The organism is Achromobacter sp. F4_2707 (assembly GCF_047501535.1).
Classification (GTDB): domain Bacteria; phylum Pseudomonadota; class Gammaproteobacteria; order Burkholderiales; family Burkholderiaceae_B; genus Yanghanlia.
On the sequence record NZ_JAZDRJ010000001.1, the window covers coordinates 1 to 227,550 of the forward strand.

Annotated in this window: 217 protein-coding genes, 4 tRNA genes and 1 pseudogene (1 of these 222 only partly in view); 93 read left to right on the top strand and 129 right to left on the bottom strand. The window is 57.4% G+C overall.

The features are described from left to right. From VRY85_RS00005 to VRY85_RS00045, 9 genes are all read right to left on the bottom strand, one after another. Positions 1-126: GTP-binding protein (locus VRY85_RS00005; RefSeq protein WP_414596903.1), on the bottom strand; the 126-nt coding region annotated here is incomplete at its 3' end. 46 nt (positions 127-172) lie between these two features. Continuing rightward, a tRNA-Thr gene (locus VRY85_RS00010) sits at positions 173-247 on the bottom strand. A 36-nt stretch (positions 248-283) separates the two neighbouring features. Continuing rightward, positions 284-357: transfer RNA gene (locus VRY85_RS00015), tRNA-Gly, on the bottom strand. A 64-nt stretch (positions 358-421) separates the two neighbouring features. Further along, positions 422-508, bottom strand: a tRNA-Tyr gene (locus VRY85_RS00020). A gap of 164 nt (positions 509-672) precedes the next feature. Then, a complete protein-coding gene (locus VRY85_RS00025) occupies positions 673-1,599 on the bottom strand; it encodes a ParB/RepB/Spo0J family partition protein (protein WP_414596544.1) in 927 nt (308 codons plus the stop codon). 19 nt (positions 1,600-1,618) lie between these two features. Next, positions 1,619-2,452 (bottom strand): ParA family protein, encoded by an 834-nt coding sequence (locus VRY85_RS00030; protein WP_414596545.1) that lies wholly within the window; start codon positions 2,450-2,452, stop codon positions 1,619-1,621. Next, positions 2,449-3,120 (bottom strand): 16S rRNA (guanine(527)-N(7))-methyltransferase RsmG, encoded by a 672-nt coding sequence (gene rsmG / locus VRY85_RS00035; RefSeq protein ID WP_414596546.1) that lies wholly within the window; start codon positions 3,118-3,120, stop codon positions 2,449-2,451. The genes VRY85_RS00030 and rsmG overlap by 4 nt, the downstream gene beginning before the upstream one ends. 4 nt (positions 3,121-3,124) lie before the next feature. After that, on the bottom strand, positions 3,125-5,044 hold the full coding sequence (gene mnmG / locus VRY85_RS00040) for a tRNA uridine-5-carboxymethylaminomethyl(34) synthesis enzyme MnmG (protein ID WP_414596904.1): 1,920 nt from the start codon (positions 5,042-5,044) through the stop codon (positions 3,125-3,127). A 3,156-nt stretch (positions 5,045-8,200) separates the two neighbouring features. After that, positions 8,201-8,407, bottom strand: a complete 207-nt coding sequence (locus VRY85_RS00045) for a cold-shock protein (RefSeq protein ID WP_414596547.1) — start codon at positions 8,405-8,407, stop codon at positions 8,201-8,203. Between the two features lie 409 nt (positions 8,408-8,816). On the opposite strand from VRY85_RS00045, the gene VRY85_RS00050 reads away from it, so the two are divergent. Together VRY85_RS00050 and VRY85_RS00055 are read left to right on the top strand one after the other, a co-directional pair. Continuing rightward, on the top strand, positions 8,817-9,986 hold the full coding sequence (locus VRY85_RS00050; RefSeq protein ID WP_414596548.1) for a methionine aminotransferase: 1,170 nt from the start codon (positions 8,817-8,819) through the stop codon (positions 9,984-9,986). A 363-nt stretch (positions 9,987-10,349) separates the two neighbouring features. Further along, positions 10,350-10,967: a Fic/DOC family protein gene (locus VRY85_RS00055; protein WP_414596549.1), complete on the top strand. Its 618-nt coding sequence runs from the start codon at positions 10,350-10,352 to the stop codon at positions 10,965-10,967. A 16-nt stretch (positions 10,968-10,983) separates the two neighbouring features. Here VRY85_RS00055 and VRY85_RS00060 read toward each other — a convergent pair whose 3' ends face one another. Continuing rightward, positions 10,984-11,172: a hypothetical protein gene (locus VRY85_RS00060; RefSeq protein ID WP_414596550.1), complete on the bottom strand. Its 189-nt coding sequence runs from the start codon at positions 11,170-11,172 to the stop codon at positions 10,984-10,986. 117 nt (positions 11,173-11,289) lie between these two features. Between VRY85_RS00060 and VRY85_RS00065 the strand changes: the two genes are divergently transcribed. The 3 genes from VRY85_RS00065 (at position 11,290) to VRY85_RS00075 (ending at position 14,102) form a co-directional block, all read left to right on the top strand. Beyond that, entirely contained in the window at positions 11,290-12,324 is a 1,035-nt protein-coding gene (locus VRY85_RS00065) for an asparaginase (RefSeq protein WP_414596551.1), read from the top strand. A 36-nt stretch (positions 12,325-12,360) separates the two neighbouring features. After that, positions 12,361-13,452 (top strand): tartrate dehydrogenase, encoded by a 1,092-nt coding sequence (locus VRY85_RS00070; RefSeq protein ID WP_414596552.1) that lies wholly within the window; start codon positions 12,361-12,363, stop codon positions 13,450-13,452. Between the two features lie 458 nt (positions 13,453-13,910). Further along, positions 13,911-14,102, top strand: coding sequence for a hypothetical protein (locus VRY85_RS00075; RefSeq protein ID WP_414596553.1), 192 nt, complete (start codon positions 13,911-13,913; stop codon positions 14,100-14,102). 146 nt (positions 14,103-14,248) lie between these two features. Here VRY85_RS00075 and VRY85_RS00080 read toward each other — a convergent pair whose 3' ends face one another. The 6 genes from VRY85_RS00080 to ectA all read right to left on the bottom strand — a co-directional run bounded on the left by VRY85_RS00080 (position 14,249) and on the right by ectA (position 19,928). After that, the gene (locus VRY85_RS00080) at positions 14,249-14,863 is read right to left on the bottom strand and encodes a mechanosensitive ion channel domain-containing protein (RefSeq protein ID WP_414596554.1); all 615 of its coding nucleotides are present in this window, start codon (positions 14,861-14,863) and stop codon (positions 14,249-14,251) included. Between the two features lie 169 nt (positions 14,864-15,032). Continuing rightward, complete coding sequence (locus VRY85_RS00085; protein ID WP_414596555.1) at positions 15,033-16,478, bottom strand: aspartate kinase; 1,446 nt, start codon at positions 16,476-16,478, stop codon at positions 15,033-15,035. A gap of 13 nt (positions 16,479-16,491) precedes the next feature. Beyond that, positions 16,492-17,445: an ectoine hydroxylase gene (gene thpD / locus VRY85_RS00090; protein ID WP_414596556.1), complete on the bottom strand. Its 954-nt coding sequence runs from the start codon at positions 17,443-17,445 to the stop codon at positions 16,492-16,494. Between the two features lie 13 nt (positions 17,446-17,458). Then, positions 17,459-17,857, bottom strand: a complete 399-nt coding sequence (locus tag VRY85_RS00095; RefSeq protein WP_414596557.1) for an ectoine synthase — start codon at positions 17,855-17,857, stop codon at positions 17,459-17,461. Positions 17,858-17,905: 48 nt separating this feature from the next. After that, positions 17,906-19,177, bottom strand: coding sequence for a diaminobutyrate--2-oxoglutarate transaminase (ectB, locus tag VRY85_RS00100; RefSeq protein WP_414596558.1), 1,272 nt, complete (start codon positions 19,175-19,177; stop codon positions 17,906-17,908). 160 nt (positions 19,178-19,337) lie between these two features. Next, entirely contained in the window at positions 19,338-19,928 is a 591-nt protein-coding gene (ectA, locus tag VRY85_RS00105; RefSeq protein ID WP_414596559.1) for a diaminobutyrate acetyltransferase, read from the bottom strand. 253 nt (positions 19,929-20,181) lie between these two features. On the opposite strand from ectA, the gene VRY85_RS00110 reads away from it, so the two are divergent. The 11 genes from VRY85_RS00110 to VRY85_RS00160 all read left to right on the top strand — a co-directional run bounded on the left by VRY85_RS00110 (position 20,182) and on the right by VRY85_RS00160 (position 34,713). Beyond that, complete coding sequence (locus tag VRY85_RS00110) at positions 20,182-21,414, top strand: MFS transporter (RefSeq protein ID WP_414596905.1); 1,233 nt, start codon at positions 20,182-20,184, stop codon at positions 21,412-21,414. Between the two features lie 49 nt (positions 21,415-21,463). Next, on the top strand, positions 21,464-22,855 hold the full coding sequence (locus VRY85_RS00115; protein WP_414596560.1) for a NarK family nitrate/nitrite MFS transporter: 1,392 nt from the start codon (positions 21,464-21,466) through the stop codon (positions 22,853-22,855). A 54-nt stretch (positions 22,856-22,909) separates the two neighbouring features. Beyond that, entirely contained in the window at positions 22,910-26,623 is a 3,714-nt protein-coding gene (locus VRY85_RS00120) for a nitrate reductase subunit alpha (RefSeq protein ID WP_414596561.1), read from the top strand. Between the two features lie 13 nt (positions 26,624-26,636). Beyond that, positions 26,637-28,226 carry a nitrate reductase subunit beta gene (narH, locus tag VRY85_RS00125; RefSeq protein ID WP_414596562.1) on the top strand — a complete coding sequence of 530 codons (1,590 nt, stop codon included), beginning with the start codon at positions 26,637-26,639 and terminating at the stop codon, positions 28,224-28,226. Beyond that, positions 28,223-28,861 (top strand): nitrate reductase molybdenum cofactor assembly chaperone, encoded by a 639-nt coding sequence (gene narJ, locus VRY85_RS00130; RefSeq protein WP_414596563.1) that lies wholly within the window; start codon positions 28,223-28,225, stop codon positions 28,859-28,861. Before narH ends, narJ begins: the two co-directional genes overlap by 4 nt. Before the next feature lie 17 nt (positions 28,862-28,878). Continuing rightward, the gene (gene narI, locus VRY85_RS00135) at positions 28,879-29,562 is read left to right on the top strand and encodes a respiratory nitrate reductase subunit gamma (RefSeq protein WP_414596564.1); all 684 of its coding nucleotides are present in this window, start codon (positions 28,879-28,881) and stop codon (positions 29,560-29,562) included. A gap of 33 nt (positions 29,563-29,595) precedes the next feature. Further along, positions 29,596-30,363, top strand: a complete 768-nt coding sequence (locus tag VRY85_RS00140; protein WP_414596565.1) for a peptidylprolyl isomerase — start codon at positions 29,596-29,598, stop codon at positions 30,361-30,363. Beyond that, entirely contained in the window at positions 30,360-31,352 is a 993-nt protein-coding gene (moaA, locus tag VRY85_RS00145) for a GTP 3',8-cyclase MoaA (protein ID WP_414596566.1), read from the top strand. The genes VRY85_RS00140 and moaA overlap by 4 nt, the downstream gene beginning before the upstream one ends. Positions 31,353-31,356: 4 nt before the next feature. After that, positions 31,357-32,019, top strand: coding sequence for a carbonic anhydrase (locus VRY85_RS00150; protein WP_414596567.1), 663 nt, complete (start codon positions 31,357-31,359; stop codon positions 32,017-32,019). Positions 32,020-32,122: 103 nt separating this feature from the next. Then, positions 32,123-34,057, top strand: a complete 1,935-nt coding sequence (locus tag VRY85_RS00155) for a type IV pili methyl-accepting chemotaxis transducer N-terminal domain-containing protein (protein ID WP_414596568.1) — start codon at positions 32,123-32,125, stop codon at positions 34,055-34,057. Further along, complete coding sequence (locus VRY85_RS00160) at positions 34,054-34,713, top strand: response regulator (protein WP_414596569.1); 660 nt, start codon at positions 34,054-34,056, stop codon at positions 34,711-34,713. The genes VRY85_RS00155 and VRY85_RS00160 overlap by 4 nt, the downstream gene beginning before the upstream one ends. Here VRY85_RS00160 and VRY85_RS00165 read toward each other — a convergent pair. From VRY85_RS00165 to VRY85_RS00180, 4 genes are all read right to left on the bottom strand, one after another. Next, positions 34,707-36,824: a TonB-dependent receptor family protein gene (locus VRY85_RS00165; RefSeq protein ID WP_414596570.1), complete on the bottom strand. Its 2,118-nt coding sequence runs from the start codon at positions 36,822-36,824 to the stop codon at positions 34,707-34,709. The two genes, VRY85_RS00160 and VRY85_RS00165, sit on opposite strands and share 7 nt — an antisense overlap. A 131-nt stretch (positions 36,825-36,955) precedes the next feature. Beyond that, positions 36,956-37,645: an ABC transporter ATP-binding protein gene (locus VRY85_RS00170; RefSeq protein WP_414596571.1), complete on the bottom strand. Its 690-nt coding sequence runs from the start codon at positions 37,643-37,645 to the stop codon at positions 36,956-36,958. Then, positions 37,638-38,531: an ABC transporter permease gene (locus tag VRY85_RS00175; RefSeq protein WP_414596572.1), complete on the bottom strand. Its 894-nt coding sequence runs from the start codon at positions 38,529-38,531 to the stop codon at positions 37,638-37,640. The genes VRY85_RS00170 and VRY85_RS00175 overlap by 8 nt, the downstream gene beginning before the upstream one ends. A 2-nt stretch (positions 38,532-38,533) precedes the next feature. Further along, entirely contained in the window at positions 38,534-39,535 is a 1,002-nt protein-coding gene (locus VRY85_RS00180; RefSeq protein WP_414596573.1) for an ABC transporter substrate-binding protein, read from the bottom strand. 133 nt (positions 39,536-39,668) lie between these two features. Here VRY85_RS00180 and VRY85_RS00185 point away from each other — a divergent pair, with 133 nt between their 5' ends. Next, the gene (locus tag VRY85_RS00185; protein ID WP_414596574.1) at positions 39,669-40,448 is read left to right on the top strand and encodes a Crp/Fnr family transcriptional regulator; all 780 of its coding nucleotides are present in this window, start codon (positions 39,669-39,671) and stop codon (positions 40,446-40,448) included. Between the two features lie 112 nt (positions 40,449-40,560). After that, positions 40,561-41,247 (top strand): DUF1971 domain-containing protein, encoded by a 687-nt coding sequence (locus VRY85_RS00190; protein WP_414596575.1) that lies wholly within the window; start codon positions 40,561-40,563, stop codon positions 41,245-41,247. Between the two features lie 87 nt (positions 41,248-41,334). On the opposite strand, the gene VRY85_RS00195 is transcribed toward VRY85_RS00190, so the two are convergent. The 3 genes from VRY85_RS00195 to VRY85_RS00205 form a co-directional block, all read right to left on the bottom strand. Then, complete coding sequence (locus VRY85_RS00195; RefSeq protein ID WP_414596576.1) at positions 41,335-42,807, bottom strand: aldehyde dehydrogenase family protein; 1,473 nt, start codon at positions 42,805-42,807, stop codon at positions 41,335-41,337. Positions 42,808-42,829: 22 nt separating this feature from the next. Then, the gene (locus VRY85_RS00200; RefSeq protein ID WP_414596577.1) at positions 42,830-43,918 is read right to left on the bottom strand and encodes an NAD(P)-dependent alcohol dehydrogenase; all 1,089 of its coding nucleotides are present in this window, start codon (positions 43,916-43,918) and stop codon (positions 42,830-42,832) included. Positions 43,919-44,044: 126 nt separating this feature from the next. After that, positions 44,045-44,941 (bottom strand): alpha/beta hydrolase, encoded by an 897-nt coding sequence (locus VRY85_RS00205; RefSeq protein ID WP_414596578.1) that lies wholly within the window; start codon positions 44,939-44,941, stop codon positions 44,045-44,047. Between the two features lie 174 nt (positions 44,942-45,115). Between VRY85_RS00205 and VRY85_RS00210 the strand changes: the two genes are divergently transcribed. The 7 genes from VRY85_RS00210 (at position 45,116) to VRY85_RS00240 (ending at position 53,859) form a co-directional block, all read left to right on the top strand. Next, entirely contained in the window at positions 45,116-46,171 is a 1,056-nt protein-coding gene (locus VRY85_RS00210) for a helix-turn-helix transcriptional regulator (RefSeq protein WP_414596579.1), read from the top strand. A 136-nt stretch (positions 46,172-46,307) separates the two neighbouring features. Then, positions 46,308-48,395: a TonB-dependent receptor domain-containing protein gene (locus tag VRY85_RS00215; protein ID WP_414596580.1), complete on the top strand. Its 2,088-nt coding sequence runs from the start codon at positions 46,308-46,310 to the stop codon at positions 48,393-48,395. Beyond that, complete coding sequence (locus tag VRY85_RS00220) at positions 48,395-49,519, top strand: ABC transporter substrate-binding protein (protein WP_414596581.1); 1,125 nt, start codon at positions 48,395-48,397, stop codon at positions 49,517-49,519. The genes VRY85_RS00215 and VRY85_RS00220 overlap by 1 nt, the downstream gene beginning before the upstream one ends. A 4-nt stretch (positions 49,520-49,523) precedes the next feature. After that, complete coding sequence (locus VRY85_RS00225; protein WP_414596582.1) at positions 49,524-50,612, top strand: FecCD family ABC transporter permease; 1,089 nt, start codon at positions 49,524-49,526, stop codon at positions 50,610-50,612. Next, a complete protein-coding gene (locus VRY85_RS00230) occupies positions 50,609-51,412 on the top strand; it encodes an ABC transporter ATP-binding protein (protein WP_414596583.1) in 804 nt (267 codons plus the stop codon). Before VRY85_RS00225 ends, VRY85_RS00230 begins: the two co-directional genes overlap by 4 nt. A gap of 15 nt (positions 51,413-51,427) precedes the next feature. Continuing rightward, positions 51,428-52,555: a DUF2218 domain-containing protein gene (locus tag VRY85_RS00235; protein ID WP_414596584.1), complete on the top strand. Its 1,128-nt coding sequence runs from the start codon at positions 51,428-51,430 to the stop codon at positions 52,553-52,555. After that, on the top strand, positions 52,552-53,859 hold the full coding sequence (locus VRY85_RS00240) for an MFS transporter (RefSeq protein WP_414596585.1): 1,308 nt from the start codon (positions 52,552-52,554) through the stop codon (positions 53,857-53,859). Before VRY85_RS00235 ends, VRY85_RS00240 begins: the two co-directional genes overlap by 4 nt. Before the next feature lie 74 nt (positions 53,860-53,933). On the opposite strand, the gene mnmE is transcribed toward VRY85_RS00240, so the two are convergent. Further along, entirely contained in the window at positions 53,934-55,307 is a 1,374-nt protein-coding gene (gene mnmE, locus VRY85_RS00245; protein ID WP_414596906.1) for a tRNA uridine-5-carboxymethylaminomethyl(34) synthesis GTPase MnmE, read from the bottom strand. A 145-nt stretch (positions 55,308-55,452) separates the two neighbouring features. Here mnmE and VRY85_RS00250 point away from each other — a divergent pair, with 145 nt between their 5' ends. Together VRY85_RS00250 and VRY85_RS00255 are read left to right on the top strand one after the other, a co-directional pair. Then, positions 55,453-55,749, top strand: a complete 297-nt coding sequence (locus VRY85_RS00250; RefSeq protein WP_414596586.1) for a YciI family protein — start codon at positions 55,453-55,455, stop codon at positions 55,747-55,749. 15 nt (positions 55,750-55,764) lie between these two features. After that, positions 55,765-56,106: a DMT family transporter gene (locus tag VRY85_RS00255; protein ID WP_414596587.1), complete on the top strand. Its 342-nt coding sequence runs from the start codon at positions 55,765-55,767 to the stop codon at positions 56,104-56,106. Between the two features lie 139 nt (positions 56,107-56,245). Here the strand turns inward: VRY85_RS00255 and VRY85_RS00260 are convergent, their stop codons facing one another. The 6 genes from VRY85_RS00260 to VRY85_RS00285 form a co-directional block, all read right to left on the bottom strand. Next, positions 56,246-57,694, bottom strand: a complete 1,449-nt coding sequence (locus tag VRY85_RS00260) for a catalase (protein WP_414596588.1) — start codon at positions 57,692-57,694, stop codon at positions 56,246-56,248. 194 nt (positions 57,695-57,888) lie between these two features. After that, entirely contained in the window at positions 57,889-58,623 is a 735-nt protein-coding gene (locus VRY85_RS00265) for an ABC transporter ATP-binding protein (RefSeq protein ID WP_414596589.1), read from the bottom strand. Beyond that, on the bottom strand, positions 58,620-60,383 hold the full coding sequence (locus tag VRY85_RS00270; protein ID WP_414596590.1) for an ABC transporter permease subunit: 1,764 nt from the start codon (positions 60,381-60,383) through the stop codon (positions 58,620-58,622). The genes VRY85_RS00265 and VRY85_RS00270 overlap by 4 nt, the downstream gene beginning before the upstream one ends. 8 nt (positions 60,384-60,391) lie before the next feature. After that, on the bottom strand, positions 60,392-61,312 hold the full coding sequence (locus VRY85_RS00275) for a branched-chain amino acid ABC transporter permease (protein WP_414596591.1): 921 nt from the start codon (positions 61,310-61,312) through the stop codon (positions 60,392-60,394). A 55-nt stretch (positions 61,313-61,367) separates the two neighbouring features. After that, complete coding sequence (locus VRY85_RS00280) at positions 61,368-62,564, bottom strand: ABC transporter substrate-binding protein (RefSeq protein WP_414596592.1); 1,197 nt, start codon at positions 62,562-62,564, stop codon at positions 61,368-61,370. 143 nt (positions 62,565-62,707) lie between these two features. Next, positions 62,708-63,523: an IclR family transcriptional regulator gene (locus VRY85_RS00285; protein WP_414596593.1), complete on the bottom strand. Its 816-nt coding sequence runs from the start codon at positions 63,521-63,523 to the stop codon at positions 62,708-62,710. A 126-nt stretch (positions 63,524-63,649) separates the two neighbouring features. Between VRY85_RS00285 and VRY85_RS00290 the strand changes: the two genes are divergently transcribed. Both VRY85_RS00290 and VRY85_RS00295 read left to right on the top strand, forming a co-directional pair. Continuing rightward, complete coding sequence (locus tag VRY85_RS00290) at positions 63,650-64,624, top strand: Bug family tripartite tricarboxylate transporter substrate binding protein (RefSeq protein ID WP_414596594.1); 975 nt, start codon at positions 63,650-63,652, stop codon at positions 64,622-64,624. A gap of 84 nt (positions 64,625-64,708) precedes the next feature. Next, on the top strand, positions 64,709-65,485 hold the full coding sequence (locus tag VRY85_RS00295; protein WP_414596595.1) for an enoyl-CoA hydratase/isomerase family protein: 777 nt from the start codon (positions 64,709-64,711) through the stop codon (positions 65,483-65,485). Positions 65,486-65,604: 119 nt separating this feature from the next. Here the strand turns inward: VRY85_RS00295 and yidC are convergent, their stop codons facing one another. The 4 genes from yidC to rpmH form a co-directional block, all read right to left on the bottom strand. Further along, complete coding sequence (yidC, locus tag VRY85_RS00300; RefSeq protein WP_414596596.1) at positions 65,605-67,284, bottom strand: membrane protein insertase YidC; 1,680 nt, start codon at positions 67,282-67,284, stop codon at positions 65,605-65,607. 81 nt (positions 67,285-67,365) lie between these two features. After that, on the bottom strand, positions 67,366-67,608 hold the full coding sequence (gene yidD, locus VRY85_RS00305; RefSeq protein ID WP_414596597.1) for a membrane protein insertion efficiency factor YidD: 243 nt from the start codon (positions 67,606-67,608) through the stop codon (positions 67,366-67,368). Beyond that, complete coding sequence (gene rnpA / locus VRY85_RS00310; protein ID WP_414596598.1) at positions 67,608-67,973, bottom strand: ribonuclease P protein component; 366 nt, start codon at positions 67,971-67,973, stop codon at positions 67,608-67,610. The genes yidD and rnpA overlap by 1 nt, the downstream gene beginning before the upstream one ends. 41 nt (positions 67,974-68,014) lie before the next feature. Then, positions 68,015-68,149 (bottom strand): 50S ribosomal protein L34, encoded by a 135-nt coding sequence (rpmH, locus tag VRY85_RS00315; protein WP_023951589.1) that lies wholly within the window; start codon positions 68,147-68,149, stop codon positions 68,015-68,017. 172 nt (positions 68,150-68,321) lie between these two features. Between rpmH and dnaA the strand changes: the two genes are divergently transcribed. From dnaA to VRY85_RS00360, 9 genes and pseudogenes are all read left to right on the top strand, one after another. After that, the gene (gene dnaA, locus VRY85_RS00320) at positions 68,322-69,755 is read left to right on the top strand and encodes a chromosomal replication initiator protein DnaA (RefSeq protein ID WP_414596599.1); all 1,434 of its coding nucleotides are present in this window, start codon (positions 68,322-68,324) and stop codon (positions 69,753-69,755) included. A gap of 2 nt (positions 69,756-69,757) precedes the next feature. Beyond that, a complete protein-coding gene (gene dnaN / locus VRY85_RS00325) occupies positions 69,758-70,867 on the top strand; it encodes a DNA polymerase III subunit beta (RefSeq protein WP_414596600.1) in 1,110 nt (369 codons plus the stop codon). Positions 70,868-70,926: 59 nt separating this feature from the next. Beyond that, complete coding sequence (gyrB, locus tag VRY85_RS00330; protein WP_414596601.1) at positions 70,927-73,377, top strand: DNA topoisomerase (ATP-hydrolyzing) subunit B; 2,451 nt, start codon at positions 70,927-70,929, stop codon at positions 73,375-73,377. Between the two features lie 117 nt (positions 73,378-73,494). Continuing rightward, positions 73,495-73,608 (top strand): annotated as a pseudogene (locus tag VRY85_RS00335) (type I restriction-modification system subunit M N-terminal domain-containing protein); the annotation flags it as partial. Between the two features lie 303 nt (positions 73,609-73,911). Next, positions 73,912-74,850 carry a dihydrodipicolinate synthase family protein gene (locus VRY85_RS00340; protein ID WP_414596602.1) on the top strand — a complete coding sequence of 313 codons (939 nt, stop codon included), beginning with the start codon at positions 73,912-73,914 and terminating at the stop codon, positions 74,848-74,850. A 2-nt stretch (positions 74,851-74,852) separates the two neighbouring features. Then, positions 74,853-75,059, top strand: a complete 207-nt coding sequence (locus VRY85_RS00345; RefSeq protein WP_414596603.1) for a type II toxin-antitoxin system Phd/YefM family antitoxin — start codon at positions 74,853-74,855, stop codon at positions 75,057-75,059. Further along, the gene (locus tag VRY85_RS00350) at positions 75,056-75,319 is read left to right on the top strand and encodes a Txe/YoeB family addiction module toxin (RefSeq protein WP_414596604.1); all 264 of its coding nucleotides are present in this window, start codon (positions 75,056-75,058) and stop codon (positions 75,317-75,319) included. The genes VRY85_RS00345 and VRY85_RS00350 overlap by 4 nt, the downstream gene beginning before the upstream one ends. Before the next feature lie 196 nt (positions 75,320-75,515). Continuing rightward, a complete protein-coding gene (locus VRY85_RS00355) occupies positions 75,516-75,782 on the top strand; it encodes an AbrB/MazE/SpoVT family DNA-binding domain-containing protein (RefSeq protein WP_414596605.1) in 267 nt (88 codons plus the stop codon). Beyond that, complete coding sequence (locus VRY85_RS00360; RefSeq protein WP_414596606.1) at positions 75,779-76,174, top strand: type II toxin-antitoxin system VapC family toxin; 396 nt, start codon at positions 75,779-75,781, stop codon at positions 76,172-76,174. The genes VRY85_RS00355 and VRY85_RS00360 overlap by 4 nt, the downstream gene beginning before the upstream one ends. 25 nt (positions 76,175-76,199) lie before the next feature. Here the strand turns inward: VRY85_RS00360 and VRY85_RS00365 are convergent, their stop codons facing one another. The 6 genes from VRY85_RS00365 to VRY85_RS00390 all read right to left on the bottom strand — a co-directional run bounded on the left by VRY85_RS00365 (position 76,200) and on the right by VRY85_RS00390 (position 80,356). Beyond that, entirely contained in the window at positions 76,200-76,322 is a 123-nt protein-coding gene (locus VRY85_RS00365) for a hypothetical protein (RefSeq protein ID WP_414596607.1), read from the bottom strand. Positions 76,323-76,424: 102 nt separating this feature from the next. Further along, positions 76,425-77,072, bottom strand: coding sequence for a GntR family transcriptional regulator (locus VRY85_RS00370; protein ID WP_414596608.1), 648 nt, complete (start codon positions 77,070-77,072; stop codon positions 76,425-76,427). A 169-nt stretch (positions 77,073-77,241) separates the two neighbouring features. Next, positions 77,242-78,198, bottom strand: a complete 957-nt coding sequence (locus VRY85_RS00375; RefSeq protein WP_414596609.1) for a Bug family tripartite tricarboxylate transporter substrate binding protein — start codon at positions 78,196-78,198, stop codon at positions 77,242-77,244. A gap of 29 nt (positions 78,199-78,227) precedes the next feature. Next, positions 78,228-79,088 (bottom strand): fumarylacetoacetate hydrolase family protein, encoded by an 861-nt coding sequence (locus VRY85_RS00380; RefSeq protein ID WP_414596610.1) that lies wholly within the window; start codon positions 79,086-79,088, stop codon positions 78,228-78,230. A gap of 1 nt (position 79,089) precedes the next feature. Then, positions 79,090-79,491, bottom strand: coding sequence for a RidA family protein (locus VRY85_RS00385; protein ID WP_414596611.1), 402 nt, complete (start codon positions 79,489-79,491; stop codon positions 79,090-79,092). 241 nt (positions 79,492-79,732) lie between these two features. Next, positions 79,733-80,356 carry a flavin reductase family protein gene (locus VRY85_RS00390; protein WP_414596612.1) on the bottom strand — a complete coding sequence of 208 codons (624 nt, stop codon included), beginning with the start codon at positions 80,354-80,356 and terminating at the stop codon, positions 79,733-79,735. A gap of 187 nt (positions 80,357-80,543) precedes the next feature. Between VRY85_RS00390 and VRY85_RS00395 the strand changes: the two genes are divergently transcribed. From VRY85_RS00395 to VRY85_RS00435, 9 genes are all read left to right on the top strand, one after another. Beyond that, positions 80,544-81,830, top strand: a complete 1,287-nt coding sequence (locus VRY85_RS00395) for a carboxylesterase/lipase family protein (RefSeq protein WP_414596613.1) — start codon at positions 80,544-80,546, stop codon at positions 81,828-81,830. 23 nt (positions 81,831-81,853) lie between these two features. Beyond that, a complete protein-coding gene (locus VRY85_RS00400) occupies positions 81,854-82,822 on the top strand; it encodes a Bug family tripartite tricarboxylate transporter substrate binding protein (RefSeq protein ID WP_414596614.1) in 969 nt (322 codons plus the stop codon). Between the two features lie 126 nt (positions 82,823-82,948). After that, complete coding sequence (locus tag VRY85_RS00405) at positions 82,949-83,803, top strand: DeoR/GlpR family DNA-binding transcription regulator (protein WP_414596615.1); 855 nt, start codon at positions 82,949-82,951, stop codon at positions 83,801-83,803. Beyond that, a complete protein-coding gene (locus VRY85_RS00410) occupies positions 83,803-84,828 on the top strand; it encodes an extracellular solute-binding protein (protein WP_414596616.1) in 1,026 nt (341 codons plus the stop codon). Before VRY85_RS00405 ends, VRY85_RS00410 begins: the two co-directional genes overlap by 1 nt. A 64-nt stretch (positions 84,829-84,892) precedes the next feature. Next, on the top strand, positions 84,893-85,693 hold the full coding sequence (locus tag VRY85_RS00415; protein WP_414596617.1) for an ABC transporter permease: 801 nt from the start codon (positions 84,893-84,895) through the stop codon (positions 85,691-85,693). A gap of 9 nt (positions 85,694-85,702) precedes the next feature. After that, positions 85,703-86,539, top strand: coding sequence for an ABC transporter permease (locus tag VRY85_RS00420; protein ID WP_414596618.1), 837 nt, complete (start codon positions 85,703-85,705; stop codon positions 86,537-86,539). Continuing rightward, complete coding sequence (locus tag VRY85_RS00425; protein WP_414596619.1) at positions 86,536-87,585, top strand: ABC transporter ATP-binding protein; 1,050 nt, start codon at positions 86,536-86,538, stop codon at positions 87,583-87,585. Before VRY85_RS00420 ends, VRY85_RS00425 begins: the two co-directional genes overlap by 4 nt. A gap of 16 nt (positions 87,586-87,601) precedes the next feature. Next, positions 87,602-88,423: a phosphodiesterase gene (locus tag VRY85_RS00430; protein WP_414596620.1), complete on the top strand. Its 822-nt coding sequence runs from the start codon at positions 87,602-87,604 to the stop codon at positions 88,421-88,423. A 6-nt stretch (positions 88,424-88,429) separates the two neighbouring features. Further along, positions 88,430-89,164 (top strand): HAD family hydrolase, encoded by a 735-nt coding sequence (locus tag VRY85_RS00435; protein ID WP_414596621.1) that lies wholly within the window; start codon positions 88,430-88,432, stop codon positions 89,162-89,164. 28 nt (positions 89,165-89,192) lie between these two features. Here VRY85_RS00435 and VRY85_RS00440 read toward each other — a convergent pair whose 3' ends face one another. Genes VRY85_RS00440 through VRY85_RS00450 form a run of 3 tightly spaced genes read right to left on the bottom strand, consistent with a single transcriptional unit; the run spans position 89,193 to position 91,695 of the window. Beyond that, the gene (locus tag VRY85_RS00440) at positions 89,193-90,647 is read right to left on the bottom strand and encodes a sensor histidine kinase (protein WP_414596622.1); all 1,455 of its coding nucleotides are present in this window, start codon (positions 90,645-90,647) and stop codon (positions 89,193-89,195) included. Beyond that, positions 90,647-91,309 carry a response regulator transcription factor gene (locus tag VRY85_RS00445; RefSeq protein WP_414596623.1) on the bottom strand — a complete coding sequence of 221 codons (663 nt, stop codon included), beginning with the start codon at positions 91,307-91,309 and terminating at the stop codon, positions 90,647-90,649. The genes VRY85_RS00440 and VRY85_RS00445 overlap by 1 nt, the downstream gene beginning before the upstream one ends. Further along, positions 91,309-91,695, bottom strand: coding sequence for a PepSY domain-containing protein (locus VRY85_RS00450; RefSeq protein WP_414596624.1), 387 nt, complete (start codon positions 91,693-91,695; stop codon positions 91,309-91,311). Before VRY85_RS00450 ends, VRY85_RS00445 begins: the two co-directional genes overlap by 1 nt. A gap of 197 nt (positions 91,696-91,892) precedes the next feature. On the opposite strand from VRY85_RS00450, the gene VRY85_RS00455 reads away from it, so the two are divergent. Together VRY85_RS00455 and VRY85_RS00460 are read left to right on the top strand one after the other, a co-directional pair. Further along, positions 91,893-92,243 (top strand): PepSY domain-containing protein, encoded by a 351-nt coding sequence (locus tag VRY85_RS00455; protein WP_414596625.1) that lies wholly within the window; start codon positions 91,893-91,895, stop codon positions 92,241-92,243. A 118-nt stretch (positions 92,244-92,361) separates the two neighbouring features. Continuing rightward, complete coding sequence (locus tag VRY85_RS00460; protein WP_414596626.1) at positions 92,362-93,687, top strand: ferric reductase-like transmembrane domain-containing protein; 1,326 nt, start codon at positions 92,362-92,364, stop codon at positions 93,685-93,687. Between the two features lie 34 nt (positions 93,688-93,721). Here VRY85_RS00460 and queG read toward each other — a convergent pair whose 3' ends face one another. Further along, positions 93,722-94,786: a tRNA epoxyqueuosine(34) reductase QueG gene (gene queG / locus VRY85_RS00465; protein ID WP_414596907.1), complete on the bottom strand. Its 1,065-nt coding sequence runs from the start codon at positions 94,784-94,786 to the stop codon at positions 93,722-93,724. Between the two features lie 47 nt (positions 94,787-94,833). Beyond that, a complete protein-coding gene (locus tag VRY85_RS00470; RefSeq protein ID WP_414596627.1) occupies positions 94,834-95,580 on the bottom strand; it encodes an ABC transporter substrate-binding protein in 747 nt (248 codons plus the stop codon). A 239-nt stretch (positions 95,581-95,819) separates the two neighbouring features. Here VRY85_RS00470 and VRY85_RS00475 point away from each other — a divergent pair, with 239 nt between their 5' ends. Beyond that, a complete protein-coding gene (locus VRY85_RS00475; RefSeq protein ID WP_414596628.1) occupies positions 95,820-96,932 on the top strand; it encodes an NADH:flavin oxidoreductase/NADH oxidase in 1,113 nt (370 codons plus the stop codon). 34 nt (positions 96,933-96,966) lie between these two features. On the opposite strand, the gene VRY85_RS00480 is transcribed toward VRY85_RS00475, so the two are convergent. Genes VRY85_RS00480 through VRY85_RS00505 form a run of 6 tightly spaced genes read right to left on the bottom strand, consistent with a single transcriptional unit; the run spans position 96,967 to position 101,370 of the window. After that, positions 96,967-97,104, bottom strand: a complete 138-nt coding sequence (locus VRY85_RS00480; RefSeq protein WP_414596629.1) for a hypothetical protein — start codon at positions 97,102-97,104, stop codon at positions 96,967-96,969. Positions 97,105-97,110: 6 nt separating this feature from the next. Then, the gene (locus tag VRY85_RS00485) at positions 97,111-97,338 is read right to left on the bottom strand and encodes a hypothetical protein (RefSeq protein ID WP_414596630.1); all 228 of its coding nucleotides are present in this window, start codon (positions 97,336-97,338) and stop codon (positions 97,111-97,113) included. Beyond that, positions 97,335-98,573, bottom strand: coding sequence for a CaiB/BaiF CoA transferase family protein (locus VRY85_RS00490; protein ID WP_414596631.1), 1,239 nt, complete (start codon positions 98,571-98,573; stop codon positions 97,335-97,337). The genes VRY85_RS00485 and VRY85_RS00490 overlap by 4 nt, the downstream gene beginning before the upstream one ends. Continuing rightward, positions 98,561-99,124 carry a YcbK family protein gene (locus tag VRY85_RS00495; protein WP_414596632.1) on the bottom strand — a complete coding sequence of 188 codons (564 nt, stop codon included), beginning with the start codon at positions 99,122-99,124 and terminating at the stop codon, positions 98,561-98,563. The genes VRY85_RS00490 and VRY85_RS00495 overlap by 13 nt, the downstream gene beginning before the upstream one ends. A 3-nt stretch (positions 99,125-99,127) precedes the next feature. After that, positions 99,128-100,735, bottom strand: coding sequence for a L,D-transpeptidase family protein (locus VRY85_RS00500; protein ID WP_414596633.1), 1,608 nt, complete (start codon positions 100,733-100,735; stop codon positions 99,128-99,130). Continuing rightward, complete coding sequence (locus VRY85_RS00505; RefSeq protein WP_414596634.1) at positions 100,732-101,370, bottom strand: GNAT family N-acetyltransferase; 639 nt, start codon at positions 101,368-101,370, stop codon at positions 100,732-100,734. The genes VRY85_RS00500 and VRY85_RS00505 overlap by 4 nt, the downstream gene beginning before the upstream one ends. A gap of 190 nt (positions 101,371-101,560) precedes the next feature. Here VRY85_RS00505 and VRY85_RS00510 point away from each other — a divergent pair, with 190 nt between their 5' ends. After that, on the top strand, positions 101,561-102,550 hold the full coding sequence (locus tag VRY85_RS00510; protein WP_414596635.1) for a Bug family tripartite tricarboxylate transporter substrate binding protein: 990 nt from the start codon (positions 101,561-101,563) through the stop codon (positions 102,548-102,550). Then, the gene (locus VRY85_RS00515) at positions 102,547-103,419 is read left to right on the top strand and encodes a sulfurtransferase (protein ID WP_414596636.1); all 873 of its coding nucleotides are present in this window, start codon (positions 102,547-102,549) and stop codon (positions 103,417-103,419) included. The genes VRY85_RS00510 and VRY85_RS00515 overlap by 4 nt, the downstream gene beginning before the upstream one ends. A 43-nt stretch (positions 103,420-103,462) precedes the next feature. Here the strand turns inward: VRY85_RS00515 and dbpA are convergent, their stop codons facing one another. After that, positions 103,463-104,839 carry an ATP-dependent RNA helicase DbpA gene (gene dbpA / locus VRY85_RS00520; protein ID WP_414596637.1) on the bottom strand — a complete coding sequence of 459 codons (1,377 nt, stop codon included), beginning with the start codon at positions 104,837-104,839 and terminating at the stop codon, positions 103,463-103,465. Between the two features lie 168 nt (positions 104,840-105,007). Here dbpA and VRY85_RS00525 point away from each other — a divergent pair, with 168 nt between their 5' ends. After that, entirely contained in the window at positions 105,008-105,502 is a 495-nt protein-coding gene (locus VRY85_RS00525; protein ID WP_414596638.1) for an HIT family protein, read from the top strand. Continuing rightward, a complete protein-coding gene (locus tag VRY85_RS00530) occupies positions 105,486-106,661 on the top strand; it encodes a Y-family DNA polymerase (protein WP_414596639.1) in 1,176 nt (391 codons plus the stop codon). Before VRY85_RS00525 ends, VRY85_RS00530 begins: the two co-directional genes overlap by 17 nt. Positions 106,662-106,685: 24 nt before the next feature. On the opposite strand, the gene VRY85_RS00535 is transcribed toward VRY85_RS00530, so the two are convergent. Next, on the bottom strand, positions 106,686-107,555 hold the full coding sequence (locus VRY85_RS00535; RefSeq protein ID WP_414596640.1) for an MOSC domain-containing protein: 870 nt from the start codon (positions 107,553-107,555) through the stop codon (positions 106,686-106,688). A 117-nt stretch (positions 107,556-107,672) separates the two neighbouring features. Between VRY85_RS00535 and VRY85_RS00540 the strand changes: the two genes are divergently transcribed. Further along, positions 107,673-108,863 carry an acetylornithine transaminase gene (locus VRY85_RS00540; RefSeq protein ID WP_414596641.1) on the top strand — a complete coding sequence of 397 codons (1,191 nt, stop codon included), beginning with the start codon at positions 107,673-107,675 and terminating at the stop codon, positions 108,861-108,863. 111 nt (positions 108,864-108,974) lie between these two features. On the opposite strand, the gene VRY85_RS00545 is transcribed toward VRY85_RS00540, so the two are convergent. Both VRY85_RS00545 and VRY85_RS00550 read right to left on the bottom strand, forming a co-directional pair. Continuing rightward, complete coding sequence (locus VRY85_RS00545) at positions 108,975-111,143, bottom strand: malate synthase G (RefSeq protein WP_414596642.1); 2,169 nt, start codon at positions 111,141-111,143, stop codon at positions 108,975-108,977. A gap of 175 nt (positions 111,144-111,318) precedes the next feature. Next, a complete protein-coding gene (locus VRY85_RS00550; RefSeq protein WP_414596643.1) occupies positions 111,319-112,248 on the bottom strand; it encodes an AEC family transporter in 930 nt (309 codons plus the stop codon). Positions 112,249-112,386: 138 nt separating this feature from the next. Here VRY85_RS00550 and VRY85_RS00555 point away from each other — a divergent pair, with 138 nt between their 5' ends. Both VRY85_RS00555 and VRY85_RS00560 read left to right on the top strand, forming a co-directional pair. After that, positions 112,387-113,886, top strand: coding sequence for an AMP nucleosidase (locus VRY85_RS00555; protein WP_414596644.1), 1,500 nt, complete (start codon positions 112,387-112,389; stop codon positions 113,884-113,886). Positions 113,887-113,897: 11 nt separating this feature from the next. After that, complete coding sequence (locus tag VRY85_RS00560) at positions 113,898-114,431, top strand: nucleoside 2-deoxyribosyltransferase (RefSeq protein WP_414596645.1); 534 nt, start codon at positions 113,898-113,900, stop codon at positions 114,429-114,431. Positions 114,432-114,467: 36 nt separating this feature from the next. On the opposite strand, the gene VRY85_RS00565 is transcribed toward VRY85_RS00560, so the two are convergent. The 4 genes from VRY85_RS00565 to VRY85_RS00580 all read right to left on the bottom strand — a co-directional run bounded on the left by VRY85_RS00565 (position 114,468) and on the right by VRY85_RS00580 (position 117,918). Then, positions 114,468-115,499, bottom strand: a complete 1,032-nt coding sequence (locus VRY85_RS00565; RefSeq protein ID WP_414596646.1) for a DctP family TRAP transporter solute-binding subunit — start codon at positions 115,497-115,499, stop codon at positions 114,468-114,470. Positions 115,500-115,537: 38 nt separating this feature from the next. Next, on the bottom strand, positions 115,538-116,836 hold the full coding sequence (locus tag VRY85_RS00570; RefSeq protein WP_414596647.1) for a TRAP transporter large permease: 1,299 nt from the start codon (positions 116,834-116,836) through the stop codon (positions 115,538-115,540). Continuing rightward, positions 116,833-117,348 carry a TRAP transporter small permease gene (locus VRY85_RS00575; RefSeq protein WP_414596648.1) on the bottom strand — a complete coding sequence of 172 codons (516 nt, stop codon included), beginning with the start codon at positions 117,346-117,348 and terminating at the stop codon, positions 116,833-116,835. The genes VRY85_RS00570 and VRY85_RS00575 overlap by 4 nt, the downstream gene beginning before the upstream one ends. A gap of 66 nt (positions 117,349-117,414) precedes the next feature. Next, entirely contained in the window at positions 117,415-117,918 is a 504-nt protein-coding gene (locus VRY85_RS00580) for an SET domain-containing protein (protein ID WP_414596649.1), read from the bottom strand. A 181-nt stretch (positions 117,919-118,099) separates the two neighbouring features. Between VRY85_RS00580 and ilvB the strand changes: the two genes are divergently transcribed. The 4 genes from ilvB (at position 118,100) to VRY85_RS00600 (ending at position 122,936) form a co-directional block, all read left to right on the top strand. Then, positions 118,100-119,803, top strand: coding sequence for a biosynthetic-type acetolactate synthase large subunit (gene ilvB, locus VRY85_RS00585; RefSeq protein ID WP_414596908.1), 1,704 nt, complete (start codon positions 118,100-118,102; stop codon positions 119,801-119,803). A 199-nt stretch (positions 119,804-120,002) separates the two neighbouring features. Continuing rightward, a complete protein-coding gene (locus tag VRY85_RS00590; protein WP_414596650.1) occupies positions 120,003-120,980 on the top strand; it encodes a TRAP transporter substrate-binding protein in 978 nt (325 codons plus the stop codon). A gap of 134 nt (positions 120,981-121,114) precedes the next feature. After that, complete coding sequence (locus tag VRY85_RS00595; protein ID WP_414596651.1) at positions 121,115-121,609, top strand: TRAP transporter small permease; 495 nt, start codon at positions 121,115-121,117, stop codon at positions 121,607-121,609. 52 nt (positions 121,610-121,661) lie between these two features. Continuing rightward, the gene (locus tag VRY85_RS00600; protein ID WP_414596652.1) at positions 121,662-122,936 is read left to right on the top strand and encodes a TRAP transporter large permease; all 1,275 of its coding nucleotides are present in this window, start codon (positions 121,662-121,664) and stop codon (positions 122,934-122,936) included. A 95-nt stretch (positions 122,937-123,031) separates the two neighbouring features. Here the strand turns inward: VRY85_RS00600 and VRY85_RS00605 are convergent, their stop codons facing one another. From VRY85_RS00605 to VRY85_RS00615, 3 genes are all read right to left on the bottom strand, one after another. Then, on the bottom strand, positions 123,032-125,671 hold the full coding sequence (locus VRY85_RS00605; RefSeq protein WP_414596653.1) for a DNA topoisomerase III: 2,640 nt from the start codon (positions 125,669-125,671) through the stop codon (positions 123,032-123,034). Between the two features lie 83 nt (positions 125,672-125,754). Further along, positions 125,755-126,612, bottom strand: coding sequence for a tRNA glutamyl-Q(34) synthetase GluQRS (gene gluQRS / locus VRY85_RS00610; protein ID WP_414596654.1), 858 nt, complete (start codon positions 126,610-126,612; stop codon positions 125,755-125,757). Between the two features lie 49 nt (positions 126,613-126,661). Beyond that, on the bottom strand, positions 126,662-127,120 hold the full coding sequence (locus VRY85_RS00615) for a DUF494 family protein (RefSeq protein ID WP_414596909.1): 459 nt from the start codon (positions 127,118-127,120) through the stop codon (positions 126,662-126,664). Positions 127,121-127,249: 129 nt separating this feature from the next. Between VRY85_RS00615 and VRY85_RS00620 the strand changes: the two genes are divergently transcribed. Then, the gene (locus VRY85_RS00620; RefSeq protein WP_414596655.1) at positions 127,250-128,389 is read left to right on the top strand and encodes a DSD1 family PLP-dependent enzyme; all 1,140 of its coding nucleotides are present in this window, start codon (positions 127,250-127,252) and stop codon (positions 128,387-128,389) included. Positions 128,390-128,718: 329 nt separating this feature from the next. Here VRY85_RS00620 and VRY85_RS00625 read toward each other — a convergent pair whose 3' ends face one another. The 12 genes from VRY85_RS00625 to VRY85_RS00680 all read right to left on the bottom strand — a co-directional run bounded on the left by VRY85_RS00625 (position 128,719) and on the right by VRY85_RS00680 (position 144,023). Beyond that, entirely contained in the window at positions 128,719-130,743 is a 2,025-nt protein-coding gene (locus VRY85_RS00625; RefSeq protein WP_414596656.1) for an acetyl/propionyl/methylcrotonyl-CoA carboxylase subunit alpha, read from the bottom strand. Between the two features lie 9 nt (positions 130,744-130,752). Then, positions 130,753-132,360 (bottom strand): carboxyl transferase domain-containing protein, encoded by a 1,608-nt coding sequence (locus VRY85_RS00630; RefSeq protein ID WP_414596657.1) that lies wholly within the window; start codon positions 132,358-132,360, stop codon positions 130,753-130,755. Positions 132,361-132,417: 57 nt separating this feature from the next. After that, complete coding sequence (locus tag VRY85_RS00635) at positions 132,418-133,599, bottom strand: acetyl-CoA C-acyltransferase (protein ID WP_414596658.1); 1,182 nt, start codon at positions 133,597-133,599, stop codon at positions 132,418-132,420. Next, positions 133,592-135,466 (bottom strand): bifunctional isocitrate dehydrogenase kinase/phosphatase, encoded by a 1,875-nt coding sequence (gene aceK / locus VRY85_RS00640; protein ID WP_414596659.1) that lies wholly within the window; start codon positions 135,464-135,466, stop codon positions 133,592-133,594. Before aceK ends, VRY85_RS00635 begins: the two co-directional genes overlap by 8 nt. A gap of 18 nt (positions 135,467-135,484) precedes the next feature. Further along, positions 135,485-136,663 carry an isovaleryl-CoA dehydrogenase gene (locus VRY85_RS00645; protein ID WP_414596660.1) on the bottom strand — a complete coding sequence of 393 codons (1,179 nt, stop codon included), beginning with the start codon at positions 136,661-136,663 and terminating at the stop codon, positions 135,485-135,487. 176 nt (positions 136,664-136,839) lie between these two features. Then, positions 136,840-137,247: a PaaI family thioesterase gene (locus VRY85_RS00650; protein WP_414596661.1), complete on the bottom strand. Its 408-nt coding sequence runs from the start codon at positions 137,245-137,247 to the stop codon at positions 136,840-136,842. A 3-nt stretch (positions 137,248-137,250) separates the two neighbouring features. Beyond that, on the bottom strand, positions 137,251-138,135 hold the full coding sequence (locus VRY85_RS00655; RefSeq protein ID WP_414596662.1) for an IclR family transcriptional regulator: 885 nt from the start codon (positions 138,133-138,135) through the stop codon (positions 137,251-137,253). Positions 138,136-138,216: 81 nt separating this feature from the next. Then, positions 138,217-139,185, bottom strand: a complete 969-nt coding sequence (locus VRY85_RS00660; RefSeq protein WP_414596663.1) for a Bug family tripartite tricarboxylate transporter substrate binding protein — start codon at positions 139,183-139,185, stop codon at positions 138,217-138,219. A 59-nt stretch (positions 139,186-139,244) separates the two neighbouring features. Next, entirely contained in the window at positions 139,245-140,441 is a 1,197-nt protein-coding gene (locus VRY85_RS00665) for a CaiB/BaiF CoA transferase family protein (RefSeq protein ID WP_414596664.1), read from the bottom strand. Between the two features lie 87 nt (positions 140,442-140,528). Next, positions 140,529-141,671 carry a MaoC family dehydratase N-terminal domain-containing protein gene (locus tag VRY85_RS00670; RefSeq protein WP_414596665.1) on the bottom strand — a complete coding sequence of 381 codons (1,143 nt, stop codon included), beginning with the start codon at positions 141,669-141,671 and terminating at the stop codon, positions 140,529-140,531. Between the two features lie 24 nt (positions 141,672-141,695). Beyond that, positions 141,696-143,264, bottom strand: coding sequence for an acyl-CoA synthetase (locus VRY85_RS00675; RefSeq protein WP_414596666.1), 1,569 nt, complete (start codon positions 143,262-143,264; stop codon positions 141,696-141,698). 375 nt (positions 143,265-143,639) lie between these two features. Further along, positions 143,640-144,023, bottom strand: a complete 384-nt coding sequence (locus VRY85_RS00680) for a MerR family transcriptional regulator (RefSeq protein ID WP_414596667.1) — start codon at positions 144,021-144,023, stop codon at positions 143,640-143,642. A 213-nt stretch (positions 144,024-144,236) separates the two neighbouring features. Between VRY85_RS00680 and VRY85_RS00685 the strand changes: the two genes are divergently transcribed. Beyond that, a complete protein-coding gene (locus VRY85_RS00685; protein WP_414596668.1) occupies positions 144,237-145,307 on the top strand; it encodes an MBL fold metallo-hydrolase in 1,071 nt (356 codons plus the stop codon). A gap of 52 nt (positions 145,308-145,359) precedes the next feature. Here VRY85_RS00685 and VRY85_RS00690 read toward each other — a convergent pair whose 3' ends face one another. Then, positions 145,360-145,986 carry a LysE family translocator gene (locus VRY85_RS00690; protein ID WP_414596669.1) on the bottom strand — a complete coding sequence of 209 codons (627 nt, stop codon included), beginning with the start codon at positions 145,984-145,986 and terminating at the stop codon, positions 145,360-145,362. Between the two features lie 174 nt (positions 145,987-146,160). Here VRY85_RS00690 and VRY85_RS00695 point away from each other — a divergent pair, with 174 nt between their 5' ends. After that, on the top strand, positions 146,161-147,357 hold the full coding sequence (locus tag VRY85_RS00695; protein WP_414596670.1) for a trans-sulfuration enzyme family protein: 1,197 nt from the start codon (positions 146,161-146,163) through the stop codon (positions 147,355-147,357). 55 nt (positions 147,358-147,412) lie between these two features. Here VRY85_RS00695 and VRY85_RS00700 read toward each other — a convergent pair whose 3' ends face one another. The 4 genes from VRY85_RS00700 to VRY85_RS00715 all read right to left on the bottom strand — a co-directional run bounded on the left by VRY85_RS00700 (position 147,413) and on the right by VRY85_RS00715 (position 154,338). Beyond that, positions 147,413-148,048 carry a thiol:disulfide interchange protein DsbA/DsbL gene (locus VRY85_RS00700; protein WP_414596671.1) on the bottom strand — a complete coding sequence of 212 codons (636 nt, stop codon included), beginning with the start codon at positions 148,046-148,048 and terminating at the stop codon, positions 147,413-147,415. A 72-nt stretch (positions 148,049-148,120) separates the two neighbouring features. Then, complete coding sequence (locus VRY85_RS00705; protein WP_414596672.1) at positions 148,121-148,792, bottom strand: SPOR domain-containing protein; 672 nt, start codon at positions 148,790-148,792, stop codon at positions 148,121-148,123. A 7-nt stretch (positions 148,793-148,799) separates the two neighbouring features. Further along, positions 148,800-150,485, bottom strand: coding sequence for an arginine--tRNA ligase (argS, locus tag VRY85_RS00710; protein WP_414596673.1), 1,686 nt, complete (start codon positions 150,483-150,485; stop codon positions 148,800-148,802). A gap of 91 nt (positions 150,486-150,576) precedes the next feature. Further along, positions 150,577-154,338, bottom strand: a complete 3,762-nt coding sequence (locus VRY85_RS00715) for a phospholipase effector Tle1 domain-containing protein (protein ID WP_414596674.1) — start codon at positions 154,336-154,338, stop codon at positions 150,577-150,579. A gap of 113 nt (positions 154,339-154,451) precedes the next feature. On the opposite strand from VRY85_RS00715, the gene VRY85_RS00720 reads away from it, so the two are divergent. Beyond that, positions 154,452-154,802: a DUF1840 domain-containing protein gene (locus VRY85_RS00720; RefSeq protein WP_414596675.1), complete on the top strand. Its 351-nt coding sequence runs from the start codon at positions 154,452-154,454 to the stop codon at positions 154,800-154,802. 161 nt (positions 154,803-154,963) lie between these two features. After that, positions 154,964-155,284 (top strand): hypothetical protein, encoded by a 321-nt coding sequence (locus VRY85_RS00725; protein WP_414596676.1) that lies wholly within the window; start codon positions 154,964-154,966, stop codon positions 155,282-155,284. Positions 155,285-155,335: 51 nt separating this feature from the next. Here the strand turns inward: VRY85_RS00725 and dmpG are convergent, their stop codons facing one another. The 5 genes from dmpG to VRY85_RS00750 all read right to left on the bottom strand — a co-directional run bounded on the left by dmpG (position 155,336) and on the right by VRY85_RS00750 (position 160,256). Next, positions 155,336-156,355, bottom strand: coding sequence for a 4-hydroxy-2-oxovalerate aldolase (gene dmpG / locus VRY85_RS00730; RefSeq protein WP_414596677.1), 1,020 nt, complete (start codon positions 156,353-156,355; stop codon positions 155,336-155,338). Positions 156,356-156,371: 16 nt separating this feature from the next. Further along, positions 156,372-157,268, bottom strand: coding sequence for an acetaldehyde dehydrogenase (acetylating) (locus tag VRY85_RS00735; RefSeq protein ID WP_414596678.1), 897 nt, complete (start codon positions 157,266-157,268; stop codon positions 156,372-156,374). 49 nt (positions 157,269-157,317) lie between these two features. Continuing rightward, the gene (locus VRY85_RS00740) at positions 157,318-158,601 is read right to left on the bottom strand and encodes a TRAP transporter large permease (protein WP_414596679.1); all 1,284 of its coding nucleotides are present in this window, start codon (positions 158,599-158,601) and stop codon (positions 157,318-157,320) included. After that, entirely contained in the window at positions 158,601-159,080 is a 480-nt protein-coding gene (locus tag VRY85_RS00745) for a TRAP transporter small permease (protein WP_414596680.1), read from the bottom strand. Before VRY85_RS00745 ends, VRY85_RS00740 begins: the two co-directional genes overlap by 1 nt. A 171-nt stretch (positions 159,081-159,251) precedes the next feature. After that, positions 159,252-160,256, bottom strand: a complete 1,005-nt coding sequence (locus VRY85_RS00750) for a TRAP transporter substrate-binding protein (protein WP_414596681.1) — start codon at positions 160,254-160,256, stop codon at positions 159,252-159,254. A gap of 241 nt (positions 160,257-160,497) precedes the next feature. Here VRY85_RS00750 and VRY85_RS00755 point away from each other — a divergent pair, with 241 nt between their 5' ends. Beyond that, on the top strand, positions 160,498-161,928 hold the full coding sequence (locus tag VRY85_RS00755; RefSeq protein WP_414596682.1) for an FAD-binding oxidoreductase: 1,431 nt from the start codon (positions 160,498-160,500) through the stop codon (positions 161,926-161,928). Positions 161,929-162,111: 183 nt separating this feature from the next. Here the strand turns inward: VRY85_RS00755 and VRY85_RS00760 are convergent, their stop codons facing one another. From VRY85_RS00760 to VRY85_RS00770, 3 genes are all read right to left on the bottom strand, one after another. Then, positions 162,112-162,912 (bottom strand): IclR family transcriptional regulator, encoded by an 801-nt coding sequence (locus VRY85_RS00760; RefSeq protein WP_414596683.1) that lies wholly within the window; start codon positions 162,910-162,912, stop codon positions 162,112-162,114. A 157-nt stretch (positions 162,913-163,069) separates the two neighbouring features. Then, the gene (gene leuA / locus VRY85_RS00765; protein WP_414596684.1) at positions 163,070-164,773 is read right to left on the bottom strand and encodes a 2-isopropylmalate synthase; all 1,704 of its coding nucleotides are present in this window, start codon (positions 164,771-164,773) and stop codon (positions 163,070-163,072) included. 314 nt (positions 164,774-165,087) lie between these two features. Then, complete coding sequence (locus tag VRY85_RS00770) at positions 165,088-165,693, bottom strand: hypothetical protein (protein ID WP_414596685.1); 606 nt, start codon at positions 165,691-165,693, stop codon at positions 165,088-165,090. Between the two features lie 17 nt (positions 165,694-165,710). Here VRY85_RS00770 and rpoN point away from each other — a divergent pair, with 17 nt between their 5' ends. The 3 genes from rpoN to bfr all read left to right on the top strand — a co-directional run bounded on the left by rpoN (position 165,711) and on the right by bfr (position 168,106). Next, the gene (gene rpoN, locus VRY85_RS00775) at positions 165,711-167,120 is read left to right on the top strand and encodes an RNA polymerase factor sigma-54 (RefSeq protein ID WP_414596686.1); all 1,410 of its coding nucleotides are present in this window, start codon (positions 165,711-165,713) and stop codon (positions 167,118-167,120) included. A 71-nt stretch (positions 167,121-167,191) separates the two neighbouring features. Continuing rightward, positions 167,192-167,458, top strand: a complete 267-nt coding sequence (locus VRY85_RS00780) for a (2Fe-2S)-binding protein (RefSeq protein WP_414596687.1) — start codon at positions 167,192-167,194, stop codon at positions 167,456-167,458. A gap of 171 nt (positions 167,459-167,629) precedes the next feature. Continuing rightward, on the top strand, positions 167,630-168,106 hold the full coding sequence (bfr, locus tag VRY85_RS00785; protein ID WP_414596688.1) for a bacterioferritin: 477 nt from the start codon (positions 167,630-167,632) through the stop codon (positions 168,104-168,106). Between the two features lie 208 nt (positions 168,107-168,314). On the opposite strand, the gene VRY85_RS00790 is transcribed toward bfr, so the two are convergent. The 4 genes from VRY85_RS00790 to VRY85_RS00805 form a co-directional block, all read right to left on the bottom strand. After that, the gene (locus VRY85_RS00790) at positions 168,315-168,980 is read right to left on the bottom strand and encodes a hypothetical protein (RefSeq protein WP_414596689.1); all 666 of its coding nucleotides are present in this window, start codon (positions 168,978-168,980) and stop codon (positions 168,315-168,317) included. 71 nt (positions 168,981-169,051) lie between these two features. Continuing rightward, positions 169,052-170,653 carry a peptide chain release factor 3 gene (locus VRY85_RS00795; RefSeq protein ID WP_414596690.1) on the bottom strand — a complete coding sequence of 534 codons (1,602 nt, stop codon included), beginning with the start codon at positions 170,651-170,653 and terminating at the stop codon, positions 169,052-169,054. A gap of 54 nt (positions 170,654-170,707) precedes the next feature. After that, entirely contained in the window at positions 170,708-171,337 is a 630-nt protein-coding gene (locus tag VRY85_RS00800) for a LysE family transporter (protein WP_414596691.1), read from the bottom strand. A gap of 21 nt (positions 171,338-171,358) precedes the next feature. Then, positions 171,359-172,789, bottom strand: coding sequence for a DEAD/DEAH box helicase (locus tag VRY85_RS00805; protein ID WP_414596910.1), 1,431 nt, complete (start codon positions 172,787-172,789; stop codon positions 171,359-171,361). A 198-nt stretch (positions 172,790-172,987) separates the two neighbouring features. Here VRY85_RS00805 and VRY85_RS00810 point away from each other — a divergent pair, with 198 nt between their 5' ends. From VRY85_RS00810 to VRY85_RS00820, 3 genes are read left to right on the top strand one after another with little or no spacing between them, the layout of a single operon-like run. After that, a complete protein-coding gene (locus tag VRY85_RS00810; protein WP_414596692.1) occupies positions 172,988-173,596 on the top strand; it encodes a LemA family protein in 609 nt (202 codons plus the stop codon). 11 nt (positions 173,597-173,607) lie between these two features. Continuing rightward, positions 173,608-174,516 (top strand): TPM domain-containing protein, encoded by a 909-nt coding sequence (locus VRY85_RS00815; protein WP_414596693.1) that lies wholly within the window; start codon positions 173,608-173,610, stop codon positions 174,514-174,516. An 11-nt stretch (positions 174,517-174,527) separates the two neighbouring features. Further along, positions 174,528-175,022: a TPM domain-containing protein gene (locus VRY85_RS00820; protein WP_414596694.1), complete on the top strand. Its 495-nt coding sequence runs from the start codon at positions 174,528-174,530 to the stop codon at positions 175,020-175,022. A gap of 57 nt (positions 175,023-175,079) precedes the next feature. Here the strand turns inward: VRY85_RS00820 and VRY85_RS00825 are convergent, their stop codons facing one another. Then, complete coding sequence (locus VRY85_RS00825; protein ID WP_414596695.1) at positions 175,080-175,838, bottom strand: IclR family transcriptional regulator; 759 nt, start codon at positions 175,836-175,838, stop codon at positions 175,080-175,082. A 105-nt stretch (positions 175,839-175,943) separates the two neighbouring features. Between VRY85_RS00825 and VRY85_RS00830 the strand changes: the two genes are divergently transcribed. The 7 genes from VRY85_RS00830 to VRY85_RS00860 all read left to right on the top strand — a co-directional run bounded on the left by VRY85_RS00830 (position 175,944) and on the right by VRY85_RS00860 (position 181,948). Then, positions 175,944-177,170: a CaiB/BaiF CoA transferase family protein gene (locus VRY85_RS00830; RefSeq protein WP_414596696.1), complete on the top strand. Its 1,227-nt coding sequence runs from the start codon at positions 175,944-175,946 to the stop codon at positions 177,168-177,170. A 12-nt stretch (positions 177,171-177,182) separates the two neighbouring features. Continuing rightward, positions 177,183-178,037, top strand: a complete 855-nt coding sequence (locus tag VRY85_RS00835) for an HpcH/HpaI aldolase/citrate lyase family protein (RefSeq protein ID WP_414596697.1) — start codon at positions 177,183-177,185, stop codon at positions 178,035-178,037. A gap of 2 nt (positions 178,038-178,039) precedes the next feature. Beyond that, a complete protein-coding gene (locus VRY85_RS00840) occupies positions 178,040-179,308 on the top strand; it encodes an acetyl-CoA hydrolase/transferase family protein (RefSeq protein WP_414596698.1) in 1,269 nt (422 codons plus the stop codon). Continuing rightward, positions 179,305-180,078: an enoyl-CoA hydratase/isomerase family protein gene (locus VRY85_RS00845; protein ID WP_414596699.1), complete on the top strand. Its 774-nt coding sequence runs from the start codon at positions 179,305-179,307 to the stop codon at positions 180,076-180,078. Before VRY85_RS00840 ends, VRY85_RS00845 begins: the two co-directional genes overlap by 4 nt. Positions 180,079-180,134: 56 nt before the next feature. Next, a complete protein-coding gene (locus VRY85_RS00850; protein ID WP_414596700.1) occupies positions 180,135-181,307 on the top strand; it encodes an acyl-CoA dehydrogenase family protein in 1,173 nt (390 codons plus the stop codon). 210 nt (positions 181,308-181,517) lie between these two features. Next, positions 181,518-181,688 carry a tripartite tricarboxylate transporter substrate-binding protein gene (locus VRY85_RS00855; RefSeq protein ID WP_414596701.1) on the top strand — a complete coding sequence of 57 codons (171 nt, stop codon included), beginning with the start codon at positions 181,518-181,520 and terminating at the stop codon, positions 181,686-181,688. Beyond that, the gene (locus tag VRY85_RS00860) at positions 181,685-181,948 is read left to right on the top strand and encodes a Bug family tripartite tricarboxylate transporter substrate binding protein (protein WP_414596702.1); all 264 of its coding nucleotides are present in this window, start codon (positions 181,685-181,687) and stop codon (positions 181,946-181,948) included. The genes VRY85_RS00855 and VRY85_RS00860 overlap by 4 nt, the downstream gene beginning before the upstream one ends. 88 nt (positions 181,949-182,036) lie before the next feature. Here the strand turns inward: VRY85_RS00860 and VRY85_RS00865 are convergent, their stop codons facing one another. The 6 genes from VRY85_RS00865 to VRY85_RS00890 all read right to left on the bottom strand — a co-directional run bounded on the left by VRY85_RS00865 (position 182,037) and on the right by VRY85_RS00890 (position 187,504). Continuing rightward, positions 182,037-182,819, bottom strand: coding sequence for an enoyl-CoA hydratase-related protein (locus VRY85_RS00865; RefSeq protein WP_414596703.1), 783 nt, complete (start codon positions 182,817-182,819; stop codon positions 182,037-182,039). 22 nt (positions 182,820-182,841) lie between these two features. Continuing rightward, entirely contained in the window at positions 182,842-183,615 is a 774-nt protein-coding gene (locus tag VRY85_RS00870) for an SDR family NAD(P)-dependent oxidoreductase (RefSeq protein WP_414596704.1), read from the bottom strand. Then, the gene (locus VRY85_RS00875) at positions 183,612-184,847 is read right to left on the bottom strand and encodes a CaiB/BaiF CoA transferase family protein (protein ID WP_414596705.1); all 1,236 of its coding nucleotides are present in this window, start codon (positions 184,845-184,847) and stop codon (positions 183,612-183,614) included. The genes VRY85_RS00870 and VRY85_RS00875 overlap by 4 nt, the downstream gene beginning before the upstream one ends. Then, the gene (locus tag VRY85_RS00880) at positions 184,847-185,254 is read right to left on the bottom strand and encodes a Zn-ribbon domain-containing OB-fold protein (RefSeq protein WP_414596706.1); all 408 of its coding nucleotides are present in this window, start codon (positions 185,252-185,254) and stop codon (positions 184,847-184,849) included. Before VRY85_RS00880 ends, VRY85_RS00875 begins: the two co-directional genes overlap by 1 nt. After that, complete coding sequence (locus VRY85_RS00885) at positions 185,251-186,438, bottom strand: thiolase domain-containing protein (RefSeq protein WP_414596707.1); 1,188 nt, start codon at positions 186,436-186,438, stop codon at positions 185,251-185,253. The genes VRY85_RS00880 and VRY85_RS00885 overlap by 4 nt, the downstream gene beginning before the upstream one ends. Positions 186,439-186,520: 82 nt before the next feature. Continuing rightward, on the bottom strand, positions 186,521-187,504 hold the full coding sequence (locus VRY85_RS00890) for a Bug family tripartite tricarboxylate transporter substrate binding protein (RefSeq protein ID WP_414596708.1): 984 nt from the start codon (positions 187,502-187,504) through the stop codon (positions 186,521-186,523). 243 nt (positions 187,505-187,747) lie between these two features. Between VRY85_RS00890 and VRY85_RS00895 the strand changes: the two genes are divergently transcribed. After that, positions 187,748-190,045 carry an acyl-CoA dehydrogenase gene (locus VRY85_RS00895; RefSeq protein WP_414596709.1) on the top strand — a complete coding sequence of 766 codons (2,298 nt, stop codon included), beginning with the start codon at positions 187,748-187,750 and terminating at the stop codon, positions 190,043-190,045. A 76-nt stretch (positions 190,046-190,121) separates the two neighbouring features. After that, on the top strand, positions 190,122-190,931 hold the full coding sequence (locus VRY85_RS00900; RefSeq protein WP_414596710.1) for an IclR family transcriptional regulator: 810 nt from the start codon (positions 190,122-190,124) through the stop codon (positions 190,929-190,931). 2 nt (positions 190,932-190,933) lie between these two features. Here the strand turns inward: VRY85_RS00900 and VRY85_RS00905 are convergent, their stop codons facing one another. The 3 genes from VRY85_RS00905 to VRY85_RS00915 all read right to left on the bottom strand — a co-directional run bounded on the left by VRY85_RS00905 (position 190,934) and on the right by VRY85_RS00915 (position 194,125). Then, positions 190,934-192,361, bottom strand: coding sequence for a DUF3482 domain-containing protein (locus tag VRY85_RS00905; protein WP_414596711.1), 1,428 nt, complete (start codon positions 192,359-192,361; stop codon positions 190,934-190,936). Next, a complete protein-coding gene (locus VRY85_RS00910; RefSeq protein ID WP_414596712.1) occupies positions 192,351-193,790 on the bottom strand; it encodes a DUF2868 domain-containing protein in 1,440 nt (479 codons plus the stop codon). Before VRY85_RS00910 ends, VRY85_RS00905 begins: the two co-directional genes overlap by 11 nt. 86 nt (positions 193,791-193,876) lie before the next feature. Then, positions 193,877-194,125: a GlsB/YeaQ/YmgE family stress response membrane protein gene (locus VRY85_RS00915; protein ID WP_414596713.1), complete on the bottom strand. Its 249-nt coding sequence runs from the start codon at positions 194,123-194,125 to the stop codon at positions 193,877-193,879. Between the two features lie 126 nt (positions 194,126-194,251). Between VRY85_RS00915 and thpR the strand changes: the two genes are divergently transcribed. After that, complete coding sequence (thpR, locus tag VRY85_RS00920) at positions 194,252-194,791, top strand: RNA 2',3'-cyclic phosphodiesterase (RefSeq protein ID WP_414596714.1); 540 nt, start codon at positions 194,252-194,254, stop codon at positions 194,789-194,791. Positions 194,792-194,819: 28 nt separating this feature from the next. Here the strand turns inward: thpR and VRY85_RS00925 are convergent, their stop codons facing one another. The 6 genes from VRY85_RS00925 to VRY85_RS00950 form a co-directional block, all read right to left on the bottom strand. Continuing rightward, a complete protein-coding gene (locus tag VRY85_RS00925; RefSeq protein WP_414596715.1) occupies positions 194,820-196,817 on the bottom strand; it encodes a methyl-accepting chemotaxis protein in 1,998 nt (665 codons plus the stop codon). Between the two features lie 135 nt (positions 196,818-196,952). Then, positions 196,953-197,957, bottom strand: coding sequence for an aldo/keto reductase (locus VRY85_RS00930; RefSeq protein WP_414596716.1), 1,005 nt, complete (start codon positions 197,955-197,957; stop codon positions 196,953-196,955). A 98-nt stretch (positions 197,958-198,055) separates the two neighbouring features. Then, positions 198,056-198,970, bottom strand: a complete 915-nt coding sequence (locus tag VRY85_RS00935; RefSeq protein ID WP_414596717.1) for a LysR family transcriptional regulator — start codon at positions 198,968-198,970, stop codon at positions 198,056-198,058. A 93-nt stretch (positions 198,971-199,063) separates the two neighbouring features. Next, entirely contained in the window at positions 199,064-199,849 is a 786-nt protein-coding gene (locus VRY85_RS00940) for an enoyl-CoA hydratase (protein WP_414596718.1), read from the bottom strand. Positions 199,850-199,862: 13 nt separating this feature from the next. Next, positions 199,863-200,849, bottom strand: a complete 987-nt coding sequence (locus VRY85_RS00945) for a Bug family tripartite tricarboxylate transporter substrate binding protein (protein WP_414596719.1) — start codon at positions 200,847-200,849, stop codon at positions 199,863-199,865. A gap of 48 nt (positions 200,850-200,897) precedes the next feature. Further along, positions 200,898-202,085, bottom strand: a complete 1,188-nt coding sequence (locus tag VRY85_RS00950; protein WP_414596720.1) for a CaiB/BaiF CoA transferase family protein — start codon at positions 202,083-202,085, stop codon at positions 200,898-200,900. A 266-nt stretch (positions 202,086-202,351) separates the two neighbouring features. Here VRY85_RS00950 and VRY85_RS00955 point away from each other — a divergent pair, with 266 nt between their 5' ends. From VRY85_RS00955 to VRY85_RS00965, 3 genes are read left to right on the top strand one after another with little or no spacing between them, the layout of a single operon-like run. After that, positions 202,352-202,744, top strand: a complete 393-nt coding sequence (locus VRY85_RS00955) for a Zn-ribbon domain-containing OB-fold protein (protein WP_414596721.1) — start codon at positions 202,352-202,354, stop codon at positions 202,742-202,744. After that, positions 202,741-203,901 (top strand): thiolase, encoded by a 1,161-nt coding sequence (locus VRY85_RS00960; protein WP_414596722.1) that lies wholly within the window; start codon positions 202,741-202,743, stop codon positions 203,899-203,901. Before VRY85_RS00955 ends, VRY85_RS00960 begins: the two co-directional genes overlap by 4 nt. 9 nt (positions 203,902-203,910) lie before the next feature. Next, the gene (locus VRY85_RS00965; protein WP_414596723.1) at positions 203,911-206,007 is read left to right on the top strand and encodes a 3-hydroxyacyl-CoA dehydrogenase NAD-binding domain-containing protein; all 2,097 of its coding nucleotides are present in this window, start codon (positions 203,911-203,913) and stop codon (positions 206,005-206,007) included. 141 nt (positions 206,008-206,148) lie between these two features. Here the strand turns inward: VRY85_RS00965 and VRY85_RS00970 are convergent, their stop codons facing one another. Then, a complete protein-coding gene (locus VRY85_RS00970; RefSeq protein ID WP_414596724.1) occupies positions 206,149-207,123 on the bottom strand; it encodes a Bug family tripartite tricarboxylate transporter substrate binding protein in 975 nt (324 codons plus the stop codon). Positions 207,124-207,527: 404 nt separating this feature from the next. Here VRY85_RS00970 and VRY85_RS00975 point away from each other — a divergent pair, with 404 nt between their 5' ends. Further along, positions 207,528-208,484 carry a cation diffusion facilitator family transporter gene (locus VRY85_RS00975; protein ID WP_414596725.1) on the top strand — a complete coding sequence of 319 codons (957 nt, stop codon included), beginning with the start codon at positions 207,528-207,530 and terminating at the stop codon, positions 208,482-208,484. 80 nt (positions 208,485-208,564) lie between these two features. Here the strand turns inward: VRY85_RS00975 and VRY85_RS00980 are convergent, their stop codons facing one another. The 3 genes from VRY85_RS00980 to VRY85_RS00990 form a co-directional block, all read right to left on the bottom strand. Next, a complete protein-coding gene (locus tag VRY85_RS00980) occupies positions 208,565-209,443 on the bottom strand; it encodes a LysR family transcriptional regulator (protein ID WP_414596726.1) in 879 nt (292 codons plus the stop codon). After that, positions 209,440-209,916: a D-aminoacyl-tRNA deacylase gene (gene dtd / locus VRY85_RS00985; protein WP_414596727.1), complete on the bottom strand. Its 477-nt coding sequence runs from the start codon at positions 209,914-209,916 to the stop codon at positions 209,440-209,442. The genes VRY85_RS00980 and dtd overlap by 4 nt, the downstream gene beginning before the upstream one ends. A 193-nt stretch (positions 209,917-210,109) precedes the next feature. After that, positions 210,110-210,571, bottom strand: coding sequence for a DUF421 domain-containing protein (locus VRY85_RS00990; RefSeq protein ID WP_414596728.1), 462 nt, complete (start codon positions 210,569-210,571; stop codon positions 210,110-210,112). Positions 210,572-210,786: 215 nt separating this feature from the next. Between VRY85_RS00990 and VRY85_RS00995 the strand changes: the two genes are divergently transcribed. The 4 genes from VRY85_RS00995 (at position 210,787) to VRY85_RS01010 (ending at position 213,846) form a co-directional block, all read left to right on the top strand. Further along, positions 210,787-212,238, top strand: coding sequence for an SLC13 family permease (locus VRY85_RS00995; protein WP_414596729.1), 1,452 nt, complete (start codon positions 210,787-210,789; stop codon positions 212,236-212,238). A 156-nt stretch (positions 212,239-212,394) separates the two neighbouring features. Then, a complete protein-coding gene (locus tag VRY85_RS01000; protein WP_414596730.1) occupies positions 212,395-212,730 on the top strand; it encodes a GMC oxidoreductase in 336 nt (111 codons plus the stop codon). Beyond that, positions 212,718-213,032 (top strand): IclR family transcriptional regulator C-terminal domain-containing protein, encoded by a 315-nt coding sequence (locus VRY85_RS01005; RefSeq protein ID WP_414596731.1) that lies wholly within the window; start codon positions 212,718-212,720, stop codon positions 213,030-213,032. The genes VRY85_RS01000 and VRY85_RS01005 overlap by 13 nt, the downstream gene beginning before the upstream one ends. Before the next feature lie 58 nt (positions 213,033-213,090). Continuing rightward, entirely contained in the window at positions 213,091-213,846 is a 756-nt protein-coding gene (locus VRY85_RS01010) for an SDR family NAD(P)-dependent oxidoreductase (RefSeq protein ID WP_414596732.1), read from the top strand. 58 nt (positions 213,847-213,904) lie between these two features. On the opposite strand, the gene VRY85_RS01015 is transcribed toward VRY85_RS01010, so the two are convergent. The 6 genes from VRY85_RS01015 to petA form a co-directional block, all read right to left on the bottom strand. Beyond that, positions 213,905-213,980: transfer RNA gene (locus VRY85_RS01015), tRNA-Thr, on the bottom strand. Positions 213,981-214,018: 38 nt separating this feature from the next. Next, a complete protein-coding gene (locus VRY85_RS01020) occupies positions 214,019-214,447 on the bottom strand; it encodes a ClpXP protease specificity-enhancing factor (RefSeq protein ID WP_414596733.1) in 429 nt (142 codons plus the stop codon). An 8-nt stretch (positions 214,448-214,455) separates the two neighbouring features. Next, entirely contained in the window at positions 214,456-215,064 is a 609-nt protein-coding gene (locus VRY85_RS01025; RefSeq protein ID WP_414596734.1) for a glutathione S-transferase N-terminal domain-containing protein, read from the bottom strand. A 182-nt stretch (positions 215,065-215,246) separates the two neighbouring features. Further along, positions 215,247-216,095 (bottom strand): cytochrome c1, encoded by an 849-nt coding sequence (locus VRY85_RS01030; protein ID WP_414596735.1) that lies wholly within the window; start codon positions 216,093-216,095, stop codon positions 215,247-215,249. 26 nt (positions 216,096-216,121) lie between these two features. Then, positions 216,122-217,510, bottom strand: a complete 1,389-nt coding sequence (locus VRY85_RS01035) for a cytochrome b (RefSeq protein ID WP_414596736.1) — start codon at positions 217,508-217,510, stop codon at positions 216,122-216,124. A gap of 77 nt (positions 217,511-217,587) precedes the next feature. Beyond that, on the bottom strand, positions 217,588-218,232 hold the full coding sequence (gene petA / locus VRY85_RS01040; protein ID WP_414596737.1) for a ubiquinol-cytochrome c reductase iron-sulfur subunit: 645 nt from the start codon (positions 218,230-218,232) through the stop codon (positions 217,588-217,590). Positions 218,233-218,360: 128 nt separating this feature from the next. Between petA and mscL the strand changes: the two genes are divergently transcribed. Further along, the gene (gene mscL, locus VRY85_RS01045) at positions 218,361-218,825 is read left to right on the top strand and encodes a large conductance mechanosensitive channel protein MscL (protein ID WP_414596738.1); all 465 of its coding nucleotides are present in this window, start codon (positions 218,361-218,363) and stop codon (positions 218,823-218,825) included. A 130-nt stretch (positions 218,826-218,955) separates the two neighbouring features. On the opposite strand, the gene VRY85_RS01050 is transcribed toward mscL, so the two are convergent. Continuing rightward, the gene (locus tag VRY85_RS01050; protein ID WP_414596739.1) at positions 218,956-219,729 is read right to left on the bottom strand and encodes a Nif3-like dinuclear metal center hexameric protein; all 774 of its coding nucleotides are present in this window, start codon (positions 219,727-219,729) and stop codon (positions 218,956-218,958) included. Positions 219,730-219,749: 20 nt separating this feature from the next. On the opposite strand from VRY85_RS01050, the gene VRY85_RS01055 reads away from it, so the two are divergent. After that, a complete protein-coding gene (locus VRY85_RS01055) occupies positions 219,750-220,907 on the top strand; it encodes a S1C family serine protease (protein ID WP_414596740.1) in 1,158 nt (385 codons plus the stop codon). 17 nt (positions 220,908-220,924) lie between these two features. Here the strand turns inward: VRY85_RS01055 and tatC are convergent, their stop codons facing one another. From tatC to hisD, 11 genes are all read right to left on the bottom strand, one after another. Then, positions 220,925-221,719: a twin-arginine translocase subunit TatC gene (gene tatC / locus VRY85_RS01060; RefSeq protein ID WP_414596741.1), complete on the bottom strand. Its 795-nt coding sequence runs from the start codon at positions 221,717-221,719 to the stop codon at positions 220,925-220,927. After that, positions 221,716-222,198, bottom strand: coding sequence for a Sec-independent protein translocase protein TatB (tatB, locus tag VRY85_RS01065; protein ID WP_414596742.1), 483 nt, complete (start codon positions 222,196-222,198; stop codon positions 221,716-221,718). The genes tatC and tatB overlap by 4 nt, the downstream gene beginning before the upstream one ends. A 2-nt stretch (positions 222,199-222,200) precedes the next feature. Then, on the bottom strand, positions 222,201-222,431 hold the full coding sequence (gene tatA / locus VRY85_RS01070) for a Sec-independent protein translocase subunit TatA (protein ID WP_414596743.1): 231 nt from the start codon (positions 222,429-222,431) through the stop codon (positions 222,201-222,203). Positions 222,432-222,442: 11 nt separating this feature from the next. Further along, positions 222,443-222,811: a histidine triad nucleotide-binding protein gene (locus tag VRY85_RS01075; RefSeq protein WP_414596744.1), complete on the bottom strand. Its 369-nt coding sequence runs from the start codon at positions 222,809-222,811 to the stop codon at positions 222,443-222,445. A gap of 23 nt (positions 222,812-222,834) precedes the next feature. Next, positions 222,835-223,176, bottom strand: coding sequence for a phosphoribosyl-ATP diphosphatase (locus VRY85_RS01080; protein WP_414596745.1), 342 nt, complete (start codon positions 223,174-223,176; stop codon positions 222,835-222,837). Beyond that, complete coding sequence (gene hisI / locus VRY85_RS01085) at positions 223,173-223,574, bottom strand: phosphoribosyl-AMP cyclohydrolase (RefSeq protein ID WP_414596746.1); 402 nt, start codon at positions 223,572-223,574, stop codon at positions 223,173-223,175. Before hisI ends, VRY85_RS01080 begins: the two co-directional genes overlap by 4 nt. Further along, positions 223,571-224,377, bottom strand: a complete 807-nt coding sequence (hisF, locus tag VRY85_RS01090; protein ID WP_414596747.1) for an imidazole glycerol phosphate synthase subunit HisF — start codon at positions 224,375-224,377, stop codon at positions 223,571-223,573. Before hisF ends, hisI begins: the two co-directional genes overlap by 4 nt. Further along, positions 224,374-225,117 carry a 1-(5-phosphoribosyl)-5-[(5-phosphoribosylamino)methylideneamino]imidazole-4-carboxamide isomerase gene (gene hisA, locus VRY85_RS01095; RefSeq protein WP_414596748.1) on the bottom strand — a complete coding sequence of 248 codons (744 nt, stop codon included), beginning with the start codon at positions 225,115-225,117 and terminating at the stop codon, positions 224,374-224,376. The genes hisF and hisA overlap by 4 nt, the downstream gene beginning before the upstream one ends. Before the next feature lie 95 nt (positions 225,118-225,212). Then, entirely contained in the window at positions 225,213-225,896 is a 684-nt protein-coding gene (gene hisH / locus VRY85_RS01100; RefSeq protein ID WP_414596749.1) for an imidazole glycerol phosphate synthase subunit HisH, read from the bottom strand. A 32-nt stretch (positions 225,897-225,928) separates the two neighbouring features. After that, positions 225,929-226,516, bottom strand: coding sequence for an imidazoleglycerol-phosphate dehydratase HisB (hisB, locus tag VRY85_RS01105; protein WP_414596750.1), 588 nt, complete (start codon positions 226,514-226,516; stop codon positions 225,929-225,931). Position 226,517: 1 nt separating this feature from the next. Further along, on the bottom strand, positions 226,518-227,550 hold the 3' portion of the coding sequence (gene hisD / locus VRY85_RS01110; protein ID WP_414596751.1) for a histidinol dehydrogenase. The gene runs 284 nt beyond the window's last position; only the last 1,033 of its 1,317 coding nucleotides appear in the window; its start codon lies beyond the right edge, outside the window — the gene reads right to left on this strand; it ends in the stop codon at positions 226,518-226,520.

Genomic DNA, 227,550 nt, shown 5'->3' on the forward strand with positions numbered 1-227,550 from the left:
AGAACCGTATTCCTTGTTCAGCACGGTCGTGATCGCTGCGGTCAGCGTCGTTTTGCCGTGGTCAACGTGCCCGATGGTACCCACGTTAACGTGCGGTTTGGTCCGTTCAAACTTACCTTTTGCCATGGCTGACTCCCGAATAGGAAAGAGCGTTTATTCAATAAAATTCGATTGGTGCCCATGGCGCGGATCGAACGCGCGACCTCTCCCTTACCAAGGGAGTGCTCTACCACTGAGCCACATGGGCGTTTGAGTTGCATTACTACAGAAGCTAGGCGCCATCTGGAGCGGGTGAAGGGAATCGAACCCTCATCTTCAGCTTGGAAGGCTGTTGCTCTACCATTGAGCTACACCCGCGAGGAACGATTCACCTACTGAACACCCATGAAAAGCCCATGAGCGAGCAACTGCTGAAAAACTGTGGTGGTGGGAGTTGGATTCGAACCAACGTAGGCGCAAGGCCAACAGATTTACAGTCTGCCCCCTTTAACCACTCGGGAATCCCACCAACAGCGAATTTCGTATTATGCGTGATCTAATTTTGATTGTCAAGCGCTTAACAGAAATTCTTTTGGATGATGCTGCCAGACGACAACAGCGCGGAAGGCTTTGAGTAGACCTGATAAGGACTGGCTCAGCGCCTGCCGACACGCATCATAACTGAAAATGGCATCAGTTGTCTGCGACCACTTCTGCCAAGCCTTGTTGTTCCAACAGGGCATTGAGATGATCCCAACCGTGGAAGTCAATAATGAGCTGGCCACGCTTACCGCTGCCCATCTTCAAAGACACTTTGGTCCCGAGATGATCTGACAACACCGTTTCCATTCGCTTGGCGTCGCCACTATGTGCAGATTCCTTCTTCTTGGCTGGCGCACCGGCGCCCTCTTCGCGTTCGCGAATACTACGGCCGACCAGTTTTTCGGTGTCTCGCACTGACATCGCTTTGGCGATGACTTCGTTAGCCAGCATGATTTGATTCGCCGCATCAACGGCCAACAGCGCCCGGGCGTGGCCCATATCAATGTCGCCGGCCAAAAGCATGGTTTGAACAGGTTCCGCCAGGTTCAACAGGCGCAGCAAATTGCTTGTCGCTGAACGGGAGCGGCCTATAGCCTGAGCAGCCTGTTCGTGCGTCAGGCCGAACTCATCGAGTAAACGTTTGACACCTTGCGCTTCTTCCAATGGATTGAGGTCTTCACGCTGGATGTTTTCGATAAGGGCCATCACAGCCGCGTTTTCGTCGGCGACCTCACGCACCAGAACAGGTACTTCCTCCAAGCCGGCCAGGCAGGCCGCACGGAAACGGCGCTCACCCGCGATAATTTCGTACTTGCTGTTGGGCTTGTTACCTACCGGACGCACCAGAATGGGCTGCATAACCCCTTGTGCTCGGATTGAGTCGGCAAGCTCATTCAAAGCCCCCTCATCCATGCGCGTGCGCGGCTGATACTTGCCAGCCTGGAGTTGCTTGACCTTCAAGGAAGTGGGCTGGCTTTCTTCTTCCTTGGCACGCCCGAGGGAGCCAATAATCTGCGCATCGGCCCCCAGCAAGGCATCCAACCCTCTTCCCAGCCCTTTAGTTTTTCTCGTTGCCATAATGTGAATCTCCTGTGTATCAAGTGCGAGCGCGAGCGGCTTGCTTAAGCCCTTCGCGCTTCATGCGCCGGATGAGTTCGTTGCCAAATTCCAGGTAGGCCTTAGCGCCTCGGGAGCTTTTGTCGTACACCACGCCCGGCATGCCATGGCTAGGCGCCTCGGCCAGCCGCACGTTACGGGGAATAATTGTTTTGAAAACGCGGTCGCCAAAGTGGGTTTCGACTTGCACCGACACCTGCTGTTGCAGAGTCACCCGGGTATCGAACATCACCCGTAATAGGCCAATCAGTTGCAGATCGGGGTTGATGTTGGCGTGAACGCGTTTAATAGTATTGACCAGATCAGACAGCCCTTCTAGCGCGAAATACTCGCACTGCATCGGAATAATCACGCCCGAAGCTGATGCCAAACCATTGAGAGTCAGCAAAGACAGCGTGGGCGGGCAGTCAATAAGAATGAAGTCGTATTCGTGCCGCACGGCTTCAATCGCTTGCTTGAGCCGCGCTTCTCGCCCTTCCATCTGAACGAGGTCGATTTCTGCTCCAGAAAGCTCTCTATTGGAAGGCAATACGTCATAGTTGCCAGATTCAGAACGTACCCGCGCATCCTGGATGGAAACCTCGCCAAGCAAGACTTCGTAAAGGTTGGCCTGCAAATTGTTCTTATCCACACCACTGCCCATTGTGGCGTTTCCCTGAGGGTCAAGGTCAATAAGCAGGACGTCTTTCTTCAGTGCAGCCAGAGCCGCAGCTAGATTGATAGCTGTCGTTGTTTTGCCTACCCCGCCCTTCTGGTTGGCTACGCAAAAAACGTAAGCGCCCGTATTGGCCTTCTTGTCATTCTTGATTGTCATGCGATTCCTTGCTCCGTAAGCCATACCAGACAGCGCTGCGCATCCAAGTCCGGGACCTGCAAAGGCTCGATGTGAGCCACACGCCATGATGTCTTGCTCGACAACTCTTCAATTTCTTCGGTGGGTTCGCGCCCTTTCATAGCCAGCATCCGGCCTTGTGCCGACACATGCCTACCGGCAAGCGTAACGAAATCAACAAGAGAGGAAAACGCACGCGAGACCACCAGATCTGCCTCAAATGGGGGGAGCTTTTCCACCCTTGCGTGATGGGCCTGTAAGTTGGACAAACGCAAAACGCCTGCTACATAACGTATAAACGTGGCTTTTTTCTCAACCGTATCGACGCAATGTACGGTGGCATCCGGGCACATGATGGCCAGTACAACCCCGGGTAGCCCTGCGCCCGAACCAACATCAACCATCACCTTATTAACTGTGTTTTTATACAGCTCTTTATTGATGGAGGGAATAATGGACAGGCTGTCGAATACATGTTGTACCAACATCTGCTCCGGGTCGCGTACTGCAGTCAAGTTGTAACTGCGATTCCAGCGCTGCAATTGTTCCAAGTAGGTAAGCAGCGCCTGCTCCTGGCCGGCATTGAGTTCCAGACCCAAATCTGTCGCCGCCGCTCTTAATCGGGACGCAAAATGGTTTGTAGCTGTCATTCCCCTACCCTGTTGCCCTGGCGCTTGCTTGCAAACGTTTAAGCTGAACAAGAATCAAAGATACCGCTGCGGGCGTAATGCCTGATACACGACCGGCTTGTCCAATGGTGGCGGGGCGAGCTTCTTTAAGGCGGTGGCGTGCTTCCATGGAAAGGCTTGGCACTTTGTCGTAATCGAAATCCTCAGGAATCAACATGTTTTCCTGAGTGCGCTGACGCTCAACATCCTGAGCCTGCTTCTGGATATACCCCGCATACTTGACCTGGATTTCCACTTGCTCGGAAACTTTGGGATCTTCAACTCCGGGGCCAAAAAGCCGCTTGCCGTCGATGCCCTCAGCTTGCATCAAAGATGCATAATCAACTTTAGGCCTCTTAAGCAGATCGTAGGCGTTCGCTTCCTTTTCCAAAGCCTGACCCAACAACGATTCAGCCGTATGGGATGAAATCACCTTTGGGTTGATCCAACTGCTACGCAGGCGCTGAATCTCAGCTTCCACCGCTTCTTTTTTCCGGCTGAAAGCATCCCAGCGGATATCGTCTACCAAGCCAAGTTGGCGCCCTATTTCCGTGAGCCGCATGTCTGCGTTGTCTTCACGCAAGCTAAGACGGTATTCCGCCCTAGAAGTGAACATGCGGTAGGGTTCTGTAACGCCCCGGGTGATGAGATCATCCACCAATACGCCCAAATAGGCCTCGCTGCGCTGTGGATACCAGGCTTCCTGTTCTTTGACTTTTCTCGCGGCGTTCAACCCGGCCAACAAGCCTTGCGCCGCTGCCTCTTCATAACCTGTAGTGCCGTTGATCTGCCCAGCAAAATACAGATTAGCGATAGCACGCGTTTCAAGTGTGGGATGCAGAGCTCGCGGGTCGAAGTAGTCGTACTCTATGGCATAACCTGGCCGCATAATGACGGCATTTTCCAGGCCGCGCATAGATCGCAGCATTGCCAGTTGAATATCAAAAGGCAAGCTGGTAGAGACACCATTTGGGTAGATTTCCTTGCTGGTCCAGCCTTCTGGTTCAAGAAATATCTGGTGGCTGGCCTTATCGGCAAAGCGGTGAATTTTGTCTTCAATGGATGGACAGTAGCGGGGCCCTATGCCTTCTATAGTGCCTGCATCGCTATACATGGGGGAACGGTCCAAACCAGAACGTGCAATATCGTGCGTGCGCTCATTGGTGTGGGTAATCCAGCATGGCAGTTGTTCCGGGTGTTGACCGGAATTCCCCATAAAAGAAAAAACGGGGATAGGGTCAACATCGCCAGGCTGTGTTTCAAGCACCGAAAAATCAATACTGCGAGCATCAATACGCGGCGGAGTACCTGTCTTCAAGCGACCCTGAGCGAGGTTCAATTCCTTGAGTTTCTGACCAAGAGTAATCGCTGGAGGGTCGCCGGCCCGACCGGCTGAATAGTTTTCCAAGCCAACGTGAATACGTCCGTTCAGGAACGTGCCCGCAGTTAGTACGACGGTTTTCCCATGAAACTCCAGACCTATCTGTGTCTTGGCGCCGACCACCGTTTCGCCTTTCAAAAGCAGGTCTTCGACAGACTGTTGAAAGATTGTGAGGTTGGGTTGGTTTTGCAGGACGCAGCGAACCGCCTGCCGATATAAAGATCGATCTACCTGTGCACGTGTTGCACGAACGGCGGGGCCTTTTGACCGGTTCAAAATTCGAAACTGAATTCCCGCCTGATCCGTGGCCTGAGCCATGATGCCGCCAAGCGCATCAATTTCTTTTACCAGGTGCCCCTTCCCTATGCCACCGATGGATGGATTGCATGATAGTTGGCCAAGGGTGTCGATATTGTGAGTCAGCAAAAGTGTTTTCACGCCCATACGTGCTGCAGCTAACGCCGCCTCAGTACCAGCGTGGCCACCACCTACCACGATCACATCGAATTCGTCTGGGTAAATCATTCTTTCAAAGAAAAAGGCAGAGTTAGTACGTAACATGACTATTACGCTCTGCTGGGAGATGGAGCCGCACCAGGCAAAAACTCAGCTACGGGTGGCTCAGAAAATCGTAGAAAACACCCTTAAATAACTGGGCTGGCGCCCATTATACTTTGCTGCGCCTTCAAAATCATGCTGCAGGCTGGACTGAAACGTAACACCATCAGCACATACCAACAGCACAGGTTCTAGCATTCCGCCTCACCCTTCACTTCAAACAGTTCATAAGCTGTTCGCAACCTCCACCCTCTACCCATGCTTTGCGTAGCAGCGACAGATACACCCACTCTTTTCGCCGCCCAGGTGTCTGCGTGATTTTTTATACAGTGTTTCTACGTTGCCATCCATTACTCAAAACATCGACAAGCAACGATGTTCCACGTGAAACACTGTACCTATCACACATATTGTTGTGTGGATAACATTGGGGATAGGTACGAAAACGGTTAACTTCTCCTCCCAGTCTTTAGGCACCATTTTTTACCGGACAGACATAGTTTCGCACTCCAGAGCGGGTACTCAGGAAGTTGAAACACAAATTATTTCACCGCCCTATTCCCTCGGGTTGGCACCGGAGCAGGTCAGAACACCCGTTCAACCCACGCCCATGACTGCCGCCAAAGTTCGCTCCTAACGCAACACCTGTACCTCTCTCTATACCTCACCCTCAGCGGCTAGGGACTCGTTTCGCATCACACCACCACCCAGACGCGAGCGGTACACGCGCGCACCAATTAATGAATAGTTTGCTTAGCTTCCCAGTAAGCTTGGCGCCTCAGTTACCTGAGTTGAGGATGATCCTCCTAAGACATCTCATAAAACTTGTTTCACGTGAAACACCACTAGTTTTCAAAGATGTTTTCTGTGGATAACTTTGTGGAAAAGCTTATTTCTTTACCTGTCTGATTCCTGGTGGGCGGCACGAAACTCAGAAAAAGAACTGACAATTAAAGCCGGGATGCAGATCTTATGAGCAGGCATAAATCCATGAGTAAGAAATACAACTCGTCTCCTGGGGAGAGAGTATATTAAATCGTGCAGACAGGAGATTGAACACCTTTTATCAATGCCCCCTCCCCTCCAAGAGAGATATAGCCAGGAAATACGCCACAACTCTGAGTATTCAGTGTCCACTTGAGGAAACCTCCGTCCGCCCCATCGAAGGCCGACACGAAGACCCAATGGTTCTCAGACCGCAAGTCAGTAATAGAGAGACTCGATAACTTCTGCACACGTAACTGTCCCATTCTCAGACTCATGTTTCACGTGAAACAACTCATCCATCAGTAATGTAGATCTGTGGATAACTTTTGGGATATATACGCTAGAGATCGCTCTAGCATCGGCCAATTAACTCACGGATTTGTAGCACGCTGGGGGCGAAATTCTTAGTTCTGGAACGGGTAAGAAGTCGACGAAACCTCTTCCCCCTAACCGGCCAACTAAGTGTATTCGCTTCCTATTCTTTAGATCGGCACGAGACAACCAGGAGCGTGATAAGTAGGATGTTTCACGTTAAACACAGTACATTCCGTTGCGGTTTCATTCTGTGGGTAACTATGTGAATAGATGCGCCGGACGCTGCTATTTTCCGGTGTACTTAGCGGACTGACTTATGTGGCGATGTGAAGGTTAATACCGCACTAAATTTCATGTTGGTTAGTCCGACTTACTGCTTTTAAGCCTTGTTTCACGTGAAACATTAAACCTTGAGCGTCGGCATTCTGTAGAAAACGTTATGCAAAGATCCTCTATGCGTTCTTCGCTCCCCCTGCGTACGGTGCTCTAGAAAAACCGAACCATGTCAAATAGACGAAGGTTTGAATCCGCCCCATTCAAAGATTAAACAATCCAGTTCCACCACCTTACCAACCCCACCGCCTAGCAGCCCTCACCCGACAAAAAAATCCTTCACCACCCAGCCTTTGCATAAGGGTGTGAGAATAAAAGTTGAAGAAGACTAGTCTGAAGGGCCGCAGGTGAATGGCCGAATGGGGAGACAAGGACGCAACTGTTTGAGCACGGCGCTTTCGGACAGCCGGGGGCTGTCCGATCGTGCGAGTTTTGCGTCCGCCCCATTTGGGCATTCAACAAGGGTAGTCCGGCACCCTGCCGGACCCCGAAAGCTAGGCGACATTCAACTTTTATTCTCACACCCGACTTAAGAACCCAAACCAAAAGTCAGCTGCACCAACAAACCTAAACCACTCCGCGTAAACCACCGCTCCACTGATTCCCTTATCTGCACTACTGACGATACGTTAACCACTAGAGGAAAGTCTCACTATCCAAGCCCCACCCCTCACAAACTAACCCAATCAAGTCGTTTAAATAAGCCCAGACGCAACTGTTTGAGCACGGCACCTTGGAATAACCGGTGGCAGTCCGATGGACCGAGTTCTGCGTTCGCCCCATTCCGGCATTCAACAAGGGTAATCCGCCACCTTGCCGGCCCCCGAAAGCTGGGCAACCTTCAACTTTCGTTCTCACACCCAACTTAAGAACTCGGCACGCGAACATAAAAAACCCGCCCGTACCACCAAAAACCAGAAATCCAAAAAAGTTCCACGTGAAACACAAGGCTGTGGATAAATCTGTGTAAAACCAGTGGACGGAAAGTGCACAACCCTAAAACTGCACGCTTACATCCAAATCAAACCCTTCCACACCATCTCGAGAGAAACCTGCTTTAGATGCAACACACCCCGTATGCTCTACTACAGCAACCGAAATCACACCAAAAAGGGAAATTTCCAGCTCTACCTCTTTCCAACACTTCCTCTAAACACAAGCTTGTAACCTTGCAAACATAACCAAAGTACAAAACCCGGAAGAAACGCGTTCCCATAGCCAGCAATTATGGCGCTTGAGAAAATACTGTCGAGAACGAAAACTTGAAGAACAAGCAAGCAGAGTAAATATCTCTGTACATCAACCCGCGAAGTCAATTACCAAACCCACGCAGAGATTCTTGACCTTAGATGGAGTAGAGGGAGGGCCGCAATTGACATCCACCAGCCAAGTAGTGCCTTTCCAAACCACAAACCTCCTACAAAACCAGACACCCATAAAAAAACGCCCGTTACCGGGCGTTTCTTGCTTGGTTTTGGAAACCGAAGCTTACAGGGGGCGAATCTCAGCTGCTTGTGGGCCTTTAGGACCATCTTTTACTTCGAATTCGACCTCTTGGCCTTCATTCAAGCTGCGATAGCCACGACCCTGAATTGCAGAGAAGTGAGCAAAAACGTCACTGCCGCCAACATCGGGAGTAATAAAACCGAAGCCTTTTTCAGCATTGAACCACTTAACTTTGCCCGTTTGAACCATGATTTGGAGCGTCCTAAAAATAAAACAAAAATTGCATTGCACCAAGAACGCAAAACACGGGACGGCATACCAGGCTTTCAGAACAGTACTGAAAATGATGTATCGCTACGAGACTTGCGGTACGTGGATTACAACTGCACTCGAAAGCATACTCATACCTTATAAACTAGGCAATTAATAGTTAACCCTGATGTGGTTTTTTTCTCCTTAAAATGCTTCCTTAACAAATACAACAGAGCATAAGATTTTTCATATATTTGTTAAGTAAACCTACAGTCAGTAAAACAAGTCGCAGGCATAAGCTTTCTTTACCGCTTTTAAACGATTACCTTGAAGGTTTGAGCTCTTCTCCTTTGTATAAGCTTCACGTACAAGCCTTACGACACTGTCTATTTCCGAGATATAAAACATGGAATTACCCACAAGAATGCCCGGCGTTGGCACAACCATTTTCACAGTAATGAGCCAGCTTGCCACTGAACACAAAGCGATAAACCTTGGGCAGGGTTTCCCAGACTTCAACCCAGACCCTTTATTGCTGGATGAAGTGAATAAAGCCATGCAAGAAGGGCACAACCAGTATCCCCCTATGCCTGGCATTCCCTTATTGCGTGAAGGTATACGGGAAAAGGTCAAAGCCCTTTACGGCCATGACTACAACAGTGATACCGAAATCACCGTCATGGCGGGCGCCAGCGAAGCCCTCATGATGACAATTATGGCTTTGGTTCACCCAGGAGACGAAGTCGTTGTCATCGAGCCGTTCTACGACCTCTACAACCCCGTCATAGCCCTGGCTGGTGCAACACCCGTGATTGTCCCCATGCAGGCGCCTGACGCCTCCCACGACACCTACAGGGTGGATTGGCAGCGAGTCAGGGATGCGATTACTTCCCGCACACGGGCGCTCATACTGAATTTTCCTCATAACCCCACAGGTATCAACCTGACGGAAGCCGATCTTGATGCGCTAGAGCGTATTGTGGAAGAAACCGGAATATTCCTGATTTCAGATGAGGTCTACGAACATATCGTTTTTGATGGAAAGCAACATCAAAGTTTGTGCCGTAGAAAGTCGCTGGCTGAAAAAAGTGTCGTGATTTCTTCGTTTGGTAAAACGTATCACGTTACGGGTTGGAAGATTGGCTATTGCTGCGCACCAGCAGCCATTACTGCCGAGATTCGAAAACTGCACCAGTTCAATGTTTTCACAGTGGTGTCTCCCATGCAATGGGCTTTGGCTCGTTATATGGCCAACCCTCAGCACCACCTTGACCTGGCCGGTTTTTACCAAGCTAAACAAGATCGTTTATTCAATGGTTTGCTTAATACCCGATTCAAACCGGTTAAAAGCGCCGGAACCTTCTTCCTGCTGGCAGACTACAGCGAAATCAGTGATATGCCGGAATCAGAATTCGCCAAATGGTTAACCATCGAACACGGGGTAGGGGTGATCCCGTTGTCGGCGTTTTACCGCGACCCTGCTGCGCCTGAAGCCAACCATGGCTTGGTTCGTTTTTGCTTCGCCAAGAAGGACGCCACCCTTGACCAGGCCATCGAACGCTTGAGCAAGCTGTAAACCGTTTTTTTTCCTGTGTTCCGCCATCGAAAGAAACGACACGATAACACACTGATTCAGAGATCAGAAACGTGTTGATGGTGAGTAAGGGGTAGCCGCAGAACTGTGGCTATCCCGTTTTTTATCCTTAACTTCTTTATATAAAGACTGGTAATAATAAGGCCTGTGGATAACTGGCACAACTGCCTGAATTCCTGCTACAACAAGAACTTACAGCATCCTGGATGGTGGAATAAGAGAGGGCGTTGCTCGTGGATGGATTGGGGACACTTTTTTCATAGCGCAAGAAATCAACGCTTGTACCCCGTTCATCAACAGCTTTTGCACATGTCTCTCTCCTAGAGCTTATCCACAGGAGGAATCATGGGGCGTTACGACATTTTTGGGGCGCAAGGGGTGTTCCAGGCCGGTTCGGATGACCGCGTGCTGGCGAACAAGTTGGGCATTACGCGCCTGGAAGACATCAACGAAGCAGAGATGGTGCTCTTGCAGAAGCTCTACATTCAGGTGCTGCAAGAGCGTATGCCGCATGGCCGGATCCGCACCCAAAACCTAGGAAGCTGGCACAAGCTGTGGTTGGGAAACCTCTACGACTGGGCTGGGCAATATCGTGCAGTAAATATGAGCAAAGACGGCTTCCCATTTGCTCCTGCGGCCCAGTTACCTCGGTTGATGCAGGTTTTCGATTCAGATTATTTAGGCCGATACACGCCGTGTTCTGGAATGCGTTGTCCACAGTTGGTGGAAGCGATTGCAATTATCCACGTGGAATTCATACTGATGCATCCATTTCGCGAGGGAAATGGCAGAGTTTCCAGGTTGTTGGCCGATGTCATGGCCGCACAGGCGGGGCACGACTTACTTGACTACAGCTCGTGGGAACAAAACAAAGCCGCCTATGTGGCGGCCATACAAAAAGGAATGGAATGCGATTACGAACTCATGAAGTATTGGGTGCGCCGGGCATTGGACTGCCCTTGAGTGATTGGCAATGGAATCAGGATGTGGCCAGAGGCAGGTTCTGATACTTGCTGTCTTGTGCTTGTAGCCGAGTTTCGAGTTCAGAAATAGATTGCCCCGTTTCGATAGCGGTAGAACTGGCAACTGCGCGAATGATGCGCGTAGTGCTAGGCTGCTTATGAACCAGGGAATGGCCGTTAAGGCCGACTTTGGATTTGGTTTTCATTGAGGCACGCATGAATGTGTACCCTTAATTATACTGCCAATACCGCATAAATTCATGTTTTATCAATGGTTTGCGCCTTTTCTGCCACACTGAAAACATCTTGTCGTCTGTAGGAAAATGAATAACAAATTACAAAAAAACAAAGATTTCTCCGAGCTCCCAGGTAGCGCTGCTTTGAAACGCATCGTCCTGCTATCAACGGGCGGCACCATTGCCAGCGCCCCCGGTCGCGACGGGCGTGCTGTAGCCGGTGTGCTCTCCGGCGAAGCGCTGTTAGCCCATACGGGTCTTGATGGCTTAATGCAAGCCAGCGTGGAATCGGTATTCCAAAAAGCCAGTAATGCCATTGGCGCAACGGAATGGAGGCAGCTTGCTGAACGATGCACACAGCTCATTGATTCAAAGAAAATCGATGGCATTGTGGTGACCCACGGCACTGACACGCTGGAAGACACGGCCTATTACCTGCACTGTGTACTGGATACCGCCGACGTGCCGGTCGTTGTCACAGGTTCGCAGCGGGTGCCGCAAGCCATGGGCAGCGATGCTTACGCCAATTTGCGCCAGGCCATGGAACTGGCTGCGAGCCCGCACGCCAGGGGGTTGGGCGTTCTGGTGTCATTCAATCAATCGGTATTCAGCGCAGGTTTCGTCAGAAAGGTCAGCAGTTACCAGCTTCATGGGTTTGATGCACCGGGCCTGGGCCCTATCGGAATGCTCGACGAAGGGGGCTTTCAGCTGTTGCAACGTCCCGTTATGCAGAAACGATTACCTAACCCCGCCCAGTTGCCGCGTGTGGATATCTTGCCTGCGTACGGTGGGGCAGAGGCGGAAATGGCCCGTGCAGTGCTTCAGAGCGCGCCAGACGCGTTGGTTGTGGATGGGCTGGGGCGTGGGCAGGTTCCGCTTGCCTGGGCGCCTGTGTTGGCCGAGGCGCTGGAAAAAGGCGCCATCATTGCCGTTTGCAGCAGCACATTGCACGGTGCCACGCATGAAAGCTATGACTACCCGGGTTCTTTGCACGAGTTAATCAATGCAGGCGCATTCAATGTAAGCCACCTTTCTGCCAGAAAAGCCCGCATTCGCCTGGCGCTTTCTATGGCAGCCTACGGAAAAAATATTTCAGCCATCGCTGCCGCATTCAACTGGTAGCAGGCGACCCCTCTCTTTCATCAACGTAAGGAAATCATGTCTTCGTTCAAGATTGCAATCATCCCGGGCGACGGTATTGGAAAGGAAATCATGCCCGAAGCGCTTCGCGCTCTGGAAAGCCTAAAAAACCGTCATAAGCTTTCTGTTGAGCTGGAACATTTCGATTGGGCCTGCGCGGAATACTACCAACGCCATGGCGATATGATGCCCGCAGATTGGTTCGACACCCTGAAAAATTTCGACGCCATTCTGTTTGGCGCCGTGGGCTGGCCTGATGTCGTACCGGACCATGTTTCCCTCTGGGGTTCCTTATTGAAATTCCGCCGGGAATTTGATCAATACATCAACCTGAGGCCGGTCAAACTAATGCCTGGTGTGCCATGCCCCTTGGCGGGTAAGAAACCGGGCGATATCGACTTTCTTGTCGTGCGTGAAAACACCGAAGGTGAATACACAAATGTCGGTGGACGATTGTTTGCCGGAACAGAAAGGGAAGTAGTTCTACAGGAGGCTGTTTTCACCCGCCATGGTGTGGACAGGGTGCTGGATTTTGCGTTCAAGCAAGCACAGCGACGCGAACGTAAACATGTGACTTCCGCCACAAAATCGAATGGCATTGCGATCAGTATGCCGTACTGGGATGAACGCATGAAAGCCATGGCGCAGAACTACCCGGACATTACCTGGGACCAGTATCACATCGATATTTTGACTGCGCGTTTTGTGCTGTCACCCGAACGCTTTGATGTCGTGGTGGCTTCCAACTTGTTTGGCGACATTCTCTCCGACCTTGGGCCTGCATGCGCTGGAACCATCGGTATCGCTCCTTCCGCCAACCTGAATCCAGAACGAAAATTTCCGTCGTTGTTCGAGCCTGTGCACGGTTCAGCACCCGACATCTATGGAAAAAATATTGCCAACCCGGTTGGGATGATCTGGTCTGCTGCCATGATGCTGGAGTTCCTGGGTGAGCAAGATGCATCATGCGCTCGTGCAGCGGCTGAGTTGCTGACAGCGATTGAAAGTGTCCTGCAAAACGGCCCGCATACTCCGGATTTGGGTGGCACTGCCAGTACAACCGATATGGGTAAGGCGGTTGTAGAAGCTTTGAAGGCTGCGAGTCAGTAACGCAGCTCCATACCTTTTAAAGGTTAACAGGTTTACTGCGTAGCGAAAACCTGTGTTCGCGACAGCGAGTGTTGGGTGAAGAAGAAGGAGAGGTCTTTATTCCTTTCTTTCTTCTTTATATATATGTTGTTGGTGATGGGTGCCTGTGGATAAGTGGAACAACTGCGTCAAACCCGCAGTCTGCATGAGTTTGCGACGCTTTTTCTACGTCCATAAGCTTGCTCGGAACTGCTTAATGGAATCTGGACAATTTTCTGCCAGGCAAAGTTTGGAGCATTCATCCACTTTTGCTCCACAGGCTGTGCACAACCACGGCCCCAGAGGTTATCCACAGGAATAACTTGCGAAATAATCCGATAAATGGGGGAAACGCTGCTTTTTCCCCAGTGGCGTCGTAAGCTTTTGTCTCTGATTTAGAGGGTGTAGAAATGTTTTCTGTGATGCTGCGAATCCAGCTTATGTTTAATCGCTGGTTCGAAAAAGCCTTTCTGGAAGACCGTTACCGTTACCTGGCTCGCCGGGGAGGTTTTGAGGAAGGTTTCGACCAAAAACTGGCCCATTTTCGAGAGCAGAAGAAGTACGGCGCGGTCAGGCTGGCGTACGCGGATGCGCGCTATGAATATATGCACAAGAAGCTGCGTTCAGAATGAATAACTGTGCGATTTAGCCGGCGGTCGTTTCGACTTATGAATGCGTGAAGAACGCAACGTGCAAAGAGGCGGCCGTGTGCCGTCACTTTATTGGGTATATGCAACGTTGTAGCCACAGTGCAGCGTTTTAATTAGACCTTTGAGCTTTATTCCACCGCTGCAGGGTCGGCTGCATCTGTGAGGCGAGGCTGCGGCCTGGGAGCACCGCTTTTCCAGCGGCGTACCACCCGCTGAAAGATTAATGAGTTGGGAATTTGCAGCAGCACCCCTGGTTGGGGGGCGGTACTGTCTTCCAAAGTGATGTAGAGCAGGTTGATATCTACCACTTCGCCTCGCGCGCCGGGTTTTTCGGCAGTATCAAGAATTTCCACATGGTCGCCAAGGCGCAAGGGCCGGGCAGTAAAGATCAAAATGGCGCAAAACAGGTTAGAAAGCACGCTCCAGGCGGCGAAGAACGCCACAGCCGCAACGGCGGCGAAACCTGTCAGCGCTGTCCATAAAACTGTGCCGGAAACGCCTAACCTGCCCAAAACCAGCAGGCTGGCACTGACAACAATAGTCCAGCGGGTAAATAGAATGGCGGGCCTGACAAGATTGCGGGGCAGGTCGTAGAGTTCCCCCGCTTTGAGAATAATGCGTCGCAAACTGCGTTGCAGCAACAGGGCGACCAGAATAATGAGCAATACTTGGCCCAACAGCATAATGCTGTCCAGCCATTGATGTGTCCAGCCAGGCAGATAGGTGGTAAGAGGTGCTTTCATGCTTAGAATTCTTTAGGTTTTGGAATTTTTCTCTAGCATATCAGCCCACTTGCTTACCGTGGTGATCCAGTAGCACCCGTCATTCTCCATGAGTTTCTTACATACAAAAGAATAGGGCGGCCGGCTTGTTGAAGCCATGGCCGCCCGGTGCAGCGATTTTATGTACGTGTCAGGCTGCGATATTCATTGGCTTCTGCTGGCTGGCTTCGACTAATCCTGCATGCAGGCTTCTTACCGCCTTTTCGTAATCTTTTTCTTCGATCACAAACTGGATATCTACCTGTCGCATCGATTGGTGGACGGCCAGAATATCTACGCCAGCATCCGCCAGTGCGCGTACCGTGCGTGAAAGCATGCCGCTGACCTTGAGATCCGAACCAATGGCAGAAACAACGGCGACCTTGCGGGCCTGTATTTCAGCGTTGGGAAACTCCTGTTCAAGGTCGGCAATAATGCGTTTCACGGCGCCCAAGCCCGTGTCCAGAAAATGCGTGATGGTGTTGGCGTTGAGATCCTTGGTAATGATGCGCGCCCGGTGGCGGTGAACCGCGTTGACAATAACGCTGTCGTAGCGGTTGGCGCCCATCATGTCCTGGTCGAAGACTTCGACGGCCAATACGCCTTTGCGCCCCGCGATAATTTCCACCTTGGGGCGGGAACTGACGTATTCCTGGGTAATCAGCGTGCCGCCGTGTTCCGGCTCAAAGGTGTTTTTCACGCGCAGCGGAATGCCAAGCTGGCGCAGGCCTTTGGCAGCGCGCGGGTGAATGGCTTCCATGCCAAGGTTGGCCAATTGGTCGGCGACATCGTAATTGGTACGGCCCAGGGGGATCACTTTTTCGGTGCCCACCATGCGCGGGTCGGCGCTGCTTAGGTGGAATTCCTTGTGGATAATGGCTTCGCTGGCGCCACTGACCACGGCCAGGCGGGCGAAAGTCATTTCGCTGTAGCCGCGGTCAAAGGTGCGCACCATTCCTTCAGCACAGTGGCAATACCCGGTGACGATCGGCAGTTCTTGCTCCAGGTTCATTTCTCTGAATGCCTGTTTGAGCCGGTCGTCCAGGGGAAGCTGGCTGGGGTCGCGCCAACCGGTGAGGTCAACAAAGCGGGCGGCGACGCCATCACGGCGCAGCAGGGCTGCCATGTTGTAGGCCGAATGCACCTCGCCTACAGAAGCCAGCAGTTCACGCAAGGTGATCAAGTGTTCTGCCAACTGGAAGTGGCCGTAGGTGCAGACCCGGCGTAAATCCTGCAGGCAGCTTCGCACCCCTTCGATGCGTTCTGTGATGAACAGGTCGGCGTCGCGGCGGTCGGCGCCGTCACCAAACAACCTGTCGTTGTGATCAAGCATGGCGTTTAGAACGCGATCAAGCTGGGCCTCCCAGTGGTCGGCATTGCCTTCATCGTCGGTTTCACCGGCGAACAGGGCATATACCCCGGGTTCACCGCTGCGTTTATGTTCCAACAAGAGGTCGGTAATACCGCCGTAAGCTGAAACCACAAAGACACGGCCGTAGATATCCTTATTAGCACCGCCGTGCAAGATGATGTTGTCTCGCACGGCGGCATAATCGCTCATGGATGTGCCGCCGATCTTCTCGATAGTATGCTGCATTTCTGATACCTGTTTACGATGGTCGGAAGTCATCAGCACTGTTTTTACGTATATCTAAAGGAGATATGTTTTCTCTTGTGGCGATGAATTCCGGACGCGGTGGCTGGTCGCAGAAGGGGTCTTCCACCGCATTACTGAGCGCGTTGTAGACAAAAAACGCGTTGGAGCGGGGCAGGTGAGTGATATTGCTGTTTGACCCATGCATCAGGTTGGAATCAAAAATCAGTACGGAACCTGCCGGGCCGGCCGTATCGACCAAGCCGCCCATTTCCGCCAGGCGTGTCAGGTTTTCGTCGCTGGGTACGCCGGTTTCCTGGGCCTTTAATGACATTTGGTAGTTGTCGGGTGGGGTTTCGCCTTCGCACACCACATAGCGTTTGTGTGAACCGGGCATGACAAGCAGCGGGCCGTTATGCGGCGTATTGTCGGTCAGGGAGACCGAAATACTTAGCGCACGGGGCAGGGGCATGCCGTCTTCAACGTGCCAAGTCTCAAAGTCGGAATGCCAGTAGAACTCCTTGCCATGGAAACCCGGCTTGTAGTTCAGGCGGCTTTGATGCAGGTAGACGTCGTCGCCCAGCAAGTAGGAAGCCAGCCCGGCCAGACGTTGGTCGGCGGCTAGGCGGGCGAATACTTCGCTCAATGCGTGCACCTTGAAAATGGAACGCACTTGGCGTGAGCCCTTCTCGGTGATGATTTCCGGGCGTTCCACGGTTTGCGCGTCAGAGCGCAGGCGGTCAAGTTCCGCCTGGAGGTTGGAGACTTCTTCCGGTGTGAAAATATCGCGTAATACCAGAAAGCCGTCGCGTTCGTACTGCTCCACCAGACTGCGTTCAACAGGCGGCTGTGTCGTAGCCGATGCCCAGACGGTTGGATGATTGCGGGGGACGATGTTTCCTTTCAGCCCGCCGCGCGAAGGGTAGAGGTCGGTACGAGCCTCTTTTCGTGTGAGGGTTGCGGTATTCATGATCAGTTCTCGATTAGTTGTCGATGACTTCTGCTTCCAGGGGATAAGCACCGGATTCGTCGTGGACTTCCTTGCCGTTGAGCGGCGGGTTGAACACGCAGGCGCAGGTGATTTCCTTGTGGGCGTGCAAAATGTGACGATCGTGCTTGTCCAGCACATACAAGGTTCCGGGTGCCAGCTTGTGAGTCTTTCCGTCATCCAGGTTTTCGAGCTCGCCTTCACCGCTGAGGATGAAGACGGCTTCGAAGTGGTTCTGGTAGTGCATGGAGGTTTTCGTTCCTTCGTAGAGCGTGGTGATGTGGAACGAAAAGCCGACGTTATCGCTCTTGAGCAGAAGACGGCAGCTATCCCAAGTGGTGGATTTCACCAAGCGATCTGTCTTTCTGCATTCTTCAAGTGTGCGAACAATCATTTCTGTTTCTCCTGTATTTGTGTTTGATTCCGGTCTTGGGCTCAAGCCTCAAGCAGCCAGGCTGTAGTCTTGCGCCAGCACGTGGCGTACGCTGTTTTCGAGAATGTCCAGGCCGGCATTCAGGTCGGCATCGCTAATCACCAACGGGCAAAGAATCTTGACCACTTCGGAATCCGGGCCACTGGTTTCAATAACCAGGCCGTGGTCAAAACAGCGCCGCACGATTTTTTCAGCGAGGTCGCCATTGCGGCAGCCAATACCTTGCATCATGCCGCGGCCCTTGGTGTGGAATACGCCGCTGCCGCCCAGCGCCGCGATGCGGCCCAGCCGTTCAGACAAAATGGCGCCTTTGCGTTGAACTTCTTTAGCAAAGCTGTCGTCCTTCCAATAGGTTTCAATCGCAGCCTTGGCCGTGATAAACGCGTGGTTGTTGCCACGGAACGTGCCGTTATGCTCGCCGGGCGCCCACTTGTCATGTTCCGGCTTGAGCAGAACCATGGCAAACGGCAGGCCAAAGCCCGAAAGCGATTTCGACAAGGTGACGATGTCGGGCGAAATACCGGCCGGTTCAAAACTGAAAAATGTGCCGGTGCGGCCGCAACCCGCCTGAATATCGTCGATGATGAGCAGAATGCCGTGGCGGCGGCAGACGGCTTCCAGGGATTTCAGCCAGCGCTGGCTCGCCACGTTCAGGCCGCCTTCGCCTTGCACTGTTTCCACAATGACGGCGGCCGGCGCATCGATGCCGCTGGAAGCGTCGCCCAGCATTTTGTCGAGCATGCGGGTGGAATCCAGGCCGCTGCCCAGATAGCCGTCAAAGGGGATGCGAGTCACGCCGCTTAGGGGAATGCCGCAACCACCGCGATGATGTTGGTTGCCGGTGGCAGCTGCGGCGCCCAGAGAAACGCCATGGAAGCCATTGGTAAAGGCAATGATGTTGTGGCGGCCTGTAATTTTTCGCGCCAGTTTCATGGCCGCTTCAACGGCATTCGTACCGGTAGGGCCGGTGAACTGAAAGCGGTAATCCATTTTGCGCGGGGACAAAATGTATTTTTGGAAACTTTCCAGGAAGTCGGCCTTGGCACGCGTATGCATATCCAGACCATGGGCAATGCCGTCTTGGGCGATGTAGTCGAGCAGGGCTTGCTTGCATTGGGCATTGTTGTGGCCATAGTTCAGCGTGCCTGCTCCCGCCAGGAAGTCGATATAGCGTTTGCCCTCCGTGTCGTAGAGTGCGGCGCCTTCGGCCCGGTCGAAAACAACGGGGAAAGACCTGGAATAGGTGCGGACATTCGATTCGAGTTTTTCAAAGATGCTCATGTTGTGTTCCTCTTAGCTTGTTGGGTTCGAGGTGGGCTGCAGTGACGCGAATGCCTGGCGGCTGCGCCTGAATAAGGAAAAGGGGGCTTTGATACCAGCTCGCCCGGGAGTGCCGGTATCGGGACGGGTACGCCTCAGCGCCCCTTGAATGATTGAGAAATCAGGTTGCGGATTCAGCCGCCATTTCGAATGGGCCGATACGCATGAGGTGTTCGTCATCGTGCCGCCCTCTGAAGTGACGTTCACGTTCGAAATGCACACGACTGGATGTGGGCGCGTCGTGCTGACGGGCCCAAGACTCAAACAGCCCCCAGGACGCCTGGTTGCCCGGCGTGATAGTGGTGTCTATGTAGCGGACATCACTACATACAGGGCGTTCGAGAATGGAATCCAGCATGCGGGCCGCCAGACGTTGGCCGCGCGCTTCGCGAGCAACGGCAACCTGCCATACAAACAGGGTGTCAGGCTGACCAGGGGGGATGTAGCCGGAAATGAAACCGACAAGGCGTTCTTTGCCTTGTTCATCACGGCGCACGGCGGCGACTGATGTGCCGCTGAAGTGGCTGCAATGCAAGAGATTGCAATAAAGAGAGTTTGGGTCCAGCGGAGGGCAATCCGCGACAAGTTGGTGGAGATCCGCAGCATCTTCTGCAACAGGAGCGCGCAGCACAATGGCTTGCGGTGTTGAGATATTGCTGTCTTGTTTAACTGTGCCTTGAAGATCAGGGCTTACGCTTGTGGGCGTAGTCATGTCATTCGGGAGACTTCGACTGGTGTTGCCGGCCTCTTTGTTGATGCGACACGAATTAGTGTATCACGAATGATTAGAGTACGAATTATATGTGGGTGAAACAACTTACATCAAAGTGACTAGATACTTTGCCGCTTACGCCTTGTTCTGATGGGGAATGGGCGCGCCGGGGCCTGACGCTTACGCTTGATACATCTCGTGAAATATCAGGTGGGACACAGAAATGGCCAGTCAGAAACAGTCGCATGCCCCTATGCGGGTGCTTGTATCAAGCACGTTCTCCTTCACCATCTGTTTTGCCGTCTGGATGATATTCGCCGTTCTGGGAATTCCCATCAAGACGCAATTGGGGCTTTCAGAAACGGAGTTCGGTCTACTGGCAGCTACGCCGGTGTTATCGGGTTCGCTGATACGAGTACCTCTGGGTATCTGGACCGACCGCTACGGTGGCCGCATTGTTTTTTTTCTGTTGATGATGGCTACGGTGGTACCGGTATGGCTTCTCGCGTACGCCACCGAATACTGGCAATTTCTAGTTCTAGGCCTGTTCGTTGGCTTGGCTGGCGGTTCGTTTTCCGTGGGCACCCCTTATGTGGCGCGATGGTTTGTGCGTGACCGTCAGGGCCTGGCCATGGGGGTTTTCGGAGCCGGCAACTCAGGTTCGGCTATCACCAAATTTGTGGCGCCAGTCTTGATCGCCGCCGCCGGCGGCGCCTGGGTGATTGTTCCCAAGGTCTATGCCGTGAGCATGTTGATCACGGCAATACTGTTCTGGGTGTTTTCGGCCTCCGATCCTTCGCACAAGGTAAAGGGCAGCGTCAGCATGTCGCAACAGATGGCAATGCTCAAAGACCCTCGTGTACTGCGGTATTGCCAGTACTACTCGGTGGTATTCGGAGGTTACGTCGCTCTGGCACTGTGGATGACCCAGTACTACATCGGAGAGTACGGCTTCAGCCTGGAGCTGGCTGCGTTGCTGGCAGCCTGTTTTTCTTTGCCGGGCGGCGTACTGCGCGCATTGGGCGGTTGGATCTCCGACCGATATGGCGCATACCACACCACCTGGTGGGTCATGTGGGTGTGCTGGGTGGCTTTCTTTCTTCTGAGCTATCCCGAAACCCGGCTCACCATTATGGGAACCGACGGCCCGATGGATTTCACCGTTCGCCTGGGGCCGCTGTTCTTCACTTTCCTGCTGTTCGTGGTGGGTATCGCCACAGCAATCGGCAAGGCTTCCGTATTCAAGTTTATCTCTGATGAGTTTCCCCAGAACATCGGTGCAGTCTCCGGCATCGTGGGGCTGGCAGGTGGTCTGGGCGGCTTCATCCTGCCCATTCTCTTTGGCGCTCTGCTGGATCTCACCGGCGTTCGTTCCAGCGCTTTCATGCTGCTTTACGGAACAGTGTGTGTGTCTCTGATTTCCATGCATTACAGCTTCAAACGCAATGGACTGAAGGCGGCAGCGCCTGCTGCTGTTTCAGTCTGATCCACACGCCTGTGCGCAGGCCTTGCCTTTCTTATAAAGAGTGATTGCCATGTCATCATCACCTTCTGCTGTTCTGAGACGTTGGGAACCCGAAAATCCTGAGTTCTGGACCCACACAGGCCAGCGTGTGGCCTATCGCAACCTGGCTATTTCCATTCCGGCACTGATGCTGGCCTTCAGCATCTGGATGTTGTGGAGCGTTGTCGTCGTCAATCTGGGAAAAGCGGGGTTTGATCTTTCAAAGAACCAGCTGTTCTGGCTCACAGCACTGCCGGCGCTATCCGGCGCCACGCTGCGGGTTTTCTATTCGTTTCTGGTGCCTATTTTCGGCGGGCGCCGCTGGACGGCGATATCGACGGCCAGTTTGTTGATTCCCGCGGTGGGTATGGGTTTCGCGTTGCAGAATCCGGATACCAGTTATCCCGTGCTGCTCATCCTGGCATTGTTCTGCGGCCTGGGCGGCGCGAACTTCAGTTCCAGCATGTCCAACATCAGTTTTTTCTTCCCCAAGGTGAAGAAGGGACTTGCGACCGGGCTGAATGCGGGCATCGGCAACCTTGGCGTATCCGTGGTGCAGTTTGTGGTGCCCATGGTCATAGGCGTTGCCATATTCGGGGAATGGGGCGGCGCACCCTATCTCGCGCAAGCGCCGGATGCGCAACCGATCTGGTTGCAGAACGCGGGGTTTGTGTGGGTGATTCCCATTGCGATCATGTCGGTGGCAGCGTGGTTCGGCATGAATGACATTGCCGATGCCAAAGCATCGTTTGCAGAACAAGCCGTGATCTTCAAACGCAAGCACAACTGGTTGATGTGTTGGCTGTATGTCGGAACGTTCGGCTCGTTCATCGGCTTTTCCGCTGGTTTCGCCATGCTGATCATGACCTTGTTTCCCGAGGTGAACCCAATGAAATACGCGTTTCTGGGGCCGCTTGTCGGGTCGTTGACGCGCCCATTGGGAGGTTGGGTGTCCGACAAAGTAGGTGGTGCGCGGGTGACGATGTGGACCTTTATCTGCATGGCGCTGGCGGTTGTGGCGGTCATGGTGTTTTTGCCTGCTGAGGGGAGTGCCGGCAACTTCATGGGCTTTCTGATGGTTTTCATTGTCTTGTTCGCCCTGTCGGGGATAGGCAATGGCTCTACCTTCAGAATGATTCCCATCATCTTCCTGCATGAGCGCATGAAAGAAGCCAAGGGGTGCGGTGAAGCAGCCCATCGGCAAGCGGCGCTGGATGCGGCCAAAGAGTCGGCGGCCGTGCTGGGCTTTTCCGGTGCTATCGGCGCCTATGGCGGCTTCTTCATTCCGCGCAGTTTTGGTTCATCGCTGGCCATGACGGGCGATGTTCATGCCGCGCTGTATTCGTTTATCGCTTTCTACGTTTCTTGTGTGCTGGTGACCTGGTGGTTCTATGCAAGGCGCAATGCACCCGTGCCCTGCTGATATCAGTGTGAACAAAGAATCATTCGGGCGGCATCGCGCCCCATGGAGATAAGTATGAGTCATTTTTTGGATCGGCTGAAGTTCATGTCCAAAGTGAAGGACAGTTTTTCAAATGGACATGGACAGACCGTCAATGAAGATCGGCGCTGGGAAAATGCCTACCGCGCTCGCTGGCAGCATGACAAGGTCGTGCGTTCCACCCATGGCGTGAACTGTACGGGTTCCTGCTCATGGAAGGTCTACGTTAAGAACGGGTTGATTACGTGGGAGACGCAGCAGACCGATTACCCCCGCACGCGCCCCGATCTGCCTAATCACGAGCCGCGAGGCTGTCCGCGTGGGGCGTCATACAGCTGGTATGTCTATTCAGCCCAGCGTGTGAAGTACCCGATGATTCGCGGCCGCTTGATGGAAATGTGGCGCGAAGCGCGAAAAACCCTGGACCCGATTTCCGCCTGGGAATCCATCAGTCAGGACCCGGAAAAAGCCAAGCGTTATAAGGCGGTGCGGGGCTTGGGGGGTTTTGTCAGGGCGGACTGGGATACTGCGACTGAAATCATCGCCGCCGCCAATGCTTACACCGTGGGTCGTTACGGCCCGGACCGCGTGATTGGTTTCTCGCCGATTCCCGCCATGTCGATGGTGAGCTATGCCGCCGGGGCGCGCTATCTCAGCCTGATTGGCGGCGCTTGCTTGAGCTTTTATGACTGGTATTGCGACCTGCCTCCTGCGAGCCCACAGGTGTGGGGCGAGCAGACCGACGTGCCGGAATCTGCCGATTGGTACAACTCCAGCTACTTGATGGTGTGGGGCTCCAACGTGCCGCAGACCCGCACGCCGGATGCGCATTTCTATACCGAGGTGCGTTACAAGGGCACGAAAACGGTGGCGGTATCCAGCGATTTCGGGGAGATGGTCAAGTTTGGCGATATCTGGCTGGCGCCCAAACAGGGTACCGATGCGGCGTTGGCGATGGCCATGGGGCATGTGATTCTGAAGGAATTCCACCTGGAAACACCTTCTGCCTACTTCACTGACTACGTGAAGCGTTATACCGACATGCCCATGCTGGTCATGCTTGAAGAGCGTGATGGGCGCCATGTGCCGGGCCAATTCCTGCGTGCGTCTCATCTTGATGGTGCCTTGGGCCAGCAGAACAACCCTGACTGGAAGACATTGCTGATAGACAGCATCAGCAACGAGGTGGTAGTGCCAAATGGCACGGTGGGTTTCCGTTGGGGGGAAACGGAAAAGGCTGGGCGCTGGAATTTGGAATCACGTGAGGGTGGCAGCGGGCGTGAAATTGACCCGGTGCTTACGTTGTTAGACAGGCGTGACGATGTCGTGCCGGTCGGCTTCCCTTATTTCGGGGGCGAGCATGAGGAACTGATTCCGAGAAACGTTCCTGTGATGCGCATGCGGCTGGCGGATGGAAGCACGGTGCTGGTGGCCACGGTCTACGATTTGCAGATGGCCAACTACGGCATTGACCGGGGGTTGGGCGGCGGCAATGTGGCAAGCAGTTACGAGGATGATGTGCCTTACACCCCCGCCTGGCAGGAAAAGCACACTACGGTGCCGCCGCATCTGGTTGTGCAGGTGGCCCGGGAGTTCGCGCAGAACGCACACGATACGAAAGGCCGTTCCATGGTGATTGTCGGTGCTGCGCTGAACCACTGGTATCACATGGATATGACCTATAGGGGCATCATCAATATGCTGATGATGTGTGGTTGTATCGGCAAGAGCGGTGGAGGTTGGAGCCATTATGTAGGCCAGGAAAAACTCCGCCCCCAGTTTGGTTGGGCGCCGTTGGCCTTTGCTCTGGACTGGTCACGCCCTCCTCGTCAGATGAACGGCACATCGTTCTTCTATGCGCATACCAGCCAGTGGCGTCATGAAAAGCTGCGTATTGAAGAAATTATCAGCCCGACTGCCGACCCCAAACGTTACGACGGTATGAGCATGATCGACCTGAATGCCAAGGCCGAGCGCATGGGGTGGTTGCCGTCTGCGCCGCAGTTACAGACCAACCCGCTCAAAGTGGCGGCTGAGGCTGAAGAAAAAGGGGTGGATCCGGTGGCTTACGCGACCGATCAATTACGCCAGGGCAATCTGAGAATGAGCTGCGATGACCCTGACCACCCGGAAAATTTCCCGCGCAATATGTTTGTCTGGCGCTCGAATATCCTGGGCTCCAGCGGCAAGGGGCATGAATATTTCCTGAAATATCTGCTGGGCACGCAGCACGCTGTTTTCGATGATGAAAGCAATGTCGTTAAACCGACTGAGGTCACGCAACGTGAGGCGGCACAAGGCAAACTTGACTTGCTGACCGTGCTGGATTTCCGCATGAGCACGACTTGTCTGTATGGCGATATTGTTTTGCCCACGGCGACCTGGTACGAAAAGGACGACCTGAACACGTCGGATATGCACCCCTTTATTCATCCTTTGTCCGAAGCGGTTCAACCCTTGTGGGAAAGCAAGACAGACTGGGAAATCTACAAGCTGATTGCCAAGCGTTTCAGCGAAATAGGCGGCCCTTACCTGGGTACGCGCAAGGACATCGTACTGACGCCGTTGCTGCATGATACGGCGGGAGAACTCGGCCAAGCGTTTGAGCCGCGCGATTGGAAGCATGGTGAATGTGATCTGGTGCCTGGCAAGACTGCGCCCAATATGACGGTGGTGGAGCGCAACTACAACGATATCTACCGCAAATTCACGTCGGTGGGCCCATTGTTGGACAAGCTGGGCAACGGGGGCAAGGGCATCAACTGGAACACCGAAGAAGAGGTGCGCGAGCTGGGTGGTCTCAGCAATGTAGTGACGGAGGAGGGTGTGAGTTATGGGCGCCCGCGCCTGGATAGCGCCATCGACGCGGCCGAGATGATTCTGACTTTTGCGCCTGAAACCAATGGGCATGTTGCAGTCAAGGCCTGGAATGCTTTGAGTAAGGTGACGGGGCGTGACCATACCCACCTGGCGGTGGGGCGCGAACATGACAAGATCCGTTTTCGGGATGTCCAGGCGCAGCCGCGCAAGATCATCTCGGCGCCGACCTGGTCCGGGCTGGAAAGCGAAGAGGTCAGCTACAACGCTGGCTACACCAATGTGCATGAGCTGATTCCCTGGCGCACGCTGACCGGGCGTCAGCAGTTCTACCAAGATCACCGCTGGATGCTGGATTTTGGCGAAGGTCTGTGTCTGTACAAGCCGGCGATTGATACCAAGACGGTCAAACCCATGTTGGGCAAGTATGCCAATGGTGAACATGAGCTGGTGCTCAACTGGATCACCCCGCACCAGAAGTGGGGCATACACAGCACGTATTCCGACAACTTGCGGATGCTGACTTTGAGCCGTGGCGGCCCGCATATCTGGATTTCAGAGAAGGAAGCCGCTCAGGCGGGGATTGTCGATAACGATTGGGTGGAAGCATTCAATGTCAATGGAACGCTGACCGCCCGTGTGGTGGTGAGCCAGCGGGTGCCTGAAGGCATGTGCCTGATGTATCACGCCCAGGAAAAAATCGTCAATGTGCCGGGTGCCGAAACCAGCGGCAAGCGGGGCGGCATACACAATTCCGTGACCCGCACCGTTCTGAAACCGACCCACATGATAGGTGGCTATGCCCAGCTTGCCTGGGGATTCAACTACTACGGAACGGTTGGCAGCAACCGGGATGAATTCGTGGTGGTCAGGAAGATGAAGAAAGTCGATTGGCTGGAAGGTCCGCTGGTCGAAGAAGCACATTCAAAATAAAGAAGGGGCCGCAATGAAAATTCGTGCGCAAATCGGTATGGTGCTGAATCTGGACAAGTGCATCGGCTGTCATACTTGTTCGGTTACCTGCAAGAATGTCTGGACCAGCCGGGATGGCGTTGAATATGCATGGTTCAACAATGTAGAAACAAAGCCAGGCATTGGTTATCCCAAGGAATGGGAGAACCAAACCAAATGGAAGGGGGGCTGGATTCGCAATTCGGCCGGCAAGCTGGTGCCGCGCCAGGGTGGCAAGTTACGTGTTCTGGCCAACTTGTTTGCCAACCCTAACCTTCCGCAAATCGACGACTACTACGAGCCTTTCACCTTCGACTACGAACGCCTTCGTTTTGCGCCCCTGTCGGAAACGCCGCCCACTGCGCGGCCGGTATCTGTCCTGACGGGTCAGAAAATGGAGAAAATCGAGTGGGGCCCCAACTGGGAAGACGACCTGGGAGGCGAGTTCAGTTCGCGCAGCCGCGATGCCCTGTTTGAAGGGGTACAGAAGGAGATGTATTCCACCTTTGAAAACACCTTCATGATGTATCTGCCGCGTTTGTGCGAGCACTGTCTGAATCCAACCTGTGTGGCCAGTTGCCCGTCGGGCTCAATCTACAAGCGTGAAGATGACGGCATTGTGCTGGTGGATCAGGACAAGTGTCGTGGTTGGCGTATGTGCATATCGGGGTGTCCATACAAGAAGATCTACTACAACTGGAGCAGCGGCAAGGCGGAAAAATGCACCTTCTGCTACCCGCGTATCGAGGCAGGTCAGCCTACTGTGTGTTCGGAAACCTGCGTAGGGCGCATCCGCTATCTGGGGGTCATGCTGTATGACGCCGATCAGATTGAGGCTGCTGCGTCGGTTGCCGACGAGCAAGATCTCTATCAAGCCCAGCTAAATCTGTTTCTTGACCCGCACGACCCCAAGGTGATTGCGGCTGCACGCGAGCAGGGCATTCCGGAGTCTTGGCTGGAAGCGGCCCGCCAGTCTCCTGTCTACAAAATGGCCTGCGAATGGAAGGTCGCTTTTCCTCTGCACCCTGAATACCGCACATTGCCCATGGTCTGGTATGTGCCGCCGCTGTCGCCTATCCAGTCAGCCGCTGAAACCGGCCGCATGCCGCACAAGACAGTCAGCAAGCATTCCATCATTCCCGACGTTTCCAGCTTGCGCATACCCGTACGCTACTTGGCGAATCTTCTGACCGCCGGCAAAGAAGCACCGGTGGTGCAAGCGCTTGAACGATTACTGGCCATGCGGGCCTACAAACGGCGGGAAACCGTTCATGGCGAACGAGACCTGGACACACTGAAGGCCGTTGGCCTGGATGAAGCCACCGTGCAGGACATGTATCGCATCATGGCCATTGCAGATTACGAAGACCGCTTTGTCGTGCCGTCCAGCCATAAAGAAGAAGTCGAAGACGCTTTCAATGAAAAAGGCAGTTGTGGCTTCACTTTTGGCAACGGGTGTTCAGGCGGGGTATCGGAAGGAACCCTCTTTGGGCGCAAGCCACAGGGCAGCGCCATTTTTGTGGATATGCCGAAATCACGGCGGGATGGGCCGACAGTACGGCCCCGACAGGAGGAAAAAGCATGATTTACCGCATTCTTTCCACTTTGCTGTGTTATCCCCAAGAAGATTTGCTGGCGGCTTTGCCTGAAATCCGCCAGGCCTTGAGCAATGACCCGGAACAGTGCGACAGGCTTGAACCTCTGCTGGCCCACCTGGAAGCCCATACCCTGATTGAGGCGCAGGAAATTTACGTCGCTACTTTCGATCGCAACCCGTCGCATTCATTGCATCTGTTCGAACATGTGCATGGCGAAAGCCGGGATAGGGGGCAGGCCATGGTTGATCTGCTGCAAACGTATAGAGATCAGGGTTTCGAGCCGTCGGTGTCCGAACTGCCCGATCATGTTCCGCTGTTTCTGGAATTTCTCAGCCTTGTAGATGCGCAGCGCGCGCAAGCGTTACTGGATGATGCCATCCATGTGCTGGCGGCGATTGGTTCAAGGTTGGCCCAGGCAGACAGCCCTTATGCAGCGGTGTTTTCCGTCATCAGGGGTTTGTCGACCGTCACGCCGCGCGAACAACTCCCGCCTCCCGTACGTGATATGGACGAGGCAATGGAAATATTCGGGGTCGGGCCAGATGGCGTTGAACCTTTGCTGAAGCCGCGTATGGGAGATATCCAACCCCTGCGCTTTTACCCTGGCGGCGTGCACCGTTGAGTTCTGGAGAAACCACTATGAGCGGATTCAACCAATTTCTGTTTGGCATTTATCCCTATATTGCGCTGACGATATTTTTTGCGGGCAGTCTGTTGCGGTTTGAGCGTGAACAGTACACGTGGAAAACGGACAGCTCCCAGTTACTGCGCAGCGACGCGTTGCGTATCGGCAGCATCTTTTTTCATATCGGCATATTGGGGTTGTTTTTTGGCCACTTTGTCGGCCTGCTCACACCGGCTTCGGTTTGGCACCTATTGGGTATTTCCCAAAGCACCAAGCAAGTTGTGGCCATGGCAGCCGGTGGCTTGATGGGGGCTTTATGCCTGATCGGGCTGCTGATTCTTTTGCGTCGTCGCCTGTCCGACCCACGCATCATGGCTACAACCCGCAAAGGGGACATGCTTTTACTGTGGTGGCTGTTGGCGACACTCTTGCTGGGCCTTTCAACCATAGTGATTTCAGCAGGCCATACCGATGGCGTCCTGATGGGCGAGCTGATGCGGTGGGCGCAGCATATTGTGACTTTCCGTCCCGGCGCAGCTCAGTTTGTGGCGGACGCACCTTGGCTGTTCAAAGCCCACCTGTTCATGGGCATGAGCCTGTTCGTCATTTTTCCGTTTACGCGTCTTGTGCATGTGTGGAGCGGCTTTGCTGCGGTGACTTATCTGAACCGGGCATGGCAATTGGTGCGCCCGCGTTAATTGATCAAGCAGACCGTACATCAGGAGAACATCATGGCCATCAGCATTAACGGCGTCGAACTGAGCGATGCCGAAGTAGAACGCGAGCTACCCTGGCATCAGGACAGTGCGACGCCACTACATAGTGCAGTGATGACGCGTATTTTGCGTCGGGTGCTGCTGGACGAAGCGCAACGGGTGGGACTGGACACCAGCAATGAAGAAGAGGCGGTGTCTGCGCTGCTGGCAAGGCATGCCCCCAGCCCGCAGCCTGACGATGCAGCCTGCCGCCGCTTTTATGATGCGCATCCCGAACGATTTACTGTTGGGCGTTGTGTGCAGCTGCAGCATATTCTGTTTCAGGTCACGCCTGAGGTGGATCTGCCCGCCCTGCGCTTGCTGGCTGAAGATGTTCTCAAGCAGGCGCTGCAGACACCAGCAGATTTTGGCAAGTTGGCGCGCCGCTACTCGAATTGCCCATCTGCCGCGCTGGAGGGCAGTCTGGGGCAGGTCACGCCAGGAACCCTGGTTCCTGAATTTGAACGTGTAGCCTTTGCTGCGCAATCCGGCGCAGTCCACCCTAAGCTGGTTCATAGTCGCCATGGCTTGCACATTATCAGAGTGACTCACGCGGTGGCGGGGCGGCTGCAACCTTATGAGGCTGTGGCGCAAGATATTGCCGACGTTTTGCAAGCCATGGGTCAAGATACCGCCTGGCGCCAATACATCAAGATTCTGTTGGCAGGCGCCCGAATAGAAGGTATTGATCTGGACGTCCGTATGGATCAGGAACGGGTCATGACCGAAGGAGGGTATGTATGAAGCCGCGATGTCCTCCCGCACTGATAGACAGTTTCGGACGCCACATCGTCTACTTGCGAGTATCGGTCACCGACCGTTGCGACCTGCGTTGCAACTATTGCATCCCCAAAGGCTTCAAAAATTTCGAAGAACCAGCTAATTGGCTGAGCCACGATGAGATGGCGCGGTTGATTAATCTGTTTGCGCAATTAGGAGTCAGAAAAGTAAGGTTGACGGGCGGCGAGCCGCTGACGCGTCGGGGCGTCGCGGAATTAGCGGGCCGGATTACCGCTATCCGGGGCATTCAAGATTTATCGTTGTCGACCAACGGCACGATGCTGGCCCGCCATGCGGCTGCGCTGAAAACGGCGGGCGTGCAACGATTAAATGTCAGCCTGGATTCCCTGGATGCGGTGAGGTTTAAAGAGATTGCCGGACGTGACTGCCTGCGTGACGTGTTGGCAGGCCTGGAAGAAGCCCGGCGAGTGGGTTTTTCACCCATCAAACTCAATTGCGTGGTGCATGCCGACACCCCCGAAGCAGAATTGACCCGGTTGCTGGGCTATACATTGGCCAATGGTTTTACCCTGAGGCTAATCGAAACCATGCCCATGGGAAGCGCGGCGCAAAAATTCCAGCCGGCCAATCTATCTTTCATGGGAGAGAAGATTGCAGCCCGCTTCGGCTTGGTGCCGGCGCTGGATACCGGTGATGGCGGGCCGGCCCGCTACTGGTCGGCGGGCGATATGCCCGCATTGGGAGTCATTACGCCCATGTCGCGCCATTTCTGTGCCAGCTGCAATCGCGTAAGACTGACGGCTGATGGCACGCTTTACCTGTGCCTGGGCCATGAACAACAAGTTCCTCTAGGACGTTTGATGCGCCAGGGGGCTAACGATGACCTGCTGACGCAGCATATATTGGCCGGTATCGCGGCCAAGCCTGAACACCATCATTTCAACTCAACCCCGCGGCGTATTGTGCGTCTGATGTCACAGACAGGGGGGTGAAGTCATGAAAAAGATAGAGAATCTGATTGATGGTTTCAGCCGCTTTAAACGACACTATTTTGAAGATGCACCGGAGCTGTACCGTAACCTGTGCACCGGGCAGCAGCCCAGCACACTGGTGATCGGCTGCGGCGATTCACGGGTCGATCCGGCCGTGCTGCTGGGTTGCGACCCTGGTGATATTTTCACCATTCGCAATATTGCCAACCTGGTGCCGCCAGTGAATGAGGCGATCGGGCCGCAGGGGGTATTGGCCGCCATACAGTTTGCGGTGGAAGATCTCAAGGTTGAAACCATCATTGTCCTGGGGCATTCCCAATGCGGGGGGATCAAGGCGCTGATGGACGGCAGGGCATGCGACGGCCGTCAGAAGGATTTGGTCAGCAGTTGGATGTCGATTGCGGAGCCTGCGCGTCAAAGAGTCATGCAGCTATTGCCCCATGCGAGCTGTGAAGAGCGCTACCGCGCCTGTGAACAGGCTTGCATTCTGATTTCCCTGCAGAATCTCAAACGCATGGATTGTGTGCGGGCCAGGTTGGAAGAAGGCGCGCTCAGCCTGCATGGCTGGTATTTTGATCTGGTTGTGGGCAGCCTGAGAGCTTATTCGCCGGATGAAGATGCGTTCATCCCCATGCTGTGTACAACCCAAGAGCGCATGCATGCCTGAGTTGCAGCGGGAAAATCATTTTAGATCAAGGAATTGGGGAGGGCGATCGGCAACAATAGAGTACGACCGTGATCTAAGCGCCTGCCGGCCCTATCGTGTTGCCATGGATTCAATGCAAGAGCCGTCACACAATGACCTCCCCGAACTCAGGCACCGCCTGTCCACCCGCATTGTGGTCAGTTCGCTGGTGGCTCTGGTGGTTGTTCTTGGCATGATTGGCACAACGCTATGGTTGTCCTGGCGCCTGGAAGGCGCTGGGGCGGCTATCAACGACACCGGCAGCTTGCGCATGCGCGCCAACCGTATTGCCGTGGAATTATTGATTGACCAGGGCTGGCGCACAGGCAGGGTGCGTGAGCAACAGACTGCGCTGGATGAAACCGTGGCACTGCTGCTTAAGGGCAATGCTCAGCGCCCGCTGTTTTTGCCGAATGATCCGGCCATCCGTGCCCAACTTGCAGATGTCACGCAGTATTGGCGAGAAATTGCCAAACCAGCGGCCGAATATGCATTGGAAAGCGGAGATAACAGGGCGTATCTGCGCAGCCTGCCAGAGCTGGTTAACCGCGCGGATGTTCTCGTCACCATGATAGAACACGATAACGCGGGTAAAACGGCCGCGTTACGTCTGGCGCAGGGCGGCCTGGCGATGCTGGCTGTCATGGGTACACTCACCATGATTTACCTGCTGTATTTGTGGATTATCGCGCCGGTATTGCGCTTGCGTGATGGCTTGCAACGTATGGAATCGCACGAGTTCACTATGCGCTTGCCAGTAGAAACACGGGATGAATTCGGTGTCTTGGCAACCGGATACAACCGGATGGCAGATGAACTGCAAAGTCTTTACAGCGGTCTGGAACAGCGGGTAGAGGAAAAAACGCATCAGTTGGCCAAACAGAACCTGGAAATCACGGCCTTGTTCGATATGGCGGCATTTCTTAATCAGCCTAACGATATCGAGGCTTTGTGTGATGGTTTCCTGCAGCGTGTAATGCACCAGTTTGAGGCGGAGGGCGCCAGCCTGCGCACGCTGGATGCCGACCATCAGCGTCTCAGTCTGGTGGCGTCTGTTGGCTTGTCGCGCGATCTGACTGATTCAGAACACTGCATGCATGTGAACGACTGCTATTGCGGTGAGGCGACCTTGGGTGACAAAGTGTTTGTTATCCGTGACATGCGTCATCAGCAGGAGGCGCCCAAATTACAGTGTCAGCAGGAAGGGTTTGCCAGCGTTGCGGTTTTTCGCGTCGTATCCAGAGATGCCGTTCTAGGCTCTTTTTCTCTGCATTTCCATCAGCATCGCGACTTGTCAGAGTCGGCCAGAAAAGTATTGGAATCCTTTGGCCAGCTGTTTGGAGTGGCGCTTGAAAACCGGCGCCTCGATGCGCAGGCGCGCGAGCTGGCAGTGGTGCAGGAGCGGGGGCTGGTTGCGCAGGGGCTGCACGATAGTTTGGCACAAGGGCTGAACTATCTGAACCTGCAACTACAGATGCTCGAATCGGCGGTGCGTCATGAGAACTACGCGGAAGTCCGGGAAATCCTGCCCTTGTTGCGTATGGGGGTGACGGACGGCTATCAGGATGTGCGGGAGTTGCTGACAAACTTCCGCAGCAAACTTGAGCAGGGTGACCTGAAGATGGCGGTTGAAGAAACCATAGAGCGTTTCAGGCGCCATAGCGGCTGTGAAACGGTGCTGGAATTCCAGAATGCTCATGGTGCGCCGCTGGCGCCAGACCAACAACTGCAAGTGTTGTTCATTTTGCAAGAGGCCTTGTCCAACATCAGGAAGCACGCGGATGCAGAGCATGTGCATGTGCGTATTGAGAATAGTCTGGATTTCGTGCTGGAAGTCGTGGATGATGGCCGCGGCTACAACACTGAAGAAGTCGACACCTACGGAGAAGTCCATGTCGGCCTGGACATCATGCGTGAGCGCGCGGCTCGCATGAATGCCATGATTAAGCTGGAATCCGCACCGGGTAAGGGCGCGCGTGTGGCACTAGTGTTACCCGCAAGCGAAAGGTTGGCAGCATGACTCAGAAAATCAGAATTTTATTGATAGACGACCACACGCTGTTCCGTTCGGGAATGCGGCTTTTGCTCAAGCGGCAGGAGGACTTTCAGGTGGTCGCAGAAGCCGCCGACGGGATAGAGGGCCTTAAGCGCGCGCGTGAGCTACAGCCGGATGTGATTCTGCTCGACCTTAATATGCCAGGCTTGAGCGGGCTGGAAGTGCTGCAGATTCTGTCGCAGGATATTCCTGACTGTGCAGTCATCGTTCTGACAGTGTCTGAAGAGGGAGACGAGCTGGCACAGGCGCTGCGCAACGGTGCGCAAGGTTATCTGGTTAAAAACATTGATGCAGATGTCCTCGTGGAAGGCATACGGCAGGCTGCGCGCGGTGAGGCCGTTATTGATCATGGTATGACGGCCAAGCTAGTGGATCAGTTTCGTAGCCAGGCCGCGGCACCTGCCTCTTCTGAGGCTCAGCGCAACAAACTGACCGCCCGTGAAATGCAGGTCACGCAATTGCTGGCTCGGGGAGCCAGCAATAAGGTGATTGCGCGTGAACTGGATGTCTCTGAAAGCACAGTCAAAATCCACGTGCAAAATGTGCTTAAAAAGCTCAACCTCAACAGCCGTGTGCAGATCGCTGTTTATGCGGTTGAGCATGGGTTAGACGCTCAATAGCGGTAACTCAGCCCTGCCATGAGGCTGCGGCCATTACCGGGAAGGAAAGTCGGCATAGCCGGTGTGGCGGTGCGGCGAATCACGTAGCTGCTGGCGTAGACCTTGTCGGTGAGGTTGTCGGCGACTAAGTAGCCACTCCAATGCTTGTTGTGTTCATAGGCGATACGGAAGCCCAGCAGTGTGTAGGCGTCTTGCTCTGTGCCGCGTACATTCTGGTGGTTGGTGGGCGTGTTGCTCGCCAGCCAGCGCACATTCGGGCCAAAGCGCCAGCCGCCTACACGGTACAGAAGCTCTGCACTTAGCAGGTGGCGGGGCACGCCGGCAATGCGGTTACCTTCGTATTCGCCGCCTCGGAAGGTGAAGTCGCTGAATGTGTAAGCTAAACGGTAGTCAAACGTGCCGTCGCCCACGCCAGGCAGGCTGCCGCTCAACCCCAGCTCAACGCCCTGGTGGCGAGTGCGGTCACGGTAGTTGAAGGTGCCGCTGCCGGTGCCCATTGCATTGCTGACTGCCATCAGCTCGTCGCGGACATTGCTTCGGTAAAGGCTCAGCTCCCAGTTGGGGGCATAATCGCCCGAACCGATGCGGCCGGCACCGCCAATTTCCAGTGTGGTGGCGCGTTGCAGGTCAAGCTTGCTCAGGCTGGTAACGGCAGAATTCACGTTCATGGGCATAGGCACTTCGCCACTGACAATTTCCCAGTAAGTGGGTGCTTCGTTGCTGCGGCTGATGTTGGCATAGAGGCGCAATGCATCGGAAGGCTGCCAAACAATGCCCAGCTTAGGGCTGGCGTACGACCAGTCCTGATCCAGCTTCTGGCCCGTCATGGTGTTGCGGGCATCACGGATGGCTTGGCTGAGTTTTACGTCGCCGACTAACTGCCATTGCGGCGTTAAGTGCCAGACTAAACCCACCATGGCATTGCGGTTTTCCGCTTGCAGGTCGTAATCACCAAATTTCAGTGCGCGGCTGCCGTTTTGCGGGTTGACTGCGTAGAGACGACGATCCATGTCGCTGCGGCTCCAGTCGAAGGCCAGGCGATACTCCAGGCGGTCGACCTGACCTGCAAGCTGCCATTGGGCGCCGAAGGTGTGGCCTCTGGTGGGGTGGGATACCTGTGGATTGGTGAAGGTATCGTCAATGGTCTGCCAATACACCCCCACCGTATGGTTAAGCGTGTCAGTTCCCCAGTGGCTGCGATTAGCCAGTCGGAACTGGGTGGATTCGCGATTGGGGTCTCGACGATAGATGTTATTGACGCGATCAATCTGCTGGTTGTAGTCGCCCGATACAGCGCGCGGGTCGGCGTGCATGCGATCACGAGGCGTGACGTTGGGGATTTCGAACTTCAGGTCGGTGTAGGAAAGGTAGGTTCGGTTTTCGAAACCGCCGTTGCGAAAGCCGAAATTACTGGAAAACACGGTGCGCTCAGATGAGGAGTGATGGCGGTAACCATCGGCTTTCTCGTAACTGAAGGCCATGCGGCCATCCATGTCCTCGCTCGTGAACCCCTTGCCCAGGTAAACGTTGCGCCGCCCGAAGCTGCCGCCTTCCAAGGTGGCGACATCGCCTTCCGTGCCGGTGAGCGACCTGAAATCCAATTCTCCGCCTAATGTGGTGGCGGCCGGAGAACCTGCGTTGGCGCCTCGCCGGATGCTGATGGCCGAAGCATTGCGTGGCTCAAGAAAACCGATCACAAACGAACCGTCAGCTTCGTTCAGGGGCAGGCCGTCCTGCATGAGCAGTACGCCGCGGTTGACTGGATTGCTCTGTATACCTGAACCACGGATATTCAAACGTGGCTGGTCATTACCGCCGAAGAATTCCTGCATGACGATGCCGGGCTGGTGCGCCAATGCGTCGTTCAATGTGGTGAGCTTGATCTCCTTTTGTGGCTCCACCAGGTTAGTGCCACCGGGCACGCTTTTTAGAATGATTTTTTCTTGGGCCACACCCCTGTCCAGTGAACGAGTGCCAAGCTGGCCCGTCACCGTAACGGGTGCCAGTGTCGACACACTGCTTTTCTGTGGAGCGGTTTGGGCCAAGGCGGGAGTGGAGGTCAGCCCCAGTGCGATGGCCAGAGGCAGAATTCGAAAGGGAAGTGCAGACATTGTCAAAGGTTCCAAGGATGGGTATTTCTTTTTTGAGAACAGTTTGTTGGGATGGACTTACCCTGCGCAGGGCGACGCCCGATCACGCATTGGATGGAAAAAAATCGCTAGGGGCGGGAGAAGCAAATAATTTATGGCGGCGCTGTTTCCTGTTCCGTCAGGCGCGTGTGAAGTTCCTGCGCAACCTGCTGTGGGTTGCCGGCGTCAATGGTGTAGTGCAGCAATTGGCCCTGGTGGATGAGCAGGCAGTGATCCACCATGCGTACCAGTTCCTGGGGATGATGGCTGCTGCATATCATTGCGGCGCCGCTAGTGCGGATATAGTCCATGCACAGGTTTGACAAGCTGTTGCGCAAGGCGGGGTCGAGCGCGCTGAAGGGTTCATCCAGAAGCAGAAGATCTGGTTGCATGGCAAAAGCGCGGGCGAGTGCTGCGCGCTGAGCCATGCCGCCCGAGAGTTCGCTCGGCCAAGACTCTGCACATTCTTTAAGATCTACGTTGTAGAGCCATTCTAGGCTCCTTTCTGTTGCTTCTTCTTTGGATAAGCCCATGGCTCGCAATGGGATTTCCAGGTTTTCTCGAACGCGGCGCCAAGGCAGCAGGCGGGGTTCTTGGAATAGCAGAATGGGTGAGAGAAACTGGTTGATGCAGCTGCCCGAGCTGGGAGCTGTGATGCCGGCAGCAATTCTTAGCAATGAGCTTTTGCCGTTGCCGCTGGCGCCCAGCAAACCGAAGCGCTCGCCTGCAGCCACTTGAAGACTGATTTCTCGCAAGACTTGACGGGGGCCGTAGGCGAGACTGACGTTGCGCAGATCAAGCATGGCTGGGCTCCTTCCATTTTCCCAGACGGCGTTGCAATGGTTGCAACAGCAGGAATTCCAGTGCAGCAACCAGCAACAGAATCAATAGCACCCAGGCATAGAGTTCAGCGGTATCGAAGGTACTGCGGGCATTGGCCAGGGCATAGCCGGCGCCGCTTTCCGCACCCAGGACTTCTGCCATGACAACCAGGCGCACTCCGCCGGCTGTGGCGATCAGCAAGGCTGCTGTCAGGGGGGCGGTGAGTGCGGGTAGATAAAGATGCCGCAGTCGTCGCCAGAACCCAAAACGGTAGACGTGGGTCATTTCTGTCAGCTGGCGGTCGATCTGCAACATGCCCTTCACCGTATTCACATACATGCCGGGCGACATCATGAGTACGGTCATGAATATCACCATGGGAGAACCCAGGCCGAACCACAGCATGGCCAGCACCACAACGATGACAGGCGGAATGGACATCAGCAGCCAGCGCAGGGGTTCAAGCAGGCCGCGTAAGCGTGAGCTGTGTCCGGCTAGCAGGCCCAGTACAAAGCCGAGGGCGCAGCCGGTACTGACGCCCAGGCAAATGCGCATTAACGAGGCGCCAGCGTGTTCCATGAAATGCGGGCTCTGGATCAGGCGTGGGATGGCTTGCAGCGTTTGCAAAGGTGTGGCCATCATCATCGGCCCCATAGCCGTAGCAGTCACGTGCCAGGCCAACACAATGAGCAATATTCCTACGGCTGACCATGCACGCGAGGTTTTCTGGGGTGTGGCGGCGTTCAAAGAGAGCGGTTTTTGGTTCTGGAAGTGTCGATTTGCCTGTTGATGCGAGCGCGTCTCCTTTGGATGAAATGGCTGCACTGAATCGGGAATAACGGCCCTGTCTGGGTGGGATGCGTTCATGATCAGGGTCCGTATAGACTGTCAGCAGGCAACTTCCCGCCTATCGATTCTGGAAAGTGTTCAGCGACCAGGCCATAGAGCGTTTCCAACTGAGGACGCGCTTCGATCGCGGTACGGCTTTCAAGGCGAGTGCCCTCTATGGCTTCTTTGACCGGTTCAACAGGCAGTTGTGGGATATGCCGATGGACGAGCTCAGCGCAGGATTGAGCATTGTTTTTGCACCAGCGTGCCGATTCTGCATAGGCGCGTTCCACGGCCTGATTCAACTCATCGTTGTCCGAGAACTTAGAGTTGGCGATGATTCCGGCTTGGGGGAGTTCTGCTTTAGTGGGAAATTGTTCGCGCCAAGCGGTTTCCAGACTCTGGCCACGATGCAAAGCAGGCCCTTCATGCTGTTGAGCGCGCCACAGGAGCAGGGAAGCAGTCGGCTCGACTAATAGCGCGTTTTCGCCTTTTCCTGTGAGCATGAGGGCGATGGCGTCTTGGGCATCGCGCGTATGACGGAATTTGACCGGAGCCAGGCCGTCTTGTTCTTGTTGCGCGTTTAGCAAGGTGTCGAGCAACACCGCCGGTAAGTCGCGCTGAAAAGGCATTAATAATTCTTTGCCGGCCAGATCTTTGAACGAATGTACGGTTGGGTCGCTACTGACCAGCCAGAGAATGCCCCATACAGATATGTTCAGCAGTTTCACCGGGTCGCCGCGGTTGCTCATCAGAGCAGGCAGGTTGCTGGGCGTGGCGCTGTAGTCGATTTCGTGCTTGGTTAACAGAACCCGCAATTGATCATTGTTTTGCCAGAGCCTGAAGGTGACTTCGTCCGCGTAGTCACTGAGTGCGCCGGACTCCATCATGTGCAGCAAGGGGTAGCTGACCACAGCAGCGGGGCCGGCCAATACGAGTTTGGGCAATTTGCTGTGGGCGGCGCCAGATGTTGCATCGCTCTGGTTGGCTGTTGTGGCAACGGCGGGAGTCAGACCGCAAGCTAAACAAAGACTCATGGCCATGAAGGCGCGCCGTGTTTGACCCTGCCAGAGTTTGGAAATATTGAACATATGTAAGAATGAGAACTATTATCAAGCTTTATTCTGTTATCGAGCGGGGGCTCGTACCAATGACAAAAGTCAATTTGGCATGCGCATGACGGAAAGAGTTGAGCCAACGGCACTGAGTGGCTTTGCTGGTCGCGAAGCGCGCGGAGAGTCTGGAATGGAGTCTGGGGTTGATAAACAGGGGCAGCCATTATTGGAATTGCTGGCCCGTGTTCGTTCGTTTCAAGGGCTGGACCCAGCCGCCTTACACCTATTGAGCGAAGGCGCCATATTGCAGACCTATGAGCCGGGTGAGGTCGTTTTTCGTGAAGGAGATACGGCCTTGGCGTATTTCCTGGTGGTGGAGGGCGAAGTTGATGTTCTGCGTTACTCAATCACCGGCGAAGAGCGTGTATTTTTTGTATTCGACGCAGGTAAAACAGTGGCTGAAGCCGCTATGTTCATGCCCCATGGGCGCTACCCCATGTACGTGCGGGCCCGCACTGTCGCCCGGCTCTACCGGCTCAGGCGCGACAAACTGCTTGCCGCCTGCCGCAACTATCCCGATTTATCCATGCAGATGCTGGCTTTGCTTAGCCAGACCATCTATGTGCAGGTGAACAAGGTGGATTGGTTCTCTTCCAGTTCTGCTGCCGAGCGCTTGGCTAATTATTTGCTTGGCTTGAAGCCATGCAAAGAAAATAAGGTTTGCCTGCCTTTATCGCAGCGCCAGCTTGCAGCCCATCTGGGCGTAAGAGCCGAAACGTTGTGTCGGTTGCTGACGGATTGGCAGGCAAAGGGTTACGTGGCGGGGCGACGTAATGAATGGGAATTACGCGACAGGGCTTACCTACAGGATTTGGCGAGCGCCGCGCAGCGTAGTTTCTGAATGCGCGAATTGACTTAAGTCATTTGGTTGAAGCGTAGGCGAGACAGATAATCGTTCTCATTTATGTTTCAACGATTGCCATAACGGCAGTGACAACAAGGAAGTGTCATTCATGTCTGCCCAGCCCGTGCCCGCTTCATCCAGCGCCCCCTGCACTGAAAAAGAAATCCGTTTGCTGGTGGAAACCTTTTACGGCCGGATTAGAAAAGACGCTCAGCTTGGGTCAATTTTTGAGAAACACGTGGCGGATTGGGATGCCCACTTTGACATGCAGGCGGACTTTTGGTCTGCGCTGGTGTTGCGCACCCGCCGTTTCAAGGGGGCGCCTATGCCCCGCCACATGGCGTTGCCGGGCCTGAGCTGGCCTTTGTTCGAGCGTTGGTTGGAGATCTTCCACCAGACCACGGAAGACCTCGGCCTACCGGCCCTGAAGCAAGTGGTTGACCCCATGGCTCAGCGCATTGCTGCCAAGCTATGGGAGATGTACCAGACCCAGGCGAGTATTCCCACACCGCCATTTGAGTTGCCGGATGGCCTGGTGCGCTATGGCGAATCACCGGTTTTTACGCCTGAAAACCTGCCTGAGAAACTGAAAAACACTCACACCACCAAGGCTGGAACATGGGGCGTGCTGCGTGTGCAAAGCGGGATTGTGCAGTACTTCGTTGATCAGCCGCCCTATGCGCAAGCCGTGGTGTCGGCAGGAAAGTCCGTGGTCATAGAGCCGGAAGTGCCGCACCATGTGGAATTTGGCGTGCCCGGGAGTTTCCAGGTGGAATTCTGGAGAAAGGAAGAGTAATCACCTTGCCGGCGGCCAGTGCTTTGACGCTTGGCAGGCTACTGCTTTTGCGCTTGAGCACGGGCCGCCGCTGGTGAATGATGCGTTCTAGAAGGGATAGTCGCGTGGGGTGGTCTGAATGGTAATCCAGTGGTCAGTTGTGAACTCCGCAATGGCCCAATCGCCATTGAAGCGGCCAAGGCCAGAGTTCTTTTCGCCGCCAAAAGGTGCATTCGCTTCGTCGTTGACCGGCATGTCATTGATGTGAGTCATCCCGGCGCGCAAGCCCTGAGCGAACAGCATGCCTCGGGTGATGTCACGGGTGAAGACCGCGCTGGAAAGGCCGTAGTCGCTGCAGTTAGCTAATTCCAGGGCATGTTCGGCATTGCGCGCGGTTTGAATCCCTACCAGAGGGCCGAAGATTTCTTCTCTGGCAATATCCATGTCGGCGGTGACATTGCCAAAGACATGTGGCGGCATGACATTGCCTTGTGGTTCGCCTTCCAGCAGCACCGTGGCGCCTTCCTCTTTGGCTTTAGCAATCTTCTTCTTCAACCCTTCCAACTGCTGTGAATTAATAACCGGGCCGATGGCGGTTTCCGATTTGGATGGGTCACCGTAAGACACGGTTTTGACGTGGTCGACAAAACGCTGAGTAAATTCTTCTACCAGCGGTTCTTCCACAATGATGCGGTTGATCGCCATGCAAATCTGCCCCTGGTGCAGGAATTTTCCGGTGACCGCGGCTTTGACGGCGCTTTCAACGTCGGCGTCGGCCAATACCACAAACGGGCTGTTGCCGCCGAGTTCAAGCGCCACGTGTTTGAGATGCGCGCCGGAAGTGGCAATACGGCCAATATTGCGGCCAACCTGAGTGGAGCCGGTGAACGAGATGAAAGAAGGAATGGGATGCTCGACAAACGCATCGCCGATTTCCGAGCCCGCGCCGACCACCACACTGAGTGCGCCTGCGGGCAGGCCTGCTTCTTCAAACAATCGTGCGAGCAACAGGCCGCCGGTAACCGGGGTGTCGCTGGCGGGTTTGATGACCACGGTGTTGCCCAGCGCCAGGGCGGGGGCGACCGAACGGGCACTTAGGTGGAGTGGGAAATTCCAGGGGCTGATGACTCCGATCACCCCCAAAGGCCTGCGGTACACATGGCTTTGCTTGCCAGGAATATCGGAAGGCAGAATGCGCCCGTGCATGCGCCCGGGAAAGCTGGCGGATTCTTGGATGATGCCGCGCGCCGAGCCCCATTCGATTTCCGCCTTCAGGCGCGTACTGCCGGCTTCGCGAATCAGCCAGTCAATGATTTCTGCTTTGCGGGCATCGAATAAGTCGACCACACGGCGCATGATGTCGCCGCGTGCTGTGGGCCCAAGCGCGGCCCATGCCGGTTGGGCCTTTTCCGCCGCCTGGTAGGCTTCGTCAAGATCGGCTTGGTTGGCCATGGGCAGGCTTAACAAGGTTTCGCCGGAATAAGGGTTAAGTACATCCAGGTTGCGCGGTGAGCTGCCTTTTCGCCATTGGCCCCCAATGGGCTGAAGATCCAGATTCTCGTATGTGTTGAGGTTTTCCATGTTAATACCTTATATATACGTTTCAGCCGAACTTGAGCACAGGTTTGACAGTGACACCAGATTTTGAATCTTCGAAGGCCTGGTTAATGTCTTCGAATTCGTAGAATTTTATGAGCTTGTCGAAGGGGAATTTGCCCGCCTTGTAGAAGGCGATCAGTTGAGGAATGAATACCCGGGGTACGGAATCGCCTTCAATAACGCCGATCATGCTTTTGCCTTCGGCCATCAGGTCGTTGTGCACGTCAATAGACATTTCCGGGGTCACGCCGACAATGGCTGCTTGCCCTAGGGGACGCAATGCATGGAGACATTGGCGCACCACTGGCGGCACGCCGGTTGTCTCTACAGCATAGTGGGTGCCGCCATTAGAAGCCGCTTTGATCTCTTTGACGACATCGACCTGCTTGCCATTGAATGCATGGGTGGCGCCTAGTTCGCGCGCCAGTTCCAGGCGGCTGTCGTGCACATCGAGAGCGAAGATCTGCGGGCACCCGGCAATTTTTGCAGCCATGATGGCGCTTAGGCCGACGGCACCGCAGCCATACACAGCAATCGAAGTGCCGAATTCGGGTTTGAGACGATTCAGTACCGTGCCCGCACCCGTCTGGATGCCGCAACCCAGGGGGCCAAGCAATGCCAGGTCAACGTCTTTATCGACTTTGACCACGTTGCGTTCGTGAGCAATGGCATGCGTGCCGAACGATGACTGGCCAAAGAACGTATGAATATCGGTGCCATCCTGATGCAAGCGGCAGGTGTGGTCATCCATATGCCCGCCGAAATTCAGGTCGTTGAAGGACGAACATACGGTGGGATGCCCGGTGAGGCAGTTGTCGCACTGGCCGCAATGGGCAAACGACATCACGACGTGGTCTCCCGGAGCCAGGCGGGTGACGTTCTCGCCGACTTGTTCAATGATGCCGGCCCCTTCATGCCCCAACACAATGGGGTAGGGCGATACGCCCAAATCGCGCCCCACGGCGTCGGTATGGCAAACGCCAGTGGCTACGATTCTGATCAGAACTTCGTTTGCCTGCGGGCCCGAGAGAGCAACTTCTTCAATGGAAAAATCCTGCCCTTGTGCGTGGGTGACTGCCGCCTGGATTTTCATGTCTGACTCCTTCAAAAGGTTTGATCCATTATCGGAGTAAAGTGGTTTTACAGCCAGAGTTCACATGAAACGACCCAATACGCTTGGACGTGTGGGCCGGCCTTTGTTGTGGGACGCGGCAAGGGATTAAGGGTGGCTTGCGATGTGTAAGGCGTGCTCCAGCGACACTCGGATCATTTCGCCATGCCCGTGCTGCGGGAATGTTTGATAGCTGACCTGGGCCCCGCTTGTTTCCAGCTCTTTTACGATCTTCTCTAAGGCTTCTCCGGGCGTCATGTGCCAGCCGTCGCGTTGAATCATTCCTGCATCTGGGGCAGGTGGCCGATCAGTTGGGCGGGGTTTGGTGCCGATGAGAATATCTATACGTTTGTTGGCCGCCAGGGCTGTATCGAAAGCCTCCCATTCCCGTAGCAGTTCTCCGTTGTGCCACCAAACGGAAGGGTCTGCCACGATATAGGCATCGAAGGCGTCAGGCTGGGTGAAGAGCACGTGCAGGGCGAACAATCCGCCGTATGAATGCCCCCAAAGGTAATCTCGTACGCCATCCCTTTCCTGCATACTCACGAGGGGCTTAACGTGCTGTTCAATGAATTGGAGGAAAGTATCGGCGCCGCCCCCGACACGACCCCGAACGATGGGTGCTAACACGCGCGTGCTGCCCTCGTACACAGGCGGGGTGTAGTCGTATGCTCGCGATACAACATCGTTGCGGGTCGGCACGTCGTAGCCAATTGCCACCAATATCGGCGCGTTCTTATCGCTTAGCGCTGCCAGGTCGGTATCCGTGAGCGTATCGATTGCCGCATTACCATCCAGCATGTACAGGATGGCGCCACTGTGATTCTGAATTCCTTTACCCGAGTCGTCAGTGACTTTAGGGAAGCCGACCACGACCCGGTAGCGCCGCTCGCCGTCTGAGGAGTTCAGAGTATGGGTCTCGAAACGATAGTGGGGCGAAGGCCGGTCGGCAACCGTCTTTCCCACAACTTCCAGCGCGCGAGTGTGGTTCGGGGAATGCAGCACTTCTGCGGGTGCTTTACTGGCAAGCAGGAGGCTTGAGAGGGCACATGCCCACAGGAAAAAGTGGCAGGTTCTTTGCATACATTGCTTGATCTGAATAAGTGGATTGAGTATAAATAAGAATTATTATCATTCAAATTAAGTCGGTGTGGGCCGATTTAATACGTGATGGAATTCATGCAGGCCTCTGCCATCGATCTATATCGTTATGCGCCTCAAGAGAACCAGGGTATGCGCCCTTGGCGGGCGCTTGGCATGGTTCATCGACATGAGTTCGAGTCGCCGGACTATCAATTTATCGCGCCTCCATTCTCCGGCGATGCGCCTGTTTTAGAAGGCCGTGTTCAAGAAGTTGAGCTACAACCCGGCCTGTGGTTGCACTGCGCTGAGGTGGTTGATCTGCACAGCATGGCATCGCGTGTCTGGCTCGATGAAGGCTTACGCCTTGTCATGATTATTGCGGGCGAATTGGATGTCACCATCGGAGGTCACCGCATCCATCTGCGGCCAGACCATGTGAGCGCCGCCGTAGTGTCTATGGCCCAACCGGCGCTGTTTGAGCGCCGTTGGCAGAGGGGAAAATGGGAGCGCAAACTGTCATTACATCTCACAGCAGACTGGTTGCGGGCTCACGCTGCAGTGTGCGGGCTAGATCAAAAGACGGTGAACGCGGTGCTCGGCAACCGAGATTTGTCACCGCCGCCGGGAAGTGAGGTGTGTGTGGTGCCCTGGGTTCCGTCACCCCACGCCATCTCCCTGGCAGAACAACTCATTCTGGGCGCAGACGAGTCGGCATCCCCGGTGATGCGGCTGCGCCAGGCTGCCCGTGCATTCGAAATCTTGTACGAAGCTTTATCGGAGCGCGAGGCGGCGCCTGTCAAGCAAACGTCGGGTCTGCGGCTGCGAGACCATGAGCGTATGGTGCGAGTGCGGGCTTTTCTAGACCATGAGATCCGTCATCCTTTCCAGCAAGCATTGCCGATTGCAGAGCTGGGCCAACAATTTGGCCTGAGCGCCAGCGCATTACAGCGCCAATTCCGACGGGCGTTCTCGTGCACTGTCGATGAGTACAGGCGGAACATGAGGCTCTTGCGTGCTCGCGCAGAATTAGAGCAAGGCAGCACGATTGCCGCTGCGGCGGAACGTGCCGGCTACGGCAGTGCCGCCAATTTCTCCACCGCTTTTCGCCGCCAGTTTGGTCTGAGCCCGAGTGCTGTTCGCCAGCGAATCTGAAAGCGCTTCGTTTGCAAAGACGTTTGCGCGCTTTGCAAACACTTAATGTAAATGAGAATGATTCAATAGTGGGTCACGTCAGTAAGCGGCGGGTACTACATATCGCGTATCCGGCACTGGAAAGGAGAAAACATCCATGTCCCACTCTGAGCGGATCCCCATGGGGGCGGGCCGTCATTCAGGTTTAACCCCGTTAACCATTGCGTTGATATGCGCTGGATTTGCGGCAGGCGCTAGCGCCCAACCCGTCGGACCGGCCATGTTGAGCCCCGTGGTCATTACCGCCAGCGGTGTCGAACAGCAGGCCAAGGAAGCGCCGGCGTCCATGACGGTGATTACCCGCGAAGAGATTGAAAAGAGTGGATACACCACGGCGGCTGACGCCATCAGTCATGTCGAAGGGGTGGTGATGACCGGTTTCGACCCCAACAATAAAGACATTACGATTCGCGGTTTACCCGGTGAGTACACCTTGGTCTTGGTGGACGGGCGTCGCCAAAATACGCGGGAGACCATGAATCGTGGCACAGGCGGGGTTCAGTACGCTTTCCTGCCCCCTTTAGCGGCCATTGAACGGATCGAAGTCGCTCGCGGGCCTATGTCCTCGCTGTACGGCTCCGAAGCCATGGGTGGGGTCATCAACATCATTACCCGTAAGGTGCCCGAGAAGTGGTCGGCGGCCCTGGATAGTTCCGTTACTTTGCAAACGGACGACGACTATGGGAACAGCCGCGAGACCCAATTTTGGTTCGGTGGCCCGATCAAAGATGATGTCGTCGGCTTGCAGGTCTATGGTTCCTATGACGATATGACCGAAGGCAGCAACTTCTATCCGAGTGCTGATGGCGTTTATGGCCGCGATACGCGTAGCTTGGGCTTGAAGCTGGCGGTGCGCCCAACGTCAAATCAGGACATTGTGCTGGACGTTTCTACTCAGCGCCTAACCACCGAATCTACGCCGGGAAGGTCGGTGCCACCTGATTTTGATTGGTTCAAAGAGCAGCACCGCCGCACTTCGTATGGTGTGACTCATACGGGTCGCTGGAATTTCGGTGAATCGCGTGTCTCTTTGTACCGCGAGGAAAGTACACAGGAAAACTGGCCGTCCGATGAATACGTGGACAACCGCAAGCTGAGTAATACAGGACTAGACGCCATGCTTAGCATGCCGTTTGACTCTCATACGCTGCGTTTTGGTGGCCAGTTTGTACGTACGGAACTCAGTGGTATTAAAAATGAAGCTAGTTTCCCGAACTACCCCACCAACACTGACAAGGTCACGTTAAACAACTACGCTCTGTTCGTTGAAGATGACTACTTTCTGACCGATGACCTCATCTTGACTGCCGGCGTTCGAATGGATCATGACGACCGCTATGGTACCCATTGGTCTCCTCGTTTATACGGTGTCTATCATGTGAATGATGCTCTCACGTTAAAAGCGGGTGTCTCCACGGGCTTCAAAGCGCCTACGATCCGCCAGAGTACGGCGGGGTACTGCATGATGACAGGGGGAAATTCGGGGTTCCGTGGCCCACTGTGCGGCAATCCGGATCTCGAGCCGGAAACCAGCGTCACGCAGGAATTAGGTTTGATGTACGACTGGGCGCCGGGTAGCAGTTTGGCGGCAACGCTGTTTCACACCAACTTCAAGAACAAAGTTGCTAGTTACGATACCGGTCGCCAAGATCCTCTGAATCCGGGAACGAATAATCACCTCTACGTTTACGACAATCTTGATAAGGTAAAGATCTACGGGCTTGAGCTGGCGCTGAAGTTGCCGCTGACTGAGTCACTGTCTTTGTCGACCAATTACACCTTTACCAAGTCACAGCGCAAAGGTGGGAGCGAAGTGGCGTTTAACGGCGACTCGCTGGATGGTGAGCCGTTGGAAAAGACGCCGCGTCATGTCATGAACACGCGACTGGACTGGCAGGTGAACGACCGGCTCCACACGTATTTGCGTTGGAATCTGTCTGGTGAGGCCCGCTACGCTGCGTACCGTAACGGTGCTGCTGGTGTACGAACCCGCCCGGGCGGCGCGACGTATGACGTAGGGGGCAGCTACCAAGTCACCAAGAATCTGGCGTTGCGCTTGGCTGTGCTGAACATTACGGATCACAAGCGGCCGCTTGACGAGCGCACGCGCTTTAATGGGCTTGATGGAAACTGGACGCTCGATGAAGGGCGGCGTTTCTGGCTGGGTGCGAGTCTGCAGTTCTGATGAGGGCAATCGTTTCAGCGCTGGGTAGGGTGTTCTGGGCGAGTGCTCTGGCCGTTGTCCTGCTGGCATGTCAGCCGGCCAACGGCCAGATTGAAATCGTGGATCAGGCCGGAAGGACAGTGCGGTTGAGCGAGCCCGCCCGGCGCATCTTCTTTTCGGAGCCGGGTGATTTCTCCATGCTGGCGTTGCTGGTTGAGAACCCCGCCTCCCGGATTGTGGCGTGGAACCGATGGCGACTGGATGAGCACACGCTGGAGATCTGGCGCGGTATTGATCCAGCAGCTTTTGACCAAATTTCGCAAATGGCTGTAGATGGGCCACAAAACCTGAGTGCAGAGTCGCTCATCGTTCATGAGCCTGACTTGGTTGTGCTGGATCATTTCTTTGGCAAGGCTACCCATGTGGTTCGGAAGTTAGAGCAAGCGGATATTCCGGTCGCCATTCTTAACTTGGAACCCTTGCTTACACAGGAGAACCCGGCTGAAGGGCTGGAAAAGTTGGCCGTGTTAGTGGGCCGCGCAGAGCGCGGCAGAGAGGTCAGCCAGTTCATCCGTACACGTCGAGATCGGGTGGCAGGGCGAGTCAAGCAGCTTTCGGCTCAGGGGGTTGAGCCGCCTACGGTGTTAATGGAGCCGCACGCGGGTATTGGGCCGTGTTGTCTCTCGATGGGCCTGGGGCGCAGTATGGGTGACATGGTGGCGATTGCCGGAGGGCGGTTAATTGGAAGCGAGATCATCGATGAGATGTCTGGTCGCTTAAGCCCGGAGTATGTGATCGCCAGCAATCCTGAAGTCTACATTGGTACCGGTGGTCGGCACCTTGAAAGCCGCAACGGGCTGGTGCTGGGCGTGGGCATAGACCCGGGTCGTGCCGAAGCGAGTCTGCGCGCCGTTATGAAACGAGTGGGGCTGCAGCAGACTCGAGCGATGGAGCAGGGGCGGGTACACGGGGTGTGGCATGGCGGATTCGGCATCGTGAATCTGGAATTGATTGCCACCTGGCTCTATCCCGAGCATTTCCATGATGTGGATCCCGCGGGAACACAGGCAGAGATCGAACAGCGGTTTCTGCCGATCAGGCTGCAAGGCACGTTCTGGACGTCACTGCAGGCGAAGGAGAGATAGAAGGATGTCGCCGCGCTTTCCATCGTTGGATACCACCTCGCCGGATGTCGCATTGCATCAGCGTTTACTCGCGTACCGCCGCATCGTGCGCCGTCGAGGGTTAATGATTGTGGGGTTGGCCATTCTGGCTGTGTTGGCCGGAATGAGTGATCTCTTCACCGGCCCGGCCGCGTTGCATGCTGCGCAAGTTGTGTGGGGTTTGTTCGACCCTGATACCTTATCCAGGCCCATGCAAGTTGTGCTTTGGCAGGTGCGCCTGCCCGTTGCACTAATGGCGCTGCTTGTGGGGGCAGCGCTTGCGCTGGCCGGCGCCGAGATGCAGACCATACTGAATAACCCCCTGGCGGAACCTTTTACCTTGGGGGTGTCGTCTTCGGCCGCGTTGGGCGCCGCATTGGCGATTGTGCTGGGTATCGGCATTCCAGGGGTGGAGTCCAGCCTGCTGATACCGGCCAATGCCTTCATCTTTGCCCTGGGTTCCTTACTACTTTTGCAGCTCATGGCCCACTGGCGCGGTGCGGATGCGCAGACCTTGGTGCTCTTCGGTATTGCAATTGGTTTTGCCGCCGCCGCATTTCTTTCGCTATTGCAGTTCATCGCAAGCGAAGATGCGTTGCAGCAGCTGGTGTTCTGGAGCATGGGCAGCTTGGCTCGGGCTGACTGGGAGAGTGTGGGTACGCTGGCGGTCGTCCTCGCTGTGACGATGCCGTTTTCCTGGCGGGCTGCAGGCCAGTTGACCAGCCTGCGTTTGGGTGAAGAGCGCGCCCGCAGCTTCGGCGTTGATGTAACGGTGCTACGCCGTTGGGCGCTTGTGCGGATTAGCCTGCTGGCTGCTACGGCGGTTGCGTTTGTGGGCACGGTTGGCTTTGTCGGCTTGGTTGGGCCCCATGTTGCCCGTTTGCTTGTGGGCGATGGTCATCGACATCTACTGCCCGCCAGCGTGTTGATTGGCGCTGCGCTCATGACCCTGGCTTCTGTTGTTGCCAAGAGCCTGGTGCCCGGGGCGCAGTTACCTATTGGCATTGTGACGGCTTTAGTGGGGTTGCCCGTGTTTATGGGGTTGATGCTGCGGCGGCGCGGGGGGAAGCCATGAGTTCCCCGTTGACTCTCCAAGTTCGCGATCTGAAGGTCAGTTACAACGGGCGCGAGGTGTTAAACCGTATTTCTCTCCCAGACCTGCATGCGGGTGAGCTGATTGCGCTGGCCGGGCCCAATGGTGCAGGCAAGTCAACCTTTCTGAAAGCTATTGCAGGGCTAGTTCATGCGACCGGCTGCGTGCGGCTCGATGGCCGGGACTGCTTACGCTGGTCGGCTAGCGAGCGTGCTCAGCACGTTGGGTTCATGCCTCAGGCCCTGCCAGAAGACACTCGGCTCACGGTGTTGGAGGCGACCCTAGCCGCTTTGCGGGGTAACGCTGCCGGTGTACGTCGTCAGGACGAGATCCAGGCGCTGCAGGTGATTGATCGCCTGGGTATTGGAGAGCTTGCGCTACGTCCGTTGTTCGAGTTGTCCGGCGGTCAACGGCAATTGGCTGCGTTAGCTCAGGCCGTGGTGCGCGGAAGCCCTTTGGTCTTGCTGGATGAACCGGTGAGTGCGCTTGACCTGGCGCACCAGTGGCAGGTCATGAACGAGGCCCGTCGCCTGGCTGATGAAGGCCGCATTGTAATTGTCGTTCTCCATGACCTGACGCTTGCCGCTCAGTGGGCGAATCGAATCGCCATCCTGAACGAGCGTCAAGTCCATTCTTTTGGATGTCCCGCTGAGGTGATCAGCGATCAGCTCCTACAGGAGGTGTGGTGCGTGCGCGCCCGTGTTCGGTTTTGCGAGCAAGGGCGTCCCTACGTGCTGGTGGATGGCCCCGCGAGTCAGTCGCGAGTTTGTTCAACCCTTTGAATATGGAAAAGCCGAATGAGTACCTTCCGAACTAGCACTATCGTTGATGGCATTGATGCGTCAGCCGTGCTACATGCCTTATTGGCCCACTTGGCCGAGCACGAGATTGAGTCCAAGCCTGAAGGCGATGGCTGGGTGCTTGACTATGACGGCGCGAGGATTCTGTTCTTAGCCCAAGGCGATACCCTGCGAGCGGAAATTGTCGCGGCGACGCAGGAGCAGCTATTCGATGCACGGATGATGACTCATCATCACGTGGCCGAGTTTGCCGCCTGTTCCTTGGAAACGATTCAATGGGAAGGTGACCGGCCGGCGTTTGAACGTCCTCCTGCTTTCCGTGTGCTAACGGTCGTGTCGACGCAGCTGATCACGCCTCACCTGCGCCGGGTACGGTTTCGTGCCGAAGACCTTGCGCGTTACGAGAGCGAGGAGGATCTGCATTGCAAGTTGCTCTTGCCTCAGCCCGGCATCACACAGCCAGAATGGCCGACATTGGATGAAGAGGGGTTTCCGCAGCTTCCAACCGGAGAGAAGCGGCTGGATATGCGTACTTACACGATTCGTCGAATCGATGCGCAAGCCGGCTGGATGGACATAGATTTTGTCCTGCACGACGACGCAGGCCCGGGTGCCGCATGGGCTGTGAGGGCGCAGCCCGGAGATCAAATTGGTGTATCCGGCCCAGGCGGGCGGACGGCGAGGCCTGCTAAGTGGATGCTGTTGGCCGCCGATGAAACCGGGCTGCCCGCCGTTGCGCGCATTGCTGAGACGCTGCCGCCGGAAACGCGTGGCGAGATCATCATAGAAGTACAGAATTCCGACGATGAATTACCGCTTTCGAAGCCTGATGGCATGACACTGCGCTGGCTGCATCGCGACGATCTAAAGCCCGGGAAAAGCCCCTTGCTACAGGAGGCGATATTGTCGTGTGCCATACCTGCGAGTGGAGATCGTTATGTGTGGGTGGCGTCCGAGTTCGCCACCGCGCAGGCTGTAAGAAAATGGTTGCGCGAGAGCCGGGGGATGTCCGGCAAGGAACAGCTTGTGGTGGCCTATTGGCGCCATGGCGTGGACGAGACCCGCATGAAGAGTGGTGGCCCGACATCGCGGGAAACCGAACAACCAGAGACAGCAGACAAATGACTTCGCGCCGCCGACGGTGGCTTGCCCTGGCACCGGATATTTCCCCCTTGCGCGAATCCGCTGCGTTTCGCAGCTTGTACATCGCACGCACGGTATCCCTGCTGTCCATCTCTATTTTGGCCGTCGTTGTGGCCTGGCAGGTTTATGGCCTGAGTGAGTCTTCTTTACACGTTGCGGGCGTCAGTGTGGGGCTGGCAATCGGGTCTCTGATAGGGCTGATCTGGGGCGGAACGTTGGCGGATAGCAGCGACCGTCGCCGCATCATGATATGGGGCAGGGCGGCGTATGTGCTTGTGGTGTGCCTGTTATGGGCTAATAGTCTGCGGCCGGAACCGGGGCTGACCCTTATTTACGCCGCTACATTGCTGAGCGGTTTCACTAGCGGTATCAGCGCGCCCGCCCTTATGGCGGCGTTACCACGGATGGTGCCAGGGAAATATTTGGCGGCAGCCGGTGCATTGAATGCCCTGGCGATGGAGTTGGGTCGGCTGGTGGGCCCGCTGATCGCGGGCGCGTTGCTGGCGCGAAGTAGTGTCGCGGCCTGTTATGGCGTGGTGTTCGTTGGCGCCGTGTTGGTGCCGGTATTCTTGGCTCGGATTCCACGCGATTGCTTGTTGCCGGAGGATGCTGACGCCTCGCAAGACGCGGTTGGCGCACCGACACCCATGCCGCTGTTTCGCCAGTGGGTGGAAGGTTTACGTTATGTCGGGCAGAACCGGGTTGTAGGCGGTTTGCTCGCGTTGGATCTGGTTGCCATGTTGTTTGTGAGCATCTATGCACTGATGCCGGAATTGGGCGAAGTCGTGCTCAACGGTGGCCCAGAGATGGTGGGCTACTTGTACGCTGCTCCGGCGGTAGGGGCCTTATTGGTAGCCGTGAGCTCTGGTTGGACCAGAACCTTGGCTCGCCCGGGGCGAGTCGTGATTTGCTGTACGTTTATGTGGGGGCTGGCCGTGATGTTGGCCGGTATTTCATCGAGTGCCGCCGAGGGCGGGTACTCATGGGCACCTTGGCTGGTGTTGGTTTTTCTTGCGATTACCGGCATGGCCGATACGGCATCTGACATCGTGCGTGGAGCATTACTGCAGATTCACACGCGAGATTCGCTACGAGGCCGAGTCTCCGCATTGTGGCTTTTGCAGGGGTACCTCGGCCCGGCCATCGGCGGCATGCAGGCGGCAGGAGTCGCTACGCTTTGGTCGCCTTCTCGTGCATTGATTATCGGCGGAGGCCTATGTGCAGGTCTTGTGGGGTTAGGCGCGGTGCCGGGGCGCAAGCGGGTGTGGCGATTGGGGGCGGCTTGAAGCCTTGTAACTTGTGCGCCGCGTGAGCGACGAAGGAATACGCTTTTCCGTGTTTTTCAAGCTTTCTGGTGGAATTACTTCCCAATACAGAAACTAGAGAAGATCTCCCCCAGTAAATCGTCGCTGCTGAACTGCCCTGTAATCGAGCCTAGTTCCTCATGCGCTAAGCGCAATTCTTCGGCGAATAAATCCAGCACTTGATCATCGAGTTCGGCATGGACGTGGGCGGCGGCCAAGTGTTCTTCGGCCGCTTCCAGAGCACGGATATGGCGCTCGCGGGCCAGCCAGGGCGACTGGGCACCGGGCGACCAGCCTGCAATATCCAGCAGCCGTCGCCGCAGAACATCAAGGTTGTAGCCCGTCTTCGCAGAAATGGGGACAGACCCCAAAAAATCGGGGTCTGTCCCCATTTTTTGGTCTGTGCCGAGGAGGTCGGCTTTGTTGAAGACTTTGAGAATGGGCGCGCGAGCGGGCAAGCGTTTGGTGATGGCTTCGGAGAGCTCATCGTCGGGTTCGCGGGCATCCTGGAGGTGGATGACGGCGTCGGCGCGCTCGATTTCCGCCCAGGTGCGGGCGATGCCGATGCTTTCGACTTCGTCCGTGGTTTCTCTCAGCCCAGCCGTATCTACAATGTGTATAGGTACGCCATCCAGGTGAATTTGTTGGATGACGCGGTCGCGGGTGGTGCCTGCGATAGGCGTGACGATGGCGATATCGTCGCCGGCCAGCGCGTTAAGCAGGCTGGATTTGCCCACGTTGGGGCGGCCTGCCAGGACAACGTGCAGGCCTTCGCGCAATATCATGCCCTGGCGGGCTTGGCGGCGGATGGCCTGAAGGTCAGAGATAATGGCTTCCAAGGTGGGGCGGGCCTGGTATTTTTCCAAGAAATCGATTTCTTCTTCGGGGAAGTCCAGAGTGGCTTCGACCAACATGCGCAGGTGGATGATGCGTTCATTCAGCGCGGTAATTTCCTTGGAAAATTCACCGCTGAGCGACGCCATGGCGCTACGTGCTGCGGCCTCGGAGGAGGCGTCGATGAGGTCGGCCACCGCTTCGGCTTGGGCGAGGTCGAGCCTGTCGTTCAGAAACGCGCGTTGGGTGAACTCACCGGGTTCAGCGTGCCGCAGGCCCCATTTTTTTCCGACTTCCAAACACCGTTGCAGAATCCGGCGTAGTACGGCGGGGCCGCCATGGCCTTGCAGTTCAAGCACGTCTTCACCGGTATAGGAATGAGGCGCTTTGAAGTACAGTACGATGCCAGCGTCAATGGCTTGGCCTTGCGCGTCATCGAAGGGCAAGTAATGCGCGTGGCGAGGTTTCAGGGGTACATTAAAAAGCTCGGCCACAATGCCATCAAGATTACTGCCCGATATGCGCACCACGCCGATGCCGCCCTTTCCCGGGGCGGTGGCAATGGCGGTGATCGGGTCGTTGGAACGCGGAATCATGGTTTTTATAAACAGGTGATGGGCGGGAATAAACGGTTCATGCACTGCGTGCTTGCTTGCCGGCGCGCTTGATTTGAGCCTCTGGTTTTCCGGACTTCGCCAAGGTGCGAACAGTGTATCGCCTTCATTCTAAAAAGGAGCAAACATGCCTTATATGATCGAAACTTTCGACAAGCCCGACACTGGCGAGTTGCGTCAGCAGTTGCGCCCCTCCCACCTGGATTATCTTGAACAGAACAAGAAATTATTGCTGGCATGCGGTGCTAAGTTGCTGGACGATGGCGTGACGGGCACAGGCAGTTTCTACATTGTGGATGTCGAAACGCGCGAAGAAGCGCAGGCGTTCATTGATGGTGACCCTTTCACCTCCGGGGGCTTGTTTGATCGTATTGTGATTAACCGCTGGCGCAAGGCCTACCTGAATGGCGAAAGCTATTTGTAAATCGCTCGGCACCCTATGACTCTGACCCAAGCCTATCTCTATCTCGGCATTGCCATTGTTTCTGAAGTCATTGCGACCAGTGCTTTGAAAGCTTCCAATGGCTTTACGCAATGGTGGCCCAGTGTAGTCACTGTGGTGGGCTACGCGATCGCCTTCTATTTTCTGGCGCTCACGCTGCGCATCATACCCACCGGGGTAGCGTACGCAATCTGGTCGGGTGTCGGCATTGTGCTGATTTCGATAGTCGGTTGGGTGGCATTTAAGCAGAGTCTGGATTGGCCTGCCATCATCGGCATGGGGTTGATTGTGGCCGGTGTGGTGGTGATCAATATGTTTTCTACTACGGTGCGCCATTAGGGTGCGGTTCCTGCGTCACCCGTAAGGCGCCACGGATATCGAGCAAAAGAAAATCGCCCGCATTGCTGCGGGCGATTTTTATTGGAGCCTCCCCCTGGCGGCAAGTATTTGTGCCACTACCAGGGGAGACAGCGTGGGCTTATTTACCCCATCCGTTGATGGCCTCGATGGCGGCAGCTACACCCGCACCGTATGCCGGGTCGGCCTGGGTGCAGTGGTGGATGTGGAGATCCTGCACATCACGAGATACCCCGGCGATATTGCGTGCCGTATTCTCGAACAGCTGTTGCTGCTGCTCAGGCGTCATCAGGCGGAACAGGTTGCCCGGCTGACTGAAGTAGTCTTCGTCCACCCGGTGATCCCAGTGGTCGGCAGCCGTGCCGTCCAGAGCCAGAGGCGGTTCGCGGAAATCAGGCTGTTCAGCCCATTCGCCGCGAGTATTCGGCTGGTGAGCAATGGTGGGGCCATGGTTTCCATCAACCCGCATGGCGCCGTCACGGTGATAGCTGTGGAACGGGCAGCGCGGCTGGTTCACCGGAATCTGGTGGTGGTTGACGCCAAGACGGTAACGCTGAGCGTCGCCGTAGGAGAACAGGCGGGCTTGCAGCATGCGGTCGGGCGAGAAGCTGATGCCGGGCACCACGTTGGCGGGGGTGAAAGCCGCTTGCTCGACTTCTGCAAAGAAGTTGTCAGGGTTGCGGTTCAGTTCAATGACGCCGACTTCGATGAGCGGGTAGTCAGCCTTGGGCCAGACTTTGGTCAGGTCAAAGGGGTTCAGGTGGTAGGTGGCAGCATCCTTTTCGGGCATGATCTGCACATACATGGTCCAGCGTGGGTAATCCTGGCGCTCAATCGCTTCGTACAGGTCGCGCTGCGAGCTTTCACGGTCGCGGCCCACCACTTCTTTCGCTTCGGCGTCTGTCAGGTTCTTAATACCTTGCTGCGTGCGGAAGTGCATCTTGACCCAGAAGCGCTCGTTCTGTGCGTTGATGAAGCTGTAGGTGTGGCTGCTGAACAAATGCATGTGGCGGAAGTCGGCAGGGATGCCGCGGTCGCTCATGACGATGGTGACCTGATGCAAGGCTTCGGGCAGGCCAGTCCAGAATTCCCAGTTGTTTTGTGCGCTGCGCATGCCGGTGCGGGCGTCGCGCTTCACTGCGTGGTTCAGGTCGGGGAACTTCAGCGGGTCGCGGAAGAAGAACACGGGGGTGTTGTTGCCCACCATGTCCCAGTTACCTTCCTCGGTATAGAACTTCAATGCGGCACCACGGATATCACGCTCGGCATCGGCTGCACCGCGCTCACCAGCCACGGTAGAAAAACGGGCGAACATGGGTGTTTGCTTGCCGACTTCCGAGAAAATCTTGGCACGAGTGTACTGGGTGATGTCGTGTGTCACGGTGAAGGTGCCGTAAGCGCCCGCCCCTTTGGCGTGCATACGGCGCTCAGGGATAACTTCGCGATCGAAGTGGGCGAGCTTTTCAATCAGCCAAACGTCTTGCAGCAACAGCGGGCCACGGAGACCAGCGGACATAGAGTTCTGATTATCAACGACGGGTGCGCCGGCGGCGGTAGTGAGTTTTTTCATAGTGGCTCCTTGAAACTGTTACTGAGTGCCTGAAAATGTGCAAAAACATTTTTCATGAGATGTATGCCATTCTATGAATGTTCATCTCATTGGTAAAATTGATTGTTTTTAATGGGTCAATAGACTCAGGCTAATTTGCAGGAGCTACGGCATTTGCGAGAGCGATCGCTGGGGCGTTGACAAGAATTGTCTGTTCAGACGCCCAGGAAACCTTGCAGGGATTCGCTTTCGGCCAAGTAATCGTCTGAAGTTCCTTGCCAGACGACCTGGCCTTTTTCAACGATGTAATGGCGGTCAGCCAGGGGCAACATGGAGGCCAGATTCTTATCGATGCAAAGGATGGCCAGGCCGGTTTCCTTAAGCTGTGCCAGCGCTTGCCAGATATCGCGCCGTACCAAGGGGGCCAGGCCTTCGGTGGCTTCATCCAGTACCAGCAGGCGAGGGTTGGTCATCAGTGCCCGACCAATCGCCAGCATCTGCTGTTCGCCGCCGGAAAGCTGAGTGCCGGCGTTGCTGCGTCGTTCCTGTAAGCGTGGAAACAGGCTGTAGATGCGCTCCAGGGTCCAGGGTTGGGCCTGAGAGAGGGCTGCTGCTTGAACAGGACGACGCGCTGTGGCGAGCAGGTTTTCTTCCACGCTCAGGTTGGGGAAAATCTGCCGCCCTTCCGGCACTAAACCCAGTCCGCCCCGGGCAATTTGGTGGCTGGCACTGCGTGTAATGTCGCGCCCTTCCAGCAGAACCGAGCCGGATTGCGCTTTCAGCAGGCCGAATAAACATTTAATGGTAGTGCTCTTGCCCATGCCGTTGCGGCCTAGCAGGGTAATGAATTCCCCGCTGGAAATATGCAGGCTCATGCCGTGCAGAACCTGGCTTTGGCCATAACCCGCATGTAAGGCTTTGACTTCCAGAAGCGGCGGCTTGGCAGTCATGCTTCTTCTCCCAGATACGCTTGCCGCACTTCTTCATTGTTGCGGATCTCTTCGGGCGACCCGCTGGCGATGCAGCGGCCATACACCAGCACGCTGATCTGGTCAGCCAGGCTGAAGACCGCTTCCATATCGTGTTCGACCAGCAAAATGGCGTAATGAGGGCGCAGGCGCTGCAATATCTGCGTCATGTCTCGGGATTCCGCCAGGCTCATGCCCGCCATGGGTTCATCCAGCAGCAGAACGCGAGGTTGCACAGCCAGCACCATGGCCAGCTCAAGCTGGCGCTGCTGACCATGGGCCAGGGTGCCGGCAGGCGTGTGGGCGTGGTTCTGCAGGCCCACTTCTTGTAGTGCAGCCAGGGCTGGCTGCAGTAGCGCATCTTGCTGGTGTGCGGGTTGCCAGAAGCGGAAGCTATGGCCTTGATGAGCCTGGAGAGCCAGCATAACGTTCTCCAGAGCGGTGAACTGCGGTAATACAGAGGTGATCTGGTAGGAGCGTTTCAGCCCTGCCAAACTGCGCAGGTGAACGGGCATGCGGGTGATGTCGCGCCCATCCATTTCTATGGAGCCGCTGTCGGGGGGGATTTCCCCTGACAACTGGCCTATCAGCGTGGACTTGCCCGCGCCGTTGGGGCCGATGACGACATGAATGCGGCCGGTTTCTAATTCCAAACCAACGTGATCGGTGGCGAGCAGCCCTCCATAGCGTTTGACCAGATTCTTCACCACAAGGCGTGCCGGGCGAGAAGCGCAGGGCGCAGGGCGCTCGCCTGCCGCAACCTTGGGAGCAGAGGCCGCTGTGTGTGGCTGGGTGCGGGCGGCCAGTAGCCCCGCGATGCCATGGCGGCCAAGCACGGCCATGGCGACAATGGCGGGGCCGAGAATCAGCATCCAATGCTCGGTCACGCTTTTCAGCGCTTCTTCTGTGAGCAGCAGGGCGGCGGCCCCATACAGCGGCCCCATGATGGAACCCATGCCGCCCAATACCACCATGACGATGAGTTCGCCGGACATGGCCCAGGACATATACGATGGTGCGGCGAATTGGGTGAGATTGGCGTAGAGCACTCCGGCTACGCCGCATAACATGGCGGAAATCACGTAGGCGGCCAGCCGGTAACGGGCGGTGGCAAAACCCAGAGCGCGCATGCGGGTATCGTTGATGCGGCTGCCTTGCAACACCATGCCAAAGCGGGAAGAAACCAGCCTGCGCATGCCATACAAAGACAGCAACAAGATGGCCAGGGAGGTGGCGTACAACCACGTGGGATGCGTCAGGTTGATAGCGGCCAACTGGCTGCCGCCGGCCAGCCGCATTCCGTCGTCGCCGCCATAGGGGCTGAGGCTGACGAATACAAAGTAGAACATCTGGGCAAAGGCCAGGGTGATCATGATGAAGGCAATGCCCTGAGTGCGCAGAGCGATAGCGCCGGTGATGAGCCCGATCAGCCCGCAAGCCAGCACGGCGATCAGCAGGTGGGCCAGCACGTTTTCAACACCATGCACAGCAGGAATGGCGGCGCTGTAGACGCCCAGGCCCAGGAATAACGCATGGCCAAAGCTGACCATGCCGCCGTAGCCCAATACCAGGTTCAGCGCCACGGCAGCAATAGCCAGGATGACGATGCGGCTCATGAGCGCCAGCGTAAAGGCGTTCTCCATCACGATGGCATGGGCCGGTAACAGAATGAGGGCAGCAATGACAACGGCAGGAATCCAGCGCAGCAGGGAGGGCCGGGTGGCCGAGGTTGCAAAAGACATGGCGGAATTCAACCCCGTTGGACCGGAAAGAGGCCGCGTGGGCGCAGCGCCAGAACTACGGCCATAAGAATGTAGATCATCATGGAGGCAATGGCGGGCCCGGCGATATCGGCGCTGCTGCGTTCCATTAAATTGCGTAACAGGGTGGGGAGCAGAGTGCGGCCTAAGGTATCGACCACGCCCACGATCAAGGCGGCATAGAAGGCCCCGCGAATCGAACCAATACCGCCAATGACGATGACCACCATGGTAAGGATGAGAATGGGCTCGCCCATGCCGACTTGCACGGACATAATGGGCCCGGCTAACAACCCGGCAACCCCTGCCAGCACGGCGCCCAGCCCGAATAGCAAGGCGTTGAGCAGGCGAATGTTCACCCCCAACGCGCCCACCATTTCGCGGTGGGTGGCGCCCGCGCGTATCAGCATGCCCAGGCGGGTGTGGTGCACCAGCAGATAGCAGCCAAGTGCCACAAGCAAGCCCGCGACAATGATGAGCAGGCGGTAAGCCGGGTAGCGGATGCCGAATAGTTGAACCGCTCCGCCGAGGGCGTCCGGCACGTCCATATAAACGGGTGAAGACCCCCAGATCATGCGGGCGGCTTCGTTGAAGAAGAGAATCAGCCCGAAGGTAGCCAGCACTTGGTAGAGGTGGTCGCGCTCGTAAAGCGTGCTGAGTGCCAGGCGGTCAAGCGCCATGCCCAGGGCCAGCATGATGGGAACCAGCAGCAGGGCAGCGAGCCAGAAAGAACCGGTATAGCTGTAGAGCGCCGCCGCGATGAAGGCGCCCATCATGTACATGGAACCGTGGGCGAGGTTCACAAAGTTCATGATGCCGAAAACAAGTGTGAGCCCGGCCGCCATGAGAAACAGCAGTACGCCCAATTGCAGGCCGTTGAGCGCCTGGATGATGAACAGATTGAAACTCACAATACACCTTTACAGGCCTTGAAGGGCGGCTCAAAATGCCGCCCGTGACTGACCCTTACTTCAGGTGGCATTGCGCCGCGAAATTGGCGCGGGTAGCGATATTAACCGGGGTGGACGCTTTGAGCACGGCTTCACCATTTTCCTCGACCACATCGACACGGTAGAAGGCGGCATCCGGGAAATGGTTGGAGTCAAACTTGAAGTGCCCGCGCACCGATTGAAAATCGGCTTCTTTTAGTGCAGCGATGAAGGCTTGCTTGTCGGAAAGATTGCCGTTCACTTTGCGCAGTGCGGAATCCAGCAGGCTGGCGGCATCGTAAGACTGTGCGGCATACATGGAAGGCGGGCGCTTGTAGGCTTTCTCGAAGGCTTCCACGAAAGCCTTGTTCTGCGGGTTGTCGATGTTGGGCGCGTAGGGGGCGCTAGTGATGGCGCCAACTGCCAGGTTTTTAAGCGCGGGCAGGGTGGTGCCATCGAGGCTGGCGGCGGAAAGCAGGGGGATTTCACCCAACAGCCCCGCCTGGCGGTATTGCTTGATGAAGTTGATGCCCATGCCGCCTGGGTAAAACACATAGACGGCATCGGGCGCCGCCGCCTGCAACTGGGCGATTTCTGCGGAGTAATCGGGCTGGTTGACCTGGGTGTAAACCTCGTCGATCACATTGCCGGTGAAGGTGCGCTTGAAGCCGGAAGCGGCATCGCGGCCTGCCTGATAGTTGGCGGCCATGACATACACATTCTTGTAACCGAGGTCGCTAGTGAGCTGGCCCCCGGCTTCGTGAAGCATGTCGTTATCCCACGAAGTGGAAAAATAAAACTCAGAGCATTCCTTGCCGGCGATGGGGGCGGGGCCTGCGTTAGAGCCGATGAAAAAAACTTCGGCGTCGGTGATGGGCTTGTGAATGGCCATCATCACGTTGGAAAAGGTGACGCCGGTGATGATATCGACCTTGTCGCTTTGCAGCAGTTTGGTCGCGGCCTGCACGCCGACATCCGGCTTGAGCTGATCGTCTTCGCGGATAACCGTAACGGGAACGTCGCCCAGCTTGCCGCCACGCTGCTCAATGGCCAGCATGAAGGCATCGTATTGATCTTGCCCAAGCGCGCCGCCGGGCCCCGACATCGTGGCAATAAAGCCGATTTTCAGGGGTTCTTGAGCGGTGGCGGGGCTCATCAACCCACAAGCAAGGGCGGCAACGGTTGCTGCGTGCAGCAGTGTCGTGCGCAATGAAGTTCTGGGGCGTGCATCCATGGAGAAATCGTTCCTGTTCAGGGTGTCCAGCTTAGATCGGAAAACCCGTCACGGTACATGAATGACGCAAGGAAAACCATCGGTAAATACCAGCGAACCTTAAATGGGGTCTGTCCCCATTTAAGGTGTTTGTAAGGTATGCGTTAACGGTGCCAGATTTTCTGGATGTCTTCCTTCAAGTCCAGAAGTATTCGGCTGTGCTTGCGTATGGTGGCTGATAGGGTATCGGGGGTGTGAAAGCTGATGATGAGGGAATAGATCCTGCCGTTGCGTTTTTTCAGAGGGGTTCCGATTGCGGTCATGCCGGGCTGCCAATGGGCCACACAGTAGCCTTCTTTCTTTATTTTTTTCCTTGCGGCTTCGATTTCACTGAGTATCGGAGGCCATTTTTCACCATGCCGGATGGCTAGTTTCTGCAGGATTCCGTCTCGAGGTGCGGGGTTGAGAGCGGATAAGTAAGCTCGTCCCCCGGATGTCAGTTCTATTGGAAACCGTGTTCCTGTGGGAGCATGCCTGAAAACTCCCCGCCTGCTTTCACGGACGGATTCCACGTAGACCATGTCAAGCAGATTAGGCAGAGCAAGGCCGACATTCACGCGTTCGTTTCTTGCAAGAGACTGCATGGTCGAGCTTATGGCCTGATCTGTATTTTCAGCGTGCTGGAAGGCATAAGAAAAGCCAAGGAAAATGGGAGACAGCCGGTAGCTCCTTGAAGAAAGGTCGTAGTCAAGAAAGCCTTCCTCTACCAGAGAGCGTGTCAATCGGCTGACTGTAGGACGTGGCAAATCGGTGCGGTCGGCTAGTTCTGCGTTGGTAAGCAGTTCGACGCCCAGCCGATAGGCCCTGAGGATTTGCATCCCGCGTTCCAGGGATTGGCTTCCGGCCGTTGTCCGGGTGAACGCCCCGTTAAGCCGGGTTTTACTGCGTGAAGAGATCGGGGAAGCCGGTTTTTCGATCATAATTAATTTCGTATAGTGAAATTAACTTATAGCGCTGGAGCGATAGTGGGTCAATAATGCTTGTGATCTTTTGACGGAATAACGTGTTCCGAAATTCGCACTGCCATGAAAATACAAGGAGAGACAATGATTCGGAAAACCCTTCTGACGCTCGTTGCTGCATCGTTTTTGGTGGGGATGTCCCTGACGGGTAAAGCGGCTGCAAGCGATTACCCATCGAAACCGATCCGGTTCATTGTTCCCTTCAATCCAGGAAGCGGCACAGATACTTCAGCCCGCTTCTATGCTCAGAAAGTCTCCGAGCTCGCCGGCGTGCCCGTGATCGTGGAAAATCGCCCAGGCGGCAACGGCTTTATTGCCGTCAGGGCTGTGCTGGACGCTCCGGCTGATGGCTATACCATCCTTGTTGGCAGCAACTCCATATTGGCGACCAACACTGCGTTGTTCAAAGAGTTGCCTTACGACCCCATAAAGGATTTCAAACCCATCGCGTTCATTTTCAAGACGCCTGCCGTGCTGGCTGTGCCTGATGAGTCGCCATTCCTGACCTTGGACGACCTGCTGGCGTATGCACAGGCTAATCCAGGTAAGCTGAATTACGGTACGGGGTCTGCAGGCTACCAACTGGTCGGAGAGCACTTCAGTCAGTTGACTGGAACCAAAGCCGTCAATATTCCGTTCAAGGGTGCAGGGGAGACTGTGACTGCGGTTGCCTCAAAAACCGTAGATTACGGGTTTGCGGATATCACTGCCGCTCAGGCTCTGGCGCAGGCAGACAGGATTCGCCTATTGGTCATTGCTGATGACCAACCCTATCCATCGGTCCCCAACGCGGTTCTCGCCAAAGACGCTGGTGTTCCTGATTTCAAGATCTTCCTGTGGGTGGCGGTCGCGGCAAGCTCGCAGACTCCCGATGACATCATGCAAAAGATAGAGGGCTATTTCGATCAGGTTTCACGCCTTCCGGAAACTGGAGAGTTCTTCGCAGGCTTTGATCTCAAGCCGCAGTTTGGCGGAAGCGAAGAGCTTCAGGCATTCATCAAGAATGAAATCAGCCTATGGAACAGCGTCGCCCAAACTGCGGATATAGAAAAGCAATAGGCTTGAATCAGAAACCCCGGGCGGATCGGTCGGGGTTTCTGACATCGCGGACAGAGGACAGTGTCAGCTGGCAAGAGAATACACATGAAGAAAGATTTTGACGGTTTCTCCTTTAGCCTTGATGGTTACGTCGCTCACATAGAAATATCCAGCGGCCCATACAACTACATCAGTACACCTCAGGCCAGGCAGATGGCTGACCTGCTTTTGGAGCTCGACTCGAACGATCAGTGCAGGGTTATCGTGCTGTCGGCTAAGGGGCGTGTTTTTTGCGCAGGCTACGATTTCAACGAGCAAAGCGACGAAGTGGTGGCTTCCGGTGACCCCGGCACTTTCTATGCCGAAGCGCTGCGTTTGTTCGATTCCAAAAAGCCTATTGTGGCGGCGCTCCAGGGAGCGGCGGTCGGGGCGGGCGTGGGGCTGGCCTTGGTCGCTGATTTCCGGGTGACGTGCAAAGAGGCCCGGTTCAGTGTCAACTTCAACCGGCTGGGGTTCCATCCGGGATTCGGCCTGAGCGTCACCTTGCCTCGATTGGTAGGCGTGCAGCAGGCATCCCTGTTGTTCTATACAGGCCGCCGGATTGATGGTGAGGAAGCGCATCGCATTGGCTTGGCCGATGTTCTGGCCGACGAGGCTGACGTTCTCAAGCAGGCTTTCGCTTTGGCGGAAGAGATTGCCGTTTCTGCGCCATTGGCCGTGGAATCCACGCGCTCGACATTACGTGAAGGTCTGGCAGACGAGATCAGGAAGGTCAACCAGAGAGAGTTGGATCTTCAACGTATACAGCTGAAAACGGCAGATTTTCAGGAAGGAGTGGCAGCCATGGCCGAACGACGACTGCCTGTCTTTCAAAAACGCTAAGGACTATCCGGCCAACGATTTTTCCATTTCCTGAATATGAAAGCTTGCTATACAGTTCGAACCTTAAATGAACCTTAAATGGGGTCTGTCCCCATTTAAGGTTTTTGTAAGGTGGGGGTTTAGCGTTTGGCTGCTGCGTCTGCCTTGTCGATTTGGTGCATGACGAAGCGCTGCTGAGCGATGGAGAGGATGTTGTTCACCACCCAGTACAGCACGAGGCCGGCGGGGAAGAAGAACATCATGCCACCGAAGATGAGGGGCATCAGCATCATGATACGGGCCTGCATGGGGTCGGGCGGCGTGGGGTTCAGCTTGATCTGCAGGAACATGGTGGCCATCATGATGGCGGGCAGAATGAACCATGGGTCGCGTGCAGAGAGGTCTTGGATCCAAAGAATCCAAGGCGCACCGCGCATTTCTACGCTGCCCAGCAGCACCCAGTACAGGGCGATGAAGACCGGGATCTGCACCAGCATGGGCAAGCAGCCGCCCAGCGGGTTGATCTTTTCGGTGCGGTAAAGCTCCATCATGGCCTGGTTCATTTTCACCTTGTCGTCGCCGAACTTCTCGCGCAATGCCTGCATGCGCGGGGTGAATTTTTTCATCTTGGCCATGGAGCGATAGGACGCAGCCGATAGCGGGTAGAAGGCCAGTTTGATCAGCACGGTAAGCGCGACAATGGTCCAGCCCCAGTTGCCCAGCAGCGTGTGCAGCCAGGTCATCAGCTTGAATACCGGCTTGGCGATGATGGTCAGCCAGCCGTAGTCCACCACCAGTTCCAGGCCGGGCGCCAGGTCGCTCATGGCGTCTTGGTCTTGCGGGCCTACCCACAGGTTGGCATCGACCGCAACGGCCTCGCCCGGAGCGATGTTGCCTGCGGATACCAGGGTGCGAATGGCGTAAAGGTTGTCGCCAATGCGCAGGGCTTCGTTGTGGCGCTGCAAGCCTTGCTCGGGAACCCATGCAGAGGCGAAATAATGCTGCACCATGCCTATCCAGCCGTTATTGGCGTCGCGGGTGTAGTTGTGGCGGCCTTTATCCAGATCCGAGAAATCAATCTTCTGGTATTTGTCTTCAGCGGAATACAGGGCAGGGCCGGTAAACGTGCTGTAGAAAGACGAACCGCCGGGCTCGTTGCCGTCGCGTTCGAGCTGCAGGTAGATCGACGGCTGAATGGCGGAGTCGCTCAGGTTGTGAATCTCGTGGCGGACCTGGATGTCGTAGCTGGCGGGAGCGAGGATGAAGGTCTTGACCACGCGAACGTCGTCTGATGTCGCTTCGAAGCTGACTTCGGTGCGGCCTTCTCGCTGTTGCTGGCCAATGTAGTGGAACGGCGTCAGGTGAGTGGGGTAGCTTTGCCCCTGCGGTGCGCCCACCACGCCTGTCTGGGCAACGTAGGTGTAGCCCGCACGGCGGTCAAGCAGCGTGAAAGGCTCGTCGCTCTTGCTGGAAACCTTGTAAAAGGGCAGCACGGCGCGCACCAGTTGAGCGCCTTGCGTATCGAAAGTCAGGCGCAAGACATCGGTGCTGATTTCGACTTGTTCAGCCTGTACAGGCGCGGGCGCCTGTTCGCCGGGAACAGCGGATGCTGCAGCAGTCGGCGAAACGGCAGCGGCAGCGTTGGGCACACTGACATCGTTTTGCTGTGTCTGCGCAGCCTGTACGGCGGGGTCCACAGTTTCCGAGGTCAGGCTCGGGCCGAACATAGAAGGCTTGCCGTTATAAGTCTGCCAGTTGTTCCACAACAGCAGCAGCGAGAAAGAGAGAATCATCCAGAGGATGGTACGTCGGATATCCATAGCGCCTTTACAAGTCGAATCTGGGCAAAACTGTGAAAGTGTAGCGGAGCTTGCCTGGGAATGTGGGGGTGCGTGACGTAATCATTTCGATTCAGGGCGGTTGACACCCCGTGGAGGCGGTACCGGGTCGTGCCCGCCCTTGCACCAGGGATGGCAGCGCAGAATGCGCCGCGAAGCCAGCCAACTGCCTCGTAATGCGCCATGCGTTTCCAGCGCTTCAATTGCATAGACCGAACATGTCGGCATAAAGCGGCAGCGGGGCCCCAGCCAGGGGCTGACGAAATAACGGTAAAAGCGAATGGGAGCAATCAGCAACCAACGCATTACCGGCGGCTCCTGTCGAGCAAGGCATCCACCTCGCTGCGTACCTGAGATTTTAGTTCGCTCAGCGAACATGGGGTGATGCGAGTATGCAGCCTGAACACCAAATCGCGTGGTGGAAGCTCATGGCGTTTTTGCCGGAATGCTTCGCGGATAATACGTTTTATGGTGTTACGGGAAACGGCTAGTGGCGCCATGCGTTTGGCGATCACCATGCCTAAACGGGCTTCTTGACCTGACCCTGGCTGAGTTTGCCTAGGGGTAGAAACCACAAACAACGCCCCCCTGGCTAGCCGCCTGCCTTTAAGGGCGGCGGCAAACTCGGAAGGGCGGTGCAGGCGGGCCGTAGGCGGAAACGAGGCACGCATGGGCACGGAAACGCCAGCACACGGCCGGCGTATCAGGCCGTTCAGACGGCCAAGCGCTTGCGGCCCTTGGCGCGGCGCGCGTTGATAACGGCGCGGCCGCCACGAGTCTTCATGCGAACGCGAAAGCCGTGGGTGCGCTTGCGACGGGTGACGGAGGGTTGAAAAGTGCGTTTCATGACGGATCCGAAAAAAGAAAAGAGCAGAGAATTCTTGAAAAGCCCACCATTTCATCAAATTTTTGTCGATTAGTCAAACACTTGAGCCGGCTTTTTACGAGTCCGGTAAACTGGCCTGTGGATAACTACCCCATCGACAGGGTAGAATCGAGGTTTACCGAAGTGGCCGACAATGAATGAATTCTGGCAGACCTGTGTCCAGAAACTGGAACAGGAACTCCCTCCCCAACAAATCAGTGCGTGGATACGACCTTTAGTGCCTCTGGCTTTCGATGAAACCCAGGGCGTGCTTCGCGTGTCCGCTCCAAACCGTTTTAAATTGGACTGGGTGCGCAAGAACTTCTCTCATCAGATCGAATCGCTGGCTAGCGATTGGTTTTCACGCCCTGTTCAAGTCACATTTGAATTGCCGGGTAACGGTACCCGTGCTGCGCCTCGCCCAGCGGGAACGGCAGCGGCTGCAACCCCCGCAGCGCAGCCCTCGGCAGGCATTACGATGCCCCCCCCGCCTGCAGCGGCGCCCCCCGTTACTACGCCTCCCGGCGCCGCAGCGGCCTCGGCAGCCGCCGAAGCCCTGCACGACCGCTCGCGCCTGAATGCCGAACTCACCTTCGACAATTTCGTTACCGGTAAGGCGAACCAACTGGCGCGCGCCGCCGCTTTGCAGGTGGCTGAAAACCCCGGGGTTTCGTATAACCCGCTGTTTCTGTATGGCGGCGTGGGCCTGGGGAAAACTCACCTTATTCACGCCATCGGTAATTCGTTGCTTGCCACAGGCAAGGGCGCGCGTGTGCGGTATGTACACGCCGACCAGTACGTGTCCGACGTCGTCAAGGCGTATCAGCGCAAGGCGTTTGATGAGTTCAAGCGTTATTACCATTCCCTGGACTTGCTGCTGATCGACGACATCCAGTTCTTTGCCGGCAAGAACCGTACACAGGAAGAGTTCTTCTATGCTTTCGAGGCCATGGTGGCTCAGCGCAAGCAAATCATCATCACCTCTGACACTTACCCGAAGGAACTGGCCAATATCGACAGCCGGCTGATTTCCCGCTTTGATTCCGGGCTGACCGTGGCGATTGAGCCGCCCGAGCTGGAAATGCGGGTGGCCATTCTGTTGCGCAAGTCCGAGAACGAAGGCATTGCCATGCCCGAGGAAGTCGCCTTCTTCATCGCCAAGCACTTGCGTAGCAACGTGCGCGAGCTTGAAGGCGCCCTGCGCAAAGTGTCGGCCTATGCCCGCTTCCACGGCAAGGAAGTGCTGTCGGTGGATGTCTGCAAGGAAGCGCTTAAGGATTTGCTGTCCGTATCGAACGGCCAGATTACCGTTGAAAATATTCAGAAGACGGTGGCCGACTACTACAAGATCAAGGTTGCCGACATGTATTCGCGGCGCCGCCCGGCCAATATTGCGCTGCCGCGGCAGATCGCCATGTATCTGGCCAAGGAACTCACCCAGAAAAGCCTGCCGGAGATCGGTGATCTCTTTGGCGGGCGCGACCACACCACCGTCCTGCACGCTGTGCGTAAAATCTCCGAAGCCCGGCTGAAACAGACGGAACTCAACCATGCCTTACACGTACTAGAACAAACCCTAAAAGGATAACCATGCAACTCGTACAAGCGACTCGTGACGCCTTGCTCAAGCCATTAATGACCGTGGCCGGGATTGTAGAACGCCGAAACACGCTACCGATACTTGCGAACATCCTGATGCGCAAGGAAGGGCAGGGCGTGGCGTTTATTGCCACTGATCTTGAAGTACAGATCACGACGCATGCGGAATTCGGCGTAGGGGCGGATGCCGCTGCCACCACCGTCGCTGCGCGCAAGCTGCTGGATATCCTCAGGGCGCTGCCCGATACCGGCGAAGTCAAACTGGCCCTGCAAGGCGGTCGTATGTCGGTGCAATCCGGCAAAAGCCGCTTCGCCCTGCAAACGCTAGACGCCGCAGAATACCCGGCGCTGGCCGTGCCGGAGCAATGGGACGTTTCCTTTTCCCTGACGCAAAAAGCGCTCAAACACCTGTTCAACCAGGTGCACTTCGCCATGGCGCAGCAGGACATTCGCTACTACCTGAACGGCCTGTTGTTTGTGTTTGAGCCCGGCATGGTGCGCGCCGTGGCAACCGATGGCCACCGCCTGGCGCATAGCGCGACTGCAGTCGAAGGCATTGAATCTCGCCACGATGTCATCGTGCCGCGTAAAACCGTGCTGGAAATGCAGCGGTTGCTGGCCGACACCGAAGACCTGGTTCAGATTGATGTCTCGTCTACACAGATTCGCTTCCGCTTTGGCGAAGTTGAACTGATTTCCAAGCTGGTGGAAGGCAAGTTCCCGGACTACACCCGCGTGATCCCCACCAATTACACCCGCCACTTCCTTGTGAATCGCGAGGCCCTGCAAGGCAGCTTGCAGCGTGCCGCTATTCTCACAACTGATAAGCTGAAAGGCGTGCGCATCCAACTGTCTGAAAACCAGTTGCGCATTTCCTCTTCGAACGCTGAACAGGAAGAAGCCGTTGAAGAAATCGATATCGATTACGAGCACGAGCCGTTGGATGTCGGTTTCAACGTCAGCTATCTACTGGATGTGCTGGCCAACGTGAAGACGGAATCGCTGCGCTGGTCGGTGCAGCCCGATGTCAATGCTTCCGCCCTGCTCACCACGCCTGACGACGACGAATTCAAGTATGTCGTCATGCCGATGCGTATCTGAGCAAGAATCCCAGTGCAAGCTTCGCCGCACCCGGCGAAGCTTATTCACCCCGGAAAACTATGTCTGATCAAAATCAAAACCCCGTTGTGCCGGAATACGGCGCTGAATCCATCAAGATGCTCAAAGGCCTGGAGGCTGTGCGCAAGCGCCCGGGCATGTATATCGGCGACACATCGGATGGCACCGGCCTGCATCACATGGTTTTCGAGGTGGTGGATAACGCCATCGACGAAGCGCTGGCCGGGTATTGCGACGACATCGTCGTGACCATTCACGCCGACAACAGTATCTCTGTTAGCGATAACGGCCGTGGCATCCCCACGGATATCCACAAGGATGACGAATTCCAGCGCAGTGCCGCAGAAATCGTTATGACCGAGCTGCACGCCGGCGGTAAGTTTGACCACAACTCCTACAAGGTGTCTGGCGGCTTGCACGGCGTGGGCGTTTCTTGCGTGAACGCGCTGTCACAATGGCTGCGCCTGAGTATTAGGCGCAATGGCAAGCTGCATGAAATGGAGTTTCGCCAAGGTGAGCGTGTTGCGCCTCTGGCGGTGACGGGCGATACCGACGAAACCGGCACCACGGTGCACTTTCTGGCCGACCCGGAAATTTTCGAGAACATCGACTTCCACTACGAGATTCTGGCCAAGCGCCTGCGCGAGCTTTCGTTCCTGAACAATGGCGTGAAAGTGCGCCTGGTGGACGAACGCCAGGGCAAAGAAGAAGACTTCGCCTTCATGGGCGGGGTGCAAGGGTTTGTGCAGTACATCAACCGTTCCAAGACGGTGCTGCATAACAATATTTTTGCGGTGTCGACGTCTTCCACCGTGGGCGACGCCACCATTGGCGTGGATGTCGCCATGCAGTGGAACGACGGCTATTCAGAAACCGTGCTGTGCTTCACCAATAACATTCCGCAGCGCGACGGCGGTACCCACCTGACCGGCCTGCGCGCCGCCATGACGCGGGTGCTGAACAAGTACATTGCCGATAACGAACTGGCAAAGCGCGCCAAAGTCGAGACGGCTGGCGATGACATGCGCGAAGGCCTGGTGTGCGTGCTTTCGGTGAAAGTACCCGAGCCCAAGTTCAGCAGTCAAACCAAAGACAAGCTCGTCTCCAGCGAAGTGCGGCCCGCCGTGGAAGAAGCCGTGGCCCGTACCCTGGAAACCTGGCTGCTTGAAAACCCCAACGACGCCAAGGCGCTGTGCAACAAGATTATTGAAGCCGCTCGCGCTCGCGACGCGGCCCGTCGCGCCCGCGAAATGACACGCCGTAAAAGCGTGTTGGAAGGCGCCGGCCTGCCCGGCAAACTGGCGGACTGCCAGGAAAAAGACCCGGCACTGTCTGAGCTTTACATCGTGGAAGGGGACTCTGCGGGTGGCTCCGCCAAGCAGGGCCGCGACCGCAAGTTCCAAGCGATTTTGCCGCTGCGCGGTAAGGTGCTGAACGTTGAAAAAGCCCGCTTCGACCGCCTGATTGCCAGCGAGCAGATCACCACGCTGATTACTGCCCTGGGCACCAGCATCGGGCCCGATTTCAATATCGACAAGCTGCGCTACCACCGCATCATCATCATGACTGACGCGGACGTCGACGGCGCGCACATTCGCACTCTGCTGTTGACTCTGTTCTACCGCCAGATGCCCGAACTCATCGAGCGCGGCTATGTGTATATCGCGCAGCCGCCGCTGTTTAAGGTGAAGGTGGGCCGTGAAGAACGCTACCTGAAGGACGATGCCGAGGAAGCGCAATTCATGTTGCAGCTGGCCCTGAAAGACGCGGCGGTTGTTCCTTCCGAAGGCGCAGCGCCCCTGGAAGGCGACACACTGGCCGACCTCGCCCGCCAATACGTGCTGGCCGACAACATCATCGCCCGCTTGTCGCGCTACCTGGATGAAGACTCACTCTCGGCCATTGCCGAGGGCGTGACCTTTAACCTCGACACTGCTGAAACCGCCGAAGCCTCGGCCAAGGCGCTGGAAGACGTACTGCGCGACCCCGCCGATCCCAATGCCGTGAAAGTCGTGGCTGAAGCCAACGAAGCCGGTGATTCGTGGCGCCTGGTGGTGCAACGCCTGCACCACGGCAACATCCGAGTCAGCATCTTCGACCGCGCCTTCGTGCGCGGCGCCGACTACGGTGTGCTGGCCAAGGCCGGCGCCACATTCAGCGGCCTGATGGGCGAAGGTGCCAAAGTCATGCGTGGCGAAGGTGACCGACGCAAGGAAAAATACGTGGATGACTTCCGCGAAGCCATGCAGTGGCTGCATTCCGAAGCCGAGCGCGGCGTCAGCAAGCAGCGCTACAAGGGCCTGGGCGAAATGAACCCCGACCAGCTCTGGGAAACCACCATGGACCCAACCGTGCGCCGCCTGCTGCGCGTGCAGATCGAAGACGCCATTTCCGCCGATGAAATCTTCACAACGCTGATGGGCGACAACGTCGAACCCCGTCGAGCGTTTATTGAAGAACATGCCTTGCAGGCGGGGAATATTGACGTTTGAGGGTGTCGGTTCTCAGACAAAACGGGCTCCAGCAGCAATGCCGGAGCCCTTTTTGTTTGTGTGGGTAGTGAGTGAGCCGTGTTGCCTTCTTTGGGCGGTTCTTTGGTGAAATAGTGGTGGGCTGCCGCAGACAAACTGCGTGCCAATATGGACGCCGCAGAATACAAACACCTTGTAATCGGCCTCATCTTTCTCAAGTACATTTCCGATACCTTTGCCGGGCAGCAGTCTGCTGCCTAGATGTTCCGGCAATCAGATATAGCCTTGCAGGCGCCGGGCCTCAGCCCCCACAATATGCATAAACTTCCCCGTTTTTTATACATATCCACGCTATCATGTATAAAAAATCGTGTTTTCTATGCATGTAGAGGCTAACGTGGCGTCTATTCCACCTCTTGAGCAGTTGGATCCGGCCCGTTTTGATACCCCTGCTATCCTGAAAAAGTTGGCCAGCAGCAGCCGGCAACTGGCCGAACTTAAAGGCCTGGGGTAATCCCCCGCAAAAGCGGTGCATTCAGAAGTGGAATTTTCTCATTGAAGAATTCTGCAAGACGCAAAGGCAATACTTTAGTGGGCGAAACTATGTTTTCCGGTTTGAGCGCTTTTCCACTAACCCCTTTGAATGAGGCCGCTATCAATGAGGCCTCGTTCATTCGGCTGATTGAGCGCCTGGCTAATGCTGGCGTTGACTCCATCGGCGTTTTGGGTTCGACCGGCAGCTACGCGTATCTCAAACGGCACGAACGCCTTCGTATCGCACAACTTGCTGTCCAGCACGCGGGTGAGGTCCCGGTGATCGTCGGTATAGGCGCTTTGCGGACACGTGATGTCCTGGAACTGGCGCAAGATGCGCAGAAAGCCGGCGCCCGCGGTGTATTGCTGGCCCCCGTGTCCTATCAGCAGCTGTCCGACGGCGAGGTTTTTGACCTCTTTGACACCGTGACCCGTTCCTTGTCCGTGCCGCTATGTGTGTACGACAACCCCGATACGACGAATTTCGAGTTTAGTGACGAACTACATGGCCGGATAGCACAGCTTCCCAATGTTGCTTCGATCAAGATTCCAGGTGTTCCGGCCGCTCCTGATGCGGCGCGTGCGCGTGTCGACCGGCTGCGCGCACTGATTCCCCAGCATGTGACGATCGGTGTCAGTGGTGATGCCTTCGGTGCTATGGGTTTGAACTCGGGATGCGAAGCCTGGTACTCGGTAATTGCCGGCCTGTTCCCGCAGATCGCCTTGGCAATCACCCGGGAAGCGCAGGCAGGGAATTCGCAGGAAGCGATGCGCCTCTCCAAGCGGCTCGCGCCGCTGTGGGCACTGTTCCTTCAATATGGCAGTCTACGTGTCACCGCCACGGCAGCGGAGCTTCGCGGATTGGTCCCCAGTCCCTGCCTGCCTCTGCCAGTTAAGTCGCTGCAAGGGGAAGTGCGACAGCGCCTCGGTGCCATTCTCGATGAACTGGAGGTGGCTTAAATTTGCCCTGCCCACGCATTCAAACAGCCGAGTCTCACCAGCCGATTCGAATTGTCGGCAAGCGTTCGAGTGCGGTGCTTATCTCCGAGGCAGATTGGGATGCCATCCAGGAAACTCTGTATCTGGTTTCCATACCGGGCATGCGCGACTCCATCAAGAAAGGCATGGCGGAACCCCTGGAAAGTAGTGCCAAGGAGCTTGATTGGTGACTTGGCAGGTCGTCTACGCAAAGGCAGCGCTCAAGGATGCGAAAAAGGTTGCTGCGGCTGGCTTCAAGGGCAAAGTGCAAGCACTGATTGGAATACTGGAGGCTGACCCGTTGCAGAACCCGCCGCCTTACGAAAAACTGGTCGGTGATCTCTCTGGCGCCTATTCCCGCAGAATCAATATCCAGCGTCGATTGGTGTATGAGGTGTTCGTTCAGGAACGTACCGTCCGTGTTTTGAGAATGTGGACGCATTACGAGTAGTCACTCTGACAGTCGGGGCGACTGGTTGCTTCGGGTCGTTATTTTCTTGAAAAACCCTTGAGCACCAATGGGTTGATTTTCGCTAGTTGTGACAACCGGCAGAGTGTATCGAGCTTCATTCTCTATTTCTAAATACTTTGACAGTAATGCGAATTCGCATTACCTTGTTTGTGAACTACGCAATGGAGAAAATGTCATGAGCACTTTGACCGTTACCTCGCGGGGGCAGGTGACTTTTCGGCGTGAGGTCCTGCAACATCTGGGTATCAAACCGGGCGAGAAGATTGAGCTCAACCTTTTGCCGGATGGCCGCGCCGAGTTGCGGGCCGCGCAGCCCAAAGGTTCGTTTCGGGAATTGCAAGGCTTTCTAAGGGGCAGAACGAACGGTGCGCGCTTGAGCATTGAGGAAATCAACGAGGCCATTGCCGAAGCGGGAGCGGCTTCGGGCATGGGTGAAGAATGAAGGTCACTGCGGATACCAACGTTTTACTGCGCACCCTGGTGGCGGATGACGAAGCCCAGACGGCAAAGGCTGTCGAGTTGCTAGGGTCGGCAGACATGGTGGCGGTGAGTCTGCAAACGCTGTGCGAATGCGTGGGGGTGCTGCGCAGCCGATATGGTGTGAAGCGCGCGGATATCGCTGCTGCGATCCGGGCCTTGTTGAATACAAATAATATCGTCGTGAACCGCCCGGCGGCGGAGGCGGGTCTTGCCCTGCTTGAAGCTGGCGGCGATTTTGCCGATGGCATCATAGCCTTTGAAGGCGCTTGGTTTGGAGCGGAAGTCTTCGTGTCGTTCGACAAACAGGCGGTTTCCCTGCTGACTCAACAAGGTCAGTCGGCACGCTTGTTGTAGCCGTTCATCTTTCTTGCGTAGTCAGTTAGCGAGGCGTATCGCCTTCTTTAGGCCGTTCTTTCGTGAAATAGTGGTGGGCAGAGCCGGCGGCCAGGCCAAGGAACAGAACGAGCAGGATACTAACGGCAATTACAGCTGTACTGGTCATCACGTGTCCTCGGTAGAAGCAGAGAATTTCCGTGCGGGGAAAGGCACTTTTCAGCTTAGCATGCGGCTCGCTATGGCAGCTTATGCTGACTGTTCCCGAGCGCTATCGCAAAAACTTCTTCCGTATCGACCCGATATGCGCTTTCATTTGTTCGGCGGTCGCCTGTTTGTCCTTTCGCTTCATCGTTTCCAGCAGGGTGGCCAACTGCTCCATATTTGAAGGTTCGCTGCTATCGGGTGCAGGTGTAAACCATAAGCGCATGGATCGATCGAGCAGTTGCCCGGCGAAGTCTGCCAGCAATTCGTTGTTGGCCGCCGCATAGACTGTCTGGTGAAAAAGGCGGTCGACTTCCATGGCCCCCAGTCGGTCGCCGGCTTCCTGCAGTCGCCATCCTCTTTCGATAAGGGCTTCCAGTCGTTCGACGACTTCGGGTGTCAGGTAATCGACGGCTTCTGCCGTCAGGTAGGGTTCGACCAATTCCCGGGCCGCGATCAGTTCCAGAAAACTGTCCAGCGTTTCAGCACGGACAAGGATGCCTTTGCGAGGGAGTATCTCTACAAGGCCTTCCCGGGCAAGCCGGTGTGCGGCTAAATGGATGGGATTTTTCCCCAGGCCTAGTTGCTCACTTAATTGCGCGACATTCACATGTTCGCCCGGCTTTAAATCACGCGTGAGGATCAGTCGCTTGAAGGCGATGTAGGCCTGCTCCCCCAGCGATGCAGTCGGCTCCCGCTTCGATCGGGCAGGCATGACTCGCTTGGAGGTGGTTATTTTTGAAGGGGTGGTATTCATAGATAGTGACGGGGGCTATCGGCTTGTGGCCGATAACCATTATAGGCGCGCATTGTTTTACGCCATTCCCGGGTTTGGGGCGGTATGCCTGCGCCGTGTATCTGAGGCAGCAGGCTGTGGTTGGCAACTACTCTAGTGTGATGTTGCCTTCTTTGATGACCGTTTCGTACTTCTTGCCTTCTGCCTTCATGAACTCGCCAAATTCTTCCGGGGTCGTCGGGCGGGCCTCCATCGCCTGCTGCTTCAACACCGTTTGTACTTGTTCGGACGAAAGCGCAGTGGTGAAGAGTTCGTTCAGGCGCTTAACCTTGTCTTCAGACACTTCGGCGTGCGTGAGCAAACCGAACCACGATTGTGACGAAAACTGGGGTAAGCCGGCTTCGGCGAAAGTCGGAACATTGGGCAAGGTTTCCACGCGCTTATCACCGGTCACCGCAATGGCCTTCAACTTGCCAGCCTGGACGTGAGGGGCCACAACACCGACGTCGCCAAGGGTCGCATGAACTTCACCGCTCAATACGGCCATAGTTGCCGGTGCGGAACCCTTGTAGGGGGCATGCAGCATGTCGATGCCGGAGTGCATCTTCAACAGCTCAAAACCCAGGTGGCCGGAAGAGCCTGCCCCAAAGGAAGAGAAGGCGCCGATATTCGGGTTGTCCTTTACCCATTGGGTGAACTCTTTCAAGTCCGATGCGGGCAGATCGTTATTGACGACCAGCAGGTGCGGGTTGGAGACCAATTGCGTGATGGGCTGGAAGTCTTTCTCCGTATCGTAGGGGAGGGACTTGAGTGTGTGGGGGTTAATCACAAAGCTGGCAGCCACCAGCAAGGCGGTGTGGCCGTCAGCCGGTTTGCTCAACAGGCCTTGTGCGCCGATCACGGTGCCGGCACCAGGGCGGTTTTCCACGATGACGCTTTGGCCGATTTCCTTGGAAACGACGTCGCCCAGTGCACGGGCGAGCGTGTCGGACGAACCGCCGGCGCTATACGGCACGATGAGGGTGAGGGGGCGAGACGGGAAGTCTTCTGCGGCGACTCCCGTACATGCGAATGCCAATGCCAAACTCAGTATTGCTTTCTTCATAAATAATTCCTTGGCTGCGTTACTTCAACTTAGATCACTGCTTGAATGGCGGAGCTAAAGCGGTTGGTGAGTGTGCCGATGCCTTCCACTTGGCATTCCACAATGTCACCGTCCTGCAAGAATCGTGGTGGTGTCCGCGCAGCGCCAATGCCATCCGGAGTGCCCGTGAGAATCACATCGCCCGGCAACAGCGTCATGCCGGCAGATAGCTCAGCGATGATGCGCGCCACGGGGAAAATCTGACGGTTGGTGTTGGCCGACTGCATGACCTCGCCATTCAAGGTGAGCTGAATATCCAGGTTCTGTGGGTCAGTGATTTCATCCGCCGTGACCAGTACCGGGCCGAGTGGGCAAGTGTGATCCAAGGATTTGCCCTTGAACCACTGGCCGCCGTGCGCGCGCTGAAGATCTCGGGCGCTAATGTCGTTGGCGATTGTGTAGCCATATACATGGCTTAACGCGTCGGCTTCGCTGATGTCGCGCCCCGCTTTACCGATCACTATGGCGAGCTCAACTTCCCAATCCAGCTTCTGCGTATAGGCTTGGTGCAGCGGGAGAACATCACCCGGGTTAGCGATGGTTGTCGGTAACTTAGTGAAGAGGGTTGGGCGTTCGGGCAGCGGCTCTTCTTGCCCCTCTCTCTTGCCCTTGCTCTCTTCATAATGCTTCAGGTAGTTCCAGCCCACGCAAAACACATTGCGCTGGGGGACGACGGGTGCGAGCAGCTTCACATTGGCAAGTGGTACGGCGTTTTGGCTGTTCGGATCAGCGATCCGTTCACCGCTCACGATGTTTGACAAGCTGTCGAGCCCGGGGATAGGCAGGATGTTTTCCTCTTCCAGAGCTCCGACGCTGACAGCGCCGTTGTATTCAAATCGAACCAGCTTCATATCAGCCTGCCGCGCCCAGACGAGCCTGACCCTGGATCTCTACCAGTATCTCGGGTTTGGCGAGTTCCTTTACGCCGACCAAGGCGCATGCGGGGAAGTCGCCGGTAAAGAATTCGCGACGCGCTTTCCATACCCCTTCGTTGTACTTTATATCCGTGACGTAGACGGTAAGCGTCACCATGTCGTCCATCTTGCCGCCCGCGGCTTCTACCAGATGCTTCATCTTGGTGAAGATGTAGTGCGCTTGTTCGTAGGGTGTTTCGCCCACAATGCTCGTGCCGTCGTTGGCGCGGGCGGTAAGCCCCGAGATGTAGAGCGTGTCGTCTACTTTCAGGCAGTTGGACCACATGCCGGGCGCCGCCTCGGCGACGTGCGGACTAGTGATGCGTTCTTTACGGCTCATGATTACCTCTTAAATTCTTCTAACCTAATAGTGAAATTTCACAGTTGGGTTGATGATATGTTGAAGTTGAGTGAATGGTCAACTTCAACATATCGATGTGTGTTCCGGATAACCCTAAAGTAGGAAGGGGAGACGCCGAATATCGCGTGCTCGTTTGATGGGTGCTGCGGTAAGCCGTGCGGTGCCGGCCTGTGATCGGCCGAATCGGTCGAATTAAGTTCGTTCTGGCAAGGCTAGAACGTTACTCCGTAACTACGGTTCGTTCGGTCTGCTTCAGCGGTTTCAACGTGATGATTTCGCCAAGATGCGCATAGTTCGGCCCCGCTAAGCGGCACACCGGACGCAATTTGGCGCTATCGATTTTGCCGTCTTGGATGGCATCGTCTCTCACATGAATGGCCACGACTTCGCCGACATAAAATTCTGCACCCGTATCGCCATATGGCGTGACAGAGTGCAGTTTGCACTCCAAGGCGACTGGCACAGAGGCCAAACGAGGTACGCTAATCAGGTTGCTATCCACAGTCCCTAGCCCTAAAAGCTCCACTTCGCTGACATCCGGCTCGTACTCCGCCGCGCTTTCATGTAGCGGTAGTAGCAGACTTTCATCGGCGATATTGACGACGAACTCCTTACGTTCGTGGATATTGCGAGCAGTGTCTTTCCGCACCCCGGCTCGACTGCCAATGTTCACCCCGATCATCGGGGGCTTGTGCGCGACGATGGTGTAGCAGCTGAAAGGCGCCGCGTTGATGACGCCGCTGTCGCCTTGGCTGGTGATCCAGGCAATAGGGCGAGGGACAACGACGCCGGTCATGAGCTTGTAGGTTTCTTCGGGGTTAAGGGAGGATGCGAGGATTCTCATTGCTTGATATCACGGTAGAGGTTTTGATGTGTGCCTATGTTTTCCGAATAGATTAGCCGAAGGATGCCTTCACGGGTATAGCACGCTAGATAGAGCTGGCCATGTGGGTTACGGCCCTTGCAAACCCACACGGCGCTACGCCTAAAATCCAACACACCACTACATTTTCACTTGGCAGCTGCAACCCATGTCCACAACCCCCGACACTGATCTTCTCTCTCTTCACATTCAACAAGGGGCGCTGACCGGTCGCCGGGACGGCGGGGTATACCGTTTCAGCGCCATACCGTTTGCGCAGGCTCCGGTGGGCGACTTGCGTTTTAAGCCGCCCGTGCCCGCAGGGTCTTGGCAGGGAACACGGGATGCCACTCGCCCCGGCCCTATTGCGCCTCAATTGCCGTCACGGTTGGCGAATGTGATGGGCGACATCCATAACGAGCAGTCGGAAGACTGCTTGCACCTGACGGTCTGGACGCCCGCTGCTGACGCCAAGCGCCGCCCTGTTTTGGTGTGGTTGCATGGGGGCGCCTGGCAGAGTGGGGGCGGGGCTTTGGATTGGTATAACGGGGCGGCGCTGGCGGAGAAAGGCGACCTTGTCGTGGTGACGCCCAACTACCGGCTCGCTGCGTTGGGGTGGCTGCATGTGCCGGGGGAAACCGCCAACGTAGGTCTGCTCGACCAAGAAGCGGCGATTCAATGGGTGGTGGAAAACATCGAAGCGTTTGGTGGCGACCCCGAGAACATCACGTTGATGGGGCAATCTGCCGGGGCGACTTCGATTGCTTGTCTGATGGCAAGGCAAGCCCGGTACCCTCGCGTCATTGTGCAAAGCGCCTCTATGGGTCGGGGCTTTTGGTCGTCGGCGGATGCGGCATCGCTCGCAGGCTTAGTGTTGGAAGCTGCGGGTGCGAAGGATCTGGACCACGCCAGAACACTTCCTTATTCCACCTTCCTAAAGGCTCAGCAAGCGCCCCAAGTGGTTCAGGCGCTGAAGGAGAAGGGAGCGGGGCGGGCGTTATTCTCGCCCGTTGTCGATGGCGAGGTCATCGCCAGCGATGCGGCCGACATCCTGCCTGAAGTGGCTACCCAGGCCGATGTACTCATTGGCTACACGCAAGACGAGATGGCCGCCTTCCCCGGTTTTGATACGGGCCCCGCCAGCCATGCTGTTGGCGATCGTATTTTTGGCGCGCCTTCGAGGCAGTGGGCGGAGTATGCGGCCCGGGCCGGGCGCAAGGCTTACCTGTATCGGTTTGATTATGCGCCGACCGAATGCTTTGGGGCGTGTCACTGCATTGAACTGCCTTTTGTTTTTGGTACGCTGTGCGCCTTTCAGGACGCACCCATGTTGCACGCCGCCCCTGCCTCGCACATGGAGGGGTTGGTCGACACGATGCAGCGGCAGTGGATCGACTTCATCCGTGGGGGGGCGCCAGAGACATCTGTTTTCCCTCACCTGACTACTTTTAAATAACGCTCATCTATAGGAGAGCTTTCGTGCTTAAGAAATTCATGGCGGCATCGGTTCTGGCCGCCTCTCTGGCCGGGTTTGCTGTTCCCGCGTCAGCCGCCGATTATCCCTCTCAGCCTGTGCGGTTGATTGTTAGTAATAATCCCGGGGGGCCCGTCGATTTGATGGGGCGTCTGTTGGCGGAAAAACTGCACGAGCGGTGGGGGCAGGCCGTAATTGTTGAAAACCGCCCTGGGGCTTCCAGCATTATCAGCACGAACTTGCTGGCTAAATCCAAGCCCGATGGCCACACCTTGGCCTTGGTGGTCGCCTCTGCTGTGACCATTGTGCCGTTTGCTACTAAGTCATTGCCTTTCGACCCTCAGAAAGATCTCCAGCCTATTTCAATGGTGGCTCGTACCCCTTTCCTTTTCGTGGTGCGTGAAGACAGCCCCCTAAAGAGCTGGAAAGACTTTGAGCAAGCCGCCAGGCAGCAAGATTTGAGTATCGGTTCTTTCTCGATTGGCACGGCGTTTCACCTGACGTGGGAACAAGTGGCCCGCCAATTAGGGATTGAGGCGCTCTATGTGCCGACTTCTTCATCCAGCAAAACTCAAAGCGATGTGGTGAACGGGCAGCTAGACATTGCGTTAGATACGCCTTCCAGCGCCCGTGCCCTAATTGAAGGGGGCCGCCTGCGCCCCTTGGCTTTGACTGGCGCGCAGCGATTTTCCGGGTTGCCGGACACCCCAACTTTGCTTGAGGAAGGCGTGGATTATGCCGCTGAACCGTGGATTGGCTTGATGGCGCCTGCCGGAATCGACCAGACCATCGTCGACGAACTGCAGCAGGCTGTTGCGGAAATCTTGCAAACCCCCGACATGCTCGCTCAGATGACCATTCTGGGCATGGTGCCTGCCGCCAGCAGCCCCGCTGAGTTTCAGCAGGTGATTGACGCAGACCGCCAAGCGATGGAGCCGCTGATTAAAGAACTGGGTATTTCTTTGCAGCCCTAAGCAGCACCGCTACCCGCAAGACTAGAACACCCCTCTACACGGGCTCCTGCCGCAAAGCCGGAGCTCCGCCTTCCCCCTCCCTCCACCCCTGTCATCTAGATTTCACAGAACCGCAATGCCTATGTCATGCGCATGATTGATCATGCGCATATGAACTTTGAATTGCTCAATCGAAAGCACGTCGATGATCGAGCGAACACTCGGGAAGCTCGACAATCGCAAATCCTGGCGCGTCTTAATGCGCTGGGGTTTCAGTCGATCACCGATTTGTCAGATGCGTTTCGTGTCAGTGACCAGACGATTCGCCGAGACGTCAATGCACTTGCCGAGCAGGGCTTGTGCCGGCGTAGCCACGGCGGTATCTGGCCGCCTCAGGCTCTGAATAACGCTGACTATGCGGAACGCCGTCAACAGGGCCATGCAGCTAAGCAGCAGATCGCTGCCTTGGTGGCGGAGCAGGTTCCCGACGGCAGCTCGATCTTCCTGGGCATTGGCACCACATTGGAGCTATGCGCGGTCGCCCTGGTTCACAAGAAAAACCTGCGCGTGATGACGAATAACCTCAACGCGGTGGTGGCGCTTGCCCGTAATCCGGAGATCGAAATCTGTATTCCGGGTGGGCGAGTACGTAACCGCGACTTGGATATTGTGTCGGCCGAGGCCCATGGTTTTTTCGACCGCTACTCGGTGGATATCGGCATCTTTGGCGTGGGGGCGATTTCGTTCGATGGCATGTTGCTCGACTTCCATGAGGATGAAGCGCGCATGCACCGGCAGCTTGCCCGCAATTGCCGCCAGCGCTTTCTTGCCTTTGACGCTTCAAAGTTCGGACGACGGGCCACTGTCCGACACAGCCGTATCACGGATGTGGATTCTATTTTCACGGACCGCGAACTTCCTGCACACATTCTGAAAATTGTGAATGCCGCAGGCGTTCAGGTCTATACGCCTTCACCCTCCTCACCAACAGAGAGTCACTGATGTCTAACTTCTCTATTAAACGACTTGCCGCTGCTGCGGCTCTGGCCTTCACCGCCGTGGCGGGTGTCGCTACGCCGGCCCAGGCTTCGGACCGTGCAGTTTGCTACAACTGCGGCATTGAATGGGCCGACTGGGGTTCCCAGCTCAAAGCTATCAAGGAGCAGCTCAATATTCAAATGCCGCCCGACAATAAGAACTCGGGTCAGTCCATCGCTGCTTTGCTCGCCGAACAAAAGAAACCCGTCGCTGACGTGGTGTACCTGGGCGGTATCGCTTCCGGTGCTGCTAAAGAAGCAGGGGTTCTTCAGCCTTACCAACCGGAAGGCTGGGACAAGATCCCAGAAAGCCTGAAAGACCCGGAAGGGCATTGGTTCTCGATTCACTCGGGCACGCTGGGCTTCTTTGTGAACACGGCTGCGCTGGGCGATACGCCGGTTCCCAAAAGCTGGGCCGACCTGCTGAAGCCCGAATACAAAGGTATGGTGGGTTACCTGGACCCCACTTCGGCGGCGGTCGGGCAGTTGGGGGTAATGGCGGTCAACCTAGCACTGGGTGGCAGCTACGACAACCTGGATACCGCTATTCAGTATCTGAATCAGCTGCAAGACAACCAGCCCATCGTTCCTAAGCAGACCTCTTATGCCCGCGTGCTGTCGGGTGAAATTCCAATCCTGCTGGATTACGACTTCAACGCTTATCGCGCGCAGTACACCGACAAGGCGCCTGTCACCTTCGTCATTCCTGAAGAAGGCACCGTGAATATGCCTTACGTCATTGGTTTGGTGAAGGGCGCTCCCAACGAAGCCAATGGCAAGCGTGTGTTGGATTTTGTGCTGTCGCCGGACAGCCAGCGCATGTGGGGTAACGCCTTTCTGCGCCCTGTGTTCGCCGAGCATATGAGTGAAGAAGCCAAGGCCAAGTTCCTGCCTGACAGCGAGTACGAGCGTGTCATGCCCATTGACCTGCAAAAGCTGGCAGCCGCTCAAGACGACATCATTGACCGCTACCGCAAGGAAGTGAACTAAGTCGGCATCTATGCGCTCCGACGCCGGGCAAAACCGGCGTCGGAGCGACGTTACGGGTCTACACATGATTTACCTATTACTAGCGCCAGTCCTGATTTTCTTTGCGGTGTTCTTTCTCTTGCCCATGGGTAAGTTGTTCCTCTTAGGCGGCAGCGGGGAACTGGGCTGGATGGCGTACGCTGAAGTTCTGACCAACGCCCATTATTTGGAATCCATGGTGGCCACGTTGCTGGTTGCCGTTGCAACTACGGTCGCCACGCTGATAATCAGCGGTATTTCGGGGGTCTTTCTACAGCGCAACGACTTCCCGGGGCGCAGTCTCCTGACGTCTATGCTGACTCTGCCGCTGGCATTTCCAGGGGTAGTGGTTGGCTTCATGATCATTATGCTGGCGGGCCGCCAAGGTTTGGTGGGCCAGATCACAGAAGCTTTGGGTGGCGGCAAGCTGGTGTTTGCCTATTCCATGTTTGGCCTGTTTCTGGGCTATCTCTATTTTTCCATTCCGCGCACCATCGTCACGATTATGGCGGCTGCGGAAAAAATGGACCCCCGCTTGGAAGAAGCGGCGCGTTCCTTGGGCGCCAGTAATTGGCGCGTGGTCAGGGATGTCATCGTCCCTGCGTTGAAACCTGCTCTGATTTCTTCCGGCGCGATCTGTTTTGCCACGGCGGTCAGTGCCTTTGGTACGGCCTTTACTCTGGCGACCCGCATCAATGTGATGCCCATGGTGATTTACACGGAATTCACTCTGTCGGCCAACATGGCCATGGCGGCTGCGCTGAGCTTTTTCCTTGGAGCCATCACTTGGCTGGTATTGGCGATTGCGAGGTCTGCCGGCGGTGGCACAGTGGCTGCAGCGGGCTGAGGGATTTTCATGAAACCTAAAAAATTGTTTTTCTCACTACAGCTGATTTTCTCGCTGTTAGTCTGCGGCTTTCTGATTATTCCGGTGGTCATGTCCGCCCTTGCAGGCCTGACGGTGAACTATTTCGTCGGCCTGGAAAGTGGTTTGACCCTGCGCTGGATTGTCGAGGTCTGGCATGCCTACGGGGACACCATCGCCCGTTCCATTGGCATCGCTTTAGCCTGTTTGGCTTGTACGTTGGTGCTGGGTGTGCCGGCCGCTTATGTGTTGGCGCGCCGCAGCAATCGCATTACCCGCCTCTTTGAAGAACTGCTGATGCTGCCCATTGCGGTGCCGGGGCTGGCCACGGCGTTGGCGTTGGTGTCCGTCTACGGCAGTGTGGGCAACTTCCGTGGTTCGTGGACTTTCATCCTCGTTGGCCATGTGCTGTTCACCTTGCCGTTCATGGTGCGTGCCGTGCTGGCCGTGATGCTGACGCTGGACCTCAAAACGCTGGAAGAGGGGGCCGCTTCCTTGGGTGCGAGCCACTGGCAGCGGTTTGCCCATGTGGTGCTGCCTAACTGCCGCCATGGGATTGTGGCCGGTGCTTTGATGGTGCTGACCTTGTCCATTGGTGAGTTCAACCTGACTTGGCTGCTGCACACCCCGTACACCAAGACACTGCCCGTTGGGCTGGCGGATGCCTATGCCTCTATGCGGTTGGAAGTGGGTAGTGCTTACACCCTGATTTTCTTCGTGATCATTGTTCCATTGCTGGTTGCCACGCAAGCCTTGGCTAAACCCAGAACCCGAAAATTCATTGATAAAAAACCGGCCGATCAAGGTTTGGTTTTAGTTAAGTCATGACTACATCTTCCTATCAAGCCATTTCGATCGAGTTACGTCATTGTGCAAAGACGTTTCCTGACGGTACGCGCGTGCTGCAGGATATGAATTTGGAAATTTTTCCCGGCGAGACCTTGGTGCTCTTGGGCCCATCCGGTTGCGGGAAAACGACCACCTTGCGTCTGATTGCGGGCCTGGAAACGCCGGACCCAGGCGGCCAAGTGCTATTCAACGGGCAGGATGTCACCGCCTTGGACATTGCCAAGCGTAATGTGGGCATGGTGTTCCAATCCTATGCCTTGTTCCCCAATATGACTGTGGCCGAAAACGTCGGTTACGGCCTGCGGATTCAGAAGCTCCCGGCTGCACAGCAAAGAGAGCGTGTGGGCGAAATGCTGGAGATGATGCGGCTGACTAAGCTGGCGAACCGGCATATCGACCAGCTATCCGGAGGGCAACGCCAACGGGTTGCCTTGGCCAGGGCGATTGCGACCCGCCCTCGCGTGCTCCTGTTAGATGAGCCGCTGACCGCGCTGGACGCCCAGTTACGGGATTCCCTGCGTGTGGAAATCAATATGTTGCTACGCCAACTGGGAATCACCGCCGTTTACGTCACGCATGACCAGGCGGAAGCCATGGCGCTTGGCGACCGGATTGTGGTGATGTCCGAAGGGGCGATTTCCCAGATTGGTACGCCGCGCCAGATCTATCATCAGCCGAAGAACGCTTTTGTTGCCGACTTCATCGGTACGATGAACCGCGTGCGCGGCAATATTTCTGTACGCCGCTTCACCTGCCCGGCAGGCTCGCTCGCTGTACAGGCCGAAGATAAAGATCAGGCGGAGCTGATGTTCCGCCCGGAAGACGTACGCGTTTCAACCGAATTGCAAAACGAAGGCTTGCAAGGCAACGTGAGTGCGAGCTTTTATCTGGGCGACCGCACCCGGCTGCTGGTGGATATTGGCCAGGAAAAACACATTGTTGTGGAAAGTGCGGCGCGTTGCGACCTTCAGCCGGGCCAACGTGTGGTGATGCTTCTTGGCACCGAAGCGGCTTTGGTTGCCTGAGGGCAGGAGAAACTCTATGTGGATTGCGCAAATTACCGACACGCACATCAAGCAAGTCGGCAAACTCACCTACGGGTGTATCAATACGGCAAGCTATCTGGAACGCGCGGTGGCAAAGCTGAATGCACTGCGGCCGAGGCCTGATTTAGTCTTGATTACGGGCGACCTAGTGGACTTCGGCCACCCGCAGGAGTACGCACATTTGCGGCAGTTGCTGGAGCCGCTGGTGATTCCTTATTTGGTTATTCCCGGTAACCATGACGAGCGAGAAGCGCTGCGCCAAGCGTTTTCCGACCACGATTACTTGCCCGCCAGCGGCTTCCTGCACTACGCCATTGATGGGCGCTACCCCTTACGCATTGTGGGGCTGGATACGCTTGTGCCCGGAGAAAGCCGGGGGGAACTCTGTGAACAGCGTTTGCAATGGCTCGCTCAGACCTTAGCGGCTCAGCCCACGGCCCCCACCTTGGTCATGATGCATCACCCGCCGTTTATCAGCGGTATTGAGCATATGGACCGCATTGGCTTGACCGGCACCCCTGAGTTCGCAGAGATATTGCGGCAGCACCCCCAAGTGCAGGCGGTGGTGTGCGGCCACTTGCACCGCAATATCTTTACGACAGTGGGTGGCCGCCCCGTGCTGTGTAGCGTGAGCCCGGCGCACCAGGTGGCACTGGAGCTGGAGGGCGGGGAACCCGGCGGCTTCACGCTGGAGCCGCCCGGCTTTATGTTGCACCGCTGGAAGGATGGCACGCTGCTGAGCCATGCCGTTGTATTAGGGGATTTTGAAGGGCCTTACCCCTTCTACGATGCCAACGGCAAACTATTGGATGAATGAATACAAATGAAAATCGCATTATTCGACCTTGATCACACCCTGCTCGACGGGGACACCAATGTGCTGTGGATTGCGCATCTGGTGGCGCACGGCTTGGTCGATTCCGACACGATCTCGCGCCAGCAGCATTTCATGGAGTTGTACGCCCGCGAACAGCTCGATATGGCTGCGTATATGCACTTTCACATCGGCGTACTGGCTTCGCGTCGAATGAGCGAATGGCAACCGATATTGCAGGGTTTTGTGCAAACCGAGCTCCTGCCTCGGGTCGCGCCGGACGCCTTGGCAGCGCTAAGGGCCCATCAAGAAGCAGGGGACAAAGTGGCCATTGTGACGGCAACCAACTCTGTCATTGTCGGGGTGTTAGGGCAGGCACTCAAGGTGCCTGTGATTGCCTCGGAAGTGGAAGTGGCGGACGATCAGGTGACGGGGCGCACAGTGGGCTTGCCGTCATTCCGCGAACACAAAATCGCCCGCGTCGAGGCCTGGCTGGGCGTGCCCTTGCAGAGCGAAAGCATTCAAAGCTCACATTTTTATTCCGATTCGGCCAACGACATCCCACTGCTTCAAGCCGTTCATTTCCCCGTCGTCGTTAACCCCGACCCCAAACTGCAGGCTGTAGCCGAGCAACACGGCTGGCCACAGCGCAGTTGGAAAGCACAGGCGGCAGCGCGACTGAGCACGGGTGAGCATGCAACCTCACCAGTTGTGTCGGATTCCCAGTATCCCTTGGAGGTTTGACAGCCCCCGGTTGTGATTGAGCGACAGATCAGGAACGTCCGCCCGGTAAAACCAACATAATTCTCAAGCCCCCCAGTTCAGATGCTTCCGCACAAACGGAACCGCCATAGGTGCTTGCGAGATCCCGCACAATCGCCAGGCCTAATCCTGAGCCGGGCGTGCGTTCGTCCATGCGGACGCCGCGTTGGAAGATATCCTCACGCTGAGCTTCGGGTAAGCCCGGACCGTCGTCCTCAATCTGTAAGAGCATCATGTCGCCGTCTGGTTCGGGCTTTATTGCCGGTTCGGGCAGACTATCGCTCGTCGCCCCTACCCCGGTCGGCGTACTGACCTGTGCTTTTACTGACACCCGCACCTCGCGGTCTGCCCACTTGCACGCGTTCTCCATCAGATTGCCCATCATCTCCTGAAGATCTTGCTGCTCGCCCCTGAATACCCAGTCACCATCAATACCGTCGAGCTTCACCCGCACGCCTTTCGCGGCATATAGTCGGGTCAATACGCGGGTCAACCCCTGCAGTACGGGAAGGACTTCGGTGCGTATGCCAAGGGTGCGAACGGCGGCCGCAGCGCGGGCACGTGCTAAGTGGTGTTCGACTTGCCGACTTGCGAGACGAACTTGCTCCGATACCAGTTTGCCGAAGGGCGTCACTTCGTTCTCTGACGCATTGGCCAGTACGGACAGCGGGGTTTTAATGGCGTGTGCGAGGTTGCCCGCCTGTGTACGAGCCCGCTGCACGATTTCATTGTTGTTAAGCAAGACAGCATTGAATTCATCGACGAGCGGCTGTAGCTCCGAGGGGAAGCGGCCCTCGATATTGTTCGACTTGCCCGCACGCACCTCGCTTAATCGTCGTCGTAGATCTGCCAATGGCCGCAGGCTGACAACCAATTGCACCACAGCAGCCGCTCCCAAGCCTAACGCCAGCAGGCCCAGAAAGATTGCCAGCATCGTACTGAACTGCGATAGGGGGGCGCTGAGCGTTTCCTCGCCACTGGCCACGATCAGTCGATATGTTGCCGCCCCCTCAGGTGGCGTAATCGTACGCACCAAGGCTAGCAGCGGACTGCCGCGCGGGTCGGCCAGCGTTTGTAATCGGCCTTCCTCGTGCTGTGCACGGTTTGCAGGCACTGTGAGGGTTTGGTCCCATAGTGAGCGCGAACGAAATATGCCTTGCTCAGGAACGGTATCCGTCGCCAGCCGGTCAATCTGCCAGTAAAGACCGGAATAGGGAAGCTGCAGCCGTGGGTCGGAGGGTTCGAAGGCCAGTGTCGCCAGACCGTACTCGTCAACGGAGAGTGACGCAATGAGCTGGTTTTCGTAGACGGCCAGTTCGGCGGCCAACTGACGTGTAAGGTGTTGCCGGAAAAGATCGGTCAGCGCCCATCCAGCTACCAGTACCGATACCAGGACCCATGCGACGGTTCCAAGCAGCAGGCGGCCGCGCAAGGAGTGGCGCAGGCGGTGTAGCGTACCCCGCATCAACCGACCTCACACAGGCGATAACCCAGCCCACGCACCGTTTCAATTGTCCCGGGTGGTAGCTTCTTGCGCAGCCGGCCAATGAAGACGTCGATAGTGTTGGAGTCGCGGTCGAAGTCTTGGGCGTAAATATGGTCGACCAGTTCGCTGCGTGATACCACTTCGCCGGCGTGTTGCATCAAAGCTGTCAGGACGCGATATTCGTGGCCCGTGAGACTTAGCGCCTGGCCGTCGACGGTCACCCGAGCATGGCGGGTATCTAACACGATGCTGCCGCAAGTCCACTTCGCACTGGCGTGGTTGCCGCTGCGCCGAATGAGCGCGCGCAGGCGTGCGAGTAATTCTTCCATGTGGAAGGGCTTGGTCAGATAGTCGTCCGCCCCGGCGTCAATGCCGCCCACTTTCTCGTGCCAGTTGTCGCGTGCAGTGAGAATCAGCACAGGCATGTTGCGTTGTTCGCTGCGCCACTTCCTCAGCACTGTCAGGCCGTCCATAACGGGCAGACCCAAGTCAAGTACGACGGCGTCATACGTTTCGATAGCGCCCTGGAAGTGCGCCTCGGCGCCGTCAGAGGCCGAGTCAACTGCGTAGCCCGCGTCTGACAAAGCATGGTGCAACTGCCCGGCCAGTGCGGGATCATCTTCAACCACCAGGATCCGCATCAGTCGTCCTCTTCTTTCGTGCCGCGCGCCTTAACGGCAATGATTTTTCCATTGGAGGCGTCGACCTTCATCTTGACGATTCTGCCCGATGCTTGCAAGAGTTTGAGTTCGTAAAGATACATGCCGTCGTCGTATTCGAACTCAATTTCCACCGGCTCACCCGGATACTCGTTTGCAACGATGTCCAGTACCTGCCGCAGCGACAGAACTTCGCCCGATAACAGTGCACGACGGGCTTCCTCGTGGTCGCTGCGGTCGTGGGACTGGTGTTTCGGGTGTTGTGCAATGCCGGCCGCGGGCGCCGCCAGTGCCGCAAAGAGCAACCCCGCGATCAGCTTGCGGCGCCTCGCATGGCGGATGCCAATGCGTGAATCGTTTGCTTTCATACCAAATCCTCTTTATGCCCATTTCGCAATGGGGAACCACTTCGGCTTCATCCCCTTATAACGGCCTTTATATGAACGGTGTATGAACGAGCGCTTCACGAAATGTTCATGAGGGCTTTTACATAATGACAGCGAGTACCAGGCACGGCCCACACGATGTTGGCACGGCAGTTTCTCACAACCTCACGGAGTGCATTATGTCTAATCGTATTAAACAATCTATCGTTATCGTGGCCCTCAGCAGTGCAGCTGTTACGGCCGGCCTGGCGTTCGCGCAGACCGACACAATATCCCCCGCAACTGCAGCCACTCCTGCACCAACAGCCATAGAATCCACGGCCGGTAGCAACCAGAAACTCCCCTGGCTCAATCTTGGGGAGGTCTATGAGCGGGTGACAGCAGCTGGTTACACCGATGTTAGTGAGATCGAACGCGAGAAGCAGGGTTACGAGGTCAAAGCTAGAGATGCGCAAGGCCGCTTTGTAAAGCTTTATATCAATCCGTTGGATGGAACGGTCATGAAGAAGAAGGTACGCGACGACGACTGATGGTGTCTTCGACTTGTTGTTGCGCCGTTTGAACCCGGTTCACCATGGAGGCTCATGAGCCTGCCCGACACGGCAGGCCGGACGCCTCCAGCTCCAACGGAGCGAGAGGACTCGCATCATGAAAACCAGACATTTTTTGAGTTTGTTTATCATCAGCCTGGCTGGCTTTTGGGCATGGGATGCTCTTTACATGCATCCTACGTCAGGTTCCTGGCCCTGGCTCGTTCAACGTTATGGCTTGTACTTGACCGGCTTGTGGTCCATCGGGCTGATGTCATTGTGCATGGTGCTGGCAACGCGGCCTGCGTGGCTCGAGGGGCCATTGGGCGGGATGGACAGAATCTACAATCTCCATAAATGGGCGGGGATACTGGCGATTCTGTTCGGCGCGGCACACTGGCTTATTAAACTTGGTGGTAGCGAACTGCGCGACCTGATCGGTCAAAGCGGTCGGCCTGCCAAAGACGTGGTGTTGTTCTTCGCGCAGTCTTGGCGTTCACCGGCAAAGGACATGGGCGAATGGGCGATCTATATTCTGCTGGCTCTGCTCGTACTCGCATTGTGGAAGCGCTTTCCCTACCGTCCATGGCGCGTGTTGCACAAGGTGATGCCGGCGATCTACCTGATACTGGTCTTTCATACTGTCGCCTTGACGCCTGCAATATATTGGAGCGGCCCCACCGGCGCACTGCTGGCGCTCTTACTCGCCGCGGGGTCTGTTGCTGCCGTGGTGTCGTTGGCGCAACGGATCGGACGGCGCCGGCAGCATCAGGGTCGTATTGTTTCACTCAATCAGCTAGGCGATGTACTTGAAGTCGTGTGCGAGCCAGGCTCGGGGTGGCGCGGACACCGACCCGGCCAATTCGCTTTCGTGACCTTTGATCGTGCAGAAGGCCCCCATCCTTTTACAATCGCCAGTGCGCCACAGCCTGGCTCACAACGGATCACCTTCCAGATCAAGGCGCTGGGCGATTACACGCGTAAACTTGCCACTCGCTTGCATGAAGGGCAGTCGGTTCTGATAGAAGGCCCTTACGGGCGCCTCGATTACCAAAAAGGGCGTACCAGCGCGGCCCAGGTCTGGGTGGCAGGCGGCATCGGCATCACACCCTTCCTGGCCTGGTTGGAGCATATACAGCGGGTGCCGCTGGAGTCGCCAGTTCAGATGCACTATTGCGTACGCGATGCAAGTAAGGACCCATTTGTCGAACGGGTGCGTGCTTTGTGCGATGCTTTGCCCAATATCACGCTGCAGATTCACGATGCCAGTCGTTCTCAGCGATTGGATGCGCACAGCCTGTTAGGCGAAGGCACGGCCAGCAACAGCCGGATGGACGTCTGGTTCTGCGGCCCAGCGGGTTTTGCAAAAAGCCTGGAAAATGGTTTGCAAGCCGTTCTAGGAAGAGGTGTACACATGCACAGAGAGGCATTTGATATGCGGTAAGGTGGGAAGCGCTCAATGTTGTCGGTTCACCAAATCAGATTTCCGACTCGGCTTCCCCTTGCGCCAGCGCCCAGGCAACGTGTTCCCGCACCACAGCGCTTTCATCGTCGGCGCGGCTAAGCAGGGCTGCGCTAAGTTCCTCAGCCTGTGTGGCGTCGGCCTGGCGCAATGCGTTGCCCAGGGCCACGGCAATATTGCGCAGCCAGCGCTCGTGGCCGATACGCCGTATCGGCCCCCCTTCGGTACGTTTGAGAAATGTGGGTTCATCCCAGGCAAATAACTCTACCAGCCGGCGGCCCACCAGCGGTTCACGTTCATCGAAGTCCGGCAGTTCCGTGGGCTGGGCAAATTTATTCCAAGGGCAGATTGTCTGGCAGTCGTCGCAGCCATAAATATGATTGCCCATTAGCGGGCGCAGCTCCTCAGGGATGGAGCCGTGCTTTTCTATGGTGAGGTAGGAAATGCAGCGGCGCGCATCGACTATGCCCGGCGCAAGGATGGCGCCCGTGGGGCAGACATCAATACAGGCACTGCAGTTGCCGCAATGCGCACTCACCGCATCGCTAGGGTCGAGTGCGAAATCCACAAAGATTTCGCCCAGAAAGAACATCGACCCTGCCTCGCGCGACAGCACCAGAGAATGCTTGCCGCGCCAGCCCAGACCGCTGCGGCTGGCCAGTTCCCCTTCCAGCACCGGGGCAGAATCGGAAAAGACGCGGTAGCCGAACGGGCCGACCAGTTCCTCAATCTGTTTGCACAGCTTCTGTAGCCGCCCCCGCACAACCTTGTGATAGTCGCGGCCTCGGGCGTAGAGAGAAACTACGCCTTCACTTGGATTATCTAAACGGGCCCGCTCGCGTTCCTGCCAGTCAGGTGCGGTGCCGCGTGGCAGATACGGCATACGTGCCGTAATGACGCTGACCGTTCCCGGCACCAGTTCGCTCGGACGCGCACGCTTCAGACCGTGCTGTTCCATATAGTGCATTTCACCGTGGTAGCCGTGCGCGAGCCACTGCAGCAACCCCGGCTCTGCCGAGGATAAATCCACCGATGCCACCCCGATCTGGGAAAAACCCAGCCCCCGCGCCCAGGCGCGGATCTGGTGTATCCATTGGCTGCTGTCGGTGCGTGTGGGGGAGGGAGGCGTCATGATCCTGTGTCTTGCTCAGGCGCCACTGATGCGCCTGTAATGCCATGGCGTTTCAGCGCTTCCTCAACGAAGCCTGATGTCTTCATTTCTTCTACAAACTCAGCCAGATAACGTGCTGCGTGTTCTCCGCGAGACTTGTGCACCCCCATCGCCTGGCGGATCACCATGAACCTGCCGGGTAACATCCGATAGCCCTTGTGTTTGTGGGCGCTGGCCTCCAGTTGCTGGCGGACACCAGCAGCGACTTCCAGGCTTTGTTCGACAAACACGTCGAATACGGCCGGGGAAGTCGGCGCCCTGACAATCTGCGCATGCTGAAGCTCGCGGCTGAGGTGCAGGTCGTAGGCGCTGCCCTGGCCCACGACCACGCGGTGGCCTGGCGCATCCACCTGGCGATTGTCTTGAAGGGGGGATGACTCGGCGACCAGGTAAGCCCCCTCGATCAAGATATAGGGGGCCGTGAAAGCAATGTTGGCCCCGCGCACCGGGTCAATGGCGAAGAAACCCACATCAGCATGGTTTTCTTCAATTACCTGTACAGAACGCGCGGCTGCCTTCACCACCACAAGTTCCAATGGCACGCCTAAACGTGTGGCAAGGGCTCGCGCCAGATCAACAGATACGCCGCTTGCGCCGTCGGCAGAGGCATCCTCGCGCGCGAGAATCGGGTTGCCCACGTTGATGGCTGCGCGCAATACGCCGTTTGGTGCAAAGACTGTTTTTATGTCGGTATTGAGTGTCATAAGAATTCCCACATGGGACAAGAATGCAGGCTTATGTTTGAGGTACCGATCATAGTAGCCGAGGTTTCCTGCCGCCGTTTAAGATCAACCCAGCCTCAATATGGGCTTGTGCCTTTTTCGATTTTGCTCTGGGGCTAATGTGGCGTAGCATCTTTTGGTTGACCACGCGCCTGTGCACCCGCCCCGTTCCTCATGGCGGGGTCAAGCGGGCAAATTTTGAATTTGAATAGGATGTTTCTATGAGTCGCACCAAGTTGTTTTCTGCTTTTGATGTCGGTGGCCTGAGCCTGAAGAATCGTATCGTCATCGCGCCCATGTGCCAGTACTCGGCGGAGGATGGAAAAACTACAGATTGGCATCTGATTCATCTTGGAAATCTTGCCTTGTCGGGCGCGGGTCTGTTGACGATTGAGGCGACGGCGGTGAGCCCGGAAGGGCGTATCAGTTATCGCGACGTTGGCTTGTATTCGGATGAGTGCGAAGCCGCGCTGGGCCGCACGCTGGAAGGCGTGCGCCGCTGGTCAGACATGCCGATTGCCATTCAGCTGGCGCACGCGGGCCGCAAGGCGTCGAGCGATTTGCCCTGGAAAGGCGGCCGGCAACTGGCGCCGCAGGACAGCAACGGCTGGCAGACCATTGCGCCGTCAGCACTGCCGTTCAATGCCAGCGACAACCCTCCGGTTGCCATGGATAAAAGCGAACTGAAGCGGGTGCGTGAGGCGTTTGCGGACGCCGCACGGCGTTCCGCGCGGTTGGGTTTCGACGCAGTGCAGGTTCATGCCGCCCATGGCTATCTGCTGCACGAGTTTCTCTCTCCCCTTTCTAATCAGCGTACGGACGAGTATGGCGGTTCGCTGGAGAATCGCATGCGGTTTCCACTTGAAGTGTTTGATGCCGTGCGCGAAGCCTTTACCGCAGATCTTCCCGTCAGCGTTCGTGTGTCAGGCACGGATTGGGTGGAGTCTGGCGGCTGGGATATTGAACAGACCATCGAGTTGTCTAAAGCGCTGGAAAGCCGGGGTTGTGCAGCGATTCACGTTTCCAGCGGTGGGCTGGATGCGGGGCAGAACATCCCCATTGGCCCGAACTATCAGGTGCCGCTGGCGCGTGCGGTTAAGGAGGCTGTGAGTATTCCAGTTGTTGCCGTGGGCCTGATTACGGATTTCGAGCAGGCGGAAGCCATCGTATCAACCGGCGACGCCGACCTTGTGGCGTTGGCGCGCACGGTGCTGTATGACCCACGTTGGCCCTGGCACGCGGCGGCTTATTTTGGTGAAACGATTGGCGTTGCACCCCAATTTTTACGCTGCCAACCGCGCCAGTTCCGAGAGCTTTTCACCCAGCAAGGGTGAGATTAGGGCGCTTGGTTAATGCAGCGATGCAGCCTTACCAGGCGCCCTTTCCATCGTGCATGCGTACAAAGCCGCGCACCAGACGGTATACATACCAGACGCCGACAGCAAACAGGATGACAAAGCCGATATACAGCCAAGTGGTAATTACGCCGATTAACGAGAACAACAATGAGAACTAGAATGTGCGAATGAGCAGGTTCATGTGTTCACTGTAGATGGTGCCCCCGAAATCCTTGCGCTTCACATAGGCCATGATCAGGCCGATCAGGGTGGGCAAACCGCCCAGGAATAGGCCCAGGGTGTACAAGCCGTACACAATCATGCTGTAGGTTTTCATCGATTTTGTGGTTTCGGAATCGATGACGTCGATGATTTCTACCTGGTCAGGTTTATTGGTGTTCATGAGTGGGTGACTAAGGGTGAGTGAATGGCGCCTTCAGATTCCAGGGCATCCAGTTCGGTTTCAGAAAATCCAAGCATATTAGCCAGGGTCTCGCGGGTATGTTCACCAAGCGTTGGCGATGGCGTGCGAATCGAGCCGGGCGTAGAGCCCAGCCGTGCGGGCACGCCGATAATACGCGCTTTCCCAGCCACCGGGTGCTCAACCTCGACCAGCGCATCTCGTGCGAGAACTTGCGGGTGATTGATGACCTCACCAAAATCGTTGATGGCGCCCACAGGAATTCCGCCTGCCAGAAGCAGTGCTTCCCATTCTTCGTAAGGCCGCTGGTAAAAGGCTTCTTGCAGAAGGGGGACGAGTGTTTCGCGGTTTTTAACGCGAGCCGCATTCGTGGCAAAACGCGGGTCGTCGCAGAGTTCCTGTAAAGACATGCAGGTGCAGAATGCCTTCCAGAGTTTTTCCGAACCGATAGCCAGGGCAATATCGCGGGTCTGGGTTTTAAATGTCTGGTAAGGCACGATGGCTTTGTATGCCGTGCCCCAGGGGCGTGGCATGTCGTTGGTGTTGCAGTAGTTAGCAACCATAATGCCCAACAACGAAAGCTGGCTTTCCAGCATGGAGAGGTCGATGTGCTGACCTTCGCCGGTGCGGTCACGGGCTTGCAGGGCAACCATGATGGCGAAGGCGGCATTCATCCCCGCTGCAAGGTCGGCGATGGATATCCCCGCCCGGGCGGGTTCGCCGTCTGCGCTACCCGTAATGCTGATCAGGCCGGCTTCTGCTTGCAGGATGAGGTCAAGCGCCGGGCGGTCACGGTATGGGCCATCCTGACCGAACCCCGAAATCGAGCAGAACACAATCTTAGGGTTGCGCTTGCGCATGGCTTCGTAGCCTACGCCAAGCCGGTTTAGCACGCCTACGCGGAAGTTTTCTACGACGACATCTGCTTTTTCGACCAGAGACAACAGGATATCTCGCCCTGTGTCGGTCTTGAGGTCGAGGACGATGCTTTTTTTGTTGCGATGCAGGCTGACAAAGTAATCGCTTTGGCCATTTTCCATCGGGTCGCCCCAGGCCCGGGAGATATCTCCGCTGGGCGGTTCAACCTTGATGACATTTGCTCCGTAGTCGGCGAGCATGGTGGTGCAATGGGGCCCGGCAAGTGCATGGCTGAGGTCGAGAACCGTGATGTGATCCAGAGGAAGGATAGGGGTGTTGTCCATTTTCAGCCAGCCCATGAACGCACTTTGCCAGTGTCGATGTGAATGAAATTGCTGCCAGGGTAGTAGCCCACCCCGCCGCGTGCCAGTTCCAGAGCTGCGTCGCGCAATTCTTTCAGGGGCACGCCCGGTATGCGCAAGTCAACAGCCTTGCCGTCCATGTGCAGACTGCGGCGGGCCACGCCTCCACCGCGCGTGGTGCGCAGGCGTTCGTTAGTGTGAGGCGCCCGGTAGCCGGAAATAATCTGGTAGGGCGACCTGACCTGTAGTGAGGTTTGCAGCGCATGCATGATGTCATACAGGGCCGGGTCCATCACGCCGACGAGCCCGGAATAATGGTCGCGCAGAAAGTGGTTCAGGTGGTTTAGAGCCTGAGGCACATATTGGCGGCCAATGGCGTAGGTCAGTTCGATTTTTTCGTGCGTATGGGTGTGGTCCATGGCCAGGTCGCGTTCCGTTGAACGGCCTAGTGTGATGGCTTTGGCAACCGTGGGGAAAGCGCAGAAAATGGCACTGCCTGATGCTGCCGACAGCAGACGTCGGCGCGTGAGGTTGGGCTTGTTTGTCATGGGTTAAGACGGACGCGCGCTGCGCAGGGCTTGGTTCAGGCGAGCATCCTGCTGATAAATATCTGGGAAAAAGTACACCTTACCACCATCTTTGACAACAACGGTACTGTAGGTGATCAGAACGGGGATGGGCTCATCGAGACGCAGGGTACGAGAGGTTCCGCGACTCATCGCCTGTTCGATACGAGCGGTGTCCCATCCGGCCTGATTCTGTAAAACGAAGCTGGCAAGCTCCACGGGCTGCTCGATTCTGATGCAGCCATGGCTGAAGTCGCGCCGCGAGCGGGAAAACAGCTGCGGGGCCGGGGTGTGGTGCAAATAGATGTTTTGGTCGTTGGGGAAAATGAATTTAATGTCGCCCAAGGCGTTGCTCGGGCCCGGGCGCTGGCGTATACGCCATTCGCCCCGTTGCACCGCATCAATGGCTTCGCCCGACAGAGTGGTGATGACGGAACCGTCTTTGCTGACGAACTCAAACCCTTGCTGGGCAAAATAAGCGGGGTCGCGGCGCAGGCGGGGCAGTGTTTCGCCGCGAGCAATAGAGGAAGGTACGTTCCAATACGGGCTGAACTCGATAAAGCGCATTTCTTCCAGGAAGATGGGTGTGCGTGTGTCGAGAGCGCGGCCCACGATGACCCGCATTTCCAGGTCGAGCTCGATACGCTCCCCTTGCTGTTCATAGGCCCGCAAAACGAACTCCGGTACGTTGACCACAATCATTCGTGGCCCGTACAGCAGCGGTGTCCAGCGCAGGCGTTCAAGCGTCAGCGCCATTTGTTCTACCCGCTGAGCGGGCGACACATTCAGTTGTTCCAGAGTGGCCGGGCCAATCAGGCCGTCGGCTTCCAAGCCGTGGCGTGTCTGGAACTGGAGGACGGCGAACACGAGCTCGTTGTCATAGCGTTCGCCCGGCACAAAATCTTCCGGCAGGTCTCCTAAAGCGGCTAGCCGTGCGGCGATCAACTCCAGGCCTTCATAGCTTTCCCCCGGTTTGAGCGAGCGCGCGGGGAGAGCCGGCAACGGCGTGTTCCATGCGGGGTGATCGCTCATGGCCTGATATTCCAGCATGGTTGAGCGTATCGCTTCGTACATGGGGATTTTTGGTTGGGCTTCTGCCAGGGCGTCGGACAGGCGGCCGCTCAGGCGGGCTTGAACCAGATAGTTGTAGGCGTCGAAGCGTTGTGTACGCGGTGCCTTGAACCGGTGTTTGAGCGTTTCCGGGCTCAGCCGGCCATGGTTCATATCCAGCAGGTAGTGTTCAAGCGCAGCGCTCAGGTCGGCGTTCAACTGAGCTTCTGTATCGGGGGGTGCCCCGTTTTCCGCCGCTTGCAGAAAGCCCCTGGCCAGCGCCTGGGTTCGGTAATCCTGCGGGTTCAGGCCTTGCGATGCGGCATTGGCCAGAGTGTCCAGCGCCACCCATACGTCGCTTGACGGTTTAGCGTCGACAAACCAGGAAGGCATGTCGGGCTTGGGTGCGATGGTTTCGACCACAGATTCCCGGAGCACTGGCGCCGTTTCAGTGCTTTGGCCCAAGGCTGTTGCCGGGGTGTGTAGCGCACAGGCTGCGATTAAATTGAAAAACAGGGTGGCAACACGCCGGAGTGTAGTCATGGTCGGTCGAGCTTCCCTTGTAAGTGTGCGCGTACGGTAGGCCATTCGCTGTTGATAATGCTGTACACGTAGGTGTCGCGTAGCGTGCCGTTGGGCGAACGCTGGTGGTTGCGCAGGACGCCATCCAGTTTGGCACCCAAGCGTTCGATGGCGCGGCGGCTGCGATGGTTGAAGGCGTGAGTGCGGAACTCCACCGCCAGGCAGTGCAGGTGTTCGAAGGCGTGGCCCAGCAGCAGGAGTTTGGCTTCGGTGTTCAAAGGCGTCTTCTGAACACTCTGTGCATACCAGGTTGAGCCGATTTCCACACGCGGGCTGACGGCGTCGATATTCATATAGGTGGTCATCCCGGCGATACGGCCGCTGGCGGTCTCGATGACGGTGAAAGGCAACATGCTGCCCGCCCTTTGCAACCCCAGTCGACGCTCGATTTCGGCTTTCATATCTTCAGGACGGGGGATGAGCGTGTACCAGAGTTCCCAGAGCTTGCCGTCCTTTACCGCCTCGATCAACCCCTTTTCGTGCTCTAAAGCCAGTGGTACCAACTCAACATGCTGCCCTGTCAGCGTGACAGGTTGAATGGGGGGATGCGCTGTGCTGACAGAGGGAAGGCGTGTCGGGTGTGGCTGCGGAGGCATGGCGTGTTTCCGAGTAAGGTCCGACAGTCGAGTTTATGCGATGTGGGTAGCGAAGTGGCAGCGTCAAGGGCTGGTGTTAAGTAACTAGGTAAGCATATAGCCAAAAAATATAGCGTCATTATGCGACGCCTGGCTGGCTTCCGTTAGACTACGTCCTCCTTAATGTTTCAACATTGGAGATATTTCCAAGATGTTCGCTGCACCCCGCTCTTTGAGCAAAAAGATTTTTTCCGGCATTGCTGGGGCCCTTCTTCTGGCCGCCAGTCAGGCTGTTTCAGCTGCCTGGCCCGAAAAGCCCGTTACGTTGATTGTGCCTTACCCAGCCGGAGGCGGTGCCGACACCATTGGGCGCTTGGTGAGCGAGAGGTTGAGTGATCGACTGGGGCAGCCAGTCATTGTGCGTAATGTGCCGGGTGCGGGCACGCTGGTGGGCGCGCGCGCCTTGCTGCAAGCCGAAGCCGATGGCTATACGCTGATGCTGGCACCTAACAACCAGCTCACCATGTTGCCCCACCTGAATGAGAATGTGGATTTCTCCCCGAACGATGATTTTGCATTCATCACCCAAGTGGCCTCTATCTTCTACTTCGTTGCCGTGCCGGCGGATTCTCCCTTGCAGTCGCTCACTCAGTTGATCGATCAAGCCAAGAAGGAACCGGGCGCCTTGAATTATTCCTCTTGCGGCCCCGGCTCGGGCTGCAACGTGGCGGGTGAATACTTTAAGTCTCTGACGGGCACCGATATTCTTCACGTTCCCTACGCGGGGAGCGCCGCCGCGGTGACAGCCATTCTGGGCAAGCAGGTGGATGTGGCTTTTGATACGGCGGCTGCGCTAACCAGCCAGATTCAAGCAGGCAAGATCCGGGCGTTGGCGATTGCCGAGCCTGAGCGTTGGTCTGTGGTTCCCGAGGTTCCCACTGCGGTGGAACAAGGAGTGGATGAATTTCTGTTCGCCAACTGGCAAGGGCTGGTTGCACCCGCGGGTACGCCTGAAGCGGTCATTGAGCGGGTAAATGCCACATGGCGCGAGATCTCAGAAGCACCGGAAACGGCGGAAGCATTCAGTGCGCGAGGCTTAGGGCTGCGCTACAGTACCCCCGAGAAGTTTGCCGCTGATGTACGCGAAGATCTTGTTAAATGGGGCGAGGTTATTCAAGACGCTGGTATTCAGATCCAATGAACGAAATCGATCATGACGCTTTGGTTGTCAGCCCGCAGTGGCTGGCGGCCCGGCTGGGAAAGCCGGGTGTACGCATCGTGGATTGCTCCACGTGGATGCAGCCCAACCCTGTAGGCGCTTCCACCATGACTTCTGCCCGGTCACATTGGGCGCAGGCGCATTTGCCGGGTTCCGTGCATTGGGACTTGGTTGAGGATTTCTCCGCTCAAGAAGCGTGTTATCCATTTACGCGGCCTGCAGCCAGTGAACTGGCTGCCTTGCTCAGCCGCAGTGGCATTGCGCCGGATGACCATCTGGTGCTTTACGGAGCGCGGCACCCGAATATCGTGACTCGGGCGTGGTGGGTGCTACATAGCATGGGCGTGGAGCGAGTCTCTGTTCTGGATGGCGGGCTGGAGTACTGGCAGCAGTTGGGTTTGCCGCTGGATGCGGTAGAAGTGTCCTGGCCCGCGACTAACTGGGGGCCGGAGGATTTCACGCCTGCTTGCCTAGCCGATGCTGCGGCTGTGCAGCGGGCCCTGAACGGAGAGGCTGTGTTGGTGAACGCATTGTCGGCAGCACAGTTTGTGGGAGACCCGAACTCGCCCCACTATGGGCGGCCGGGCCGTATTCCGGGCAGCCTATCTCTACCCGCTGGGGCCATGCATGAGGAGGGCCGCTTCCTGGCGCCGGCAGCTGTTCGCGAGGCCGCTATTGCGGCAGGCGTGCCAGAAGACCCCAATACTCCCATTATTACGTATTGCGGGGGCGGGCTGGCGGCGTCCAACACATACTTGTGCCTGTTGAGGGCGGGTTGGGTCAACCTAAGCCTTTACGACAATTCCTTGCTGGAATGGTCGGCTAACCCCGACTTGCCAATGACCTGCTGAGCTAGGGTGATACGGGGGCCGGGTAAACCGCGCCCCGCTGCTTTTACAGCAGCTTCATGCGCTGCATCTTGCCCTTAATCGGGGTTTCGCGTAGCCGGGGGAAGGCGCGGTGGGCGATATTGCGGTCAAGTGCCACATACGAGACTTGATCGGTGATGCTGATTTTGCCGACCTGCTCGCGTGTCAGCCCCCCATCGCCGGTGAGGGCGCCCAGCAAATCACCGGGGCGTAATTTGGCCTTTTTACCGCCCAACACCAGCAAGGTTCTCATAGGCGCCCGGGCAGGCCGCGTTCCTGCCTTGAGGCGCGGTAGGGCTTGCCAGTCCAGCGGTTGATCCTGATGCTTCTCAATTCGGGCCGCGACATGTTTTTCATCTGCGCTGCACAGGCTTAGGGCCAGCCCGCGTTCTTGCATGCGCCCGGTGCGGCCAATCCGGTGGATATGCACGGAAGCGTCACGCGCCAGCTCCACGTTCATCACCATGGGAAGGGCGGGGATGTCCAACCCACGTGCGGCGACATCGGTGGCTACCAGCACATTGCAGCTTTGGTTGGCGAACTGGGCCAGCACATCGTCGCGATCGCGCTGTTCTTTATCACCATGCAGGGCCAGGGCGCTGAAGCCCTCGTGGGCGAGATAGGCTGCCAGATCTGCACAGGCCGCCTTGGTATTACAGAACAGCAGGGCGGATTCTGGTTGGAAGTATTGCAAGAGCGCTGCCGCGGCTTCGAAACGCCTGGCCTCTTCAATCTCGTAGAAATATTGTTGAATCTGGCCCGCTTCATGTACGGCATCGACTTTGACCATTTCTGGCTGTTTTAGCAGCAGGTCGGCATCCCGGCTGATGGTGTCGGGATAGGTGGCCGAAAACAGCAGGGTTTGCCGCTCTGGAGGGCAAGCATTGGCAATTTCCAGAACATCGGCGAAGAAACCCATGTCGACCATTCGGTCGGCCTCGTCGAGCACCAACGTATGCACGGTGGATAAATCGAGGCTGGCGCGATCCATGTGGTCCAGCAAGCGGCCGGGCGTACCCACAATAATGTGAGCGCCGTGAGCCAGCGATTCCACTTGAGGCTTAGCCGGGGCGCCGCCGGTCAGCGTCAGCACTTTGATATTGCCGGCGGCGCGCGCGAGGCGCCGCAGTTCGGTGGCGACTTGTTCAGAAAGCTCTCGTGTTGGGCAGATGACCAGTGCTTGAACGGAACGGCGTTCCGGGTTCAGACGATGCAAAATGCCCAGGCCGAACGCTGCCGTCTTGCCACTGCCTGTTTTGGCCTGCGCAATGAGGTCTCGGCCTGCCAGGATAAGCGGCAGGCTTTGCTCCTGAATTGGCGTCATGGCGGCGTAACCCAGTTGTGCCAGGTTATCGAGTTGAGCCGGGTGGAGCGGCAGGGTGGAAAAAGCGGATGAGGTCACGGATTCAGGCCATGCAAAGTTGAATGGAATAGTCTAGCCGATCAGCCCTGCCGTCAGGTGCGCTCACCCGCCATAATCTGACCTGCATAACGGTTTATGCGATGATCATGCTGCACCGCTCCCGTGTGGGGCATTCTGCAACCGTAACCCTAAAAGGAAGAGACTATTATGAGTATCGGGTCTGAGTCGTCTGAGAACGTCGTGAACCAACAGAACCATGAACACTGCATTTTCTGCCGCATCGCCGCAGGTGAAATCCCTGCCCATGTGGTGTATGAAGATGATCAGATCAAGGCGTTTCTGGATATTATGCCGATCCGGCCCGGCCACGTGCTCATTATTCCCAAATCGCACCACGACTATTACGACGATTTGCCGCCCGAACTGGCCGCCGCCATTGTGCAGTTGGGGCAGCGTTTGGGCAAAGGGATGAAAAAACTTTACGGCGTGGAACGGGTGGCCTTCTTGTTCACAGGAACGGATGTTTCACATGTGCATGCCCATGTGGTGCCCATGCATGAAAAAACCGACATTACGTCGCCCATTTATATCGAGCAGCAGCCGTTGAGCTTTCGCTTGGCCCCTCGCGTTGACGACGATGAGTTGCGCCAGACGGTGGCCGACATCAGCGCACAGTTAGAACACAATGTCACTACGATGTAGCAACGAAAATCAGGAGCGCCGCATCGCGCATCTGGATATGGATGCCTTCTATGCATCGGTGGAGTTGCTGCGCTACCCGGAATTGCGCGGCCTGCCGGTGGTGATCGGTGGCCGCAGCGCTACGCGGCCCGGGGTGGCGCCCGATGGCACGCGCTTGTACTCTCGTTTGGGTGACTATGTCGGCCGAGGGGTAATCACCACCGCTACGTACGAAGCGCGGGCCTTGGGCGTGCATTCCGCCATGGGGCTGATGAAGGCGGCCAGGCTGGCACCAGATGCCATTTTGCTGCCTGCTGATTTCACGCAGTACCGCTTATATTCGCGCCGTTTCAAAGAGGCAGTGGCGTGCATCGCCCCACAGATAGAAGATCGCGGGATCGATGAAATCTATCTGGACCTGACCGGCCTTGAGCAGGACAGCTTATCGCTGGCGCATGCCTTGAAAACTGCGGTGCGTGAGGCGACAGGCTTAAGCTGTTCTATCGGAATTTCACCGAATAAGCTGTTATCCAAGATCGCGTCTGACCTCGATAAGCCGGATGGCATCACCCTGATTGGCGAAGGTGATCTGCAAGCGCGTATCTGGCCGCTGCCGGTGGGCCGCATCAATGGCATTGGCCCCAAGGCTCAGGCAAGGTTGGGCGAAATGGGCATACACACCATTGGTGAGCTCGCAGGCACGCCGTTGCATGTGCTGGTCACGCAATTCAGCGAACGTTACTCGCATTGGTTGCTGGAAGCGGCCCATGGCCGGGATGATCGCCCCGTAGTCGTGGAATCCACCCCCAAATCGGTCAGCCGGGAAACCACCTTTGAACGCGATTTACACGTGCAGCGCGACCGGGTGGAGCTGGGCCGAATCCTGGATGGCCTGTGCGAGCGCGTGGCTGACGACCTCAGCCGTAAATCGCTGGCGGGGCGCACCATAGGCGTGAAGGTGAGATTCGAGGATTTTCGTACCGTGACCCGAGACTTGACCTTGCCGCAGGCGATTACAGAAGCGCCTGCTATTCGTCAGGCTGCAGGCCTGTGTTTGAAACGCATCCCCATGGAGCGCAGGCTGCGTTTGCTCGGCGTGCGGGTTGGGGCCCTGGCCCTGCCTGGCAAGGGAGACGACAGTCTGGAACCCCACGACTTGCAGCTGGATCTGTTCTCTTGAGCTGCTGAGCGCCAGGCGTCGCCCTTAGAGATCGAGTACCGCTTCGAGTCGATCACCCACGCTGAGCACGGTATCTTCTCGTGCACCCGCCATGACCGCATTCACGCCAAAAAGAATGCCCGCTTCGAAGTTCCGATAGCTGCGCAGCGTAGTCATGGGCTCGTTGCCGAATTCGGCCGTTGCCGGGTCCACGTTCGGCATACTGCATCGCGTGCAACGCTTGACCAAGGCGAAGGTTAGGTCTCCCAGTTGCAAGTGGCTGACGTAATCTTCTTCATAGGCGGCCAAGCCCTGAATAACTATATTTGGCCGAAAGCGGTTCATCCCGATGGGTGGGTGATCACGGGCGGCGAGATGATGGTTGAGGTCTTCCAGTGAAGCTTGATTGGTGATTAGTAGGGGGAAGCCATCCGCAAACCCTACGAGGTGCTCGTTGGGGAACTCCGTTTGGACCGGGTTGCGCTGCTGCCAGAGTGCCACCCGCTCAGGGTCTGCGAGGCGGCGGGCGTATTGGTGCACCCGAACGAGGTGGCAGGGCTGGCCGAGGTAGTCGCTGAGCCAGCGGGCGGCCATATCGCCTTCGTCCTGACCAAGAGTTCCACTATCCCAGATGCGGATGGGAACAGGAGGAACTGAAGATTCAGAGTGTTGCAGGCTAATGCGCAGGGTGGGCATGTCGGGTGCGTTCAGGAACAAGGCGGTCGCATCGAGCGAAGGCTGGATCAGTGCCATTTCCGGGCGGGTGCGCTGTGTCATGAAGTTGCCGCTGCTATCCACCACCACCCATTCGCGGTCATGCGCCAGACCTGTTGCGGATACGCCCACCTGAGTGTGGGTGATGCTGCCGCAGGACTTGACAGGATAAGTGTGCAAGGAGAGGATGCTGATGGTCATCGGGGTCTCATTCCAGGGGGGCCTTATGACTCGACTCCGGCATGATAGCGCGCCCGCGCTAAAATTTTGTCCGGCGCCACAATTTGGTGGCTATTCTTATTGTTACAGGAAATTGATATGGAATTTGATCGGGCGGGGATGAATGCGCTGATGGATATCGTCGCGCGTCCGGAACTGGTGTTTGTGCGCGGCGAAGGTTCGTGGATCGAAGACCACAACGGCAAGCGCTATATGGACTTCATCCAGGGCTGGGCCGTCAACAGTCTGGGGCATTGCCCGCCTTCCGTCCGACGAGCGCTGGAAGAACAGGCAGGGCAGATTATCAACCCGTCGCCCGCTTACTTCAATGGGCCGTCCATGGCTTTGGCAAAGCGCATTACGGGGGCATCGTGTTTCGACCGGGTGTTTTTCGCCAATAGCGGGGCGGAAGCCAACGAAGGGGCTATTAAGCTGGCTCGCAAATGGGGGCAGTTGAACCGCAAGGGTGCGTACAAAATCATCACCATGGAAAACAGCTTCCATGGGCGTACGTTGGCCACCATGTCGGCGTCGGGCAAAGCAGGCTGGGATACTTTGTTCGCGCCTCAGGTGCCGGGTTTCCCCAAGGCTGTGCTGAACGATCTGGATTCCGTGAAGGCGCACATCGACGACGAAACCGTAGCCATTATGCTTGAGCCTGTTTTGGGTGAAGCTGGGGTGATGCCGGCCACACGCGAGTTCATGCAGGGCTTGCGCGCGTTGGCCGACGAACACGGCCTGCTGCTGATTGTCGATGAAGTGCAGACTGGCTTCGGGCGTACCGGCACGATGTTCGCTTACGAGCAATCCGGCATCGAGCCCGACATCATGACACTAGGCAAAGGCATTGGCGGCGGCGTACCGTTGGCGGCGCTGTGCGCCCGCGAATCGGTGTCCTGCTTCGCTCATGGCGATCAGGGCGGCACCTATAACGGCAACCCGCTCATGACAGCCGTAGGCACTGCTGTGTTCGACGAACTCATGGCTGATGGCTTTCTCGAAAGCGTTCGCCAGCGTGGCCAGCAGTTGTCCGAGGGCTTGCTGGCTCTCTCGGAAAAATGGGGCTTGAAAGGTGAGCGCGGCTCGGGCTTGTTGCGTGCTTTGATGCTGGACCGCGACGAAGGCCCGGCCATTGTGCAGGCCGCCATGGCCCGCACGCCGGAAGGCCTACTGCTGAATGCGCCGCGCCCCAACTTGCTGCGTTTCATGCCCGCTTTGAACGTGACCGAAGAAGAAGTGGCTTGGACGCTTGCGCGTCTGGACGAGATCATCGCTCAGGTACGCAAATAGCCGCAGTATTCGTTGCATTGTAAAAAGCCTGTGTCACATGCTGGGAAGCTGTGACACAGGCTTTTTTTATTGCCGGGGGTTTGTGCCCCGGCCCCACGTGTGGCGGAGTGCTTAGGCCGTGGCGTTGGCTTTGGCCACCTGGCGCCATTTGTGCAACAGAGGCTCGGTGTAGCCGTTAGGCTGTTCCAGGCCCTTGAATACGAGGTCGCAAGCCGCTTTAAAAGCAACGGAAGTCTCAAAGTTGCCCGCCATGTTCTTGTAAAGCGGGTCGCCGGCGTTCTGGCGATCCACCACGGCAGCCATGCGCTGCATGGTTTCCATCACCTGTTCCTCGGTAACGATGCCGTGGCGCAGCCAGTTAGCCATGTGCTGGCTGGAAATGCGCAAGGTAGCGCGGTCTTCCATCAGGCCGATGTCGTGGATGTCCGGCACCTTGGAGCAGCCCACGCCTTGGTCGATCCAGCGCACAACATATCCGAGTATGCCTTGTGCATTGTTGTCGAGTTCTTGCTGGATTTCTTCCGCAGACCAGTTGGTGTCGGTGGCGACCGGCACGGTCAGGATGCCGCGCAGCAGCGGCTCGTTGCTGCCTTCCATGGAAAGCTGAATGGCCTGGACATCCACTTGGTGATAATGCAAGGCATGCAGTGTCGCGGCAGTAGGTGAAGGAACCCAGGCGGTGTTGCCGCCTGCCTTCAGATGGCCGATTTTCTGTTCCAGCATATCAGCCATGAGGTCGGGCATGGCCCACATGCCCTTGCCGATCTGTGCATGGCCGCGCAGGCCGCAAGCCAGGCCTGTTTGAACGTTGTTGCGCTCGTAGGCGTCGATCCAGGCGGTGCGCTTCATGTCGCCCTTGCGCACCATGGGGCCTGCTTCCATAGAAGTGTGCATTTCGTCGCCGGTGCGGTCGAGGAAGCCGGTGTTGATGAAGGCGACGCGCTCGCGGGCGGCGGCAATGCAGGCTTTGAGGTTGACGCTGGTGCGGCGCTCTTCGTCCATGATGCCCATTTTGAGCGTATTGCGCTCCAGGCCCAACATGTCTTCTACACGGGTGAACAGCTCGTTGGCAAAGGTGACCTCGTCGGGGCCGTGCATTTTCGGCTTGACGATGTAGACCGACCCGGCGCGTGAGTTCTGACGGCGCTGGAGATCGTGGATGGCGATCAGCGACGTCACCACGGCGTCCATGATGCCTTCCGGTATCTCGCTGCCGTCTTCCAGCAAGATGGCGGGGTTGGTCATGAGGTGGCCGACATTACGCACCAGCATGAGGGATCGGCCGGGCAGGGCGTGTTCAGCGCCGTCCAGACCGGTGTAAGTGCGGTCCGGGTTGAGTGTGCGGTTGAAGGTTTTACCGCCCTTTTCTACCGGCTCGGACAAGTCGCCTTTCATCAGGCCCAGCCAGTTGCGGTAGGCCAGGGTTTTGTCTTCGGCATCGACGGTGGCGACGGAGTCTTCGCAATCGATAATGGTGGTGACCGCCGCTTCCAGAACAACGTCCTTCACGCCTGCAGCATCTTGGCTGCCAATGGGGTGGTTGCGGTCGATCTGCACCTCGAAGTGCAGGCCGTGGTGGCGGAACACAATGGCTTCGGGGGCGTCGGGAGCGCCGCGATACCCTTGCAACAGGGAGGCATCGGCAAGCGTGGTCGTGGTGCCGTCTTGCAGCGTAACCTGCAGGCGGCCATCGGCGATGCGGTAGCCCGTGGCATTGGCATGTGAGCCATTTTCCAGGGGAATGTTGTCGTCGAGAAAGCGGCGGGCGAAGGCAATGACTTTTTCGCCGCGAACGGGGTTGTAGCCGCCGGCGCGCTCAGCGCCATCGGTTTCGGGAATGGCGTCGGTGCCATACAAAGCATCGTACAAGCTACCCCAACGCGCGTTGGCCGCATTCAGAGCATAGCGGGCATTGGTAACTGGCACGACCAACTGGGGCCCGGCTTGCTGGGAGAACTCGGCGTCAACCTTGTTGGTGGCAAGCGATACGCTGGCGGGTTCTGGTTGCAGGTAGCCGATTTCCCGCAGAAAGTTCTCGTATGCGTCGGCGTCGGCAATGGGGCCGGGGTTGGCGCGGTGCCATTCATCAAGGCGTGCCTGAAGTTGATCGCGCTGTGCTAGAAGCTCGCGGTTGCGCGGGGTGAGTTCGTGCGCGATGGCATCGAAGCCAGACCAGAACGCGGCGGCATCGACCCCGGTTCCGGGTAGGGCTTCGGATTCAATGAAATCATGAAGTTCCTTGGAAACCTGGAGCCGATGGAGGGAAATACGTTCTGTCATGGTAAGCCCTTGTTAGAGAAATAATAAAAATGGCGAGGCCACTTGGCATGTCTCTATTATCTATGGGCATGGGGGCGCTCTCAACGCCGTGCAAGTCACAATACCTTGTACAAAAAGTAAAAGATGGGCCGGTTTGGGCTGGGTTATTGGGTATGTATTGGTGTTTGAGGAAAGATTAGCTGATCCAGCCAACCAGCAAAGAAACAGTCAGCACCGATAGCACGGTGGATAGCAGAGTGGCCTCTGAGGTGACGGCCGGTTCGCGGTTGTAGAGCTTGGCGACCATGAAAGGGCCGGTTCCTACGGGCAAGGCGGCTAACAGAATGGCGGCGCTGGCCCACATGGGAGGTACGTCGAACACCCAGGTAACGAGCACAAAAGCCAGCAGCGGGTGTACCAGCAACTTGAGCGAAACAATGCGCCAGACTGTATGACGGTGCTGACTTGTACTGCCTTGCGAGAGAAACAGGCCGATGGTAACCAAAGCACAAGGGCTGGCTGCCGCGCCCAGCAAGGTGGTGAACTGCAGCACGGGTTGCGGCAGAGTCCAACCCAGGCCCGAAACCGCCAGCCCGGCAATCGGCGCGCATACCAGAGGGTTACGCAGTACGGCCAGCCCTACTTTGCGTAAGGTGGCGCTCAGCGAGGCAGCACGCTGCAAGTCGGTTTCCACCAGCACAATGCTGAAGGCAAACAGCACGCAAGCTGTTAGCAGGGTCATGATAATGACGGCGGGCAGGCTGGCTTCCCCCAGCACCATGATGCACAGGGGGATGCCCATATACCCGGCGTTGCCGTAAGCAGCGGCCAGGCTGGCAATGCTGGCGTCGGCCAACCGGCGGCCTTCTTTGCGCCCCGCGAGAAAGCACAGGGCGAAAACCACCGCCATGGCAATCGCCGATGCGGCAATAAAGCCCGGTTGGCGGATTTCTTCCCAGCTTATTAGCGCCATGGCTTGGAACAGCAAAGCGGGTAGCGCCATCCAGACGACAAAGCTGTTCAAGCTGTCTGTGGCGGCCTGCCCCAGCAGCCGCTTCCGGCCCGCCAGCCAGCCCGCCAGAATCAGGGCGAAAAGCGGTAAAACGGCTTCCAGGATCAGGGACATATTCAGACTCGATTTAGCGCGACGTATTATTAAAGCAATTAAATGTCACGGCAGCCATGTTTGTCACACAAGCGAGGCTATGCTTATCCCAAAGACGGGCTCTATGAATTGAGAAGCCGCCTGGCGGCAAAGAACAGAATGAAAATGGATGAAGGCATTGGGCTGGTCAGTCAGCCGCCTCTGATTCCCTTCACGGGATACACAGATGCTGAAGAAGCGGTTCAGCAATTAGTGGACATCTATGAACGCAATACCGCGTTCATTCGTGAAGGTTTCAAGCGTTATGTGAAAGATGGTTTACCGGCCAAACATCGGGTGCGCGCCTGCTATCCGGCGATACGCATACGGGTTGATACATACCAGGAAGTGGACAGCCGCTTGTCGTACGGCCATGTGGTCGAGCCAGGTACGTACATGACCACCATCACTCAACCGGGTTTGTTTTTTGATTATCTGGTCGAGCAGATTGGTTTGTTGGTGCGCAACCATGGCGTGCCGGTGGAAATCGGCGAATCCGATTTGCCGATTCCCCTGCATTTCTCTTTTACTGGTGGCCAGTATGTAGAAGGCGTGTATGGCAACGACCCGCGCGGTATGGCCTTGCGCGACCATTTCGATGTGCCAGACTTGGCGGTGACTGACGACGCCATTGTGAATGGCACCTGGGAAGGGCGGCGCGGCGAACCGCTGCCGCTGGCGCCATTCACCGCGCCACGGGTCGATTATTCCCTGCATCGCCTGCAGCATTACACGGCAACGGCGCCCGAATATTTTCAAAGCTTTGTGGTCTTTACCAATTATCAGTTCTACGTAGATGAGTTCTGCCAATGGGCGCGCGACGTTCTGAAAAGCGGTGAAGGCGGCTATACGGCTTTGGTGGAGCCGGGGAATGTGATAACACCCGCCGGAGCCGACGGTGTTGTCAGCGGACCGCCTCCCATTCGCATGCCGCAGATGCCGTCTTATCACTTGATGCGTGACCGCCATACGGGCATTACCTTGATCAATATCGGAGTCGGGCCGTCTAACGCCAAAACGATTACCGACCACGTGGCTGTGTTGAGGCCGTCGGCATGGATCATGCTGGGGCATTGTGCGGGTTTGCGAACCACACAACGGCTGGGCGATTATGTGCTGGCGCACGGCTATGTGCGCGATGATCACGTTCTGGATGCCGACTTGCCCACGTGGGTGCCGGTGCCGCCGCTGGCGGAAATCCAGGTGGCGCTTGAACAGGCGGTTACCGATGTGGCTGGCTTGGCCGATTGGGAACTGAAACGCATTATGCGCACCGGTACGGTGGCCAGCATTGATAACCGCAACTGGGAACTGCGTGACCATCACGAGCCGGTGCAGCGCCTGTCGCAGTCGCGGGCCATTGCCCTCGATATGGAATCGGCCACCATCGCGGCCAACGGTTTTCGGTTCCGGGTGCCTTACGGCACCTTATTGTGCGTGTCCGACAAACCCCTGCACGGCGAGCTGAAGCTGCCGGGCATGGCCAGTGATTTCTACCATACGCAGGTTTCTCGACATTTGCGTATTGGGATTCGGGCGCTGGAAAAGCTGCGTGACATGCCGCCTGAAAGGCTGCATTCCCGCAAGTTGCGCAGTTTTATCGAAACCGCATTCAAGTAGGGAGCAGCGACATGAGCGACACACAATGGGGCCGGCCTCAATCCATTTATCTGGCCGGGTTTGATGTATTCCGGCCCGATGCCCTGGCTCACGGCGAACAGCTCAAGATGCTGTGCAACAAGTATGGCTATGAAGGGCGCTACCCTATGGATAAACGCGTGCCGCGCAACCTTCCGCCCCAGGAGCAAGCCCGCTGGATTTGTCGTAATAATTTGGAAGTGCTGCGCGAATGCGATCTTGTCGTAGCCAACCTCAACCCGTTTCGCGGTTCAGAACCGGATTCCGGCACGGTCTTTGAAGTCGGCTATGCCGTGGCGCTGGGCAAGCCGGTGTGGGCCTACACCAGCCGCTCGGATTCCCTCGTCGAGCAGCTGGCGGTACAGCGCCTCCCGGGCGGGCGCGGCCCCGTCGACAGCCTGGGCTATTCAGTCGAAGATTTCGGCTTGAACCTCAACCTGATGCTCGCCTGCTCCATCAACGTTGTGGTCGGCAGCATCGAAGACTGCCTCCACGAAATCGACGAAGTCCAACGACTTAGCCTCTAAGCTGACAAACACCTTAAACCGGGACAGACCCCATTTTTAACGGTTTTCGATGTCTTTGAGGGCTTGGTTCACCAGGTCTTCGCCGATGGTTTTCTTCCATTTGTCAAAGACGTTTTTGGTGGCGTCGACGAAGGCTTGGTGCTGTTCCGGGGTGAGGGAGGTCACAGTGACGCCGTGGCTTTCGATTTCCTTGAGCAGGGAGTCGTCTTCTGGGGTGACGCCTTTGCGGGAAATGGCGATTTGCCGTTCGGCGGCTTCGGTCGCGGCTTCAGCAACGATTTTGCGATCTTCTTCTGTCCACGATTCCCAGACTTGCTTGTTGACTACAAAGATCAGCGGGTCAGCCACGTAGTTCCAGAGGGTGAGGTATTTCTGGCCGACGTTATACAGTTTGGCGCCTGTGTAGATGGACAGAGGGTTCTCCTGGCCGTCCACAGCACCGCTGGCCAGGGCGGGTTGCGCATCGGCCCAGCTCATTTGCGTGGGGTTGGCGCCCAATGCGGTGTAGGTGTCCATGTAGAGTGGCGAGCCCACTACGCGCAGTTTCATGCCTTTAAGATCGGCGGGTGCTTTGATTTCTTGCTTGGAGTTGCTGAGCTGACGGTAGCCGTTTTCGCCCCAGGCCAGGGGTACAACACCCGCTTTTTCCAGGCGTTGGAACAGACGCTCACCCACTTCGCCCTTGATCAAAGCGTCGATGGCTGCGTAATCGGGCATCAGGAAGGGCAGCGAGAACAGGTTGAGCTCTCGAATTTGTGGGGACCAGTTAATGGTGGAACCCACTGCCATATCAATCACACCCTGGCGAATAGCGTTGAATTCGCGGGTCTGGTCGCCTTGAACCAGCGAGGTGCCGGGGTAGATTTTGATATTGATGCGGCCATCGGTGCGTTCGCGTACGAGGTCGGACCAGATTTCAGCGCCTTGCCCCCAGGGGAAGGTGGTGCCAACAACGATGGATAGCTTGTACTCAGATTTGTAGTTGGAGGATGCCAGCGCCGCAGATGGCGCCATGGCGAGGGCGGCAATTGAGCAAGTGATTGCACCAAGCAAGGAACGAATTTTCATGATGTCTCCAGAGATGATGGATCAGTAATCTACAGCGGTTAGAAGCCCAGATAGCGAGGGAGCCAGAGGGCAAGTTCAGGGAAGACGATAAGCAGCATCAGCACGACGAATACACCGACCAACAGCCAGGTCACCCAGCGGAAGGTGCTTTCAATGGGCACTAATGCAATGCGACAGGACACCATCAGGTTGACGGCAAGCGGCGGTGTGAACTGCCCTAAAGCAACCATGACGGTGAGGATGACGCCGAACCAGACAGGGTCCCAGCCGTAGGCGTTGGCAATCGGCATGAGCAGCGGCACGAAAATCAGGAAGATTGAAATGCCGTCAAGAAACATGCCCACGATGATAAGCAGCACGATAATGAGTGCCAGCACGCCGTACTCACCGATGCCCATGTTTACGATGGCGTTCGCAATGGGGTCGATAATGCTGAGCGTGGATAAGGCCCAGGCGAAAACGCCCGCCAGCGAGACCACCAGCATAATTACCGCAGACAGCTCAGCCGCCTCGCGGAAAATCAGAAAAAGATCGCGGAACTTGATGGTGCGATGAACCACCATGCCGACGAATAAGCCGTAGAACACAGCGACGACGGCGGCTTCGGTAGGGGTGAAATACCCCATGCGCATGCCGCCCAGAATGATGACCGGCGCGGAAATCCCCCAGATTGCTTCATAAAAGCTACGCCAGAAGGGCGGGCGAGGCAGATCGCTTTCCGCCTGCCCCATATTGTGGCGGCGGGCCAGCCAGACGGCGGGGATAATCAGAGCAATGCCCACCAGCATGCCCGGCACCAGACCCGCTGCGAACAAAGCGGGCACCGAGGCTTGTGGTACCAGCACCGAATACACAATGAAGGCGACAGAAGGCGGAATCAGGATGTCGGTCGCTGCGCCGGCTCCCACAATGGTGGCGGCATAGGGGGCCGGATAACCGGCGCGCTTCATGGAGCCGATCATGACGGCCCCAACTGCCGCTGCACAGGCAGGGCCGGAACCCGAAATACCCCCCAAAAACATGGCGACGGCGATGGTGACCAAGGGCAGCATGCCGGGGCCCCGCCCGACAATGGCAATGGCAAAGTTAACCAGCCGGGCTGCGACGCCTGAGCGGTCGAAGATGGCGCCCACCAGCACAAACATGGGGATGGCAAGAAGGGGGTACTTGCCCAGACCTGCGTAAAAGCTTTGCGGCACGGCCATCAGGCCGAACCAGTGCGTGTCCAGATTAGACAGAACAATGGCCAGCGCGCCCGAAATGCCTAACGCAATGGCGACCGGCACGCCGATCGCCATAAAGACCACAAAACTGACAAACAACAGCGTCGCAATCATTTGGACGCCCTCAGCAGCCGATGCAGTATGCCGGCGAGCCGCAGTGTAATGACCGCAGATAATAAGGGCACCCAGATGGAATACCACCAGGTGGGCACGCCAATGGCGGGAGAGGTATCGCCCCACGTATATTCATCGTAGACCATGCGCGCCGACAGAATGGTGAGCGCAATGAAGAACAGCAATGAGCACAATGTGGCGCCCACCGCCATGATACGTTGCCGGCTGCGCGGACCGGCGTCCGCCAGAAATTCAATGCGGATGTGCTGGCTGCGCACGAAAGCGGTGGAACTGGCCGTCATGGTGACCACGATCAACAGAAAGATGGAGAACTCTTCTGTCCAGGCGAAGGAAGTGTCGGTCAGGTAACGCACAACCACGTTGGCGAAAGTGATCACTGCCAGTAAGGCCATGGCCAGTACCGACACAGTGTCTTCTAAGACGAGGGGGACTTTAACGGGGGGCTGAGAGGAGGGCGCGACAGCGTCTTCCTGCGGAGTAGAGTCAGACATGGGTAGTGGAAAAACTGGATGATCAGCGTAATGCTAGCGGTTTATGTTGCAAAGTGCATTGAGTGCTTACCCTTCTGCGTCGTCTTTTTTCTTCTTTGATTTTTTCTTGGGAAGGGCCAGCATCGTGCCCCGGCAACTGGGTGCGCCACACAAGCAACGGTACTGTTCTTTCAGTTTTTTGGTCTTGCGGCCGTCGATTTCCAAGGCGTAATCAAAGAACAGCTCTTCGCCTTCTGCGATGTCGCGCAGGCTATAGATATAGAGCCGGGTGCCCGCTTCGTTTTCGCGAGCTTCGCAGTTGGGTTCGCAGGAATGGTTGATCCAGCGTGCGGCATTGCCGCGCTGGCCGCCATCAATAATTTTGCCGCTGCTCAGGGAAAAGAAAAACGTATGGTTGGGGTCGTCCGGACTGTATGAAGGCAAAGCATCAGCCTCTTCGACGGTGATCCGGCGGCCACGGTATTCAAGAATACAGGTGTCTTCTGGAATATCGCAGGCAGCGAACACGCCTTTGCCATGCAAGGGGGAAGGGCGCACGACGTGCCAGGCGGGGATGGAGCGACGGGACATGGGATGACGACTCTGGTAAGACAAAAGCACTACACTTTAACAAGGGAAGTTCTGAACCGGGCATTTGCATGCGGCTCGATTCAATCAGGGGTTCCCGAAATTTCCAAAAGAATTTACCAGAAGGCGCATTGTGACTACCTTTACAAACACCGGGCCTGATCGGCTTGATGGCGCGCAGCGCATGTTGCAGACACTCATTGATCTGGGTGTAGATACGATTTTTGGCTACCCCGGCGGGGCCGTTCTCCCTTTATACGACGCACTCTATTCCGAGCCGCGCATCCGCCATATTCTGGTGCGCCACGAGCAAGGCGCCGTGCATGCAGCCGAAGGCTATGCGCGTTCCACCGGCAAGCCCGGCGTTGTGCTGGTGACGTCCGGCCCCGGCATGGCGAACACCACTTCCGGCCTGCTGGATGCCTTATGCGACTCCATTCCGGTGCTGTGCATCAGTGGTCAGGTGGCGACCACCGCCATCGGTACGGACGCCTTTCAGGAATGTGATGCGGTGGGTATTTCCCGCCCTGTGACCAAGTGGAACGCCCAGATTCGGCGTGGGGAAGATATCGCTGCCATGACGGCCAAGGCCTATCGGTTGACGACGCAAGGTCGCCCCGGCCCCGTGCTAATCGATTTCCCCAAAGATGTGCAGATTGCGCCGGCCCCTCCGCTTACGGAAGATGATGTGGCGGAAACCGGCCCGGCGGCCACGGATCTGGCCAGCCCATCGGTGGAGGCGGCGGTTAAGCGTGCAGCAGGCCTGATCGCCAACGCTAAGCGGCCGGTATTCTATGGCGGCGGCGGGCTGATTAATTCGGGTGTTGATGCATGCGAAACCTTTACCAGCTTGGTGCAAGAGCTCAACGCGCCGTGCACGCTCACGCTTATGGGGCTGGGCGCTTTCCCCGCCGAAGACCCGCGTTTCATTGGCATGTTGGGCATGCATGGCACCTTGGAGGCCAATCTGGCCATGCACCATGCCGACCTCATCATTTGCGTAGGCGCGCGTTTTGATGACCGCATCACGGGGCGTTTGTCTGATTTCTGCCCCCACGCCAGCAAAATACATATTGATATCGACCCGGCCTCCATCAATAAGGTGGTGCGCGCTGATGTTGCGATGGTGGGCGATTGCTACCCCCTGCTGCGGGCGCTGCGCAAAGAGGTGGCGGCATTGCAGCTGGCTGCTGATCGCCTGCGCCCTTGGTGGGAGCGCATAGGTGTGTGGCAGGCACGCGATTGCCTGGCTGTGACGCCTTCAGAAGAACATATTCTGCCTCAACACCTGATGCGGAGCCTCGGCGCAGCCCTGCAAGGCCGTGATGCCATCGTATCGACCGATGTCGGTCAGCACCAGATGTGGGCGGCGCAGTACTTGCGTTTTTCCAGCCCTAACCGCTGGCTGACTTCGGGTGGCGCCGGCACCATGGGCTACGGCCTGCCCGCAGCGATCGGAGCCCAAGTGGCGCACCCGGAAAAGCTGGTGGTGTGTGTCAGCGGCGATGCCTCGGTGTTGATGAACATACAGGAAATGGCCACCGCGATTCAGCACCGCACGCCGGTCAAGGTGGTGCTGTGCAACAACCGCCACATGGGCATGGTTCGGCAATGGCAAGAACTGATTCACGATGGCCGCTACAGCCATAGCTACAACGACTCCATGCCCGACTTTGTGGCGCTGGCCAAAGCATTCGGCTGGCAGGCCGCCCAGGTGGGAGACCCTGCCAAGCTGGACGCCGCCCTGGCCGAATGCCTGGCGTCTGACGGCCCGTATTTTCTGGATATTGCCGTGCAGGCGCAGGAAAACTGCTTCCCCATGATGCCGGCCGGCTACGGCCACCAGCAGGTCATGCTGTCTGAAGACACTTGGTATGTAGAGGAGTAGCGTTCACAAGGGGCTTGCGCGAAAACCCGGATACCCGTTCAGGGTTGGTTCTGCCATAATCTCCGGGTTATCCACCTGGTAGTTCTGACCATACAACTCAAGTACTGCATGGCAAGTACCTGTGCTGTGGCGAAGACGCTCCGTCTGATATAGCCGGATTTCGTCACAGGGTGCCAATTTTTCAGAAAAAGGAATTCCTATGCGCCCCAACTGGTTCACCAAATTGCTTACGGCTGCCTGCGTGGCGGGCGCCTTTGTTGCAGCACCGGCCGCCGCCAAGAACGTGAAGTTCGCCTACGCGCTTTCCACCAGCTCGCATTACGGCGCGGGTGCGGCAGCCTTTGTAGAAACACTGGAAGCCGAGCTTCCCGGCAAGTTCAAGGTGGAACAGTTCCCCAATAGTGCGCTGGGTGGTGAACGCGAAGTTCTGGAAGGGTTGCAACTCGGCACCATTGATCTGGCCGTTGTATCTACAGGCGCTACGGTTAACTTCGTTCCCGCCACCGGCGTTTTCGATATTCCCTTCCTGTTTCGCGATCTTTCCCACGCCCGCAAAGTGCTGGACGGTGAAGTCGGCCAGAACCTGCTGGCTGAGTTCTCCAAGCGCGGCCTAGTGGGGCTTGCCTGGGGCGAACAGGGCTTCCGTCAGTTCACCAATAACGTCCGGCCTGTCGTCACCCCCGAGGATGCCAAGGGCCTGAAGGTGCGCACCATGGAAAATCCCGTCCATATTGCGGCCTTCCGTGAGCTTGGTATTCTGGCAACACCCATGGCTTGGCCTGAAGTCGCCACAGCCTTGCAGCAGGGCACCATCGATGGCCAAGAAAACCCGATGTCGGTGATTGTCTCCGCGAACTTACCGCAACTACAGAAATACCTGTCGCTCACTTCCCACGTATACGGCCCGGCTGTCGTGTTGGCATCTCCTTCCACCTGGGGTGGTTTGTCCAAGGAAGAACAAGCTGCCTTCCAGAAAGCGGCTGATGCTGCCGCGGTTGCCATGCGCGCCTATGTCGACAATGTCGAGCAAAGCGGCATTGAAGCAGTCAAAAAGGCGGGCATGGAAGTCAACGAGGTCGACCATGCAGCCTTTTCCAAGGCGCTCGACCCCATCTACCCGCAGTACTACAAGCAATTCGGGCAAGAGCTGGTTGAGTCCATCCGCAATACGCAATAAAGGCTTAGCCTCGGGCGCGTTATCGTGAATGCGGGCCGCCGCGCCCTGAGCATGGCGGCTCTGCGTTTTTCTTCTCTGGCGGGTAGTGTGGGCTGTTGGTCTGCGCTACCCGTTATTGCTTGCTCCATTTCATCGTGAAATTCGTCAATCTACTCGATCGCAGCCTGTTTCGCGTGGTGTCCATTGTCTGCCAGCTATTGTTGTTCTCAGCGGTGGCTGCCGGGTTCTATCAGGTTATCGCGCGTTTTATTTTGCTTTCTCCTTCCGATTGGAGCGAAGCCTGGACGCGCTCTTCCTTGATCTGGACGGTCATGCTGGGCTTGTGTCTGGCTTTTCGGCATGGCGCTATGCTGAGCGTCGAGATGCTGCATGCTTTTTTGAAAGGCCGTGCACGCCGTTGGCTTGAACATCTCATCATGGTTGTCTGCGTCAGTTTTCTCGGCTTCATGGGGTGGGTCGGCGCACAGATGACTTGGCGAGTTCGGTTCCAGACTCTGGCCAGCCTGGAATTCTCCATTTCCTGGATCTACATTGCGATTCCTATCGGCATGGCGCTGGCGATTCTTGGCGTGGTGGCCCGCTGGCTGGATACCTCTGAGCCGCCCTCTGTCGACGACACCGTGATATGAATTCCAGCATGAATAAGAATATGAAATTCGGCTTTGACCGGCGAGGCGCATCATGTCGCAGTTAATGATTCTCTCGATGCTGATTTTCTTTGTCGTCTCGGTACCGGTGGCGGTGTCTATCGGGCTGGCGGCGTTAATCGGCGTGGGCTACGAAGGCATGACCTGGCTGGTGGTGGCACAACAAATCTATGCTGCACTAGACAAATACCCCCTGGTCGCCGTGCCGTTTTTCATTCTGGCGGGCAACCTCATGGAGGCCAGCGGGATCTCAGAACGCATGGTGGAGTTCGCCAAAAGCCTGGTGGGCGGGGTGCAAGGTGGGTTGGCCATCAGCTGCGTACTGACCTGCATGATTTTCGCTGCCGTGGCGGGTTCCAGTGTCGCTACGACGTTTGCCGTGGGTGCGATTCTTATTCCTGCCATGCTCAAGCACGGCTATCCTCGGCCGTTCGCGGCGTCGTTGCAGGCGACAGCGGCTGAACTGGGTGTCATCATTCCGCCCTCGGTGCCAATGATTCTGTTTGCCGTCTCAACAGATACCTCGGTGGGAGAACTGTTTTTGGCGGGCGTGGGGCCGGGCATTCTTATCGTCCTTGCCTTGATGTTCTATGTATGGCTGTACGCCAAGCGTCACGGCTATGGGAAAAATGATGGCGTGGGGCGATTGCCGGTCGGTCAGGCCTTTCGCCGCGCCTGGCTAGCGCTGCTCATGCCGGTCATTATCCTTGGCGGAATTTATGGCGGTGTATTCACGCCTACCGAAGCCTCGGCAGTGGCGGTTGTCTATGCCCTGGTGGTGGGGGGATTCATTTACCGGCGCCTCGATCTGAAAACGCTATCGCACACATTTCACCGCTCTGTGATTTCCACAGCGGTCATTATGTTCATCATTGCTAACGCAGGGGTGTTCGGGTTCTTGTTGAACCGCGCCGGCGTACCTCAGGCTCTGGGCGACTGGCTGAGCATGTTGTTCACCGACAAATACATGTTCTTGCTGGGTATGAACGTGGCGCTGTTTCTCATCGGCATGTTTATCGAAACCTCCGCGTCGGTGGTCGTACTGGCTCCCTTGCTGCTGCCTGTGGCAATGCAGTTCGGCGTAGACCCTGCTCACTTTGGTGTCATTATGGTGGTGAACCTGGCGTTGGGCATGGTGACCCCGCCATTTGGTGTCAACCTGTTTGCAGCGTGTACGGTGGCGCAGATCTCGATCGAACGCTTGATACGCACCCTGATTCCCTTTGTGCTGGTCACGTTTGGGTGCCTGATGATCATCACCTATGTGCCGCAGATTTCTCTGTACTTGAAGGGACTGGTCTACGGCTGAGGCAGTCTCAACGGCGCAAGAAAGCCCTTTGCACTTTGCACTACACCCCAAAAGTTAAATACAGTCTTAGCTCTTGGGGTGATTTCATAGCGTGATCAGAACGGCGGATCGTCGTCCAAGGCTTCCGGCGCAGCTGTTTTAGCCGCCTTCTTGGCTGCTGTCTTTTTAGCAGCTGTTTTCTTGGCGGCCTTTTTCGCTGCTTTCTTCGCCGCTTTGGGGGCGTCGTCGGCAGTCGCCTTCTTCGCAGCCGCTGTCTTGGCAGTCGTTTTCTTAGCCGCTTTTTCAGGGCGCGGCTCGAACTCAAAGCCGGTCTTGCCGTCTTTTTGGGTGACCAGATACGCCTTGAACTTGCGATTGGTGCGTGCCGATACAAAACCCGTGAGAAGATCGGTTTTGCCCTCTGCTAACAGCTTGCTCATTTGTTCAGCAGAGATTTCTTGCTGCAAAATGACCTTGCCGCTGCGGAAGGTGCAGCTTTTTTCCGGCCCGACGGATTTCTCGCACACGTAGTTCATGCCGTGTTCGTATACGGCATGGCTGCACTTGGGGCATTTGCCCAGTGCGGTTTGCCCGGAAAAGTCGACTGGGGTCTCGTCTTCGTCGTCTTTCTGGCCAAAGTCGAATTCCAGCTTGTGCTCGTCGGTAATGCGCAGCAGGGCGGCAAAAGGGCGCCCCATTTTGCTGATGAAACCCGACAGGGGGCCGAGCTCGCGCTTTTGCAGTAGTTCTTCGACTTCCGGGACTTCAAATGTGCGCCCGCCCGGGTGCTTGCCGATGGAAAAATCACACTGTGTGCAGGCGTAGCGGCGGTAGTTTTCTTTCACGACACCGCCGCACTTGGGGCATGGCGTGGTGAGCGTGGCGTAATCGCCAGGCACAGTGTCGCGCTCGTATTCTTTAGCGCGGCGTACGATGGCCTGGGTCATTTCCTCGATCTCGCGCATGAACGAAGCCGCATCCAACTGGCGCTGTTCAATCTGCTTGAGCTGGTGTTCCCATTCGCCGGTGAGTTCCGGCGAGGTCAGTTCACTGACACCTAGGCCGGAGAGCAAGGTCATGAGCTGGCGCGCTTTGGCGGAGGGCACGAGCTCACGACCTTCGCGGCGCAAATAGCCTTCGTTGAGCAGCCCTTCGATAATGGCTGCACGGGTGGCCGGCGTGCCCAGCCCGCGTTCCGACATGGCCTCGCGCAGTGCTTCGTCATCCACCAGTTTGCCCGCGCCTTCCATGGCCGACAGCAGCGTGGCTTCGGTATAGCGTGCGGGCGGCTTGGTGGTCAGCTCGCGGACTTCGATTTCTTCCGTTTGTACGGTTTCGTCGGGTGAAATCGGCACCAGTGTGTCGTTTGCCCCCTGTGCTTCGCGCCCATAAATGGCCAGCCAGCCCGGGTTTACCAGCACTTTTCCTTCCGTCTTGAACGAATGCTCAGCAACGCGCGTGATGCGGGTGGTGAGGCGGAATTCGGCAGAGGGGAAGAACACGGCCAGGAAACGGCGTAGCACGAGATCGTAGATCTTGCCTTCCGCATCGCTCAGTTCGCGCGGAATTTGTAAGGTAGGGATGATGGCGAAGTGATCGGACACCTTCTTGTTGTCGAAGATGCGGCGATTAGGCTTCACCCAGCCCTTGTCGCAGATGGTGCGCGCAAAGCTGCTGATGGCGCTGGCTGCGTTGCCGGCGGAATCCGCCAGCGTCTGCATGGTTTGGTGAACGGTGCCCACGTAGTCTTCGGGCAGATAGCGCGAATCTGTACGGGGGTAGGTCAGTGCCTTGTGGCGTTCATATAGCGTCTGGGCCAGCGCCAATGTGGTCTTGGCGGAAAAGCCGAAGCGGCTGTTGGCTTCCCGTTGCAAAGAAGTGAGGTCAAACAGCGCAGGCGAGGCCTGGGTTGAGGGCTTGGATTCTTCCGTAACGGTGCCGGGCCGGCCTTCACAGGCGCGGGCGATTTCTTCGGCTTGTTCGCGTGTCCAGAGGCGGAAGTCGCGGCTTTCGGCGTTGGCTTCATTCTTGCGGAATTTGGGGTCGAACCAACGCCCGGGGTAGTGGCCTGCCGAGGCGGCGAAGCTGGCATGGATTTCCCAGTAATCGCGCGGCTGGAAGCGGCGGATGCGTTCTTCGCGTTCGGCCACGATGGCCAAGGTGGGGGTTTGCACCCGCCCAACCGGCGTTTTGAAGAAACCACCGTCTTTGCTATTAAAGGCCGTCATGGCCCGGGTGCCGTTAATACCTACCAACCAGTCGGCTTCGGCCCGTGAACGCGCAGCGGATTCCAGAGGCTTCAGGTCGTCGTCGTCGCGCAGCTCATTGAAGGCTTCGCGGATGGCGGCCTGCGTCATGGAACGCAGCCAGAGGCGCTGGATGGGCTTTTTAACGCCTGAGTACTGAATGATGTAACGGAAGATCAGTTCGCCTTCACGGCCCGCGTCACATGCGTTGATGACGCTGCTGACATCCTTGCGCTTGAGCAGTTTAACGAGCAGCTTCAGGCGTTCAGCGCTTTTTTTGTCGGTGGGCCCGAGCTCAAACTTGGGCGGAATAACAGGCAGATGGTTGAAACTCCATTTTCCGCGCACCGGATCGTTAGGCGCCACTAGGGTGAGTAAGTGTCCGATGCTGGAAGCCAGCACGTACTGATCGCTCTCGAAATAGTCGCCTTCCCGGGTGAAACCTCCCAGGGCGCGCGAAATATCGAGCGCGACCGATGGTTTCTCGGCGATGATGAGGGTTTTAGTCATGTGAATCCAAAGACCGCAATAGGGCAGCAATAGCGCGGATGATACGGGGTGTCAATCTACGCGCGCAAGTTGACTATCATAGGTTATTGGCTGTCGCCGTGTTGGCATGCTGCCCACATTGGCAGGGCGCGCTGCCAGAAAGTTTCGATATTTTCGGCTGGGAAAAGCTCAAAGCCCAAGGTTTTCCAAGCGCGCTGCAAGGTCTGTACAGGGCGTGCCAAGTCAAATGCGGGGGCGTGATTCTGTTTGGATAACTTGCGCCCCTGAGCGTCACATAGTAGTGGAACATGCATGACGTCCGGCGGCTTGTAACCGAGCAAGCGGGCTAACAGGCGTTGGCGGGCAGTGGACGCTAGTAAATCGGCGCCACGCACAATATGAGTGATGCCTTGCAGGCCGTCGTCCACCACTACAACAAATTGGTAGGCCCAAAGGCCGTCGGCGCGCCGCAAAATGAAGTCGCCGACTTCATGGGCGACGTTCTGCGATTGCGGCCCTTGCAAGCGGTCAACAAAGTGCTCCACACCCTCAGGCACCCGCAAACGCCAAGAACGCGCCTGCCGGCCTTCTGGAAGGCCTTGGCGGCAGGTTCCGGGGTAAGGGTCATTGCCCAGCGTGCGACGGGTGCAGGCGCAGCCGTAAACGTAACCACCGACTTGCAGGCGGGCAAATGCGTCTTCATACAGGGGAATGCGTTGCGATTGCCAGACAGGGGGCTCATCCCAATGCATGCCCAAGGCCTGTAGCTGCTGCATGATAAAAGCATCGGCGCCCTCTACGACGCGAGGGGTGTCGATATCCTCGATGCGCAGCAGCCACTTCCCGTGATGAGCGCGGGCGTCGAGATAGCTTGCCATGGCGGCAAGCAGCGAGCCTTCATGTAAGGGGCCACTGGGGCTGGGCGCAAAGCGCCCTCGATAGCCGCTGGTGTCTGTACCCATGGTTAGCGGGTGTGGGGGAGGCCTGAGTCAGGCGGGCAAACGCAAGCGCTTAGTGCGACAGGGTGGATTGCTCGCCGTTTAGAAGTTCTTCGAGAAGCAGGTGGTCGACTTCGGTTTCCTGGCTCCAGAGCACCATGAGGGCAATAATGCGCATTCTGTCGAGAGAAACCGGGGATTCGTCTGCAGCCTGGGCGCGCTCGATGAGCATTTCACGCAAGGCCGGGCGCAGAACACCGGAGTTTTCTAAGAAAGTAATGAAACCGATGGCTTCACTGCCCAGCGTGTGGTATTCCTCGTCGGTGTAGGCCCTCAGGCTGGAGCTAGAGGAAAGCTCGATGGGCGCAAAGCGTTCGGAGCTCTGTGCAAGGCCATGCAGCCAGCCTAGAGCTTCATCGATGTCGTCGTGCTCAAACCCGACGGCGGCCAATTTATGAGCCAGCACATCGGCTTTAGGGCAAGCCTGCGGTGTATAGTAGTTTTCGAACAGGTAAACCAGGATGTCGTACATAGCGCGTTCCGGATTCCGGGAGCGTGTCATGAGTGGAACAGTCAACCCACCGTTTTAATGGCAGGTCAGTCTTCCTGACTTTACGCTGTTTCGGGCGGCTGGGCAAATTGGATAAAGGCGAGGGAATTCATGGCTATAAAACCAACGGCAAGCCTCCCGTTTCAGGCGATTGCTCGCGTAGGAGACCGCCTCGAAGATGTCGACACCCCGGCTTTGATTCTTGACCTAGACGCATTTGAAGACAATCTGCGCGGCATGCAGTCGCTCGCCGAATTGCATGGCGTGGCTTTGCGCCCGCACGGCAAGGCACACAAATGCCCGGAAATAGCCCTACGGCAAGTCGCCCTGGGCGCACGGGGAATCTGCTGCCAAAAGGTGACGGAAGCCTGGCCCTTCTTACAGGCTGGCATTACTGACATTCTTATTAGTAATGAAGTCGTCGGGCGTCAGAAACTCGAACTATTGGCTCACCTTGCCTCTCAGGCGCGAGTCACTGTTTGTGTTGACCACCCGGAAGCCTTGAAAGCCCTCTCGGCGGCTCTGGATGCCCGGCATAGCTTTGTGGATGTGCTGGTAGAGGTCGATATCGGCCAGAAGCGTTGTGGGGTGCAGTCTCCCGAACAGGCGGTGGCGCTGGCGAATCAGGTGGCGAGTCTGCCCAATGTGCGCTTTGCGGGTATTCAGGCCTATCACGGCGGCATTCAGCACAAGCGCTCGTTTGAAGATCGTCAGCGGGCCGCCGCAAAAGGGGTTAAGGCTACGGTGGGCTATGTGGATGCGCTCCGGCAGGCGGGTTTTGCGTGCGAAGTCGTCACGGGTGGCGGCACGGGAACGGCAGGCTTTGATGCCGCTTCAGGTGTGTTTACGGAAGTACAGCCCGGCAGTTACGCCTTTATGGACGGCGATTACGGCGTCATGGAATGGGGTGAGGTTATGGCGCTGCGGCATGCCCTCTTCTTACAAGGCACCGTCATCAGCACACCGACTCCCGAACGCGCCGTGCTAGATATTGGGCTTAAATCCACATCGGCAGAAAGCGGTTTGCCGCAAGTGGTAGGGCGCGAAGGCCTGCGCTGCACCGCGCTAAACGATGAGCACTGCATACTAATTGCAGAAGACCCACGCAAACGCCCTGCCTTGGGGGAACGCCTGCTGTTAATCCCCGGCCATTGCGACCCCACTTTTAATCTGCATGACGAACTGGTAGTCGTGCGGCAAGGTGTGGTGGAGGGGATCTGGCCCGTCGCCGCACGCGGCCTTTCCCGCTGAGGCGGCTGAGGCGCTGCGGATCGGGCGATCTACTTCGTTGCAAATCCTCGCAATAGTAGAACTATTGCTGTGGTTTGCGCCTTGTATCTCATCCCGATCCGCAGCGCCTCAGGTTGCGGTGATAAATGCGGGCGATCTGCTTCGTTGTGAATCTTCGCAATAGTAGAACTATTGCTGTGGTTTGCGCCTCGTATCTCATCCCGATCCGCAGCGCCTCTGGTGGCGTTAATAAATGTGGGCGATCTACTTCGTTGCAAATCTTCGCAGTAGTGGAACTATTGCTGTGGTTTGTGCTTTGTATCTCGTCCCGCTCCGCAGCAACTCTAGTTTTAATTGTCCACGATGGCGATGAGTTGGGTGCCGTCGGTGACTTGGTCTCCTGGCTGGTAGAACACTTCCTCTACTACGCCGTCGCGGGGCGAGAAAATGGTGTGCTCCATTTTCATGGCTTCCATGACCAGTAAAACGTCGCCGCTTTTCACCGGGTCGCCTGCCTTGACCGCTACGGAAATAATTTTTCCGGGCATGGGGGCGGTCAGGCTGCCGCCGGCTTCGCTGCCTTCGTCTTGGGCGTGGGCCACGGCATCGTGCAGGCGCAGGGTGTGAGAGTCGCCTCCGCTGTAAATGGTGAGGGTTTCGCTTTGTATGAGGACGTCGCCGGTGTGGTCGCTACCCGCCAGGCGGATACGCAATTGCTGGCGATCTGGCTGTGATGCCAGGCGGCTCCATTCCAGTGCCTGGGTTGTGCCGTTGCGTGTCAGGCTCCATGCGCCGTTGTCATATTGCAGTTGTGCGTCAACCGGCTGGCCATCGGCGTCCAGGAAGTTGAAGACGCGCTGGTGCAGGCCGGAAACTCGCCAGCCGTCTGCGACGCTCCAGGGGTCGGCAGGGGTATCGGCCTGAGTGCCTCCAGAGCTTGCGTAGCCTTGCGCCTGCAAAAGAGCGGCGGCGGCCAGGGCGAGTGCGCGGTCCGGCAGGTCGGCTGCTGGAGGGAACAGCGCGTCGTGGCGTCGTTCAATCAGCCCCGTGTCCAGGTCGGCTTGGGCGAAGGCGTCATCCGCCATCAGGCGATGCAGGAAGTCAATATTGGTCTGCAAGCCCGCCACACGGATATCGCCCAGCGCCTGCAGCATGCGGGCCCGCGCTTGGTCGCGGTCGCGCCCGTGCACAATGAGCTTGGCGATCATCGGATCGTAATGCGGCGTAATGGTGTCGCCTGTGCGTACGCCGCCGTCTACGCGGATATCACCCAGTGTGAATTCCACGTGGGGGGGAAACTCCAGGGTGGCCAGCGTGCCGATGGAGGGCAGAAAGCCTTTGTCCGGGTTTTCGGCGTAAATGCGGGCTTCCATGGAATGGCCGGAAAGCGTTAGCGCTTCCTGCGCAGCGGGCAGGGCTTCGCCCGCGGCCACGCGCAATTGCCATTCGACCAGATCCTGGCCGGTAATCATTTCGGTGACGGGGTGCTCCACCTGCAGCCGGGTGTTCATTTCCATGAAGTAGAAGCGGCCGTCGGGTTCGGCGATGAATTCCACCGTGCCCGCGCCCACATAGCCCACAGCGCGGGCCGCGGCGATGGCGGCTTCGCCCATGGCCTGGCGGCGCTCTTGTGTCATGCCGGGGGCCGGGGCTTCTTCGATGACTTTCTGGTGGCGGCGCTGCACCGAGCAATCGCGCTCGAATAAGTGCACATAATTGCCCAGGGTATCAGCGAACACTTGAATTTCTATATGGCGGGGCTTGAGCAGATAGCGTTCGATCAGCACGTGATCATTGCCGAAACTGCTTGCCGCTTCCCGTTTGCAGGAGGCCAGGGCTTCGTCGAATTCGACACTGGAATTCACGACCCGCATGCCTTTGCCGCCACCGCCGGCACTGGCTTTGATCAGCACGGGGTAGCCAATGGCGTCGGCTTGCTGGCGCAGGAAGTCAGGGTCTTGATTGTCGCCGTGGTAGCCGGGCACCAGAGGCACGCCTGCTTTTTCCATTAGCGCTTTGGCGGCCGATTTGCTGCCCATGGCGGCAATGGCGCTAGCGGGGGGGCCGACAAACACAATGCCCGCATCGGCGCAGGCTTTGGCAAATGCTTCGTTTTCGGACAGGAAACCGTAGCCGGGGTGAATCGCTTGGGCGCCGGTTTGTTTGGCGGCAGCGAGAATGGCTTCGGCACGCAGATAACTGTCGCGTGGCTCAGCGCCGCCAATATGCACGGCCATGTCGCAGGCGGCGACGTGGCGGGAATGGGCGTCGGCATCGGAATACACGGCTACGGTGCGCAGCCCCATGCGGCGAGCCGTAGCGGCGACGCGGCAGGCGATCTCGCCGCGATTGGCAATCAATAGGGTTTCAAACACGGTAGCTCCTTACATGCGGAAGATGCCGAAGCGGGTCGCTTCGATGGGGGCGTTCAGGGCGGCGGACAGCGAAAGGGCCAGTACGCGCCGGGTATCGGCGGGGCGGATGATGCCGTCGTCCCACAGTCGGGCAGTGGCGTAGTAAGGGTGGCCTTCGTGCTCGTATTGTTCGCGGATGGGCGCTTTAAATGCCTCTTCTTCTTCAGCGCTCCAGGCGCCGCCGCGTGCTTCGATGCCGTCGCGCCGTACGGTGGCCAGTACGCTGGCAGCCTGTTCGCCGCCCATGACGGAGATGCGGGCGTTGGGCCACATGTAAAGCATGCGCGGGCCAAATGCGCGGCCACACATGCCGTAGTTGCCTGCGCCGAATGAGCCGCCAATAATGACGGTGAATTTGGGTACCGCTGCGGTGGACACCGCCGTGACCATTTTGGCGCCGTGGCGGGCAATGCCTTCGTTCTCGTACTTACGGCCCACCATGAAGCCGGTGATGTTTTGCAAGAAGACGAGAGGAATGCGCCGCTGGCAGCACAACTCGATGAAGTGGGTGCCTTTCTGCGCGGCTTCTGAAAACAGAATGCCGTTGTTGGCGATGATGCCCACAGGCATGCCATGAATATGGGCGAATCCGGTGACCAGAGTGGTGCCGAAGCGTGCTTTGAACTCGTCGAATTCTGAGCCGTCCACAATGCGGGCGATAACTTCTCGCACATCGTATGGCTTACGTGTATCGACGGGGATGATGCCGTCGAGTTCTTCGGGGTTGTAAAGCGGCTCTTGCACGGGGCGCAGTTTGAGCTGGTCGGGCTTGCGACGGTTCAGGCCGGCAATGGCCTCGCGGGCCAGCGCCAGGGCGTGCAGGTCATTGTTAGCGAGGTAATCTGCCACACCAGAAAGCCGCGTGTGGACATCGCCGCCGCCCAAGTCTTCGGCGGTGACTTCTTCGCCGGTAGCGGCCTTCACTAGGGGCGGGCCGCCAAGGAAGATGGTGCCTTGGTTTTTGACGATGATGGAAACATCGCTCATGGCCGGGACGTAGGCGCCGCCCGCCGTGCAGGAGCCCATGACAACGGCCACCTGCGCGATGTTCTGCGAAGACATGACCGCTTGATTGTAGAAAATACGGCCAAAGTGTTCGCGGTCTGGGAAGACTTCGTCTTGATTAGGAAGATTCGCTCCGCCGGAATCGACAAGGTAGATGCAAGGCAGGTTGTTCTGCTGCGCGATTTCTTGGGCGCGCAAATGCTTTTTGACGGTCATGGGGTAGTACGTGCCCCCCTTGACGGTCGCATCGTTGCAGACAATCACGCACTCTTGCCCGGCCACCCGGCCAATGCCGGTAATGATGCCCGCGCCCGGTGCAGCATCGTCGTACATATCGTGGGCGGCGAGCGGAGAAAACTCCAGGAAGGCAGAGCCGGGGTCGAGCAGTCGTTCAACGCGGTCGCGTGGCAGTAATTTTCCACGAGCTAAGTGTTTTTCGCGGGCGGCTTCATTGCCGCCTAATGCGTATCGGGCCAGTTTTTCACGGAGATCGTCCACCAGAGCGCGCATGGCTTGCGCATTCTCTGTGAACGCCGCGGACCGAGTATTGATGCTGGATTCGATGACGGGCATTGCGTTTCCTGAAGGTTGGGGGAAGGGCGCCGCCCTAGAGCAGCGCCCCTTTTAGGGTTAGACCATTTCGATGGCCAGAGCGACGGCTTCGCCGCCGCCGATGCACAGCGAGGCCATGCCGCGCTTGCCGCCGGTTTTGCGCAGTGCGCCAACCAAGGTGGCCATGATGCGGGCGCCGGAAGCTCCGATCGGGTGACCCAGGGCGGTCGCACCGCCGTGGATATTGACCTTTTCGTGCGGCAGGTTGAGATCTTTCATTGCGGCCATGGTGACCACAGCGAAGGCTTCGTTGATTTCGAACAGATCGACGTCTTCGACCTTCCAGCCGGTTTTATCCAGCAGCTTTTGCATGGCGCCCACCGGAGCCGTGGTGAACCATTCAGGTTCTTGAGCGTGCTGGCTGTGACCCACAATGCGGGCCAGCGGGGCAACGCCGAGTTCCTTGGCAGTGGATTCGCGCATCAGCACCATGGCGGAAGCGCCGTCTGAGATTGACGAAGCGTTTGCTGCGGTTACCGTGCCATCTTTCTTGAAGGCGGGGCGCAGCGTCGGAATCTTTTCAGGCATGGCCTTGAAGGGGGCTTCGTCTTTGTCGATAACGGTGTCGCCCTTGCGGCCGGCAACGGTGACGGGGGCAATTTCCCAGTCAAAGCTGCCGTCTTCGCTGGCAGCGCGTGCGCGGCGTAGCGATTCCAGTGCGTAGGCGTCTTGCTGCTCGCGGGTGAAGGCGTATTTCTCGACGCAAGTTTCGGCAAAAACGCCCATGGCCGTGCCGCGCTGGTAAGCGTCTTCCAGGCCGTCCAGCGCCATGTGGTCGTAGACGGTGGAATGGCCGTAGCGATAGCCCTGGCGGCCACGCAGCAGCAAGTAGGGCGCATTACTCATGCTTTCCTGCCCGCCGGCCACCACGACGTTGACGCTGCCTGCTTTCAGCAGGTCGTGGCCAAGCATGGCGGCTTTCATGCCGGAACCGCAGACTTTGTGAATGGTGGTGCAAGCGGCGCTCTTGGGCAGGCCGGCTCCCAGAGCGGCCTGGCGTGCGGGGGCTTGGCCCTGACCGGCTTGCAACACGTTGCCCATGATGACTTCATCAACAACATCGGGTTGAATGCCGGCGCGCTCAACGGCGGCTTTGATGGCGGTGGCGCCCAGTTCGTAGGCCGGTAGGCCTGACAGGCTGCCCATCATGCCCCCCATAGGGGTGCGGACGATGGATACCAAAACGATAGGATCAGACATGTTGTGCTCCAGAATGATGCATGGGGTGAGTAGATGCCGCAGGCGCAGCGGCCGCCCTACTGGGTAAACGCCTTTCAGGGGGATAAGGGAAGATGTCCCCTAAGCGGCCCTGAATCACGCGAGTACGACATGCCTGCCACCAGGCTGCATCGAGAAGATCGGCATGGTGTTTAAGGAATGCTGCTTTCACGCGGGGGTTACCAAGCAGGAAGTATTGAAATTCTTCGGGAAAGACATCGTTGGCATCGACCGGGTACCAAGGCTCGCTAGCGAGTTCAGCCTCTTCGTTGGGCGCTGGCGGGATGACGCGGAAGTTCATTTCCGTCATATGTTGAATCTCATCGTAATCATAGAATACGACTCGCCCCAATCGTGTGACACCAAAGTTCTTGTAAAGCATGTCGCCCGGGAAAATATTGGCAGCGGCGAGCTCTTTGATGGCGTCGCCGTATCCCTTGATGGCGGTTTCCAAGGCGGTATCGGTGGCGCGCTGCAAAAACAAATTCAGCGGCGTCATGCGACGCTCGATATACACATGGCGCAGCACAATGCGCTCGCCGTCTTCTTCCAGAAGGCTGGGGACTTCCTTGCGAAGCTCCTCCAACAGCGCTTCGGAAAAACGCTCGCGCGGCAAGGCGACCTGAGAGTATTCCCAGGTATCGGCCATGCGGCCCACCCGATCATGCTTTTTGACCAGCAGATACTTGCGCCGCACTGTGGCGTGATTCATGCCTGGCTTGGCGATGCGGTCGCGTATCAGCTTGAACACATAAGGGTAGGACGGCAGGGTGAATACCACCATTACCAGGCCGTGGATGCCGGGTGCGATGTCAAAGCGATCGTGGGAATGGCTAAGGTGGTGCAGAAAGTCGCGATAGAACAGTGTCTTGCCTTGCTTCTGTAAGCCGATGGTGGTGTAAAGCTCGGCCTTGGGCTTGCGCGGCATGAGGGACGAAAGGAAGTTCACATACGCAGCCGGGGTTTCCATATCGACCAGGAAATACGCCCGTGTGAAGCTGAACAATGCGCCCAGGTCGTTTTCGCCCGACAACATGGCATCCACATAAATATGGCCTGACGGCCTGCGCAGCAGGGCGATGGCGAAGGGGAGGGTGGTGCCATGATTAATTAAGCGCCCTACGACATACGCCCCCTTGTTACGGAAAAACAAGGTGTTGAGCACCTGAATCTGGCAGTCGGGCGCCAGCCGCTCGGTATCGTGGCGCGGCAGCATGCGGCGCAGGGCCTGAAGGGCTTTGCGAGCCAGAAGCCGGGTGTCGCGTGGCAGGTCTTCCATGGGAGCAGCCAGACCAAAACCCGCCAGCATTTCTGTGAGCGCCGGCATAAGACCCTGGCGCAGCGGGTAATACACCCGGTATGACGGGACGCGGCTATCTAAATAGTCGGTGGCCACGGCGGGCCGCACGAATAGAAAGTCGTTGTTGTAGTAGTGGCGATGCAGAATGCGGCACGATACAGAATTGAAAAAGGTTTCTGCGCACTCCGGCTGGCGATGGTCGGCCAGCAGCCCTACGAAAACCGTCTTTACTTCCTGCCAGAAGGCTTCCAGTTCGGGTGTAAGCGTGACCGAGTTATCAGCTTTAGGCGCAGCGCCGCGCAGCGCCGGCGCCAGGCGGGTGACGCATTCCCGGACCCGGGTGTCGTAGTATTCGATGCGTTCACTGGATAGCTGCTGCATTTGCCGCCAGTCGCCTGCTTCAAACAACGCTTTGGCACGCTGGGCGCTGTAGCGAAACAGCGAGTAGTGGCGGTTGAAGCCCTCCAGTATGGTGGCGGCCACCTGCGCAGGCGACAACCCTGCCGGGGCAGGGCGTTCAATTGTGCGGTGGTCGGCATCCTGACTCATTACTGCATCCGTGGAAAGTTACCGGGTTTCGTTGAAAAGTTCGCGGCCAATCAACATGCGGCGAATTTCGCTGGTACCGGCGCCGATTTCATAAAGCTTGGCGTCGCGCCACAGGCGGCCGGTCGGGTATTCGTTGATATAGCCATTGCCGCCGAGAATTTGTACGCCGTCGCCCGCCATGCGCGTGGCGTTTTCCGCACAATACAGAATGACGGCAGCGCAGTCCTTGCGTACTTCACGTATGTGGGCGGCGCCCAGTGCGTCGAGGTTCTTGCCCACCGCATAGCAGAAGGCGCGGCTGGCCTGCAAAGTGGTGTACATATCGGCGACCTTGCCCTGAATCAGCTGGAACTCGCCGATTGACTGGCCGAACTGCTTGCGGTCGTGGATATACGGCACCACGACGTCCATGACGGCCTGCATGATGCCAAGGGGGCCGCCTGCCAGTACGGCGCGTTCGTAGTCCAGCCCGCTCATCAGCACTTTGACGCCGCCATTGACTTCGCCCAGCACGTTTTCTTCCGGGACTTCGCAATCCTGGAACACCAGCTCGCCGGTATGGCTGCCCCGCATGCCTAGTTTGTCGAGCTTCTGTGCAATGGAAAAGCCTTTGAAGCCTTTTTCGATCAGAAATGCCGTGATGCCGCGCTGGTGAGCCTCGGGGTCGGTCTTGGCGTAAACCACTAGTGTGTCGGCGTCGGGGCCGTTGGTGATCCACATCTTGCTGCCGTTCAGAATGTAGCGGTCGCCTTTTTTCTCGGCGCGCAGCTTCATGCTGACAACATCTGAGCCTGCGCCAGCTTCGCTCATGGCCAAAGCGCCAATGTGCTCGCCGCTGATGAGGCGCGGCAGATAGCGTTGTTTCTGTTCTTCCGTGCCGTTACGGTGAATCTGGTTGACGCATAAATTAGAGTGCGCCCCATAGGACAAGCCGACCGACGCGCTGGCGCGGGAGATTTCTTCCATGGCCACCATGTGGGCCAGATAGCCCATATTGGCGCCACCGTATTCTTCGCTGACGGTGATGCCCAGGACACCGAGTTCGCCGAACTTGCGCCATAAATCCATGGGGAATTGGTCGCTGGCGTCGATTTCGCCGGCGCGTGGGGCGATTTCCGCTTGCGCGAATTCGCGCACCGCGTCGCGCAGCATTTCGACATCGGAACCCAGGTCGAAGTTGAGGCCGGGAAGATTCATGTGCTTGTCTCCATTTTCCAGAGGCTCTGAAACAGGTTGCCGTCGTGCGGCGGGGGGCTCGAAGCTTAATTTGTACTACCCGTAGTGTATGACGTTTACGTAAACGTCAATATAGGGGTTTTTTCGGGTAATGATAAGTCACAAATGCCGGAATCTGGTAGAGGTTGTTATAGGGGTTAACGCGGGGCCAAACGCTTCATGATGGCCTGCCCGGTGGCGATTAACTGCTCATCCGCGTGGAGGGTGCCGTCAAGAAACAGCATGGAGCCGCTGCCATGTGTGACCACGCCGCGAGCCGATAGGGTCTGTCCCGGTTTTGCAGAGCGTAGAAAACTTGTGTTTAGCTGCACCGTCACACAGGGAGTTCTGCCTGCGTGCTCCCACGCGATGGTACTTAGGGCGTGATCCAACAAGGCGGTGAGGGTGCCGCCGTGCACCATGCCGGCCTGATTCAGATGCCTGTCATCGATGCGCAAACCATAGACCCAGCCAGTGGCTTCGCGGCGGCTCAGTAGGGGGCCGAGCGCAGACATCAGGCCGGAGGGGTGATGTTCGCGCCAATTGGCTATTTCACAGACGCTCACTTCTTACTCCAGTGAATACAGTTGCCGGGAAAGCGTTGCGGCACTGGCTTGCAGTTGTTCAATCAACGTTCCGGTTTCATCGGCGGACAGTTGGTTGAGAATGCCCGCGGTGACGATGGTGTGGGTGATGCGCTGGTAAGCATCCAGCACGGGAACAGCAATAATGGAAATGCCGCCAATATAGTTTCCGTTATCCGTGCTGTAGCCGGCGTGACGGGCTTCTTCGACCTCTTCAAGCCAGTTCGAAAAGCTCAGAGGAGTTTGCCAGCGCAGCGTGTCGAACTTGGCCTTTAACTCCGATTCGGAATAACCACCAAACGCGCCGACCAAGCGCCCGCTGGCGCTGATGAGTGCTGGGAAGCGGCTGCCGATGTCCACATGCAGACGAAACGGGAGCTTGGAATCCGCTAGCGCCGTGACAATGATGTAGTGAATGTCGACGACCTCCACGCCAATGGCGGTGACTTTCCATGTGTCCGCAATGTCGTTCAAGATGGGCTGAGCCGCTTGAGCGAAAGGGTCGGATTCCATGACACCACGGGCCAAGGCGAGAATGCCTGCCCCTAATTTATAGCGTTTGGAGGCCGGGTCAAAACTAACGAGTCGCTCCGCCGTGAGCGCCCGCAAAATATGCAGGCAGGTGCTGGGTACGAGCTCCAGTTCGTCAGCAATGGATTTCACATTCATGGGTTCGCGGGTTCTGCCAAGCAGGCGCATGATGGCGATGGCGCGTGCCACTGCCGGGACGGGGCGAATGCGAGGTTCTGATCGGGGTGCGGGCGGGCGTGGAGGATTTGTTTTCATCATTTTCGCCTGGGCAGGAAGGGCACCATAGGGCGGGCTGATCGGGGCTCCACCCAGCAGTGTCACGAGATTGGGCCATGGCATGGCTGATTCCTCCGATTCTAACAATCCGTTCTTTTGAATCCGCTGCGGCGCGCTGGCGCGCGCCCCGAACCTCAGATCCGTTTAATTGACTTTGAGATCGGCACTTTCAATGATGGGACGCCACTTGTCGCGCTCTGCTTGTGCGAAAGCCGCCAGATCACCTGGTGTGCCGCCGCCCGGCTCATAACCCATGGAATGCAGTTTGGCTTGTGTATCTGGCTGAGACAGGAATGCCTGCAGTTCCAGATTGAGCTTGGCAATAATGTTCTGTGGCGTACCTTTGGGCGCATAGAGGGCATTCCAGGCGACGACTTCAAAGCCGGGCAGGCCTTGCTGCGACACAGGAGCCACGCCGGGCAGCAAATCGGTCGGGTTGGCGCTGGTGACGCCAATGGCGCGCAAGTTGCCGCCTTCCACTTGGGGGCGTGACGCTGTAATCGTGTCGATGGAAAGGGGAACCTGGCCGCCGATGACGTTGCTCATTGAGGTGGCCGAACCCTTGTAGGGAATCATGAACAAGGGGGCTCCGCTTTGTGCTTTGAGCAGTTCAAATACTAGCCGGGCGCTCGTGCTTGGGGTGGCAATGTCAGCGGAATGATCCGATTTGTTAGTGGCGTCGATAATGTCCTGAACCGTTTTGAATTGGGAGTCAGGCCGGGTCACGATAGCCATGGGCAACGTGCCTGTAAGAATGACGGGCTCGAAATCCTTGACCGGGTTGAAGCCCATGGATGAATACATGTATTCATTCAGGACGTGTGTCGCGTTGGTGCCCATGGTCAGGGTGTAACCATCGCCTTCAGCCCGCGCTGCGGCTTGTGTGCCGATGACCCCACCAGCGCCGCCGACGTTTTCCACGATGAAACTTTGCCCGAACACCTTGGATAGATGGTCGGCAAAATAGCGGGTGGCGATGTCTGTGCCTTGGCCTGCCTGATACGGCACGATGATGCGCACGGGTTTGCTGGGATAGTTGTCTGCGGCAATGGCGCTGCCCGCAAAGAGCAAGGTGGTGACTGCAAGAGTGATTTTCTTCAAGCTACTACGCATCGTTGTCTCCTTTAGGTATATGTATATTTGCGATGCTGCAAAGCAGAGGTCAGCCCTTTTTAGGTGGTTTCAGGGGGAGTCAGGTGCTCCTTCAAATAGGCGTGTTGATTGAAAGCGGGTGGGTTGCCGCCCGGCATGCCCGGGCTGGCATGGAACTTGATGGGTAAGCCCAGGCCTTGATAGCCCGGGCGTTTGATCCACATATTCCGATGCTGGGTGTGGGCTTGTTCCAGCGCTTCTGGAACCGTGTTAACGGGCCCGGCGGGAATGCCTTCTTGCATCAGCTGTTGGCACAGCTCAATTTTCTTATGCTTGGAAAACAGGGCTTCAATTTCCACGCGTAAAGCGTTGCGGTGCTGTAGCCGCATTGCATTGGAAGAAAAGCGAGGGTCGGTGGCCAGGGTCAGGTGCCCCATGCAGCGGCTGAAGCGGGCAAACTGAGCATCATTCAAAATACCTAAGAAGACCGCGCCATCGCTGGCCTGAAAGCTGTCGTACGGGGCGATGTTGGGGTGTGCGCTGCCCAGCAGGGCGGGTGTTTGGCCCGAAAGCATCCAGTTAGCGGCGTGGGGCACGAGCAGACTCAGGGCTGTGTCGAATAAAGTGGCTTCAACCTGCTGACCCTGCCCGCTGTGTTGCCGGTGAAATAAAGCCATGAGTATGCCGCTCAAAGCGGTGTAGGCGGTGAGGTGATCCACAATAGGAATGCCGATACGTGTGGGGCCTGTATCTGGTGAACCGTTTATGCTCATTAGGCCGCACATAGCCTGGAGCACAGCGTCGTATCCTGGGCGACCTCCACAGGGCCCATCTTCACCAAACCCGGTGATGCTGCAATAGATTAAACGCGGGAAGCGGTCGGCCAGGGTTTGTTCATACCCTAAGCCCCACTTTTCCATGGTTCCGGGCAAAAAATTCTGTACTAAAACATCGGCGTGTTCTAGCAACTGCAACACAATTTGCCTGTGCTCAAACGTGTTCAGGTCTAGAGCCAGTGTGCGCTTACCCCGATTGATGGCGCCGAAATAGGCGGATAGCCCCTCAGCGTCGAATGGCGGGCCCAGTTGACGCGTTTCATCGCCAAAAGGGGGCTCGATCTTGATGACGTCGGCACCATGATCTGCCAGCATCTGGGTACATAGCGGGCCCGCCAGCACCCGGCTCAAATCCAAGACCCGCACCCCTTTCAGGGCGCCTGTGGTGTCGGATTTGGCCTCCCAGGCGGATTCGGCAGCGTGATGCGATTCATACAACATGATTCTCTCTCCACCGCATTGTGACCTTGGGGCGCCTTATTCGGAAGTGCGCTCCAAGGCCGGGTCCATCAGGGTGTGTGGCTAAAATCAGCCACGAGTCGGTAGTTCGACTACACCACTGCCCACTACTGACAGTTCGTTGTCTTGGTTGCGACCTTCTTGCTCGATTTCAACCAAGTGCATGCCGTTCTCAACGAATTTGCGGGTGACTTTGCCGTGGATGAAAAGCATGTCGCCTTCGGGGTTGTGGCGGCGAACTTTGCAGTGCGCTTTGCGCAGGAAGCCGTCGTCGCCCATCCAATTAGTCAATTGGTGAGTCAGCCAGGAAGTGCGCTCGGGACCGTAGTCATAGGCGCCTGGTGCGCCCACTTCAAGCGCAAACTCTTCTTCCCAGTGCACGCGCTCAGGCACGTCGGGAATCCCGAAGCGATTCTTAATGCCCGCGCCGGGGTGGGCGTCAATCAACTTCCAGGCCAGCTTGTTGGCGCGGATATACAAACCGCCCCAACCTTGTGCGTAGGCAATGAAGCCTGTGACTGTCATTGGGCCTTTGAACATGACAGGAAGCTCCTCGCCTTCCTTCACATCTTCCCAGTAGCGCGGCGTGGCGCCACGGATTTCCTCTTCTGCGTACAGTTTGTAGGCTTCGCGCAGTTCTTCATCGGTGTAGCGGCGCGGCGGACGGCTGCGGGCCTCGGCGTACTTCGTGCCTTTTTCCCGAGCGTGGTCGCGCTCCGTACGGAAGCACCAGCTATCGGCTTCTGCGACTTTGTCGCCGTCCTGATTGAAGAAGTCGACATGGTAGATCTGCTGGATAGCGCGGCCGGCAAACCGGGTTTCGTGCGGAATCAGATCTTTCAAATAGGCTTCGGTGGAAATTTCGTCGTTGCGGCGTACCGGTTTGTGCCATGTCCAGTCAGCGCCTGACCACATGGCATGCACGCCGGGCAGGCCGCCGACGTAGCCGGAAATAATGCGGCTGGTGGCAAACAGAAAACTGGGCAAAGCAATGATGCCGCCATATTTTGTGCCTGCTGCGTAATCCGGGTCGCACCACAGCGGGTTGTCGTCGCCAATGCCGTGAGCGTAATGGCGAATATTGTCGCGAGTGGCCTCGTAGCACCAAGGTTCGACCGTGTTTTCGATTTTCACGCCAATGCGACGCCGCAGCGAATCAAGATCTTTGTCGGTGATTTTTGGGAAGGACCGGGGTTCAGAAAGCATGTTCATGTTGTTGCTCCTCGTGTGTTTTCTTTAGTGTGCTGGCGTCAGCGGCATACGACTAAGCTCTTGTTCGCGTAGCTTTTTGCGGTGAATTTTCCCAGCTGGGGTCTTGGGTAGTTCCGTGACATATTCAATATGTCTCGGGTATTCGTGCTGGCTGAGCCGATAGCGCACGGTGTCTTGAATTTCTTGAGTCAGTGCGTCGCTGCCGGGACATTTGAGTACGACGAAGGCTTTGATGACTTGCCCGCGCAAGCTGTCCGGCACACCAATGGCCGCCGCTTCCAGTACAGACTCATGCTTGAGAATGGCGTCTTCGACCTCTACGGCGCTAATCGTCCAGCCGGCGGAAATAATCACATCGTCAGCGCGGCCGCCGTGGTAGAAATAGCCGTCTTCATCGGTATGCCCTAAATCCTTGGTGGCAATCCATTCCCCACGACGCTTGACCTTCATTTCCCCAACAACTCCCGGTGGGCAAGTGCGGCCATCGGTGTCTTGAACTTCAACAATTCCACCGGGAATGGGTTTGCCTAACGAGCCGGGCTTAACTTGAAAATCCTCCGCTCCCGGATACGACACTAGGATGACGCCGATTTCCGTTGTGCCGTACATGCTGCATACCGAGGTGTGGAATAAGTCTTCGATAAATTCTTCGGTTGCACTGTCGATGGGTTCGCCGGTGAAAGACAGCTTGTTGATGGCGTAGGGGTACTGGGTTGCTTCCGGTGCGTTGCGAATCATGCGGTAATGGGTGGCAGCCGCTGACATATTGGTGAAGCGGTGTTCGCTGAGTGCCTGTACTAAACGCGCGGCGTTGAACTTTCCGGAGAAGGCGCCGATTGTCAGGCCCAGAGCCAGCGGGGCCAAAGTGCCGTGCCAAAGACCGTGCCCCCAGGCAGGCGAAGAGGGGCAAAAGTATCGGTCGCCAGGGCGTAAGCCTGTGCCATACAGCGCGGCCACCATCAATGTGACAAGCGCTTTGTGACTGTGGCGGATGGCGTCAGGCAATTCTCGGGTCGTACCCGATGTGTATTGGAAGATCGCGAGATCGCTGGCGGATGTGCGGGGCGTGAATTGGGGGTCGTATTGCGATAGCTTTTCTAAAAAAGCGGTGTCGACCACCAGCGTTTGCAAACCTGCAATCCGTTGGGTGTGCTCAGCCTTATCGGCGTGAGTCAGGATGATTCGCGGTTGGCAGTCCTCTACACGCAGGCGAACGCCGTCCGGCCCAAAGAGGGTGAACATCGGTACGGCGATGGCGCCCGTTTTGATCACGCCGAATAAGGCTGCGTAGAAAGAGCGGGATGGCTCAAGCATGACTGCTACGCGGTCACCGGGCTGAACACCCTGCTCGACCAGGAAGTTTGCAAAGCGCGAGGATTCTTGCGAGATGTCGTGGTAGGTCAGAATTTCTTCTCGACCGTCTGCATGCACCACGATGATGGCAACGCGAGTGGGGTCGGCTGCGTGGCGATCTATGCACTCGTGCGCGATGTTCAGCGCTGCTGGAGAGCCGTCGAACAGTTCCCACAATTTATCTGGATGCCACTGCTCTTGCGCATCGGCGTAAGAGGTGAAGTTGGTGAGTTTAGTCATGTTGCCCGTTCCTCTCTGATCGTGGTTCTACTGTAGGAGTCGGGACATATGATTGTCAAATACATTATTAAATTGTCTATATACAATTAATGCTTTGGGAAGACGCAGGCGTATCTCTTGTGTTATTCGCGCGTAGATGAGGCGGAGAAAGGCGCAAAGCGTGGCGTGCGCAGAGTGCGGCAGATGGCAGATCGAAGATGACGGATTGCCGATCAGGCGTGAGTTGTGTGGGGAGCGAAGCTTGGAGGAAGGTTGAGGCTTGCCCGCGCCGGACACGGGCGGAGCATGCGCTGACGCAAGCGGTTAAACGCAACGGTCAGCCGAAGAAGGGGGCAGAGAAAGGAGGGCGGGGCGTGCTGCCCTGGGTGAAACCGTTTAAGCCTGCTGCTTCAACAGGTCGCGGCAGTGTGCAAGCTGGTATTCGATTTCCCGCAAGGTTTGTTCGAGGTCGTTGCGTTGTTGTTCCAGCGTGACGCGGTGCTTTTCCAGCACATCGACATAGTGCTGCAACTGGGCGCTGGTATTGTCTCGCGTGGCATCGTACATATTGATGAGGTCCAGGATTTCCGACAATTGAAACCCCATGCGCTTCCCGCGCAGCGCCAGCTTCAGCCGGGTGCGATCGCGCGAATAGTAAACACGATTGCGCCCCAGGCGTTCGGGGCTCACAATACCCTGATCCTCGTAGAAGCGAATCGTGCGTGGAGTGATACCGAATTCCTTGGCGAGTTCGGAAATCGTCCAGGACTGCTGGCTCATAATGTACCTGGTTGTAATGTTGTACGTGCAGTTTACGTTAACGTAATATGATGCCATAAGGATGCATATCGGCAAATCATGCCGAGGAAACCTCTGAAAACCAGCCGAGTGCAAAGCATGTTGCGCGGCGAAGTGCTCAGAGGTTTTTCAGTGCCCTTTGAGGCGACAAAACAGCCGGTCTGGAAACCGGCGTTATGAAAAACGGAGAAGTAGATGAACCCCAACGAGCTGCGGCTTGAATATCCATTTGGTGACACGTTGCCGGAATCCGGCACTGTTATGGAGGTGGCAGACGGAGTCAAATGGATACGGATGCCTTTGCCATTTGCCCTCGACCACATCAATCTTTGGTTGTTGCGCGACCGTATCGAAGGCCGTGATGGATGGACGCTTATCGACTGTGGCGTCGCCCGCCCGGAAGTCAAAGAGCTATGGGGGAAAATTTTTGAGCAAGCGCTCGAAGGCCTGCCCATTTTGCGTGTGGTTGTCACGCATATGCATCCGGATCACGTGGGCTTGGCGGCTTGGCTGTGCGAACGCTGGCAGGCGCCGTTGTGGATGACGGCGACCGATTTCTTCGTGGCGCGCCTGTGGTCACAGCCTGTGGTGGATACCAAGGCGATGGGAGGACCCAATGGTGAGTCCGCCGTCGTGCATTTTGCCCGCCACGGCATGACTGACCCCGATCATCTTGAGCAAATTCGCCAGCGAGCCAGTTATTACCCGAATCTGGTCGAACCCGTTCCCACGCATTACCGCCGCATGATGCACGGCGATAGCTTTGACATGGGGGGCCGCGAATGGCAGGTAATCGTCGGCTATGGCCATGCGCCTGAACATGCCACCTTCTATTGCCCTGAGTTGAAAGTACTGATTTCCGGCGACATGGTGTTGCCGCGTATTTCTACCAACGTCAGCGTCTTTGATTTCGAGCCTGAAGCGAATCCTTTGCCTTTGTATCTGGATTCCTTGAATCGCTACGATGGTCTGCCCGAAGAAACCTTGGTGCTGCCTTCGCATGGCAAACCTTTCCGCGGCCTGCATGAGCGTATTTCCCAGCAGCACGAACACCATGATGAACGGCTGGCGGAAGTGCTGGAAGCCTGTGCCGAACCCTTGTCGACGGCGGATGTGGTGCCGGTCTTGTTCAAGCGCAAGCTGGATCTCCACCAACTGACTTTCGCCATGGGCGAGGCGCTGGCACATTTGCACGCCCTGTACTTTGAAGGCAAGCTGAAGCGTTCCTTGGGGGAAGACGGTATTTATCGTTTCCAACGCGCCTAGGGGCTTCGCCCTTGCGTGCCGGCGGCTGCGGCCTTGCTGGAAGAGCAGCGTTTCAGCGTTGTGTGACCAGCAGGCGGGCCGCTAAGCCTAGAAAAACCACCCCTGCGCATCGGTTGAGCCAGATCTGCGCACGGGCGGACTTTTTCAAGCGTTCGCCGATGGCGCCGGAAAACAAGGCAATCGCGCCGAATACCCACAAGGTGGCCACGATGAACAGGCCGCCCAGCAGCAGCATCTGCAGCCCAATGGGCCCGCGCGTGGGCGAGGCGAACTGCGGTAAAAACGCCAGAAAGAAAATTGATACTTTGGGGTTGGTCAGGTTCATGATGATGCCCCGCCGGTACAGCTGCATTGCAGTTTGCCGGGCCGGGCGTTCACCACTGTCTACGGTCGCGCCGGCGCGCAAAGCCCCCCAAGCCAGATACACCAAATAGGCAGCGCCCATTAGCTTGACCGCAGTAAAGGCCATGGCCGATGCCGAAAATACAGCGGCCAGGCCCACAGCGACGGCCACACTATGGCCGATCAGGCCGGTACACAGGCCCAGCACCACCCATAACCCCGCCCTGCGCCCCCACATGGCGGATTGCATGAGCACAAACAGGTTATCCGGGCCGGGAGAAAGAGCCAGCAATATGGCGATGCCAAAGAAAGAAAGGGCGACCTCGGGTGGCAGCATGAGGGGTTCCAGTTTAAGGGGCGGGTTTCAAGACAAACAAGCTGGAGCGTTTACGGCTTACAGGCTTCACGATTTTCGCAATTTTAGTGGACGGTGCTAAGCTTTGTCGGGTTTCCGGCAGGCAGTGCTCAACGCGGCCTGTTCATTCATTATCAGAGCAAAGGTAAGCGCATCATGTCAGAGTCGAACCCCGCCCACTTGGACACCCTGCTTCAGCACACCGGCTTGGCCGAATTTGATGCCGATACGGGAGCTGCACCGGTTGCCCTGCCTTCCATGCGCACCAGTACGGTACGTTTTCGTGACCTGGAAGCCCTGGATGCGGCGCATGCGGCCCGCTCGCGGGGCGAGCGTACGGTGGCCTATGGTCGCATGGGCATGGATACCCACGCTGCGCTGGAAGAAGTGTTCTGCAAGCTGGAAGGCGGCGAACGCGCTTTTCTGGCTTCTTCGGGGCTGGCGGCCATCACTCTGGCCATGATGGCCTTGTTGGATGCGGGAGACCATGTGCTGATCGCCGACTGCTCCTACGGCCCGGTGCGCACCCTGGACGCCACGGTGTTGAGCCGGTTTGGCGTGTCATCTACTTACTGCCGGGGCACGGTTGAAGCGTTTGAGGCGCAGCGTCGCCCTGAAACCCGCATGCTGTATGTGGAATCGCCAGGTTCGTTGTTGTTTGAAATGCTGGATCTGCCTGCCCTAGCCGAATATGCCAAACAACATGGCATGGTGCTGGTGGTCGATAACACTTGGGGTTCAGGTTATATCTACCAGCCGCTGGCTCTGGGTGCGGATGTCAGCGTGGTGGCCGGCACCAAGTACGTGGGCGGCCATTCCGATTTGATGTTGGGCGCTGTCGTGGTGAAGGACGCAGCCCTGGCCAAGCGCCTGGACGATAACCATTATGCCCTGGGTTATTCCGTCAGCGCGGATGACGCCTGGCTGGCGCTGCGCGGTGTGCGTACCTTGCCAATACGTATGCGGGAATGTGCTCGCAATGCGCTGGCAGTGTGCGAGTTTTTCGCTGCGCGTCCCGAGGTCAGCCGCATTTATCACCCGGCTTGGCCGCAAGACCCGGGGCATGCCTTGTGGAAGCGCGATTGCACGGGTTCCAACGGCATGCTGGCCGTTGCATTCAAGTTCGACAGGGCTGCCGCGCGTCGCTTTGTCAACGCTCTGGCCTTGTTCGGCATCGGCTATTCATGGGGGGGCTTCGAAAGCCTGGTGCAACTGGTGGAGCCGGCTGCGCTGAAGTCGCATGGCTACTGGCCGGATGACGGCTGCCCGGTGGTGCGGCTGCATATCGGGTTGGAGTCGCCCGAGGATTTGATTGCTGACTTGCAACAGGCGCTGGCAGCTGCGGCGGCCTGAAGCCGCCCGAGTTTTCGGGCCTGCTTTCGGGCTCGAAAACCGGGTGAAAACGCTTTTACTGGCCGGCCAGAATCGTATCTAGCAGCTTCTGCGCTTCAGTGATGGCGCCCTCGTAGGTGCCGGTCATGGAAGGCGAAGTGACGTAGCGGCCACCTACCGCCAAGCTTGGTGTACCTTCGATGTTATAGGTTTTGGCCAGCTCGTTGGCGCGTGTCACTTTGTTATTCACGCCAAAAGATTGGAATGCGGCTTGGAATTGCCCGCGATCCACACCTTGTGTTTCCACCCAGTCGGCCATGGCGTCGAAGTTAAAAATGCGCTTGCGCTCGTTGTGTATGGCCTGGAATACCTTACGGTGCAAATCGAGGCGATCCAACGCTTCGAGGCTGTAATACAGCTTTTGAAGGTCGGCCATGCCTGCATTAAAGGCAATCGGTACCGACTTAACGACAACGTTGTCAGGCAGCGTTTGCGACCACCTTTCCACCATGGGCTCCATGGTGGCGCAGTGCGGGCAGCTATAGGCGAAGAACTCAAGCACTTCTACCTTGCCGGCTGTATCGGAGGGCTGTGCCGGTTCGATGGTGACATGGGCGGAAGGTGCTTGCGCATGACTGACAGGGGCAAAGGCCAGGCCCATACCCAATGAGACGGTAGCAAGAGTGCGTAGGAGCAGAGGCTTGAGCGACATGATGGTTTGGCTTCCTGAGTTGAAATGAGGTAAGACTGCCTTGAGCCCGGCAGGTTCCCCGAATGTTGCGTCTTACTGCCGCACGACCGAGGTTTCTATCTTTTCGCTGCCCAGTCGGGCGCGGGCCTGGTTCATTTCGTCCAGCCCTTTGAATGGCCCGACTCTGACCCGATGTAAAGCAGTGCCGTTGACAGTGGCTGCCTGAACCTGGGCCTGCAGGCCCAGCATGAGGACACGCGCCCGCATGGCCTCGGCGTCATCCACGGCGCGGAACGCCCCCGCTTGCAGGAAATAGGTTTCCGCCTTGACGGCTTTTGCAGGCGGAGCAGCCGGTGTCGTAGCCGGCGGCGAGGGTGTGGCGACCTGGCTGGGGGTGGCCACCTGGCGCTCAATCGGTTCCGCCGGTTGTGAGAGCCCGGCGATCAAGCTGCCAATGCTGTCGGTCGGCGGTGCGGCAGGTTCTGCAGGCGTGGCGGGAGGCGGTGTGTTGGACGGCGTGACGCCGGTGCCCGGAACAGCACCGCCCCGGCCATGCAGGCCAATATTGGGATCGGGTGCATCGCGAACGTCAGGCAACAGCACGGTGGGCGCGCTGCGGCTGGCCTTATCGGAAAAAGGCATGGGCACCTGGGTGACAAACAGAGCCACCGCGACGGCAGCTGCCAGACCCAGGACAAGGCCCAGGATAATGCCGTACAAGGTGATGCCTTTACTCTTTGTGGCAGGCTTGCGCTTGGTAGCCATTAGCGGTTTACATCCGTTCAGGGGCTGATACGCCTAGCAGACCCAGCCCGTTGGCAATGACGCGGCGGGTGGCGTCCGCCAGGCGCAGGCGCGCCAGTTTCAGGGCTGCGTCGTCAACCAGCACGCGTTCAGCGTTATACCAGGCGTGGAAGTCGGCGGCGCAATCGCGTAGCCAGAAAGCTAGCTGGTGAGGGGCGAGATCGTTGGCCGCCAGCGCCAGCATGTTGGGAAACTCGGCCAGGCGCCGCAGCAAGGCGAATTCGCTCGGGGCGGTGAGTGGCGAGGTATCGGCGGTAGCCAGCGACTCGCGCAGTTCTGGAGACTGATTCAGGATGGAGCAGATGCGTGCGTGTGCATACTGGATGTAATACACCGGGTTTTCATCGCTCTTGGACAGTGCCAGGTCGATGTCGAAGACGAATTCCGAATCGGCGCGGCGCTGAATCAGGAAGTAACGTACAGCGTCTTGGCCCACCCAATCGATGAGGTCGCGCATGGTGACATAGCTGCCGGCGCGTTTTGAGATTTTGACCTCCGCCCCGTCGCGCATGACTTTCACCATTTTGTGCAGGATGTACGAGGGGTAGTCTTTGGGAATACCGATGTCCAGTGCCTGCAGCCCGGCTCGCACGCGTGCTACGGTGCCGTGGTGGTCGCTGCCCTGTATGTTGATGGCGTGGTGGTAGCCGCGTTCCCACTTGGCAACGTGGTAAGCGACATCCGGCACAAAATAGGTATAGCCGCCGTCGGTTTTGCGCATCACGCGGTCTTTGTCATCACCGGTGCCCAGTTCGGTGGTGCGCAGCCACAACGCGCCTTCGTGCTCATAGGTATGGCCCGAATCGATCAGGCTTTGCACGGTGCGTTCCACGCGCCCCGACGTATAGAGCGAGCTTTCCAGGTAGAAGTTGTCGAACTTCAGGTTGAATGCCTGGAGATCGAGGTCTTGTTCGCGGCGCAGGTAGGCAACGGCAAAGCTGCGGATGTCTTCCAGGCTGTCGATGTTGCCGGTGGCTGTGACCGAATCCCCATCGGCGGCTTGCACCGTTGCGCCGGCCTGGAAATCGCGAGCGATATCCATGATGTAGTCGCCCTTGTAGCCATCGGCAGGGAAATCTGGAGAGTCGGGCTCAATGCCGCGTGCCCGCGCTTGTACGCTGATGGCCAGGTTGTCGATCTGGTTGCCGGCGTCGTTGTAGTAGAACTCGCGCAGCACATCGTGACCTTGCGATGCAAACAGGCGGCATAGGGCATCGCCCAGCGCGGCCTGACGTGCATGGCCGACATGCAGCGGGCCGGTAGGATTGGCCGACACGAACTCCACCATGACCTTGTGGCCGTTGGCGGGCGCGTGGCCGTAGCGCTCGCCTTCCTCGCTGATGACATGCAGGACTGCTTGGTGAGCGGCCGGGGCCAGACGGAAATTGATAAAACCAGGGCCCGCGATCTCGATGGCGGCAATGAGTTCGCCAACTGCAGGATTGGCCTGCAAGCGTTCGACAATCTGTTGTGCCAGTTCGCGTGGGTTGCGCTTGGCTGCCTTGGCCAGCTGCATGGCGATATTGCAGGCGATATCGCCGTGAGCGGCGACTTTGGGGCGCTCAAGCGCGACCGCCATTTGGTTTTCTGGCAGAAGCTCGCGCACGGCGGCTTCAATATAGGAAATAAGCTGTTGTTGTTGCCCGGGGAGCATAAAGCGAATTCGTTCAGAGGTTCAATCCAAAATGATACCGTGAATATGGCCAGGAGGGCTTGCGGGCAAGTGGAACTGTGCCCAGTGACACTTAAACGGGGCTCCAGCCCAGCGTTTCTTCCAGCCAGCGCGCATAGCCTTGCATATCGACAAGCCCCACGTTGTCGCCTGCTTGCGAGCGCCAGTCAGGCAGGCGTTGAATAAAGGTTTCGACCTGCTCGCGCACGGCGCGCCCCAGCCTGGGATCATTATCCTGATAAACCAGCCGGGTGGCGCCGGAAGGCGCGAGTACTGCGCGGTCGCCGCGCTGCAGGCTGCGTGCCAGAGTGTTGCGCATATCACGCAACACGGGTGCTTGGGGTGTGATATCGGCAGCACTCAAGTCGGCGAGGTTCACCGAGGCCGCTCGAGCCTGCCAATGCATCCATGCCAGTGCGATTTTGGCTAAGTCGGCATTCTCAGCTGTGGTCGCTGCGCCAGTTGCATCGTCTTGGTCGGCGGCAAGCAGCGCCAGCCCGCCGCCAATGTCGGCATGGGCCCCCACGAAGGGCGCTTCCACGACATTACCGGCGCCGCCTGCATCGGCGCTGGTGAGGGGAAACGTCCAGCGGTGTTCGTGCAGCGCAACGGCATGAGACACCCAGGACCATAGCTCTGCAATACCGAAGTCATAGAGGTGATTATGCGAGCCGCCGATGCCAAACTGACCAACCGTGTCGAATAAGCCCATGAAGCGCAGGTCCAGGCAGGCGGACACCCGACCGCGCAGCGGGTCGTCTACGCTGAACAGGCCGTCCTTCATATGCGAAGCGATACGATTGCCGAAATGCCGCGCCAGCGAGGCGCCTCGGGAGAATCCAATAATGTCGATGGGTACAACGGCGCCTGCCGGCTGCTGTTCCAGCGAGGTTAGCAAGGCCTGCCATTGGTTTTCGAGTATGCGGCCTGCCCGCCAGGCCACCACGGCGTCCCAATCAAGGAAGAGGCTGTTGCCGGGGCCGGAATGGTAGTGGGCCGGCCCGTCTCGGTAGGCTTGGGCAAGTATCCAGGCGTTGCTCATGGAGTCGGCGCTGTAGCGGGTGCCGTCGAAGGCGAAGAGAATGAGGCCGGTGGGGTCGGCATAGCGCCAGGGCTGCTGGCGTGCATAGCCATAGGTGTCGCTGCCTGGCAAGGGGCCGAGCGGGTCAGGTTCCAGGTACTGGCCGAGATCTGCGGCATAAGTGCGCAGCAGGTTATCGTGCCAGCCGGTTTCTTCGTCTGCATACTGGCCGGGCAGGCGCAAAGGAAACGACAGGTCGCCCGCCACACGTTCAGCCTGTCCTGTCGGGCTGTAGCCGGCCAGCCAGCGGGGTGTCTGTGCGGCGTCGGTCACCATGCGTGGGGCGCCGGAAAGGTCGGCATGCACGGCATACAACTGGGGCGGTCGGTCGGGCGGGTATGTAATCATGCCCACGGGCGTCAGACCGGCATAAAGGTAGCGCCGGGTGACGGCAGGCGGAGTCTGGCCGGATTCGCTAATGGCTTCCGCCACCAAACGGTCGTGGGCGTACAGAAAATGCACCACCCGGCCATCGGCCAGTTGTTTGATGATGCGATGGCCAAAGGCGTTGTGGCGATATTGAGCCAAGAGAGTCTCGGCGCCTGTGACGGCATCCTGAATGCTAACGGCTTCCAGTCGGCGGCTGGGGCCGTATTCCAGCTTACGGCCCGCTGTCGTTAAAGGCAGGCCTGAGGCGTCGTGTGTGGGGTTGGAAGCCGTGGTGCGCTGGTTGTTCCGCTGTGCGGCTAAAGCGCCATCATCCTGCCACGCATACCACCAGTGAGAAGACGATGCGGGCTGTTTGCGCGAAGCGGCGATCATCCGGGATTGCGCATCATAGGCAAAGGATGAATGGTCATGATGGCCTGCCCCGGGAAACGCATGCCGGTCGTGCAGTACCCGGCCTTGTGTGTCGTAATGGCGCTGTTGCAGCCATAGAATGTTTTCGCCGTCGGCCAGAACCAAGGTGTCGGCGTGCGGGCCGTCGAGCGCTGCAGTGAAAAGTTCAAGGCCGTTGCCATAGAAGTAGCCGGGTCGGCCTTCGCGGGTCGAGAAAACGGCGTGGATACGCCCTTGCGCGTCTTCCCAGTGCAAAGCAGCAAGCGTAGCGGATGCGGTTTCGTGGCGATGCCACTGGTAGTGCAAGGCACCGCCTTCCGGCAAATTGTGTCGCAATAAGCGCCCATGAACGTCGTAGTGGAACGCTTCCTGGAAACGCACGGCGGGCGTACCGAATATGGCGGGTCGTTGAATACGGCGTTGTGTGATACGGCCGTGGGCATCGTATTGCCGGTTTTCGGTTTCAAAAGGGTGTTCGATGCGTTGTAACTGGCGCCCGTGCCATTGCAGCCGCGTGGTGGACTGGCGCAACGATTGGGCAGTTGAATAGTTCAGTGCGATGGGGCGGCCTTGCGCATCGCGGTGTACCTGCAAAAAATCGCCATTAGCGTAATGCAGCCGTGCTGGGCGGCCAGAGCTGTCGGCTGTCAGGGAAGTCAGGCCGGTAGCTTGGCTGTACCAGCTGTATCGCTCGGGGTGACGCTGCAGCTCGAAGGCCAAGCCCGGCCAGCCCGGTGTTTGCGGCACTACGCGGGCAGGCCCACCTTCTGGATCATGCCGCAATTGCAGGTCGTTCAGCCCGCTTAGCCGCCCGAAGGAATCGTATGTGACAGGCGCATCGGTCGATTCCGGGTGCGCAATGGCCCGGTTCAACAAGCGGTATTCACTTCCGAAGCGTAGGAACTCAATGGTGTGCTGGGCGCCGTTGTCGCTGCGTACGCGGGTGAGGCCGGGGCGCTTGTCAGTGGCGCTGCGCAGATACTGAATATGTAGTGCAGGCAGGGTGCGCCCATGCAGCTTGATGCTGATTACCCGCCCATAAGCGTCGTATGCCCAGGTGGTCAGCCGCTGTGCCGCTGTATTTTGTGATTGCAGCGAAATGCCGGTTAATGCATAGGGGTTGCCTGACTGGAGACCGGCTTCGTAATGGTAGTGCCGTTGCAGGCCATCGGGTCGTGTGACCGCTTCCAGCCTTGTGGCGGTGTGGCCGGAATCCGGCGCCGGCAGCCCGTACTGATAATGGAAGCGGCCCAGTGGTGTATCCACTGCTTGCAGGGCAACTTGCCCATGCACAGTTTGGTAATGAAATGCCAGATGATGGCCGTTCGCGCTTTTCACGTGTTTGATCAAGCCCGCCAGCGGTTGTGGCCCGGCATGGCGTTCAATGTGAACCAATACTTCACGGCCCGTGCGGATGCCTGTCAGGCGGCCTTGGGTGTCGAATTCAAGCTGCCGCCCGTTGGGGGCGCCCCATTTGAAGCCGCCTGGAATGGGTAGAGGCGCGCTAATATCCTTGACGCTGCCATCGGCTTGCCGCAGGCGCCAGCCGGTGTTGCGTTGCTCCAGCAGGGTATCGTAGGACAAGCTCCAGTTACGGCCTAAAGCGCTCGCCCGGGTGGATAAGCCATTGTAGTGGCGCACAAGCTCCAGGCCCGGGGCCGAAGGGTTGGGGGGCAGGTCGATGTCGAGTTGGTATTTGTTGCCGCTGGCTAGATGGATGGGGTTGCCCAGGCCGAACCCCGGTGTGGGTTCGGAGTTTCCGAAAGTGGCCAGGCCGCCCGTGGCACAGGGGGCGCCCAAGGCCGGAGGTAAGCAGAAGCCGCCGCTCGATGTGACAGTGCTGCCTGCAGGCTGGTTGGGCGGCACGGCAAGCTGGGAGGCCGCCGGGCCATGGAATGCCATAATTAGGAATGCGGCAAGCGCCCCTTTGCCGAGGTGGGTACAGCGCCATGAACCGGGAAAAAGGGTGTACATAACGATTGTTTATGTCACAAATGGAAATGATGCGCGGGTTGATCATTTTCCGCCTTGGCACGGCATGTGGGTTGGAGTAGTGTAGAGATGTGTCCATTGTGGGAGTTACGGCCATGCTTATCGTTTTTCACTCAAAATCTGCCGCTGAAGTCTTGATGTTTTCACAGCATGCGTTGCCTATTCTTCAGGCTGCGGGCAAATCTTTCGACAACGATGAGCTGCCCGAGCGCGGTGTGATTACACGCGCCGATCTTGCGCAGGCGATTCGTGGGATTGAGCATGCGATGGCCATTACTAAGGAGTCCGATGAAAACCCCGACTCGGACGACGATAACGACGACAAAGTCCACCCGATCAACGAGCCTGTCAGCTTTCGGCGGCGCGCTTACCCACTGCTGGCTATGTTGCGGCTGGCAAATGAAAAGCAGGAAGATATTATCTGGGAGCCTGCGCCGGTCTGGTAAAGCCCGCTGTGCCGGCCGCGCCTGAGGGCGCGGTGTTCTGGCGTGTGGAATACGCTTGTCCGCTGTGCAATGTCATGTGGCTGACATTCAGCCCATGCGGCTTTGCTTATCCTTGTCTGGAATAACAGAAGTTACAAACTGAGTCGGGGAGACCGCCCAATATGCGCAGCAACATCACCATCACCTTCAATGCACGGCAGCAGCTTGAATACGCTGTTGATATCTCTGATACCTCGCCCGAGGCGCAGGCCAAGGCGCTCGAATGGCTGGAAGCGACCTGGACGCGGCTGGGTTGCGAGCCGGTGCGTCATAGCGGTAAGGTTCTGTTGCTCGATAAAGTACTGGGGGTGGCGGATAGCCTGGGTTACGACACATTCGTGCAGCACGAGGATCGCGCTCAGGAATTCGTACAGCAAGTGGCTACAGCGCTGGCCCGGCCGGTTATTAATATTGATCTGCCCGGCCTGGCCGTAGGGTTTTAAAGGCTCGTGCATCCCCCGCCTTGGCCGGCGGGGTGAATGCGTTAAGCTCGATTAAGCGCTTTGCTTCTGGCGCAGTAGCGACAAAGCAGTGTCTTCAATCATGTCTTCCTGGCCCCCGACCATGCCGCGGCGGCCCATTTCCACCAGGATTTCCCGCGCAGGAATGCCGAACTTCTGTTCTGCGCGCTTGGCGAACAGCAGGAACGAGCCATATACGCCTGCATAGCCCAGTGTCAGGGCGTCGCGGTCTACACGGATGGGGAAGTCCATAATGGGAATCACCAGGTCTTCGGCGACGTCCTGAATCTTGAAGACGTCCACGCCGGTTTCCACTTTCATCAGGTCCAGCACGGCCACTAGAACTTCCAGTGGCGTATTGCCTGCGCCGGCGCCCAGGCCTGCGGCTGCGGCGTCGATGCGGTCGGCTCCGACTTCAATGGCGGCCACGCTGTTGGCGACGCCCATGCCCAAGTTATGGTGGCCATGGAAGCCCAATTCGGTTTCGGGCTTAAGCGCGTCACGTACCGCTTGCAGGCGCTCTTTCAGCGTATTCGGCAGCAGGTGGCCGGCCGAATCCGTGACATAAATACAGTTTGCGCCGTAGCTTTCCATGAGTTTGGCTTGTTCTGCCAGACCCTTGGCGTCGTTCATGTGGCTCATCATCAGAAAGCCCACCGTATCCATGCCCAGCTTGCGGCCCAGAGAAATGTGCTGTTCGGATACGTCGGCTTCCGTGCAGTGAGTGGCCACACGGATGGTGCTGACACCAATTTCATGGGCCATTTTCAAATGGTCCACTGTTCCAATGCCCGGCAGCAACAGCGCCGACACCTTGGCCTGCTTCATCAGGGGCACGACAGTGCTCAGGTATTCCTCGTCGCTGTGGGCGGGGAAACCGTAGTTGACCGAGGCGCCGCCCAGGCCGTCGCCGTGAGTGACTTCAATGAGGGGAACGCCGGCGTCGTCCAGGCCTTGCGCGATGGTGCTCATTTGCTCCAGCGTGATCTGGTGGCGCTTGGGGTGCATGCCGTCGCGCAGCGTCATGTCATGCAGAATGATTTTCTTGCTCATGATGATCTTCTCCAGTTCAGGCGGCCTCGGCGGCGAGGATCCGCTCGGCAAACATTTCAGCGGTACGTGCCGCAGCAGCAGTCATGATGTCCAGGTTGCCGGAATACTTAGGCAGGTAGTCGCCCAGGCCTTCGACTTCCAGGTAAACCGAAACCCGGTTGCCATCGAATACGGGGCCGTTCACCAAGCGGTAGCCCGGCACGTACTTCTGCACTTCGGCAATCATGGCGTGAATGGATTCCGTGATCTTTTGCTGGTCGGGCTCGCCTTCGGTCAGGCAGTGCACCGTGTCGCGCATGATGAGGGGCGGCTCAGCCGGGTTCAGAATGATGATGGCCTTGCCTTCCTTGGCGCCGCCGACCTGTGCAACGGCGGCTGCAGTGGTGCGGGTGAACTCGTCAATATTCTTGCGAGTGCCCGGCCCAGCCGATTTGGACGACACGGTTGCCACGATTTCGGCGTAGTCCACTGGCTGAACGCGCGATACAGCGTGCACCATGGGGATGGTGGCTTGGCCGCCGCAGGTCACCATGTTGACGTTTTTCTCGCCCTGGCCCAGCAGCTCCTGCAAGTTGACCGGTGGCACGCAGAACGGGCCAATGGCAGCAGGCGTCAGGTCAATCATCAACACGCCCAGCGCGGTGAGCTTGTCGGAATTGTCCTTGTGTACATAGGCGCTGGTGGCGTCAAAGGCAATTTGAATATCGTCTTCTTTAACGAAGGGCAGCAGGCCGTCTACGCCCTCGGAGGTCGTCTTCAGGCCCAATTCAGTTGCCCTTTTGAGGCCGTCGGATTCGGGGTCTACACCCACCATCCATACGGGCTCAATCACAGGGCTGCGCATAAGCTTGGCCAGCAGGTCGGTGCCGATGTTGCCAGGACCGATGATGGCGGCTTTGAGTTTCTTTGCCATTTTTTACTCCTGATTTGCGATGTCGATAATGAAATGATGGGTGTGCTCGTTAACCGCCCATCAGGCTGAGAGGTGCCAGTGACAGCCATGGCACGTAGGTGATCAGCAGCAGCACGGCGAGCATCGCGAGAATGAACGGGATGGCGCCCAGGGAAGCTTTTTCCAGCGAGGTTTCTCCGACTCTGGCACCCACGAAAAGGTTGACCCCTACAGGCGGCGTCACCATCCCCAAGGCGAGGTTGACAATCATCACGATACCGAAGTGCACTGGGTCGACGCCTACGGCGACCACCACCGGCAACAAGATGGGAACCAGAATGATGATGGCTGCCAGGGTTTCCATGAACATGCCGACGAACAACAGCAGGATGTTGATCAGCAGCAGAATGATGATGGGGTTCTCTGTCAGGTTGATGATGTAGTCCGCAATCATGAAAGGAATGCGTTCGATGGCCAGCATGCGTCCGAAAATCGTGGCCGTGCCAACAATGACAATCACGGTGGCGGAGGTCAAGGCGGAGTTGGCGATAACGTCGTACAGATCCTTGAGCTTGATTTCCTTGTGGACGAACACGCCGACGACAAACCCGTAAACCACGCCGATGGCCGCGGCCTCGGTGGGCGTGAATATGCCGCCGTAAATACCGCCCAGAATGATGAGTGGCACCAGTAGCGCCCACTTGGCGTCCCAAACCGTGGCCCACTTCTCTTTGGCGGTGTAGCGCTGGTCCTCGCCTGTATAGCCCGCTTTGCGGGCTTTGATATAGGCGGTAATGATGAGTGCCAGGCCAATGAGAAGGCCGGGTATCACGCCTGCCAGGAACATCTGGGTGATGGACACGTTGGCCGACACCGCGTAAATGATCATGGGGATGCTGGGCGGGATGATGATGCCCAGGCTGCCGGCAGAAGCCAGTACACCGACCGAATAACCCTTGTTGTAACCTGCGCGGGCCATGGCTGGCAGCAGCAGACCGCCAATGGCCGCCACGGTAGCCGGGCCGGAACCGGAAATCGCTGCAAAGAACATGCAGGTGACCACGCCGATCATGGCGAGGCCGCCAGTGTAGCGGCCAAAGAATACGTTTGCCACGTTCAGCAGACGGCGCGACAAACCGCCCACCCCCATGAGGTCGCCCGCCAGAATGAAGAAAGGCACCGCCATCAAGGGGAAGGAATCGATCGATGTAACCAGGCCCTGAGCGATATACGTGCTACTAACTTTACCGCTGTAAAGCAGCGCCAGGGCCGAGGCCAAGCCCAGCGAGATGGCAATGGGTACGCTGGCGATCAGAAACAGCAGGAAGCAGCCGAATAACAGGAGGGAAACCATTAGTGCACCTCGCTGCGAAGCGTTTTGATTTCAATGGCGATGCGCTGTAGCAGGCGCAGAATCACCAAGCCAAAGCCGACAGTCGGTGCCAGGTAGATCCAGCCCATGGGGATGCCCAGGGAGGATGATTTTTGCCCGAAAGAAAAGATTTTCACCGTCAGCGCATAGCCTTCCTTCATTACGAGGACGGCGAATACGATGAAGAGCAGATGGGACAGAATGGCGGCGTAGCGTTGGTAGAGGGCAGGCAGCTTGGTTACCGCGGCTTCCACACAGATATGGGCATTGCGTTTGACGGCGCAGGCTACACCGATGTATGTCGCCCAGATGAAGGCATAGCGGGCCAGCTCTTCCGACCATGTCAGCGAGTCGTTCAAGACGTAGCGCATGAACACTTGAGCACCGATCAGTATCGACATCAGAGACAGCAGAAATACCATGAGTATTTCTTCGAAATGATTGTCTAGAAACTTGAACATGATGTGATGTCCGAGGAGGAGTGCCCGCTCACGGTGTTGCTGATGTCGCCGGGATGGCGGTGCGGGCGGCAGGGCGAGAAAAGCCCCGAAAACCAGCGCGCGTAAAGGGAGAGGCTGCAGCGCACGGCATGGTTTTCGGGAGTCCGGAGCAGGCTGAGAGCCTGCCCGGTGTTACTTGTTGACTTCTGCCAGGATGGCGTCCACGATTTCTGCGCCTACGCGCTTCTTCACCATTTCGTGGATGGGGCCCATGCGGCTGGCAAAGGCTTCCAGTTCAGCAGGCGTCAGTTCAGTGATGGTGACATCGGGCATGGCGGCCACGGCGGCATCATCTGCTTTTTGTGCAAGCTCGCGCTGGTATTCTGTGGTTTTGGCGACTGCCTCTTCCAGGATGGCGCGATCCTCGTCGCTCATGCGGTTGTAGACGTCGGGGTTGATCAACACCGGCCACGGGGAATACACGTGGTTGGTCTTGGTGATGTACTTCTGGACCTCGTAGAACTTCATGTCGTAGAACAGGTTGATGGGGCCTTCCTGTGCATCGAACGTGCCTTGCTGCAAGGCGGTGAACAGTTCGCCGAATGCCAGCGGCGCCGGGTTGGCGCCTTCTTCACGCCAGGCGGCGATGTGCACATCGTTTTCCATGGTGCGCATCTTCATGCCTTTGAGGTCGTCGGGCGATTTGATGACTTTCTTGTTGTTGGTAAGCTGACGGAAACCGTTTTCCCAGTAACCCAGGCCCTTGATGCCGACTTTTTCCAGGCTGGTGAGCAGGTTCTGGCCGATTTCGCCATCCAGTACACGGTAAACGCCTTCACGGTCCTTGAACATGAAGGGGATGTCCAGCGCAAAGAATTGCGGGTTGAAGTTGCCCAGAACCGCCGAAGAGACGAACGTCATGTCAACGTTGCCCAACTGGATGCTTTCGACCAGTTCGCGTTCGCTGCCCAGTTGCGAACTGGGGAAAATTTCAACCGTGATGCGGCCGTCGGTTTTGTCGGCTAGTTCCTTGGCGAGAAATTCGAACGCTTTATGGCCGGTGTTGCTGGTCGAGGCGGCGTGGCCGGCCTTCAGTACCAGTTTGTCCTTGGCCGCTGCAGGACCTGCGAAAATAGCGCACAGGCTGACAGCCAGGGCTGCAGAACGAAAAAGTCGCTTGGGGAGGGTAAAAGTCATAACGTCATCTCCACATGGGTGTCTCTTGTCGTGGCGGGTGTGCCGCGACTCGTGTTTTGTTGGGTTCGGTGCCCGGGCCATGCCGTTCCAGTGAAGAGAAACCGTTGCGGGATGACGCGGCTGCCTAGTAGGCAATTGTAGTTTCGTGTTAAATTTTTTTCAATTATTGGGTTTCGTTCTCAGTATTTGAGAGTGAAGGCAATTCAACCAACCAGATAAATGTATTAAAGGAGCATTTTTCATGACCAGTCTCCAGCAATCCCAGACGGGTACCGCCGGCGGCAACGCTAATGAGGTGCTGGCAGCTCTACAGAATGCAGTAGGGGAAGGCGAGCTGTTGACCGGCGCCGCTATCAGCGACAAATATCTAAAAGATTGGAGCGGTGAGCACGGGCAAATGCCGTTGGCGGTGCTGCGCCCGCGTTCGACTGAAGAAGTCTCCAAGGCTTTGGCGGTATGCCACGCGCATCACTGGCCCGTCGTCCCGCAAGGGGGGCTGACAGGCCTGGCCGGCGGCGCCGTGCCTTCCGAGGGCGCAGTGGTGATTTCGCTGGAACGCATGAGTGGTGTCGAAGAGATTGACACCGCTTCCGCCACGCTTACAGTACTGGCAGGTACGCCTTTGCAGGTCGCCCAGGAAGCTGCGCAACAGGCAGGCTTCTTTCTGGCGCTCGATCTCGGCGCTCGGGGCTCGTGTCAGGTTGGCGGCAATATTTCCACCAATGCAGGCGGCAACCGGGTGATCCGCTATGGCATGGCACGCGATCTCGTGCTGGGGCTTGAAGTCGTGCTGGCGGATGGCACGGTGCTGCCCATGCTGAACAAGATGGTCAAGAACAATGCCGGCCCCGACCTCAAAGGCCTGTTCATCGGCACAGAAGGAACCATGGGCATCATTACCCGCGCGGTATTGCGCCTGCATCCCGGCGTTGCCGGCGCCAATACGGCACTGATTGCTCTGACGGATTTCGATGCGGTGGTGAAGCTGCTTCGTTATGCCCAGCAGAGGCTTTCAGGCCTGGTGAGTGCGTATGAAGTCATGTGGGCGGATTATTATCAATCCGCTACGACGGTGGGGGGGATTCGTGCGCCCTTGCCAGCAGATTACCCCGTGTATGTTCTGATGGACATGCAGGCAGCGGAGCCCGAAGAAAACGCCGAACGTTTTGCTTCAGTGCTGGAGCACGCTTTGGAAGAGGGCTGGGCGCTTGATGCCGCTGTGGCGCAATCTCATGCCGATGCCGAAGATTTCTGGGCCTTGCGAGACTCAATCGCAGAAATGCTAAATGCTTACGCGCCCACCATTAACTTCGATGTGTCTTTCCCCATTTCCCTGATCGGTGAATGTGTGGAGCGGTTGCGTGCCGTCATGGCTGGCAAGTTTCCCGAGATTCATGCCATGTATTTCGGCCACGTGGGCGATGGTAATGTACACATCGTGGTGGGGCCGCTGCCCGATGACAATCGCCAGACCGAACGCGCCATCGAAGACGCCTTCTACGAAGTTACCCGCGAGCTGGGTGGTTCTGTTTCTGCCGAACACGGCATTGGAATTCACAAGAAACCCTATCTAGCGCACAGCCGCAGTCAGGCGGAACTGGATGTCGTCAGGAGTATGAAGCGCGCGCTGGACCCGCACGGCATTCTCAACCCGGGGAAAATTCTCGATTAAACGGGTGGCTAATCCCAGGCTTGGAACAGTGCCTGAGCACTGTTCCAAGCCTGGCGCATCTGAGCGGCTTGCAAAGTGTGGAACACCTGAACAGCTTGCGGGCCGCGAGGCGTATAAGGACATTCCGTTCAGGTGGGTGCCCACCCGGCACAAAGATCCCGCAGCGCACCCTAACCGCAGTGATCAGACAGCAGTGGCGCCGAGTTCGGCGCTAATCTGGCGGGCGGCTTTTTGTACCGATGAAACCAGCTTGGTCATGCGTTCCGGGCTCATGTACTCGACCGTACTGGACACGCTGATCGCTGCGACAATGCGGCCACTGCTGTCGCGCACAGGCGCAGCAACGCAGCGTATCGATTGTTCATCTTCGCCCAAATCGTACGAATAGCCGTTTTTCGTGTAGGCCCGCATGGTTTGCAGCCATTGCTCCAGCGTTACGGCTTCGCGCAGCAGGTGGGCATTACGTTCGTAGATCTTTCGCCATTCTTCTTCCCCGGCGTCCATCAGCAAGGCTTTGCCAATGCCGGTTGAAATCAAGGGCTTGCTGCCGCCAATACGTGAGCTGATTTCCACTGCGCGACGGCTGGCTATTTTGTCCAGGTAAATGACCTGATCCTGCTCGGCATAACCCAGGTGCACGGTATCGGAAGTTTCCCGTGCCAGGCGCTCCAATATGGGGTGGGCCAGCCGGGTGAGATCCACCTGGGAATACGCCCGATAACCTAGTTCGAGCAATTTTCGCCCTAAGCGGTAGCCGTGCACGGCATCACGCCTGACATAGTGGCGCGCTTGTAAGGCGGAAAGAATCCGGTGTGCGGTGCTGTATGTCATGCCGGTCTTGTTGGCCAGGTCGGCAATATCCACGACGCCTTCTGAGACGGCCTCAATGATGTCCAAACCTCGCATCAGGGTTTGGCTGGAAGGGGGTTTGGCTGCTGCGACAGGGGGAGAGGGAGGGTTCCCGGATGGCTGTTTGTCTTGCACCGTTACTGCTCATGTAGGCTTTTGGCAGCACCCGTTGCGGATGCGGCTGCGCCTGTAATGGCGCCTTTACGGCTGATAATGATAGGTAAGTCCGTGAGCAGGCGCAATAGGCCCGCCCGTCGCCAAGACGACTGACGGGCGGAAAAAGGAGTGAGAGTTAGGCCGTTACTGCCTCTTGTGTGGCGGGGGCCACGGCGTGCGTTTCGTGGCGGTTGAGTGCACTCAGAATCGCCAGGAAGGAGGCTGTTACGATATCGCCATGCACTCCGACGCCAAAGCCGGTAGGCGCATCGTCGATACGAACTTCGATGTAGCAGGCGGCCCGCGTGTCGGTGCCGGTGCCGATGGCGTGCTCGTGATAATCCATCACTTTCACCTTGCTTTGCAAGGCGTCCACAAAGGCGGCAATGGCGCCATCACCCTGGCCAATCAGCTTGCGGGTTTCCCCGTTATGCTCCAGTTCGACTTCAATCTCGAACTGACGTCCGCTACCCGATTCCGCTTCGCCGGTGATGCGGTGGCGCACCAGTGTCCAGGGCTTGCGTTGCTCCAGATATTCGCGGCTGAAAATGTTGTAGACATCAGCGGCAGTGACTTCGCGTCCGGTTTCGTCCGTAACGCGCTGGATGGCCCGGCTGAACTCAATTTGCAGGCGACGCGGCAATACCAGGCCGTGTTCTTGTTCGAGCAGGTACGATACGCCGCCCTTGCCTGATTGGCTGTTGACGCGAATGACGGCGTCGTAGCTGCGCCCCACATCAGCGGGGTCGATCGGCAGATAAGGAACTTCCCACAGGGCGTCGGGCTTTTGCTGCGCAAACCCTTTCTTGATGGCGTCCTGGTGCGAACCGGAGAACGCCGTAAAGACCAGGTCGCCCGCATAGGGGTGGCGCGGGTGAACCGGCAGTTGAGTGCAGTATTCCGCGCAGCGGCGCACTTCGTCGATGTCGGAGAAATCCAGGCCGGGGTGGATGCCCTGGGTGTACAAGTTCATGGCCAGCGTCACCAGGCAGACGTTGCCGGTGCGTTCGCCATTACCGAACAGACAGCCTTCGATGCGGTCGGCGCCGGCCATCACCGCCAGTTCGGCTGCCGCTACAGCGGTGCCCCGGTCGTTATGCGGGTGAACACTGATGATGACACTGTCGCGGTTCCGCATATTGATATGCATCCACTCGACTTGGTCGGCATACATATTGGGGGTGGTGGCTTCAATAGTGGCAGGCAGGTTGAAGACGATTTTGTTTTCCGGCGTGGGCTGCCAGACATCCATGACGGCGTGACACACTTCCAAGGCGAATTCGGGTTCCGTCGTGCTGAACACTTCGGGTGAATACTCGTACAGCCAGTGTGTTTCAGGGTGCTCCGCAGTCAGTTGCTTGATCAGACGAGTGCCTTCAATGGCGATCTGCTTGACCTCTTCCTTGCTCATATTGAAGACGATCTTGCGGAAAGCCGGTGCGCAGGCGTTGTACAGGTGAATCATGGCGCGTTTGGCGCCCGCGCAGGATTCTACCGTTTGGCGGATCAGGTCTTCACGCGACTGAGTCAGTGCAATGATGGTGACGTCATCGGGAATGCGATTTTCGTCCACCAGTTTACGTACGAAGTCGAAGTCGGTCTGTGAGGCAGAGGGGAAACCGACTTCGATTTCCTTGAAACCGATTTTGATGAGCTGTTCAAAGAGGCGCAGTTTGCGCTCGACGCTCATGGGTTCAATCAAAGACTGGTTACCGTCGCGCAGGTCGGTACTCATCCAGATGGGGGCCTGGGTAATGCGTTTGCTGGGCCAGGTCCGTTCAGAGAAATCGCGATCAAAGGCGACAAAGGGGCGGTATTTTTCAATGGGGTTGGAGATCATGGTGCACCTGTTTCAAGCGGGGTATTTCAATGCTGTTGCGGCAGTCCGGCAAGCATGCGTGGACGACTGCACGTTAAAGGTGGCCGGAATGGGGCTGCCGAACTGCCACAGGACGCTAGGCCCGGCAACCGATCGGTAGTAGGAGAAGCGAAAGAAGAAGGGGGGAGGGGCAGACAGCGCCGTGGGCGCCTGCGACACGCAGCACAACACCGGCCGGGCGGCCAGTGTTGTTAAAAGAGGGGGCTGCGTGTGAGAAATCCATAACCGTTAGTCAACCATAAATCTTGCTGTATGGCAAGATATTTTCGCACGATTCAGGGTGTGGCTTCTCGCTGCGTTTCAGCGACGAGTGTAGGGTCATTGACCGGGACTGGAGCGGGGATGCCGGAAGCAGAGGCGGTAGCCAGAAGTGCAGCGTGTTGTTCAGCGAGTTCGATTCTGGCGGCCCGGCCGTTACTGAGTTCGCGCAAGGCATGTTGTAAAACTCCCACGCTGATCGGTTCACGGCGGTTCTGCCAACTCCATTCAATGACTTGCACGGCAGAGGGCGACAAACGGTTGGCCAACTGGGCGATGAGGTCAGCACTGACACGGCGGGCGCTGGCACGCCGGTTCATGGCATCAACGAAGCCATACAGGAAATAAGCAATAATGAGTGTGCACAGCGCGACAACCGCCCACCAGAAGAAAGGGTTGTATTGCTGAACTAGAGACTTGACCTGTGCGCCCAAGGCTTCGAGGCCGCTGTAGTCCAGCCCTTTGCCGAAGGCGACCAGTCTGCGCAGCAGGTGCCACCATACGAGCACGGTCAGTACGACCGCAACGGCGGTGAATACCCGGGTGGCGGCTGTCAATTTCAGCACGGTGTTGCGCAGTAAAGCTGTATCGGCTCGGGTGGGTCGGGGCCTATCTGTCTTCATGAGTTGTTTTCCACAAAATGCATACGCGTCAATCATTGGAGCTTCGCCAACAGCAGCAACTTGCGCTTACGCCGCAGTTGCAGCAGTCGATCCGTTTCCTACAGCTTTCTGCACAGGAACTGGAGGCGGAAGTGGCTCAGGCATTGCAGGAAAACCCGCTGCTTGAGCGTGAAGAGGAGTATGACATTGATGCGGGGGCGACGGTAGCGCAAGAGGCGGCCGCAGTTCAGGAAGATAGGTGGTTGCTGAACAACGCCCCGAGTCGCAGGCAGGCGGGTAATCATGAAGAGGCCGAGCGCCCGGAAGCCGAGTTGCCGGTGACATTGCGCGACCATCTGTGCGAACAGTTGCGCCTGACGCGGGCCAGCGAGCGCGACAGGGCCTTGGTGGGCATATTGATTGATGAGCTTGATGACAATGGCTATTTATCGAGCTCGCTTGATGAGATTCTGGCCTTCTTGCCGTCTGAACTTGAGGTTGAGCGCAATGAACTGACGGCAGCGTTGCGCTTGTTGCAGTCTTTCGACCCCTTGGGAATCGGCGCGCAATCTCTGTCTGAGTGCCTGCTGTTGCAGTTGCGGCGGCGCAACGGTGAGCAGCCGACCCTGGAGCAAGCCCAGGCACTGGAGCATGCAGAAGTCATAGCGCAGCATCATTTGGCTGTGCTGGCAACCGGCAACCTGAACAAGCTGCGGGAAATACTCGAGATCCCCATGGAGCAGTTACGGGCGGCACATGCGTTGTTGCTGCGGCTGGAGCCGCGCCCGGCTCGTAATTGGTCGGGAGACACAGCGGCTTACGTGACGCCTGACGTGGTGATCCGCAAGGTTGGCCAGCGCTGGGAAGCGGCCCTGAACCCAGCAGTGGTGCCCCGTGTGCGCATGAATGCCGTTTATGCGCAAGTGCTGGCCGAGACTCAGGTGTCACCCGAACTACAGGTGCAGCTGCAACAGGCACAGGGGCTGGTGAAAAGCGTGCACCAGCGTTTTGTGACGATTTTGCGGGTTGCGCAAGCCATTGTGGATCAACAGACTGCTTATTTGGAGCAAGGGGTGAAGGCCATGCGGCCCATGGTGTTGCGCGATATCGCACAGCAGTTGGGCTTGCACGAATCCACGATTTCGCGGGCGACCAAGCAAAAGTATGCGCAAACCCCCTGGGGGACGATAGAACTTAAGCAGTTCTTCAGCACTGCATTGCAGACCGACGATGGCGAGGCGACATCCGCCACCGCTGTGCGCAGCCTGATTGCCAAACTGGTGAGCGAGGAGCCTCCGCACAAGCCGCTATCCGATAGCAAGATCGCCGAGAAACTGGCCGCGCAGGGGGTGGTTATTGCCCGACGCACCGTGGCCAAGTACCGTGAAGCAGAGGGTATCGAGCCGGCCATCATGCGTAAGGCCCGCGCGGCGCTGAATGCTCCCTGACGGCGTGCTGTTACAAAAAAACCTATGGGGAACATTGCCAAAGGCTATGAATATAGTTGATAATTGTTCTCATGTTTATTTGCGTATGTAATGCCGTCACGGAACGTCAGGTTCAGGCCGCAGTGGCAGCCGGGGCTTCTTCGCTTTCCGATCTCGAAGCGCAGCTAGGTGTTGGTGGCTGTTGCGGGTGCTGTCGCGAAACAGCAGCCGAATACCTGCCAGGCGGTCGTTATGCTGGTTGCGTCACTGAAGCGCAGTCTGCCGGCACATTCGAGAACGATGCAGCGAACGACGACAGCCTGCAGCCCTTAGAAGTCGTTGCCGTCAGCCGAGCTTAAACCTCTCCCCCATTACACGGTTTTCTGATTGAAGGCCGTGTCGTAGTGCGACTCGTTTTTACTTGCAGTGCGTTTGCGCTTAGCCGCAAGGCGCCTGGCTATAATGGTTGAAGTTAGAAATTTCAACTTTGGGAAAACGCTGGAAGCGTTTCCCGGTCAGGGGAGCCAGTCATGCAAGGTGATCGTACCGTCCTCCAGCATCTCAACAAGCAACTCAAGAACGAGCTCACCGCTATCAATCAGTATTTCCTGCATGCGCGCATGTTGCGCCATTGGGGGCTGGATAAGCTGGGCGAGCAGGAATACAAGCAATCTATTCGCGACATGAAAGACGCCGATCGCCTGATCGAGCGTATCTTCATGCTGGAAGGCCTGCCTAATTTGCAGAATCTCGACAAATTACTGGTTGGCGAAAACGTTCCGGAAATCCTCGAATGTGATCTGAAACTTGAAAAAAGATCAGAAGAGACGCTCAAGGATGGCATTGCCTATTGCGAATCGGTGCGCGATTACGTCTCGCGCGACCTTCTGCTAGATCTCCTTGAGCATACGGAAGAGCAGCTGGACTGGTTGGAAACCCAGATCGATCTCACAGAAAAAGTCGGTTTGCAGAATTACCTGCAATCACAGATGGGTGATGACGATTAACTCTGGAATGTGTGTTTCCCGCCTGATGGGCGAGTAAAACTGGAGGGCTGACTGATGTCAGCCCTATTTCGTAATTTGTCAGGTGACTTTTATCGTTATAACGGCGCGTAACACGACGCGCCTTTTTTATGCGTGCTCGAAAGGGGCGTGGCCCCGAATGCCCGGTGGTAGCTAAGGGGGCAGCCCATTGGGCCGACCCCTTATCCGTTCAGAAATTTTTGGCGGGGCAGTTTTTGCTGCGGCCCCAGGCGTTGTTGGGCTCGCAATATTTATTGCGGGCCGCCCATGCGCAGCTGGGCCGGTCGAAGAACCCCAGCTTGCTACATGCCTGAAGCTCTTGTTGTAAGGCGGCTTCCCAGTTACCGCTTGCCTGAGAGGGGCTGGCTGCGGGTGGCGGGGGCGGTGGGATTGTGATGTCCACCGGTTGTATGAAAGGTTGTGCTTGTGGCGAGGGAGGGCTGCCAATGCTGCTGCCGCCGCCCAACAAATCCCCTACGTCCGCGAGGCCCTGCAAGCCGTGCGGATTGGCATTGGCGATCTGGATGGCTTCTTCCATGCTGATATTGGTCGTCGCCAGGCTGATCGGTGTCTCGGCTTGAAGCTCGGCGATGCTGAGCGTTTCCAATTCCCACTGAACGGGGTCGTGGGGTTCAGGAATGCCAAGACGGCCGTCGACAAGCGGCTGAGGGGCTTGCGCCACAAAAGGTTTTCCATCTGCATCCAAGACCGGCACTTCAGCCAGCTCGGGTGGCGTAGCCTTGATTTCTGGTCTGACAGGGCCGTGGGCGACCAGCCATTCGCCCAGGCGTACGCCGCCCCAGGCTGACGCGCCCAGGGCGATGATAAGAATGGCAAAGATGAAACGCCAGGACATCCGTATCCTCTGTATGTACGTTCAAGAAGCCCTAAGCAAAGCTTCCTGAAGTCGCAGTATATAAGCAGAGCTCACTGTTGGCCGAATACATGGCCGCCGTGTTCCCGCATGGCGTGGAAATCCACGTCAGGATAGAGTTCCTGGGCCACGCGCAATTGCGCCGGCGAAGTGGCGAGGAATGCGGCAGCCTCGACAACGTCGTGGGCGATATGTGCAGCGTTGGCATCCATGAATTTTCGCAGCGCTTTGGGGTCTTCGGCTGTAATCCATCGTGCCATGTTGTAACGCGAAGGCATCATGCGCGCTTCTACGCCGTATTCGGTTTTCAGGCGTTGAGCTACAACCTCAAACTGCAATTGCCCGACTGCGCCCAACAGCAGTGGGCCTCCCATGACAGGGCGAAACACCTGGATGGCGCCTTCTTCACCTAGCTGGGTCAGGCCGGTGCGCAGCTGTTTGGTGCGCAATGGGTCTTTGACCTCGACTGCCTGGAACAGTTCCGGCGCGAAGAAGGGCAGGCCGGTGAATTGCAGGGTTTCGCCTTCTGTGAGAACGTCGCCCAACTGCAACACCCCGTGGTTGGGAATACCAATAATGTCGCCCGCATAGGCTTCTTCAAGAATCTCGCGACGCTGCGAGAGGAAGGACACTACGTTGTTGGGGCGGATGTCTTTACCGGTGCGGGCGACTTTAAGCCGCATACCGCGCTCGAAGCGGCCTGAACTCACACGCACGAAGGCGACGCGGTCGCGGTGTGCAGGGTCCATATTGGCTTGCACTTTGAACACCACACCCGAAAACTTGGGCTCGTCGGGTTCGACGATACGTTGCAAAGCGTGGCGCGAGCCGGGTGGGGGCGCAAGCTCTACCAAGGCGTCCAGCACTTCCTGAACACCGAAGTTGTTAATGGCGGAACCGAAGAAGACAGGGGTCTGCTTGCCGGCCAAAAAAGCTTCCTTGTCAAAAGGTGCAGAGGCTTCGGTAATAAGTTCAATTTCCTCACGGGCTTTAGCGTAGGCATCGCCAAAACGCCGGGCGGCTTCAGGGTTGTCTAGGCCGTCAATGAACTCGTCATCGTCCTGGCGCCGTTCTTGGCCGGGACGGAATACGCGCAGGCGATTCTCGCGGATATTGAATACACCGCCAAAGTGGCGCGCCATACCAACGGGCCAGGAAAAGGGCACGGCATCCATCCCCAGGTGGGACTCGATCTCGGAGATCAGATCCAGCGGTTCCTGGACTTCGCGGTCAAGCTTGTTGATGAAAGTGATGATGGGGGTATTGCGGGCCCGGCAGACGGCCAGCAGCCGCTCGGTCTGCGGCTCGACGCCATTCGCCGCGTCAATCACCATGAGCGCGGCGTCAACTGCCGTGAGCACGCGGTAGGTATCTTCGGAGAAGTCCTGGTGGCCCGGGGTATCAAGAAGGTTGATGACACAGTCGCGGTATTCCATCTGCATGACTGAGGAAGCAACCGAAATACCCCGCTGCTTTTCAATCTCCATCCAGTCGGATGCCGCATGGCGGCTGGCCTTTCTAGCCTTGACGCTACCAGCAATCTGAATAGCCCCTGCGAAAAGCAGAAGCTTTTCCGTCAGGGTGGTCTTGCCCGCGTCGGGGTGGGAGATGATGGCGAAAGTGCGTCGTCGTTTGACTTCGTTTGGAATGCTCATATCAGGTTTTGATCGCGGCAACGTGGCCGGTTTGTTTTTTCATGCGGAGCGGGTTCAGACACGCCTGCTGAATGTGGCCAGCACCGTGCCGGCCAGAATGAACATGGCGCCAAAGGCGCGGTTCACCCAGCGGATGTGGCGGGGCGTGCGCAGCAGGCGCAGAATGCGGGACGCCAGCGTGGTGTAGCAACCCATGGCCACAAGGTCGGTAAACGCCAGTGTGGCAGCGAGGATGACATACTGCACGGCCAGCGGCGCTGCGGGGTTTAGAAACTGTGGTACTACCGCCAGCAAAAATACTGTGCCCTTGGGGTTGATCAGGTTGACCATGCAGCCACGCATCACCAGCTGGCGGATGCTGAAGTCCTCGCGGGGCGCGGCTTCGACCGCCACTGGCGCTGCATCGGTACGAAACTGCAGCCAGCCCAGGTAGACCAGGTAACCCGCCCCCAGCCATTTGAGCAGATTGAAGGCCAGTTCGGAAGCGGCCAGCACAGCGCCCAGACCGACGGCCACAATGCAGAACTGCGCAAGGATTCCCAGAATCAACCCGACCGTCGTCCAGTAGCCCCGCCGGAACCCATATTTCAGCCCGGAAGCCATGGCGGACACGGCCCCTGGGCCAGGGGAAAAGGAAATGGCCCAGGAGGCGGCGAAAAAAGCGAGCCAGGTGGAAAGTGACATGCGAGTTTGCGTGGGAGTTAATCAGCGCTCTGTCGTCTTGCCCAGCAGGGCGGCTTGTTGGCCGGAGCGGCGGCGGCCTTGCGTACCAGGCTGCGGGCTGCGAGATGCCTGCGCGGGCTTGCCGGCGGGGCGACGAGAACCGCTGCTGCGCCGGTTGCCATCGGGCGCACCGGAGCCTGCACCCGTGCGCCCGGAGGGGCCGCTGTGTGAGCGGGTGCGCGCCCTGCCTGCACCGCCTTCACGGCGACCACGCGGCGCGTTGTCACGCCTTTCTTCTTCGGCGGCAGGCGGTCGCACGATAGTGGATGGATCCCAGCCTTCGACTTGGATGCGATCGATGGGGCGCTTAATGAGCTTCTCAATCGCACTCAAAAGCTTGATTTCGGAAGGGTCCACCAATGACAGGGCGGAGCCGGGGCTGCCTGCGCGCCCTGTGCGACCAATACGGTGAACGTAATCTTCAGGCACATTGGGCAGCTCAAAGTTCACGACCTGTGGAAGCTGGTCGATATCCAGCCCACGTGCGGCGATGTCGGTGGCAACCAGCACGGAAATTTTGCCATCCTTAAAGCCTGACAAGGCGCGGGTGCGGGCCGACTGACTTTTGTTGCCGTGAATGGCAGCGGCGGTGAGGCCGTCCTTCACCAGCTTTTCCGCCAAACGGTTGGCGCCGTGTTTGGTGCGGGTGAATACCAGCACTTGGTGCCAGCCATGGCCACGGATAATGTGGCTGACCAGCTCGCGCTTGTGGCTTTGCTGCGTGAGAACCACGCCTTGGTCCACCAGCTCGGACGCTGTGTTGCGTCGGGCTACGGAAATTTCAATGGGGTTATTCAGCAGGCCGGTGGCCAAGCCGCGGATCTCATCTGAAAACGTAGCCGAGAACAGCAGGTTCTGGCGTTGCTTGGGCAGCAGGGCCAGAACTTTGCGGATATCGCGGATAAAGCCCATATCCAGCATGCGGTCGGCTTCGTCCAGCACCAGAATTTCTACGCCCGAAAGGTCGATCGTCTTTTGGCCGGCGTGGTCGAGCAAGCGGCCGGGCGTGGCCACCAGGATGTCCAGCGGTTTGCGTAGCGAGCTAATTTGCGGGTTGATGTTGACACCGCCAAACATCACCATCGAACGTATCGAGGTGTGCTGGCCGTAAATGCGCACGGATTCTTCAACCTGGGCAGCCAGTTCGCGTGTGGGGGTGAGCACCAGTACGCGGGGGCGGCCCGGCTTGCGCTGTTCGCTTGGCTTGTTTAGCAAGCGGTGCAGAATGGGCAGAGTGAAACCGGCGGTCTTGCCTGTGCCGGTTTGCGCAGCGGCGAGAACATCGCCGCCTTGAATGACTTGTGGAATCGCTTGGGCCTGAATCGGCGTGGGTTGGGTATACCCCGCATCGGCAATTGCACGCAAAAGGGGTTCGGCCAACCCAAGGTCGGCAAACGAAGTAATGGAATTCAAAGAATGCTCCAGCGACGGCCTATCGCTCGGAGACGAGTGATACCAATCCAGGCTGACGTTCTTACGGGTGTTGAAAGAGCGCAAGAAAAGCTTGCTGCTCCGGTGCGTGGCGACTGGTACGCACGCAGAAAATCAGCATTTTACAGGTAGACGCGGCTGCTGTAACCTCGCGCACAAGTATTCTTGTGGAAAAAAGCCATGAAGCGCCTGTTTTTACTATTTATTCTTCCTGCCCTGACTGTCTTGTCGGGCTGCGGCTACAACGAAATCCAACGGCTTGACGAGCAAGTGAAGGCGGCCTGGTCGCAAACGCTGAACCAGTATGAAAGGCGCGCTGATCTTGTGCCTCAATTGGTGAGTTCTGTCGATGCCTACATGGTTAACGAAAGAGCCATTCTGACTGAGGTTACCCAGGCACGGGCTCAGGTCGGGCAGATAAAAGTCACGGTGGACGATCTCGATAACCCCGAGTTGATGGCGCGTTTCGAACAGGCACAGGGGCAGCTGGGTTCGGCTCTTTCCCGTTTGTTGGCCGTGTCGGAAAACTATCCCCAGCTCAAAGCGGACGGCCTGTTTCGCGACCTCATGACTCAGCTTGAGGGCACGGAAAACCGTATTGCCACTGAACGTGGCCGCTATGTGAAGAGTGTGCAGGAATACAACGTTTACATCCGCCAGTTCCCCACGCTGATCACTGCAAAAATCTTTGGCTATGACGTGAAGGCCAATTACGGAGTGGAACGCGAGGGCGAACTGATGCGGCGTCCCGAAGTTAACTTTACGCGGCCTGCCGGGGCGGGCGGTTAAGGAACTGAGCCATGGTAAAGGGGTGGGGGGCGATGTCTCATGCGAGTTTCATGACGCGCTTACTGGCGCTGCTGGCAGGCTTGATGATGTTTCATTCTGCCTGGGCTCAGCAGGTTCCCGTGCCTGCCTTGGAATATTGGGTGACCGACCAAACCGCCACGCTGGATTCCAACACGAAGGCGGGGCTTGAGGCCAAACTGCAGGCCTTGAATGATTCCAAAGGGGCGCAAGTAGCGGTGCTGATTGTGCCCACCACAGGCGAGGATACGGTGGAAACCTATGCGCGCCGCGTGTTTGACGCCTGGAAGCTGGGGCGGGCCAATATCGACGATGGCATTTTGCTGTTGGTGGCAAAAGACGACAGGCGTTTGCGCATCGAGGTAGGGTATGGGTTGGAAGGGGCGGTACCTGACTTGCTGGCCGGGCGCATTATTCGTGAGCAGATTACGCCGCACTTTAAAGTCGATGATTACGCCAGTGGCGTGGTGGCGGGTGTGGAAAGCCTGCTGCGCTTGATCGACGGCGAGGAATTGCCACCTCCGCACGCGAATGCGGGTAGTGATGATGAATGGGATGTAGGCGTCGTTTTGCTGCCCCTGGCTTTCATGGCTTTCTTTATGCCGCCTCTGTTTGCCGCCTTTGCCGTCACGATCTTCACCTCGCTGGCTTTTGGCAGCATTCTGCTTGGCCTGCTGTTTGGCGGTATTGCTGTGTTGCTATCTCTAATCGGTCGTCGCTTTGGCGCAGGGGGTAAAGGCGGCGCAATTCGGGCGTCTGGCCGCGGCGGCGCAGCGGGAGGTTTTGGCGGTGGCTTTTACGGCGGTTCCGATGGGGGCTTTGGCGGCGGCTTCGGCGGAGGCGGAGGGGCCGGCGGTGGAGGCGGCGGTTCCGGTGGCGGCGGCGCCTCTGGCGGTTGGTAAAAGGAGTTGCAATGAGCGCACCCGCATTACTTAAGGAAATGACAGGCTGGGCCAGCCTGGAAGGGCAATGGCTGCGCAGGCGGCATTTCACCCCAGACGTTTTGGCCGCTATTACACAGCGTATTCGTGAGTGCGAACGCGACCACAATGGCGAACTGATGGTGGCCATTGAGGCGGTGAGCCCGATTCACGAAAGAGATTCCCGCATGCGCGCGCTAGAAGTATTTGGCCGCTTAGGCGTTTGGGACACGGCCGGTAATACCGGCATGTTGCTGTATCTCGCACTGGATCGGCACCGCATAGAAATCATCGCCGATCGTGGGATCCCTGCAAGCAACTACGAGTGGGAAGGCGTGTGTGCCCGCTTGCAGGCACGCCTGGCTGAAAAAGCCTATGCGGAAGGGATATTGGCGGCCATTGACGAGATTGAAGCCATCATGCGCAGGTATTGCCCGCGCAGTGAAGGCTCAAACGACAGCCTGGCCAACGAACCGGTGCTGCTCTAACAAGACTCGCAATCAATCAAAGCGCCGCCCTTTCGCGGCACCGCTTTTCAGCTCGACTCAGGCGCCGGCTTTCTGGGCCGGCGTATCAAATTCCCTGCGATAGGCCTCGATATGCTGCTGTAGCAGCTCAACCAGTTCAGCCATGCGAGGCTGGATACGCTGAATCGGGCCGGCGATCAGCAAGGCAAAACAGCGCCCTTCCAGGGGGAACGGCATAGCGACCCCGCCCAGTTCAGGTGTGTAACCCCCATCGCCAATGAACCAGCCTCGTTCCCGCGAAACCTGGATTTCTTTTTCCACGGCGGCAGCAGAGGTCAGCGTGGTGGGCGAATACACCTCAAAGGTTGTTTTGCGCAGTATGGAGGCGCGGGTTTTGTCATCCATTTGCGATAACAGCGCGCGCCCCGTAGCGGTTGCGTGCAGAGGAACGCGTTTGCCCACTGCGGCGGCGTAACGAACCGCGTGCGGCGACTCTATCGTCGCGACAAATGTGGCGAACGTGTCGTTGGCGGCTGCGAGAACAACCGTTTCCTGTGTGGCGGCAGCCAGTTTTTCCAGCAATGTCTGTGTGTGCTCGGGTAGGGGTTGTGCCGACTCAATCTTGCCTGCCAGCGTGGCCAACAGCGGTGTCGGGTAATAGCCCCCCTTGGGTTGAGGCTCGTACAAATACCCTCGATTCTTTAACGTACCCAGCAATTTGAAGGTACTGGAGCGCGGCCAATCAAAATGTCGGGCAATGTCAGCCAGCGTTGCGGGGCGCTGGTGTGCGGCAAAGAACTCCAGAAGTTCCAAGACGTTGGCGGCTTGTTTATTCACGTGGTCGCTCCGGGTTTTCCCTGTCTAAATTAAATTGTGAAATTGTTCCTGTGTGGGTATCATTTGTTCCTGTGTGGGAACAATATTACATTCAAGGCAGGAGCAATGGAAGCAAAACTAGCGCGTGGCCCTCTTTCCGGCGTAAAGGTGGTGGACATGACTTCCGTATTGATGGGGCCCTTCGCATCGCAGGCTTTAGGCGATATGGGGGCGGACGTTATCAAGGTGGAAGCCCCGCAGGGGGACCTCGTGCGCGAAATTGGTCCGGCGCGCAACAAAGGCATGGGGCCGGTATTTCTGAACGCTAATCGTAACAAGCGCAGTATTGTGCTCGACCTGAAAACACCGGAAGGCATGCAGGCCATGCACAAGCTTCTGGAAGACGCCGATGTGCTGATGTACAACGTGCGTCCGCAAGCGATGGCTCGCCTGGGCTTGTCCTACGAAGACGTTGAAAAAATCAACCCGCGCCTGGTGTATGCCGGGCTGTTTGGCTTTGGTCAGGAAGGCCCGTATGCCGCACGCCCGGCTTACGACGACCTCATTCAGGGTGCCGCCACCATCGCTGCCCTGTTTGCCCAATCATCCGGAGGCATTCCCCGTTATGTGCCTACCGCCATTGCCGATCGCGTGGTGGGCATTACGGGCGTTAATGGCATTCTGGCCAGTCTGTTGGCGCGTGAACGCACAGGCCGGGGTGACAAGGTTGACATTCCAATGTTTGAAACCATGGTGGCCTTTGTGCTGGGGGATCACATGGGGGGGCTCACCTACGAACCTCCTCTCGATCGTGGCGGTTATGCGCGGCAACTCTCGCCAGAGCGCCGCCCTTATCAGACCAGCGATGGCTATATTTGCGCCCTTGTTTACAACGACAAGCAGTGGCGCGGTTTCTTGCGGGAAATCGGCCAGGAAAGCCTGATGGAAGAAGACCCGCGCTTCTCCACCTACTATCAGCGCTCCCAAAATATCGATTACGTCTATGGCGTGCTGGCCAGCATTTTCATGGAACGTACAACGGCTGAGTGGATGCAACTGCTCGAACGTGCGGATGTCCCCTTCATGCCCATGCACACGTTGGAAAGCGTGCTGGAGGACCCGCACCTCAAAGCTACGGGCTTTTTCAATATGGTCGAGCATCCCACCGAGGGGCCGATCCGCAGCATGCGCGTACCCATTACCTGGAAAAACAACCCGCCTGCAGAAGCGCGCCCGGCCCCCACCTTGGGCCAGCATACTCGCGAGGTCTTGCAGGAACTCGGCTACACACAAGAACAGATTGACGCCATGCTGGCCGCAGGGGCCCGCTCCACCATCCACGCAATACAGTAATTGGAATTTCTCATGATCAGGTCTCTTTTCTTCGCACCCGCCAACCGTCCCGATCTCGTGGTCAAGTTTCCGCGCTTTTCGGCAGACTGCAATGTGATCGACTTAGAAGACGGCACCCCAGACGCTGAAAAAGCTTCGGCTCGCGCGGCTTTGGCTGAAACCGTAAAAAGCGCACGAGAGGCCGGCTTGCAGGGCATGCTGGCCGTGCGCGTTAACGTGCCGGACTCTCCCCATTACCTGGCTGATCTTGAAGCCGCTTTTGCTTGCGACATTGATGCGGTGGTCATTCCCAAACTTGAAACGCCTGCACAGGCTCAGGCGGCGGTGCACTGGCTGGAACACGGCAGCCAATCCGCAGAGCGCAAGCCCATGCTAATTGGCGGCATTGAGTCGGTGCGTGGCGTTTTGAATGCAGTGGATATCTGCGATAACACGCCGGGTTTGGGCGCTGTGTATTTTGGCGCTGAAGATTTCGCCGCCGACATTGGCGGGCGCCGCACCCGCGAAGGCGATGAAGTGGCGACGGCCAGGGGCTGGGTGGTGATGGCTGCAAGGGCAGCCGGGCTGATCGCGCTAGACCAAGCCGTGCTGGATATCCGCGACGATGCCTTGTTCACCCAGGATGCCAGCCGGGGCTGCGATATGGGTTATCAAGGGAAAATTTGTGTGGCGCCGGCTCAGGTCGCCTTGGCCAATGCGGCCTTCTCCCCTACTCCTGAAGAGGTGGAATACGCACGCCGCCTGGTCGCAACGTATGAAGAAGCCACGGCGCGCGGCATCGGGACCATCGATTTCGAAGGCAAAATGGTAGACGGCCCCTTGCTGAAACGTTCGCAAGCCGTATTGGCCGCCGCCGGGGAAGCCTGATCATGGTGCGTCAGGTCACGCTGGATGAGCTGGATCTCTCCGCCTACATCCGCCCGGGCGACGGCATTGTTATGGGCCAGGGCACGGCGGAACCCCTTGGTCTGACCGCCAAGCTGGTCGAACAGCGCAGCGCGTTTTCCGGGGCGCAGGTGTTTTTACCCACCGCCTTCTCCGATACCTTCCAACCGCAACATGCCGATCATCTGCGGTTCCGGGGGACGGGCGGTATTGGCAGCATGCGCAAGTTGGCCAGCAGCGGCGCGCTCGACCCCATCCCTTGCCATATTTCATCAGTCGGCCAGTACATCACTGATGGGCTGATCGCTTCTGATGTCATCATGTTGCTGGTGAGCCCACCCAACGAGCGGGGCGAATACAGCCTGGGCTTGGTGAACGACTATGTGCGTGCCGCCATAGAGCGTGCGCGAGTCGTTATTGCGGAAGTCAGCGAGCATGTGCCATGGGTTTACTGTGACCAGCCATTGCTGGAAAAAGAAATCACACTAGCTGTGCATACCGACACCCAGCCCGGTGAGCTGCCCATGGCGGCATTTACCGACAAGGAACGGCAGATCGCGGCGCATTTGCAACCTTTTATCCCGGACCGCTCCACCTTGCAGGTCGGAATCGGTGCGGTGCCGGAAGCCATTCTTGCCTCTTTGAGCGACCGCCGGGATCTCGGCCTGCATTCCGGCATGCTGGGCGATTCGGTGGTCGACTTTATCGAAAAAGGCATCATCACCAATGCGTACAAAGGCATCGATACAGGGGTATCGGTAACCGGGGCCCTGTTTGGTACACGGGAAAAACTCTATAAACACGCCCACCAAAACCCTGCGTTGCGGTTGTGCTCCACACGTTACACCCACGATTTCCGTACCTTCATGAGTGTTAACAACCTGGTTTCCTTGAACTCGGCGCTTGAAGTTGACCTCACCGGGCAGGTGAATGCCGAGGCCATTGGCTCCAATTATTTTGGAGCGGTGGGCGGCCAAGTGGATTTCGTGCGTGCTGCGGCCATGTCGGGGGGTGTCTCCATCATTGCTTTGCCGGCCACGGGCAAAAACAACCACAGCCGGATTGTCAGCGCTTTGTCAGGGCCTGTCACCACTGCCCGCAGCGATGTTGATGTGATTGCGACAGAATACGGGGTGGCGAGGCTCAAAGGCCTTGGGTTGCGCGAACGCATCCGGGCTATGGTGGCTATTGCCGCACCTGAACATCGAGAAGCGCTTTTGGAAGAGGCGCGAAAAACTTGGAGAGACTTGTGAATCTGACAGATGAAGTGAAATTTGAAGTGGTTGATGGCTCTATCGCAGTCGTCACGATCGACCGGCCGGAACGACGCAATGCCATCAATCAGGGTGTGATTCAGGGTTTGAGGCAAGCCTGGCAGCGCCTTGAGGAAGACAACGACTTGCGGGTGGGAATTCTGACAGCCACCGGCGACAAAGCCTTTTGCGCAGGCATGGATCTCAAAGAAGCGGCGGCCACGCAGTTGAAGGTGCCGCCGCGCGATATGTTCCCGGTTTTGGGCGATGTCATCCATGTCAGCAAGCCGACGATTGCAGCCGTGAATGGCGTGGCGCTGGCGGGAGGCTGGCTGTTCGCGCAGATGTGCGACCTGTGCATCGCATCTGAAAACGCGACTTTCGGTATTACCGAAGCCAAGGTGGGGCGTGGGATGCCATGGGCGTCGCCGCTTAGCCAAATGCTGCCGCAGCGCATTTTCATGGAAGTCGTGCTGACCGCCAAGCCGCTGAGTGCGCAGCGCCTCTACGAGCTGGGCTATGTCAACGCCGTGGTGCCGCTCGATCAGTTGCTAGACAGCGCCCTGGATATGGCGCGTGGCATTGCCGCCAACGCACCCTTAACCGTGAAGGCGGCTCGGGAATTGGTGTATCTCAGCGGCGAAATGGGGCGGTCGGCGGGCTTGCGTGCCGCTCAGCACTTGTTTGAGTCCGTGTATTTGAGCGAAGACGCTCAAGAGGGCCCACGCGCTTTTTCCGAGAAACGTGCGCCGCAGTGGCGTGGTCAGTAAACCTATTGAACTTCGGCTTGTCAGCCGCATAAAACCATTCTCAAGTAGGGCCAAAGATGAATTTTGAATTGAGCCAAGAACAGGAGTCCATCCGCGACGCGGTCCGGGCGCTTTGTGAACGTTTTCCCGAAAGCTACTGGCTGGAGCGTGATGCCGACGGCGTATTTCCGCACGAGTTTTACGCCGCCATGGGCAAAGCGGGCTGGCTGGGTATTGCCATGCCGGAAGAATACGGCGGTGCGGGCCTGGGGGTGCAGGAAGCGGCCATCATGATGCAGACGATTGCCGAATCCGGTGCTTGCCTGAGCGGGGCCTCTGCAGTTCACATCAATATCTTTGGCCTGATGCCGGTTGTAGTTCACGGCACTGAAGAGCAGAAGCAGCGCATGCTGCCGCCCATTATCTCGGGCGAGGTCAAGACATGCTTTGGGGTAACCGAGCCAGATGCCGGGCTGAACACCACTCGTCTAAAGACCCGTGCGGTGCGCAAGGGCGATAAATACGTGGTGAACGGCCAGAAAGTCTGGATTTCTACCGCTCAGGTCGCTGACAAAATTCTGTTGCTGGCGCGTACCACACCCATTGAGGACTTGCCGCCAGGCCGGACTTCGCATGGCCTCAGCCTGTTCTACACCGACCTGGATCGCAGCAAGATTGATGTGCGCATGATCGACAAAATGGGGCGCCATTGCGTGGATTCCAACGAACTGTTCATTGAAAACCTGGAAATTCCGGTTGAGGACCGCATTGGCGAGGAAGGCGCGGGCTTCAAATACATTCTGCACGGCATGAATCCCGAGCGTGTGTTGCTGGCGGCAGAGGCCATTGGTGTGGGGCGTATCGCCCTACAGAAGGCGGCCGCCTATGCAGCAGAGCGCAAGGTGTTTGACCGCCCGATCGGCATGAACCAATCCATTCAGCACCCGCTGGCACGTAACTGGGTAGAGCTGGAAGCCGCTGAACTGCTCACGGCCAAGGCCGCCTGGCTTTATGACAATGGCAAGGAGTGCGGCGCCGAGGCCAATGCGGCGAAGTATTTTGCGGCGGAAGCAGGTTTCCGAGCATGTGAGCAAGCCATTCTCACGCACGGCGGCATGGGTTATTCCAAAGAATTCCACGTTGAGCGTTATCTGCGGGAAATCATGATTCCGCGTATCGCGCCGGTCAGTCGTGAACTGATTCTCAGCCACATCGCTGAGCGGGTTCTTGGTCTGCCGAAATCTTACTAAACCTGTTACTGGAGTCCTTCAACTCGGAGGCGGCCCACGATTCAATAGAGCCGCCGTTGAAGGAAATTCCCTCTATTTCTTTATGTGAGGAGACAAACTATGTTGGACAGAAGGAAAATGACGGGCCTGGGGCTGGCGCTGGCCCTCTCGGCAGGCATGTTGCCCTTAGGCGCCGCTCAGGCGGCAACCTGACCTGAAAAAACCATTCGCTTGATTATTCCCGCCGGCCAGGGCGGCAGCGCCGATCCTTTAGGCCGTCTGGTGGGCGAAGAGTTGGGCAAGGCTTTCAATCAATCCGTGGTGGTGGAAAACCGCCCGGGTGCGAATGGAAACATCGGCGCGAATGCGGTGGTCAAGGCGGAGCCGGATGGCTACACATGACGACCGAACTCGGTCAGCCGGAACTGAAATCTGAAACCTGGTTCGGTCTATTGGCGCCTGCCGGTACGCCAACTGAGGTCATTCAGAAGATAAATGGTGCGATTAACCAAGCGCTCGCTACCCCTGAATTCAAGGCCAAGCTGGTGCAGATGGGCTTCACGACCATGGGGGGAACTCCACAGGAGTTTGTCGATACGCTGGCTGCGGATATCGAAAAGTGGGGCGAGATTGTTAAATTCTCCGGCGCCCAACGCGATTAATGGATGAACTGGAAAGCCCCGGTCAATGTGGCCGGGGCTTGCGCCCGAGCACGCGCTCCAGCAGCGACAACGGGGTGCGTGTGATGAGTTAAAGGTCTTTGAACACAGGCTGGCGCTTTTCCAGGAAGGCGGCCCCGCCCTCTTTAGCGTCATGTTGCGCACGCAGCATTTGTTGCAGTTCGAGTTCCAGCCGGCACTGGGCTTCGAAGCTATTTTCTTCCGAGGCATTTACGAGCTCGCGTGTTTTTCTTAATGCTTGTGTGGGCCCGTTAACAAGCGGCTGAAGCCACTGCCGCGCTGTATCTAACAGCTGCTCAGTTTCCACGGTCTGCACCGTTAACCCCCAGTCTTGCGCCGTGGAGGCGGAAATGGGTTCCCCCGTCATCATGACTCGCAGGGCACGGCTACGGCCAATGGCGCGGGGAAGAGCATAGGTGGAACCTAAATCGGGCACCAGGCCGATCCGGCTAAAGGCTTGGATGAAGCGGGCGGACTGGGCGGCGATGATGAAATCACAAGCCAGGGCCAGTGAGAACCCCGCCCCGGCTGCAACGCCATTGACTGCGGCAAGCGTGGGGACACGGCATTGACGCAGGGCTTCAACGGCGGGGTAGTACGCCTCCATGAGGGTGCCAACCAGGTCGGCGCCTTCAGGCAAACGATTTTTTAGATCTTGCCCGGAACAGAAACCGCGGCCCGCCCCAGTGAGAATCAGCGCACGTGCCTGGCTGTCCTGATTCACCTGCTCGACAGCGTGTTTTAACTCTGCCATCAGGTCGAGCGTGAGGGCGTTAAGCGCATCGGGGCGATTTAGAGTGATGGTTGCAATGCGCTCGCGGATTTCAAAACGGATCTGGGAGTAGTCGGACATGGAGGCTGCTTACGTCAATAAGTTATACGCCGATAGTGTAGCCACCGTTAACCGACAAATGCTGACCGGTCACATAACTGGCGGCTTGCGACAGAAGGAAGCAGATCGGCTGGCACGCTTCTTCTGGTGTGGTGAAGCGGCGCATAGGAATCTGTGCCAAGAATGTTTCGCGGAATTTATCGGAGCGCACGGTTTCAGTCATCTCGGTTTCCACCACGCCGTAGCACACAGAATTGACCCGGATGCCTTTGCCCGCCCATTCACGTGCAGCACTCATGGTGATGCCCATGACGCCGGATTTTGCTGCGCCGTAGTTGATCTGACCGATGGTGCCGCGACGGCCTGCATCAGAAGAAATGTTCACAATCGCTGCCGGCGATGTGTCGCCGCTTTCCTGGCGTTCCAACATGTGGCGCCCCACGGCTTGCAAGCAATGGAATACGCCGGACAAATTGACATCGATAACCTGCTGCCACTGCTCAACCGACATTTTGTGAATCATGGCGGCGCGGACGATGCCGGCATTGTTGACCAGGCCGTGGATGGCCCCGCGAGTCGCGACGGTGTTCTCGACAGCCTGCTGCACGAAGGCCGGGTCCGCAACGGAGCCGACTTGCACAGCAGCGCGGTCAGCACCCAGCTCGGCAGCCAGAGCTTCAAGGCGTTCCGCCTGCAGGTCGATCAGCGTAACGTGTGCGCCTAATGCAACGCTTAGGCGAGCTGTCGCTTCGCCAATACCTTGCGCTGCGCCAGTCACAATAATGTTCTGGCCTTCCAGTGACATGGGGTTAATCATTCAGTTGTCTCCTTGTTTGAGGATGTGGGGGTAGAGGGGGCGGGAACCCGTGATACTCCGGTCTGCATGAGCGTTTGGATTTCGTCGCTGCTGTAACCAAGCTCTGTAAGGATTTCCACGCTGTGCTCGCCATGCAGGGGGGCGTGGCGCTCGAAATCTGCCGGGTTTTTTCTTAGGGACAGTGCCGGCGTGGTGTGTCGCAGTCGCCCTTCAGTGGGGTGTTCGACTTCCAGCCAGAAGCCTGAAGCCTGTAACTGTTCGTCAGTCAGCAGGTCTTCAATCGTGTTGACGCGCATGACTGGAATTTGCGCTTCCAGAAGGGCGGCTTCAAGTTCGGCGCTGCTGCGAGTCGCGACGGCCTCCGCCAAGAAGGCATAGACTTTGTCTGCATTGTCGACCCGCGCAGACATCGTGGCGAAATCGGGGTGCTCTGCCAGCTCTTCGCGTCCGACGATTCTGAAGAAGTCGCGCCAGTTCTTGTCTGTATACGGCAGTACAGTCAGATAACCATCTAAGGTTTTATAGGGACGACGCTCTCGGGTCAGAATGCGTGAATAACCCATGTCGGCAATGGGAGGGTCGAAGGTGGCCCCGTATAGGTGCTCGACTAGGTTGAAGTCCACCATGGTTTCCAACATGGTGACTTCCAGCGCTTGGCCCTGTCCGCTGTGCATACGTTGTAGCAACGCAGCCATGATTTTGCTGACTACGGCATAAGCAGCCGTTTTATCCGCCACGATGCTGGGGACGAATCGCGGCTGATCGGAGATCGTTCCAACCAGATAAGCCATGCCGCTGGCCGCCTGGATGATGTCGTCGTAAGCGGGGTGGTTGGCCATGGGCCCGGCATGATGAAAACCATAGGCCGCGCAATGGATAAGCTTGGGGTTTTGGCTGCGAAACGACTCATAACTGATGCCCAGCTTTTCAGCGGCTTGCGGGCGTAGGTTATGCAGCAGAACGTCGGCATCGACCACCAAACGTTGCAAGGCTTCCTTGCCCTCCGGGCGCTGCAGATCCAGAACGATGCTGCGCTTATGCCTGTTGGTACTCAGGAACACGGCAGCCATACCTGGGTTTTTGGCAGGGCCCATTTGGCGCGTTACGTCGCCGGCTGGGGATTCCACCTTGATGATATCCGCCCCCAGCTCGCCCAACATTTGTGAAGCCCATGGCCCCATAACCACAGAAGACAAGTCGACAATACGGATGCCTTCCAGAGGAAGTTTCATTAACGATTCCCTCCGTCAACAGGTTGGAAAACGGGTAGGTGCCGGCCGCCTTCTGTAGGTTTGAATGTGACTTCGACAGCCTGGCCGATCGCGAGGCTGTCAAGGTCGTCACACACGATATTGGTCATCATGGTGACGCCTTCTTCCAGAGTGACGTAGGCAATGGCGTAGGGAACCGGTGCACGCCGCATAACGGAATAAGAGTAAATGGTGCCTTTGCCGCTGGCTGCATACCAGGAAGTATCGCTACTCAGACAGTTAGGGCAGATTGCGCGCGGGTAAAAATGGGTTTTCGTGCAGGTGTTGCAGCGCTTGAGCTGAAGGCTGCCTTGGTCGGCGGAATCCCAATAATGCTCGGTTTCAAGGTTGAGGATGGGATCGGGGTAGGTCCTTTCGGTGGTACTCATGCGTCGTAGCTCCCAAGAATGACGGTGGCGCTTCCCATACGTGTGCCGATGGAACCACCGGTTCCGTGGGCCAGGGCGATTTGGCAGTTCGGGACTTGCACGGCAGGGTGAGCCTCGCCGCGCACTTGGCGGACGGCCTCAATCACTTTGGTGATGCCGCCGCGGTTGTTGGGGTGGTTGTTGCACAGTCCGCCGCCATCTGTGTTGAAGGGCAGTTTGCCCACGCCGGAAATTAGATTGCCGTCCGATACAAATCGGCCCCCTTCACCTTTAGCGCAAAAGCCAAGATCCTCCAGGGTAATGAGTACAGTAATTGTGAAACTGTCGTAAATGGAGGCGTAATGAATGTCGGCAGGCTTCAGCCCTGCTTGTTCAAATGCGATCGGCCCAGAGACGACGGCCCCTGTGTAGGTGAGGTCGACCTGGCCGCCGTTCAGGTGTTTGACTGCTTCTCCTGCACCGAGCACCTTGACGCAGCGATCACCCAGCTTTTTCGCAATTTCCGGGCTCACGACAACCAACGCGCCGCCGCCATCGCTGATCACACAACAATCCAGGCGATGCAGGGGGTCGGCAACCATGGGGGAGTTCACGACGTCATCAACAGTGACGACGTTGCGCAACATGGCGTTTTCGTTATGTTGCGCATGCTGAGAGGCCGCGACCTTTACCCAAGCCAGTTGTTCGCTGGTGGTACCGTATTCGTGCATGTGCCGCATGGCGGCCATGCCGTAGAGGTTGGTGATGGCAGGCCCGTAGGGCAATTCGAAACCGTAGTCCGGCACGCCAGGGCCGTAGTTGCGTGCGCCCAGAGCGGTGACGCCTTCGGCGCGTGGGCGTCCAGCCAGCGTAATCAGGGCTACCGAGCATTTACCGGCCGCAATGGCCTGAGCCGCATGGCCGACATGCGCCACATAAGACGAACCGCCCATCTCTGTGGTGTCGATATGGCGCAGCTTAAGCCCCATGTACTCCGCCATTGCCAGGCCGCCCAGGCCGGGGGCGTCGCCTGCGCAGAAGTAGCCGTCGACATCATCTTTGGTCAGGCCGGCATCGCGCAAGGCGCCCGCTGCGCATTCTGCGTGCAATTGCGCAATGGTTTTGTCATCGGCTTTACGGGTTGGATGCTCGTAGGCGCCCGCGATATACGCATCGCAGTGCCGGTGGGAACGATTGACTTGCATAAATTACGTATTCTCTAGTTGTGGCTGTGCGGACGCACCTGAAAACCCTGGGTGACGGCGCGCACAGCCGGAAGTGAATGGTTTATTGGCGGGTGATGCCGACGGCCTTAATGACTTCGCCCCAGCGATCAAAATCGCTTTGCAGGCGTTCGCGGTAGCTTTTGCTGTCGGAGTAGTCGAGCGCGTTGCCGGTTTGCGCAACGTGTTCCTTGAACGCATCTGACTTCAGTGCAGTTTCCAAGGCGGCAGACAGGCGTTCAACTTGGGGTTCCGGAAGTTTCGGAGGGGCGATCAGGCCAAATGAAGAGTCCATGACCAGCGTGGGGTAGCCCTGCTCCGTCGATGTGGGCAGATCTGGCAGGAGGGCGGCGCGCCCAGGAGATACGGTAGCGATGGGGCGGATGGCACCCGACTGGATGTGTGGCAGGGCGGAATAGGCCTCCACCACCATTAAACCCACACGCCCGGCTACGGTGTCCATCAGCGCAGGGTTGCTGCCTTTATAAGGAATATGCGAAAAATTCAGGCCTGCTTTTTGGCCGAAGTCTTCCATCATCATGTGGCCTGGGCTGCCGGGGCCCGACGAGGTGTATTGAAGGTCTTCCTTCTGTTTCTTGGCGTACTCGACGAGTTCGTCGATGTTGTTGACATCAATCACGCTGGGGTTCACCACTAGGAACATGCGCACGCCAAGGTAGGAACCGATGGGCGTGAAGCGTTCCTCCATGTCGAGATCGGCATTCTGGAAGTGCAGGGCGGTGGTGGTCGTGTTGTTGAGCACCATGAGGGTGTAGCCATCAGGATCGGACTTGGTGAGGTTGTCCAGCCCGATCAAACCCGACGCGCCAGCCCGGTTTTCCACCACAACTGGCTGGCCGAGTTCATTGCGAAGCTCTGAGGCGAGCAGACGGCCAACCAGATCAGAGGGGCCCCCGGCCGGGTAGGACACGATTAACTTAAGGGGCCTGGAAGGGTAATCGTCCTGAGCCGTGGCGGGGGCAGCGATTGCGAGTGTGGCGACGCTCGCCAGCGCTGCCATCAGCTTGTATAGCGAAGGTATCCTCATAATGTCTCCTTGTTGTACGAATATGCGTTTATTTGACGTAAGTACGTATTTTTAATTCTGGTCATGGCTTGCTGTCAAGCATCGCTTCAACTCGTTGGATAGCTGTTATCTCATATGTGAATACTTGGCTTTTTCAGCATGCCGGATGGATGAAACGAGTTATTTCAGGAATATTTTTATTGACGCTTTTTTTTGATATTTGTACGATTATAGATATAGAAAGCGAATATACGTACAAATAACATGATCACATTATCCGACACCCTTGATACCCCCACTGATGAACAGCGCATGATTGCCGATAGCGCCCGCGCTTTCTTTGCCGACGCAAGAGGAGCGGCGCGCGCCCGCGCGCTAAGGGGCCACCAGCCCGGCTACTGCCCTGAAACCTGGCGTGAGATGGCGGAGCTCGGGTGGGTGGGGTTGCGGGTGCCGGAAGCGTTTGGCGGCAGCGCGGGGCGTTTCGAGGAGTTCGCTGTACTGGCTGAGTACTGCGGCTCTGCATTGGCTCCCGAACCTTTGCTGGAAGTGGGTTTGCTGGGGGCGGGTGTGTTGGCGCGTGCGGCTAATGAGCCGCTCAAGAATGCCTGGCTGCCGCAGATCGTGGCTGGAGAGAAAACAGTGATGCTGGCTTGGCAAGAGCCGGGTCGTGGGCAGAACGCCGCTGCACAGACTGTGCGAGCCGCCCCGCAGGGCAATGAAGTCGTTCTTAACGGTATTAAATGCTTTGTTCCCAACGGCGCGGCGGCAGACGCGTTTATCGTTTCAGCTTGGGATGGCGCCGGCATGGCGCTCTACTTTGTGCCAGCCAATGCGTCAGGGCTGGTCCTGCAGCACCAGCGGCGGGTAGATGGCGGTTACTGGACAGAATTGGTTTTGGAAGACGTCAGGATAGACGCAGAAAATACCGTGGCGGTCGGGCAGGCGGCTGAACACATCTTGCAGCATGTGCTGGAGGAAACCCGCATGGGCATTTGTGCCCAACTGGTCGGGCTGATGGATGCTGTTTTGCACCTCGCGGTCGAGCATTTGAAAACCCGTGAGCAGTTTGGCAAACCCATTGGTTCTTTCCAGGCCTTGCAGCACCGCGCCGCCGATCAGCTTGTGCAGATCGAAATCGCCCGGTCCGTGCTGCTGCGCAACCTCGCTTTGTGGGAAACCCCGCTGACTGCGGAACAGCGTGAGCTGGCGGCCAGCCAGACCAAGGCGCGGTGCGTGGATGCGGCGCTGGCCGTCACCAAAAGTGCCATACAGATGTTCGGTGGAATGGGCTACACCGATGAGGTCGATGTGGGCTTGTATCTGAAACGAGCTATGGTTCTGGGCGCCTGGCTGGGAGGGGTGGATTGGCATCGGGAACGTTACGGCGATTTGCGCATGCTCGGTGTCAGCATCGATACGGCGCAAGGGCTTGATCCTGCACTGAAGGAAGTCAGCGCCTGGATTGAGGAGAATTTCCCTGAGAGTCTGCGCTTCCCGGATCATCGCCTCGATTCCTCTGTCGCGACTGACTGGCTGGAGCGCCTGCATGCCAAAGGCCTGGCGGCTCCCGGTTGGCCAAAGGAATATGGCGGCATGGGGCTGACAGCCTACCAGCAAGTGCAGTTCCAGGAAATTTGCGATCGGGTCGGGATGAATATTGCTCCTAATCTGGGTGCGTCCATGTTGGGTCCTTTGCTGATCCAGTACGGCACCGAGGCCCAGAAAAAAGAGCATCTGCCGAAGATTCTTTCCGGGGAAGTGCGTTGGTGCCAGGGTTATTCCGAACCCGGTGCGGGTTCAGACTTGGCCAATATACGGACTACGGCCGTGCTCGATGGCGATGAGTTTGTGGTCAACGGGCAGAAGATCTGGACGTCTTTTGCCTACGATGCGCAGAAAATCTTCATGCTGGTGCGTACTGACCCTAGCGCCCGCAAGCAAGATGGAATCAGCTTCCTGCTAGCAGACATGGACACGCCGGGGATCACGATTCGGCGCATCGTCAACCTGACGGGCAGCGCTGAATTCTGTGAAGTGTTCTTCGATAATGTACGCGTGCCGCGTGAGAACCTGGTCGGCCCGTTAAACGGTGGCTGGAAAATGGCCAAGTCGTTGCTGGGCTCCGAGCGCATCATGCTGGGCAGCCCGCGTCTGGCCAAATACCCCTTAAACCTGTTGGACGCTTATGCGCAAACGAAAGGCTTGAAGGAAGATCCGTGCTTCCTGGTGCGTTACACGCAACTGGAACTGGAGGTAGAGGATCTGGGTGCTGCCTTTATTCGGATGGTCGAAGCCATGCGCCGCGGACAACAGCTGGGAGCGGAAATTTCCGTGCTCAAACTGTGGGTGACGGAAACCTTCCAGCGTGTGGCTGATCTGATTTTCGCTGTAGGCGAAGAGGTCGCCGCTAGTGATGAAACTTGCGTCATTGATGAACACCAACGCATGCATCCGGCAAACCTTTTTCTGGCTGCTCGGGCTGCCACCATTTACGGAGGCAGCAGTGAGATCCAGCGCAACATTCTGGCCAAGCAGATCTTGCGATTGCCAAACGGTTAAGCTTGTATTTTTGTGTGTCTTGAGGTGCAGATGCTGATAGCAGGGGAGCTTTTTGATGCTCAAGGATAAAAATAAAATGGCAGCGTCCAAGGCTGTGAAATCGTCCGGCGCTACGGGGGGCGGGCCACAGTCCGTGGGCAGAATTCTCGCTATCCTGGACTTGGTCGCTGCCAATCGGGATGGCGCCACGCTTACCGAACTCGCCGCTTACGCTAATGCACCTAAAACTAGTCTGGTGGGCTTGGTCAAGGCGCTGGTGGAAGAGAAAGCGTTGCGCCGCGAAGCCTCGGGCCGTTATGTGTTTGATGAACGCATATATAGCTTTGCCGCGCGTGTATCACCGGGCCTGGATCTGGTCAGGGTCGCACGGCCGTTTCTTACCCGGCTGATGCTTGCCACAGGCGAGACAGTGGTGCTGGGAACCCCTGCTCGCGACGCCGACTTGGTTGTATATATTGACAAGGTCGAAACAGAAAGCCCGGTGCGTTACACGGTTAACGTGGGCGAACGGCGCGAAATGTATTGCACTTCTATGGGTAAGGCGATTCTTGCGCATTCCCCCAAGGCGCAAATTGACCGCGTACTTTCTCCCGCCAATCTTATGCGTTTCACGCACACTACAGTTACTTCGCCTGATGAGTTACGAAAGCAACTGGCGGATATCAGAGCCGAAGGCATTGCCCGCACACATGGTGAACGCGTGGAAGGTGCGGACGGCATGGCGGCGCCATTGCTGGATGTTCATGGAGGCATTATTGCTGCCGTTCTGATTGCCGGGCCGTCAAGCCGGGTGGCGGCGCACCGCAGCCGCATGGAGCGCGAACTACTCGAAACAACCAAGGAATTGCAACAAGCCTTGATTCATCCCACGGTAAGCGCCGGCTGAAGTCACAGGTTTTGCAGGACGGCGGCCAGTTTCTTCACAGTTTCCGCACGGCGTGAAGAGGGCTGGTAGTGGGTAGTTAAGGTCGACCATTCCGGCGTGGCGCGGGCTTCCAGCAGTTCTTCAGGCAGCTTATCTTTGCGCAGCGTTTCAGCCTTGTCTGCCATCAACGTGCTCACATCAATCGGTTCTTGCGCCGCGTGGCCGCGACGTTCCAGGGCGGCTACGAGCGCCAGTTCGCGTATGGCCAGCAGGCGCAGTACTGCATCGTCCACTGTGACTTCCTGATAGCCGCGCATCCGGCCCATCAGGCGCCGCCCCAGCTTGTCGGCACCTTGCCACAGACCACCTGCTGCGGCTCCCAGCAAGGTGGCTGCGCCCAGGCTGATACCCGCCGTAAACATGTCCAGCGTTGCGCCTGCCATGGCGCCTGCAGCCATGCCCTTGCCCACGTGGATACCCATATCTTTCAAGGCTTGTGGGTGGAATAGATCCATGTCCCAGCGCTCGCCTTGTAGGGGCAGAGCATGGTTGGGGAAGTCTGCCGGGCGAAAGTTATAGCGTTTGAGGAGAGCGTCGATCGCTTGCTGTTCGCGCTTGCGCGCGCGTTCGCGCAGCGTGGCAGCTGCTTTTTCAAGGTCCGCGCTGTCCGGTGGTGATGACAGGCGCAGTGCTGCGATGTCGATCAGCATCTCGGCTACCAACGACATGGCCTCCTGATGGCGCTGAAGCCGTTGCTGGGCGATGTCCTGTTTTAGTGCCTTCAGCGTGTGGGCATGGCTGTCCAGCAGCAGCGCCAACTTATCGTAGAGCTGGTCCTCGCCCTCCAGAGGGGGGGCGATTGTGTCAAATTCAACGACTGCATGCAGGCCGAGCCGGGCCATAGCGTCCCGCCATTCATCAATACGCTGATCAGGGCTGTGAGTGAAGTTCAATACCGGCAGCAGAGGGTGGCCGCAGGCGGACAGAATGGCGAGTTCGTCGCGATGTTTGGCCAGTACAGGGTCGCGGGCATCTACAACATAGATACCTGCATCGCATTCCAGAAGTTTGCGCAATACCCGGGCTTCCTGCTCAAACCGTCGCAGGCTTTCGGGGCTGGCCAGAAAGCGTTGTATGCGTGCGGGGCCGTCCAGGCGCTCCCCCGGTGGGGTCAGTTGCTCCAGATAGTCCAGCAGGGCCATGCCATCTTCCATGCCCGGCGTGTCGAACAGCTCGATAGCAGTGGTGCCACCCGCCAGCAGGCGTAACCCTTCCACATGGCGGGTGGTTCCGGGGCTGTCCCGCACTTCGCCGAAGTCGGGGTTGCGGCTCAGGGTACGCAGCAGCGACGTTTTGCCGGTATTGGTATGGCCAACAACGGCCAGCCGCAGAGGCTGGCCCGGCGAGGCTGTGATTGCAGTGATGTCGATAATGGGGGAATCAGGAGTCATGTCGGGTGCTCGCCTGTCCGCCAGCGGGCGAATGTGCCGCCAACCACAACAGGCCTGCTGCGGTATCTATTTGGATGTTTTCCGGGCTGAAGCCCGCCTGCAACAATTGCCGTTGCCATTGTTCTTGACGAGCAGCGGGCTGGCCGCCAGGTAGAAGCGCCACTTGAAGATCATGTGACAACGAAGCGAGCTCCGCCAGCAATGCCAGTGTGCCGCGATCGGGGGTCTGGCGGGCGTCGCAGCAGACCAGCAACCTTTGCGCGGGTTGAAGACGCAAGGCATCAAGCACGTGGCGGCGCTGTTCGCGTGTGTCGACGACTCCCAGGTCAGTGATTTCAGGCGCCAGCGTTTGCGGCGGCCATGGCAGGTCGGCGGGCAACTCCAGCCCCATCAGGCAGTATTGCAGCGTGCCACCAGCCTGGTGTGCCGGCTGAATGTCCGGCACCACGGCGCAGGGCGCGGGTGCGTCGATGCCGGCGGCTTCACTGGCAGGCATGAGTCGGTCGTAGAGTTCGGCGATTCCAGGCAGGGCAGGGTCAATGGCGAGTCGGGCTGAGCGGCGGCGAAAGATCAAGGTGCTGAGAATCAACGCCACAATACGCGGCAGCAGGCCGTATACGACTACGATGCCGATCAGCCAGACCGACCAGACGGCGTGCGCCGCTTCAGGCAGCGTATCTAAACCGCTGCTGCTGCGTATCATGTCGGCAGCGGGTTGCGGAAAACCCAGCCATGAAGGTAGCCAGCCCAGCCCCTGCACCAACGCAACAAAGGTGTCAGGCGATAGCAGGGTGGTTTCCCATTGAAAGGTGTAGCGGCGCGTGGTCAGCATGCCCAGCAGCGTCAGTAGCGCACCGGCCAAAGCGAGCGTCCAGAACCAATGGCTCAGTATGCCTGCTCCCCAGCGCTGCAGGCGTTGACGGGCTAAGAGTTCTAGCAAGGCGCGCGGCAGCAGAGCGGCGTCCGGCCCGCGTGCCAGTTTACGTGTCAGTCTGAGCCAGGCGCTGCTCAATAAGCTCGCCGAGCTGCCTGCCTGCATGCCAAAGCTGGCCACCCACAATAGAAAGGCCACCGTGTTCAGGCCTAGCAAAGCTACTACGGCAGGCGCCAGATTGACGGCCCCGCCGCGCCCTAGGGCGCCCGCAGCGGCGCCGCAACCAATGAGGAATGCAACAGCGGCGAACAACAGCAGCGTTAGCCGCGCCATCATGCGCCAATGGTTCAGGGTGTCGTTCAGGCCTTCGCGCTGGGCGAGCAGCCGGGAGCGGGTGAGCAATCGGTTGTCGAAGTTGCCGCCATGCGCGCGGGCGCGGCCTGTTTCTGAGGAATCCTCCAGCGGCCCCCACAAAGATTCACGCAGCCGTAAAGTTTCGGTGATCCAGTGATCGTTGAAGGTGTATGTCATGGAGCCGCGCTGCGCCTCAGGCATTATTTATCCAAATAAGCCCCATTTTATTGCATGGGTGGGTGACGCCCGCCCCGGTGTGTGGGGCAGGCGCCTTCCGAAACATAAAGTCAGCGCTTTTTGGTGATCAGGCCGTAGATGAAAAGCACGATAATGGCGCCGATAATCGAGCCTATCCAGCCCGCCCCTTCTCCTGGCGCGTAAAGCCCCAGGGCACTGCCAAGATAGCCGGCCACAAAGGCGCCGACAATGCCCAGGATGATGGTCATGATGATGCCCATCTTCTGGTCTCCCGGCATGATGGCGCGGGCGAGCAACCCGACAATCAAGCCAACAATAAGCATACTGATAATACCCATGCCTTTCGTCCTTGGTTTAGTGAATGACTCCTGCATGATAAGGTTCTTGGGGAGCAGATATACCCACAGTCCCCTCAATATTGCATTTCTTTGCAACTTCAGTGACATAAAAACCGCAGGCTTGTCATGAGATTATTCTTTGCGTATTGGCCTTCGCCGTCAAAGGCCGAAGAGATGGTCCCCTGGGTAGAAGGGGCCCATGCGTTGTATGGTGGGCGAATGATGCGCACCGACACCCTGCATATGACGCTGGCGTTTCTGGGTCCGGCTGATGAAACCGCGACGCAACGGCTGGTTACGGCCTGCCAAGAATGGACTCTGCCGTCGGGTTCGATGGTTTTGCGCGAGGCCGGGCGCTTTAGCCGGGCAAAGGTGGTGTGGCTGGGGCCGTCAAGCGCAGACCCGACATCGCTGGAGTGGCTCTACCAGGCGAATCAGCAGCTTTGGGCGTATTTGGCGCCTCTGGGGTGGTCGTCACGTGAGTCTGCCTTCCGGCCCCACGTATCTTTGTTGCGTAATGCAGGTCGGGGCCCGCTTGAGGCCCTGCACGGGCCTGAGGTTCACTGGACGCCCGGGCGCTGCGTTCTGGTGGGCTCCCGCCCCACCGAAGCGGGCAGCCGTTACACCATGTTGGCCGAGATTCCCCTAGTGCACGCGGCACCCTGATACCAGGGGGATTCTGAGCTTTTCGTATCTATCCCCGCCTGCTGGACGGCAACATCGGAGCAGAGTGGTGGTACTCCCTTTCCTGGGTCTGGGCTTGGCCTGGTAACTGGAAAGTACTGACGGCCTGTACCAGCAGTTCTGCTTGTTCGCGCAGAGCGGCTGCAGCGGAGGCGGCCTGTTGCACCAAGGCGGCGTTCTGCTGGGTGGCATCGTCCATCTGTCCGACAGCAAGATTGACCTGCGCAATGCCCGAACTCTGCTCTTGGCTGGCGACGGCGATTTCGTTCATGATTTGGCCGACCTGCTCAATGCTTTGCAGCACTTCGCGCATGGTCTGACCCGCTGCATCAGCCAGTTCGCTGCCCGCGTTAACCTCTTCAGCCGACTGATTGATCAAGTCGCGGATCTCGCGAGCGGAGTTTGCCGAGCGCTGCGCCAAACTGCGGACTTCAGAAGCTACAACAGCAAAACCTTTACCTGCCTCACCCGCGCGTGCAGCTTCTACGGCGGCGTTCAAGGCCAGAATATTGGTCTGGAAGGCGATGCCATCAATAATGCCGACAATTTCAGTGATATGCGAGGACGTTTCACGGATGGCGCCCATCGTGGTGACAAACTGCTCCACTGCTTGGCCGCCTCGCCGCGCCACTTCTGTGGCATCGCGTGTCAGAACATTGGCGGTCGTTGCGTTGTCGGAGTTCTGTGTGACGGTGCTGGTGAGTTGCTCCATGGAGGCTGCGGTTTCTTCCAGGGCGGCCGCCTGGGACACGGTGCGCTCCGATAAATCGTTATTGCCCGAGGCAATTTGTGCGGCGGCTGCAGCGATGTTGTCTGTAGCGCCTCGAACTTGCGTGACGATGCCAACCAGGCTGCCGGTCATGTTGTTCAGGGCTTGCAACAATTGTTGGGACTCATCCGTGCCATTAATAGGGGCGACCGTCGTGAGGTCACCACTGGCGACAGTGCGGGCCATGTTGAGCGATGTGCGCAGCGACACAATGGCGCTTTTGGTGAGTAGGACAGCCAGCCAGAAGGCGATGATGGCAAGGACGGTAAGGCCGCCCAACAGCAGCAACAATTGGTTTCGAGCGTTGTCGGCGCGTTCTTGTAATAGCGTGTCAAGAACATCAGCAACCTGCCTGGCCAGCCCGAACTGGGCGTCGATAGGCGTGGTCATGGCGCTGAAGTAATTGCTTGAAGGGTAGCTAAGCGTTTCGGCGGCGATAACTTCGCGTTGTGTCAGCGCCAAAGCATCACGCGTGCTGGAACTTGCTTGGGAGACCGAGGCGGCCAGCTCCGTTTGGATGAAGGGGCTGTTGCGCATGGCCGTGGCCAGGGTGGCATCCCAGGCTTGTAACCTGTCTTGGGAAAGCGCATTTAACGCTGCTGTGCGTTGGAGGTCGGCCATGGAAGCGTTCCCGCGCGCCAGCAAGCCGGAACTGAAGCCGCGGGCTTGCCCCAGATACTCCGTTAGAGGAGGCAGGCTGCTGAACAGGCCGTTGATAAGGGGGTAAGTGTCCGGGCTGCTGTCTAAGTCCAGCCCTGTCACAGACACGATGTCGGCCAGCACCGCCATCTGCCGGGCGATGATGCCGGTATAACTGCTGAAACTCTCGCCGGCGGCAATATTCTTGGCTCGTGCCCGGTCGGCCAGACTGTTGATTTGCCCGCGCAGGTCGCGCAGTTGGTCGATGGTTTGCTTCTCTACGCCGGCCGCCGCCATTTGCGCTTCAGCCTGATCATGGGCGGCTTGCAAGGCATTCAGCGCATTGTTGAGGTTGGCGGAAGCGCCATCGTTACCGTTTAGAAAGGCGTTCGACAAGCCCCGGGCTTGCTGGCTGAGGCGGATGATTTCCAGAACCTGGGTGGCAGGCTCAAGATATTCTGCGGCAGCAGATGCTTGACGTGCGCTGACCACCTTATCGTAGACCACCATGCTGGTGGGAATCAGTGTTACGAGAACAACCAGGATGCCGATAATTGCGTATTTTTGCGCAATCGGGAGACGATTCAGGAAAGCCTGCATGACCGTGATAAGCCCGTTTATTAAGAGAAATGTTTCGTAGCAGGCAGTATAGAGTTATCGGCTGTTTATTGCCCTTAATATCCCTGCCATATTTAATGGAACGGGCTTGGCTCGGTTTAATGCAGTCGGTGAAACTCAACGAGGGATGCGGCCGCTGACGCGGTGAGCGGGGTCGTGGTAACCGTGAGTGGATGAATAACCGGGGCTGACCAACTCATCGACGAAGGCTTCGTCTTCGGCATTCAGCTTAAATTCCAGAGCGCCCATGTACGCACGCCATTGCTCAAAGGTGCGCGGGCCTGCGATGGCAGAGGTTACCAGTGCGTTGTTCAAGACCCAGGCCGTGGCGAAATCGGCCGTGCTGTGGTTACGCGCTGCAGCGCGTTCGCGCACTGCATTGGCAACCACCAGTGATTCCGCACGCCATTCGGTGGCAAGAATTCGGCGATCGGAACGGGCGACACGGGAATCGGCCGGGACATCTTCCATGCTGTGGTATTTGCCTGTCAGTACGCCGCGTGCAAGGGGGCTGTACGAAATTACGCCCATGCCGTATTCATGCGCGGCAGGCAGTTGTTCTTGTTCGGCAATTCTGTTCACCAGGCTGTAAACCGGCTGAATAACGGCAGGTGCGGCCATGCCAAGCTGTTGCGCCATGCGCACCGTTTCGGCAATGCGCCAGCCCCGGAAATTCGATACCCCGTAGTAGCGCACCTTGCCTTGTCGCATGAGGTCGTCCATGGCCCGTAAAGGTTCTTCAAGAGATTGGCCGGGGAAATCCCTGTGCAGGTAGACGATGTCCAAATAATCGGTTTCCAGGCGGCGCAGGCTGGCTTCCACCCCTTCTATCACCCATTTTCTGGAAAAACCGTGTTGATTAGGGCCGTCGGCCATGCGGTTGCCGACTTTGCTGGCCAGCACCCAGTGATGACGTTCACCAGCGATTGCCTTGGCAAGCACTTTTTCGGTTTCACCGTTGTTATAAACATCGGCGGTGTCCATGGAGTTAATACCGTGGTCCCGCGCATCGTGGACGATGCGCAAGGATTCGGCAGCGTCGGTGGCGCCGCCGAACATCATGGTGCCAAGTGTAAGAGGGGAAATCATCAAGGGGCTGCGGCCCAGATTACGGTATTCCATGATCAGTTGCCTCCTGTAGGTGGAAGCCACTGAGCATAGCACCGCAGGGGGCGCGCATGCCGGGTATGGTTTTGATCTCCTGTGTCAAAAAGCCGGAGCTAATGTTCGTCGCGAGTGGCGGCGACTTGAGGGTCATTCAGCAAAATGCCGGCGAATTCGCGCACCAGGTCGGCTTGGCCAGGTTCGTTGGCATGAACGAGATACAGCTCGCGCGCGGCCCATGGGTCGGTGAGGGGCAGGGCGACGACCAGTCCCTGGCGGGCGGCTTCCTGTGCTGTGCTGAAGGGAACGACGGCAGCGCCCACCCCCGCCTGGACCATGTAGATCAGGGCGCTGAAGTTGTGTACGTGTACACGCACCTGCATGGGCAGGCCCGCAAGCCGGGCCTGATGGCTGAGATACAGAAAATTGCTGCTGTTGCGATCCACGGATACCAGGTCGTGGGCCAGCACATCTGCAAAGGCCGTGCTGGCGGCATGGGTCAGAGGATGGCCCGGCTGCACCACGCAAACCAGTCTATCGACGGCATAGAGTTCGCGGCGTAGGCTGGGGCGCTCTTCCAGCCCTGCGCCCACGCCGATATCCGCCTGGCCTTCTTCAATGGCCTGGCTGATGGTGGGGCTTTCCTGTTCTTTCAGGTCAACATTGAAGTTGGTGTTGGTGGTCAGGAAGCGGGCCAGGCTGGGGATGATGAAACTATTGAGAGAACTGCTGTTCACCAGCAGCCGGACACTGCCGCGCAGGTTTCGGGAATAGGCGCCCAGCTCGGCGTGCATGGTCTGCACATCGGCCAGCAGTTTCCTGGCATGCCGGGCCAGCACTTCGCCAGCCGGGGTCAGCGACATGCCTTTGGGTGTGCGTATGAACAGCGGGCTGCCCACGGCGTATTCCAGGTTTTTCAGGCGATAGCTGGCCGATGAGGCGGTGAGGTGCATGGCGGCCGCGCCCGCCGACAGGTTGCCAGCCTCGGCGATGGCCTGGAACAGCCGGAGGTCTTTCAGTTCGTAGTGCAAACTCGTTCCTTTCCGATAGAGGCTGGAAGGCTCCAGCCTCTATGATCGTAACGACTTTTTCCTGTGGCCGCATGTGCGGCCTGGGCGGCGGCGTCAGCGCGACTTCTGCTTCTGAGCCTGAACGAATTCGCCCATATAGCGTTGCGGCTCGCCTGTATCGAATGCCTGCGCGAACTCTTTTACGCCATTAAGAATGGATGTTTCCAGGGGCTCCTGCTCCCATTCGCGCAGCAGGCGTTTTTGCTGGGCGACGACAACGGGGCCGAAACCGGCCATCAGCTTTGCCACCCGGTCGATTTCCTTGTCCAGCTCATCGGCGGGCACGACGCGGTTAAGCAGGCCGTATTCCAGGGATTCCCCGGCATCCAGGATTTCCCCGGTCAGCAGCAGCCAGTTGGTGCGGGCCTGCCCCACAATGCGCGGCAGCAGCGCGGCATGGATGATGGAAGGGATGCCCACTTTCACTTCAGGCATGCCCAGCTTGGCCTGGTCGGAGCCGATGCGCAGGTCGCAGGCCAGTGCGAATTCCAGCCCGCCGCCCAGGCACCAGCCGGGAATGCGCGCGATAACAGGCACTCGCAGGTGGCGCACATCATCGCAGAGCTGACGCAGTTGGTCGATGAAGGCTTCAGCGCTGGTCTTGTCGAGATCGGCCATTTCTTTGATGTCCGCGCCCGCGATGAAGGCCTTGTCGCCATCGCCGCGCATTATCACCACCCGCACATCGTCGTTCTCCGCTATTTCAGCCAGTGCGACCCGCAGGGCTTTTATGACGGGTGTGCTGAGGATGTTCAGGCTGCCCGCATTGGCCATGCGCAGCGTGGCGATACCCTGTTCGTCAATGGTGAGTTGGGCGTGATTTTCCCGGTTCTGAGTCATTTGAATATTCCGTTCAGAGTTTCTCGAAGTTGATGTCGGCCACGACTTTTTGCCAGCGCTCGTTGGTTTCCTTGATCATGCGGCCAAAGTCTTCACGCGATGTGTAATCGGGAATGGCGCCCTGCCGCTCCAGTTGCTCAATAACTTCGGGGGTCGATAATGCTTGCTTTACTGCCTGGTTCAGGGTGTCGAGAACATCGTCCGGAACGCCAGCCGGGGCGGCCAGACCATACCATGAAGGGGTGTTGAGTTCGGGATAACCGACTTCCGCATAGGTTGGAATATCAGGGAACTGAGGCACACGCTCAGGGGCGGCAACAGCCAGGCCGCGCAGAGTGCCAGCTTCGATATGACCGGCGGATGATGGCAGATTGTCGAACACAACATCAATCTGGCCCGCCATCAGGTCGGTCAGCGCCGGGCCCAGACCCTTGTACGGCACGTGCAGCATATCTGTCTGGGTGGCGCTCTTGAAGCGCTCGCCAAACAGATGGCTGTAGCCGCCATTACCCGACGAACCGAAGGTGTATTTCTCAGGGTTGGCTTTCAGCTCTGTGATGAGTTGTTCAAAAGACTGAATGGGTGAGTTGCCGCTTACGTCCAGCACACCCAGCACATTGGCAAGATTGCTGATGGGAGCGAAGTCCTTGACGGGATCATAGCTCGGCTTGGACTGCACGCTGGGGTTCACCGCGTGCGAGCTTTCCACTGCCATGACGATGGTGTAGCCGTCCGGGGCCTCTCGTGCGGCTGACAGGCTGCCAATGGCGCCTCCCGCGCCGGGACGGTTGATGATAACCACGGTTTGGCCCAGTGCTTCGCCCAGGCGGGGAGCAACGATACGAGCCATTACATCGGTAGCTCCACCAGGAGCATACGGAACGATGAGCTGGATGGCGCGCTCCGGATAGGCTGCGTGGGCTGGGGCTGCGGTAAACAGCATGCCGACGCCGACGGCGGCAAGGGCGGCGGCATAATGCCGCAAAGGTTTGGTGTTCATATGAGATCTCCGTGAATCAGTATGTATATGGCGGGTGCCCGGCCAGAGTCAGGTCTTGTCTCTGACGGTCGGGCTTATCAGAAGGTCTGTGTGCTGACCCAACAAGGGCGGGGGGCGCGTTGCGGCTGCCTGACGGCTGGCGCCGGACAGCATGGGGTTGGCCACCAGCTTCATTTCGCCCAGTATCGGGTGCTGCATGGTCTGCAGCATGTGGCGGTGCCTGACCTGTTCGTCATCGAAGACTTCTTCCAGCGTATTGATGGCGCCCCACGAGATGCCGAGTTTTTCAAGGGCGTCCGTCCAGTATTCGCGTGGGTGCTGGATGATGATGTCGGCCAGCACGGCGCGCAGCGATTCCAGGTTCTGGATACGGGCGCTGTTTGTGCAGTAGAGCGGGTCCTGCGCCAGTTCGGGCCTGCCCGCAAATTCGCAGAAGCGGGTGAATTGCGCGTCGTTGCCGGCGGCCAGGATGAAGTAGCCATCGGCGGCGCGAAAGACTTCATAGGGTGCCAGGTTGGGGTGGGCGTTGCCGCTGCGTTCCGGGTTCTTGCCCGATACCAGGTAGTTGGCGGCCTGGTTGGCATTCATTGCCACGGCCACATCCATCAGGGCCAGATCCAGATACGCGCCTTTGCCGGTGCGGTCGCGCTGAAACAGCGCAGCCAAAATGGCAGAAGTGGCATACATGCCCGTGGTGATATCCACCACGGCCACGCCGGTGCGCAGCGGGCCGGCACCGGGAGCGCCGTCGGGGTGGCCGGTGTAGCTCATCAAGCCGCCCAATCCCTGGAAAATGTAGTCGTAGCCCGGGCGGTGTGATTTAGGGCCGGTTTGCCCGTAACCGGTAATCGACGCATAAACTAGCCGAGGGTTCAACGGCTTCAGGCTGTCGTAATCCAAGCCGTAACGCTTTAGCGTGCCTGCCCGGTAGTTTTCCACCAGCACATCGGCTTCGCGTACCAGTTCCAGCAATTGCCGACGGCCTTCTTCCGACTGGAAATCCAGGCAGGCGGAACGCTTGCCGCGATTGCAGCACATGAAGTAGGCCGACATCGTCTGGCCGTCCGCGCCTTCCTGATAGGGAGGGCCCCAGGAGCGAGTGTCGTCGCCGCTGCCCGGTCTTTCGATTTTGAGAACATCGGCGCCCAGATCCGCCAGGTTTTGCGTACACCATGGCCCGGCGAGAATGCGGGACAGGTCTATAACTCGTATGCCTTGAAGTGCGTTTGCGATCATGTTTGTTTCCGAAGATGCTGTGTTTCAGTCTACGGTGGCGTTCTGTTCCGATCCAGTTCAATTCTTCAAAGGTGACGTTCGAAATCCCTATACGCTCAAGGCTTGACACCGCGAACCGCATTCGATGAAACCCAAAGAGAGCTTCGAAGAATTCGGATGGTCAGCCTTCCTGAGCCTCCATAAAATGGGTTGTCGCCTGTCGGAGCAAGGCGGATTTCATTCATAAATAAAATGGAGAGCGCGCCTTTCCCGGCGGTGCTCACAGCATGAACCCTACAGATACAGATTCGTCGTTCAGTGCGGAACGATATTATTTTTCTCAGCTCGCACAAGGTCGGTTCACCGTCCCCAAATGCCGGGCGTGCGCGCAGCTGCATTTTTTCCCCAGGTTGGTGTGCCCCCATTGCGGTTCGGATGATTTGCAGTGGGCCGAGCCCAGCGGGGAAGGCGAGGTGTATTCCACCACGATTGTGCGGCAAAAAACGGGCGACTACACCGTTTGCCTGATCAACCTGGCGGAAGGCCCGCGCCTGATGAGCCGGGTGGTCGATGTGCCGCCTGAAGAGGTGCATATCGGCATGCGGGTCAAAGCCAGGATAGACATCATTGATGACCAGCCTTTGTTGGTATTCACGCCTTACGGGGAGGGGCAGGCATGATGCGTAGTTATCGGGGTTCAACAGCCATTCTGGGTACGGGCATGGCGGGGCTGGGCGACTGCGGCGGGCGCAGCGAGCAGGAAATCATTGCGCAGGCGGCCCGCCAGGCGGTGCAAGCCAGCGGCCTGCGCATGCAGGATATTGACGGCATCATCACGTCTAGCCTGACTTCACCTTGGTGGGTCATGCGCATGGCTGAATATCTGGGAATCCAGCCCAGCTTTTCCGACAGCACCATGTTTGGCGGTTCTTCCTTTATTGCCGACCTGAAAATCGCTGCCATGGCCATTGATTCGGGCCAGTGCCACCATGTACTGATTTGCTACGGGGCAAACCCGCGCAGTGTGCCCAGCAGCAGCGAGATCAACCGCATGCGTGCCATGCTCGACCCGCAGCCTTACGAGCACCCGTACAAGCCCTTCAACCCAGTTTCCAGTTATGCGCTGGCGGCTGCCCGCCATATGTATGAATACGGCACAACGCGCGAACAACTGGCCGAGGTGGCGGTGGCGGCCCGCAAGTGGGCGCAATTGAATCCTGATGCTTTCCTGCGTACCCCCCTCACCGTGGAGGATGTGCTGAATTCAAAAATGATTTCAGATCCGCTTACAGTGCGCGACTGTTGCCTGGTGACGGATGGGGCGGGCGCTTTTGTCGTGAGCAGCGCCGAACGCGCGCGCGACTTGCACGCGCGGCCTATCTACGTCCTGGGAACGGGGCATTCACATTCGCATCGGCAGATTTCTTGTATGCCTGATCTGACTGTCACCCCCGCCAGAGAGTCCGGCCGCGCTGCTTTTGCGGAAGCCGGCCTCAAGCCGGAGGACATCGACGTGGTGGAACTCTACGATGCGTTCACCATCAACCCCATTCTCTTTCTGGAAGACCTGGGGTTCTGCGCCAAAGGAGAGGGGGGCGCTTTCATCAGCCAGGGGCGAATCGAACCCGGTGGCGATCTTCCCATGAACACTAACGGCGGTGGGCTGTCGTTTACCCACCCTGGCATGTACAGTATTTTCCTCGTCATTGAGGCAGTCACCCAGTTGCGCCGCGAGGCCGGGCAGCGCCAGGTTGAGAAGGCGGATGTCGCTCTGGTTCATGGCAATGGCGGCGTGCTTTCAAGCCAAGCGACAGCCATTCTTTCCCATTCCCTATAAGGGCACGTTATGGATATTTCTCTTTCAAGCGCGGTGCGTTACGCCGTGCAGGACAACGTAGCAGTTATCAAGCTGGATAATCCGCCGGTCAATGGTCTGGGCGATACGGTGCGCGCGGGCGTATATGCCGGCGTTGAAAAGGCGCTGAATGATGCAGGCATCCAGGCCATTGTGCTGATTGGCGAAGGCAAAGCATTTTGCGGCGGTGCCGACATCCGGCAATTCAATACGCCGGCTGCTCTCGCACAGCCTATGTTGAAAGATGTCATCGCCTACATGGAAAACAGCGCTAAGCCGATTGTCGCGGCCATTCATGGTTTCGCGCTGGGAGGCGGGCTGGAACTGGCGCTGGGGTGCCACTATCGTGTTGCACAAAAAGGCGCCCTGCTGGGGCTGCCCGAGGTGAATCTGGGCCTGATCCCAGGTGGGGGTGGCACTCAGCGTCTGCCGCGTTTGGTGGGGGCCGCCAAGGCCTTGGCCATGATTCAAGGGGGCAAGCCTGTAAGTGCCGATGAGGCGCTGCAAATCGGCTTGGTGGATGCCGTGGTCGAAGCCCCATTGCTGGATGGCGCCGTGGCGTTTGCGCAGGCGCGTATCAGCCAGGCAGAGCATCCTGTCATCGGCCGCCGCAAAGCATCGGCTGAAGGCGTGGATTTTAAAGCGGCGCGTTCGGGCATCAGGCCCAAAGCACGCAATGCGCTGGCCCAAGGAGTGGCCATTGATTGCGTGGAAGCCGCCACTCGTTTGCCCTTCGCAGAAGGGCTGGTAGAGGAACGCAGGCGTTTCGACGAACTGGTGGCGGGCGATATCTCTAAATCCCTGCGACATCTGTTCTTTGCTGAAAAAGAAGCTCCCCGCATGATTGGCGCGAGCCGGAGCAAGGCGGGTAGCGAGAGCACCATTAAGCGTGTTGGCATATTGGGCGCCGGCACCATGGGCGGCGGGATCGCCATGGCCTGCGCGAATGCCGGTTTCCCCGTTGTGCTGTGCGAACGTGAGCAGGCTGCGCTGGATCGCGGGCTGGCCTTGATACGCAAAAACTATGAAATCACTGCGGCCAAGGGCAAGCTGAGTGCAGCGGATATTGAACAAAGGCTGGCACTGATTTCCCCTAGCCTGGACACCAAAGACTTTGCCGACGTCGACCTGGTCATCGAAGCGGTTTTTGAAGATATGGCGGTCAAGCAAGAGGTTTTCCGCATGCTTGATGCGACCTGCAAGGCGGGCGCGATTCTGGCAACCAATACCTCGCGTTTGAACATTGACGAGATCGCCGCCATTACAAAACGGCCGGAATCTGTTATTGGCTTGCATTTCTTCAGCCCGGCCAATGTCATGAAACTGTTGGAAGTCGTGCGGGGCGACAAGACTGCTCCCGAAGTGATTTCGGTCTGCATGGATTTTGCGCAGCGTATTGGCAAAATACCGGTTCTTGTCGGTGTATGTGAAGGGTTTGTCGGCAACCGCATGCTGACCGGCTACTGGCGCGAGGCCGGGTTCTTGCTGGAAGAAGGCGCCAGCCCGCAGCAGATAGATAGCGCGCTGACCCGCTTTGGCATGGCGATGGGGCCGTTGGCCATGGCTGACCTGGCAGGCATGGATATCAACTGGGCCACCCGCAAACGTCTGGCGCCCACCCGCCCGGCGCATCTACGTTATTCCAAGGTGGCTGATCGCATCTGCGAACGAGGGCGCTTCGGCCAGAAAACAGGTGCGGGGTATTACCGCTATGAAGCCGGCAGCAGGGTGCCTCTGCCAGACCCTGTTGTAGATGAAATCATTCTTGAATGCGCCCGCGAGGCAGGCATTGAACGCCGGGAAATCAGCGATGAGGAAATCGTCGAACGCTGTATGCTGGCATTGGTTAATGAGGGCGCGCAAATCATTGATGAAGGCATTGTGCAGCGTGCCTCCGATATTGACGTGGTCTATGTGAATGGCTACGGCTTTCCGGCCACGCGCGGCGGCCCGATGTTCTATGCGCAGACTTTAGGCCTGGCAAACGTCCTGGAGAAAATCCGGGCCTTGCAAGCCCGCCACGATGATCACTGGAAACCGGCAGCGTTGCTGGAGCGGCTGGTGGCTGAAGGGGCGGAAAAGTTCTGACTTCTGGCTAGGCCGTGCTTTGCATGGCCTGCGTGTGAATCGTTAAAGGTCTGATTCCCGTGGTTTCATGGAATCAGACCTTTTTTGTTCGCATTAGTCAGATAAGACGATGCCGGAGGCTAGCGCTCCGGCGCAAACCGCTTACTCGACTTGGATGTTGGCGTCTTCAACCACCTTGCGCCATTTCGTGACTTCATTCTGTACGAATTCGCGCGCTTGGGCGGGTGTCATGGGGCCGAGTGCATCGCTATTGCTTTGCGACAGGCGTGCCACCATTTCGGGCGAGTTCATGATTTCGTTGGTGGCCTGGTTCAGCTTCTCCACGATCTCCGGATCGGTGCCTGCGGGGGCATAGAAACCCAGCCAAGTGTAGACATCCAGCCCCGGCACGCCGGACTCAGCGAAGGTCTTCAGGTCAGGGAACTGCTTGCTGGGCGTGGCGCTGGCCAGGCCGATGGCGCGCAGATGCCCTGACTCCAGGAAAGATGCAACGCTCGATGCATCCTGAACGCCGACCTGAACCTCGCCCGCCATGACAGCCTGTGTGCCCGGGGCGGCTCCCTTGTAGGGAATGTGTTCCATCGGTATACCGGTAATCAGTTTGAACCATTCGCCGCCAAGATGGGTAGAACCCCCGAAACCGGCAGTGCTATAGGGAATGGCAGTCTGCTTCTTGGCCCAGTCGAGAAACTCTGGAATAGTCTTCGCAGGAACTTCCGGGTTCACCACAATGAGATTGGGCGTACGGGCCAGAATTCCAATTGCTTCAAAATCCTCGACTGGGTCAAACTTTACTTTCGGATTGACGGCGGGGCCGATGGCATGGCCGGTCGCGCTGACCAACAATGTGTATCCATCGTTTTTCTGGCGTGCGACATATTCGGTACCAACCTGCCCTGCCGCGCCAGGCCGGTTTTCCACCACAAAGGTCTGGTCAAACTTCTTGCTCAACTCGGTGGTCAGCCAGCGCGTGACGGTATCCGTCATGCCACCGGGTGCGAACGAAACAACGACAGTGACGGGGCGTTCAGGGTAGGCGGCGTGAGCGGTACTCGTGGCAAAGCCACACACAAGCAGCGCGCTTAAAACGCTGCGGCGAAAGATATTGCGATTCATGGGGTCTCCGTTGCATGACGTGGAACTGGATTGGCGTGCTTTTCAATATGCAGCTGAGTTCTGGTCGTCCGCCAATGCTTCTAGTATGGAGCCGACCCGCATGCGATTTCCATCAGAAATATTCGAACGGAGCGTTTGCTATTCTTGATCAGTCGTTATCCATCTGGCAGGCAGGAATGAATAGGGGGGCACTGTAAGGCGATGTGATCAATGGGCGCTCATACCGTAGGTTGATTACAGGATTATCAATTTTCTATCTATTTTTTAGATCAATATAATCTTTTTCAATCTCATGTATAGGTGGAAAATAACGGTTCTGCCAGCATGCTTATGCACAGATTGTCTGGTTCGCGCCTTGCAAGGGGCGTGCTCCGCAGTTTGAGCCTGGTGCCTTCGTATTTTTTATGTGTCGCCGCTTACATCGCTACTTCGCGCTGTCCTCTGAAGAAAGCATTCTTCGTTTTTCCATGGCTGTTACGCTGTTCGTCACCCTGCTTGGGGTGTTTTTTGGGTTGCTGGCCGCCTCTTTAACCATTCTTTTTGATGCCGTCTACGAACTCGTGGATGTCGTCATGACGGGCCTGGCGCTGCTGGTCGCCCGGCTGATCACCCTCTCCACGTCCGGGGGGATCGTCAACAAGCGCTTGGCAGAGCGTTTTTCCATGGGGTTCTGGCATCTGGAACCCATTGTCCTGGGTGTGAACGGCCTGCTGCTGATGGGCGCCGCGATTTACGGCCTGGTCAGCGCAGTGGACGGCCTCATGCATGGGGGGCGTCAACTGGCTTTCGAGTATGCCCTGGTGTTCGCGGCCATCTCGCTTGTCATCGAGCTGGGCGCAGCCATGTGCGTGACAATCGCCAATCGCCACATCCATTCCGATTTTCTGGCCCTGGATGCCAAGTCGTGGCTGATGTCCGCGGCCATTACCGTGGCGTATCTGTTCGCCTTCGGTTTTGGCCTGGTGGCGCAAGGCACCCGCTACGAATGGTTGATACCTTATATCGACCCGGCTGCTCTGGCGCTGGTTTGTCTGGCGGTGCTGCCTTTGCCTATTGGTACAGTGCGTCGGGCTTTGGCCGACATTCTTCTGGTGACGCCGCCCGACCTCAAACAGCAGGTAGATGCCGTGGCACAGGCTTCGGTGCGGCGTTATGGGTTTGAATCGTTCCGCTCGTATGTGGCGCGGGTGGGCAGAGGTAAGCAGATTGAGCTTTACTTCATTGTGCCGGGCAAATGGCCGGCCAAAACCCTTGAGGAATGGGACCGCATCCGCGATGAGATCAGCGATGCCATTGGCGACGACACCCCCGATCGCTGGCTCTCCATTGTGTTTACCACCGACCCCGAGTGGGCGCACTGACCTCGTACCCGGTGCCCGCCTGGCCGAACTGGCTAGGCGGGGCCTGAACGCAAGGCTGGCACTTGGTTAAGTGCCCGTTTTCAGGCATCAATCTGTCCCAGCAACTCTTCATAGCGGGCCTGCACCCATTGCACTGTCTGGGTGGGCATCCAACCCTGGCGCCACAGCATGCGCACTGAAAGCGCCGATAGTGCCAGCGTTGGGCAGTGCACTTGGCGCAGGGGCTTGTCATAGGTGTCGTCCATGCCGACATTGACGGGCAGAATAGCCCAACCCAGGTCATCGGCCACCATCTCGGCAATGCTGTAGAAACTGTCGGCGCGCCAGATGCGGGGGCTGTGAATTTCTTCATGCACGTCTTCAGCGTGCATGACAATCTGACGGTATTTCACCAGATCTTTTCGTTGAACCGTTTCCAGTTGCGCCAGAGGATGGTCGATGGCGACAAAAACCCCCTGGGGAACGGCACCTACATGCTTCTGGTCAAAGCTGGAAGGCAGCACGCCGCGCACAAAATGAAAGGCGATGTTTACCCGTTCGTCTTCCACATAAGCGGCCACTTCGGTGGCTGTGCCGTTTAAGAGAGTCAGCTCCAGATCAGGAAAGCGCGTGGCGATTTCGCGCAGCAATGTGCTGGTTGCGGCGTAGGGCAGCGCTTCGTCCAGCGCAATGGCCAGTTTGGCCTCGCTACCCGAGCTGAGCGCACGTGCACGGTTGTCGAGGGCCTCGGCCTGACGTAGCAGCTCGCGTGCTTCCAGCAGTAGCACTTGGCCTGCGTCGGTGAGTTGGGCGTTCCGTCGGGAGCGATCAAACAACTCGATGTTTAGGTCGGCTTCCAGCAGGCCAATCGCTGTGCTGACGGCAGATTGCGCCTTGCCCAGCAGCCGTGCGGCGCCGCTGAAGGAACCGCAATCGGCGGTGGTGACAAACTGACGAAGCTGTTCGAGCGACCAATTCATTTCCGGGCCTTCGCGGTGCCCGCGACAGCTGCAGGAGTAACGTGTAATGGAATGGTCACCGGGCCGTCGTTCACCAAGCTGACCTGCATATTGGCAGCGAACTCACCCGCTTCCACAATAGGGTGCAGTTCACGCGCCCGTGCTAAGAAATGCTCATATATCGCCCGGCCGTGTTCGGGCGCGGCCGCAGCAGTAAAACTGGGGCGATTGCCTTTGCGGGCGTCGGCCGCCAGAGTGAATTGGCTGACAATCAGCAGCCCGCCCGCCACATCTTGCACGCTGCGGTTCATGCGATCGTTTTCGTCGGAAAAAATGCGCAGCTTCAGGATTTTGGCCAACAAGGTATCAGCCTCGGCGGCGGTGTCGCCGTGTTCCGCACAGACCAGTACCAGCAGGCCGTGGCCGATCTTGCCGATGACTTCTCCTTCGACTTTCACGCTAGCTTCAGAAACGCGTTGCAAGACGCTTAACATGGGTTTTTTTCTCCTTATGTCCGGCTGGAGGGGCGTATTCACCCCGCGCAGCCGGAAATCAATCGGCCGACAAGTTGCGTTCAACCTTGGCCATGTGCTCGATTGGAATAGTAAGTGATGAGGCGGACTCTGAGAACGCAACTGTCGGTTGCCGCTCAGTTATGGTCGCCTGCTAGCCGGAAGTGCTGAGCGCCTATTTCCGCTTGGTCACGTTGATGCTGCCATCCGTTTCAAGAAAGACATACTCCATGTCTTCAAGGTCTATGTCGTTGGCATGCAGCACTTGGTCAATCTCGTTTCTACCGATGCGGTGCGCTTTCATGACATTCTCGAACAGCCTGCCGTTACGACCCAGCAAGACCTCCTGTCCCTCCAGTAAGTTTTCCAGCCGCCGGTTGCGAGAGGCAATATAAGCAATCAAGACGTTCAGGCTCAGGAGTGTGACGGCCACAATCAAGCCGCCAATTAGTGACTCGTCTCCGGCTGTCATTGAGCCCCCTACGGCTTCGCTCAGCAATACCACCACCAAAAGATCGAATGGCGTGAACTGGCCGACAGTGCGCTTGCCTGTCAGGCGTACCAGTATCAATAACGCGAGGTAGACGACCGCCCCCCGAATAATGAATTCCCACCAGGGTGCATGAAGGGTCAGCACGGTGAACGCTCCAGGATGTGTGTTCTTTTAAAGAGTTGCTTGTCGGAGGCATATACCGTGCCGGGGCACGTTAGGCGAACTGGCACGGTCTGTGCTGCGGCTTGTTGAGCACCGGCTTTCGAGTTGCTTATCAGGGCGGGTGCTTGAGGTATTTCAAGAAAGGGTGTGCATATACACGATAAAGTTTTGTATGTAACTTAGGAGAATTACGTACCATGTCTTCAACCGCTGAGAGCGCTGCGGCATCCCGCACCTCATGGGCAGGCCTCTTCATAGGCCTGCTTTTATTTTTAATGTGTGTCGTTTTCCCGCCTCCGGGCAGCCTGTCCCAGGAAGCCTGGTCAGCCACCGGCCTGGCGTTGCTGATGGCTGTATGGTGGGCTACGGAAGCCATACCGATTCCCGCCACTTCCTTGTTGCCCATCCTGCTGATCCCCGTTCTGGGAATCGGCACTTTGGGGAGCGCGACAGCGCCTTATGCCAACTCGGTGATCTTCCTGTTTCTGGGCGGTTTTGTAATTGGTCTGTCCATGCAGCGCTGGAACTTGCATCGCCGGATTGCCCTGAACATCCTGGCGGCCATGGGCAGCAAACCCCGCACGCAGATTGCGGGCATCATGATTGCCACCGGCTTTCTGAGCATGTGGGTGAGCAATACCGCCACCGCCATCATGATGCTGCCCATTGGCCTGTCCGTCGCTGACATGCTGACTTCCGATTCCAGCTCGCCCGAGGAAACAGGCCGTTTCATGACAGCTATGTTGCTGAGTATTGCGTATGCGTCCAGCATCGGCGGTATCGCCACCCTGATCGGCACCCCGCCGAATGCTTTCCTGGCAGCTTTCCTTAGCGATACCTATGGCGTACAGATCGGCTTCGGCCAATGGATGTTGCTGGGCGTGCCGATCGCTGTGGTCATGATGGCCTTCACCTGGTGGTGGCTGACCCGCAAGGGCTTTGACCTCAAAGGAGGGGACACCAGTGGCGCCATCCAGCAGGAACTGGCCAAGCTTGGTCCCATGAGCCGCGGCGAAAAGCTCGTCACCATCATCTTTCTGCTGGCGGCTACCGCCTGGATATTCCGCCCGGTTCTGGCGAACTACATCCCTGGCCTGAATGACACCAGCATCGCCATCGGCGCAGCACTCTTGCTGTTCTCCATCCCTGTGGACGTTCGTAAACGCACTTTCCTGATGGATTGGGAGAGCGCGGGCAAACTGCCTTGGGGTGTGTTGCTGCTGTTCGGTGGCGGCCTGTCGCTATCGGGTGTGATTGGCACCTCCGGGCTAGCGAAGTGGATCGCCGAGAATATGGATTGGGTGGCGACCCTGCCCGGCCTGTTCATGGTGGTTGTGGTCGTCGTAGTGATTCTGGCACTGACCGAACTGACTTCGAATACCGCCACGGCTGCGACGTTCCTGCCCTTGCTGGGCGCGTTGGCCATCGCTCAAGGAATACCGCCTGAGCTGCTGGCGATTCCCGCCGCCGTCGCAGCAAGCTGCGCCTTCATGATGCCGGTGGCTACACCGCCTAATGCCATTGTGTTCGGCACGGGCCATATGCGGATACATTCCATGATCCGCGCAGGCTTTGCGCTGAACATCGCCAGCGTGGTGGTCGTGACCACCCTCTGCTACGTGCTGATCGGCGTGCTTTGGCCGCGTTAAGCGCCACTTTACTCGACGCAAAAATGTGCTTGACGGCGAAACCCGGGTGATCAGGTCATCCGGGTTTCGCCGTTTTGCTTAAGTCGGCTAGTGACAAGCTGAATCCCCCCGGGGTGATTCACCTGGTATTCGGGTGTTACGCCGGGCGAGTGTGATTTGCAGTTCACTTTTACACCAGCCAGCTACGACGAAGGGGTGATCGGGCGCCTTGCCGATACACCAGGGATGACAGTCGCCGTGTGGCAGCAACGCCCGGAAAGCAGGGGGGCGGTGCATATTGCATCCAATGACCCCTTCCAGGCGCCGCTGATTTTTCACAACTACCTTGAAGCCGAGCTTGATCGTCGTGTGCTGGTGGCCGGCATGCGGCAGGCACTGAAAGCGCGTCATTCCATGTTCCCTATTCCAGCGACCAGCGCTTGTGTTTGCTGCGTAAGGATTCCAATCACTCTACGCTTGATAGTGTGCGTGCGGGGCAATTGCTGCCACTGAAGGGGGCGGCAGGCAAAGTCGTCGCAGCCTTTCAGACATATGACACCGATGAAGCCTTGCGTCGCACGATGCTGGTGGAATCGTATGGCGAGCGGGACAAATCTTGTGCCGGCCTTGCCAGCCCCATCATAGGAGCTGACGGGCGCTTCATAGGTGCCTTGTCGCTTTCAGGCCCGATTACACGTTTTAATCCCGAAGCCGTGGCACGCATGTCGCCCTTGTTGCTGGCGGCCGCTAAACGCGCGTCCGAATGCTTTGGCGGGCGCCTGCCCGATGCAGCCCCTACCACGCTTGAAAATTGACACATAGGTGTTGCCCTATTAGCCTGAAGATAGTTACTACTTGTAAGGAGAATGAAGCATGTTTGACCTGACAGACCAAGTTGCCATTGTGACGGGTGGGGCAAATGGAATCGGGCAAGGCATCGCCGAGGCTTTAGCCAAAGCCGGGGCAAAAGTTGTCGTTGCCGATCTTGATGAAGAAGGCGGAAAAAAAGTTGCCGAGAGCATATCCGGCGACTTTCTGAAGCTGGACGTCACCGATAAGGAAAATGCCGAGGCCGTTGTGAATAAAGTCGTCGAGAAATATGGAAAACTCGACATCCTTGCGGCAAACGCAGGTATCTACCCTAACGTCACAATTGAAGACATGACAGAAGACGACTGGGATAAAGTCTTCGACATTAACCTGAAGGGCATGTTCTTCATCGTACAACCTGCCCTGAAAGTCATGAAAGCCAATAACTATGGCCGGGTTGTGGTGACGTCGTCTGTCACGGGGTCAAACACCGGCTACCCCGGCGGTGCGGCCTATGGTGCAACCAAGATCGCCATCCTGGGCTTTATCAAGAGTGCCGCCATGGAATACGCAAAACACGGTATTACGCTGAATGCCGTGCAGCCAGGCGTGATCGCCACCGAAGGCCTGAAGAAGCAGCTTGCAGGCCTGAGCGAAGGCGCCGCGCAATATATTCCCATGAAGAAGCTGGGAGACCCTGAAGACATCGGCACCGCTGTGGCTTTCTTTGCATCGAAGGAAGCCAAGTACATAACCGGCCAGTCCCTCATTGTCGATGGCGGGCAGACTTTGCCGGAATCACCGGGCGACGTCTTGTAAGTAAAAAAATGGCCTCCCGCATGGGAGGCCATTTGCTGCGGTAAACCGCATGAATCCTTGGTGCCGGCTAGAAGAGTCGAACTCCTGACCTTCGCATTACAAGTGCGCTGCTCTACCAACTGAGCTAAGCCGGCTTGAAAGAAACGATAATTCTACACTATTTTTTCGCGGCTTACTTAACTACGGTAAGTTTTGGCCGTGACGGGGGGGTGTCGTCTGGTTTGTCTTCGGCAGATGCACGGTTTGCGTCATCTTCCGAAGAGGTGTCTGAACCCGGGTAGGGTTCAGAGTCGGCCACTTCAAAGCCCATGCCTGCGCCGGTTTCCCGTGCGTAGATGGCAGATACTGCAGCAACGGGTACATAGATGTGTTCCGTAACACCACCAAAGCGGGTCTGGAACTCAATGTATTCGTTGCCCATCACCAGACGGTTGGTTGCAAGCGTGCTGATATTGAGTGTGATCTGTCCGTCGTGCACATGAGCGGGTGGCACGACGGTGTTCTTATCAACAGTCACGACGATGTACGGTGTGTAGCCGCTATCGGTACACCATTCGTGCAAAGCTCGCAGCAGGTAGGGTTTCCGGGACAGTTCTTCCATGGTCGGTCTCAACGACGCATTACTTTCTCAGAGGGCGTCAGCGCTTCGATGTAGGCAGGGCGCGAGAAGATGCGTTCAGCATACTTCTGCAGGGGAGCCGCGTTCTTGGGAAGTTCGATGCCGTAATGGTCGAGGCGCCACAGCAGCGGGGCAATGGCAACGTCCAGCATGGAGAACTCTTCCCCAAGCATGAACTTGTTCTTGACCAGCACGGGAGCCAACTGCGCCAAGCGGTCGCGGATGTTCTGGCGGGCGATGTCCTGAGCCTTGGTGTCAGTGTTGGTACGCTCTTCCAAAGCAGACACGTGGATGAACAGTTCCTTTTCGAAGTTGTAAAGGAACAAACGTGTGCGGGCGCGCATGACCGGGTCGGCAGGCATCAGTTGCGGATGCGGAAAGCGCTCGTCGATATATTCGTTGATGATGTTCGACTCGTAAAGCACCAGGTCACGCTCCACCAGAATTGGCACTTGCCCGTATGGGTTCATGACCGCAATGTCTTCTGGCTTGTTGTACAGGTCGATGTCACGGATTTCGAAATCCATGCCCTTCTCGAACAGAACAAAGCGGCAGCGTTGGGAGAACGGGCAAGTCGTTCCGGAATAGAGCACCATCATGTCGCGGTTTCCAATCGTAGAGGTATGAATAAAAATACGCCTTTCAGGCGGCCCGGTAAAGTGGCAAAGAGCTCGGGCCGCGTGGCCGGAGCTCTTTTCAGCGTACTACGCCTTTTCCACTTGCTTGCAGCGTTGTCCGCAGGATCGCTGCGGACAGGTGCGGGCAGTTTCAAGCTGCAGGCTTATTTGACGTCCTTCCAGTAGACGGCATTGAGTTTCCATGCCACCCCGAAGAATAAGAACAGGAATAGCAGAACCCAGACACCCAGGCGTTTGCGTTCGAGCTGTACGGGTTCAGCCATCCAGCCCAGGAAGTTCGCAAGGTCGGCAGCCTGGTTATCGAATTCGGCAGCAGCTTTGGGGTCGACCGGTGTAAAGGTGATTTTCTCGGATGCACCGCCGCTGTAGCCCTGCAGGACTTCAGTGGTGGTCTCTGAGAAACCTTGCGGGTCGAAAGTCGTAATGGTGCGCTGCCACTGCGTTTCACCGTTATCTAGTTGGACCTGTGAAACTTTATTTCGTTCCATACTGCGCGGGCCTTGGAGATCCCACAGTGCGTGCGGCATGCCGACGCTGGGGAAAACCAGGTTGTCCCAACCCAATGGGCGGTTGGTATCGCGGTAGAACGTCCGCAGGAAGGTGTAGATGTAATCCACACCCGTGGGACCCAGGTTGGTGGACTTGGCGCGTGCAATGACCGAGAGATCGGGGGGAGCCGCACCAAACCATTTGGTGGCGTCTTCGCGGGTCATGGCGATTTTCATGAGGTCGCCGACGCCTTCACCCGTGAACAACAGGTTGCGTTTGATCTGTTCTTCGGTCAGGCCAATGTCGGTCAGGCGGTTGTAGCGCATGGAATTCGCGCTGTGACAGCCCAGACAGTAGTTAACGAAGAGCTTGGCCCCGTTTTGCAGCGAAGCCATATCGTTGATGCGCGAAGGCGCTTTTTCCAGTGCGTAGCCACCTCCAGCAGCAAACGAGACTGCGCAGGTCAGGGACAGAGCAATGGTTCCTATCAGCTTTTTAATCATGATCGTTCCGTTACCTTATGGTGAGCTCAGTGGGCTTTGAAGGTGATGCGCTCAGGCACTGGCTTGAACTTGCCAAGGCAGCTCCAGACGGGCATCAGGAAGAAGAAGCCCAGGTAGATCACCGTACCGATCTGGCTCAGCAGGTTGAATACGGGGCTGGGAGGTTGAGTACCCAGGTAGCCCAGCATCAGGAAGTTCACGATGAAGATGGCATACAGGAATTTGTGCCATGTCGGGCGATAGCGGATCGACTTGACCGGCGAGGTATCGAGCCAGGGCAGGAAGCCCAGCAGGACAACTGCGCCACCCATGACAACCACACCCCAGAACTTCGCGTCGAAGATACGGAATGCAACGGCCAGGCCAATGAGCACCAAGAACACAATGATGCGCCCGATACCGCTTGGCTTGCCTTTGGCAAACAGGATGATGGCGGCCAGAACCGATGCGCCTGCGAGAATCCAGGTGAAGTCGGCGGTGATCGCACGCAGCATCGAGTAGAACGGCGTGAAGTACCAGACCGGCGCAATGTGCGGAGGCGTCTTGAGCGGGTCGGCGGGGATGAAGTTGTTGAACTCCAGGAAGTAGCCGCCCATTTCAGGTGCAAAGAACACAATGGCCGCGAAGACGATCAGGAAGCCGGCCACACCCACGATATCGTGTACCGAATAGTAGGGGTGGAAGGGGATGCCGTCGACGGGGTGACCTTTGGCGTCTTTGGGGCCGTCCTTGATTTCAACACCGTCCGGGTTGTTGGAGCCGACTTCATGCAGAGCAATGATGTGTGCGACAACCAGGCCGATGAGCACCAGCGGTACAGCAATGACGTGCAGGGCGAAGAATCGGTTCAGAGTAGCGTCGGAAACAACGTAGTCACCACGGATCCAGATAGCGAGCTCAGGGCCGATGAAGGGAATGGCCGAGAACAGGTTCACGATGACCTGAGCGCCCCAGTAGGACATTTGGCCCCAGGGCAGCAGGTAGCCCATGAAGGCTTCAGCCATGAGTGCCAGGAAGATCGCGACACCGAAGATCCAGACCAGCTCGCGCGGTTTACGGTAAGAACCGTAGAACAGGCCGCGCAGCATGTGCAGGTAGACCACCACAAAGAACATGGAGGCACCCGTGGAGTGCATGTAGCGGATCAGCCAGCCCCATGGCACTTCGCGCATGATGTATTCAACGGAGTCGAACGCAAGTTCGCCGTCCGGTTTGTAGTTCATCACCAGAAAAATGCCGGTGACAACCTGAATGACCAGTACCAACAGGGCCAGCGACCCAAAGAAGTACCAGAAGTTGAAATTCTTGGGCGCATAGTATTCCGACATGTGCTCTTTGAAGAGGGATGTCAGGGGAAAGCGCCTGTCGATCCAGCCCAAGAGTCCTGTCGTTTCGACGGTTTTTTCGCCAGCCATGAAACGGCTCCTTATCTAACTTATACGTGGCGTATTTAGGGATTCAGTGCTGGGGTGGAACACACCCCGAAGCGGCCTCAGGCCCGATTGTTTTCATCGACGCCAACGGTGATGCGTGTGCCGTCGGCAGAGAACTCGTAAGGAGGGACCTCGAGGTTGTCGGGTGCAGGTACGTTTGCGTACACCCGACCGGCCAAGTCGAAGGAAGAGCCGTGACAGGGGCAGAAGAAGCCGCCTTGCCAGCCTGCGGGCAAGCCGGCGCCGCCACCTGCCGCCAATTGCGGAGTGGGCGAGCACCCGAGGTGGGTGCAGATGCCCACGGCAACGAAGTATTCCGGATTGCGCGAACGGTATTCGTTTTTGGCGTATGCGGGGGTGAAGCCGGGCCGGTCGGAGTTCGGGTCAGCCAGTTGGGGATCAAGCTTGGGCAATGCCGCAAGCTGGGCTTCGGTGCGGCGCAGAATCCATACGGGTTTGCCGCGCCATTCGACAGTGGTCATTTCGCCTGGCTGCAAGGTCGTAATGTCGACCTCGACGGGAGCGCCCGCCGCGCGCGCGCGCTCGGAGGGGGCAAATGAGCTGACGAAAGGGACGGCTGTTGCCGCACCCGCTACGCCGCCGAACGCACAGGCCACACCGACCCACGTGCGCCGGGCTGGATCGGTCGGTTGGTTGGGATCAACCACGCCGGAATCATCGAGCTGTGTCGTAATCTGACTCATTCTAGTATCCTTGTTCATGCCTGAATTGGAGGCATACCGTTCGCATTTTGTTGCTATGTACTTTACGTATCAACCGCGTATTATAGCGTCTGCCTGATCTTGAGGGTGAAACGCATAGGGAGCATGTCGTGAGTAAAGTGCGCGGGTTTTTGAGCGAGTTCAAAGAATTCGCAGTTAAAGGGAATATGATCGACCTGGCCGTCGGTGTCATTATTGGCGCGGCGTTCAGCAAGATCATCGATTCCTTGGTGGCAGATGTCATTATGCCGCTAGTCGCTTTCGTCGTTGGTGGAGAGGTCGACTTCACCAATCAGTTCTGGGTTCTGAGGCTGCCTGAAGGCTACACGGGTGCGCATACTGCTGAGGCGCTGAGCGCTGCGGGTGCGGTGGTGTTGTCGTGGGGCAACTTCTTAACCATTCTTATCAATTTCATTCTGCTGGCCTTCGTGGTGTTCTGCATGGTCAAGGCCGTCAACGCGGCGCGACGCAGCATTGAGCGTGAGCAAGAGACGGAAACAGTAGAAGCGGCACCGGCGCCGACCCCGGAAGACGTCGCCTTGTTGCGTGAAATTCGTGATCTGCTCAAAAAATAAGTAGCGGCTCGCCGCATTATCGCAGTGCGGCGAGTGTGCCTCTTGATCCTCGCAACAGCTACAACGCTGTTGCGAGGTTTTTTAACGCCTGCCGGGCAGGCGTTATTTCACGTGTTAGTAGCCGGCGCGCTCAGACGGGGTTATCCAAGTCCAGAAAGTCCACACGGATGCCGAATTGCTTGGCGATCGCTTCACCAAGAGCCTGAATGCCGTAGCGTTCCGTGGCATGGTGGCCCGCTGCAATAAACGCGGTGCTGCTTTCATGCGCCATATGGAAATTCTGTTCAGAGGCCTCGCCGGTAATGTAGGCGTCGACTCCGCAATCAATGGCGGCCTCCATCATGTTTTGTGCACCGCCGGTGCACCAGGCGACGGTGCGTATCTGCTTGCCCGGGTCGCCCAAGAGCAGGGGTCGGCGCCCCAGGGTTCGTTCTATGTGTCGGCCCAGCTCTTCCAAAGTACAAGGTTGGCAGCGGCCGCGCCAGACCAGATCACCCGGGCCGAAATTGACGGGCGTGCCGTCGTCATTCAACTCCGGCTCAAAACCCAGGCGGCGGGCGAGTTGGGCGTTATTCCCCCACTCCGGATGGGCATCCAGGGGCAGGTGAAAACCAAACACATTCAAGTTGTGTTGCAATGCCGTAGCAATACGCTGACGCTTGGCTCCGCGCAGTACGGGGTTTTCGTTTTTCCAGAACCAGCCGTGATGAACCATGATGGCATCGGCGTTCTGTTGCGTCGCAGCATCAAGCAGTGCCTGCGAGGCCGTGACACCCGTAATAATATGGCGGATAGTATCCTTGCCTTCAACTTGCAACCCGTTGGGGCAGTAATCCTTGAAGCGTTGGGTCTGTAAGGCATCATCAAGCCATTCGGCAAGCTGCCGCGTGGAAACCTGGTTCATTATCGAGTCCTCAGAGGTCTATGCATCGTTTATGGTTGGTCTTCGCTCAGACTGTTACCGTTTGCCTGGGCATTTTATTCATCGTGGCGACTTTGCGGCCCGATTGGCTCAGTAATGAGCCGCGGATGCCTCAGACGGGGGTGGGCGAATCTGCCGGAAGGGTTGTGGCGGGTGCTGCAGCGGGGGTGTCTTATGCCGATGCCGTTGCTCGTGCGGCGCCGGCCGTTGTCAATATCTATACGACTAAAGTGGTGGATGTCCCACTTATTCCCTTACCCGCCGACCCTGAACTGAATCGCCTGTTTCGTGGTTTGCCAGGCTTCACCCAGCGCCGCCAGTCTGGCAGCTTGGGCTCGGGCGTCATTGTGCGCAGCGATGGCTACGTGCTGACCAATCATCATGTCGTGGAGGCAGCGGATTCGATACGGGTGGCCTTGAGTGACGGCCGCGAGGTTGATGCGCGCTTGGAAGGAGCCGACCCGGAAACGGATCTCGCTGTTTTGAAAATTGACCTGCCCGGCTTGCAGCCGATTGCTTTTGATCAGGATGAGGCGTTGAGGGTAGGGGATGTGGTGCTGGCCATTGGAAACCCTTTCGGAGTCGGGCAGACCACCACGCTCGGAATCGTCTCAGCCCTGGGTCGCAACCGGTTGGGCATCAATATTTACGAGAATTTCATCCAGACTGACGCCGCCATCAACCCCGGCAATTCTGGTGGAGCTTTGGTCGATGCACAAGGGCGGCTGGTGGGCGTGAATACGGCCATCTATTCCGAAACCGGCGGCTCATTGGGCATTGGCTTCGCCATTCCGGCAAAAACGGCAGAACGCATTCTGGAAGAGATTATCCAGTCAGGCAAGGTTACCCGGGGCTGGCTCGGTATAGAGCCGCAGGACATCACGCCCGAACTGATGCGGGCGTTTGGTTTGGAACGCCAGGAAGGCGTTATTGTGGCCGCAGTTTTACGTCGTGGCCCGGCGCACCTGGCGGGTTTACGCGTGGGCGACATCATTCTTGAATTGGAAGGAGCCGTGATCCCGGATTCCGTCGCTTTTCTGAATGCCGTAGCACCAATAAAGCCGGGTAATGCCTTGGAGCTGACCGTGCTGAGAGAAGGAAAACGCCACCAAGTGCAGGTTGAAGTAGGGGAGCGGCCCCCGGTGGGGCGGCGTCGTTGAGCGCTCGCCCCGCTCAGTTATTCTCCACGCACTTCCGGGCTGCGTTCTTCAGAGCCTTCATCGGCAGTCGCCTTCTCTTCCCGTTTCCGAATCATTGATGCGGAAAGCAGGATGCCCACTTCGTACAGAAGACACAGAGGCACAGCCAGCATGAACTGGCTGAGGACATCGGGCGGCGTCACAACAGCGGCAATAATGAAAGCGCCCACGATCACATAACCGCGAATTTCGCGCAGCTTTTTCACGCTTACCACGCCGGTACTCGCCAACACCACCACGGCTACCGGTACTTCGAAAGTCACGCCAAAGGCAATGAACATCGTCATAACGAAGTTGACGTAGGCCTCAATATCGGGTGCGGGAGTAATGGATTCGGGTGCGAAGCCTGCTATGAAGTGGAAGACCGTGCGGAACACCACGAAATAACAAAAGGCCATGCCCGCCATGAACAACAGTGTGCTCGAAGCGATAAGTGGCAGCGCCAGTTTTTTCTCGTGCACGTAGAGGCCGGGCGCGACAAAAGCCCAGGCCTGGTACAGCACGATGGGCAGTGCGATCAGGAAAGCAGCCAGCAGTGTGACCTTGACGGGCACCATGAAAGGCGTAATCACCCCGGTGGCAATCATGCGCGTGCCCTGCGGCAGCGATTCCAGCATGGGCTGAGCCAGCAGGTCGTAGATGGCGGACGGCCCGGGGTAGATAAACAGCACCACAAAGATGACCAGTACCGCGCTCACCGCCCTGAGCAGACGCGAGCGCAACTCGACCAGGTGCGAAATAAACGTTTCCTGTGGTGCTTCTTCTTGTGTCACTTGGGCGTATCCGATTGTTCTGGGGTTGTCGGCTTTGCGTTTGGTTCAACGTCTGCGGTGCCGGCAGCCTGAGGGGGCGGCTCAGCTAATGGTGCGGGCGCATTGTCGGCGACCGGCTTGACGGGCGCGGGGCTGGAGCCGACATCTTTGCGAGCCTGTTCCACCAGACCTTCCACTGACGCCGAGGCTTCCTTCAGGCTCTTTTGCGCTTCCTCCAAGGGGTTCTGGATGCTTGCAGTGGTTTCTCGCATGGAGGCCTGCAGAGAGCTGGCCGCGTCATCCATCTGCTTCTTGAGCTTGTTCATTTCATCCAGATTGATTTCTCGCTGGATGTCGGTTTTCACGTCGGCGACGTAACGCTGCGCGCGCCCGAGCAGATGCCCCACCGTCCGAGCGACTTTGGGAAGCCGCTCGGGGCCGATGACGATCAGCGCCATGACGCCGATCAGCATGAGTTCGGTGAAACTGACGTCAAACATGGTTAAGCGTCAGTTTTTTCTTTAGCTTGCACGTCGATGGTTTCTTCGCTGCTGGTGCGTTGGGTCACGGCTTCGGGCTTCTGATCCTCTTGAGAGGCTTCAGCCATGCCCTTCTTGAAACCGCGCACGGCTCCGCCCAGGTCTTCGCCAACGTTACGCAGTTTTTTGGTTCCGAAAACCAGTGCAATGATGACCAGGACGATCAACCAGTGCCAAATGCTGAATGTGCCCATATCGTTCTCCGTCAGGCAGCAGGTGCCGCCCGTTTTTGCCAGGGGCGGGGGCCCCCGAGTATATGAAAATGCAGGTGATCGACTTCCTGGCCGCCTTCCCGACCCGTATTCGCTACGAGGCGAAACCCGCCATCATGGCCGGGGGTGCAACCGTTTTCAAAAGCCAGTTTCTGCGCCAATACCACCATTCTACCTAACCAGGGGGCGTCTTCGTCTTTGATGTCCGCCAATGAGCAGACGTGTTTTTTCGGGATAAGCAGTAAATGAACGGGCGCCGCTGGATTGATGTCGTGGAAGGCAACGCAATCGTCGTCTTCGTAGACTTTCTTCGCAGGGAGTTCGCCGGAAGCAATCTTGCAAAAAATACAGTTATCACTCATTTGATACAAAACTAGTTCAGATTTCAAGAAGTTGGGCGGCTGGCTTTTTCAGCGAGGCCGGATACGCCTTCGCGCCTTGCCAGTTCGTCCAGCACCTGCTCAGGCCGGACGCCGTAATAGGCCAGCGCAACCATGCTATGAAACCACAGATCGGCGGTTTCGGAAATGAGGCGCTCACGGTTTGCGTCTTTGGCTGCCATGACGAGCTCAGTGGCTTCCTCGCCTACCTTCTTTAAAAATGCATCGGGGCCGCGTTGGTACAGCTTGCTGACATAAGAATCTGCCGGCACTTCGCCCTCTGCCGAAGGCAGGCGGGTTTCCAGAGTGTCAGCCAGACGGCTCAGTATGGAATCACTTGTGGTCATTTATAGATCTTTGCCGGGTCTTTCAGGATTGGATCAACCTTAACCCAGTTAGTTTCGCCTTGCGTATCCAGGCGCTGGAAAAAGCAGCTGCGCCGGCCGGTATGGCAAGCGATGCCCCCTTTTTGCTCAACTTTCAGAAGGATGACATCGGCGTCGCAATCCAGGCGGATTTCTTGCACGTGCTGTTGGTGGCCCGACTCTTCGCCTTTGCGCCACAGGCGCTGGCGCGATCGAGACCAATACACCGCGTGGCCGGTTCGGACGGTTTCGCTCAGCGCTTCGGCATTCATCCAGGCCACCATCAGAATGGTGCCGTCGCTTGCGTCTTGCGCAATAGCCGGTATCAGGCCGTTTTCGTCGAAGCTGACCTGGGCCAGCCAGTCGGGCAGTGCGCTCATGGTGTCAGCCTGACTTTAATGCCTTGGGACGCCAGAAATTCCTTGGCCTGACGCACAGTGTATTCGCCGTAGTGGAAAATACTGGCGGCCAATACCGCACTGGCGCCGCCGATGGTCACGCCATCGGCCAGATGCTGCAGATTGCCCACCCCGCCCGAGGCAATGACGGGCACGGGTACGGCATCGGAAACCGCGCGAGTCAGTTCCAGGTCGAACCCGGATTTCGTGCCGTCGCGGTCCATGCTGGTCAGCAGCAGTTCACCGGCACCATACTCGGCCATTTTGCAGGCCCACTCCACCACGTCCAGGCCGGTGGCACGCTTGCCGCCGTGGGTGTGTACTTCCCAACGGGGCGGCTCGCCGTCTGCGGATACACGCCTCGCGTCGATGGCGACGACCATGCATTGCGAGCCGTGATGATCGGTAGCGCGGCGCACCAGATCGGGGTCGTTGACCGCCGCGCTGTTGATGGACACTTTATCGGCGCCTGCATTCAGCAGACGCTGTACGTCGGCCACTTGGCGCACGCCGCCGCCTACAGTCAGCGGAATGAAGATCTCGCCGGCCACGGCTTCAATAATGGGCAGAATGAGGTCGCGGTCTTCGCTGGTGGCGGTGATGTCCAGGAAAGTCAGTTCATCGGCGCCCTGTTCGTTATAACGACGGGCGATTTCAACCGGATCGCCGGCATCGACCAGCTCAACAAAGTTGACACCTTTGACCACGCGCCCGGCGGTGACGTCCAAGCAAGGAATGATGCGGCAGCACAAGTCGCTGCCCGTGTCGGCGGAAGTAACAGTCATGATGCGGTCAGTTCATCGGCACGTTGTTGGGCAGCGGCAAAATCCAAAGTGCCTTCGTAGATGCTGCGCCCCAGAATGGCGCCTTCCACGCCTTCCTGAGCCACCGCGCAAAGCGCTTCGATGTCACGCATGTCTGTCACGCCGCCGGAAGCGATAACGGGAATGCTGACGCTTTGCGCCAGACGAACGGTGGCCTCGACGTTAACGCCGCTGAGCATGCCATCGCGCCCGATATCGGTGTAAATAATGGATTCGACACCGTAGTCTTCGAATTTACGAGCAAGATCCTGAACATCGTGGCGGGTCAGTTTGCTCCAGCCATCGGTGGCAACTTTGCCGTCGCGGGCGTCCAGGCCCACAATGATGTTGCCAGGGAAGGCACTGCAGGCGTCGCGCAGAAAACCGGGGTTTTTGACGGCGGCTGTTCCGATGATGACGTAGGAGATCCCATTGTCCAGATAATGCTCGATGGTATCGAGGTCGCGAATACCGCCGCCAATCTGAATGGGAATATCGCCTGCAATGGTGTCGACGATAGCCTGGATGGCTGCGGCGTTTTTGGGCTTGCCTGCCACAGCGCCGTTAAGGTCAACCAGATGCAATCTACGGGCGCCCTGGTCCAGCCATTGCTCGGCCATGATGGCGGGGTTGTCGGAAAAAACGGTGGAGTCGTTCAGGTCGCCCTGGCGCAGGCGCACACAGTGCCCGTCTTGGAGGTCGATGGCGGGGATCAATAACATGATGAATCAGCCGATAAATTGCTTGGAAGTGGAGGGTTTGGATAGGCGCCAGCCACATTGGCTGGTGTGGCGCGCGTGACGAGAGTGATACACGTTCAAGGTTGCCATTCCATAAAGTTGCGGTAAAGCCTCAGGCCGTAAGCAGCGCTTTTCTCGGGATGGAATTGCACGGCGAAAATATTATCTGCTGCGACTGCGCAGGTAAAGCGTTGCCCGTACTGACTAACCCCTACAGTCAGGGTTGGGTCGTCGGGCACTGCGTAGTAGCTGTGAACGAAATAAAACGGTGTGTGATCGGGAATGCCTGACCATAATGGGTGCTCGCGCACCTGGTTCACGGTGTTCCAACCCATATGCGGTACTTTCAGCCGCATGGTCGGTGCTGCGTGATCTTCTTCAGGCGCGCTCTGTCGTGCCACATCTACCGCAGCCGCGTACTGCGGCCCTGAAAAGCGTCGTACCCAGCCAGGGAAGATGTCCAGGCTGGGTGTGTTGCCTTCTTCGCTGCCCGAAAACAGCATTTGCTCGCCCACGCAGACACCGAGTAGTGGCTTTTCGCGCGCCGCCTGTAGGACGGCGTCGCGCAGCCCGGAGGCATTGAGCGTGCGCATGCAATCCGGCATGGCGCCCTGGCCGGGAAACACTACACGCGATGCCTGGCGGATTTGCTCAGGCGTATTGCTGATCCGGATGTCAGAATCGGGCGCGGCTGCGCGCAGGGCGCGAGCCACTGAATGAAAATTGCCCATCCCGTAGTCGACGATGGCGATGGTGTTCAAGATGTTTCCGGCGGCGCGGGTTATTTAAGGATTCAGAGTACGCCCTTGGTCGAAGGAATGACGCCTTCGTTGCGGGGGTCGAGCTCAATAGCCATGCGTAGTGCGCGGCCAAAGGCTTTGAAAACAGTTTCGCATTGATGGTGAGCGTTTTCGCCCTTCAGGTTATCAATGTGCAGGGTGGCCTGAGCGTGATTGGCAAAGCCCTGGAAGAACTCGCGCGCCAGATCCACATCGAAGCGGCCGATGTGCGAACGGGTGAAGGGCACATCGTAGAACAGGCCGGGGCGGCCGGAGAAGTCAATCACAACCCGGGACAGCGATTCATCAAGCGGCACGTAGGCGTGGCCGTAGCGACGCATGCCAGCTTTGTCGCCCACGGCAGCGGCGAAAGCCTGGCCCAACGTGATGCCAACGTCTTCCACGGAATGGTGGTCGTCGATGTGAACATCGCCATCGCAATGGATGTCGAGGTCGATCAAGCCGTGGCGGGCGATCTGGTCAAGCATGTGGTCGAGGAAAGGCACGCCGGTATTGATGCTCTGGCGGCCGGTGCCGTCGAGGTTGATGGCCGCACGCACGCGGGTTTCCTGGGTGTTACGAGTGATATCGGCTGTACGCATGTCAAGCTTTGGTGTCGGAGGGTTCAAGACGATACTCGGCGCTGGCGGCGTGCGCCTGCAGGCCTTCGCCGCGGGCGAGGGTGGAGGCAATGCGCCCGAGTGTCTGGGCACCAGCTTGCGACACTTTGATCAAGCTGGAGCGTTTCTGGAAGTCGTACACGCCCAGCGGCGAAGAAAACCGCGCCGTGCGGGCAGTGGGAAGAACGTGGTTCGGGCCTGCACAGTAATCACCGAGTGATTCGGACGTGTAGGGGCCTAGGAAAATGGCGCCCGCGTGGCGAATCAAGTCAGCCCAGCGTTCTGGCTCAGTGGTGGAGATCTCGAGGTGTTCGGGAGCGATCTGGTTGGCGATTTCACAGGCCTCTTCCATGCTTTTGACCTTGATCAGCGCACCGCGATTGGCCAAGCTGGTGCGTAGAATGTCGGCGCGTTGCATGGTGGGCAGCAGTCGGTCGATGGACTGTTGCACGGCTTCGATATAGGCCGCATCAGGACACAGCAAAATAGATTGCGCCATTTCGTCGTGTTCGGCCTGGGAGAAGAGATCCATGGCTACCCAGTCGGGCGGGGTACTGCCATCGCAGATCACCAGAATTTCGCTGGGCCCGGCAATCATGTCGATGCCCACCGTGCCGAATACGCGGCGCTTGGCAGCTGCTACGTAGGCATTGCCGGGGCCGACGACTTTATCGACGGGAGAAATCGTTTGCGTGCCGTAGGCTACCGCGCCCACGGCTTGTGCGCCGCCGATGGCCCAGACGCGGTCAACCCCGCCAATCGCCGCTGCAGCCAGCACGATGGGGTTGCGCACGCCATCGGGGGTGGGCGTGACCATGATGACTTCAGGCACACCCGCCACTTTAGCGGGGATGGCGTTCATCAATACGGAAGACGGGTATGCGGCCTTGCCGCCGGGCACGTACAGGCCGACACGATCAAGCGGCGTGACTTTCTGACCGAGCACCGTGCCGTCTTCTTCCGTGTAAGACCAGCTTTGGGTTACTTGGTGTTCGTGATAGCGCTTAATACGTTCG

Coding starts and splice junctions, on each gene's coding strand:
- VRY85_RS00045 (WP_414596547.1), bottom strand. CDS start 8,407: ATGGTTCAAACGGGCAAAGTTAAGTGGTTCAATGCTGAAAAAGGCTTC.
- VRY85_RS00070 (WP_414596552.1), top strand. CDS start 12,361: ATGTCTTCGTTCAAGATTGCAATCATCCCGGGCGACGGTATTGGAAAG.
- VRY85_RS00505 (WP_414596634.1), bottom strand. CDS start 101,370: ATGCCTCCGCAGCCACACCCGACACGCCTTCCCTCTGTCAGCACAGCG.
- VRY85_RS00370 (WP_414596608.1), bottom strand. CDS start 77,072: ATGCCTGCCCGATCGAAGCGGGAGCCGACTGCATCGCTGGGGGAGCAG.
- VRY85_RS00455 (WP_414596625.1), top strand. CDS start 91,893: ATGTCTAATCGTATTAAACAATCTATCGTTATCGTGGCCCTCAGCAGT.
- VRY85_RS00450 (WP_414596624.1), bottom strand. CDS start 91,695: ATGAAAGCAAACGATTCACGCATTGGCATCCGCCATGCGAGGCGCCGC.
- VRY85_RS00635 (WP_414596658.1), bottom strand. CDS start 133,599: ATGTCTGATCCTATCGTTTTGGTATCCATCGTCCGCACCCCTATGGGG.
- VRY85_RS00755 (WP_414596682.1), top strand. CDS start 160,498: ATGACCAGTCTCCAGCAATCCCAGACGGGTACCGCCGGCGGCAACGCT.
- VRY85_RS00280 (WP_414596592.1), bottom strand. CDS start 62,564: ATGGATGCACGCCCCAGAACTTCATTGCGCACGACACTGCTGCACGCA.
- VRY85_RS00435 (WP_414596621.1), top strand. CDS start 88,430: ATGAAAATCGCATTATTCGACCTTGATCACACCCTGCTCGACGGGGAC.
- VRY85_RS00065 (WP_414596551.1), top strand. CDS start 11,290: ATGAATAACAAATTACAAAAAAACAAAGATTTCTCCGAGCTCCCAGGT.
- tatA (WP_414596743.1), bottom strand. CDS start 222,431: ATGGGCACATTCAGCATTTGGCACTGGTTGATCGTCCTGGTCATCATT.
- VRY85_RS00830 (WP_414596696.1), top strand. CDS start 175,944: ATGGAAGCAAAACTAGCGCGTGGCCCTCTTTCCGGCGTAAAGGTGGTG.
- VRY85_RS00140 (WP_414596565.1), top strand. CDS start 29,596: ATGGCCATCAGCATTAACGGCGTCGAACTGAGCGATGCCGAAGTAGAA.
- VRY85_RS00740 (WP_414596679.1), bottom strand. CDS start 158,601: ATGGTTTCCCTCCTGTTATTCGGCTGCTTCCTGCTGTTTCTGATCGCC.
- VRY85_RS00575 (WP_414596648.1), bottom strand. CDS start 117,348: ATGTCTGACTCTACTCCGCAGGAAGACGCTGTCGCGCCCTCCTCTCAG.
- mnmE (WP_414596906.1), bottom strand. CDS start 55,307: ATGATTCCGCGTTCCAACGACCCGATCACCGCCATTGCCACCGCCCCG.
- dmpG (WP_414596677.1), bottom strand. CDS start 156,355: ATGAGCAAGAAAATCATTCTGCATGACATGACGCTGCGCGACGGCATG.
- narH (WP_414596562.1), top strand. CDS start 26,637: ATGAAAATTCGTGCGCAAATCGGTATGGTGCTGAATCTGGACAAGTGC.
- VRY85_RS00770 (WP_414596685.1), bottom strand. CDS start 165,693: ATGAAGACAGATAGGCCCCGACCCACCCGAGCCGATACAGCTTTACTG.
- VRY85_RS00240 (WP_414596585.1), top strand. CDS start 52,552: ATGACTTCGCGCCGCCGACGGTGGCTTGCCCTGGCACCGGATATTTCC.
- VRY85_RS00150 (WP_414596567.1), top strand. CDS start 31,357: ATGAAAAAGATAGAGAATCTGATTGATGGTTTCAGCCGCTTTAAACGA.
- VRY85_RS00745 (WP_414596680.1), bottom strand. CDS start 159,080: ATGTTCAAGTTTCTAGACAATCATTTCGAAGAAATACTCATGGTATTT.
- VRY85_RS00525 (WP_414596638.1), top strand. CDS start 105,008: ATGAGTATCGGGTCTGAGTCGTCTGAGAACGTCGTGAACCAACAGAAC.
- VRY85_RS00030 (WP_414596545.1), bottom strand. CDS start 2,452: ATGACAATCAAGAATGACAAGAAGGCCAATACGGGCGCTTACGTTTTT.
- VRY85_RS00470 (WP_414596627.1), bottom strand. CDS start 95,580: ATGACACTCAATACCGACATAAAAACAGTCTTTGCACCAAACGGCGTA.
- VRY85_RS00880 (WP_414596706.1), bottom strand. CDS start 185,254: ATGAGTACCACCGAAAGGACCTACCCCGATCCCATCCTCAACCTTGAA.
- VRY85_RS00285 (WP_414596593.1), bottom strand. CDS start 63,523: ATGATCGAAAAACCGGCTTCCCCGATCTCTTCACGCAGTAAAACCCGG.
- VRY85_RS00900 (WP_414596710.1), top strand. CDS start 190,122: ATGGCAGCGTCCAAGGCTGTGAAATCGTCCGGCGCTACGGGGGGCGGG.
- VRY85_RS00815 (WP_414596693.1), top strand. CDS start 173,608: ATGGTAAAGGGGTGGGGGGCGATGTCTCATGCGAGTTTCATGACGCGC.
- VRY85_RS00800 (WP_414596691.1), bottom strand. CDS start 171,337: ATGTCACTTTCCACCTGGCTCGCTTTTTTCGCCGCCTCCTGGGCCATT.
- VRY85_RS00910 (WP_414596712.1), bottom strand. CDS start 193,790: ATGCCTGAGGCGCAGCGCGGCTCCATGACATACACCTTCAACGATCAC.
- VRY85_RS00555 (WP_414596644.1), top strand. CDS start 112,387: ATGAAAATGGATGAAGGCATTGGGCTGGTCAGTCAGCCGCCTCTGATT.
- VRY85_RS00965 (WP_414596723.1), top strand. CDS start 203,911: ATGGATATTTCTCTTTCAAGCGCGGTGCGTTACGCCGTGCAGGACAAC.
- VRY85_RS01050 (WP_414596739.1), bottom strand. CDS start 219,729: ATGAACCAGGTTTCCACGCGGCAGCTTGCCGAATGGCTTGATGATGCC.
- narI (WP_414596564.1), top strand. CDS start 28,879: ATGAGCGGATTCAACCAATTTCTGTTTGGCATTTATCCCTATATTGCG.
- VRY85_RS00790 (WP_414596689.1), bottom strand. CDS start 168,980: ATGTCCTGGCGTTTCATCTTTGCCATTCTTATCATCGCCCTGGGCGCG.
- VRY85_RS00565 (WP_414596646.1), bottom strand. CDS start 115,499: ATGAAAATTCGTTCCTTGCTTGGTGCAATCACTTGCTCAATTGCCGCC.
- VRY85_RS00955 (WP_414596721.1), top strand. CDS start 202,352: ATGAACCCTACAGATACAGATTCGTCGTTCAGTGCGGAACGATATTAT.
- VRY85_RS00165 (WP_414596570.1), bottom strand. CDS start 36,824: ATGTCTGCACTTCCCTTTCGAATTCTGCCTCTGGCCATCGCACTGGGG.
- VRY85_RS00970 (WP_414596724.1), bottom strand. CDS start 207,123: ATGAATCGCAATATCTTTCGCCGCAGCGTTTTAAGCGCGCTGCTTGTG.
- dnaA (WP_414596599.1), top strand. CDS start 68,322: ATGAATGAATTCTGGCAGACCTGTGTCCAGAAACTGGAACAGGAACTC.
- hisF (WP_414596747.1), bottom strand. CDS start 224,377: ATGACTGTTACTTCCGCCGACACGGGCAGCGACTTGTGCTGCCGCATC.
- VRY85_RS00405 (WP_414596615.1), top strand. CDS start 82,949: ATGCGCATGATTGATCATGCGCATATGAACTTTGAATTGCTCAATCGA.
- VRY85_RS01080 (WP_414596745.1), bottom strand. CDS start 223,176: ATGACCACAAGTGATTCCATACTGAGCCGTCTGGCTGACACTCTGGAA.
- VRY85_RS00510 (WP_414596635.1), top strand. CDS start 101,561: ATGTTCGCTGCACCCCGCTCTTTGAGCAAAAAGATTTTTTCCGGCATT.
- VRY85_RS00980 (WP_414596726.1), bottom strand. CDS start 209,443: ATGAATTGGTCGCTCGAACAGCTTCGTCAGTTTGTCACCACCGCCGAT.
- VRY85_RS00215 (WP_414596580.1), top strand. CDS start 46,308: ATGTCCCACTCTGAGCGGATCCCCATGGGGGCGGGCCGTCATTCAGGT.
- VRY85_RS00445 (WP_414596623.1), bottom strand. CDS start 91,309: ATGCGGATCCTGGTGGTTGAAGATGATCCCGCACTGGCCGGGCAGTTG.
- VRY85_RS00605 (WP_414596653.1), bottom strand. CDS start 125,671: ATGACTAAAACCCTCATCATCGCCGAGAAACCATCGGTCGCGCTCGAT.
- VRY85_RS00950 (WP_414596720.1), bottom strand. CDS start 202,085: ATGATCGCAAACGCACTTCAAGGCATACGAGTTATAGACCTGTCCCGC.
- VRY85_RS00915 (WP_414596713.1), bottom strand. CDS start 194,125: ATGGGTATTATCAGTATGCTTATTGTTGGCTTGATTGTCGGGTTGCTC.
- yidC (WP_414596596.1), bottom strand. CDS start 67,284: ATGGATATCCGACGTACCATCCTCTGGATGATTCTCTCTTTCTCGCTG.
- argS (WP_414596673.1), bottom strand. CDS start 150,485: ATGCTCCCCGGGCAACAACAACAGCTTATTTCCTATATTGAAGCCGCC.
- VRY85_RS00025 (WP_414596544.1), bottom strand. CDS start 1,599: ATGGCAACGAGAAAAACTAAAGGGCTGGGAAGAGGGTTGGATGCCTTG.
- VRY85_RS00975 (WP_414596725.1), top strand. CDS start 207,528: ATGTGTCGCCGCTTACATCGCTACTTCGCGCTGTCCTCTGAAGAAAGC.
- VRY85_RS00055 (WP_414596549.1), top strand. CDS start 10,350: ATGGGGCGTTACGACATTTTTGGGGCGCAAGGGGTGTTCCAGGCCGGT.
- VRY85_RS00870 (WP_414596704.1), bottom strand. CDS start 183,615: ATGATTAACCCCATGTCACTGGAAGGCCAGAACATTATTGTGACTGGC.
- VRY85_RS00835 (WP_414596697.1), top strand. CDS start 177,183: ATGATCAGGTCTCTTTTCTTCGCACCCGCCAACCGTCCCGATCTCGTG.
- VRY85_RS00485 (WP_414596630.1), bottom strand. CDS start 97,338: ATGAACACCAATAAACCTGACCAGGTAGAAATCATCGACGTCATCGAT.
- VRY85_RS01025 (WP_414596734.1), bottom strand. CDS start 215,064: ATGATGGTGCTCTATTCCGGAACGACTTGCCCGTTCTCCCAACGCTGC.
- VRY85_RS00260 (WP_414596588.1), bottom strand. CDS start 57,694: ATGAAAAAACTCACTACCGCCGCCGGCGCACCCGTCGTTGATAATCAG.
- ectA (WP_414596559.1), bottom strand. CDS start 19,928: ATGACTACGCCCACAAGCGTAAGCCCTGATCTTCAAGGCACAGTTAAA.
- VRY85_RS00685 (WP_414596668.1), top strand. CDS start 144,237: ATGAACCCCAACGAGCTGCGGCTTGAATATCCATTTGGTGACACGTTG.
- VRY85_RS00925 (WP_414596715.1), bottom strand. CDS start 196,817: ATGCAGGCTTTCCTGAATCGTCTCCCGATTGCGCAAAAATACGCAATT.
- VRY85_RS00170 (WP_414596571.1), bottom strand. CDS start 37,645: ATGCTTGATCTGCGCAACGTCAGTCTCGCCTACGGCCCCCGTCAAGTC.
- VRY85_RS00110 (WP_414596905.1), top strand. CDS start 20,182: ATGCGGGTGCTTGTATCAAGCACGTTCTCCTTCACCATCTGTTTTGCC.
- VRY85_RS00630 (WP_414596657.1), bottom strand. CDS start 132,360: ATGCCCGTCATCGAATCCAGCATCAATACTCGGTCCGCGGCGTTCACA.
- VRY85_RS00295 (WP_414596595.1), top strand. CDS start 64,709: ATGAAGAAAGATTTTGACGGTTTCTCCTTTAGCCTTGATGGTTACGTC.
- rpmH (WP_023951589.1), bottom strand. CDS start 68,149: ATGAAACGCACTTTTCAACCCTCCGTCACCCGTCGCAAGCGCACCCAC.
- VRY85_RS00725 (WP_414596676.1), top strand. CDS start 154,964: ATGCGCAGCAACATCACCATCACCTTCAATGCACGGCAGCAGCTTGAA.
- bfr (WP_414596688.1), top strand. CDS start 167,630: ATGCAAGGTGATCGTACCGTCCTCCAGCATCTCAACAAGCAACTCAAG.
- petA (WP_414596737.1), bottom strand. CDS start 218,232: ATGAGTCAGATTACGACACAGCTCGATGATTCCGGCGTGGTTGATCCC.
- VRY85_RS00675 (WP_414596666.1), bottom strand. CDS start 143,264: ATGACTAAACTCACCAACTTCACCTCTTACGCCGATGCGCAAGAGCAG.
- VRY85_RS00360 (WP_414596606.1), top strand. CDS start 75,779: ATGAAGGTCACTGCGGATACCAACGTTTTACTGCGCACCCTGGTGGCG.
- VRY85_RS01035 (WP_414596736.1), bottom strand. CDS start 217,510: ATGGCTGGCGAAAAAACCGTCGAAACGACAGGACTCTTGGGCTGGATC.
- hisA (WP_414596748.1), bottom strand. CDS start 225,117: ATGTTATTGATCCCCGCCATCGACCTCCAAGACGGGCACTGTGTGCGC.
- VRY85_RS00615 (WP_414596909.1), bottom strand. CDS start 127,120: ATGTACGACATCCTGGTTTACCTGTTCGAAAACTACTATACACCGCAG.
- VRY85_RS00425 (WP_414596619.1), top strand. CDS start 86,536: ATGACTACATCTTCCTATCAAGCCATTTCGATCGAGTTACGTCATTGT.
- VRY85_RS00540 (WP_414596641.1), top strand. CDS start 107,673: ATGGAATTTGATCGGGCGGGGATGAATGCGCTGATGGATATCGTCGCG.
- VRY85_RS00185 (WP_414596574.1), top strand. CDS start 39,669: ATGACGGAAAGAGTTGAGCCAACGGCACTGAGTGGCTTTGCTGGTCGC.
- VRY85_RS00665 (WP_414596664.1), bottom strand. CDS start 140,441: ATGTTGTATGAATCGCATCACGCTGCCGAATCCGCCTGGGAGGCCAAA.
- dtd (WP_414596727.1), bottom strand. CDS start 209,916: ATGTTAAGCGTCTTGCAACGCGTTTCTGAAGCTAGCGTGAAAGTCGAA.
- VRY85_RS00410 (WP_414596616.1), top strand. CDS start 83,803: ATGTCTAACTTCTCTATTAAACGACTTGCCGCTGCTGCGGCTCTGGCC.
- mnmG (WP_414596904.1), bottom strand. CDS start 5,044: ATGATTTACCCAGACGAATTCGATGTGATCGTGGTAGGTGGTGGCCAC.
- leuA (WP_414596684.1), bottom strand. CDS start 164,773: ATGATCTCCAACCCCATTGAAAAATACCGCCCCTTTGTCGCCTTTGAT.
- VRY85_RS00545 (WP_414596642.1), bottom strand. CDS start 111,143: ATGACAGAACGTATTTCCCTCCATCGGCTCCAGGTTTCCAAGGAACTT.
- VRY85_RS00230 (WP_414596583.1), top strand. CDS start 50,609: ATGAGTTCCCCGTTGACTCTCCAAGTTCGCGATCTGAAGGTCAGTTAC.
- VRY85_RS00535 (WP_414596640.1), bottom strand. CDS start 107,555: ATGACCATCAGCATCCTCTCCTTGCACACTTATCCTGTCAAGTCCTGC.
- rsmG (WP_414596546.1), bottom strand. CDS start 3,120: ATGACAGCTACAAACCATTTTGCGTCCCGATTAAGAGCGGCGGCGACA.
- VRY85_RS00895 (WP_414596709.1), top strand. CDS start 187,748: ATGATCACATTATCCGACACCCTTGATACCCCCACTGATGAACAGCGC.
- hisI (WP_414596746.1), bottom strand. CDS start 223,574: ATGAGCGCACTGCCCGACTGGCTGGCCCAGGTCAGCTTCGACGAAAAC.
- VRY85_RS00750 (WP_414596681.1), bottom strand. CDS start 160,256: ATGACTTTTACCCTCCCCAAGCGACTTTTTCGTTCTGCAGCCCTGGCT.
- VRY85_RS00095 (WP_414596557.1), bottom strand. CDS start 17,857: ATGATTGTTCGCACACTTGAAGAATGCAGAAAGACAGATCGCTTGGTG.
- VRY85_RS00160 (WP_414596569.1), top strand. CDS start 34,054: ATGACTCAGAAAATCAGAATTTTATTGATAGACGACCACACGCTGTTC.
- rpoN (WP_414596686.1), top strand. CDS start 165,711: ATGCATACGCGTCAATCATTGGAGCTTCGCCAACAGCAGCAACTTGCG.
- VRY85_RS00660 (WP_414596663.1), bottom strand. CDS start 139,185: ATGCGTAGTAGCTTGAAGAAAATCACTCTTGCAGTCACCACCTTGCTC.
- VRY85_RS00600 (WP_414596652.1), top strand. CDS start 121,662: ATGTCGCAGTTAATGATTCTCTCGATGCTGATTTTCTTTGTCGTCTCG.
- VRY85_RS00840 (WP_414596698.1), top strand. CDS start 178,040: ATGGTGCGTCAGGTCACGCTGGATGAGCTGGATCTCTCCGCCTACATC.
- VRY85_RS01030 (WP_414596735.1), bottom strand. CDS start 216,095: ATGATTAAAAAGCTGATAGGAACCATTGCTCTGTCCCTGACCTGCGCA.
- VRY85_RS00475 (WP_414596628.1), top strand. CDS start 95,820: ATGAGTCGCACCAAGTTGTTTTCTGCTTTTGATGTCGGTGGCCTGAGC.
- thpR (WP_414596714.1), top strand. CDS start 194,252: ATGAGATTATTCTTTGCGTATTGGCCTTCGCCGTCAAAGGCCGAAGAG.
- VRY85_RS00060 (WP_414596550.1), bottom strand. CDS start 11,172: ATGAAAACCAAATCCAAAGTCGGCCTTAACGGCCATTCCCTGGTTCAT.
- VRY85_RS00530 (WP_414596639.1), top strand. CDS start 105,486: ATGTCACTACGATGTAGCAACGAAAATCAGGAGCGCCGCATCGCGCAT.
- VRY85_RS00810 (WP_414596692.1), top strand. CDS start 172,988: ATGAAGCGCCTGTTTTTACTATTTATTCTTCCTGCCCTGACTGTCTTG.
- VRY85_RS00550 (WP_414596643.1), bottom strand. CDS start 112,248: ATGTCCCTGATCCTGGAAGCCGTTTTACCGCTTTTCGCCCTGATTCTG.
- VRY85_RS00175 (WP_414596572.1), bottom strand. CDS start 38,531: ATGAACGCATCCCACCCAGACAGGGCCGTTATTCCCGATTCAGTGCAG.
- VRY85_RS00995 (WP_414596729.1), top strand. CDS start 210,787: ATGTCTTCAACCGCTGAGAGCGCTGCGGCATCCCGCACCTCATGGGCA.
- VRY85_RS00420 (WP_414596618.1), top strand. CDS start 85,703: ATGAAACCTAAAAAATTGTTTTTCTCACTACAGCTGATTTTCTCGCTG.
- VRY85_RS00560 (WP_414596645.1), top strand. CDS start 113,898: ATGAGCGACACACAATGGGGCCGGCCTCAATCCATTTATCTGGCCGGG.
- VRY85_RS00705 (WP_414596672.1), bottom strand. CDS start 148,792: ATGGCTACCAAGCGCAAGCCTGCCACAAAGAGTAAAGGCATCACCTTG.
- VRY85_RS00365 (WP_414596607.1), bottom strand. CDS start 76,322: ATGACCAGTACAGCTGTAATTGCCGTTAGTATCCTGCTCGTTCTGTTC.
- ectB (WP_414596558.1), bottom strand. CDS start 19,177: ATGAGCATCTTTGAAAAACTCGAATCGAATGTCCGCACCTATTCCAGG.
- VRY85_RS00085 (WP_414596555.1), bottom strand. CDS start 16,478: ATGCAGCATACTATCGAGAAGATCGGCGGCACATCCATGAGCGATTAT.
- VRY85_RS00670 (WP_414596665.1), bottom strand. CDS start 141,671: ATGAACATGCTTTCTGAACCCCGGTCCTTCCCAAAAATCACCGACAAA.
- VRY85_RS00940 (WP_414596718.1), bottom strand. CDS start 199,849: ATGACTCAGAACCGGGAAAATCACGCCCAACTCACCATTGACGAACAG.
- VRY85_RS00460 (WP_414596626.1), top strand. CDS start 92,362: ATGAAAACCAGACATTTTTTGAGTTTGTTTATCATCAGCCTGGCTGGC.
- VRY85_RS00780 (WP_414596687.1), top strand. CDS start 167,192: ATGTTTATTTGCGTATGTAATGCCGTCACGGAACGTCAGGTTCAGGCC.
- yidD (WP_414596597.1), bottom strand. CDS start 67,608: ATGCGTTGGTTGCTGATTGCTCCCATTCGCTTTTACCGTTATTTCGTC.
- VRY85_RS00680 (WP_414596667.1), bottom strand. CDS start 144,023: ATGAGCCAGCAGTCCTGGACGATTTCCGAACTCGCCAAGGAATTCGGT.
- VRY85_RS00515 (WP_414596636.1), top strand. CDS start 102,547: ATGAACGAAATCGATCATGACGCTTTGGTTGTCAGCCCGCAGTGGCTG.
- VRY85_RS00440 (WP_414596622.1), bottom strand. CDS start 90,647: ATGCGGGGTACGCTACACCGCCTGCGCCACTCCTTGCGCGGCCGCCTG.
- VRY85_RS01010 (WP_414596732.1), top strand. CDS start 213,091: ATGTTTGACCTGACAGACCAAGTTGCCATTGTGACGGGTGGGGCAAAT.
- VRY85_RS00415 (WP_414596617.1), top strand. CDS start 84,893: ATGATTTACCTATTACTAGCGCCAGTCCTGATTTTCTTTGCGGTGTTC.
- VRY85_RS00960 (WP_414596722.1), top strand. CDS start 202,741: ATGATGCGTAGTTATCGGGGTTCAACAGCCATTCTGGGTACGGGCATG.
- VRY85_RS00255 (WP_414596587.1), top strand. CDS start 55,765: ATGACTCTGACCCAAGCCTATCTCTATCTCGGCATTGCCATTGTTTCT.
- ilvB (WP_414596908.1), top strand. CDS start 118,100: ATGTTGCAGACACTCATTGATCTGGGTGTAGATACGATTTTTGGCTAC.
- VRY85_RS00115 (WP_414596560.1), top strand. CDS start 21,464: ATGTCATCATCACCTTCTGCTGTTCTGAGACGTTGGGAACCCGAAAAT.
- VRY85_RS00495 (WP_414596632.1), bottom strand. CDS start 99,124: ATGACAAACAAGCCCAACCTCACGCGCCGACGTCTGCTGTCGGCAGCA.
- VRY85_RS00195 (WP_414596576.1), bottom strand. CDS start 42,807: ATGGAAAACCTCAACACATACGAGAATCTGGATCTTCAGCCCATTGGG.
- VRY85_RS01075 (WP_414596744.1), bottom strand. CDS start 222,811: ATGAGTGATAACTGTATTTTTTGCAAGATTGCTTCCGGCGAACTCCCT.
- VRY85_RS00905 (WP_414596711.1), bottom strand. CDS start 192,361: ATGACTCCTGATTCCCCCATTATCGACATCACTGCAATCACAGCCTCG.
- rnpA (WP_414596598.1), bottom strand. CDS start 67,973: ATGCGTGCCTCGTTTCCGCCTACGGCCCGCCTGCACCGCCCTTCCGAG.
- VRY85_RS00890 (WP_414596708.1), bottom strand. CDS start 187,504: ATGAGGATACCTTCGCTATACAAGCTGATGGCAGCGCTGGCGAGCGTC.
- VRY85_RS00695 (WP_414596670.1), top strand. CDS start 146,161: ATGTCAGAGTCGAACCCCGCCCACTTGGACACCCTGCTTCAGCACACC.
- VRY85_RS00850 (WP_414596700.1), top strand. CDS start 180,135: ATGAATTTTGAATTGAGCCAAGAACAGGAGTCCATCCGCGACGCGGTC.
- VRY85_RS00220 (WP_414596581.1), top strand. CDS start 48,395: ATGAGGGCAATCGTTTCAGCGCTGGGTAGGGTGTTCTGGGCGAGTGCT.
- gyrB (WP_414596601.1), top strand. CDS start 70,927: ATGTCTGATCAAAATCAAAACCCCGTTGTGCCGGAATACGGCGCTGAA.
- VRY85_RS00735 (WP_414596678.1), bottom strand. CDS start 157,268: ATGGCAAAGAAACTCAAAGCCGCCATCATCGGTCCTGGCAACATCGGC.
- VRY85_RS00860 (WP_414596702.1), top strand. CDS start 181,685: ATGACGACCGAACTCGGTCAGCCGGAACTGAAATCTGAAACCTGGTTC.
- gluQRS (WP_414596654.1), bottom strand. CDS start 126,612: ATGGGTACAGACACCAGCGGCTATCGAGGGCGCTTTGCGCCCAGCCCC.
- VRY85_RS00930 (WP_414596716.1), bottom strand. CDS start 197,957: ATGGAATACCGTAATCTGGGCCGCAGCCCCTTGATGATTTCCCCTCTT.
- VRY85_RS00715 (WP_414596674.1), bottom strand. CDS start 154,338: ATGTACACCCTTTTTCCCGGTTCATGGCGCTGTACCCACCTCGGCAAA.
- VRY85_RS00250 (WP_414596586.1), top strand. CDS start 55,453: ATGCCTTATATGATCGAAACTTTCGACAAGCCCGACACTGGCGAGTTG.
- VRY85_RS00395 (WP_414596613.1), top strand. CDS start 80,544: ATGTCCACAACCCCCGACACTGATCTTCTCTCTCTTCACATTCAACAA.
- VRY85_RS00380 (WP_414596610.1), bottom strand. CDS start 79,088: ATGAAGCTGGTTCGATTTGAATACAACGGCGCTGTCAGCGTCGGAGCT.
- VRY85_RS00155 (WP_414596568.1), top strand. CDS start 32,123: ATGGATTCAATGCAAGAGCCGTCACACAATGACCTCCCCGAACTCAGG.
- hisB (WP_414596750.1), bottom strand. CDS start 226,516: ATGCGTACAGCCGATATCACTCGTAACACCCAGGAAACCCGCGTGCGT.
- VRY85_RS00120 (WP_414596561.1), top strand. CDS start 22,910: ATGAGTCATTTTTTGGATCGGCTGAAGTTCATGTCCAAAGTGAAGGAC.
- thpD (WP_414596556.1), bottom strand. CDS start 17,445: ATGAATACCGCAACCCTCACACGAAAAGAGGCTCGTACCGACCTCTAC.
- VRY85_RS00290 (WP_414596594.1), top strand. CDS start 63,650: ATGATTCGGAAAACCCTTCTGACGCTCGTTGCTGCATCGTTTTTGGTG.
- VRY85_RS00430 (WP_414596620.1), top strand. CDS start 87,602: ATGTGGATTGCGCAAATTACCGACACGCACATCAAGCAAGTCGGCAAA.
- VRY85_RS00050 (WP_414596548.1), top strand. CDS start 8,817: ATGGAATTACCCACAAGAATGCCCGGCGTTGGCACAACCATTTTCACA.
- VRY85_RS00375 (WP_414596609.1), bottom strand. CDS start 78,198: ATGAAGAAAGCAATACTGAGTTTGGCATTGGCATTCGCATGTACGGGA.
- dnaN (WP_414596600.1), top strand. CDS start 69,758: ATGCAACTCGTACAAGCGACTCGTGACGCCTTGCTCAAGCCATTAATG.
- VRY85_RS00875 (WP_414596705.1), bottom strand. CDS start 184,847: ATGAAACTTCCTCTGGAAGGCATCCGTATTGTCGACTTGTCTTCTGTG.
- VRY85_RS00190 (WP_414596575.1), top strand. CDS start 40,561: ATGTCTGCCCAGCCCGTGCCCGCTTCATCCAGCGCCCCCTGCACTGAA.
- VRY85_RS00225 (WP_414596582.1), top strand. CDS start 49,524: ATGTCGCCGCGCTTTCCATCGTTGGATACCACCTCGCCGGATGTCGCA.
- VRY85_RS00820 (WP_414596694.1), top strand. CDS start 174,528: ATGAGCGCACCCGCATTACTTAAGGAAATGACAGGCTGGGCCAGCCTG.
- moaA (WP_414596566.1), top strand. CDS start 30,360: ATGAAGCCGCGATGTCCTCCCGCACTGATAGACAGTTTCGGACGCCAC.
- VRY85_RS00620 (WP_414596655.1), top strand. CDS start 127,250: ATGGCTATAAAACCAACGGCAAGCCTCCCGTTTCAGGCGATTGCTCGC.
- VRY85_RS00180 (WP_414596573.1), bottom strand. CDS start 39,535: ATGGCCATGAGTCTTTGTTTAGCTTGCGGTCTGACTCCCGCCGTTGCC.
- narJ (WP_414596563.1), top strand. CDS start 28,223: ATGATTTACCGCATTCTTTCCACTTTGCTGTGTTATCCCCAAGAAGAT.
- VRY85_RS00355 (WP_414596605.1), top strand. CDS start 75,516: ATGAGCACTTTGACCGTTACCTCGCGGGGGCAGGTGACTTTTCGGCGT.
- VRY85_RS00200 (WP_414596577.1), bottom strand. CDS start 43,918: ATGAAAATCCAGGCGGCAGTCACCCACGCACAAGGGCAGGATTTTTCC.
- VRY85_RS00235 (WP_414596584.1), top strand. CDS start 51,428: ATGAGTACCTTCCGAACTAGCACTATCGTTGATGGCATTGATGCGTCA.
- VRY85_RS00210 (WP_414596579.1), top strand. CDS start 45,116: ATGCAGGCCTCTGCCATCGATCTATATCGTTATGCGCCTCAAGAGAAC.
- tatB (WP_414596742.1), bottom strand. CDS start 222,198: ATGTTTGACGTCAGTTTCACCGAACTCATGCTGATCGGCGTCATGGCG.
- VRY85_RS00580 (WP_414596649.1), bottom strand. CDS start 117,918: ATGTCCCGTCGCTCCATCCCCGCCTGGCACGTCGTGCGCCCTTCCCCC.
- VRY85_RS00570 (WP_414596647.1), bottom strand. CDS start 116,836: ATGATTGCGACGCTGTTGTTTGTCAGTTTTGTGGTCTTTATGGCGATC.
- VRY85_RS00265 (WP_414596589.1), bottom strand. CDS start 58,623: ATGACTGCCAAGCCGCCGCTTCTGGAAGTCAAAGCCTTACATGCGGGT.
- VRY85_RS00645 (WP_414596660.1), bottom strand. CDS start 136,663: ATGAATCTTCCCGGCCTCAACTTCGACCTGGGTTCCGATGTCGAAATG.
- VRY85_RS00270 (WP_414596590.1), bottom strand. CDS start 60,383: ATGTCTTTTGCAACCTCGGCCACCCGGCCCTCCCTGCTGCGCTGGATT.
- VRY85_RS00795 (WP_414596690.1), bottom strand. CDS start 170,653: ATGAGCATTCCAAACGAAGTCAAACGACGACGCACTTTCGCCATCATC.
- VRY85_RS00885 (WP_414596707.1), bottom strand. CDS start 186,438: ATGCAAGTCAATCGTTCCCACCGGCACTGCGATGCGTATATCGCGGGC.
- VRY85_RS00720 (WP_414596675.1), top strand. CDS start 154,452: ATGCTTATCGTTTTTCACTCAAAATCTGCCGCTGAAGTCTTGATGTTT.
- VRY85_RS00945 (WP_414596719.1), bottom strand. CDS start 200,849: ATGAACACCAAACCTTTGCGGCATTATGCCGCCGCCCTTGCCGCCGTC.
- VRY85_RS00490 (WP_414596631.1), bottom strand. CDS start 98,573: ATGGGCTGGCTGAAAATGGACAACACCCCTATCCTTCCTCTGGATCAC.
- aceK (WP_414596659.1), bottom strand. CDS start 135,466: ATGAGTCAGGATGCCGACCACCGCACAATTGAACGCCCTGCCCCGGCA.
- VRY85_RS00080 (WP_414596554.1), bottom strand. CDS start 14,863: ATGAAAGCACCTCTTACCACCTATCTGCCTGGCTGGACACATCAATGG.
- VRY85_RS00590 (WP_414596650.1), top strand. CDS start 120,003: ATGCGCCCCAACTGGTTCACCAAATTGCTTACGGCTGCCTGCGTGGCG.
- VRY85_RS01055 (WP_414596740.1), top strand. CDS start 219,750: ATGCATCGTTTATGGTTGGTCTTCGCTCAGACTGTTACCGTTTGCCTG.
- VRY85_RS00700 (WP_414596671.1), bottom strand. CDS start 148,048: ATGTCGCTCAAGCCTCTGCTCCTACGCACTCTTGCTACCGTCTCATTG.
- VRY85_RS00690 (WP_414596669.1), bottom strand. CDS start 145,986: ATGCTGCCACCCGAGGTCGCCCTTTCTTTCTTTGGCATCGCCATATTG.
- VRY85_RS00075 (WP_414596553.1), top strand. CDS start 13,911: ATGTTTAATCGCTGGTTCGAAAAAGCCTTTCTGGAAGACCGTTACCGT.
- VRY85_RS00390 (WP_414596612.1), bottom strand. CDS start 80,356: ATGAGAATCCTCGCATCCTCCCTTAACCCCGAAGAAACCTACAAGCTC.
- VRY85_RS00500 (WP_414596633.1), bottom strand. CDS start 100,735: ATGACTACACTCCGGCGTGTTGCCACCCTGTTTTTCAATTTAATCGCA.
- VRY85_RS00865 (WP_414596703.1), bottom strand. CDS start 182,819: ATGTCCGACTACTCCCAGATCCGTTTTGAAATCCGCGAGCGCATTGCA.
- VRY85_RS00655 (WP_414596662.1), bottom strand. CDS start 138,135: ATGCCATGGCCCAATCTCGTGACACTGCTGGGTGGAGCCCCGATCAGC.
- VRY85_RS01020 (WP_414596733.1), bottom strand. CDS start 214,447: ATGGAAGAACTGTCCCGGAAACCCTACCTGCTGCGAGCTTTGCACGAA.
- VRY85_RS00385 (WP_414596611.1), bottom strand. CDS start 79,491: ATGAGCCGTAAAGAACGCATCACTAGTCCGCACGTCGCCGAGGCGGCG.